This is a genomic window from Candidatus Palauibacter sp., assembly GCF_965208055.1.
In the GTDB taxonomy this organism is placed as follows: domain Bacteria; phylum Gemmatimonadota; class Gemmatimonadetes; order Palauibacterales; family Palauibacteraceae; genus Palauibacter.
On record NZ_CBDBNY010000004.1, the window covers coordinates 1,550,139 to 1,780,824 of the forward strand.

At 68.9% G+C, this 230,686-nt stretch carries 171 protein-coding genes, 1 tRNA gene and 1 pseudogene (2 of these 173 only partly in view); 69 read left to right on the forward strand and 104 right to left on the reverse strand.

Translation table 11 applies throughout. The features are described from left to right. A protein-coding gene (locus tag ACOGXI_RS07060) for an IS30 family transposase (protein WP_419938162.1) crosses the window boundary here: on the reverse strand, window positions 1-434 show its beginning. It extends 727 nt beyond the left edge of the window; 434 of the gene's 1,161 nt are visible here — the first part of the coding sequence; the start codon lies at window positions 432-434; its stop codon lies off the left edge, out of view. A gap of 531 nt (window positions 435-965) precedes the next feature. Further along, complete coding sequence (locus ACOGXI_RS07065) at window positions 966-1,760, reverse strand: hypothetical protein (protein ID WP_419938163.1); 795 nt, start codon at window positions 1,758-1,760, stop codon at window positions 966-968. Window positions 1,761-2,119: 359 nt separating this feature from the next. Between ACOGXI_RS07065 and ACOGXI_RS07070 the strand changes: the two genes are divergently transcribed. From ACOGXI_RS07070 to ACOGXI_RS07100, 7 genes are all read left to right on the forward strand, one after another. Then, window positions 2,120-2,425, forward strand: coding sequence for a hypothetical protein (locus tag ACOGXI_RS07070; protein WP_419938164.1), 306 nt, complete (start codon window positions 2,120-2,122; stop codon window positions 2,423-2,425). Between the two features lie 128 nt (window positions 2,426-2,553). Beyond that, window positions 2,554-2,838 (forward strand): hypothetical protein, encoded by a 285-nt coding sequence (locus ACOGXI_RS07075; protein ID WP_419938165.1) that lies wholly within the window; start codon window positions 2,554-2,556, stop codon window positions 2,836-2,838. A 108-nt stretch (window positions 2,839-2,946) separates the two neighbouring features. Beyond that, the gene (locus tag ACOGXI_RS07080; RefSeq protein ID WP_419938166.1) at window positions 2,947-6,330 is read left to right on the forward strand and encodes a WD40/YVTN/BNR-like repeat-containing protein; all 3,384 of its coding nucleotides are present in this window, start codon (window positions 2,947-2,949) and stop codon (window positions 6,328-6,330) included. Between the two features lie 21 nt (window positions 6,331-6,351). Next, the gene (locus ACOGXI_RS07085) at window positions 6,352-6,858 is read left to right on the forward strand and encodes a hypothetical protein (protein WP_419938167.1); all 507 of its coding nucleotides are present in this window, start codon (window positions 6,352-6,354) and stop codon (window positions 6,856-6,858) included. A 32-nt stretch (window positions 6,859-6,890) separates the two neighbouring features. Then, on the forward strand, window positions 6,891-7,184 hold the full coding sequence (locus tag ACOGXI_RS07090) for a type II toxin-antitoxin system Phd/YefM family antitoxin (RefSeq protein WP_419938168.1): 294 nt from the start codon (window positions 6,891-6,893) through the stop codon (window positions 7,182-7,184). Further along, a complete protein-coding gene (locus ACOGXI_RS07095; RefSeq protein ID WP_419938169.1) occupies window positions 7,181-7,567 on the forward strand; it encodes a PIN domain-containing protein in 387 nt (128 codons plus the stop codon). Before ACOGXI_RS07090 ends, ACOGXI_RS07095 begins: the two co-directional genes overlap by 4 nt. Continuing rightward, window positions 7,567-8,271: a hypothetical protein gene (locus ACOGXI_RS07100; RefSeq protein WP_419938170.1), complete on the forward strand. Its 705-nt coding sequence runs from the start codon at window positions 7,567-7,569 to the stop codon at window positions 8,269-8,271. The genes ACOGXI_RS07095 and ACOGXI_RS07100 overlap by 1 nt, the downstream gene beginning before the upstream one ends. Here ACOGXI_RS07100 and ACOGXI_RS07105 read toward each other — a convergent pair. The 4 genes from ACOGXI_RS07105 to ACOGXI_RS07120 form a co-directional block, all read right to left on the reverse strand. Next, complete coding sequence (locus tag ACOGXI_RS07105; protein ID WP_419938171.1) at window positions 8,183-9,565, reverse strand: 1-acyl-sn-glycerol-3-phosphate acyltransferase; 1,383 nt, start codon at window positions 9,563-9,565, stop codon at window positions 8,183-8,185. The two genes, ACOGXI_RS07100 and ACOGXI_RS07105, sit on opposite strands and share 89 nt — an antisense overlap. 296 nt (window positions 9,566-9,861) lie before the next feature. Then, complete coding sequence (locus tag ACOGXI_RS07110; RefSeq protein WP_419938172.1) at window positions 9,862-10,143, reverse strand: hypothetical protein; 282 nt, start codon at window positions 10,141-10,143, stop codon at window positions 9,862-9,864. Window positions 10,144-10,234: 91 nt separating this feature from the next. Next, window positions 10,235-11,779 carry a B12-binding domain-containing radical SAM protein gene (locus ACOGXI_RS07115; RefSeq protein WP_419938173.1) on the reverse strand — a complete coding sequence of 515 codons (1,545 nt, stop codon included), beginning with the start codon at window positions 11,777-11,779 and terminating at the stop codon, window positions 10,235-10,237. Window positions 11,780-11,921: 142 nt separating this feature from the next. Beyond that, a complete protein-coding gene (locus tag ACOGXI_RS07120; protein WP_419938174.1) occupies window positions 11,922-12,500 on the reverse strand; it encodes a hypothetical protein in 579 nt (192 codons plus the stop codon). A gap of 183 nt (window positions 12,501-12,683) precedes the next feature. Here ACOGXI_RS07120 and ACOGXI_RS07125 point away from each other — a divergent pair, with 183 nt between their 5' ends. From ACOGXI_RS07125 to ACOGXI_RS07140, 4 genes are all read left to right on the forward strand, one after another. Beyond that, entirely contained in the window at window positions 12,684-13,124 is a 441-nt protein-coding gene (locus ACOGXI_RS07125; protein ID WP_419938175.1) for an SRPBCC family protein, read from the forward strand. A gap of 68 nt (window positions 13,125-13,192) precedes the next feature. Beyond that, the gene (locus ACOGXI_RS07130) at window positions 13,193-14,641 is read left to right on the forward strand and encodes a hypothetical protein (RefSeq protein WP_419938176.1); all 1,449 of its coding nucleotides are present in this window, start codon (window positions 13,193-13,195) and stop codon (window positions 14,639-14,641) included. Window positions 14,642-14,746: 105 nt separating this feature from the next. Then, complete coding sequence (locus ACOGXI_RS07135; RefSeq protein WP_419938177.1) at window positions 14,747-15,805, forward strand: virginiamycin B lyase family protein; 1,059 nt, start codon at window positions 14,747-14,749, stop codon at window positions 15,803-15,805. Continuing rightward, entirely contained in the window at window positions 15,805-16,476 is a 672-nt protein-coding gene (locus ACOGXI_RS07140; protein WP_419938178.1) for a choice-of-anchor V domain-containing protein, read from the forward strand. The genes ACOGXI_RS07135 and ACOGXI_RS07140 overlap by 1 nt, the downstream gene beginning before the upstream one ends. A gap of 570 nt (window positions 16,477-17,046) precedes the next feature. Here ACOGXI_RS07140 and ACOGXI_RS07145 read toward each other — a convergent pair. Both ACOGXI_RS07145 and ACOGXI_RS07150 read right to left on the reverse strand, forming a co-directional pair. After that, complete coding sequence (locus ACOGXI_RS07145; protein ID WP_419938179.1) at window positions 17,047-18,033, reverse strand: tyrosine-type recombinase/integrase; 987 nt, start codon at window positions 18,031-18,033, stop codon at window positions 17,047-17,049. Between the two features lie 586 nt (window positions 18,034-18,619). Further along, complete coding sequence (locus tag ACOGXI_RS07150; protein WP_419938180.1) at window positions 18,620-19,267, reverse strand: hypothetical protein; 648 nt, start codon at window positions 19,265-19,267, stop codon at window positions 18,620-18,622. 839 nt (window positions 19,268-20,106) lie between these two features. Here ACOGXI_RS07150 and ACOGXI_RS07155 point away from each other — a divergent pair. Together ACOGXI_RS07155 and ACOGXI_RS07160 are read left to right on the forward strand one after the other, a co-directional pair. Next, window positions 20,107-20,751, forward strand: coding sequence for a hypothetical protein (locus ACOGXI_RS07155; protein ID WP_419938181.1), 645 nt, complete (start codon window positions 20,107-20,109; stop codon window positions 20,749-20,751). A gap of 543 nt (window positions 20,752-21,294) precedes the next feature. Then, window positions 21,295-23,646, forward strand: a complete 2,352-nt coding sequence (locus tag ACOGXI_RS07160; protein WP_419938182.1) for an ATP-binding protein — start codon at window positions 21,295-21,297, stop codon at window positions 23,644-23,646. A gap of 75 nt (window positions 23,647-23,721) precedes the next feature. Here the strand turns inward: ACOGXI_RS07160 and ACOGXI_RS07165 are convergent, their stop codons facing one another. The 9 genes from ACOGXI_RS07165 to ACOGXI_RS07205 form a co-directional block, all read right to left on the reverse strand. Next, window positions 23,722-25,794 carry an Ig-like domain-containing protein gene (locus tag ACOGXI_RS07165; RefSeq protein ID WP_419938183.1) on the reverse strand — a complete coding sequence of 691 codons (2,073 nt, stop codon included), beginning with the start codon at window positions 25,792-25,794 and terminating at the stop codon, window positions 23,722-23,724. Window positions 25,795-25,825: 31 nt separating this feature from the next. Next, complete coding sequence (locus tag ACOGXI_RS07170; protein WP_419938184.1) at window positions 25,826-27,430, reverse strand: Ig-like domain-containing protein; 1,605 nt, start codon at window positions 27,428-27,430, stop codon at window positions 25,826-25,828. Window positions 27,431-27,959: 529 nt separating this feature from the next. Then, a complete protein-coding gene (locus ACOGXI_RS07175; protein ID WP_419938185.1) occupies window positions 27,960-28,457 on the reverse strand; it encodes a SixA phosphatase family protein in 498 nt (165 codons plus the stop codon). Window positions 28,458-28,488: 31 nt separating this feature from the next. Continuing rightward, the gene (locus ACOGXI_RS07180; protein WP_419938186.1) at window positions 28,489-29,880 is read right to left on the reverse strand and encodes a TIGR00366 family protein; all 1,392 of its coding nucleotides are present in this window, start codon (window positions 29,878-29,880) and stop codon (window positions 28,489-28,491) included. An 18-nt stretch (window positions 29,881-29,898) separates the two neighbouring features. After that, window positions 29,899-31,155: an AI-2E family transporter gene (locus tag ACOGXI_RS07185; RefSeq protein ID WP_419938187.1), complete on the reverse strand. Its 1,257-nt coding sequence runs from the start codon at window positions 31,153-31,155 to the stop codon at window positions 29,899-29,901. Next, window positions 31,148-32,029 (reverse strand): TorD/DmsD family molecular chaperone, encoded by an 882-nt coding sequence (locus ACOGXI_RS07190; protein ID WP_419938188.1) that lies wholly within the window; start codon window positions 32,027-32,029, stop codon window positions 31,148-31,150. Before ACOGXI_RS07190 ends, ACOGXI_RS07185 begins: the two co-directional genes overlap by 8 nt. Before the next feature lie 49 nt (window positions 32,030-32,078). Beyond that, window positions 32,079-35,216, reverse strand: a complete 3,138-nt coding sequence (locus tag ACOGXI_RS07195) for a molybdopterin-dependent oxidoreductase (RefSeq protein ID WP_419938189.1) — start codon at window positions 35,214-35,216, stop codon at window positions 32,079-32,081. After that, window positions 35,213-36,793 (reverse strand): 4Fe-4S dicluster domain-containing protein, encoded by a 1,581-nt coding sequence (locus ACOGXI_RS07200; RefSeq protein WP_419938190.1) that lies wholly within the window; start codon window positions 36,791-36,793, stop codon window positions 35,213-35,215. Before ACOGXI_RS07200 ends, ACOGXI_RS07195 begins: the two co-directional genes overlap by 4 nt. Window positions 36,794-36,933: 140 nt before the next feature. Then, window positions 36,934-37,821: a 2-keto-4-pentenoate hydratase gene (locus ACOGXI_RS07205; protein ID WP_419938191.1), complete on the reverse strand. Its 888-nt coding sequence runs from the start codon at window positions 37,819-37,821 to the stop codon at window positions 36,934-36,936. Between the two features lie 93 nt (window positions 37,822-37,914). Here ACOGXI_RS07205 and ACOGXI_RS07210 point away from each other — a divergent pair, with 93 nt between their 5' ends. After that, window positions 37,915-39,297, forward strand: coding sequence for an NAD-dependent succinate-semialdehyde dehydrogenase (locus tag ACOGXI_RS07210; RefSeq protein ID WP_419938192.1), 1,383 nt, complete (start codon window positions 37,915-37,917; stop codon window positions 39,295-39,297). 19 nt (window positions 39,298-39,316) lie between these two features. Here the strand turns inward: ACOGXI_RS07210 and cysC are convergent, their stop codons facing one another. Genes cysC through ACOGXI_RS07235 form a run of 5 tightly spaced genes read right to left on the reverse strand, consistent with a single transcriptional unit; the run spans window position 39,317 to window position 46,770 of the window. After that, entirely contained in the window at window positions 39,317-39,940 is a 624-nt protein-coding gene (gene cysC, locus ACOGXI_RS07215; protein WP_419938193.1) for an adenylyl-sulfate kinase, read from the reverse strand. Between the two features lie 7 nt (window positions 39,941-39,947). Then, on the reverse strand, window positions 39,948-43,181 hold the full coding sequence (locus tag ACOGXI_RS07220) for an efflux RND transporter permease subunit (RefSeq protein ID WP_419938194.1): 3,234 nt from the start codon (window positions 43,179-43,181) through the stop codon (window positions 39,948-39,950). Continuing rightward, complete coding sequence (locus tag ACOGXI_RS07225) at window positions 43,178-44,500, reverse strand: efflux RND transporter periplasmic adaptor subunit (protein ID WP_419938195.1); 1,323 nt, start codon at window positions 44,498-44,500, stop codon at window positions 43,178-43,180. The genes ACOGXI_RS07220 and ACOGXI_RS07225 overlap by 4 nt, the downstream gene beginning before the upstream one ends. A gap of 9 nt (window positions 44,501-44,509) precedes the next feature. Then, a complete protein-coding gene (locus tag ACOGXI_RS07230) occupies window positions 44,510-46,093 on the reverse strand; it encodes an efflux transporter outer membrane subunit (RefSeq protein ID WP_419938196.1) in 1,584 nt (527 codons plus the stop codon). Then, window positions 46,090-46,770, reverse strand: coding sequence for a TetR/AcrR family transcriptional regulator (locus tag ACOGXI_RS07235; protein ID WP_419938197.1), 681 nt, complete (start codon window positions 46,768-46,770; stop codon window positions 46,090-46,092). Before ACOGXI_RS07235 ends, ACOGXI_RS07230 begins: the two co-directional genes overlap by 4 nt. 130 nt (window positions 46,771-46,900) lie before the next feature. On the opposite strand from ACOGXI_RS07235, the gene ACOGXI_RS07240 reads away from it, so the two are divergent. Further along, window positions 46,901-48,649: a gamma-glutamyltransferase gene (locus tag ACOGXI_RS07240; RefSeq protein ID WP_419938198.1), complete on the forward strand. Its 1,749-nt coding sequence runs from the start codon at window positions 46,901-46,903 to the stop codon at window positions 48,647-48,649. A 186-nt stretch (window positions 48,650-48,835) separates the two neighbouring features. After that, window positions 48,836-53,179 carry a leucine-rich repeat domain-containing protein gene (locus ACOGXI_RS07245; protein ID WP_419938199.1) on the forward strand — a complete coding sequence of 1,448 codons (4,344 nt, stop codon included), beginning with the start codon at window positions 48,836-48,838 and terminating at the stop codon, window positions 53,177-53,179. 30 nt (window positions 53,180-53,209) lie between these two features. On the opposite strand, the gene ACOGXI_RS07250 is transcribed toward ACOGXI_RS07245, so the two are convergent. From ACOGXI_RS07250 to ACOGXI_RS07280, 7 genes are all read right to left on the reverse strand, one after another. Beyond that, complete coding sequence (locus tag ACOGXI_RS07250; RefSeq protein ID WP_419938200.1) at window positions 53,210-54,079, reverse strand: FAD binding domain-containing protein; 870 nt, start codon at window positions 54,077-54,079, stop codon at window positions 53,210-53,212. Continuing rightward, entirely contained in the window at window positions 54,076-56,442 is a 2,367-nt protein-coding gene (locus ACOGXI_RS07255; protein ID WP_419938201.1) for a xanthine dehydrogenase family protein molybdopterin-binding subunit, read from the reverse strand. Before ACOGXI_RS07255 ends, ACOGXI_RS07250 begins: the two co-directional genes overlap by 4 nt. A gap of 15 nt (window positions 56,443-56,457) precedes the next feature. Continuing rightward, window positions 56,458-56,925, reverse strand: coding sequence for a (2Fe-2S)-binding protein (locus ACOGXI_RS07260; RefSeq protein ID WP_419938202.1), 468 nt, complete (start codon window positions 56,923-56,925; stop codon window positions 56,458-56,460). 149 nt (window positions 56,926-57,074) lie between these two features. Beyond that, on the reverse strand, window positions 57,075-59,243 hold the full coding sequence (locus ACOGXI_RS07265) for an SUMF1/EgtB/PvdO family nonheme iron enzyme (protein ID WP_419938203.1): 2,169 nt from the start codon (window positions 59,241-59,243) through the stop codon (window positions 57,075-57,077). Continuing rightward, window positions 59,243-59,620, reverse strand: a complete 378-nt coding sequence (locus ACOGXI_RS07270) for a hypothetical protein (RefSeq protein WP_419938204.1) — start codon at window positions 59,618-59,620, stop codon at window positions 59,243-59,245. The genes ACOGXI_RS07265 and ACOGXI_RS07270 overlap by 1 nt, the downstream gene beginning before the upstream one ends. A 3-nt stretch (window positions 59,621-59,623) precedes the next feature. Continuing rightward, entirely contained in the window at window positions 59,624-60,343 is a 720-nt protein-coding gene (locus tag ACOGXI_RS07275) for a hypothetical protein (RefSeq protein WP_419938205.1), read from the reverse strand. A 34-nt stretch (window positions 60,344-60,377) separates the two neighbouring features. Further along, complete coding sequence (locus ACOGXI_RS07280; protein WP_419938206.1) at window positions 60,378-60,698, reverse strand: PadR family transcriptional regulator; 321 nt, start codon at window positions 60,696-60,698, stop codon at window positions 60,378-60,380. A gap of 161 nt (window positions 60,699-60,859) precedes the next feature. Here ACOGXI_RS07280 and ACOGXI_RS07285 point away from each other — a divergent pair, with 161 nt between their 5' ends. Genes ACOGXI_RS07285 through ACOGXI_RS07295 form a run of 3 tightly spaced genes read left to right on the forward strand, consistent with a single transcriptional unit; the run spans window position 60,860 to window position 63,513 of the window. Continuing rightward, window positions 60,860-61,957, forward strand: a complete 1,098-nt coding sequence (locus ACOGXI_RS07285) for a hypothetical protein (protein WP_419938207.1) — start codon at window positions 60,860-60,862, stop codon at window positions 61,955-61,957. Continuing rightward, window positions 61,957-63,081 (forward strand): hypothetical protein, encoded by a 1,125-nt coding sequence (locus ACOGXI_RS07290; protein WP_419938208.1) that lies wholly within the window; start codon window positions 61,957-61,959, stop codon window positions 63,079-63,081. The genes ACOGXI_RS07285 and ACOGXI_RS07290 overlap by 1 nt, the downstream gene beginning before the upstream one ends. A gap of 39 nt (window positions 63,082-63,120) precedes the next feature. Beyond that, a complete protein-coding gene (locus tag ACOGXI_RS07295) occupies window positions 63,121-63,513 on the forward strand; it encodes a co-chaperone GroES (protein WP_419938209.1) in 393 nt (130 codons plus the stop codon). 214 nt (window positions 63,514-63,727) lie between these two features. Here the strand turns inward: ACOGXI_RS07295 and ACOGXI_RS07300 are convergent, their stop codons facing one another. Next, window positions 63,728-64,267 (reverse strand): hypothetical protein, encoded by a 540-nt coding sequence (locus ACOGXI_RS07300; protein ID WP_419938210.1) that lies wholly within the window; start codon window positions 64,265-64,267, stop codon window positions 63,728-63,730. Window positions 64,268-64,485: 218 nt separating this feature from the next. Here ACOGXI_RS07300 and typA point away from each other — a divergent pair, with 218 nt between their 5' ends. Continuing rightward, complete coding sequence (gene typA, locus ACOGXI_RS07305) at window positions 64,486-66,351, forward strand: translational GTPase TypA (protein ID WP_419938211.1); 1,866 nt, start codon at window positions 64,486-64,488, stop codon at window positions 66,349-66,351. 29 nt (window positions 66,352-66,380) lie between these two features. Here the strand turns inward: typA and ACOGXI_RS07310 are convergent, their stop codons facing one another. The 5 genes from ACOGXI_RS07310 to ACOGXI_RS07330 all read right to left on the reverse strand — a co-directional run bounded on the left by ACOGXI_RS07310 (window position 66,381) and on the right by ACOGXI_RS07330 (window position 71,646). Further along, window positions 66,381-66,635: a hypothetical protein gene (locus tag ACOGXI_RS07310; protein ID WP_419938212.1), complete on the reverse strand. Its 255-nt coding sequence runs from the start codon at window positions 66,633-66,635 to the stop codon at window positions 66,381-66,383. 57 nt (window positions 66,636-66,692) lie between these two features. Further along, entirely contained in the window at window positions 66,693-67,445 is a 753-nt protein-coding gene (locus tag ACOGXI_RS07315) for a carboxypeptidase-like regulatory domain-containing protein (RefSeq protein ID WP_419938213.1), read from the reverse strand. Window positions 67,446-67,541: 96 nt separating this feature from the next. After that, entirely contained in the window at window positions 67,542-68,348 is an 807-nt protein-coding gene (locus tag ACOGXI_RS07320) for a hypothetical protein (protein WP_419938214.1), read from the reverse strand. A gap of 419 nt (window positions 68,349-68,767) precedes the next feature. Further along, entirely contained in the window at window positions 68,768-70,654 is a 1,887-nt protein-coding gene (locus tag ACOGXI_RS07325) for a TRAP transporter permease (RefSeq protein WP_419938215.1), read from the reverse strand. Then, on the reverse strand, window positions 70,651-71,646 hold the full coding sequence (locus tag ACOGXI_RS07330; protein WP_419938216.1) for a TAXI family TRAP transporter solute-binding subunit: 996 nt from the start codon (window positions 71,644-71,646) through the stop codon (window positions 70,651-70,653). The genes ACOGXI_RS07325 and ACOGXI_RS07330 overlap by 4 nt, the downstream gene beginning before the upstream one ends. Window positions 71,647-71,919: 273 nt before the next feature. On the opposite strand from ACOGXI_RS07330, the gene ACOGXI_RS07335 reads away from it, so the two are divergent. After that, a complete protein-coding gene (locus ACOGXI_RS07335; protein WP_419940171.1) occupies window positions 71,920-73,122 on the forward strand; it encodes an ATP-binding protein in 1,203 nt (400 codons plus the stop codon). A gap of 115 nt (window positions 73,123-73,237) precedes the next feature. On the opposite strand, the gene ACOGXI_RS07340 is transcribed toward ACOGXI_RS07335, so the two are convergent. From ACOGXI_RS07340 to ACOGXI_RS07370, 7 genes are all read right to left on the reverse strand, one after another. Next, window positions 73,238-74,980 (reverse strand): Ig-like domain-containing protein, encoded by a 1,743-nt coding sequence (locus tag ACOGXI_RS07340; RefSeq protein ID WP_419938217.1) that lies wholly within the window; start codon window positions 74,978-74,980, stop codon window positions 73,238-73,240. A gap of 95 nt (window positions 74,981-75,075) precedes the next feature. Continuing rightward, entirely contained in the window at window positions 75,076-77,106 is a 2,031-nt protein-coding gene (locus ACOGXI_RS07345) for an Ig-like domain-containing protein (protein ID WP_419938218.1), read from the reverse strand. Window positions 77,107-77,353: 247 nt separating this feature from the next. After that, a complete protein-coding gene (locus tag ACOGXI_RS07350; protein ID WP_419938219.1) occupies window positions 77,354-78,505 on the reverse strand; it encodes a LuxR C-terminal-related transcriptional regulator in 1,152 nt (383 codons plus the stop codon). A 182-nt stretch (window positions 78,506-78,687) separates the two neighbouring features. Next, window positions 78,688-78,978, reverse strand: coding sequence for a hypothetical protein (locus tag ACOGXI_RS07355; RefSeq protein ID WP_419938220.1), 291 nt, complete (start codon window positions 78,976-78,978; stop codon window positions 78,688-78,690). Beyond that, on the reverse strand, window positions 78,968-83,107 hold the full coding sequence (locus ACOGXI_RS07360; protein WP_419938221.1) for a M66 family metalloprotease: 4,140 nt from the start codon (window positions 83,105-83,107) through the stop codon (window positions 78,968-78,970). The genes ACOGXI_RS07355 and ACOGXI_RS07360 overlap by 11 nt, the downstream gene beginning before the upstream one ends. A gap of 75 nt (window positions 83,108-83,182) precedes the next feature. Further along, entirely contained in the window at window positions 83,183-84,319 is a 1,137-nt protein-coding gene (locus tag ACOGXI_RS07365; RefSeq protein ID WP_419938222.1) for a CARDB domain-containing protein, read from the reverse strand. A 120-nt stretch (window positions 84,320-84,439) separates the two neighbouring features. Further along, on the reverse strand, window positions 84,440-84,745 hold the full coding sequence (locus ACOGXI_RS07370) for a hypothetical protein (RefSeq protein WP_419938223.1): 306 nt from the start codon (window positions 84,743-84,745) through the stop codon (window positions 84,440-84,442). A gap of 526 nt (window positions 84,746-85,271) precedes the next feature. Here ACOGXI_RS07370 and ACOGXI_RS07375 point away from each other — a divergent pair. After that, window positions 85,272-86,294 (forward strand): hypothetical protein, encoded by a 1,023-nt coding sequence (locus tag ACOGXI_RS07375; protein WP_419938224.1) that lies wholly within the window; start codon window positions 85,272-85,274, stop codon window positions 86,292-86,294. Window positions 86,295-87,006: 712 nt separating this feature from the next. Here ACOGXI_RS07375 and ACOGXI_RS07380 read toward each other — a convergent pair. Further along, on the reverse strand, window positions 87,007-88,407 hold the full coding sequence (locus ACOGXI_RS07380) for a sodium:solute symporter family protein (protein WP_419938225.1): 1,401 nt from the start codon (window positions 88,405-88,407) through the stop codon (window positions 87,007-87,009). A gap of 282 nt (window positions 88,408-88,689) precedes the next feature. Further along, on the reverse strand, window positions 88,690-89,715 hold the full coding sequence (locus tag ACOGXI_RS07385; protein ID WP_419940172.1) for a P1 family peptidase: 1,026 nt from the start codon (window positions 89,713-89,715) through the stop codon (window positions 88,690-88,692). Window positions 89,716-90,013: 298 nt separating this feature from the next. On the opposite strand from ACOGXI_RS07385, the gene ACOGXI_RS07390 reads away from it, so the two are divergent. Both ACOGXI_RS07390 and ACOGXI_RS07395 read left to right on the forward strand, forming a co-directional pair. After that, on the forward strand, window positions 90,014-90,277 hold the full coding sequence (locus tag ACOGXI_RS07390) for a FitA-like ribbon-helix-helix domain-containing protein (protein WP_419938226.1): 264 nt from the start codon (window positions 90,014-90,016) through the stop codon (window positions 90,275-90,277). Further along, the gene (locus ACOGXI_RS07395) at window positions 90,274-90,723 is read left to right on the forward strand and encodes a PIN domain-containing protein (RefSeq protein ID WP_419938227.1); all 450 of its coding nucleotides are present in this window, start codon (window positions 90,274-90,276) and stop codon (window positions 90,721-90,723) included. The genes ACOGXI_RS07390 and ACOGXI_RS07395 overlap by 4 nt, the downstream gene beginning before the upstream one ends. Before the next feature lie 61 nt (window positions 90,724-90,784). Here the strand turns inward: ACOGXI_RS07395 and ACOGXI_RS07400 are convergent, their stop codons facing one another. The 3 genes from ACOGXI_RS07400 to ACOGXI_RS07410 are packed head-to-tail and all read right to left on the reverse strand — an operon-like array spanning window position 90,785 to window position 94,987. Further along, window positions 90,785-92,767 (reverse strand): acetoacetate--CoA ligase, encoded by a 1,983-nt coding sequence (locus ACOGXI_RS07400; protein WP_419938228.1) that lies wholly within the window; start codon window positions 92,765-92,767, stop codon window positions 90,785-90,787. A gap of 7 nt (window positions 92,768-92,774) precedes the next feature. Then, window positions 92,775-94,175 (reverse strand): cbb3-type cytochrome c oxidase subunit I, encoded by a 1,401-nt coding sequence (locus ACOGXI_RS07405; RefSeq protein ID WP_419938229.1) that lies wholly within the window; start codon window positions 94,173-94,175, stop codon window positions 92,775-92,777. Beyond that, window positions 94,172-94,987: a c-type cytochrome gene (locus tag ACOGXI_RS07410; RefSeq protein WP_419938230.1), complete on the reverse strand. Its 816-nt coding sequence runs from the start codon at window positions 94,985-94,987 to the stop codon at window positions 94,172-94,174. Before ACOGXI_RS07410 ends, ACOGXI_RS07405 begins: the two co-directional genes overlap by 4 nt. Window positions 94,988-95,199: 212 nt before the next feature. Between ACOGXI_RS07410 and ACOGXI_RS07415 the strand changes: the two genes are divergently transcribed. Then, window positions 95,200-95,442, forward strand: coding sequence for an AbrB/MazE/SpoVT family DNA-binding domain-containing protein (locus ACOGXI_RS07415; RefSeq protein WP_419938231.1), 243 nt, complete (start codon window positions 95,200-95,202; stop codon window positions 95,440-95,442). Next, window positions 95,420-95,824 carry a hypothetical protein gene (locus ACOGXI_RS07420; protein WP_419938232.1) on the forward strand — a complete coding sequence of 135 codons (405 nt, stop codon included), beginning with the start codon at window positions 95,420-95,422 and terminating at the stop codon, window positions 95,822-95,824. Before ACOGXI_RS07415 ends, ACOGXI_RS07420 begins: the two co-directional genes overlap by 23 nt. A 455-nt stretch (window positions 95,825-96,279) precedes the next feature. On the opposite strand, the gene ACOGXI_RS07425 is transcribed toward ACOGXI_RS07420, so the two are convergent. Further along, on the reverse strand, window positions 96,280-96,909 hold the full coding sequence (locus tag ACOGXI_RS07425; protein WP_419938233.1) for a hypothetical protein: 630 nt from the start codon (window positions 96,907-96,909) through the stop codon (window positions 96,280-96,282). A gap of 413 nt (window positions 96,910-97,322) precedes the next feature. On the opposite strand from ACOGXI_RS07425, the gene ACOGXI_RS07430 reads away from it, so the two are divergent. Both ACOGXI_RS07430 and ACOGXI_RS07435 read left to right on the forward strand, forming a co-directional pair. Continuing rightward, the gene (locus tag ACOGXI_RS07430) at window positions 97,323-100,127 is read left to right on the forward strand and encodes a LuxR C-terminal-related transcriptional regulator (RefSeq protein WP_419938234.1); all 2,805 of its coding nucleotides are present in this window, start codon (window positions 97,323-97,325) and stop codon (window positions 100,125-100,127) included. Window positions 100,128-100,517: 390 nt separating this feature from the next. Then, window positions 100,518-101,747, forward strand: a complete 1,230-nt coding sequence (locus tag ACOGXI_RS07435) for an oxygenase MpaB family protein (RefSeq protein ID WP_419938235.1) — start codon at window positions 100,518-100,520, stop codon at window positions 101,745-101,747. Window positions 101,748-101,887: 140 nt separating this feature from the next. Here ACOGXI_RS07435 and ACOGXI_RS07440 read toward each other — a convergent pair whose 3' ends face one another. From ACOGXI_RS07440 to ACOGXI_RS07465, 6 genes are all read right to left on the reverse strand, one after another. Further along, on the reverse strand, window positions 101,888-103,117 hold the full coding sequence (locus ACOGXI_RS07440; protein WP_419938236.1) for a cytochrome P450: 1,230 nt from the start codon (window positions 103,115-103,117) through the stop codon (window positions 101,888-101,890). A gap of 110 nt (window positions 103,118-103,227) precedes the next feature. After that, entirely contained in the window at window positions 103,228-104,811 is a 1,584-nt protein-coding gene (locus tag ACOGXI_RS07445) for a DHA2 family efflux MFS transporter permease subunit (RefSeq protein WP_419938237.1), read from the reverse strand. After that, complete coding sequence (locus ACOGXI_RS07450; protein WP_419938238.1) at window positions 104,808-106,199, reverse strand: NAD(P)/FAD-dependent oxidoreductase; 1,392 nt, start codon at window positions 106,197-106,199, stop codon at window positions 104,808-104,810. The genes ACOGXI_RS07445 and ACOGXI_RS07450 overlap by 4 nt, the downstream gene beginning before the upstream one ends. A 90-nt stretch (window positions 106,200-106,289) precedes the next feature. Beyond that, window positions 106,290-107,468: a phosphotransferase gene (locus ACOGXI_RS07455; protein ID WP_419938239.1), complete on the reverse strand. Its 1,179-nt coding sequence runs from the start codon at window positions 107,466-107,468 to the stop codon at window positions 106,290-106,292. A gap of 154 nt (window positions 107,469-107,622) precedes the next feature. Next, window positions 107,623-110,781, reverse strand: coding sequence for an efflux RND transporter permease subunit (locus tag ACOGXI_RS07460; RefSeq protein ID WP_419938240.1), 3,159 nt, complete (start codon window positions 110,779-110,781; stop codon window positions 107,623-107,625). Between the two features lie 188 nt (window positions 110,782-110,969). Then, on the reverse strand, window positions 110,970-112,298 hold the full coding sequence (locus ACOGXI_RS07465; RefSeq protein ID WP_419938241.1) for a protoporphyrinogen/coproporphyrinogen oxidase: 1,329 nt from the start codon (window positions 112,296-112,298) through the stop codon (window positions 110,970-110,972). A 531-nt stretch (window positions 112,299-112,829) separates the two neighbouring features. Between ACOGXI_RS07465 and ACOGXI_RS07470 the strand changes: the two genes are divergently transcribed. From ACOGXI_RS07470 to ACOGXI_RS07490, 5 genes are all read left to right on the forward strand, one after another. After that, window positions 112,830-113,147, forward strand: coding sequence for a hypothetical protein (locus ACOGXI_RS07470; RefSeq protein ID WP_419938242.1), 318 nt, complete (start codon window positions 112,830-112,832; stop codon window positions 113,145-113,147). Between the two features lie 79 nt (window positions 113,148-113,226). Next, the gene (locus ACOGXI_RS07475) at window positions 113,227-114,549 is read left to right on the forward strand and encodes an IS1182 family transposase (protein WP_419937292.1); all 1,323 of its coding nucleotides are present in this window, start codon (window positions 113,227-113,229) and stop codon (window positions 114,547-114,549) included. Between the two features lie 238 nt (window positions 114,550-114,787). Next, complete coding sequence (locus tag ACOGXI_RS07480; protein WP_419938243.1) at window positions 114,788-117,268, forward strand: hypothetical protein; 2,481 nt, start codon at window positions 114,788-114,790, stop codon at window positions 117,266-117,268. Window positions 117,269-117,342: 74 nt separating this feature from the next. Beyond that, a protein-coding gene (locus tag ACOGXI_RS07485; RefSeq protein WP_419938244.1) for an IS630 family transposase occupies window positions 117,343-118,478 on the forward strand; the annotation gives its coding sequence in 2 pieces (ribosomal slippage) (window positions 117,343-117,775 and window positions 117,775-118,478; 1,137 coding nt in all). Window positions 118,479-118,677: 199 nt separating this feature from the next. Further along, on the forward strand, window positions 118,678-118,833 hold the full coding sequence (locus ACOGXI_RS07490) for a hypothetical protein (protein WP_419938245.1): 156 nt from the start codon (window positions 118,678-118,680) through the stop codon (window positions 118,831-118,833). A gap of 894 nt (window positions 118,834-119,727) precedes the next feature. On the opposite strand, the gene ACOGXI_RS07495 is transcribed toward ACOGXI_RS07490, so the two are convergent. From ACOGXI_RS07495 to ACOGXI_RS07505, 3 genes are read right to left on the reverse strand one after another with little or no spacing between them, the layout of a single operon-like run. Next, window positions 119,728-121,056 carry a 6-bladed beta-propeller gene (locus ACOGXI_RS07495; protein ID WP_419938246.1) on the reverse strand — a complete coding sequence of 443 codons (1,329 nt, stop codon included), beginning with the start codon at window positions 121,054-121,056 and terminating at the stop codon, window positions 119,728-119,730. A gap of 49 nt (window positions 121,057-121,105) precedes the next feature. Further along, entirely contained in the window at window positions 121,106-122,557 is a 1,452-nt protein-coding gene (locus tag ACOGXI_RS07500) for a M56 family metallopeptidase (RefSeq protein ID WP_419938247.1), read from the reverse strand. Beyond that, window positions 122,554-122,922 (reverse strand): BlaI/MecI/CopY family transcriptional regulator, encoded by a 369-nt coding sequence (locus tag ACOGXI_RS07505; RefSeq protein WP_419938248.1) that lies wholly within the window; start codon window positions 122,920-122,922, stop codon window positions 122,554-122,556. Before ACOGXI_RS07505 ends, ACOGXI_RS07500 begins: the two co-directional genes overlap by 4 nt. Before the next feature lie 227 nt (window positions 122,923-123,149). Here ACOGXI_RS07505 and ACOGXI_RS07510 point away from each other — a divergent pair, with 227 nt between their 5' ends. The 4 genes from ACOGXI_RS07510 to ACOGXI_RS07525 all read left to right on the forward strand — a co-directional run bounded on the left by ACOGXI_RS07510 (window position 123,150) and on the right by ACOGXI_RS07525 (window position 127,381). Continuing rightward, complete coding sequence (locus tag ACOGXI_RS07510; RefSeq protein WP_419938249.1) at window positions 123,150-124,772, forward strand: amidohydrolase; 1,623 nt, start codon at window positions 123,150-123,152, stop codon at window positions 124,770-124,772. 25 nt (window positions 124,773-124,797) lie between these two features. Next, a complete protein-coding gene (locus ACOGXI_RS07515; RefSeq protein ID WP_419938250.1) occupies window positions 124,798-125,301 on the forward strand; it encodes a DUF3299 domain-containing protein in 504 nt (167 codons plus the stop codon). 95 nt (window positions 125,302-125,396) lie between these two features. After that, a complete protein-coding gene (locus tag ACOGXI_RS07520; RefSeq protein WP_419938251.1) occupies window positions 125,397-126,080 on the forward strand; it encodes an ABC transporter ATP-binding protein in 684 nt (227 codons plus the stop codon). Continuing rightward, window positions 126,080-127,381 (forward strand): ABC transporter permease, encoded by a 1,302-nt coding sequence (locus tag ACOGXI_RS07525; protein WP_419938252.1) that lies wholly within the window; start codon window positions 126,080-126,082, stop codon window positions 127,379-127,381. Before ACOGXI_RS07520 ends, ACOGXI_RS07525 begins: the two co-directional genes overlap by 1 nt. Before the next feature lie 2 nt (window positions 127,382-127,383). On the opposite strand, the gene ACOGXI_RS07530 is transcribed toward ACOGXI_RS07525, so the two are convergent. The 11 genes from ACOGXI_RS07530 to ppsA all read right to left on the reverse strand — a co-directional run bounded on the left by ACOGXI_RS07530 (window position 127,384) and on the right by ppsA (window position 146,045). Next, window positions 127,384-128,988, reverse strand: a complete 1,605-nt coding sequence (locus tag ACOGXI_RS07530) for an acyl--CoA ligase family protein (RefSeq protein ID WP_419938253.1) — start codon at window positions 128,986-128,988, stop codon at window positions 127,384-127,386. A 22-nt stretch (window positions 128,989-129,010) separates the two neighbouring features. Next, window positions 129,011-131,653 (reverse strand): CehA/McbA family metallohydrolase, encoded by a 2,643-nt coding sequence (locus ACOGXI_RS07535; RefSeq protein WP_419938254.1) that lies wholly within the window; start codon window positions 131,651-131,653, stop codon window positions 129,011-129,013. A gap of 302 nt (window positions 131,654-131,955) precedes the next feature. Beyond that, window positions 131,956-132,618: a carboxypeptidase-like regulatory domain-containing protein gene (locus ACOGXI_RS07540; protein ID WP_419938255.1), complete on the reverse strand. Its 663-nt coding sequence runs from the start codon at window positions 132,616-132,618 to the stop codon at window positions 131,956-131,958. A gap of 95 nt (window positions 132,619-132,713) precedes the next feature. Further along, a complete protein-coding gene (locus ACOGXI_RS07545) occupies window positions 132,714-133,034 on the reverse strand; it encodes a GYD domain-containing protein (protein ID WP_419938256.1) in 321 nt (106 codons plus the stop codon). 51 nt (window positions 133,035-133,085) lie between these two features. Next, the gene (locus tag ACOGXI_RS07550; protein ID WP_419938257.1) at window positions 133,086-135,107 is read right to left on the reverse strand and encodes an ankyrin repeat domain-containing protein; all 2,022 of its coding nucleotides are present in this window, start codon (window positions 135,105-135,107) and stop codon (window positions 133,086-133,088) included. A gap of 2 nt (window positions 135,108-135,109) precedes the next feature. After that, window positions 135,110-136,546 carry a DUF1552 domain-containing protein gene (locus ACOGXI_RS07555; RefSeq protein ID WP_419938258.1) on the reverse strand — a complete coding sequence of 479 codons (1,437 nt, stop codon included), beginning with the start codon at window positions 136,544-136,546 and terminating at the stop codon, window positions 135,110-135,112. Window positions 136,547-136,593: 47 nt separating this feature from the next. Further along, window positions 136,594-139,071, reverse strand: a complete 2,478-nt coding sequence (locus tag ACOGXI_RS07560) for a DUF1592 domain-containing protein (RefSeq protein WP_419938259.1) — start codon at window positions 139,069-139,071, stop codon at window positions 136,594-136,596. A gap of 165 nt (window positions 139,072-139,236) precedes the next feature. Then, window positions 139,237-140,682, reverse strand: coding sequence for an alpha-hydroxy acid oxidase (locus tag ACOGXI_RS07565; protein ID WP_419938260.1), 1,446 nt, complete (start codon window positions 140,680-140,682; stop codon window positions 139,237-139,239). Continuing rightward, on the reverse strand, window positions 140,679-142,085 hold the full coding sequence (locus ACOGXI_RS07570) for an aldo/keto reductase (RefSeq protein ID WP_419938261.1): 1,407 nt from the start codon (window positions 142,083-142,085) through the stop codon (window positions 140,679-140,681). Before ACOGXI_RS07570 ends, ACOGXI_RS07565 begins: the two co-directional genes overlap by 4 nt. Before the next feature lie 43 nt (window positions 142,086-142,128). Further along, window positions 142,129-143,634, reverse strand: coding sequence for an APC family permease (locus tag ACOGXI_RS07575; protein ID WP_419938262.1), 1,506 nt, complete (start codon window positions 143,632-143,634; stop codon window positions 142,129-142,131). Window positions 143,635-143,639: 5 nt separating this feature from the next. After that, a complete protein-coding gene (ppsA, locus tag ACOGXI_RS07580) occupies window positions 143,640-146,045 on the reverse strand; it encodes a phosphoenolpyruvate synthase (protein ID WP_419938263.1) in 2,406 nt (801 codons plus the stop codon). A gap of 77 nt (window positions 146,046-146,122) precedes the next feature. On the opposite strand from ppsA, the gene ACOGXI_RS07585 reads away from it, so the two are divergent. After that, complete coding sequence (locus tag ACOGXI_RS07585; RefSeq protein ID WP_419938264.1) at window positions 146,123-146,959, forward strand: pyruvate, water dikinase regulatory protein; 837 nt, start codon at window positions 146,123-146,125, stop codon at window positions 146,957-146,959. A 53-nt stretch (window positions 146,960-147,012) separates the two neighbouring features. After that, window positions 147,013-150,408 carry an amidohydrolase family protein gene (locus tag ACOGXI_RS07590; protein WP_419938265.1) on the forward strand — a complete coding sequence of 1,132 codons (3,396 nt, stop codon included), beginning with the start codon at window positions 147,013-147,015 and terminating at the stop codon, window positions 150,406-150,408. A 5-nt stretch (window positions 150,409-150,413) separates the two neighbouring features. On the opposite strand, the gene ACOGXI_RS07595 is transcribed toward ACOGXI_RS07590, so the two are convergent. Next, window positions 150,414-151,277, reverse strand: coding sequence for a creatininase family protein (locus ACOGXI_RS07595; RefSeq protein ID WP_419938266.1), 864 nt, complete (start codon window positions 151,275-151,277; stop codon window positions 150,414-150,416). 175 nt (window positions 151,278-151,452) lie between these two features. Here ACOGXI_RS07595 and ACOGXI_RS07600 point away from each other — a divergent pair, with 175 nt between their 5' ends. From ACOGXI_RS07600 to ACOGXI_RS07610, 3 genes and pseudogenes are all read left to right on the forward strand, one after another. Next, on the forward strand, window positions 151,453-153,141 hold the full coding sequence (locus tag ACOGXI_RS07600) for an amidase family protein (protein ID WP_419938267.1): 1,689 nt from the start codon (window positions 151,453-151,455) through the stop codon (window positions 153,139-153,141). Next, a pseudogene (gene tesB, locus ACOGXI_RS07605) lies at window positions 153,138-153,989 on the forward strand (acyl-CoA thioesterase II); the annotation flags it as partial. The gene ACOGXI_RS07600 and the pseudogene tesB, both read left to right, overlap by 4 nt. A gap of 92 nt (window positions 153,990-154,081) precedes the next feature. Then, complete coding sequence (locus ACOGXI_RS07610; protein WP_419938268.1) at window positions 154,082-155,122, forward strand: peptidyl-alpha-hydroxyglycine alpha-amidating lyase family protein; 1,041 nt, start codon at window positions 154,082-154,084, stop codon at window positions 155,120-155,122. Between the two features lie 16 nt (window positions 155,123-155,138). Here the strand turns inward: ACOGXI_RS07610 and ACOGXI_RS07615 are convergent, their stop codons facing one another. Next, window positions 155,139-156,203 (reverse strand): carboxypeptidase regulatory-like domain-containing protein, encoded by a 1,065-nt coding sequence (locus tag ACOGXI_RS07615; RefSeq protein ID WP_419938269.1) that lies wholly within the window; start codon window positions 156,201-156,203, stop codon window positions 155,139-155,141. Beyond that, complete coding sequence (locus ACOGXI_RS07620) at window positions 156,200-157,525, reverse strand: aspartate aminotransferase family protein (protein ID WP_419938270.1); 1,326 nt, start codon at window positions 157,523-157,525, stop codon at window positions 156,200-156,202. The genes ACOGXI_RS07615 and ACOGXI_RS07620 overlap by 4 nt, the downstream gene beginning before the upstream one ends. A gap of 110 nt (window positions 157,526-157,635) precedes the next feature. Between ACOGXI_RS07620 and ACOGXI_RS07625 the strand changes: the two genes are divergently transcribed. Beyond that, complete coding sequence (locus ACOGXI_RS07625; RefSeq protein WP_419938271.1) at window positions 157,636-158,604, forward strand: aldo/keto reductase; 969 nt, start codon at window positions 157,636-157,638, stop codon at window positions 158,602-158,604. Window positions 158,605-158,641: 37 nt separating this feature from the next. Here ACOGXI_RS07625 and ACOGXI_RS07630 read toward each other — a convergent pair whose 3' ends face one another. Continuing rightward, the gene (locus ACOGXI_RS07630; RefSeq protein WP_419938272.1) at window positions 158,642-159,793 is read right to left on the reverse strand and encodes an isoaspartyl peptidase/L-asparaginase; all 1,152 of its coding nucleotides are present in this window, start codon (window positions 159,791-159,793) and stop codon (window positions 158,642-158,644) included. 170 nt (window positions 159,794-159,963) lie between these two features. Here ACOGXI_RS07630 and dapB point away from each other — a divergent pair, with 170 nt between their 5' ends. The 3 genes from dapB to ACOGXI_RS07645 all read left to right on the forward strand — a co-directional run bounded on the left by dapB (window position 159,964) and on the right by ACOGXI_RS07645 (window position 163,887). Beyond that, a complete protein-coding gene (gene dapB, locus ACOGXI_RS07635; RefSeq protein ID WP_419938273.1) occupies window positions 159,964-160,770 on the forward strand; it encodes a 4-hydroxy-tetrahydrodipicolinate reductase in 807 nt (268 codons plus the stop codon). Window positions 160,771-161,047: 277 nt separating this feature from the next. Then, window positions 161,048-162,436: an alkaline phosphatase PhoX gene (locus tag ACOGXI_RS07640; RefSeq protein WP_419938274.1), complete on the forward strand. Its 1,389-nt coding sequence runs from the start codon at window positions 161,048-161,050 to the stop codon at window positions 162,434-162,436. Window positions 162,437-162,531: 95 nt separating this feature from the next. Then, window positions 162,532-163,887 (forward strand): Ig-like domain-containing protein, encoded by a 1,356-nt coding sequence (locus ACOGXI_RS07645; RefSeq protein WP_419938275.1) that lies wholly within the window; start codon window positions 162,532-162,534, stop codon window positions 163,885-163,887. A 91-nt stretch (window positions 163,888-163,978) separates the two neighbouring features. Here the strand turns inward: ACOGXI_RS07645 and ACOGXI_RS07650 are convergent, their stop codons facing one another. The 3 genes from ACOGXI_RS07650 to ACOGXI_RS07660 form a co-directional block, all read right to left on the reverse strand. After that, window positions 163,979-165,022, reverse strand: coding sequence for a hypothetical protein (locus tag ACOGXI_RS07650; RefSeq protein ID WP_419938276.1), 1,044 nt, complete (start codon window positions 165,020-165,022; stop codon window positions 163,979-163,981). Window positions 165,023-165,753: 731 nt separating this feature from the next. Continuing rightward, on the reverse strand, window positions 165,754-167,808 hold the full coding sequence (locus ACOGXI_RS07655) for a CocE/NonD family hydrolase (RefSeq protein WP_419938277.1): 2,055 nt from the start codon (window positions 167,806-167,808) through the stop codon (window positions 165,754-165,756). A gap of 75 nt (window positions 167,809-167,883) precedes the next feature. Further along, a complete protein-coding gene (locus ACOGXI_RS07660; RefSeq protein WP_419938278.1) occupies window positions 167,884-169,485 on the reverse strand; it encodes a serine hydrolase domain-containing protein in 1,602 nt (533 codons plus the stop codon). Here ACOGXI_RS07660 and ACOGXI_RS07665 point away from each other — a divergent pair. Together ACOGXI_RS07665 and ACOGXI_RS07670 are read left to right on the forward strand one after the other, a co-directional pair. Beyond that, the gene (locus ACOGXI_RS07665) at window positions 169,475-171,370 is read left to right on the forward strand and encodes an amidase (RefSeq protein ID WP_419938279.1); all 1,896 of its coding nucleotides are present in this window, start codon (window positions 169,475-169,477) and stop codon (window positions 171,368-171,370) included. The two genes, ACOGXI_RS07660 and ACOGXI_RS07665, sit on opposite strands and share 11 nt — an antisense overlap. Before the next feature lie 55 nt (window positions 171,371-171,425). Then, entirely contained in the window at window positions 171,426-172,547 is a 1,122-nt protein-coding gene (locus ACOGXI_RS07670; protein ID WP_419938280.1) for a deoxyhypusine synthase family protein, read from the forward strand. Window positions 172,548-172,555: 8 nt separating this feature from the next. Here ACOGXI_RS07670 and surE read toward each other — a convergent pair whose 3' ends face one another. Beyond that, complete coding sequence (surE, locus tag ACOGXI_RS07675) at window positions 172,556-173,485, reverse strand: 5'/3'-nucleotidase SurE (protein WP_419938281.1); 930 nt, start codon at window positions 173,483-173,485, stop codon at window positions 172,556-172,558. A 99-nt stretch (window positions 173,486-173,584) separates the two neighbouring features. Here surE and ACOGXI_RS07680 point away from each other — a divergent pair, with 99 nt between their 5' ends. After that, entirely contained in the window at window positions 173,585-174,055 is a 471-nt protein-coding gene (locus ACOGXI_RS07680) for a hypothetical protein (RefSeq protein ID WP_419938282.1), read from the forward strand. Window positions 174,056-174,074: 19 nt separating this feature from the next. Here ACOGXI_RS07680 and feoB read toward each other — a convergent pair whose 3' ends face one another. Continuing rightward, window positions 174,075-176,015, reverse strand: a complete 1,941-nt coding sequence (gene feoB, locus ACOGXI_RS07685; RefSeq protein WP_419938283.1) for a ferrous iron transport protein B — start codon at window positions 176,013-176,015, stop codon at window positions 174,075-174,077. A gap of 111 nt (window positions 176,016-176,126) precedes the next feature. Between feoB and ACOGXI_RS07690 the strand changes: the two genes are divergently transcribed. Continuing rightward, window positions 176,127-176,438 (forward strand): FeoA family protein, encoded by a 312-nt coding sequence (locus ACOGXI_RS07690; RefSeq protein ID WP_419938284.1) that lies wholly within the window; start codon window positions 176,127-176,129, stop codon window positions 176,436-176,438. 55 nt (window positions 176,439-176,493) lie between these two features. Here ACOGXI_RS07690 and ACOGXI_RS07695 read toward each other — a convergent pair whose 3' ends face one another. Further along, the gene (locus ACOGXI_RS07695; RefSeq protein ID WP_419938285.1) at window positions 176,494-176,964 is read right to left on the reverse strand and encodes a DinB family protein; all 471 of its coding nucleotides are present in this window, start codon (window positions 176,962-176,964) and stop codon (window positions 176,494-176,496) included. A gap of 165 nt (window positions 176,965-177,129) precedes the next feature. On the opposite strand from ACOGXI_RS07695, the gene ACOGXI_RS07700 reads away from it, so the two are divergent. Together ACOGXI_RS07700 and ACOGXI_RS07705 are read left to right on the forward strand one after the other, a co-directional pair. Then, window positions 177,130-177,585, forward strand: a complete 456-nt coding sequence (locus ACOGXI_RS07700; RefSeq protein ID WP_419938286.1) for a hypothetical protein — start codon at window positions 177,130-177,132, stop codon at window positions 177,583-177,585. After that, a complete protein-coding gene (locus ACOGXI_RS07705; RefSeq protein WP_419938287.1) occupies window positions 177,582-178,907 on the forward strand; it encodes a flavin monoamine oxidase family protein in 1,326 nt (441 codons plus the stop codon). Before ACOGXI_RS07700 ends, ACOGXI_RS07705 begins: the two co-directional genes overlap by 4 nt. A gap of 4 nt (window positions 178,908-178,911) precedes the next feature. Here the strand turns inward: ACOGXI_RS07705 and ACOGXI_RS07710 are convergent, their stop codons facing one another. Together ACOGXI_RS07710 and ACOGXI_RS07715 are read right to left on the reverse strand one after the other, a co-directional pair. Beyond that, on the reverse strand, window positions 178,912-180,219 hold the full coding sequence (locus ACOGXI_RS07710) for a hypothetical protein (RefSeq protein WP_419938288.1): 1,308 nt from the start codon (window positions 180,217-180,219) through the stop codon (window positions 178,912-178,914). A 32-nt stretch (window positions 180,220-180,251) separates the two neighbouring features. Then, window positions 180,252-181,574 (reverse strand): hypothetical protein, encoded by a 1,323-nt coding sequence (locus tag ACOGXI_RS07715; protein WP_419938289.1) that lies wholly within the window; start codon window positions 181,572-181,574, stop codon window positions 180,252-180,254. A 112-nt stretch (window positions 181,575-181,686) separates the two neighbouring features. On the opposite strand from ACOGXI_RS07715, the gene ACOGXI_RS07720 reads away from it, so the two are divergent. Beyond that, window positions 181,687-183,087, forward strand: a complete 1,401-nt coding sequence (locus ACOGXI_RS07720) for an MBL fold metallo-hydrolase (RefSeq protein WP_419938290.1) — start codon at window positions 181,687-181,689, stop codon at window positions 183,085-183,087. Window positions 183,088-183,137: 50 nt separating this feature from the next. Beyond that, a complete protein-coding gene (locus tag ACOGXI_RS07725) occupies window positions 183,138-183,581 on the forward strand; it encodes an SRPBCC family protein (RefSeq protein ID WP_419938291.1) in 444 nt (147 codons plus the stop codon). Between the two features lie 59 nt (window positions 183,582-183,640). Here the strand turns inward: ACOGXI_RS07725 and ACOGXI_RS07730 are convergent, their stop codons facing one another. The 7 genes from ACOGXI_RS07730 to ACOGXI_RS07760 form a co-directional block, all read right to left on the reverse strand. Next, window positions 183,641-184,861 carry a 6-bladed beta-propeller gene (locus ACOGXI_RS07730; RefSeq protein WP_419938292.1) on the reverse strand — a complete coding sequence of 407 codons (1,221 nt, stop codon included), beginning with the start codon at window positions 184,859-184,861 and terminating at the stop codon, window positions 183,641-183,643. Next, window positions 184,858-187,188 (reverse strand): M56 family metallopeptidase, encoded by a 2,331-nt coding sequence (locus ACOGXI_RS07735; protein WP_419938293.1) that lies wholly within the window; start codon window positions 187,186-187,188, stop codon window positions 184,858-184,860. Before ACOGXI_RS07735 ends, ACOGXI_RS07730 begins: the two co-directional genes overlap by 4 nt. Beyond that, entirely contained in the window at window positions 187,185-187,568 is a 384-nt protein-coding gene (locus ACOGXI_RS07740; RefSeq protein WP_419938294.1) for a BlaI/MecI/CopY family transcriptional regulator, read from the reverse strand. Before ACOGXI_RS07740 ends, ACOGXI_RS07735 begins: the two co-directional genes overlap by 4 nt. A gap of 260 nt (window positions 187,569-187,828) precedes the next feature. Next, the gene (locus ACOGXI_RS07745) at window positions 187,829-188,035 is read right to left on the reverse strand and encodes a hypothetical protein (RefSeq protein ID WP_419938295.1); all 207 of its coding nucleotides are present in this window, start codon (window positions 188,033-188,035) and stop codon (window positions 187,829-187,831) included. Continuing rightward, window positions 188,032-188,544: a hypothetical protein gene (locus tag ACOGXI_RS07750; RefSeq protein ID WP_419938296.1), complete on the reverse strand. Its 513-nt coding sequence runs from the start codon at window positions 188,542-188,544 to the stop codon at window positions 188,032-188,034. The genes ACOGXI_RS07745 and ACOGXI_RS07750 overlap by 4 nt, the downstream gene beginning before the upstream one ends. A gap of 62 nt (window positions 188,545-188,606) precedes the next feature. Further along, entirely contained in the window at window positions 188,607-189,005 is a 399-nt protein-coding gene (locus ACOGXI_RS07755) for a type II toxin-antitoxin system VapC family toxin (protein ID WP_419938297.1), read from the reverse strand. Then, window positions 188,998-189,297: an AbrB/MazE/SpoVT family DNA-binding domain-containing protein gene (locus ACOGXI_RS07760; protein WP_419938298.1), complete on the reverse strand. Its 300-nt coding sequence runs from the start codon at window positions 189,295-189,297 to the stop codon at window positions 188,998-189,000. The genes ACOGXI_RS07755 and ACOGXI_RS07760 overlap by 8 nt, the downstream gene beginning before the upstream one ends. A gap of 310 nt (window positions 189,298-189,607) precedes the next feature. Here ACOGXI_RS07760 and ACOGXI_RS07765 point away from each other — a divergent pair, with 310 nt between their 5' ends. The 9 genes from ACOGXI_RS07765 to ACOGXI_RS07805 all read left to right on the forward strand — a co-directional run bounded on the left by ACOGXI_RS07765 (window position 189,608) and on the right by ACOGXI_RS07805 (window position 206,309). Beyond that, on the forward strand, window positions 189,608-190,396 hold the full coding sequence (locus tag ACOGXI_RS07765; protein WP_419938299.1) for an SDR family NAD(P)-dependent oxidoreductase: 789 nt from the start codon (window positions 189,608-189,610) through the stop codon (window positions 190,394-190,396). Beyond that, window positions 190,393-194,325, forward strand: a complete 3,933-nt coding sequence (locus tag ACOGXI_RS07770) for a hydantoinase B/oxoprolinase family protein (protein WP_419938300.1) — start codon at window positions 190,393-190,395, stop codon at window positions 194,323-194,325. Before ACOGXI_RS07765 ends, ACOGXI_RS07770 begins: the two co-directional genes overlap by 4 nt. A gap of 54 nt (window positions 194,326-194,379) precedes the next feature. Next, complete coding sequence (locus ACOGXI_RS07775; protein WP_419938301.1) at window positions 194,380-194,727, forward strand: hypothetical protein; 348 nt, start codon at window positions 194,380-194,382, stop codon at window positions 194,725-194,727. Next, entirely contained in the window at window positions 194,708-196,009 is a 1,302-nt protein-coding gene (locus ACOGXI_RS07780) for a type II toxin-antitoxin system HipA family toxin (RefSeq protein WP_419938302.1), read from the forward strand. The genes ACOGXI_RS07775 and ACOGXI_RS07780 overlap by 20 nt, the downstream gene beginning before the upstream one ends. Window positions 196,010-196,013: 4 nt before the next feature. Then, on the forward strand, window positions 196,014-198,875 hold the full coding sequence (locus tag ACOGXI_RS07785; protein ID WP_419938303.1) for a leucine-rich repeat protein: 2,862 nt from the start codon (window positions 196,014-196,016) through the stop codon (window positions 198,873-198,875). Window positions 198,876-199,073: 198 nt separating this feature from the next. Further along, the gene (locus ACOGXI_RS07790; RefSeq protein ID WP_419938304.1) at window positions 199,074-200,882 is read left to right on the forward strand and encodes an ATP-dependent nuclease; all 1,809 of its coding nucleotides are present in this window, start codon (window positions 199,074-199,076) and stop codon (window positions 200,880-200,882) included. 134 nt (window positions 200,883-201,016) lie between these two features. After that, window positions 201,017-203,683, forward strand: a complete 2,667-nt coding sequence (locus ACOGXI_RS07795; RefSeq protein ID WP_419938305.1) for a M14 family metallopeptidase — start codon at window positions 201,017-201,019, stop codon at window positions 203,681-203,683. A gap of 66 nt (window positions 203,684-203,749) precedes the next feature. Then, entirely contained in the window at window positions 203,750-205,111 is a 1,362-nt protein-coding gene (locus tag ACOGXI_RS07800) for a DUF3696 domain-containing protein (protein ID WP_419938306.1), read from the forward strand. 394 nt (window positions 205,112-205,505) lie between these two features. Next, window positions 205,506-206,309, forward strand: a complete 804-nt coding sequence (locus ACOGXI_RS07805; RefSeq protein WP_419938307.1) for an N-acetylmuramoyl-L-alanine amidase family protein — start codon at window positions 205,506-205,508, stop codon at window positions 206,307-206,309. Window positions 206,310-206,353: 44 nt separating this feature from the next. On the opposite strand, the gene ACOGXI_RS07810 is transcribed toward ACOGXI_RS07805, so the two are convergent. Continuing rightward, window positions 206,354-206,998, reverse strand: a complete 645-nt coding sequence (locus ACOGXI_RS07810) for a porin family protein (protein ID WP_419938308.1) — start codon at window positions 206,996-206,998, stop codon at window positions 206,354-206,356. A gap of 166 nt (window positions 206,999-207,164) precedes the next feature. On the opposite strand from ACOGXI_RS07810, the gene ACOGXI_RS07815 reads away from it, so the two are divergent. Both ACOGXI_RS07815 and ACOGXI_RS07820 read left to right on the forward strand, forming a co-directional pair. Continuing rightward, window positions 207,165-207,863: a hypothetical protein gene (locus tag ACOGXI_RS07815; protein WP_419938309.1), complete on the forward strand. Its 699-nt coding sequence runs from the start codon at window positions 207,165-207,167 to the stop codon at window positions 207,861-207,863. A 2-nt stretch (window positions 207,864-207,865) separates the two neighbouring features. Continuing rightward, complete coding sequence (locus tag ACOGXI_RS07820; RefSeq protein WP_419938310.1) at window positions 207,866-210,607, forward strand: TonB-dependent receptor; 2,742 nt, start codon at window positions 207,866-207,868, stop codon at window positions 210,605-210,607. A 49-nt stretch (window positions 210,608-210,656) separates the two neighbouring features. Here ACOGXI_RS07820 and ACOGXI_RS07825 read toward each other — a convergent pair. The 3 genes from ACOGXI_RS07825 to ACOGXI_RS07835 all read right to left on the reverse strand — a co-directional run bounded on the left by ACOGXI_RS07825 (window position 210,657) and on the right by ACOGXI_RS07835 (window position 212,730). After that, window positions 210,657-210,729 (reverse strand) — tRNA-Lys (locus ACOGXI_RS07825). Window positions 210,730-210,823: 94 nt separating this feature from the next. After that, window positions 210,824-211,426 (reverse strand): hypothetical protein, encoded by a 603-nt coding sequence (locus ACOGXI_RS07830; protein WP_419938311.1) that lies wholly within the window; start codon window positions 211,424-211,426, stop codon window positions 210,824-210,826. A 14-nt stretch (window positions 211,427-211,440) separates the two neighbouring features. Next, on the reverse strand, window positions 211,441-212,730 hold the full coding sequence (locus ACOGXI_RS07835; protein WP_419938312.1) for an Ig-like domain-containing protein: 1,290 nt from the start codon (window positions 212,728-212,730) through the stop codon (window positions 211,441-211,443). Between the two features lie 185 nt (window positions 212,731-212,915). Here ACOGXI_RS07835 and ACOGXI_RS07840 point away from each other — a divergent pair, with 185 nt between their 5' ends. After that, window positions 212,916-213,131 carry an AbrB/MazE/SpoVT family DNA-binding domain-containing protein gene (locus ACOGXI_RS07840; protein ID WP_419938313.1) on the forward strand — a complete coding sequence of 72 codons (216 nt, stop codon included), beginning with the start codon at window positions 212,916-212,918 and terminating at the stop codon, window positions 213,129-213,131. After that, window positions 213,128-213,526, forward strand: a complete 399-nt coding sequence (locus ACOGXI_RS07845) for a type II toxin-antitoxin system VapC family toxin (RefSeq protein ID WP_419938314.1) — start codon at window positions 213,128-213,130, stop codon at window positions 213,524-213,526. Before ACOGXI_RS07840 ends, ACOGXI_RS07845 begins: the two co-directional genes overlap by 4 nt. 88 nt (window positions 213,527-213,614) lie before the next feature. On the opposite strand, the gene ACOGXI_RS07850 is transcribed toward ACOGXI_RS07845, so the two are convergent. Next, on the reverse strand, window positions 213,615-214,358 hold the full coding sequence (locus ACOGXI_RS07850) for a class I SAM-dependent methyltransferase (RefSeq protein ID WP_419938315.1): 744 nt from the start codon (window positions 214,356-214,358) through the stop codon (window positions 213,615-213,617). Window positions 214,359-214,534: 176 nt separating this feature from the next. Here ACOGXI_RS07850 and ACOGXI_RS07855 point away from each other — a divergent pair, with 176 nt between their 5' ends. Next, window positions 214,535-215,749, forward strand: a complete 1,215-nt coding sequence (locus tag ACOGXI_RS07855; protein ID WP_419938316.1) for a glycoside hydrolase family 113 — start codon at window positions 214,535-214,537, stop codon at window positions 215,747-215,749. Here the strand turns inward: ACOGXI_RS07855 and ACOGXI_RS07860 are convergent. From ACOGXI_RS07860 to ffh, 6 genes are all read right to left on the reverse strand, one after another. After that, on the reverse strand, window positions 215,697-216,413 hold the full coding sequence (locus ACOGXI_RS07860; protein ID WP_419938317.1) for a ribonuclease HII: 717 nt from the start codon (window positions 216,411-216,413) through the stop codon (window positions 215,697-215,699). The two genes, ACOGXI_RS07855 and ACOGXI_RS07860, sit on opposite strands and share 53 nt — an antisense overlap. Further along, window positions 216,386-216,757, reverse strand: coding sequence for a 50S ribosomal protein L19 (gene rplS, locus ACOGXI_RS07865; RefSeq protein WP_419938318.1), 372 nt, complete (start codon window positions 216,755-216,757; stop codon window positions 216,386-216,388). The genes ACOGXI_RS07860 and rplS overlap by 28 nt, the downstream gene beginning before the upstream one ends. 185 nt (window positions 216,758-216,942) lie before the next feature. Next, entirely contained in the window at window positions 216,943-217,623 is a 681-nt protein-coding gene (gene trmD, locus ACOGXI_RS07870; RefSeq protein ID WP_419938319.1) for a tRNA (guanosine(37)-N1)-methyltransferase TrmD, read from the reverse strand. Between the two features lie 76 nt (window positions 217,624-217,699). Then, window positions 217,700-218,257 carry a ribosome maturation factor RimM gene (gene rimM / locus ACOGXI_RS07875; protein WP_419938320.1) on the reverse strand — a complete coding sequence of 186 codons (558 nt, stop codon included), beginning with the start codon at window positions 218,255-218,257 and terminating at the stop codon, window positions 217,700-217,702. A gap of 13 nt (window positions 218,258-218,270) precedes the next feature. Continuing rightward, window positions 218,271-218,750, reverse strand: a complete 480-nt coding sequence (gene rpsP, locus ACOGXI_RS07880) for a 30S ribosomal protein S16 (RefSeq protein WP_419938321.1) — start codon at window positions 218,748-218,750, stop codon at window positions 218,271-218,273. A gap of 80 nt (window positions 218,751-218,830) precedes the next feature. Continuing rightward, window positions 218,831-220,189: a signal recognition particle protein gene (ffh, locus tag ACOGXI_RS07885; RefSeq protein ID WP_419938322.1), complete on the reverse strand. Its 1,359-nt coding sequence runs from the start codon at window positions 220,187-220,189 to the stop codon at window positions 218,831-218,833. Between the two features lie 313 nt (window positions 220,190-220,502). Between ffh and ACOGXI_RS07890 the strand changes: the two genes are divergently transcribed. Then, the gene (locus ACOGXI_RS07890) at window positions 220,503-220,814 is read left to right on the forward strand and encodes a DUF433 domain-containing protein (protein ID WP_419938323.1); all 312 of its coding nucleotides are present in this window, start codon (window positions 220,503-220,505) and stop codon (window positions 220,812-220,814) included. A 108-nt stretch (window positions 220,815-220,922) separates the two neighbouring features. Here the strand turns inward: ACOGXI_RS07890 and ACOGXI_RS07895 are convergent, their stop codons facing one another. From ACOGXI_RS07895 to ACOGXI_RS07920, 6 genes are all read right to left on the reverse strand, one after another. Beyond that, window positions 220,923-222,227: an adenylosuccinate synthase gene (locus ACOGXI_RS07895; protein WP_419940173.1), complete on the reverse strand. Its 1,305-nt coding sequence runs from the start codon at window positions 222,225-222,227 to the stop codon at window positions 220,923-220,925. A gap of 53 nt (window positions 222,228-222,280) precedes the next feature. Continuing rightward, window positions 222,281-223,174, reverse strand: a complete 894-nt coding sequence (locus tag ACOGXI_RS07900; RefSeq protein ID WP_419938324.1) for a dihydrodipicolinate synthase family protein — start codon at window positions 223,172-223,174, stop codon at window positions 222,281-222,283. A 72-nt stretch (window positions 223,175-223,246) separates the two neighbouring features. Further along, on the reverse strand, window positions 223,247-227,221 hold the full coding sequence (locus ACOGXI_RS07905; RefSeq protein ID WP_419938325.1) for an Ig-like domain-containing protein: 3,975 nt from the start codon (window positions 227,219-227,221) through the stop codon (window positions 223,247-223,249). Window positions 227,222-227,373: 152 nt separating this feature from the next. Further along, window positions 227,374-228,420: a D-2-hydroxyacid dehydrogenase gene (locus ACOGXI_RS07910; protein WP_419938326.1), complete on the reverse strand. Its 1,047-nt coding sequence runs from the start codon at window positions 228,418-228,420 to the stop codon at window positions 227,374-227,376. A gap of 22 nt (window positions 228,421-228,442) precedes the next feature. Then, window positions 228,443-229,519, reverse strand: coding sequence for a tryptophan--tRNA ligase (gene trpS / locus ACOGXI_RS07915; RefSeq protein ID WP_419938327.1), 1,077 nt, complete (start codon window positions 229,517-229,519; stop codon window positions 228,443-228,445). Window positions 229,520-229,559: 40 nt separating this feature from the next. After that, window positions 229,560-230,686, reverse strand: the 3' portion of a protein-coding gene (locus ACOGXI_RS07920; RefSeq protein WP_419938328.1) for a ParA family protein. 910 nt of this gene lie beyond the right edge of the window; only the last 1,127 of its 2,037 coding nucleotides appear in the window; its start codon lies beyond the right edge, outside the window; the stop codon is at window positions 229,560-229,562.

A 230,686-nucleotide genomic window follows, 5' to 3' on the forward strand; every position in this document is an offset into this window, starting at 1 on the left:
GCGAGCAGACGCTCCACCTTCCGCCGCAACCGATGGCTTCGAGCGAGCTTCGCCACCTTCGGGCGCCGGGCCTTCCCGGACGCCCGTCGCTCCGCCCTCCACGCCCGGTATCGTTCTCTCGAGCCGTTGGCGGCAACTTCGCGCGAGATCGTCGACGGCGCCCTGCCCAGACGCCCGGCGATCGCCCGGTACGAGTCTCCCGCCGTCAGGCCCCGCGAGATCTCCTCCCGCTCGGCAACCGTAAGGTGGTGCGGCGAACGATTTCGACCCCGGGGCGCGAGTCCGCCGGTGCGTATCAACAGCCGTTGGACCGACTTGGTCGAACACCCGACCGCCGCGGCGATCTCGGCGTGTGTTTGCCCGTTCTTGATCCGGTCCCCGATCTCAAGCCGGTCCGCCTCGCTCAGCCTCCCGTACTTCTCCCGTTGGCGCATCGCATACCTCCCGGCAGTTGAACAGCCGCTGCCAAGATGTTGCGTTCACCGCTTGAGACCGCCGGGGTAAGTCCACTCTTTTTCCTCCCGTGTCTCGCGGGTGTTGGCAGAGAGGGGCACCTCGCCTTCGTGGCAGCCGTTGCCATACACTGCCCGCTTCCCGGCGGTCCTCGCGGGCGCGGCCTCTGCCACCACCGCGCCGCTCGGCGAGCCGCGGCTCGCACGCCAAGGCGCGCCGCCCTTCTTGGACGGAGGCGGGCTCCAGAGATCCTGCGGAACGTTCGCAAGAACTTCCTGGCACCACCCCCCGTCAGGACGAGACGCGGCGCTGGGTTGATTCTGGAGAACACAGCCCCGTGCTGCTTGAGAAACACGGCCCGTCGGAGACGAGATCATCCATGCTAAAAGGGCCGTTCCCAAGACGACAGACTGCGTTGCAACGCCCGTTCACAAACAAGGGTTATTCGCTCGATCCCGGTGAGATCATCGAGGGAAGAGCGCGCAGAAGATCCTGCGGAACGTCTGCGCCGACTAATCCCCTTTGGTTGAGTCGCTCGTAAGGAGTTCGAAGATCGTGATAACCATACCATCGAGATCCTCTTCGATGCCCTCATTGGGTCCCGAACCGACGACGCGCCAGTGCCATCGGCTCCCGTCGCCGACCGCCGGGACAACGCGGAAGTACACCGTCTCGGTGCAACGAGGACTAGCGTGTCGGAAACGTCCGCCCTCCTTCCAAATTCCGACCACGGGGAAGGGCCACGCCGGAGCGGTCGGATCCGGGGCGCGATAGCAATCCACGTACACCGCCGCGCCGGCATAACGGAGCACCAGTCGATCTAGCGAGACTCCCAGCGTTCGGTCGTCATGCTCGAGATCAGCCTCGCACCCGACGAGACGGTTCGCTTCCTCCCGTGCGCCAGCCAAGAGCTGGTCCGCGGCCTTACGTGACGACGCGCTGATCCACTTCTTGTCACTCTCTAGCCTTCGTCGGTTCGCTCGGTCGATGGGGTCTTCCTTGAGACTCGTCATTTCTGAATCCTCCTCTCTTCTGTCAATCCAAACGATGTCCGGAGGTGACCCGAAGCGGGAAACCAACGGCTTGTGGTCGAGCTGCCGGTAGACTTCCGCCGGACCACACCCAATGAGCTCCGCCGCCACCTCCGCCCATTCCGTGGGCAGCGGGTTCTCTCGGAGCACTTGGCTCACCCGGCTAGGTGAGACGTCGAACGCCTCGGCTAGCGTCTTGATGCCCCCCGGAACCGCCGCAAGGAGGATCCGCGCAGGACCGAGTCGATTGAGCGCCTTCCGCTCAATCTTCGTCAAGCCAATCGGCTCATCTTCTTTAATCATGATCTCTAAAGTTATGTAGCGGCACGCCGGCGTCTAGCCCGACAGGTCGCCTGTATCCGCGCGCGAGAGTCAGATGCCTAGGTGTGGGACCCTCTCTCGGCTGCTGCGGAGCGACCGTCAGTCAGCCGTTGGGAGATCAAAGACGCGACGTTTCGGCCCAGCGGTTGCGAGCAGTTGATGCGGTCCCGACGGGGTGGCACGTTGGAACCTCGTTTCGCGGGCGAAGCCAGCTCCGGGCGACGATATCGGCGCCGTCTGCGACGTCGGGACGCGAAGGGAGGGGGTGATACATTACCGAATGGGTGGGCACCGCCATCTCTATCGGCGGAGCGGTGATCGCGTGCGTGTTTGCCGCCGTCCAATGGATCCTGCTGTTGCGCGACGGGAAGATCCGGGACCGGGAGCGCAGGCAGCGTGAACTCGAAGCGAGGATCGATCAGCGCCATCGGGAGATGCAGCGCGAAGTACAGGAGCAGATTCGGCAGGAGATCCGGAACGAATTGAGGTGTCGGCTTCGCCACGAGATCCGCAACGAGGTGGGGAACCTGGAGCGGCGTCTCGGCGGCCGCCTCGATACTCTCACCCGCAGACAAATCGAGAGTCGCCCGACGCGCGGCTATCTGAAGTACGGGGCGTAACCCACTCCCGGGATGATGGCGCGTTGATTGGCGAGCGGAGGTTTGGCGTGAGTCGGGGCCCGCAGGGCCGCGGTCCTCGACCGTACACGAATCTTCCGCGGAGGCCGCGCAGCACCATGGGACCGGACTTGTTTAGCGATATCACGCTGCTGGTGGGCTTGACCGTCGGCGCTACCGCCGCTCTGGCTCGCATCTTGCGCGGCGCCGAGAGCCGCCTGCGCAGGGACTTGAAGGCGGAGATCGCGGACTTGCGCACCGAACTCCGCGGCTTGGAGAAGGGTCTCGGCGATCGCATCGACGCGGTTCGTGACGAACTCGTCGAGACGCGGGTCCCGATGGCCGACCGGGTCGCCCGCATCGAAGGGCGCGTGTTCGGCGTCCCCCTTCCCGGCACCGGGACCGACCCCGCCTGACCTCGGCACGGGTTGCCCGCCTCCCGTCCCCGACCCGACCTTCCCGGGCCACGGATTCCACAGGCGACACTGCCCGATAGCCACCCGCCACCGGCACAAGGTGCGATCATGATCGATTTCGAGAGCTTCCGCGCGAACCCGCGCGCCCGTTGCGGCGCCATCTCCCGCTTCCCGACCCTCCTGCTCGCGGGGATGGCGAGTCTCGGCGCCCTCGGCCTCCCCGGCACCCCCGCGGGTCCCGGGACGCTCGCCGCCCAGGAGGATGACGACGCGGACGACCCGCCCGAACTGAACTCCGGGTTCATCTCGGGGATCGGTTGGCGGAGCATCGGCCCCGCCCTCGCCTCCGGGCGGATCGCGGACATCGCGGTGGATCCGACGGACCGCAGCGTGTGGTACGTCGCGGCCTCCTCCGGGAACCTGTGGAAGACGACGAACGCGGGGACGACCTGGACGCCGATCTTCGACAACTACGGCTCGTATTCCATCGGGGCGATCGCGCTCGATCCCAACGACCATCTCACGCTCTGGGTGGGGACGGGGGAGAACAACGGACAGCGCTCGGTCGGGTACGGGGACGGCGTGTACAAGTCGATCGACGGAGGGCGCTCGTTCCGGAACGTGGGGCTCGAGACCTCCGAGCACATCGGCAAGATCTCGGTCCACCCGGACGACTCCGACGTCGTGTTCGTCGCGGCGCAGGGGCCGCTGTGGAACGCGGGCGGCGAGCGCGGGCTGTACCGGACGACGGACGGGGGCGAGACGTGGGAGCCGGTGCTCGAGATCGACGAGCACACGGGGGTGAACGAGGTCTACTTCGACCCGCGGAACCCGGACGTGATGTACGCGACCTCGTGGCAGCGGCGGCGCCACCAGTGGACGATGATCGACGGCGGGCCGGGCTCGGGGATCCACAAGTCGACCGACGGCGGGAACTCGTGGCGCGAGATCAACCGCGGCCTTCCCTCGGGGGACAAGGGGCGCATCGGGTTCGCGATCTCGCCCCAGAACCCGGACGTCCTGTACGCGATCGTGGAGGCGAGCGGCGACGCGGGCGGCACCTTCCGCTCGGAGAACATGGGGGAGAACTGGTCGCGCACGTCCCGCTACCAGTCGGGCGCGCCGATGTACTACCACGAACTGTACGCGGATCCGCACCGGTTCGACCGCATCTACTCGCTCGACACGTTCGTGCAGATGTCGGAGGATGGCGGGGAGACCTGGGGGCGGCTCCCGACGCAGGGCGTCCACGTCGACCACCACGCGATCGCGTTCGACCCGGACGACCCGGAGCACCTCATCCTCGGCAACGATGGGGGACTGTACGAGACGTGGGACTTCGGCGAGAGCTGGAACTTCTTCAGCAACCTGCCGCTCACCCAGTTCTACAAGGTCGCGACCTCGAACGACGAGCCCTTCTACTACGTGTACGGGGGGACGCAGGACAACAACACGCTCGGCGGCCCCTCGCAGACGGCCGACAACGCGGGGATCCGGAACTCGGACTGGTACGTGACGCTGGGGGGCGACGGCTTCGACCCCGTCATCGACCCCGAGAACCCGGACATCATCTACTCCCAGCTCCAGAACGGCGTGCTGTCGCGCTTCGACCGCGTGTCGAAGGAGCGGCTCGACATCCAGCCGCAGGAGGACGCGGACGGTCCCCCGCTGCGCTGGTACTGGGACGCGGGGCTCCACATGTCCCCGCACGACAACCACCGTCTGTACTACGGGGCGCAGATCCTCTTCCAATCGGACGACCAGGCTTCGACCTGGCGGCCGATCTCGGGCGACCTCACGCGGAACCTCGACCGCAACCAGCTCGAGGTGATGGGCCGGGTGTGGAGCGTGGACGCGGTGGGCAAGAACCGCTCGACCTCGGTGTTCGGGCACATCGTGTCGATCTCAGAGTCGCCGCTCGCCGAGGGGCTCATCTACGTGGGGACGGACGACGGACTCGTGCAGGTGACGGAGGACGGAGGCGAGAACTGGCGCGCGGTGGAGACGTTCCCGGGCGTGCCGGACACGAGCTTCGTCCACGACGTGGAGGCGTCGCTGCACGACCCGAACACCGTGTTCGCGGTCATCAACAACTTCAAGCGCGGGGATTTCCGGCCCTACGTGCTCAAGTCGACCGACCGCGGCGTCACGTGGACCTCGATCTCGGGAGACCTGCCGGAGAACGGGCCCGCGTTCACGATCGTGCAGGACCATGTGGAGCCGGACCTCCTGTTCGTGGGGACGGAGTTCTCGGCCTTCGCGTCGGTGAACGGGGGGGCGTCGTGGCTGGAACTGGGGAGCGGGCTGCCGACGATCCCGGTGCGCGAACTCGAGATCCAGAAGCGGGAGGATGACCTCGTCGCGGCGACGTTCGGGCGCAGCTTCTACGTGGTGGACGACTACACGCCGCTGCGCGAGCTCGCGGCGCGTTCGGACGAGATCCTCGCCTCGGAGGGACACATCTTCGAGGTGAAGGACGGGAAGATGTTCCTGAGGTGGAGCCCGGGCGGGACGAGCGGGTCGGACTTCTACACGGCGGACAACCCGGACTTCGGGGTCACGTTCACCTACTACGTGGGCGAGACGCTGCGCACGCGGGAAGCGGCGCGGCGGGCCGAGGAACGGCGGGCGCAGCGGCGGGGAGACGACACGCCCTATCCGACGTGGGAGGAACTCGAGGCGGAGGACCGGGAGGAGGCGCCGCGGGTGTTCCTCACGATCCGGGACGCGGACGGGAACATCGTGAACACGGTGAACGGGTCGACCTCGCGGGGCATGCGCCGGGCGACGTGGAACTACCGTTATCCGGGCTACAACCCGGTCACGGGCGGCGGGGGGGGCGGGGGCGGCTTCGGGGGGTTCGGCGGCGGCGGCGGCAACGGGCCCATGGCGCTGCCGGGGAGCTACACGGTGTCGCTCTCGCAGCGCGTGGACGGCGGGGTGACCGAGCTGGTCGGACCGACGCCGTTCGAGATCGCGCCCATGGGGGGCTCGGCGATCCCGCCCCAGGACCGGGCGGCCGTGCTCGCCTTCCAGCGCCAGACCGGGGAGCTGCTCCGCGCCGTCTCCGGGACGCAGCGTGTGGCGGCGGCCGCGATGGCCCGCGTGACGGCCATGAAGCAGGCCCTGGACCGCTGGCCGTCAGCCGACCCGACCCTCCGGCAGGAGGCCCGCGCGCTCGAGCTGCGGCTCCTCGACCTCCAGGAAACGCTGAACGGCTCGCGCACGCGGGCCTCCCGCGCCGAGCCGGAGATGCCGGGGATCGTGTCCCGCGTGAACCAGGTCGTGCGCGGCCACTGGAACGGCCTGCACGGCCCCACGCAGACGCACCGCGAGCAGTACCGGATCGCGAACGACGCCTTCACCGCGCTCTATCCCGACATGCGGCAGCTGATCGAGACGGACCTGCCGGCGCTGGAGAGGCGGCTGGAGGATGCCGGGGTGCCGTGGACGACGGGTCGCGCGCTGCCCGACTGGCCGCCGAACGGATAGCGGGGGCGGGGGGGCGCCCGCGTGAAGATTCTCTCGTACCTGTGGAAGACGGTCGGGCCCCGGCGGGTGGGGCTCGTCGTCATGTGCGTGTACGCGGCGTGGCTCGTCTTCTTCTACCGCTACCACTGGGTGGACGGGAGCAACCTCCTCATCCACGAAGCCGGCCACCTCGTCTTCTTCCTGTTCGGGGAAACACTCGGGGTGCTGGCGGGGCCGCTGCTCCAGCTTGCCGTGCCCCTCTACATCACGTTCCGACTATGGCGGCGGGGGGAGGCTGTGCCGGCGGCGGTGAGCGCGCTGTGGTCGGCCGAGAGTCTCATGTACACGGCGGAGTACATGGCCGACGCGAACCGCCTCGCCCTCCCCCTGATCGGGGGTCACCCGCACGATTGGCGCCTCCTCCTCGACCGCGCCGGCGCCCTCGAATCCGCCGAGGAGATCGGCCTCGCGCTCCACCTCCTAGCCAGCGCCGCCGCGCTCGGAGCCGTCTGGTGGACCATCCGCCACGAATCCGAGGCCACCATTTGACGTAAGTCGCTACTGGTAGCTACTTCTAGAACATGAGATCCGTAGGCATCAAGACGCTGAACAGCAAGCTGAGCGAATACGTGCGTCTCGCCGCGGCGGGCGAGACCGTACTCGTCACGGACCGCGACCGCGTGGTCGCGGAGATCGGTCCGCCGCGTGCATCGCGAAGCCCGGTCCTCGCCGACGCCATGCTCGCCGATGCGGTGCGGAAGGGTTGGCTGACGCCCGCTCTCGCCCCGGGTTCCGAGCCTCCCCGAGGCGGGCCGCCGGTTGCCACGCTATCCGAGTTGCTCGATGAACTGGAAGGCCACCGCAGCGATCGGTGATCTACGTCGACACCTCGGTCGCCCTGGCCCACTTGCTCGCCGAAGATCGCCGTCCGGCGACCGCCTTCTGGGCCGAGAACCTCGTCTCCAGCCGCCTTTTGGAGTACGAGATCTGGACAACTCTGCACGCGAGGGAGTTGGCGTCATCGCGGTCGGAGGCCGCACACTCGCTGCTCGCTCGAGTCTCATTGGTGGAGTTGGCGCCGCCCGTGCTAACCCGGGCGCTTAACGCGTTCCCGGTCCCGGTTCGGACCTTGGACGGGCTTCACCTGGCTTCGCTGGAGTTTCTGCGCGGGCGTGGCCAAGCCGTCGAACTTGCCAGCTACGACCAGCGCATGGTTGGCGCCGCCGAAGCCATGGGCATCCCGATCCTGGATCCCTAATGACCCGTCGCGCCGCCAGTGTTTTGCGGTCTGCCCACCTACTCCTGGCATGGTCCCTCAGTGCGGCCGCCGACGCGGCCGACCTCGGAGCGCAGGGAGTCGACCCCGCCGCGTACGAGCACCTGGTCGAACCGCGCATCGTGGAGCGGGCGGACGAGCGGGTGCTGGAAGTGCGCGCCGTCGGCGACCCCGACGAGATCGGCGACGCGGCATTCGGACTCCTCTTCCAACTCTACTTCTCAAGCGGAGCGGCGACCGGAGCGGCGACGGGCTTCACGCCTCCCGTCGCGCGCGCCCGCTGGCAGGACGGGCTCGACCGGATCCCGCGCGGCGAGTGGATCGGCCGCTATGCGCTCCCCATCCCCGAAGCCGTGCACTCGCTGCCGGAGCACACGGCGCCGGACGGCGTGACCGCCTCGATCGCGACGTGGGAATACGGAACCGTTGCCGAGATCCTCCACATCGGCCCCTACGACGCCGAACGGCCAACGATCGAGCGGCTCGGGGCTTTCGTCGAAACGGAAGGCTACGAAACGGTCGGCGGCCACGAGGAGGAGTACGTCCTCGGCCCGACCATGGCCGGACCGGGCGACCCGGACGAGTACCGCACGATCCTCAGGTACGGCGTTCGTCCGACTCCTTCGGGGCGCGCTCCTGCCGTTCTTCCATCCACCGCTTCTCCAGCTGCCGGAAGGTCTCGGTGAGTTCCGCGCGCAGCTCGGCGAACTGCTTGCGGAGCTCCGGGCGGCCCTGGAGCCGCAGAAAGAGGGCGGTGTCCTCGCGGACCTCCTGGGCGAGTTCCACCCACAGCATGGCCGCGAAGCCGCACGCGGGGGCCAGCACGGCCGCCACCGCGGCAAGCGTCCACCCGCCCGCCAGGTAGCCCAGCGCCAGCCACAGGATCCAGGCCGCCAGCGTTCCGCCCAGGAGCGTCGCCAGCTTGATCGTCGCCGTGACCTCGAACTCGGCCTTCGCGCGCCGGACGACGAAGCCGGGAAGCCGGGCTACGGGAACCCAGAGCAGGGATCCGGCGATCGCGAAGGGAAGCCCAAGCGCCAGGAGCGTCCCGCGCACGAGGACGTATCTTGCGACCGGGAAGAACTTGAAACGGCGAGGCACGTCCCCCTCGCCGGCGCGGAGTTCGTCGCTGAGCGCGGCGTACCGCTCCACCTTCTCGATCAGGCGGCGGTGTGCCTCCGGGTGCGATCCGCGGATCCATTCCAGCCCCCGCGCGAAGCGCTGAAGGCGAGGAAACCGCGTACCCAGCGGTTCCCGGACCCGCCACGGGACCCACCGCGACTCGCGCACGTAAAGCTGCTCCGCCACCTCCACGAGGATCCGGTCGCGGTGGCGGTCGAAGTTCAGGGTCTGGCGGCGAATCCCCTGTTCGATCCGGTCAGTGAGCCGGCGCACCGCGGCGACGGGGTTCTCCCGGTACGCATCCCTCAGGTCCGCGCACCCGAACGCCTCGCCGAAGCGCACGGCGACCTCGGTCCTCGCCAACTCCTTGGCCGCATAGGTGATCCCCACGGGAACGATGGACAGCCCGAGCCCCCAGTCGGCCCCCTCCTCCGCCTGCAGCGCGATCCGGGCGGTGCCCGTGCGGAACTCCACCAGGTGCGCCTCGGAGTGGCTCCGGCCCTCGGGATAGATCTGGATTGCGCCACCCCCGCGCAGCGCGTCGACCGCGGACCGAAACATCTGCTCGTTGCGGTGCGTCGCCTCGGGATCGTCCTCCCTCCGGTAGACCGGTATCCCGCCCAGCGCGCGCAGCACCGGACCCAGAAGGGCCCTGTCGAAGAGGGGCGCGCGACCCAGCGGCCGCGTGATGCGGTCGCTGCAGCGGAAGATCAGCAGCGCGTCGACCAGGCTGTTGGGGTGGTTGGCCGCCACGATCAGCGGCCCTTCGGGGAGTGGAGGCCCGTGTCGGCCGACGCGATAGAAAAGCGCGGCCGCAGTGCCGGTTATGCCGGCGAGCAGCCTGGGTATCCGATCCAAGTCTTCGCCTCCACCCACGGTCGCGAACCTCGGGAAGCTATCCTGGCTCCCTCTCCCGCACTTCGCCACGGGTCCGCCGACGTGGCTGCAACCTGAGGTGCCCGGGGGTTCCCGGGAGTCCCTGTGAAGCGTTGGGCCGATTCAAGATTGAACTTTCAATTGGCCCAAGCCGATGCAGGGGCGCTGACTCCTCCCACGGCTGACTCCTCCCATGAGTGCTTGAGCTCTCGCGCCGTTGCTCAGGCGGACCGCGGCGACCCATCCCCGTTGTGACGCTGCCGTGAGGACCTTGCAACCTAGCGGCGCGCGGCCCGCAGATAGCGGCGGCCGAGGCGAGCCATGCGCTCGTCCCCCAGTCCCTCCGCCTCGCGGATCAGATCCTCAACGTGCGGGGCCAGCGCCGGATCGCCCCAATCGCAGCCGGTCGCCGTCTCCGCGCTCCGCGTGTTGCCGATGTGGGCGCCCTCGAGGAGAGCGCGCGCCGCAGCGGCGTCGAAGCGGGGCGACTCACGCGATGGAAGGCCGTACCGAGGCTCGGGTTCGTGAACGGCGTCTTCGTTGACGAATGCGCGTGACATGACGTGTCGATGTGTGCCGATCTGCCCTCAAGCCGCACGTGCCGGCGCCCCGGGCCGACCCGGGCCAGGCCGATCCGGTGCGGTCAGCCCGTCAGTGGACGAGCGCCCCGGCCCGCGCCTGCACCGGCGGCTTGCCCCCGGTGCTCTTGATGTACGCGTAGGGGTCGTGTTCGATCGCGCCTTCGGGAAGAAACTCCCACAGCGGTCCCAGATCGTGCTTCACCCGGTCGATGTAGAACTGCGGCAGTTCCTGCGTCTCCCCCTCGAAGTAGTCCCGAAACTTCCGGTCCGACTTGAGCTTGTCGCGCACGGTCGTGTAGTACGCGATCCTCCCGTTCCCCTCCGACGAGAGGGCTCGCACCGCGTTCAGCAGTCTCGGGATCCCGCCCCGGTTGGCCCGGAGCCGACGCCAGACCGCCCGCTTCGAGAAGCTGTACTGCGTGAGGTCGATCACGCGGTCGTAGAACTCGATCCACTCGTAGTTCTTCGGCTTGAGGTTCATCGCGTGATTGTTGTTGAGGAAGTGGAACGGGAAGCCGAGCACCCGCCCTTCCTGCTGGTACTCGAGGTTGAGCGGCGCCGCCTCTCCGAACGACGTCAGCAGCGAGTAGCCGGGGAAGGCGGCGGGTGAGGCGTCCAGGAATCGCTTCGTGAGTTCGAAGGGCTCGGGGCCTTCGTCGCAGTCGAGACCCATGACGAAATTGGTCTGCAGATAGGGGATGTAGCTGGTGATGAGATTCGAGTGTTCGGACACCTGCCGAACCTTCTCGATGCCGTGACGGTTCCGCGACTTCGACTTGTTCCCCAGCATGTACCACGACTCGATGCCGGGGAGCATCGCGCGGAAACCGGCCTTCGCGAGGCGCTTGAGCCGCGGCTCGGGCAGGAGCGAGAGGCTGCTTTCCGCGATGAACTCGATCGTCCCGGGAGGGACGGCCTCCTCGATGGCCCCCAGCACGTCGTCGAACCGGACCCCGAAGTTGGGGTCGTGCCAGCCGACGATCGGGCGCTTCATCTTCTTCGCGAGAAAGCGGAGGTCGTCCCGCATCTCGTCGAAGTCGAGCGGCTGGTAGGGGATGACCGAATCGATGCAGAAGCTGCACGTGTACGGGCACCCGAGGCTGCCGAGCATCGGGACGATCTTGAACAGCGGCGCCTTCTCGAGCGTCGCCTCGATGAACTTCCAGCGCGCGCGCACCCCGGGCAGCGAGAGCGGCTGCGTCTCGGCGGTCACGTGGCGGCCGAGCGGGCGCTGCGGCTGGCAGTCGTCCAGGACTCCGTTGAGCGTCTCCTTGTCCGTGAATCCGAACACGTAGTCGAAGTACTTCTGCGCATCCTGGGGATAACAGCGGGCGTGCGGGCCCCCGATGCAGGTGACGGCGCCCCGGCGGCGGAACATCTCGCTGATCGCGTAGGCGAGTTGGGCTCCCTGCGAGAAAGCGCTCACGAAGAGCAGGTCGATGTCCTGCGGGAGTTCCTCGACGAGGTCCTCGAAGCCGGTGTAGCAGACGAGGCTCACATCATGCCCGGCTTCCTCGCACCACGCGCCGAGAACCTGCGGCATGATGCTCGCGAGGTTCGCGTGCATCACCTTGGCGTACAGTGCCTTCGTGGGTCCCTTCGAAACGAGGTCCACGATACCTACGCGGAGCTTGCGCAACGGCGATCCTCTCGGAATGGGTGCACGCGTAGCCGGGTCAGTGCACCGCGGAATCGCGTAACTTAGGTCTCCGCCGCGCCCGGCGGCAATCGACTAGCGGGGTTCCTGTCACGGCCCGCTAGCACGAATCCGCGTTGACGCGCACGTATTCGCGCACGAACTCGTCCAGCATCCTGGCCACCAGGTTCGTGACGGGATCCCCGTCGCGTCCGAGATAGAAGCCGATTCCCTGCTGCGGCGTTTCCCACGTCGGCGCCCAGTTCAGCCAGTCCGGCGCGGCGCCCGCGGAACCCGCCGGGAGGCGCCCGGCCTCTACCGTCCGAGGGTCGCTCTGATGGTCGTAAAGGAGCTTCAGGAGACGCAAACGGATGACGTAGACCGTCACGATGGCGCTCGCGGAAAGTCTCTGTGCGCTGACGAAGACGGACAGTTGGAGCGTGGAGGACCCGCCCGGCGAGCCGGCGAGAGCGAGGATGCCGGCCGCCTGCAGCCGGCTCGTCGCCATGCTCTCCACGGAGGGGGTCGTGATGCCGGCCGGGCCGCCGGTGTTCGTGACGAAGACCTCCACCGGAATGGGGCGGCAGGCGGTAAACAGGGCAAACCGGTCCCGGTTCGAGGGAGATCCCTGGGCGGCCGCTTCGGCAGGCGCCCACAGACCGAAGACGACGGCTGGAAGGAGCAGCTTCCGGGAAATCACGAACGATTCACGATCGAGGGAGTATCCTTGCCCGACGAGTCGCCAACCATCTACGAATGGACAACCTGATCCCGCGGGTTCCCTTTGCGCCAGCTTCGCCGCAGAATCTCGGCGCGGGACTCCACCCGGGATTCCGCCCGGGATCTTGCGCCGGATCCGCCCCAAACTCCGAGGAGACTTCAGATGACGGCTTCCGCCGATCGACGCTGCCGCGTCCGGAGAGTGATCCCCGCGCCTCGCGAGGCGGTGTTCCGGGCCTGGACCGAACCGGACCGGATCCGGCAGTGGTCCTGCCCTCCGGGCGCGACGATCCGTGAATCGGAGGTCGATCTTGTGCCCGGCGGGGCCTACCGCCTTCTCATCGAGGCGGAAGCGGGAACGCTTCATACGGCGTTCGGAGTGTACCGCGAGATCGCCTCTCCGAGCCGGCTCGTGTATACCTGGGACTGGGAAGAGCGCGAAGCCGCGGTCGGCGAGACGCTCGTCACGGTCGAGTTCCGGGACGACGGAGCGTCGACCGAAGTCGTCGTCGCGCATGAAGGCTTCCCCGCCGCCGAGGCCGCCGAGGGACACCGCCTCGGGTGGACGTGGTCGCTCGAGCGCCTCGAGGATCTCTTCCGCTGACCGCCTCCACGGACCTTTCCCCCCGCCGGATCTTCGCCTTCTGGGCTCCGCTGGCCGCTACATGGTTGATGATGGCCGTCGAGGGACCCTACCTGGCGGCGGTCGTAGCGCGGCTGCCGGAGCCCACGCTGGGGCTGGCGGCGTACGGCGTCGCGATCGCACTCGCGGTGCTGGTGGAGGCGCCGGTCATCATGCTGCTGAGCGCCTCCACGGCCCTCGTGGAGGACGCCGTCTCCTACCGTCGACTGCGGACGTTCGCGCACGGGCTGAACGCCTTCTCCACGCTGATGCTGCTCGCCGTGCTCGTGCCGTCGGTGCACCGCGGGCTCATGCTGGGGGTGCTCGGGCTTCCCGAGGACCTCGCGAACCTGACGTACGGGGCGCTGTGGTGCTTCCTGCCCTGGCCGGCGGCCATCGGCTACCGGCGCTTCTGGCAGGGCGTGCTCATCCGCTCCGGGCGAACGCGGCTCGTGGCGGGGGGGACGATCGTGCGGCTCGTCTCGATGTCGGTGGCCGCGCTCGCCCTCGCCCTCGCCACGGATCTCCCCGGCGCCGCCGTCGGAGCCTCCGCGCTCTCGTTCGGCGTGGTGATGGAAGCGGCGGTGGCGCGCTGGATGGCCCGCGACGCCATCGGCGCCCTGCTCGTCCCGGCGGGCGGGCGGGCGGGCGATGCGGCGGATGCGGCGGACCCGGCAGATCCGGCAGACCCGGTGACGGTCTCGGCGGACCCCCACGACATCGCGGAGATCGGCCGCGTGGGCGTCTCGACCGCCGATCCGGAGTCCGGCGCGGGGACCGAAGGCGGCGAACTGCGCTTCGGTGAAATCGGACGCTTCTACGTTCCCCTGATGCTCACATCGCTGATCGGGATCGCGATCCAGCCGATGCTCACCTTCTTCATGGGTCGTGCCGCGTCGCCGGTCGAGTCGCTCGCCGTGTTCCCGGTCGTACACTCGCTCGGGTTCATCTTCCGCTCCGTGGGTCTCAGCTTCCAGGATGCGGTCATCGCCCTGCTGGGCCGAAAAGACGAGGGCTACGAGGCGATCCGCCGCTTCGCGCTCGGCCTCGGCGCGACGCTGTCCGGCATCCTCGCGCTCCTCGCGTTCACGCCCCTCTCCCACCTCTGGTTCGTCCACGTGTCCGGCCTCACGCCCGAACTCGCCTCCTTCGCGATTCCGGCCGCCCGGGTGCTGACTCCCGTCCCCTTCCTCGGCGTCCTCCTCTCGCTCCAACGGGGCACGCTGATCCGGCACCGGACGACGGGTCCGATCATCATCGGGACCGCGGCGGAGATCTCGGCCGTGGCCATCGTCTTCGTCGCCGTCGGCTGGGGGCTGGGCTGGGTCGGCGCCACCGCCGCCTTCACCGGCTTTCTGGTGGGCCGTCTGATGGCCAATATCTACCTGACGCCCAAGGTGCGGGCGGCGAGGCGGACAGCAGTCGGCGCCGGGACGGACGGAAAGTCCGGGACACCCCGGGAATCAACGGATTCGCGGCATCGGGGGTCATCTGAATAGCGTGCGAGGCCGGCTGGACACGAGGGGTCGGCGGCTTCCGGTGACAGTGCCCGGTGACAGTGATCGGAGACAATGCTCGGTGACAGTGCTCGAGGAGGTACGGAAATGATCCATCGAATTCAGGCCGCGACGCTGGCGGCGGCGGGGTTCGCGGCGGCGGCAACCTTCGTCGGCTCCGCGGAGGCGGCGGCGCAGGACCATACCGCGACGACGGATGTTCTCACCATCGAGGAATGGACGGTGCCCTACCCGGAGAGCCGTCCGCGCGACCCGTTCGTCGGACCCGACGGGCGCGTCTGGTTCGTGGGACAGACCGCGCACTACGCCGCCGTGCTGGACCCGTCCAGCGGCGAGTTCAAGCGCTACGACATGGACGACGGCACGGGGCCCCACAACCTGATCGTCGACGACGACGGGATGGTCTACTACGCCGGCAACCGGGCGAACCACATCGGGATCATCGACCCCGCCACGGGCGACATCGACAAGATCATGATGCCGGACGAGCGGGCGAGGGATCCGCACACGCTGATCTGGGACGAGAACGGAAACATCTGGTTCTCGGTGCAGGGCGGGAACCTGATCGGCTTCCTCGACAAGGAGTCGAGAGAGGTGCGGCTGGTGGAGGCGCCCGAGGTCGAGACCCGCCGCGGCATGGGTTCGAGCCGTCCGTACGGGGTCAAGCTGGACTCCGAGAACCGACCATGGATCGCGCACTTCAACACGAACCTGATCGGGATGGTGGAGCCGTCCTCGTTCGAACTCATCGGCTACGACCTGCCCGAGGGTGCGCGGCCGCGCCGCCTGGTCATCGACTCGAAGGACCGGATCTGGTACGTGGACTACAGCCGGGGGAAGATCGGTCTCGTCGTCGAGGGTGGCGGGTTCCAGCGGGAATACGACCTGCCGGCGGGCGAGGAGTCGCGGCCCTACGGGGTGGCAATCGACAAGTACGATGTCGTGTGGCTCGTCGAGACGGGAATCCAGCCGAACCGGTTCGTCGGCTTCGACACGGACTCGGAGGAGTTCGTGGGCACACTCGACGTGCCGAGCGGGGGCGGCACGATCCGGCACATGTACTACGATCCGGCCACGGACTCGATCTGGTTCGGGGCGGACGTGAACACGGTCGGCCGGGCGGTGGTGTCGCCGCGCTCGCGCTGATGTCCCTTCCGGGGCCCGCGGCCGCTCTCTGCGCCGCGGGCCTCTTCTCGCTGGCCACGGCCGCGCTGGTCACGGCGGCCGCGGTCCCCTCGGGGGACTCCGACGCCGGACCGCCCGTCGCGACGCGCCCGGCGGCGCACACCCCGCCGCACATCGAGGGGCCGCCTCCGGGCCACACGGGGGGCTTCGGGGAACCGACCTGCGCCGCCTGTCACTTCGGCGCGCCGCTCAACGCACCGGGGGCCACGCTCGAGGTGTTCGGCATCGATGATGGCTACCGTCCCGGCCAGCGCCACCCGGTAACCATCCGTTTCCAGAGCTTCGACATGCTCGCGGCCGGCTTCCAGGGATCGTTCCGCTTCGAGGACGGGGACCGGCGCGGCGCCGGGGCCGGCGAGATCCGACCGCTCGACGACCGGGTCACCGTCGTGCCCGGGGAGGACGGCGACCCGGAGTACGTCCAGCACACCCGCGCCGGCTCCGCGCCCGTGGACGGCGTCGCGGAGTGGACCTTCGAATGGCGGGCTCCCGACGCGGACGCGCCCGTCGTGCTCCACCTCGCGGCGAACTCGGGGGGAGGGGACGACTCCCCGCTCGACGACCTCGTCTACACGGCGTCGCTCCTCCTCGCCCCCACCGCCGACCCGGCACGGACCCAAGCTTCGCGTTAGGTTTCGGGTGGGTCACGCCGGGGGCTCTCGCGCCACCGGCGTTGCGACCGACCGATGGAGGCGAGCCAGCTCGAGAGCCATGTCTACCAGCGATGTTGACCTTGCTGAAGGTCGATGTGACAGTTCGCGAGGATGCTCCGATCCGACTGGACCGCAGCCGATACCCTTGGCGGCCAGTCCCCGGACGAGGCCTCTTCAACTCGTGGCCGGAAGCACGAACCAATCCAACGCGCACCAACCGGTGGCGGCTGAAGACCGTGCTCGCCGACCTTGCGGAAGGCTGCGCGGTTGGGCCGCTCTCCCACCCGGCGCATTACTTGCCCGCAGGTCGCTCGGGCGGCTCGGAGTTGCAGCAGGTGATCACGGGATCCGCTCTCGACAGGCTCACCGCCGCTGGGCATCGCGCCTCCTCGACTCCCTCCTTGTCGGGCGTACTCAGCGAATACTTCGCGGCCACGTCGCTTGGCTTGCTCGCCAAGTCGAGGCGCTGGAGCCGGGGTGATTCGCTTGCAAGCCTGATCGAGCACACAATTCTCGGGGGGGCCCGATTGATTCCCGCTGATCGGGATTTCAGACGCGAACTCTCCGCCGACTCTCCAGCGCCTTCCCGAGCTGTCCCTCATCGGCCTTCTGATAGCATCTGAGCACCGTTTGCGCGTTCTTCCAGCCGCCGAGTTCGCACAGGACCTTGAGCGGCAGGTCCATGAGGTCGGTTGCGAACTTGCGCCTGAGCGAGTGCCAACCGCGACCCCGCTTCGGCTCCAGTCCGGCGATCGCCTCGGCCCGCACCCACCACTCGCGCACCAGAGAGCGGCTTACGCACACTGACGGGTCCCTCCGCGCGGGGAGCAGCGGGGCGACCCCGGTCCCCTGGCCTATCCTCCGCGCCTCTTCCAAGGCAGCGAGCGCCTCGGCGGTCAGCGGCGTGGTGTGTTCGTAGCCCGTCTTCTCGTGCCTCGCGCGCCACCGCACCACTCCAACTTCGAGGTCGATATCCGACCACCTGAGCTGGCGGATAGCGCCGATGCGGTGTCCGGTCTCGTGCGCGAGCACGAGCGCGACGCGGAACCGCCGGTTGACTCGTCGGGACGCGCGGAGCAGCGCCCGGTACTCTTCTTCGTCGAGGACGATTCGGGTGGGGTTCTTCTCCCTGGGCTTCCTGAGGCCCTTGAGCGGGTTCCTTTCCAGCAGCAGGCGGCCTCGCTCGTCCCTCGACCTTTCGGCCCAGTTGAGGACCGCGATCAGGAACGTCAGGTCCCATTCGATCGTCCGGTCGGACACGGGCCGTCGACTCGGTCCAATCCCGCCCGCGCGCCGCTCCCGGATGAACCGGTCCCAGTCGCGCTGCGAGAGCGTGGCCGGGTCGCGGTCCCTGCCGAAGAACTGGAGGAACATCCTCTTCGCGACCTTGTCGCTCCGGCGGGACCGTTCGCCCTTGGTGGGCGTCACCTCCTCACCGTAGATGTCAAATAGCGTGCCCAGCGTGAGCGGCTCGGGCTCGGCTTCCCGGCGCCCGTTCAGCGAGCTGTGGAGGATGCTCCGGGAGCGCGGATTCAAGATCGACGTCGTGGCCGTTGGGCGGACCTCGGAAGGGACGAGCCGCGCGGACACGGTACTCCGCAACTGGGCGATGGACCCGCGCCCATCCGAGTGCGACGCGGAGATCGACCGGGAGATCGAGTGGATCAAGGAGGTCATCCGTAGCGGGGACGTCCGCCTCATCCGAGAGGTGTGCGGTGACATCCGGGGCGGGCTTGAGCGGCTGGTGGAACTCCGGAATCGGGCTCGCCGGGAGTCCGGCCGGGGGCTGTTGCACCGGGTTGAACACATGGCGGTCGGAGCGGCTCGATCGGTCGTGGTTCCGACGAGCAATCGGGTGGCCCCGTGGCCGTACGGGAGATGTGTATTTGACATCGAGGTCAACCGGACACGACATCCGCCCTCGGGCCGGACACGCGGTCGACGCCGCAAGTCGCTGGCGGTATATCGTTTGCGCCAATGCGTACGGCGCGACGGTGACGTAGCGGCCCATGGGGCCGTGGACGGGAGCGATCCGCGCTCGCCTCCGATGTCTCGACGCCGCCAATGCGGCGACCCCCGCCGGTCTAGGGGCGCGCGGTGCTGTTTGCCCGTCTCGTCGCGCTCAGCCTTGCGCCGCCTCCATGATCGCGGCCACATAGTCGTCCAGACGGGCCATGACCTCAATCGTGTCCGCCTGGCTCTCCGCGTTCGCGAGTTCCTTGGCCAGATCGAGCAGTAGACGGCGAACCGCAACCGGGTCGCCCGCCTCCACCGGCGGCGTATCCGCAGCGTTGGGCTCCTCAGCTGTTGGGACCTCCGGTTCCGGTGGCGTCTCGGGCTTGGGCGCGGCGGCCCTTGCCCGCCGCGCCTTGACTTGGAGGGGGTACTTCGCGTGGAACTGTCGGGCCGAGAGTTCCGCGACGAAGGGGGCGATCTCGCGGGCACCGGCGAACAGGTCCGCGTTCGAGACATCGGGGTCCACTTCGAGCGTCCGCTCCACGAACTCCATGACGGCGGCACCATCGCCGGATGCCGCGGGCGCGGTGTCGGGCTCCGGGTCCGCCTTCGGTTGCCGTGCGGGCCGCTCTTGCGGTGCTATCCGCCGGATCGCTGGCAGCCGATACTTGGCATGAAACTGTTGCAGCGTGAGTTCTCCGACCGACTCGTCGATCTCGCGGGCGCCGGCGAACAAGGCGGCGTTCTTCACGCCGGAGTCCTGTTTCAGTTCGCGTTCCACGTACTGCATGACGGCATCATGCAAGCTGCCCATGTCCGTTACCCTTTCGCGTGGCAAGTCCGCGCCCGACGGAGGCGGACGACCGGAAGTCGCTCAATCAACGGGGCAGATCTCGCCCGCCGTCCGAGGAATCGCCGACATCAGCCCCGAAGCGCGCCGAACACGCCGTAGGCACGGCGGCGCTCAAACCAGCCTTCCCGCAAGGATAATTTCGAGGGGAGCGACCCCAGCAGGGGGCGGGGGTGAGCGTGTGAAAACGCGCACGGCCCCGCACCCGAACCGGGCACCTGTGCCCCTGGGGTCGCTCCCGTCACGGCCGCAAGCTCCGGCCCGCCACGGCCGGAGCTGTGGACGTGATGCAACCGCAAGCCGCCCAGCGGCATAGACAAGCGGCGGTGTGCACATCGGAACGGCGGTTTCGGTGCGCATGCACGCGGATGTCTCATGTGCACTCCCGGCACGGCCCCGGCGATCGGGGGCCTGCGCTCCAGACCGCGTCTCCCGGCAACGCTGCGTGAATGCTCGGCGGCGGCGCACTTTGCCGGTCTCCTCCGCGCCCCTCCGAATCCCGTGATGCCCGCGATACCAAGCCGTCGAAGTGCTGAGGCGGGCGCCGGTCAGGGCGCGCGCGCCGATGCGCAGGACGGCCCCGGACAGGCCGGAGACGAGTTCCCGCAACGCCTGGAATCTGTTGCCGCGGTTCGTCGGAATCGTTCGCCACGGGGTCAACGCCTCTCAAGGCATCGAAGCAGTATCGCCACAATATCGCCAGGTCAACCCAGTCCATCGCCCACGGATCGCGTTTGACAGGTTATCTTTGGGAGCGTCCCGAGGCCGACCAGCCGACCCGCATTTCTCTCAAGGAGAGCAAGATGACCAGCAAGGAGAGCAAGATGACCAGCAAGGAGAGCAAGATGACCAGTTCCCCCCCTGCGGCTGAGCGGATCCCTGCGCCAGTCGCACCGACCCTCGCTGTTCTGGTTCTGTTGGGGACACTTGCGGCTCCGCTGGACGCACAGGGCCCCGTTCGCCAAGGCGAGCGTGTCCGAGCGTTGACGACCGACGGTGCCCAATTCGTCGGCGTCGTGACCCAGATCGACACGGAGTCTCTGCGCCTCCGGCCCGATCAGACCACTGTGCCCGTAAACCTGACGCTTGCCGAGATTCAAAGGTTGGAGCGCTCCATCGGGCAGGGACATCATGGAAGGAAATGGGGCACCTACGGTGTGATCGCAGGCGGCGCGATAGGGGTGCTTTCCGGTCTGACGTGGTGGGGTCCGGGGGAAGGAGGAAACCAGCTGGCGACGGTAGCCTATCTTGGTGCGATCAACGCGATCTGGATGGGCGGTGCCGGCTACGCCGCGGGGTACTTCCTGGGCAAGCACGATATCTGGCAGACCGTCCAACTTGGTCGCTCTGGGCAGCGGCGCTTCGGTCTCGTCTTGGGAATCGGTCCGGCGGCCGGGAACGCGAAGGGGTCCCCCGTGCTGGTCGGCGTATCCATTCGCTGGAGATAAGTTGGCGTTTGCGACCCGCAAACTCCGAGCCTCAGCGAGGGCGCTGTTGGGGATCGAAGGGGCAAGCCCCTCGTCAGCTCCTTTGTACCCACAATGGGTAGGCTGGCTCCCCAGCCTTATCCGCGTCCGACAACCCCGTCGGGGAACGTGCCCGGGACCCGGCGGCGGCAGTCGCCGCCGCGGTGGTGGAGCACCCCTGCGAGCGCTTTGGGGAACCCGTTCAACGGGCCTCCGGAAGGGCGGAACGAGAGCCGAGTGGGGAAACGCCTCTCATGGTCGAAACCCGCCGACCCGCCGTCCCCGTGCCCGAAGTCGAGCGGGACTCGGTGATCGATGAGTTTCGGCAGATGCCCGGACGCCGTGACACTTGCCACGCCCGCAGCGGACGAGGTCGCCGCAATGGGTCCTCTCAGAGTTCAACCCCCTCGGTCCCTCTTGAAGTCTTCAACATAGCCTGTGAAATACGATCTTGGGGCGATAAGCTTGATTGATCTGGTAATAATGTTGCGATACTGATGCGATTCCTTGAGAGGGGAGTGATCGATGACGGAGGATTCCGCCGCGCTGCGGCGACGCATCGGAGCGTTGCAGGAACGCATGTCCGGCCTTTGCGGAGCCATTCTGCGGATCAGCGAGAGCCTCGATCTCGACACCGTCCTGCAGGAGATCGTCGACCGCGCCCGCGCCCTGACCGGGGCGCGCTTCGGGCTGCTCACGACCATCGACGAGGCCGGCCCGCCCGCGCGCTTCATCGGCTCCGGCATCACGGCGGACGAGCACCGACGAATGACGGACTGGGCCGACGGGCCACGGCTTTTCGAGCACCTGCGGGACCTTCCGGAGGCGCTGAGAGTGCGAGACGTCCCCGGTTACCTTCGCTCGCACGGGTTCAGCGCCGAGGTACTGCCGTACAAGACCGGGCAGGCCGCTCCGATCCGTCATCGCGGCGCGCACGTGGGCAGCCTCTTTGTCGGGGAAAAGGAAGGCGGGGGGGAGTTCGCGAGCGGGGACGAAGATGTGCTCGTGCTCTTCGCGTCGCAGGCGGCGACGGCCATCGCCAACGCGCGGGCCTACCGGGACGAGCAGCGGGCCCGGGCCGACCTGCAAGCCCTGGTGGAGACCTCGCCGGTCGGCGTGGTGGTCTTCGACGCCGGGACCGGCGGCATCGTGTCGCTCAACCGCGAGGCGAGACGGATCGTCGAGGGCCTGCGGATGCCGGACCGCTCGTTGGAGCGGTTGCCGGAGGAGATAACGTTCCGGCGGGCGGACGGGCGCGAGGTGGCTCTGTCCGAGTTCCCGCTGGCCGGTCAGTTGAGCAGCAGCGAGACGCTTCGCAGCGAGGAGGTGGTGCTCTCGGTTCCCGACGGCCGGAGCGTCAAGACGTTGCTCAACGTCACGCCGATCGATGCGCCGGAGGGCGGAGTGGCGTCGGTCGTGGTCACGATGCAGGATCTGGCGCCGTTCGAGGAACTCGAGCGGATGAGGACGGAGTTCCTCGCGATCGTGAGCCACGAACTGCGCGTGCCGCTCACCTCGATCAAGGGCTCGGTGGCCACGGTGCTCGCCGCCTCGCCGGGCTTCGCTCCAGCCGAACTGCTGCAGTTCTTCCGCATCATCGACGCGCAGGCGGATCAGATGAGCGGCCTCATCGGCGACCTGTTGGACACGGGGCGCATCGCGACGGGCACGCTGTCGGTCTCGCCGGAGCCCTCCGAGGTGGGAGCGCTGGTGGACCGGGGGAAAAATACGTTCCTGGCCGGTGGCGGCCGGCACGCGATCCTGGTCGAGCTTCCGTCGGACCTGCCCCGGGTGATGGCGGACCGCGAGCGCTTCGTTCAGATCCTCAACAACCTGTTCTCGAACGCGGCCGCGCACGCTCCGGAGTCGTCGCCGATTCGGGTGACGGCGCGACGCGCCGGCGTTGACGTGGCGGTCTCCGTCTCCGACAGGGGCAGCGGCATTCCACCGGAACAACTCCCGCACCTGTTCCGAAAGTCCGTCGGCGCCGGTGACGCGGAGCGCGGGCTCCGGGGTGGCTTGGGCCTGGCCATCTGCAAGGGGCTGGTCGAGGCCCACGGCGGGCGCATCCGGGCCGCGAGCGACGGCGAGGGGCGGGGCGCCCGGTTCACCTTCACGGTCCCGGTGGCCGGGGAGCCCAGCCGCTCCGAATCGGCGGACTCGGCGCGGGGCGGCGCGAGGGCGCTCCGGCATGGCCGGGAGCGCGTTCTCGTGGTGGATGACGACCCGCAGACGTTGCTCCACATCCGCAACATCCTCACCGCGGCGGGCTACGACACGCTGTCCACGGGCGACCACCGGGAACTCTCCGGCGTGATCCGCGCGGAGAACCCCCACCTGGTCCTGCTCGACCTCATGTTGCCCGGGACCGACGGGATCCGGCTGATGGAGCGGGTTCCGGAGCTGGCCGACGTGGCCGTCATCTTCGTCTCCGCGTACGGACGGGACGAGACGGTCGCCAGGGCGCTCGAGACCGGCGCGGTCGACTACATCGTCAAGCCGTTCTCGCCCACGGAGCTGACGGCGAGGGTGCGGGCGGCCCTGCGGGGCCGCGCCGGGCCAGAACGGTTCGAACTGGAGGAGCTGTCCATCGACTACGACCGGCGCCGCGTGACCGTTGCCGGCCGGCCGGTGGAGCTGACGGCCACCGAGTACGAGCTGCTGCGCGTGTTGTCCGCCAATGCGGGGCGGGTGTTGACGTACCGCTCCCTGCTCCGGCAGGCGTGGAGCCGGCATCCGGGCGGCGTCAACCCGAAGCTGGTGCACGCCGTCGTCAAGAGACTGCGCGGCAAACTGGGAGAGGACGGGTCCCGGGCGGCCTACATCCTCAACGAGCGCGGGGTCGGCTACCGCATGCCCGCACCGCCCGGGAAGTGATGGCACGGAGGTGCCGGCCAAGTCGGCGTCATTCAGCCCGACCCCGGCCGATCTGCCGACCTATTCAGACCTTCCCTAGTACCGGCGGCGGTCGCCGCTGATTGAGCCCGGAATCACCCGTACGATCCGGCCGTCCCGGTCGGCGACGACGATCGGGCCTCGCCAGATGTCGTCTCCATAGGGGATCAGGCGACCCGGGTCGCGCTCCCGCGCGGCGTCGGCGTCTGGGAGTCGGTAGGGGTCGGCCGCAGTCAGATCGACCGCGTAACCTATGTCCGCCAGAGATTGGATGGTGATCGCGCTCAGAGGCTCCGCACGGCCTTCGTTCGACCATCCCGTCATGAGTTCGGTCTCAAATACCGTCTCCCGCCAATGGCCGTTCCTTGTTCCGGGGCCGCCGGTGTTCTCCACGGGTACTTTGGCTCCCTGATAGCCCGTGCCGCCCGCTTCGTCAAAGGCGTCGACGGTCAGCGGGCCAACGAAGTGAGTGTCCGGGGCCTCATCCTCCGAGGCCGGGTTCCGAAGCAGGTCGAGATCGTCCCAAATGAGTCCGATTCCCAGCACATGCCCCATCTCGTGAAGGACCAGCTCATCGAAGCGGCCGATTCGTTCCTCTCGTTCGAGGTCGGCCGCATCGAACCTCATGCGACCGTAGATGGGCAGCTGACTCGCCCTGCGCACCCAGCACGGACCAGCCGACGCGAGGGTGCCGCCCGGACCATCGATCTCCTCGACGACCGCCACGATCATCACGTCGTCGATCGCCGCATGCCGCTCGAATCTTGGGTCGTCCCCGCAAGTCCAGCGCCGGGCCTCGAAATCCGGGAGTTCGGTCGGTGCCAGAACCGTCATCCAGCGCTCCGCCGCACGCCGGAACGTGGCCTCCTGGGCTCGGGTCATAGACGTGGCGAATACGAGTTCGATCTGGAATCCCGACCCGCTGACTGTGACCGTGACGCCGAACGAGGACACGGCGCTCAATCCCCCGGGGTCGCGCGCCGTGACCGTCACGGTCGCGACGCCCTTCGCAAGTGCCGTGACCGCAACGGAACTGCCCGACACCGAGACTGAGGCGACCCCGGCGTTCGATGAAGCCGCCGTGTAGGACAGGGCGTCACCGTCCGGGTCGCTGAAGTAGGACGACACGTCCACGGTCGCGGTCTCGCCGGCGGACACGGTCTGCGCGGGTATCTCGCCCACCGCCTCGGGCGACCGGTTCGGCACCGTCACCTGGAAACGCTGCTGCACGGCCAAGCCCTGCGGGTCGCGGGCCGTCACCGTGACGGTCACGACGCCCTTTGCGAGTGCGGCGACCGCAACGGAACTGCCCGACACCGAGACTGCAGCGACCCCGGCGTTCGATGAAGCCGCCGTGTAGGACAAGGCGTCACCGTCCGGGTCGCTGAAGTAGGACGACACGTCCACGTCCACGGTCTCGCCGACGGGAACAGTCTGCTCGGGGATCGTCCCCACTGCCTGCGGCCCCCGGTTCGGCACCGTCACCTGAACCATCTGCTGCGCCGTGCCGCCATTCGGATCGGTTGCGACCACGGTCACGGTCGCGACGCCCGAGGTTACGGCCCGGATCGTTAGCGTCGCCGCAGTGATCGTGACGGTGACAACCTCAGGATTTGACGAGGTCGCCTTGTATGTCAGCGGGTCGCCGTCCAGGTCCCGGAAATAGCTGGACGCGTCCACGGATGCGGCCTCGCCGGCGGACACGGTCTGCGCGGGTATCTCGCCCACCGCCTCGGGTGCCCGGTTCGGCACCGTCACCTGGAAGCGCTGCTGCGCGAGCAGGCCCGGCGGGTCGCGCGCCGTCACGGTGATGGTCACCTCGCCCCTGGCGAGCGCCGTGACCGTCAGGGAACTGCCCGACACCGAGACCCCGGCAACCCCGGCGTCTGATGAGACCGCCGTGTAGGAGAGAGCGTCACCGTCCGGGTCGCTGAAATGGGAAGACACATCCACCGTCGCGACCTCGCCGACGGAGACGGTCCGCGCGGGGATGGCGCCCATCGCCTGAGGCCCGCGGTTCGGTACGGGGACCGGACCCGTTACCTCCCGGTCCGCATCCCCGCAGGCGGCGGCCCACACGACGGAGGCCGCCGCCAAACCGCGTACTTGCTTCCGCGACCTAAACACCATCCACCGGACAATCCTCCGGCGCCGGGCCGCGTTATCGCTTCAGCCGGATCGGCTTCGCCTCGGAAGCCTCAAGGGCCTCGCGCGCAAGATCGAGTTTCCGCGAGACTCCCGACCGATCCGACATGTCCGCGCTGCTCTCCGTACCGGTCACGTCGATCCAATCGAAGAGCTGTGTGGATCCCCCCCCTCGGCTCACGAGCCAGATGGTACTCACCCGGCTCAGCGCACCACGAACCGCTGTGCTCGGTATAAACCTCTGCAGTTCCGTGTCCCCCGCCATCAGGAAAACCTCTCCGCCGTCACGGCCGATCGTAAGGTCGGTGAACTCACCCGCACCGGTTCGGATCGCCTCCGAGTTGCCGCTCACGTCACCGAAAAAGACCCACGCGCTCCGAGTCGCGTCGAACCCCAGGAAGAGGTAGTTACGGTTCTCGGGACCGGGGCCCAGGCTGATACCCAATGCGGGGTAAGCGTCGTCACCCGTGAACCAAATCAGCCGCACGGTTCCATCGTTTTGGGCCCGGCCCATCCTGGCCCGGATCGTCCACTCCGTCAGCACCGATTCGGGCTCGCGTTCCGCAACGCCCAGCCGCTCGTCGCCGACGGCGGTCAGCCGCAGAACCCCGTCGACGACGGTCGCATCCGCGTTGCGGATCTCCCAGTCGTCCAGGCTGGCGGCCGAGTCGAAGTCGTCCCGGAATCCGGCGCCGGCCGCCACCGTGACCTCGACGCTCTGAGTCGCCGACAGACCACCCGGATCCGTCGCCGTCGCCGTCACCGTCGCCGTCCCGGCCGCCACCGCCGTCATCGTCAGACTGCTTCCCGCGATATCGACCGTGACCACGCCGGTGTTGCCCGACTCCGCCGTGTACGTCAGTTCGTCCCCGTCCGGATCGCTGAAGAACCCCGCCACGTCCACCGTCGCCGCCTGGCCGGCCGTAATCGTCTGCGATGGAATCGTCCCCACCGTCTCGGGCGCCCGGTTCGCCGCCTCGACCGTCACCTCCGTGCTCTGGGTCGCGGTCAGGCCGTCCGGATCCGCCGCCGTCACCGTCACCGTCGCCGTACCCGCCGCCACCGCCCTCACCGTCAGGCTGCTCCCCGCAACGCTCGCGGTGGCCACCGCCGCGTCGCTCGACTCCGCCGTGTACGTCAGTTCGTCCCCGTCCGGATCGCTGAAGAACCCCGCCACGTCCACCGTCGCTGCCTGGCCGGCCGTAATCGTCTGCGATGGAATCGTCCCCACCGTCTCGGGCGCCCGGTTCGGCGCCTCGACCGTCACCTCCGCGCTCTGGGTCGCGGTCAGGCCGTCCGGATCCGCCGCCGTCACCGTCGCCGTCGCCGTACCCGCCGCCACTCCCGCTACCGTCAGGCTGCTGCCCGACAACGAGACGGAGACCACCGCCTCATCCGACGACGCGGCCGTGTACGTCAGCGCGTCCCCGTCCGGATCGCTGAAGAACCCCGCCACGTCCACCGTCGCCGCCTGGCCGGCCGTAATCGTCTGCGCGGGAATCGTCCCCACCGCCTCCGGCGCCTGGTTCGCCGCCTCGACCGTGATGCCCGCGCTCTGGGTCGCGGTCAGGCCGTCCGGATCCGTCGCCGTCACCGTCGCCGTGGCCGTCCCCGCTGCCACTCCCGTTACCGTCAGGTTGCTTCCCGACAACGAGACGGAGACCACTGCGTCGTTCGACGATGCGGCCGCATACGTCAGCGTACCTCCATCGGGATCACTAAAGTAAGGGAGAAACGTCGACCGTGACCGACTGTCCCGCAGTCATGACTTGGGCCGGGATCGAGCCGACGGCCACCGGAGCCACGGGCGGTGGTGGTGGCGGCGGTGGAGGTGGTGGAGGCGCCGTTGAGTCGCCTCCGCAGGAAGCAATCCCGATGAGCACCGCGAACAGGAGCGACGAACAGAACAGGTCTCGGTAGCGGAGTCCGAATTTTCCGTCGGAGCCAAGCCGGCTGCGTGTTCGTTCGCTCATCATCTCTCTCTTTTCAGCGAGACTACCTCGTGGCGATCCGGACCTTTTCGTGAATTGTAAGTAAGCTAACGGTTCAATTCCGATCCGTGGGCGATAGAACGGACCGTGTTGGCAACATCGTGACGACATCACGGGGTGGAGGACCCGCGGGAACGTCGTTCGCCTTTCACTCTGCACTCACTCCGGCGGGAGCGCCTTGGGTCGCCAGAAGCCGATGAGGCGGCCGCGCCGGGCCGAACCCAATTCCGGCCAATCGTCGATGTCCAGTTCCACTGCGGCGAGGGCGGCGGTCGGCATGTGCTCGCCGTCGCCCGTCAGGTGCCAGACGAGCGCGGTGATGCCGGGATTGTGTCCGACGACCATGAGGCGCTCCTCTGCTCCCCCCGTCGCCTCCACGACATCCACGTAGTTGTCGGGAGATGCGAGATAGAGATCGCTCGTCGTCTCGATTTCCACCTCCCGATCGAACTCTCCGGCGGCGAGTTCCGCGGTGGTGCGGGCGCGGACGGCGGTCGAACTCACGATGCGCTCCGGCACGAGGTCCCGTTCGACGAGAAAGCGGCCCATGCGGGGCGCGTCGCGCCGGCCGCGGGGATTGAGGGGCCGGTCGTGGTCGCGGAGCCCGGGGTGGTCCCAGGACGACTTCGCGTGCCGGAGGATGAGCAGCGTCTTCATGGGTTCACCAGCCGAACGAGCATCACGAGCGTCACCAGCGGATCGGGATCACGAGCATGGTCACGATGCCGACGAGGATCGTCGCCAGCCAGAGGAGGAACGCGTACCCGAACACCTCCCCGAAGCGGCGCCGCGTCACGGCGAGGATGGGCAGCGCCCAGAACGGGTGGATGAGGTTGAAGGCGGAGTCCCCGTACGCGTAGGCGAGCAGCGTCGTCATCACGGAGACGTCGAGCACCTCGCCGGCGGGGATCACGTACGGCGCCTCGATCATCCACTTGGAACCCGCCGACGGGATGAACATGCTCATGATCCCCGAATAGACGTAGACCACCAGCGGATAGAGCCGGGTCGTGGCGACTTCCGCGAACTGCTCGCCGAGCCAGCTTCCCAGGTTCGTGTTCTGGATGACGCCGAAGATGCCGGCGTAGAACGGGAACTGGAGGATGATCCCCCACGCCGAGGCCACGCCCTCGCGGCAGGCCCTCAGGAACGACGTCGGACGGCCGTGGAGGAGGAGCGCCACGACGAGGAAGACCGTGTTGTACGCGTTGATCGTCCAGCTCGCGCCGAAACCGCGCGTGATGATCGAGTGGATGAGCGGATACGCGAGCAGGACGGCGGCGAGCAGCGTCCAGCCGCGGAAGCGGTCGAGGCGCTCGGCCGGCGTCGTGCCGGGGCGCGCCGGAGGCGGTGGCGCAGGCAGGATCTCGTCCACTTCGGCCGGCGTGAGCGTCACGACATCCCGGCGCGGGTGGAGCACCATGGCGGCCACGAGCCCGACGAGCAGCATGACGGCGGCGTACCCGAGGTTGAAGGGATGGAACAGCGTCTCGGTGACCGGATAGAGACGGTCGACCACGGGGGCGCCGGTCCCGGGCTCGAGCAGGGGGTTGCCCGGCGTGGCGAGGATGAGGGGCGCGGAACTCGAAAGGCCGCTCTGCCACACGGTTCCGATGCCCATGTACGCCGCCGCGATGACGAGACGGAGGTCGGCACGCGGGTTGCGCTTGAGGATGAACGGGACGAAGAGCGCGGATCCGATGAGTCCGAACGCCCAGTTGAGATAGCCGGCCGCCATCGAGAATCCGGCCGCGAGGGCGACCGCCTGGGCGGGGCGCTCGGGGTTGGGGAGACCCGCGAGGCGATCGAGCAGCCGGTACATCGGGGGCGATGAAGCGCACGCATGGGCAGCCACCATGATGATCGAGAACTGCATGGCCAGCTCAAGCAGCGTCCACACCCCGGCGCCCCACGCCAGCCCGGCTTCCGGGACCGTGGCCCCGCCTCCGGTCACGGCGAGGAGGAGGGCGACCAGGGTGAGCGACATGAGGATGACCCACGCGTCGGGCACCCAGCGCTCCGTGACGCGGGAGAGCGCCGCGCCGCTCTCGCGCAGCCAGTCGAGCGGGCTCCCGCTCATGCGGTTCGGCGGATCGGGCTACGTCTCGGGCGCGGAGTCTTCCGGCGCGGCAGCGGCGTCGTCGGCCGCGGCTTCCGGCTCCGACGATGCGGTTTCCGGCTCGGGCGCCGCGTCGGCATCCGGCTCCGGCGCGGCGGCTTCCGGCTCTCCGGCGCCGGCCCGCGCGGGCGACGGCGCGCCGAACGCGGTGGCGGGCAGGACGTCCCGGAAGGATTCGCCGTAGAGTTCCCACACGGTGATGAACAGCGCCGCGACGATGGGGCCGATGAGCACGCCGGCCATGCCGAAGGCGATGAGCCCGCCGAGGGTGCCGAGCAGGATCATCAGGTCCGGCATCCGGGTGTCGCGCCCGACGAGCCAGGGGCGCATGAGGTTGTCCAGCGTACCCACCACGAGGCCGCACCACAGGATCAGCCCGATGCCGGCGACGACCTGGTCGGAGGCGAGGAGGTAGATCGCGGCTGGCAGCCACACGAGCGCGGATCCGATCCCGGGGACGATCGAGAGGACCGCCATGACCGTGCCCCAGAAGGCGGCGGACGGAATCCCCACCGCCCAAAAGGCGAGCCCGGCCAGCGCGCCCTGCACGATGCCGATGAGAAACGTCCCCTTCACCATCGCCCGCGTCACTGAGACGAAGCGGTCGAGCATGCGGCGCTCGTCTTCGTCGGACAGGGGGAGGTAGTAGAGGGCCTTGTGCAGCACGCCGCGGCCGTCCTTCAGGAAGAAGAACATGGCGTACAACATCAGCAACAGGAGGAAGACGACCCGCACGGTGGCTGTCGTGACGCCGGCGAGCCGGTCGACCACCAGAGCGCCGACGGATCCCGCGACTTCGCCGAGCTTCTGGAGGAGTTGCTCCTGGTACGGCCGCAGCGAATCCAGCCAGGGAATCCGGTCGAGCAGTTCGTCGAACCCTCCGGGCTGCCGCAGCTGAGCCTGCATGTCCTCGATCCAGGGACCCGCCGACTGCGTGACGTGCACAGCCTGGTTCGCGACGATGCCGAGGAACGCCGTGACCGGTGCGATGAGGAGGATGGCGAACAGGACGACCGCCGCGAAGGAGGCCAGTCCCTCCCGTCCCCCGAACCAGCGGCGGAGGGTCCGGTACGCCGGGTACATCATCCCGCTGAGGATCGCTCCCAGAAAGAGGGCCGTGAGGAACGGCCGGATCATGTCGAGGAAGAGGAGGCTGATCCCGAGGACCAGAAGGAGAAGGAAGATGGCGCGGAAACGCCCGGGATGAAGGGGCGGGCTCCCGCCCGCGTCAGCCATTGTGGGTGTCGGCGCCCGTGTCGGCGTGCGTGTCGGCGCTGAGGTCGCTGAGGAGGCGACCTGTCGCGGTCGCGCGTTGCGTCCAGAAATCCGCGACCTCGGGCGCCGTGGCCCCGCTGCGGTCGTGGAGTTGCTCCCAGTCCCGGGCCTCGCGCCCGAGCCAGTCCAGGGTCGCGCGCGGGCCCTGCGACATCATGGACCTGAGGATGTAGGCGCGTTCGCCCACGCGGAGACCGAGACCGAGGTCGCGCGCGGCTCTCGCGAGGTCCGCGCGCGTGAGGACGAGTCCGCTGCGGACCGGGCTCAGGAGGGCGTTGAAGAAGCTGTCCCCGTCGGTCTCGCGCGGGTCGGGCACCGGTTTCGCCTCGCGCAGCGCGAGCGGGCGGCGCGTTGGCGGCCCCAGGCGAGCCGATTCGCTGAACAGGAGGGCCTCGAGCGTGTCGGCCCACTCCCGGTAGAACGGGGGCGCGATCTGCCGCAGCTTGGTGAGAAAGGGGAGGACCCACGAGAGCAGGTGCTCCCACAGGAAGGCGTGCCGTGCGTCGCGACAGGCCTGGGTCGTCTTGCCGTTCCCCCTCTGCTGGGCGTCCACGAGCCAGGCATAGCCCCCGAGCAGGGCCCGAAGGTGGTCCGGATCGTCCGGGGGCGTCGTCCCCAGCGCGCGCCAGAAACCGGCGACACGGTCGCGCGCCTCCCCGCCCATGTGGCCATCCGTACCCAGAAAGGCGGAGGCGTACGGGTAGAGCTGGAAGAGGAAGATGTCGTTGTGGGTGGGCTCGTCCGGCACCGGTCCCAGCTCGAGGAGGTGGCCGATGAGCCGATTCTCCCCGCACGGACCATCGAGAAGCGCGCCGAGGGCGCGAAAAAGCTCCATGTCCTAATGTCCCGCGCCGGCGGCGCGTGCGGCACTGTTCACGTTCACATCATGAAGTAGATGGGGGCCTCGATTTGCTGTCAAGTTGCTCCCCATCGGCATTCCGCGAGTCCGGGCCGGGCGACTTCGAATCCTGCGGTTCCGGGAGGTCGTACGCCGTGCGCACGGGGCGCACCGGGCGGATGAGCCAGTGCGGCCGGCGCGTCCCGTCGGGCGAATGCCGCCGGGCTCCGCGCGTCTTGTCGAGCCAGCGCCGGTACACCTCGTGCGACCGCTTCGTGTCGACGTGAATGTCCCCGTGACGGTCACGCCGCGACGCCTTGACCACGCGCACCGCCTGGTGCCAGCAGTGCATGCCGGACACCGGGTCGGGATGCACCGGGAAGGTGAGGTTCTGATGGACGCCCACATCCGTCCACCAGATCCGTGACGTGTCCGGATCATCGGTCTCGTACGGCGCGGCCCCCTGCTTGCGCGACAGATTCCAGTCGCCGCTTTTCTCCGTGAGGGAGACCGTCGCCATGAGTTGCCGCTGACCGGCGACGCGTTCCCGCTCGCCCCGCCCGGCGTGCCCCGGCTCGACGGCGTCCGGACCCGAGCCGGCGGCGTCCGCCAGCTTCCAGCGCCCCATGTGGTGGCTGCACGCGACGACGCCCGGCTTGATCCCCTCGGTCACCCACGCCTTGAGGACGAAGTAGCCGATCTCGGTTTCGACCCGCACGAGATCTCCCGTCCGCACCCCCTTCCGCGCCGCGTCGGACGGGTGGAGCCACAGCGGGTTGGTGTGGGCAATCTCATCCAGCCACTTGGAGTTGGCCGAGCGCGTGTGGATCTGCACCGGGAGCCGGAACGTGGAGATGAGGCACATCTGATCCGGCTCCATCGCGGCCGGATGCACGTGACTCCGGATGTAGGCGGGAACGGCGTACTCGGGCCAACCCCAGCGGACGAGGGTGGGGGAGTAGAACTCCAGCTTGCCGCTCGGGGTGGGGAATCCGCGGAGAATCGTGTCGTCCACTCGGACGCCCACCGGGCGCCGCCCCTCCGGATCCGAGTCGGGGGCGCCCATGGGCGCGAGGTTCTCCGCGGCGGGGCCGGGGGCCCGCGTATAGATGCGGCCGAACTCGCTCTCCCGCGCATCATCGAGTTCCTCGGCGGGGACGGGCCGCTCGTGTAGCGGGCCGATGTCGCGCGCGATCTCGAAGGCGCCGTAGCGGCGCATGTAGTCCAGCGGGGAGAGTCCCTCGGCCGCGGCCGCCTCCGGCAGGCCGGGCACGGAGTGCTCGAACATCCAGCCGTAGTACTCGTCCACCGTGAGGCGCTGTCCGGGATTCTCCTTCGACTCCACGAACTCGCGGATCCCGCGGCTGCCGTCCGGGTCGATGCGCCAGGAGAGTTCGAGCCAGAACTCGTTCTCCTCCCACACTTCCCCCGGGTTCGTGTGGCGCGTGTCCGCCACCCGCTCGCCAAGCCGCTCGCGCGCGGAGCGGAGGACCGGCTGCCGGAAGCCGATCCACTGGCCGTCGTGCGTCTCGTAGGAGTGCAGGTCGTGCCGCTCCGGGCCGTGTCCCATGGGAAGGACGTAATCCGCGAAGTAGGCGGACTCGTTCCAGGTCGGCGTGAGCGCGACGTGGAGGCCGACCTTCTCCTCATCCGTCAGGGCCTCGATCCACGTGAACCCGTCCGGATTCGTCCACACCGGGTTGTACACGCGGGTGAAATAGACGTCGAGCTTGCCGCGTCCCTCCCTGAGGAGATGCGGGAGGAGGAAGGAGACCTCGTACATCGCCAGCGGAAACTCGTCGGGCCAGGTGAGGTCGTTCCAGTGGTCGGGGTGGCGGGGCATCCGGATCGGCTTCGGGATGAACTTGTTCCACGTGCTCGGATAGGTGCCGCCGGGCGTCGCCACGGAACCCGTGAGCGCGTTGAGGAAGAAGAGGGTCCGGGCCACCTGCCAGCCGCCCTCGTTGCCCGATGCGGCGCTCCGCCAGTTGTGCGTGGAGAGGCGCGAACCGGCCCGGGCCACGAGTTCGGCGACCTCGCGGATCTGCTCCGCATCCACGCCGGACTCCTCCGCCGCCCACTCGAAGGTGCACGCCTCGTACAACTCGCGGAGGGCGGTCTCGAACGACTCGAAGGTGCGCGGAAGGTCCGGCTTCTCGGCGGCGAGATACTCCTCCCAGTTGAACCAGCGCCGGACGAAGTCGCGGTTCCAGGCCCCGGTCGCGATCAGGTGGTTCGCGATCGCGAGGAGGACGGCGGCCTCGGAGCCGGGTTGCGTGGGGAGCCAGTGGTCGGCGTGCGTCGCCGTGTTCGACAGGCGCGTGTCGAAGACGATGAGCCGCGCCCCCTTCTTGACCCCGTCCATGATGCGCTGGGCGTGCGGGTTGAAGTAGTGTCCCGCCTCGAGGTGCGCACTCACGAGAAGGATGACGTCCGCGCGCGCGTGGTCGGGACTGGGGCGGTCCATGCCGAGCCAGAACTGGTAGCCGGCACGCGCGCTCGAGGAGCAGATGTTCGTGTGCGAGTTGTGACCGTCGATGCCCCACGCGGCGAGCAGCCGCTCCGTGAACCCGTCCTCGCCCGGCCTCCCCACGTGGTACATGACCTCGCGCTGGCGACCCTCGTCGATGGCCTTGCGGATCCGCGCCGAGATGTCGTTGAGCGCCTCCTCCCACGAGACGCGCACCCACTTCCCCTCCCCGCGCTCGCCGGCGCGCTTCAGCGGGTAGAGGACGCGGTCGGGATCGACGATCTGGTTCAGCGTGGCCGGGCCCTTGGCGCAGTTCCTGCCGCGAGAGCCGGGATGCTCGGGGTTCCCCTCGAACTTCCGCACCTGGAGCGTGTCGCGGTCGACGTAGGCCAGGAGCCCGCAGGCGGACTCGCAGTTGAAGCAGGTCGTGGGGACGAGCATGTAGCGCCGCTCGCGCCGTTCCGGCCACGCCTTCGAGTCGAGTTCGACCCAGTGGTCCCAGCGTTCCCGGGGGGGGAAGGCGGCGAGCTGGGTGCGGCTGGGGCCGGGATAGAAGGTCTCGCCGCGACTCTCGGTCTCCGAGCGTGCCGCGCTCACGCGCTCGCTGAGTTCTTGGAGCCGTCGCGAAACGCCGTCCGGGCCGGAGCCGTTGCCGCCGGAGCCGGAGCCGCCGGAGCCGGAGCCGTTGCGGCCTGCGCCGCTCGGATCGCTCATGCGAGGGGCACGGACTGGCCGGCCTGCACGTACGCGTGCTCGTGCGCGAGAAGTCCCGCGAGGGCGGCGACGCCGATCACCGGGGCAACCCAGACGCTGTTGACCGGGATCACCGTGAGGGCCGCCGCCAGCGTCACGAGCAGGACGCCGCTCCAGAACCATGGGGCGTAGCGGCCGCGCACCATGTTCCGGGCGGCGAGCGCGGCGTGGGCCGTGGCGTGCGTCAGCGTCAGTTCGGCGAGCACGAGCAGGAGGTGCGCGGCGGCCGTGAGCCCCACGAGCCGGCCCAGCGCGGCGGAGCCGCCGAGCGACGGGAAGAGCATCAGCGCCGCGCCGCCGGCGAGCACCGCCTGGACGAGAAAGTGCGGCGGCAGGAGCGGATTCTGCCACAGGTCGCGCGCCTTGGCCTGCGCGAACAGGTAGGCCGTATAGACCGCGGTCATGGCGGCCAGGGGCGCCCCCGCCCACGCCATCCAGCGCGTCGTCTCCACCGCGCCGGCGCCGCCGAGGAGCGCCGCCGCGAGGTGCGCGGTCAGGGCCAGGCCGTAACCGGCGATCACGAAGGCGCCGCGCACGAGCCAACTCTTCATGTGGGGTCTCGTGAAGATGAGGAGGAAACGCTTCGGGTGTTCGAGGTCCCAGATCAGCAGTCCCCCCGTGAGCGCGAGCGCGGCGAGGCCGAGGAGCGGCGTGAGGGTGAGCCAGGTCCCGCCCGACCACGCGAGCCCGCCCAGCAGGCAGAGGAGGAGTGCCGCGAGGTACACGCCGGCGGAGACCCCCTTGGTGAGCGTGTACAGACTCACGCGCCAGTCCCATGGCGCGGTGTGCGACACATCGTAGGAGAGAATCGCGGCGGCCGAGGAGTTCGGGCCGTGTCGCCCGTCCGCGCCCATCGGGTGCGGCTGGCCCGAGCCGACCTCGTGCGAACCCGCGGGCTGCTCGCTCCACATGTACAGCCCGCCTCCGGGACGGACGGCGGCCAGCGGATCGAGCGTCGCCTGGTGCGCGCCCTTGTAGAACAGCTTCGGGTGGGTCTCCTTCTCCGGCCTCCTCACGCTCACCGGGTCGCGCCCGACGTACTGCGAGACCTTCGATTCGGGGTCGTCGAGATCGCCGACGATGATCGCCTCCGTCGGGCACACCGTGACGCAGGCCGGCTCCAGCCCCATGTCGATGCGGTGAGCGCAGAAGTTGCACTTCTCCGCGGAATGGTCGTCCGGGTTGATGAAGATCGCGTCATACGGACAGGCGGCGATGCACGCCTTGCAGCCGATGCAGATCGACTTGTCGAAGTCCACGATCCCGTCGGGGCGGCGGAACATGGCCTGGGTGGGGCACGCGGTCGTACACGGCGCATCGTCGCACTGGTTGCAGCGCGTGACCTGGAAGGCGCGCCGCGTGGCCGGGAACGTCCCCACATCGGCGTACTTCACATAGGTGCGCGTGACGCCGAGCGGGACCTCGTTCTCCGACTTGCAGGCCGTCGTGCAGGCATGGCAGCCGATACAGCGCGTGTGATCGATGACCTTTGCCCAGCGGGCGGTCTGGCTGCCGCCGTTCGGCGCGGAGTCTGGCATGAATGCTCCCCGTGGGAGGTTCGGTGCGGTCGCGACGGCGCTCGCGCGCGGGCCGGCGGTCTCCGGTCACATGGCGCTGCTATGTTCCATCGTCGCGTCGAACCGGGCAAGCCTGTTCCGCCGGTCGATCCGTCGGTCCGTCAGTCGGTCAGCACGATTTCGAGGCCCGGGAGGTCCGCGCCCTTCGCCTCCACCCGCCACACCTCGCGGGGAGACAGCGGTTCGAGCGGGGTCATCGTCCCCGTGCTCACGACCATGCCGGACTCCGGGATCCCGGCCTCGCCGAAGCGCGGCCACAGCCGCGGTACGATCTCCAGCGCCTCGAGGGGATGCCCGAGGACGTCGCTTCCCCGCCCGCGCGCCACGAGTGTCTCGTTACGCAGGAGCCGGACCTCGAGCCGGTCGAGGCGGGCCACACGTTCGTCGAAATCCTGCACCCGCCGGTTGACCCGCCGGCCGACGATGAGCGCGCCGTGGAGCCCGAAGTCGGCGACCGAATCCGCCGGTGTGAGGCGCCAGTCCGGATAGTGACAGTCGACGATCTCGAACCCGAGCGCGATCCAGCTCGGCCGACCCCCGTTGGGCGCGTCACGTTCGGACTCGATGCCGAAGATGACCTCCACTTCGATCATCGGGGCGCAGAACGTCGCCAGCGAAATCTCTGCTACCGGTCTCGCCAGGCGTAGCGTTCGAGCGTAGATGGGAGCGAGGATCGGCCCATCCAGCCCGAGTCGCGGCCAGATCGCCCGGTTCGTGAACCCGACCTTGCAGCCCAACAGACCGTATTCCCGTTGCCGAAGACGGCGGTCGAGGTCCGCCGCGACGCGATAGGCCCGATCGAGCCCGAACTCTCCCGTGCGTTGTGTGGGCGGCCGGATCGTTTCGCGCCTGTCGCGGGCGGCAAGCAGGTCCCGTGCAAGATCCGCCTCGAAGGCTTTCGCGGCAGCGGAGGTGTCGGCCACAGGGTCGGCCATAGCGTCGGCCACGGTGTCGGCCACAGGGTCGGCCACAGGGTCGGCTTCGGTCATGTACGGCTCCGGGGCAGGTCCGGTCGGGGCTTGCGGGTCGCGCGCCGAAACCGGACGATTTCGCTTCGCAGGGCGTGCCTATGGTAACGTCTCGTGAGAGAGGACGAGATGCCTTTCGAGAGCATAGATCCGACCACGGAGGAACGGCTCGCGGCGTTTCCGGCTCTGGATGGGGGCGGCATCGACGCCGCGCTCGAGCGGGCGCGGGGCGCGTTCGACGTGTGGAGGCGGGTCCCGGTGGCCGAGAGGGCCGAACGCCTCCTCGCGCTGGCGAAACTCGTCGAGCGGGGCAAGGCCGCGTACGGTCTGCTGATGACGCGCGAGATGGGCAAGCCGCTGGCCAGCGCCGTCGCCGAGGCGGAGAAATGCGCCTGGGTGTGCCGGTATTACGCCGAGCACGGGCCCGCGCACCTGGCGCCCGAGCGCTTCGAATCCACCGGCACACACTGCTGGGTCGAGTACCATCCCCTGGGAGCGGTGCTCGGGATCATGCCGTGGAACTTCCCGTTCTGGCAGGCCATGCGCTCCGCGGTGCCGACCGTGCTGGCAGGGAACGTCTTCCTGCTCAAGCACTCGCCCAACGTGCCGCAGTGCGCGGTCGCGCTCGAAGGACTGTTCTCGCGCGCCGGATTCCCCGAGGGCGTGTTCCAGAACGTCTTCATCGAGATCGAGGACATCCCCCGCGTGCTCGACGACCGGACCGTGCAGGCCGCCTCGCTCACGGGCTCCGTCGCGGCCGGTTCCGCGCTCGCGGCCGAGGCCGGACGCCGCATCAAGACGACCGTGCTCGAACTCGGCGGCAGCGATCCCTTCATCGTCATGGAGAGCGCGGACCTCGACCGGGCCGTCGCGACCGCCGTCGATGCCCGCATGTGGAACAACGGCCAGTCGTGCATCGCCGCCAAACGGATGCTCGTCCAGAGTTCGATCGTCGACGAGTTCACGGCGCGGCTCATCGACCGCGTGTCGGCGCTCCAGGTCGGCGACCCGAAGGAGCCCGAGGTCGAAGTCGGACCGCTGGCCCGTCGCGACCTGAGGGACACGGTCGCGGAGCAGGTGGAGGCCACCGTGGCGGCGGGCGCCCGGGTGGCCGCGGGCGGACGCGTCCCTGACCGGCCCGGATGGTTCTACGAGCCCACCGTGCTCACCGATGTGCCGGACGGATCCCCGGCCTCCGATGACGAGATCTTCGGTCCGGTCGCCAGCATCTTCCCGGTCGCCGACATCGACGAAGCCATCGAGCGCGCGAACGCGACGGAATTCGGCCTCTGCTCCGCCATCTGGACGAACGATCCCGGGGAACGGGCCCGGGCCGTACGCGATCTGCAGGCCGGCGGCGTCTTCATCAACGGGATGTCCGCGTCCGATCCCCGCGTCCCCTTCGGCGGCGTCAAACGCTCGGGGTACGGGCGAGAACTCGGCCCCCACGCGATGCGCGAGTTCGTGAACGTGAAGACGGTGTGGGTCGGCGACTGACGAACCCGCCGCCTCCGTCCTAGCCGGCTTCCGGTGCCAGGCTGCGCACGATCCGGTCGATGCACTGCGTGGGAGACAGTGACTCGGTGTCCACGCGCAGGTCCGGGCGCTCCGGCGGCTCGTACGGGCTGCCGACGCCCGTCAGGTTCCTGATCTCGCCCTTCTCCGCCTTCGCGTAGAGGCCTTTCGGGTCCCGGGCCGCACACACGTCCAGCGGGGCGTCGACGAAGACCTCCATGAAGTCGGCGGGCTCGAACAGGCTGCGGGCGAAGTCCCTGTCTCTCCGAAAGGGGCTGATGAGCGCCACGATCACGATCAGGCCGGCGTCGACCATGAGACGGCCCACCTCGGCCACGCGGCGGATGTTCTCCGTCCGGTCGGCTTCGCTGAACCCCAGATCCCGGCTGAGGCCGTGGCGGAGATTGTCGCCATCCAGGACGCACGTATGACGCCCCGCCGCCATGAGACGCTTCTCGAGCAGGTTCGCGAGAGTGGACTTTCCGGACGCCGGCAGCCCGGTCAGCCACAGGCACCGGGCGCGCTGCAGCTTCAGGTCCTCGCGCGCGCGACGCGTGACGTCGAAGTCCTGCCACTCGATGTTCGGGCGCTTCGCGAGGCCGCCCGTCCGAACCGATGGAGCCATGTCCGCCTCAGGTCCGGACGGGTGACGCGGGCTCGAGCCCGCCGCCCGCCAGACCCAGTTCCGGCTCGGGTCCGCGACCGCGTCCGAGCCGGCGCTTGACCCGCTGCGTGAGCGTGTGGTTCATCATCGCCAGCGCCGGCACCGCGAGCATGATGATGAAGGTGGCGAACAGGATCCCGAACCCGAGACTCACCGCCATGGGCGAGAGAAACTGCGCCTGGGTGCTGCGCTCGAGGATGATCGGCGACACCCCCAGGAAGGTGGTCACGGAGGTCAGCATGATGGGACGGAAGCGAACCTTGGCCCCCTGCACGATGGCCTCCGACATGGGGAGCCCCGCCCGGTGCCGTTCGTTGATGAAGTCGATGAGGACGAGCGAATCGTTCACGACCACGCCCGACAGGCCGACGAGGCCGAACATCGAGAGCATGCCGAGATCGAGCCCCATGATCAGGTGCCCGATCGCGGCGCCGACGAGCCCCAGCGGGATGGAGGCCATCACCACCAGCGGCTGCACGTACGAGCGGAAGGGAATGGCGAGCAGCGCGTAGATAGCAAGCAGTGCGAGCAGGAAGCCGCGCGCCATCCCCTCGAACGCCAGCGTCTGCTGGCGCTGTTCCCCGCCGAACCCGTAGCGGAGGCCCGGGTATCGGGCCTGCAACTCCGGCAGGATCGCCGACGTGATCTCCGTGTTGACCTCCTGGCCCGTGATGACCGCGGCATCCACATCCGCCGTGACCGTCACGATCCGTCGCCCGTCGATCCGGTTGATCGTCGACGAGGCGATGCCGAAGGACAAGTCCGCGACCTCGGACAGCGGCGCCTCCCCTCCCGTCGGCGTGCGGATCCGGTAGTCCTGGAGGTCCGCGAGCGTGTTCCGCTCCGACTCGGGCAGCCGGACGTAGACGCGCACCTCGTCGCGACCCCGTTGCAGCCGGTAGACCTCGTTCCCGAAGAACGCCCCGCGCACCTGACGGGCCAGGTCGTCGAGCGTGATCCCGAGCGTGCGTGCGGCGGGCTTGAGTTCCAGCTCCAGTTCCCGCTTGCCCTGGCCGCGGTCGTCCCGGACTTCCGTCACCCCGGCGATGCGCGACAGGCGGCCGGTCAGTTCCGGGACCGCCGCGCTCAGCATGGCCGTGTCCGGATGGGAAAGCTCCACCTGCACCGGCGACCCGAGATCGATGAGGATGGAGCTGAAGGTGAGTTCCCGCGCGCCCGCGACCGGTCCGACCCGTTCCCTCCAGGCCCGCTCGACTTCGATGGCCGGCAGGCTCCGGATCTCGGGGTCCGACAGGCGCAGGCTGACCTCGGCGATATTGGACCGGACGAAGCTCGCCTCGGCGGCCATGCCGGGCCCGCCCGCCTGCGAGGGGCGCTGTCCGACGCTCGTGAAGGTCGCTTCGACCAGCGGCGGTTCGTCATCCGGCAGCTCCGCTTCCAGCCCCGCGATCGCCGCGTATCCCTGCCCCTCCACGTAGCTGGCCACTTCCAGGGTGCGCTCGCTCGTCGTGCCCTCGGCCATCTCGATGTAGGCGACGACCTCCTCGCCCTCGATGACGGGCAGCAGGCTGAACCGGAGATGCCGCCCCGCCACCAGGCCCCCCACGATCATGAGGGAGGAGACGGCCCCGAGCACGGTCAGCCCGGGGCGTCGCACCGCGAAGCGCACCGAGCGCTCCAGCGGACCGTCGACGAAGCGCTGCAGGTTCGTCTGTACCAGCGCCTGCAGGCGGTAGACGGGCCCCAGCAGCCCTCCCTTCCCACGGTCCGAGCCCGGCGCCGGCAGGTGCGAGAGGTGGTAGGGGAGGATGAACAGGACCTCGACGAGCGACAGGAGGAGCACCGAGATCACGATCGCCGGGATCACGTAGAGGAACTTCCCGAGGCTGCCGGGCACGAACAGCAGCGGAGTGAACGCCGCCACGGTCGTGAGCACGGCGAAGATCACCGGCACGGACACGCGTCTCGTGCCCTTGATGGCCGCGCGTAGCGCGCGCGTCCCCTTTTCCCGCTCCGCGAAGATGTTCTCCCCCACGACGATCGCGTCGTCCACCACGATGCCGATCGCGAGGATGAACCCGAACAGCGCCATCATGTTGATGGAGATGCCGGCCCACGCCATCACGGCGAACACGCCGGCGAAGGAGAGGAAGATCCCGACCGCCGTCCAGAACGCGAGACGCAGGTCGAGAAAGAGGGCGAGCGCAATGAGCACCAGAATCAGACCCAGACGGCCGTTCTTGATGAGAAGATCGATCCGGCTCTGCAGGTAGGAGGCTTCGCTGCGCCAGATGCTATAGTCGACGCCCCGCGGCAGCGCGCCGGCCAACTCCTCTTCCAGGTAGCGGTTGACTTCGTCGGAGATATCCAGGACCCGCTCGTCTCCCGTGCGCAGGACCTGAACGAAAGCGGTCGGCTGCCCGTTATAGGCGTTAATGAGGTCGACGTGCTCGAAACCGTCCTGGATGTCCGCGATATCGGACAGGCGGAGCATCGACCCGTCGACGTTGGCCCGCACGACGACGTCCGCGAAGTCCGCCCGGGTGTAGTTCTGGCCCCGGATGTGAACGAGAATCTCCTCGCGGTCGGTCTCGACGCTCCCGCCGGGAAGGTCGAGGCTGCCGCGCCGCACCGCCGCGGCCACCTCGTCGAGCGTCAGACCGTGGGCGCGCAGCGCCTCCTTCGACACTTCGATCGAGATCTCGTACTGCCGGACGCCGGAAACACGGACGAGGGAGATCGTCGGCAGCGAGGTGAGGTCGTCCTTGACCCGGTTCGCGATCTCCTTGAGGGTCCGCTCGGGAGCGTCGCCGAAGATCGCGATCTCCATGACGCGGCCTTCCGCGGTCAGCGCCACCACCTCCGGCTCCTCGGCATCGACGGGAAAGCTCGTGATCCGGTCGATGGCGGACTTGATCTCATCCAGCGTCTTCGACTGGTCCGTGCCCAGCGACAGTTCGGCGAGCACGATGCCGACGTTCTCCGAGGCGGCGCTCGTGACGCGGTCGACGCCCTGGATGCCCGTGATGCGCTCCTCGACCCGCCGCACGATCGCCTGTTCGACTTCGTCGGGCGACGCGCCGGGGTACTGGACCTGCACCTGAATCGTGTCGAGGGAGATCTCCGGGAACGTCTCCTGGGGCAGGCTGATGAGACTCACGAATCCCGCCAGGATGATCAGCACCATGAGCAGGTTGGCGGCGACGCCGTGCCTGGCCATCCACCCGATCGCCCGCCTCATGAGCCGTCTCCTTCCCGCTCGTCGCCTTCCTGCCCGTCGCCGTTGGCGCCCGGCTGCCACGGCTCCGCGCTCTCCAGCAACTGGACGGGCCGCACCGTCATCCCGTCGGTGACGAAGAGGAGCATCGAGACGATGACCGGCGTGCCGTCGGCGATCGGTCCGAGCACCATGGCTTCATCGTCCACTTCCTGGATCGGCTCGACCGGGGTCATCACGAGCAGGGTGTCGTTCTCCACCGTCCACAGGACATCGCCGTCGCGGACGGCGGCCGCCGGGACGACGGCGTATTCCTCGAAACTCGCGCCTTCGATGTCCACCGTCGCGTAGCTGCCCAGCAGGAGCGGGGGGCGGCGGGGATCGTCCTCCCGGGCCGCGAACGGCTCGGGCACGGTGACCACCACGTCGACCGTTCGCGTCTGCTCGTCGAGCGCGGATTCCGCCCGGTCCACGTATCCCGACCACGCGTACTCGACCCCGCCGTACTCCGATGTGATCTCGACGGGGATGCGGGTTGCCGCATCGCCCGCCCGCGCGCTCCACAGGCGCTCGATCAGCGCCGCTTCGTTGTCGCTCAGCGGCACGACGATCTCCACCGCGTCCGTCGCGTACAGACGGCCGACGGTCTGGCCCGCCGCGACGAACTGCCCGAGATCGACGGTCTCCTCGCGCACGATCCCGTTGAAGGGGGCCCGGATCCAGGTCCGTTCCAGCGCCAGACGCGCGTCTTCCAGCCTGGCCCCGGCGCTTCTGAGGGCCGCCGCGGCCGCATCGAGTTGCGGCTGCCGCGTGACGAGGGCGTTCGGCGGCGTCGGATCGAGGTTCTCGCGGGCCGCGAGCCGCCTCCACTCATCCAGCGCCAGGCGCGCATTCTCCTCCGCTTCCAGCAGCGCGACCTCGCGCTGGGCGACATCCGCCTCCGCGGCCTCGACCGCGTTCTCGTAGTCCGCCGGGTCTATCCGCAGGAGCGGCTCGTTCTCGAGGAAGCGCCCGCCGCTCACGAGAGCGGGCGAAGTCCAGACGACACGTCCGCCGACCTGCGACGCGATCGTGACCTCGGCGCTGGGCCGCACCGTGCCGCCGCCCCGCACCTTGATCGCGCCCTGCGTCACGCGGGCGGGCACCGTGCTGACCGTGGGGATCACGCGCGGCGGCTCCACTTCCGCCGGTTCGGCGCGCATGCCGAACAGGAGCGCGAAGCCGAGCACTCCCACGCCGATGATGATCGTCCCCTGCACCAACCGCTTCAGGAACCCCGGCAGCGCGACGGGCGCCTCCGTGTCCTCCGGTTCGTGCGGCGTGTGCCGCGTTCCGTCTTCCATCGCTCCGCCCTATCTCCGATCGGGGGGCGCCGCCGCGCCCTCCGGGTCTTCACTTGTCTCGACGTCCTCGATGTCTTCGACATCCTCGACGTCCTCCGCCACCCATGCGCCGCCCAGGGCGCGGTGCACGGCGAGCCGCGCCTCTCCGATCCCGCGTTCGGCGAGAACCCGGGTGGTCTCGGCGCCATTCAGGTTGACCCTCGCGTCCAGGTACTCGACGTAGTCGCCCACGCCGCTCTGGTAGCGCTCGAGCTGGTTCTCCAGCGAGGCGCGGGCGTCGGCGACCTGTTCCATGACCTGCGCGTACCGCTCACGCTCGTTCTCGAACTGCCGCAGGCTCGTGCGCACCTCGCGATAGGCGTCGAGCACCGTGCGCCCGTAGGCGATCAGCGCCTGGTCGTACTGCGCCCACGCGGCGCCGAGGTTGGCGCGCAGCCGGCCGCCCTGGAAAATCGGCGCCACGAGGCCGCCGATCAGGTTGGTGAACCACTGGTCGATGAGTTGCAGATCTTCGAGGTCGCCCGCCTGGCGGCCGACGGCCCCGTTGAGGGAAATCGTGGGAAGCAGTTCGGCCCGACGCGCCCCCACCCGGCGGCGCGCCGCCTCGACGCGCTCGAAGGCGGCCATGACGTCCGGCCGGTCCTCGAGCAGCGACACCGGCAGCCCGCCGGGAATCGGGGTCGTATCGACCGCCGGCTCCAGCTCGGGCGGCAGCAGATCCTCGATCATGCCCGCGTATCGTCCCACGAGGAGGGCGAGGCGCCCTTCCGCGTCGTCCACCGCCGTGCGCAGGCCCGGCAGGTTCGACTCGGCGGTCCGGTATTGCTGCCGGATCGCATAGAGTTCGAAGGTGTTCGTGACGCCGGCCTGATACCGCTCCCGCGTGAGTTCGGCGCGCTCCCGGAGCAGATCGACGTTGTCCTCGGCGATGGCGATTTGGGCCCGCGCCGAGACGACTTCGAGATACGTCGCGATGGTGGACGCGATGACGGTGAGCCGCACGGTCTCCGCGTCCGCCCGGGAGGCCAGGAAGTCGCGCACCGCCGCCCCGGATTCGTTGCGCAGCCGGCCCCAGAAATCGAGTTCGTACGCGAAGCCGAGCGAGGCCGAGTACGTCGTGAACTCGAACCGGTCGGGAAAATTGAAGCTGATCCCGGGAATCGGGCCGCCGCCGTCATCGCCATCGCCCCCGAACTGCGACCCCAGGCCGGTGTTGGCGGGGGTGCTGGACCGGTTGCCGTTCGCATCGAGCGTCAGCGCCGGGAAGAGCGGCGCCCGCGCGATCCGGTACCGGTGCCGCAGTTCCTCGAGCCGCGCGACGGCTTCGTGCAGGTCGAGGTTGGCGACGAGCGCCGTCTCGATCAGGCCGTCCAGCGTCGCGTCGTCGAACGCCCGCCACCAGTTGCGGGGCTCGGGCGCCGCCTCGGCGGCGGGAGCTTCCGCGTCGTATACCGCGGGCAGTTCGGCTACCGTGGCCGGAACCCGGGGGCCCGGGGCGAACGAACACGCGCCCGCCACCGTGACAAGAAGCAACCCGCCGGCTCGCCACGGACGGCGCACGCCGACCCCGGACGCCATCGTCGCGGCGCTCACGCGAGTTCCCCCCTCCGGACTCCTTCGGCCGGTCGGAGACCCGCGAGCAGGAGGTCGACGATGTGCGCCTTCCGTTCCTGCAGGAAGCGGTCGAAGTCCTCCACCGCCCGGGAGTGGAAGAGGCGCACCGTCGGGAGAGCGACGAACGGAAACAGGCAGGCGGACACGATCGTGAGCAGCGTGTGCCGGAGGTCGATCTCCCGGATCTCGCCCGCTCCGATCGCCGCGCGCAGCCGGTCCTCTAGCAGGAGCCCCGGCACCTCTTCGCGCGCCTCCATCGCGGCGGCGAGGTGTCGCTCGAGCACGCCCCCGCCGCACAGGCATTCGTTCAGCATGAGGCGCGCCATGTCCTGATGCTCGTAGATGTAGTCGATGTAGCCGTACACGAACGCCCGCAGGCTGTCCTCGACTCCCTCCTCCGCCCGCAGCGATTGGCTGAGCCCGGTCATGAACTGCCGGCACCCGTGCTCGAACACGGCCTCGTACAACTGTTCCTTCGTGCGGAAATAGTAGTGCAGCAGCGCGCGATTGATCTCCGCGTGATCCGCGATCTCCTGCAATCGGGCGCCGTCCCGTCCCTTGCGGGCGAATACCGTCAGGGCGGCGTCGAAGATCCTCTGTTCGGTATCCGGCGGTCGCGTCGCGGCCGGAGCTTGCGGTACCATCGCGAGCCTCACGTCATCCAGTGTTATCCAAATCGTTTAACAGTCTTGTCAAGAGGACCCGGACCCTAGTCACGGCTCGTAGCGGGCGCAAGTTTCTGGCCGGAGTCCCGCGACCGGGACTCGAATAACCGACGGAGGATCCATGAGGTCAGGCATTCGGGTGTACGGCAGGGTCGTTCTCGCGGTACTCGCGTTCGCGGTGCTGCCGCTTCGGGTGGACGCGCAGAGTGCGCCCCAGGTCGCGCGCTCGGCCGACGGGGTCGTCGTCGCGGCCCAACCGCTCGCCGCCGCGGCGGGCGCGCGGATGCTGGAACTCGGGGGGAACGCCGCGGATGCGGCCGTCGCCGCCGCGTTCGCGATCTCCGTGGTCGAGCCGAGCATGAACAGCATCGGGGGACGGAACCAGATCCTGCTTCGGACGCCCGACGGCGGGATCGCGGGGATCGACGGGACGACCTCCGTCCCCCTGGGATACGACCCGGCCACGGCGCCCCGCGCGGCCTACGGCTATCCGACCATCGGCGTGCCCGGATCGGTCGCGGGCCTCATGCGCCTGCACGAGGAATACGGCTCGCTTCCGCTGACCACGATCATGGCCCCGGCGATCGACTACGCGGCGCACGGGTTCCGGCTGCTGCCGGGCGAGGCGCGCCGCCAGGCGGGATCGCGCGGCCAGGTGGCGGAGTCCGAGGGCGCCCGGCGCTACTACCTCAAGGCGGACGGATCGCCCTACAGTCCGGGCGACCGGCTCGTGCAGTCCGACATGGCCGCGACGCTGAGGGCGATTTCCCTCGGCGGCGGCGACGCCTTCTACCGCGGGGAGATCGCGGGACGCATCGCCGACGACATGGCGGCGAACGGCGGCTTCCTGACCCGCGAGGCGCTGGCGGCCTACGAAGCGGAGGACTCGCGGATCGTGCGCGGATCCTACCGGGGGTTCGAGATCGTCGGCTCCGACATCCCCGCCTCCGGCGCGATCGCCATCCTCGCCCTCCAAATCGCCGAGATCTTCGATCCCGACAGCATGAGCGACGAGGCGTGGGCTTCCGTCATCGCCCAGTCCCTCGCCCTCGCCATGGCGGAATACCGCCGGCCGAGTTCGGACTCCTCCGCCGTGCGCGTGACCTCCAAGGCGCTCGCCCGCGAGCTCTCCGGGCAGGTGAGGGTGCCCGCGGAGGCGACGATGGAGTCGGGTGCGGCGGCACCCTGGGCGGCGGAACCCTGGGCAGCGGCGGGAGCCGGCGGCTCAAGACTCGCCGGCGTGGTCGAGGGCCTGGACCTGCCGCCGGAGGACGGCCACACGACGCATCTTTCCGCCGCCGACGGAAACGGGATGGCCATCGCGCTCACGCAGACGATCGGCCCCGGCATGGGCGCGAAGGTCGCCACGCCCGGACTGGGATTCCTCTACGCCGTGACGCTGGGCGGTTACCTGGGGATCAGCGAGCCGGGCGAGCGCGCGCGATCCGGAATCACGCCGTTCATGGTCCTCGACGACGGCGAGCCGTTCCTCGTCCTGGGAGCCGCGGGCGGCATCCGGATCATTTCCGCGGTGGTCCAGGCCGTGACCCGGGTCATCGACGACGGTCTGGCGCTGCCCGCCGCCCTCGCGGCGCCGCGCGTGCATCCCGACATGGGCCCCGAGGGCCTCACCGGCTTCTCCGTGGAAGCGGGTCCCGAGGACGGCTGGTCGGGGACTTCGGTGGAGGAATTCCGGGAGCTGGGATTCGAGATCACGCCCACGCCGCGGCAGGGCGCGTTCGGGCGCATCCACGGCCTCCAGTACGACGCCGCGACGCGCACCTGGATCGGGGCTGCCGACCCCGACTGGGAGGGCGCCGCCGTGGCGCCCCGCCCCGCCGGGCCGACAGAACGCAACGAGCGCCGGTAGCTGGTGGCGCGGCGCCCGCAGCCCCTTCCATTCCCGCCAGTGACCCGGATTCGGCTTACCCGAGTTGGAACCGGCACCCTGCTCCTGGCTCTGGGCGCGACCCTGTCCTGCGGGGAGTCTCCGACGACTCCGACGCCGGCTCCCCCTCCCCCTCCCCCTCCGCCGTCGGTTCCCGCGGCGGTAACGGTGAGTCCGGGGTCCGCGTCGCTGACCGCTTTGGGTGACACGGTTCGGTTCGCCGCCGAGGTGCGCGACCAGTTCGGGCAGACGATGACGGGGGCGACCGTGTCATGGTCGAGCGGAGACGCGTCCGTCGCAGCGGTCGACGCCGCGGGGCTCGTCACCGCGGCCGGTCCCGGCCAGGCCGACATCACCGCGACCGCCGGCGACGCCGCCGGACGGGCCCGCCTGACCGTGACGCAGACGCCCGATTCCGTCGCCGTGTCGCCCGACTCCGCCGTGCTGGCCGTCGGGGACACCCTCCGCCTCGCGGCCGTGGCGTTCGACGCCAACGGACACGCAGTGCCGGACGCGGCCTTCGCCTGGTCGTCGACCGAGCCCGCCGTCGCAGCGGTCGACGCCGCGGGGCTCGTCACCGCGGCCGGTCCCGGCCAGGCCGACATCACCGCGACCGCCGGCGACGCCGCCGGACGGGCCCGCCTGACCGTGGCGCGGGGGTCGGACTCCGTCGCCGTGTCGCCCCCCTCCGCCACGCTGGCCGTCGGAGACACCCTCCGCCTCGGGGCCCGGAAGATCGACCCAAGCGGGCGCGTCGTACCGGGGGCCACGTTCGCGTGGTCATCCTCCCACCCCTCGGTGGCCTCGGTGGATGATGCGGGACTCGTGCGCGGGATCGCGGCGGGGACGGCCCGGATCACGGCGGCATCCGGGGACGCCTCCGCGGCGTCCGAGATCACCGTCGTCGACCCGGACGACGACCGGGCCGCACTGGTCGCGCTCTACCACGCGACCGACGGACCGAACTGGCGAGACCGCGAGAAGTGGCTGACGGCCGCCCCGCTCGGGGACTGGTACGGCGTGGAGACGGATGCCTCCGGACGCGTCGTCCGGCTTGAACTCTCCGGGTACTGGGAACAAGGCGAGTTTCGGGGGGCGGGGCTGTCGGGCGAACTCCCGCCGGCGCTTGGATACCTCGCGGCGCTCCGGCGCCTGGATCTCAGCGGGAACAGCCTGAGGGGCGAAATCCCGCCCGAACTCAGCCGCCTCACGGCGCTTCAACGCCTGAATCTCAATGGAAACGCCCTGATCGGCGGAATCCCCCCCGAACTCGGCCGCCTCGCGCATCTGCAACGACTGGAGCTCGGCAACAACACTCTGGGGGGGGAGATTCCGCGCGAAATCGGCCGCCTCCGGGCTCTGCGGAGGTTGGTGCTTTTCGGCAACGGTCTGGTCGGCGAGATCCCGCCCGAACTCGGCCGCCTCGAGAATTTGCAACAGGTGCAGCTGCACACCAACAGGCTGACGGGCACGATCCCGCCCCAGCTCGGTCGGCTTGCGTCCCTTGACCGCCTGAACCTCGCCATCAACAACCTCGCGGGCGAGATCCCGCCCGAACTCGGCAACCTCGCGCGGCTGGCTGTGCTGGACGTTGCCGGGAACCGTTTGACGGGCGAGATCCCGCGCCGCTTCGAGGATCTTTCCGCAGTGACGCACCTTCTTTTCGGGGGCAACGACGGTCTCTGTGTGTCCGGCGCCGCCGCCATGGTCGCCTGGGTCGAAGCGAGAACCGTGGACGGCCCCTACTGCAACGAGTCGGACCGGGCCGCGCTCGAATCCCTGTACGATGCGGCGGGCGGGTCCGACTGGATCCGCTCGGCCGGGTGGCTGGGCGGCCGCGCGCTGGAGACGTGGCACGGCGTGTCGAGCGACTCGGCGGGCCGCGTCACCGCGCTCGATCTGGACGGCAACGGTCTTCGCGGCACCCTGACGGCCCGGCTCATCGAGCTGCCGGCCATGACCCGGCTGCGGATTGGCGGCAACCCCGGCCTCGCCGGCCGCCTGCCTCTTTCCCTGGCCGGTCTGGCGCTCGCCGAGTTCCGCTATGCGGGCACCGGACTGTGCACCCCGGCGGACACCCGGTTTCGGGCGTGGCTGAGCGACATCCCGTCGCACGAGGGAACGGGCATCGAATGCGGCGCGCCGACGGACCGGGAGATCCTGGAAACGCTGTACTGGGCGACGAACGGCCCGAACTGGAATTTCAGCGACGGGTGGCTCACCGCGTCACCCCTGAACGAGTGGGTCGGCGTGGGTACGGATGGTTCCGGGCGAGTCGTTTGGCTGTGGCTCCAACACAACGGCCTGTCGGGCTTCATCCCGCCCGAAATCGGCAACCTCGAGGAACTCCAGGAGCTTGTTGTTCCTTATAACGACCTTCGGAATCCCATTCCGCCCGAAATCGGCAACCTCTCAAAGCTCAGGAAATTCGAAGCCACCGAAAGCGGAATCTCGGGCCCCATTCCCGCCGAACTGGGTCGCTTGGCGAACCTGGAAAGCCTACGGCTGGCAGATAATCGGCTGACGGGGACGATCCCGCCCGAAATCAGTGGCCTCGACAGACTGTGGATCCTGAAGCTCAATGGGAATGACCTCACGGGGTCCATTCCGCCCCAGATCGGCGACCTCGCGAACCTGATAAACCTGGATCTCGACCGGAATGAGCTCACGGGCTCCATCCCGCCCCGGATCGGCGACCTCGCGAAACTGATCAGCCTGGGGATAAGGGGGAATCGGCTTTCGGGGCCGATTCCGGTGGAGCTCGGTCGCCTTGACGCCCTTGTGTGGTTGCGGCTCGGCGACAATGCGTTGTCGGGCCCGTTGCCGACGGAGTTCGGCCGCCTCGCGAGCTTGAACGAACTTGATCTGGCGCACAACGCCGCGATGGCGGGCGCCCTGCCGGCAACGCTGACGAACCTGCGAGGCCTCGAGGTCCTGCAGGCGGGGGGGACGGGCCTCTGCGCCCCGACCGATCCAGGCTTCACGACATGGCTGGAAGGGGTTCATCGGCGGCGCGTCGCACCCTGCGCCCCAGCCTCGCTGGCGTACCTGACCCAAGCCGTGCAGTCGCGGGAGTGGCCGGTGCCGCTGGTCGCGGGCGAGCAGGCCCTGCTACGCGTGTTCCTCACCGCCGCCGCCAGCAACGATGGGCCCATCCCGCTCGTCCGGGCCTCCTTCCACCGGGACGGCGCGCTCGTACACGTCGCGGACATCCCCGGCAAGCCGGGAGCGATCCCGGTCGAGGTCGATGAGGCCGACCTTTCCGCGTCGGCCAACGTTGCGATTCCGCCGGACATCGTGCAGCCCGGCCTCGAGATGGTGATCGAAGTCGACCCGGGCCGGACGCTCGATCCGGCGCTGGGCATCGCGAGGCGCATCCCGGACACCGGCCGCCTCGCGGTCGACGTGCGGGCGCTGAGGCGCTTCGACATCACGGCGATTCCATTCCTGTGGGCGCAGGCGCCGGATTCGGCGGTGCTCGAGATGGTGGCCGGCATGGCCGCCGACCCGGAGGGCCACGAGCTGCTTCACGAGACCCGAGAGCTGCTGCCGGTGGGAGACTTGACGATGGCGGGCCATGAGCCCGTGTTGACGTCGAGCAACCACCCGTTCCACCTGCTCGACCAGACGATCATGATCCGGATCATGGAGGGCGGCGAGGGCAACTACCTGGGCATCATGTCCGGACCCATCGCCACCTCATTCGCCGGAGTCGCGGCCCCGGGCACCGGGTCGATCTTCTCCATACCCCGCTCCGGCACCATCGCACACGAATTCGGACACATCATGGACCTCCGGCACGCGCCGTGCGGGGGCGCCTTCGAGCCGGACGAGGCGTACCCGCATCCGAACGGCAACACGGGCGACTGGGGATACGATGGCCGGGGCAACGGAAGACTCGTGTCACCGGAGCGGGGGGACTTGATGTCCTATTGTCAACCCAGGTGGATCGGGAGCTATCATTTTGCGAACGCGCTTCGCTTCCGACTCTTCGACGAGGGCCCGCCCGCGGCGCGGGCGGCCGGGGCCGGCTCTCCCCGATCGCTGCTTCTGTGGGGCGGCGCGGACGCCGGGGGAGAGCCGTTTCTCAACCCCTCCTTCGTCGTCGACGCGCCCGCCAGCCTGCCGGACGCCGCCGGGGAGTATCGCGTGGCCGGGCGGGCCGCCGACGGCCAGGAACTCTTTTCGCTGAGTTTCCCGATGATCGAGACGGCGGACGGGGACGGGCGCTCCGCCTTCGTCTTCGCCCTGCCCGTCCAGCCGGGTTGGGGTGGGAGACTCGCCAGCATCGTGCTCTCGGGGCCCGATGGCTCCGCCACGCTGGATGTCCGAACCGACCGGCCGATGGCGATCGTGCGCGACCCCGCCTCCGGTCGGATCCGCGCGATCCTGCGCGACCTGCCGCCCGCCATGGCGTCGGCGGAGACCGCGGCGGCCGCGATGCCGGCCGGACCGGGCCTCGAAGTGCTGTTCAGCCGGGGGATCCCCGAGCCCGACGCCTGGAGACGGTAGAGACCGTCAAGACCGGCCCGGCCGCGCCGGCTATGCCCGCTGCATGCCCGGGCAGCCGGCCGCCTCGGCGACGGCGCGCGCGATCAGCACCTGCGCGAGGTGGAGACGGTACTCCGAACTCGCGTTCTCGTCCGCCGGGGGCGTCTCGAGTTCCGATACTCGTGATGCCGCAGCGAGGATCTGCGCCTTCTCGGACGTGCCGGTGAGCGCCGCTTCGACCGCGTGCGCCCGCAGGGGCGTCCCGCCCATGTTCGTGAGCCCGATCGCAGCGCCCGCGATTCCGGAGTCCGTCCAGTTCACGACGGCGGCGACGCCGACGATCGCCCAGTCCTGGGCGCGGCGCTGGAACTTCTGATAGGCGCTGCCCCAGCCCTCCCGCTTCGGCACCCGGACGCCCGTCACGATCTCCCCATCCGCCGCGGCCGACATGAACGGGCCGACGAAGAAGTCCGCCGCCGATACCGAGCGCGTGCCGCCGCGCCCCGCGAGGGCGACCTCGGCATCCAGCGCGAGCAGCGCCGCCGGCAGGTCCGAGGCCGGATCCGCGTGCGCGACCGAACCGCCGAGCGTGCCGCGGTGCCGCACCTGCGGATCGCCGATCCCCTCCGCCACCTTCGCGAGGAGGCCGCTGCCGCCCGTGAGCGCGGAGGCGCCGGCCACTTCGTGGTGCGTCGTCAGGGCGCCGACCGCGACCGAGTCCCCATCGTCGCGCACGCCGCGCAGTTCTTCGATGCCGCCGATGTCCACCAGCAGCGAGGGCCGCGCCAGCCGCAGCCGCATGAGCGGAAGGAGCGAATGTCCGCCGGCCAGCGGCCGCGCGTCCTCGCCGCCCTCGGCGAGCAGGCTCAGCGCCTCATCGAGAGAGGAAGCGCGCTCGTAATCGAAAGACGCCGGAATCATGCCTCACCTCCCTGGGCCGCCTGAATGGCTCGCCACACCCGTTCCGGACTTGCCGGCATCGGGATGTCCGTCACGCCGAGGTGCGAGAGCGCGTCCACGACCGCGTTGATCACCGCCGGCGCGGACCCGATCGTCCCCGCCTCGCCGATCCCCTTCACCCCCATGGGGTTCGAGGTGCTCGGCGTCACCGTCCGGTCCGTCTCGAAGGACGGGAACTCCGCCGCCGACGGCACGAGATAGTTGACCATCGACGCCGTCTCCAGCGTCCCGTCCTCCCCGTACGTCGCCTCCTCGTACAGCGCGGCCGCGATCCCCTGCGCCACGCCGCCGTGTACCTGACCGTCCACGATGACGGGGTTGATCACGGGCCCGCAGTCGTCCACCGCGATGTAGCGGACGAGATCCACGGCGCCGGTATCCGTATCCACCTCGACCACGGCCACGTGCGTGCCGAAGGGGAAGGTGAAGTTCGGCGGATCGTACACGCAGTGCGCCTCCAGCCCGGGCTCCGAGTCCTCCGGCAGGCTGTGGGCCGTCCACGCCGCGAAAGCCAGCTCCGGCATCGACTTCGTGCGATCCGGGACCCCCTTCACCGAGAAGGTTCCCGCCTCGTACTCGAGGTCCTCGGGCGCCACCTCGAGCAGGTGCGCCGCGAGCCCCCTCGCCTTGTCGACGACCCGATCGCACGCGTTGTGCACCGCGACCCCCGCCACCGCGAGGCTGCGGCTGCCGTACGTGTTCATCCCGTGCGGCGCCACGTGCGTGTCTCCGTGGAGGACGGTCACGTCCTCGTACGGGATCCCGAGCATGTCCGCCGCGATCTGGGACCAGGAGGTCACATGCCCCTGCCCGTGCGGCGAACTGCCCGTCACGACTTCCGCCTTTCCGGTCGGCAGCATGCGCACCGTGGCCGCGTCCCAGCCGCCGGCGGCGTACTTGAGCGAGGCCAGCACCTGCGAGGGCGCGAGCCCGCAGATTTCCACGTAGGACGAGAACCCCACGCCGATCTGCCTGCTGCCGCCGCCTTCCCTGCGCTCCGCCTGGTCGCTCCGGAACCCGTCGTAGTCCAGCAGTTCCAGCGCGCGGTCGAGCGCGGGCTCGTAGTCGGCCGAGTCGAAGGCGAGCCCGCCCGGGCTCTGGACCATGTCGCCGGCCGGGAGGAAGTTCCGCCGCCGGATCTCCGCCACGTCCACGCCGACCTTCCGCGCGAGCGCGTCGATCGCCCGTTCGATGGCGTAGGTCGCCTCGGGCCGGCCCGCGCCGCGGTAGGCGTCCGTCGGGGTCGTGTTCGTGAACACGCCCGTGCACTCGAAGTGATACGCCTCCCCGCCGTAGCAGCCGCAGTAGAGGAAGGCGCCCAGGAGCGGAACCCCCGGCGCCACGAGCTGCAGGTAGGCGCCCATGGCCGCGAGGATGTTGACGCGGTATCCAAGGATGTCGCCGTCGGCCGTCGCCGCGATCTCGATCTCCTGGACCTGGTCCCGGCCGTGGATCGTGGCGAGGTAGCCCTCGCTCCGCCCGGCGACCCACTTGACGGGCTTCCCCAGACGGCGCGCGAGGGCGATGCAGAGCGCCTCCTCCGCGTACACGTTCAGCTTCGAGCCGAAGCCGCCGCCCACGTCGGAGGGGGCGATCACCCGGATCTGAGACTCGGGAATTCCGAGGGTGAGCGCGAACAGCACCTTCGCGACGTGGGGAATCTGCGTCGTCGACCACACCGTGAAATCGCCCGTCGAGGGGACCGGCTGCGCGACGACGGCGCGCGGCTCCATCGCGTTCGGGATCAGCCGCGGCTGCGTGTAGCGCTCCCTGACCACGACATCCGCCTTCGCGAAGGCCGCGTCCACGTCGCCGTTCGTCAGCGCCCACGTGTAGCTCTTGTTGTCATCGAACGACTCGTGCACGCGCGGCGCATCGTCGGCCAGCGCCGCCTCCACGTCCACGACCGCGTCCTGCACCTCGTAGTCGACCTCCACGAGTTCCGCCGCGTCGAGCGCCGCGTTGCGGCTCGTCGCGACCACGACCGCCACCGCGTCGCCCACGTAGCGCGCCACATCCTGCGCCACCGGCCAGTGGTCGGGGATCCTGATGTCGTCCGTCACGGGCCACGCCATCGGCAGGCCCGCCGCCCACTCGTCGGCCAGGTCCGCCCCGCTGTACGCCGCGACCACACCGTCCGCGGACGCGGCGGCGGACACGTCCACCGAGTCGATGCGCGCCGACCCGTACGGACTCCGCACGAGCGCCGCATGAAGCATGCCGGGCAGCGTGAGGCCTTCCAGGAACTGGCCCTGCCCTGTGAGAAGCTTGGGATCCTCTTTCCTGGGGACCCCGCCGCCAACGTATTTCTCGGCCGTCGCCATGTTCTCTCCCCTCGCCTAAGAGCCCATGTCGTCGGCGGCCGCGAGCACCGCCTTGACGATGTTGTGGTAGCCCGTGCACCGGCAGAGGTTGCCCTCCAGCGCGAGCCGGACCTCGTCCTCCGTGGGCGCCGGGTTCTCATCCAGGTATCCCACCGTGGCCATCATCATGCCGGGAGTACAGAACCCGCACTGCAGGCCGTGGTTCTCGTGGAACGCCTTCTGGACCGGGTGCCAATCGCCGTTCGACGCGAGCCCCTCGACGGTGGCGACCTCCGCGCCATCCGCCTGGACGGCGAGCACGGTACACGACTTCACCGACTGACCGTTCATCAGAATCGTGCAGGCGCCGCACGAGGACGTGTCGCAGCCCACGTTCGTGCCGGTTAGTTCGAGTTGTTCGCGGATGAAATGAACGAGGAGGGTCCGGGGTTCGACGTCCGCTTCGTGCCGAACGCCGTTCACGGTGACGGAGATGCGCTTCATGCGGCCACTCCTGATCCTGTGCCGGCGGGAGCGCCGGCGGAACTCCCGGAACGGGACTCGTCCGGCCGCCCGTCGGCCGGGGGATCTCAGTCTAGAACGCGTCGCGGGGCCGGTGCAACCGCGCTGGAGCCGGGAGTCGGCGGGAGGGGCTACCGGGCGGAGTCCGTCCGCGCTGGATCGAGGGTGAGGCCGACGCGGAAACCCGACCCGCCGCCGACCTGCGGGTGGGCGCGGCGCGCTTCGGCGGTGGCCAGAATGCTCCCGCCGCTCCGCCACGCCGAGCGCACGGTCCAGCGGAAGTAGCTGAACCCGCCGCCCCTCCAAGTGGGACGCAGACAGCGGCGTTCGCTCCAGAAGCGAGACGCTTCGCGGACCGGCGTGCCGTCGACCGGGACCTCCTCGTAGGTGGACGTCCAGCAGTCGGCCACGAGTTCCTGCACGTTGCCGAGCATGTCGTGCAGTCCCCACGGATTCGGCGGCAGCGATCCGGTGGGCGCGGTCGACCCCACTTCCCACTCGAGCCCGCACTCCTCGCACACCGCGTGTCCGCTCCCGACCTCGTCTCCCCACCAGCGGGCGGTCGTCGTCCCGGCCCGGGCCGCGTATTCCCACTCGGCGCTGCTCGGCAGCCGGTACGGGCGGCCGGTCACCTCCGCCAGCCAGGCGAGGTACGTCTCGGCATCGCGGTAGGAGACGTGGATCACGGGCCGGTCGCCCCGCCCCCACCCTCTGTCCGTGGGCCGGTAGTCGCATCCCCCCGCCTCGACGCAGCGGTCCCACTCGTCGAAGGTCACCTCGTACTTGCCGATCGCGAACCGGTGTCCGAACTCGACCCGCACGCGGGGACGCTCACTCTCCCGCGTGAACTCCGGCCGCCGCGGCTCCCGGTCGAGCCCGAGGCGCCGGTCCTCGCCCTCCGCCCGCCCCATCGCGAACCCACCCGGCGGCATTTCCACCATGACCGGGCAGAAGTCGCAGTCCGTGAACTCGTGCAGACCCGCCGGGTTGGGCTCGGCCGGACGCCGGGGCGGGGCCGTCTCCGCGACGGAGGGTAGCCGCCGGGATGTGATCCGCAGCACCGACCCGATCCCTCGGGGCGCGTTCCCACCGGCGAGCGCGCCTCCGCCCTGCGCGTCCGTTGCGCCCGCCGCCTCCGCGCCCGTCCCCACGTCGTACAGCGACACCCTCACCTCTCCCGTCTCCATCACCGGCCGCACCGCAACCAACCGCGACGGCGACGCGAACCCGACGGGGATGGCGGGGATGTCGAGCGTCCCCAGGTATTCGCCGGCGGCTCCCATCACGTCGACGACCTCGGGGAGGAGGCCGCGCGTCCGCCGCGACACCCACAGCCGGCCCGCCGGATCGGGCGTGAACCCGACGATGGGAGACAGCGTCTCCTCGTACCCGGTGGCGTCCACCACCTCCTCGGCCGTCACGCCGCACTGCCGCATGAGGCTCCGGTACGGGCCCGGGCCGAACGTGAGCGACGCCATCGCCATCTCGCGGGTGACCGGGATCGCCGGGGCCGCCGCCCGGCGCACACTGCTGAAGACCGTTCCTCGCGCGAAGCCGTCGATGCGGAACCCGTCACCATGCCCGAACCAGAGCGTGTCGCCGCGGCTCGCCCATACCACGTCCGGCGCGAACACCTTCGGGGCGGGCATGGACGCGCACGGCAGTTCCATGAGCGAGAGTTCCCGGCGGACGACGTGGACAGGCTCGGCCCCGCGCGGCGTGTGGACCGCCAGCGTCTGATCCATCGACAGGTCCGCCGTGGCCGATCCCACGGTCGCGAACCAGTCCGCTCCCCCACCCTCGCCGACCGCGAAGCCCGGCCCCCAGTAGTTCGCCGGGAGCCGCTCCTCACCCAGGAACTCTCCGTCCGGGGACCAGCGGCTGAGCACTCCCCGCCTCGCATCGAGCGCCACGAGCGTCCCGCCCGGCGCCAGCGTCAGCGCGGACACGCCTCGAAACTCCCCCGGACCACCCCCCTCGCGCCCCAATTCCTCCAGGAAGGCGCCGGCGAAGCCGAACACGGCGACCCGCGCGCCCGTCAGGTCCGCGACGTAGACGCGCCCGGCCGCCGGATCCGCCGCCACCCCCCAGGGGAGTGCCGTGAGCGCGCTGTCCGGCGTCATGAGATCCGCAATGTGGACGGCCCCGCCCGCGAACGGCGCGTCTGAGGTCTCGTTGTCGGAAATCGACACTCCCGCCGAGTCGCGCCGCGACGGGCCCCCGACGCCTTCTTCCGGCCCCGCCGCGCAGGCGCCGATCCCGAGGGCGAGACCCGCGGCGACGAGCGTGGGGAGCCGCATCAGCGCGCCATGCCGGGATCCCGCCGGCCGCTCGCGTATTGCAGGACGAGCCAGGCGACCGAAGCGAAGCCGAGGATCAGGAAGCCCACGATGGACGAGCCCAGGGTGACCTGCATCCCGCTCCATACCAATGACGGGCTTACCTCCCCCGCCCGCGAGATGGCCTCGGCCGCCATCCACACGCCAACCAGCGATCCGAGCACGCCGAGGCACGCGGCGAGGGCGCCGAGAATCAGGATCGAATGGATACGCAGGCCCACCGCCGGAGCGCCGGGGCGGACGAGGTCGACCGTCGTGCGCACGATCTGCACGAGCATGAGAATCAGGACGATCCAGATCGGATACTGGATGAATCCGAGTGATTCGAAGAAGGACATCGGTTACCTCCGCCTGGATGAGGTGGGTGTGACGGGAGAGGCAAAGAACGTCGATATGCGGTGCTCCATCGTCTCGTCGTCGATCAGTCGCGGCGTGATGGCGAGCCAGCCGAAGAGTCCGAAGATGGCCGCGCCGAACCCGAGTGCGGCACAGGAGACGATGCGGCCGACGGCGTCCCACATGGCCGGCATCGCGAAATCCTCGACGTCGAGCGCTTCGAAGGCGCTGTAGCCCTCCCAGGACGCGCCCAGCGCCCCGAGGGCGACCGCGAAGACGATGAGCCCGACCTGCCGTTCCCACAGGCGGCGCCGCAGGTCCGGCCGCAGGTCGCCGTCGATCCAGAGACGCGTCGCGGCCCGGGTCCAGTTCGCGGCGAGCAGGGCGACCACGATGACCTGGGGCCAGGCGAGCACGGCCGCGGAGCCGAGTGGGCCCGACCCGATCATCGTGATGCACGCGACCGCCCCGGCCAGGCCTGTGGCCGCGAGAATGCCGAGGCGTTCCACCCGGTCGATCCACCCCGTGCCCCGCGCCCAGCGGCCCAGCGGCGGCGCATGCTGCGCTTCGAGCTGAGCGAGCGTCTCCGTGCCCGGCACGAGCTGGCGAAGGGCGGCGCGGCGTGCCTGGGCCGGTCCGTATCCGCGACGCTCCAGTTCCGCCTGCAGCGCCTCCGCGTCGGCGTCGACTTCCTCCAGCAGGTCGAGGCGGCGGCGCGGCGGCACCGCAAGATTCCGTTCGATGTCTGCGAGGGGATGTTCAGGCCGCATGGGTTCCCCCGAAGAGTTCCAGCAGCACCCGGAACTGTCGCTCCAGTTGCGCCGCTCCCGCCGCCAGTTCGGCACGACCCGCGTCGGTGAGTTCGTACGTCTTCCGCCGCCGCCCGTCCCCGCTCCATTTCCCGTGCACGTGCCCGTCCGTCTCGAGTCGGTGCAGGATCGGATAGAGCGTCCCGTGCTGAAACGAAAACGCGCCCCCCGTCCGTTCCTCCACGGAGAGCGCGATCTGGTAGCCGTGTGCGGGTCCCCGCTCCAGGACCGCGAGCACGAGCAGTTCGTTGATGCGCTTCGAGAGAGTCATGCACACATGATATAAAGATGGTCTTTATATCGCAAATCTGAATACCGGGAAGAGCGGCGACGGTCGCGGGTATCCCCGGCCAGACCCGTCCGCGACATTGGAGACGGCGGGACCGGGCCGTCCGCGGATAACCGCCGCCAGGGGAGCCAGCGAGAAACGAATTGTACACGACCTGCATCTTCTGCCACGGCGACCTCGCCCGGAACGAGGCCCTCGAGGAGTTCCCGGTCGGCCGCCGTCTCGCTTTCGACGGGGCAAGGGGACGGCTCTGGGTCGTGTGCCGGCGCTGTGAGCGCTGGAACCTCTCCCCGCTGGAGACGCGGTGGGAGGCGATCGAAGCCTGCGAGCGCGCCTTCGAGAGCACCCGCATGCGGGTCGCCTCGGACAACATCGGCCTTGCGAAACTCAAGGAGGGCCTCGAACTCGTCCGCGTCGGCGACCCCGTCCGGCAGGAGTTCGCGGCGTGGCGCTACGGCGATCAGTTCGGCCGCCGCCGCAAGCGGGCCATGCTCATCACCGGCGCCGTCGCGACCGCAGCCGGGGCCCTCGTCGTGGGAGGCGTGGTCTCGCTGGGCTCGCTCTGGCTGACGAGCAGGTGGTCGAAGACCTGGTATCTCAATCGTGTCATTCACCGGACTCGAGATTCTCGCGGAGAGCCCGTGCGGGTCCTGCGGAGACACCTCTATACGTCGCGTCTCGTGCCGGATGCCGAGGGAAGTGGCTGGGGACTTCAGGTTGACTACATCCGGGGCTGGGACAAGCGATCGGGCAGGGCGTTGCGGACGATGATGATTCAGGGCCCCGACGCGACCGGGATGGCCGGACAGTTGATGGCGCGAGCCAACCGCCGCGGCGGCGCCGAGCAGGTGATCCGCCAGGCCGTGAGGCGGATCGAAAACGCCGGCCACCCGGAGGCCTTTCTTCCCGAAGCGGCGGAAATGGCGCAGCGCGCTTTTCGGCGATCCGCCAAGGATCATCCGCCCGTACACCGAATCGAACGGCTGCGGAAACCCCTGCCCGGTACGCTCGCGGGCATGACCGACAGTATGCGTCTGGCCGTCGAGATGGCGACGCAGGAGGCCACCGAACGCGAAGCGCTGGAGGGAGAACTGAAGGAACTCGAGGCGCGGTGGCGCGAAGCGGAGGAGATCGCCCACATCGCCGACAACCTCTTTGTCCCCGAAGGCGTCGACAGCTTCATCGCCGACGAGCGCGGGCGAACCGACGCCGACGCCGCGCACCTGTCGCGGAACGCCTGATGTATACGACGTGCATCTTCTGCCACGGCGACCTCGACCGGAACGAGGCCATCGAGGAGTTTCCCGTCGGCCGGCGCCTCGCCTTCGACGGCGCCAAGGGGCGGCTCTGGGTCGTGTGCCGGCGCTGCGAACGCTGGAACCTCTCCCCGCTGGAGACGCGGTGGGAGGCGATCGAAGCCTGCGAGCGCGCCTTCGAGACCACCCGCATGCGGGTCGCCTCCGACAACATCGGCCTTGCGAAACTCAAGGAGGGCCTCGAACTCGTCCGCGTCGGCGACCCCGTCCGGCAGGAGTTCGCCGCCTGGCGCTACGGCGACCAGTTCGGTCGGCGGCGCAAGCGGGCCATGCTCGTCACGGGCGCCGTCGGGGCGGCGGCGGGCGGGGTCGTCGTAGGCGGCACGATCGCCGGGTTCGCCATGGGCGGCATCTTCCCGGGGCTCTTCCAGGGGGCTCAGGCCTGGTATCGGGACCGCGTCCTGCTTCGTCTCAGGGACGAGCACGGCGACCCCATCCGGATCCAGCGAAAGCACCTCTACACCTCCCGTCTCGTGCCGAGCGCGGACGCCTCGGGCTGGGACCTTCGCGTCGATCACATCCCGGGGTGGGATAAGTGGGACAGGACGAACAAGCGCAAGAACCACCGACATACGATGATCGTTCACGGGAGCGAGGCGATCGGCCTCGCGGGCCAGCTCATGGCCCAGGCCAACCGGCGCGGCGGCGCACGGAAGGCGGTTCGCGACGCGGTCGGGAGGATCGAGGAGGCCGGGCACCCGGACGCGTTTCTCCCCGTGGCGGCGCGCCACGCCATGAGCGACTTCTCCGGTTCGGGGAAAGCAGATCTCCCGGCGAAGAAGATCGAGGGATTGATGAAGCCCCTGCCGGGCACCCTGGCGGGACTCAAGGTGGACATGCGGCTGGCGATCGAGATGGCGACGCACGAGCAGGCCGAACGCGAGGCACTCGAAGGGGAACTGAAGGAACTGGAGGCGCGCTGGCGCGAGGCGGAGGAGATCGCCCGCATCGCCGACAACCTGTTCGTCCCCGAGAGCGTGGACAGCTTCATCGCCGACGAACGTTCGCAGATCGACCACGACCCGGCGAGGGGGGGGCCGACCGGCTGAGAGCCTGTCCGGGGCCGCCCCGGTTCCCTATCGTGCCGAATGAGCGAGAAGAGACTCATCGTCGTCGGCGACCGCGTGCTCATCGAGCCGCTGGAGGGCGAGGACCGCACGAACGTCGGCCTCTACCTCCCGCCCACCGCGATCGACAAGCAGGCCGTGCAGGCGGGGACGGTCGTGGCCGTCGGCCCCGGCACGCCGGTCGGGCCGCCGGCCGAACTCGACGACGAACCGTGGAAGATCGGCGCCACCGAAGCCCGGTATCTTCCCATGCAGGCGCGGCCGGGAGACTACGCCCTTTTCTTCCGGAAGGCCGCGGTGGAGATCACCTTCGAGGGCACCCGGTACCTCGTCGCACCCCAGGGCGCGATCCTCACCCTCGTCCGCGAGGAGCCCCAGAAAGTCTCCGAAGGATTCGACGCCTCGATCCTCTGAAAATGAAAATGCGCGTGTGCCGCCGCCCATCTGCCGCCGCCCAGCACCACCCGAGGGCGTAACCTGAGGTGTCCGGGGGTTCCCGGGAGTCCCTGGGAAGCGTTAGGCCGATTCAAAATTGAACTTTCAATTGGCCTACGCCGATGGAGGGGCGTTTGACTCCCCCCACGAGTGCTTGGAATCTCGCGCCGTCGCTCAGGCGGAACGCGACGGGCTACCGCTCGACGGGGCCGATCCGGTTGGGGCGCAGGGAATGGCAGTTTACCTCCCAGGACGTCGCCCGCGCCTGAACCGGGGCGTCACCAGTCGGGGAGGCGGCAGCCGTCTGCCCCCGCAGCCGCGCCACGGCCCGCCCGACCATGTCCCCGCGGCTGCGACGCAGCGCCACGGCCCCCCGCACCTCGGGGCTCGACCACACGACCCAGAGCGTGTCGGCCCGCGTGAACCAGCGCGTCTCCATGCGGGAGAGGTCCCCGTCGCCCTCGAGAGGGACGGCCTGATAGGCGGTCATCTCCCTCCCGTAGGCATCCACCGAGTCGGCGAACAGCATGAGCGACCGCACGACGGGCGGGTCGGTCTCGGGAGCTTCCCCACCGTTATCCGCGAGCCAGGTGTCGAACCGGAGATGTCGGCAGCCGAGGAAGTCCCACAGCCGAAGGTCCGCGGGTTCGGGCGGGGGCGGGGGCTCGACCTCCCGGAATCGGAACCAGATCGAGACCCAGACGAAGACGACCGACACTCCGGCCACCGCCATCCAACGTTTCGTTCTCGCCAGCGGACTCTCCGTTGCCGGGCTCCATGCACCGCGCGACCCAGCGCCGACGACGCCGGGCCGCACCACGTCGCCGGCCAACCTAGCCCGGCCCTCGCCGCCACGCACAGCTTTTGATCCGGAGCCGGCGACGGTAGAATGTCCCCGCGATTCCCCGCCGTTTCCCCCCAACCACGCGTACCGCGGAAGTCGAGGCCTGCTTGGCGCCCCCGTCCGGGAAGATCAGGAACATTGCGATCATCGCCCACGTCGATCACGGGAAGACGACGCTCGTGGACCACATGCTGCGGCAGGCGGGCGCCTTCCAGTCGCACGAGCGGGTCGAGGAACGCGTCATGGATTCGAACCCGCTGGAGCGCGAGCGCGGCATCACGATCCTGTCGAAGAACACCGCCGTGCGCTGGGGCGAGACGAGGATCAACATCGTCGACACGCCGGGCCACGCGGACTTCGGCGGCGAGGTCGAGCGCATCCTGCGGATGGTGGACGGCGTGCTCCTCCTCGTGGACGCGGCGGAGGGGCCGATGCCGCAGACGCGCTTCGTCACGCGGAAGGCCCTCGCGCTCGGCCTCGCGCCCATCGTCGCGATCAACAAGGTGGACCGGCCGGAGCAGCGCGCGGCGGAGGTACACGACGAGGTGCTGGAACTGTTCCTGGAACTGGACGCGACCGAGGCCCAACTCGACGCGCCCTTCCTGTACGCGAGCGGACGGGACGGCTGGGCGTCGCCGGACATCGAGGCGCGAGGCGGAGACCTGGAGCCGCTGTTCGAGACGATCGTGGCGGCGGTCCCCTCCCCCGCCGGCGACCCGGGCGGACCCTTCCAGATGCTCGCCTCGACGCTGGACCACTCCAGCTACCTGGGACGCATCGCGATCGGCCGCATCGAGCGGGGCGCCGTGGCCGAGGCGGACCGCGTGGTGCTGCTGCCGCTCGGGGAGCCCGGACCCGTGCCCGCCGACGAGGCGCTCCCGGCCCGCGTGCTCAAGATCTACGGCTTCGACGGGCTGAAGCGCGTGGAGGCGCCCCGCGCGAGCGCCGGCGACATCGTGGCGCTGGCGGGACTCGAAGGAGTGGAGATCGGCCAGACGATCGCCGACCCCGACCACAGGGAACGTCTGCGCGGGATCGCGGTGGAACGGCCCACGCTCTCGGTGGATTTCCGGGTCAACGACGCCCCCTTCGCCGGGCGGACGGGCAAGTACGTCACGACCCGGCAACTGCGCCAGCGCCTCCTCCGCGAACTGGAGCGGAATGTCGCCCTTCGCGTCGAGCCCACCGACTCCCCGGACACCTTCTCCGTCTCGGGCCGCGGTGAACTCCACCTCACGATCCTCATGGAGACGATGCGCCGGGAGGGGTACGAGTTCTCGATCTCGCGACCGCGCGTCATCCTGCGCGAGGGCCCCGACGGGGAGGTCCTGGAGCCGTACGAAGAGGCCGTGATCGAGGTCCCGTCACAGATGGTCGGCGTGGTGATGGAGAAGATGGGGAGCCGGCGGGCCGAACTCCTCTCGATGCGGCCGACGGACCAGGGTCCGGTGCGGCTCGATTTCCGGCTCCCGTCGCGCGGGCTGTTCGGATACCGCTCCGAGTTCCTCACGGACACGCGCGGCGAAGGCCAGTTGCACCACCGCTTCCTCGAGTACGGCCCCCGCGCGGGCCACCTCGAGCACCGGCGGAAGGGGGTGCTCGTCGCCGACCGCCCGGGGACATCGGTGGCTTTCGCCCTCTTCAATCTGCAGGAGCGGGCGGAGATGCTGATCGGCCCCGGCGTGGAGGTCTACAGCGGGATGATCGTGGGCGAGCACGTCCGCCCCGGCGATCTCGAGGTCAACGTGTCGAAGGGCAAGAAGCTCACGAACATGCGGGCCGCAGCCGCGGACGAGAACGTCCGGCTTGAGCCGCCGCGCGAACTGACCTTGGAACTGGCCCTCGAGTTCATCAACGACGACGAGTTGATCGAGGTCACGCCCGACGCGATCCGTCTCCGCAAGCGCAAGCTCGACCCGATCGAGCGCAAGAAGGCGATGCGCCGCGCCGCCGCGGAGGCCCGCGAGGGCTGACGCTACAATGTCGCGCGCTCCGGCCGCGTTTAGTCCGGGGCTTCGGACTCCCGCGAATCCCCTCGTAGGGCGTTCACTATCGACACGGTCACCGCTCCGACGGAGGCGATGCCGGCGCAGGAGAAGGCGGCGACGTAGAGCCAGCCATCGTACTCGTTTCCCCGGCTGAAGAAAGCGGCGACGAAAAACACCGCCGCGAATCCGGCGGCAACTCCCTGGCCGGCCAGCTCGGCCAACGCGCGTCGCAAGGTCAGTTTGCCGCCAATCCCGCTCCGGATCCTCATCGTGGGCTCCTCCTTAAGCCAATCTTATCTCCGCGACGGCTGGAAGACGGTCCCCGTTCATTTGCACGAGGACGGGTCCGCGGAGATCGTGACGGCCTTCGCCGTCAGCCTCCGCTCCCTCGCTCCGCCACGCATCCGCCAGTCGACCAGTGCGTTGGCCCGGAGTCGCCTCGCTTCCGTCACCAGTTCCCCGATCGCCTCGCGCAGCGCCGAGACAGAGCCCCCGGCCTGTGATCCGCGCCGTATCGACCCGGCCTCCGAAGCTCTGACCACCATCGTGCGCGACGCCGAAGCCAGGACCGCCTCCACTTCCCCGAGTTCTTCGCGAGGGCAGGCGTCGAGTTCACTCCAATCGGAATCGCACCGAAAAAGACGCAGTCGCTCGATGTTGCCGTTCGGGTCGACACGCGAGTCGAGACAGGCCCACAGGCGGTCGTCATCGTCGCCGTCGCCGGTCAGCGACAACCGGAGATCCGCGCGCGCAAAATCGTCCGTGAGAATCGTGACGGCGAGGGTGCCCTCCACACCCGCCAGGATCGGCCGGACCGACACTTCGGTTCCGCGCGGAACGCCACAGAGAACGTAGCCGCCGTCGAGGGCCGTCCGCACCTCGGTTCGCACCGTGTCGCCGTCGCTGTCCCATGTCGCCACGACCGTTGCGCCCGGCAGGCCGATCCCGGAGTCGGCGTCCATTGCGACACCCCACACGGCGCCCGTCCCCGCGGGCCCCTCCGGGCAGACTTCGACCAGTTCCTGGCCGTATGCGCCGGTCGCCGGGACAGCCATCAGGAAAAACACGATCTTCTTCATACCTCTTTCCTTCCGGTGTTCTCCACCGTACCGGGCGTCCGGCGGCGGGCCGACACCCCGCCCGGACCGGACCGGGGTGTCGGCCGTCTGCCGCCCTCAAGAGTGGAATTCGCTCGTCGGTTCACTGCCCCGAAACACGCCCGACTCACACAACTGCCTGTAGCGCACACGATCCGGGGCACCGGCCAACGACCGTTCATGGGCCAACTCCGCGCCGTACAGCAGGAGCTTTCCGGCCTGGCACCACATGTTGGGCGGGTTCGGGCACGGGTTGTCCATCTCGTGGCGCTCGCCCGACCGAACCCCGCCACCTTGCGGCTGGCACGGCGGCGGCGGCTCACTCGCCTCGAACAGGGCGCGGACGTAGTCAATGCCGCCCGAATCGAGCAGGTCCGCCAGCGCCGTTTTCGCCTCCCCGCTGAGCGGATCCTCGTAGGACTCGTACAACCGCCTGAAAACCTCCGCCGCGCCCGCGTAGGGCGTTCCCGGATCGGCGGGCCATACTCCGTCCTTCGATTCAGAGTTCGCCGCAACCAGCAGGACGATGGCCGCATCGCGGCGTTGGTCCCCGTTGCCCTCCCGCATGACTCCCAGAAGCTCGGCGGCAAAGGCGTCCAGCTCCGCCTTCGAACGAGGCTCGAACTGCTGGCGCAGCACCGCGATCGCGGGCGCGTTGCCGGAATGGCCCGGTTCGTGCGGTACCATGAGCGCCCTGAGCGCGACGGCCGGGGACGGCGCCTGCCATGTCTCTTTCACCAGGACCATCCCGGGTTCGGGCGCGGTGCTCGGCACTTCCCGGGCGTGCGCCCGGACATACATCCGTGCGCCAAGGAAGCCGACCAGGACGAGAGTGAAGTATCTCACCGCCCGGCCGGTGATGAACATCCTCCGCAGGATACCCATGACGGGCTCCTTTCGTGAAATGTTGTCTTGTGAAGGGGTCCAGCGGGGTTCCGAGGCTCCGGTTACGGGGCCCCGGCGGGCACAACGGGAGATGTAACGCAGATGAGAGCGGCCGGCGGCCTACACTTGGCGTGGAGTCTCAGCATCGTTCCACCTCCTCTCGATTTCGGGAAGCGAATGCTGACCCTCATCGAGCCGTACACGACAGGTAGCCGAACGTTCCTGGGCGTCAGGCGTAGCCGATCCCGGGGTCGAGGTGTGCTCACCGGGGTGATATCTCAAGTCATCATGAGGAGGATCGGCGCCCGTGCATCGGCCTATGCCAATCGAAAGTCCGATCTTCAATTGGCATGGAGCTCCACAGGGAACTCCCGAAAACCACCCCAGGCAGATACCTGAGGTCCGACTCCTGGCAAGGACTAGCGAGCCTGCGGCGCCTCCCGCCTTCGGCGGCTGTTCCGCGCGTTCCGGGCGTGGAGGGCGAACACGGCGGCGCCCAGCAGCACCCCGGCGACCCGCGCCGGCTCGTTCGGGACCAGGATGAGGGCCCCGGCCAGCGCGAACAGGGCGCGCTCGGCGGCGCTGCAGGCGGCCACCGCGAAGCCCTCGATCGCGTACGCTGCGGCCGAGATGAGCGCTACGGTGCAGACGATGGCGAAGACGAACGCCGTCACCGAGGTCCCGTCGACCAGGATCAGCGCCGAGTAGGCCATCATCGCGGGCACGATGAAGAAGCCGAGGGAGAGCTTCACGGCCTGCGTCGCCGTCCGCATGGGCGCGGAACCCGCCACGCCCGCCCCCGCGAAGGCGGCGAGCGCGATCGGCGGCGTCACGTTCGATGTCTGCGAGAGCCAGAAGATGATCATGTGCGCGACGAGCAGGGAGAGTCCCAAGCCCTCCAGGGCCGGCGCCGCCATGACGGAGATCACGATGTAGGCCGCCGTCACGGGCAGTCCCATTCCGAGGACGAGCGCCGCGACCGCGATGAAGATGAGCGCAAGCCAGAGCAGCCCGCCCGCCGCCTGCACGACGGACTCCGTGAACTGGAGGCCGATCCCAGTCTGACCGATCACGCCTACGACGATCCCGGCGGTCGCGCACGCGAGCGAGATCGGCAGCGCGAGAACCGCGCCCGCCCGCAGTCCCTCCAGGATCGTGCGCCAGCCGACCCGCGTCCCTTTCCTCGCCATCCCGGTGAGGACGACCGCGAGGCAGCCCACCGCGCCGACCAGCGGGGGCGAGTAGTTGAGGAGGAGGAGCGCGACCACGAGCCCGAGCGGAAGCAGGAAGTGGACGCCCGCGCGCAGCGTGCGCCGCACCGGCGGCGGGTTCTTCATCCCCCGGAGCCCCAGCTTCAGGGCCATGAGGTGGACGAAGAGGAGCGTGCACCCGAAGTAGAGGATCGCGGGGGCGATGGAGAGCGCCACGATCTCCCGGTACGGCGTGTTCGTGAAGTCCGCCATGATGAACGCGCCGGCGCCCATGATCGGTGGCATGATCTGGCCCCCGGTGGACGCGGCGGCCTCGATCCCGCCCGCCTGCTCCGGCCGGTACCCCAGCTTCTTCATCATCGGGATCGTGAGCGCGCCCGTCGTCACCGTGTTCGCGATCGCCGAGCCCGAGATCGAACCCATGGCCGCGGAGGCGATCACGCTCGCCTTGGCCGGTCCGCCCCGAAACCGGCCCGCGGCGGCAAAGGCGAGGTCGATGAAGAAGCGCCCCGCCCCCGTCACCTCGAGAAACGCGCCGAAGAGAACGAAGATGAACACGGTCCCGGCCGCGATCCCCAGCGGCGTCCCGAACAGCCCCGCCCCGGTGAAGATCTGGAAGCGCAGGATGCGCTCGAGGGTGAAGCCGCGATTCGCGATCACGTCGGGCAGCAGGTCCCCGAGCCCGGCGTAGAGGAGGAAGACGAGGCCCACGGCGACCATCACCCAGCCCACGGCGCGGCGCGTCGCCTCGAAGAGAAGGATCACGAACACGAGACCCGCGATCAGATCGTGCGTCGTGAGCCCGTACAGGATGTGGTCGACCCCGCGGTAGTCGAAGCCCACGATGACCCACCCGCAGTAGAGGGCGGCCAGCGCGAGGGCGGCGTCGAGCCACGGGCTCCAGCGGGGCGCGGGCCCTTCCCCGGTCCACGAGGGCTTGGCGAGGAAGGTGAGGACGACGACCCAGGCGAGGTGGATGGGCCGGCCGAGCGTGGCCGAGAGCGTGCCGGTCGTGCTCTGCCAGAGCTGGAAGAGGGAGAGTCCGACCGCGAGGCCGAGGATGATGCGCCGCCAAGGCGGCCGCCGGATCGTCAACGCGCCGAGGGCGGTAGCACTTCGTCGAAGTAGCGCAGGGCGCCGGGGTGGAGCGGGAAGTCGCCCACGTCGCGCGCCGAGGGCGGGGTGATGAAGCTCGCCACGCCGGAGATGTTCTCGAGATCCTCGCGGCGCTCGAGCATCGTGCGCGTGAGATCGTAGGCGAGCGCATCGTCCATGGTGCGGGAGACGACGAGGAGGTTCCAGAGCGTCGGCGTGAGCACCGGCGCATCGACGCCGCGGTAGACGCCCGGCGGCACGCGGAAGCCGCTGTACGCGGGCTCCGATCCGACGATCGTCGCGATCTCCGCCTCGGAGAAGGGGACGAGGACCATGTCCCGGGAGACGCCGATCTCGACCACGGCGGGCATGCCCACGCCGCCCGCGATGAACCCGGCGTCGAGCGTCCCGTCCTTGAGCCCGTTCGACATCTGCGCGTAGTTGAGCTGCCGGACGGTGAAGTCGGACTCACCGATGCCCATCGCCTCGAGCACGTTCCAGGCGGTGACCGCGTTCCCCGACCCCGGGGGGCCGACGGACACGCGGCGCCCGCGGAGATCATGGACCGATTCGATCCCCGTGCTCCGGGTCGTCACGAGGTGCACGACGTTGGGATAGAGCTTGCCGAGGGAGGCGAGCGGCATGGGATCCGGGAAGCGGCCGCGGCCGGCCAGGGCGGCGGCGAGGGCGTCCGCCTGCGTGAACCCGACCTCGCTTTCCCCCTTGGCGACCTGGATGAGGTTGGTCACGGAGCCGGCGGTGGTCTCGGCCTTCATGTTCACGCCGTCGACATGCCGGGACCAGATCGAGGCGAGGCCTCCGCCGAGCGGGTAGTAGAGGCCGTTCGTGTTACCCGTGGCGATCGAGAGCGTCCTCTGCCCCCCGCCCCCGCAGGCCGCTACGAGGAGGGCCCCTGCGAAGATCCCTGCGACGCCCGTGCTTCCGCCGACACCTGTCACGAGGCGACGCAGGGCGATCGTGCGTCGCGTCATCTCGCTCTCCCAGTCACTGGCACCCGCATCAGCCCCTCCCATCTGCGTTGCCACTCTGCGTTGCGACTCTGTGATGCGCCCTCGGTCGCACGGCGCTGCTATGCTCCCTCGTCACACCGTGTCAGGCAAGCGCCCACCCGCCCGGACGCCCGGCGCTCCGCCTCCGACTCGTCACCGCGGGCCTCCGTTTCATCGGTGGCCGTCGCTTCACACCCCCTCAGTAACCTTGTAAATTTGGCACGGCATATCTAAAATACAACCATGAACAGTATGGTGGTCCCCCGATTGCTGCGGTCGCAGGTTGAGGAGCACCTCTCGCTCTTCCCGGCGGTCGGACTCCTCGGTCCGCGCCAGGTCGGGAAGACGACGCTGGCGAGGATGATCGCCGACGCCCGGACGGAGACCCACCTCGGGGAGCCTGGCCGGTCGACGGGCGGCCTGTACCTGGATCTGGAGAATCCCGTGGACCTCGCGCGTCTGGCCGAGGGATCGGGGTATCTCGAGGGAGTGACGGACCGACTCGTCGTACTCGACGAGATCCAGCGGGCGCCGGAGCTGTTCCGTGAACTGCGGGGGATCATCGACCGGAGGATCCGGGGCGGCGAGCGGGCTGGACAGTTCCTCATCCTCGGATCCGCCTCCCTCGACCTGCTGCGCCAGTCCGGAGAGAGCCTCGCGGGCCGTATCGGCTATCTGGAACTCGGCCCCCTGGATGCGCGCGAAGTCGAGGAGAGCGAACTCCTCCGCCTGTGGAGCCGCGGCGGTTTCCCGCCGAGTTTTCTCGCTCCGTCGGACGAGGCGAGCGCGCTGTGGCGGGAGAACTTCATTCGGACCTATGTCGAGCGCGACATCCCTCAGCTGGGACCGCGCATCCCCGCCGAGACGCTGCGTCGCTTCTGGACGATGCTCGCCCACTCGCAAGGCGGACTGTGGAACGCCTCGACCTTCGCGCGAAGTCTCGGCGTGTCCGGCAAGACGGTCGCACGGTACGCGGACTTGCTCGTCGATCTCCTCCTCGTGCGCCGGCTGCAGCCGATCCACGTCAACGTCCGCAAACGGCTCGCGAAATCACCGCGCCTCTACCTCCGCGACAGCGGAGTCCTGCACGCGCTGCTCCGCATCCCGGACGTCGACTATCTGCTCGGCCACCCCGTCGCGGGCGCCAGCTGGGAGGGCTTCGCGATCGAAACCCTGATCCGGGCGGCGCCGGACCGGCTCTCCCCGCCGGGATTCTACCGGACGGCGACCGGGGTGGAGATCGACCTGATCCTGGAAGTGCCGGGACCCCGAAGGTGGGCCATCGAGATCAAGCGCGGACTCGCGCCGCGGATCGGAAAGGGTTTCCGCATCGCGCTCGACGACGTGAGACCCGACAGGGCCTTCGTCGTGTACGGCGGTGACGACCGCTTTCCCGTGGGAGACGGAGTTGAGGTCGTCGGGCTGCGGGAACTCGCGACCGAGCTGGCCGCTCTTTGATCGCGATCACCCCGGGTGGACGTGGCGTCCAGTGATTCCCCAAGTAATGAGCCTTGGGCGACACCGGGCTCACCACCGGAACGACCGAGTGCGTCGCCGCCATTGGGTCAACGGGTCAACCCGGAATCACGCGCACGATCCGACCGTCCGCGTCGACGATGACGATCGGCCCCCTCCAGATGTCGTCGCCATACGGAATCAGGCGGCCGGGCTCGATCAGGCGGGCAGCGTCGGCGTTGGGTAGTCGGTAGGGGTCGGCGACCATCAGATCGACGGTGTAGCCGAGGTCTGCCAGAGACTGAATCGTGATCGCGCTCAAAGGGCTGGGGACGGATGCTCCCTCCGTCACGTATCCGGTCATGAGTTCCGTCACGAGGACTGCCTGCCGCCAGTGGCCGTTCCAGGTTCCCTGGCCGCCGGTGTTCTCGACCGGCACTTTGGCACCTTCGTAGCCAGTGCCGCCCGCTTCGTCGAAAGCTTCGATGGCCAGCGGGCCGGTGAAGTGGGTATCGGGAGCCTCCGTCTCCGAGGCGGGGTCGCGGAGTAGGCCGAAGTGATTCCAGAGCGCCCCGATCCCCAGTACGTGCCCCATCTCATGAAGGATCACTTCTTCGAGGTCACCACGCCGCTCGAGCCGGTCAAGGTCGGCCGCATCGAACTCCATCCGGCCGTAGAAGGGAAGCGTGCTCTCGAGCCGCAGACGGCAGTACCCTGCTTGTCCCAGGGTTCCGTGGGGTCCATCGATTTCGCCCACCGCCGCCACGATCAATAGGTCGTCGACCGTCTCAACGTGGCGGTCGAATCTCGGATCGCGACCGCAACCTATCGTGTCGTTCACAATCTGGTCCGGGAGTTCCGTCGGGGCCAGAATCGTCATCCAGCGCTCGGCCGCGCGGCGGAACGCCGCCTCCTGGGTCGGGGTCACTAACGTCGCAAAGACGAGTTCGATCTGGAACCTGGGGTCGGAGGTCATGACCGTGGCTCCAAAGGTGGACGATGCGCTGAGACCCGCGGGATCGCGTGCCGTCACCGTGATGATCACATCGCCGCGGGCGAGCCCGGTGACCACGACGGAATCTCCCGACACCGCGGCCGTGGCGACCCCGCTGTTCGATGAGGTCGCCGCGTAGGAAAGGGTGCCCCCGTCCGGGTCGCGGAAGTAGGACGACACGTCCACCATGGCCGTCTCCCCGACGGACAGCGTCCGCCGGGGGATCGTCCCCACCGCCTCGGGCGTGCGGTTCGGCACCGTCACCTGAACCGTCCGCTGCGCCACGCCGCCATCAGGGTCGCTCGCGCCCACCGTAATGACGGCAACGCCCGGGGCTACGGCCCGGATCGTCAGCGTCGCCCCTGCGACCGTGACCGTCGCGACTTCAGCGTTCGACGAGGTCGCCGTGTAGGTCAGCGGGTCGCCGTCCGGATCACGAAAGTAGGAGGACGCATCCACGGATGCCGTCTGGCTCGCGAACACGGCTTGGGCGGGGATCGCTCCGATCGCGTCGGGCGCCCGGTTCGGGACCGTCACCTCGAGGCGTTGCTGCGCGAGGAGACCTTGTGGATCGCGCGCCGTCACCGTGACGGTCGCCACGCCCTTGGCGAGCGCGGTCACCGTCACGGAGCTTCCCGTGGCCGAGGCTCCGGCGACCCCGGCGTTCGACGAAGCCGCCGTGTAGGAGAGGGCGTCCCCGTCCGGGTCGCTGAAATACGGCGAAACGTCGATCGTGCCGGCCTGGCCCGCAGCGATGATCTGGGGCGGGATCGTCCCATTTGCCAAGGGGGGACGGTTGGCTACCGGCGGTGGGCCCGCGAGGTCGGGATCGCCGTCGCCGCAGGCCGCGGTCCACAGCGTAGCCACCGCAGCCACCCAAAGGATTCTGCCACCCAGCGAAGCCCGGGCGCTGCGTGGAGGCCCGCTATCTGAAGCGCGCACGGCCAAGACGCCGTCTGTCCCTACCGTCGGCTTCTCGTGCGGCTCCGGCTGATCCGCATTGTGTCGAGCCCCCCGCTCGTTACGCCGCTAGCCGCGCCCTTCTTCGGAACTCGGAGCGATTGGATCCACTCCGGCGTCTCCGCCTGGCTGGCGGCATCGGCACTGCTCTCGGTACCGGTCACTTCCGCCCAGTCGAACAGGGCGGTCCGGCCCACATCGCCTTCCATCACCAATGACACGAAAAGAATCTGCTCCAGGAGCGTGGCCAACGTCTCGTCCGGTCGCCCGCGAACCAGATCTGTATCCCCGGCGGCCAGGAAGACTTCTTCGCCATCCCAGCCGAGAGTAATCTCTGCCAGTTCATTGAGACCATCGTTGATGGCGTCGGAGTTACCGCTGAGATCCGCGAGCCGAAGCCACTCTTCTTCATCGGCATCTCTCACCCACATGGAGAAGTTCGTCCCCGCTATGGGTCCAGTGTTGAAGGACATTAGTGGGTAGCGACGGATACCCGTGCCCCACCACACGCCTGCGAGACCATCGCGCTGGGCTCGGCCCATGCTCACGCGAAGCGTCCACACAGACAGTGGACTCTCCAGGTCGCGCCCCACCGCGCCGAAGAACTGGGCGCGGTTGTTGGTGACGCGCAGCACACCATCGACTATTGCGGCATCGGCATTGAGTATCTCCCAATCGGCCAAACTGGCCGAGGATGTGAAATCGTCGCGGAACCCCGCGCCTCCGCCGGCCCTGACGGTTACCGTGTTCTCACTCCGGTAGCGTCCGCGGACGCCGTTGACCGACATCTCTCCAGCCAGTCGATACTCGCCCGCCGCCGCCGTCGCCAGGTCGTACCCGCAGATCTGACCCTCCCTCCGCGTTCCGGAAACCTGACTCCACTCGGAGCCGGTCGATACCTGCCATTCGGTCCAGTGGACCTGATAAGCCACGCCGCCGACGTTGACGGTGCCGGCAGACAGACAACCGGTACCCAGGTTGATGCCTCCGATACTGAAGCCGCCGCTGGCGGTGATCCTCAGCCCACTGAGCGGTACGTAGTCGGAATCGGAACGAACGGTGACTCCGGTCGACTGCGTGGCGGTCAGGCCTCCGGGATCGCGGGCCGTTACGGTCACTGTTGCAGATCCGGCCGCCGTCCCTGCGATAGTCAGCGTGCTGCCCGACACGGACGCCGATGCGACGGCGTCCGCGGATGACGTGGCCGTGTACGTCAGCGCGTCTCCGTCCGGATCCCGGAAGTAGGTGGCCACGTCCAAGGCCGCCGTCTGCCCTGTGTCGACGGTCTGGTTCGGCATCGTCCCCACGGGCTCCGGCGCCCGGTTCGCTCTCGTGACCGTCATTGAGAAGCTCTGCGACGCCGTCAGGCCCGCCCTATCGTGCGCCGTCACCGTCACGGCAGCCGTGCCGGCCGCCACGCCCACCATCGTGAGCGTGCTTCCCGAGACGGAGACCGAGACCACGCCGGCGGCCGATGTTGTGGCGGTGTAGGTAAGCGCATCCTCATCCGGATCCCGGAAGTAGGACACTACGTCCAGGGTCGCCGCCTCCCCCGCTACCACGGTCTGGTTCGGGATCGTCCCCAACGGTTCCGGCGTCCGGTTCGGCGTCTCCACCGTGACCTGGAAGCTCTGCGCAGCCGAGAGCCCGCCCGGATCCGTTGCCGTCACCGTCACGGTCGCGGTCCCGTCGGCCACGCCCACCATGGTGAGAGTGCTACCCGACACGGAGACTGAAACGACCCCTGCGGTCGATGATGCTGCCGCGTAGGTCAGCGCACCGCCATCGGGGTCCCGGAAGTAGGAGACGACGTCCAGCGTCGCGGTTTGTCCCGTCTCGATGGTCTGGTTCGGAATCGTACCCACTTGCACCGGGGCTACGGGCGGCGGTGGCGGTGGCGGTGGCGGCTGTGTCGGCGGCGTCGGCCCGGAATCACCACCGCAGGCGCCGATGCCGACCAGAAACACGACAGACGCGAGCGCGCAGTTGATGGAGTCCGGACGTTGGCCGGGGACCATGAATCGTTTCAACATGACGCGTCTCCGGAACAGGCGTTGTCGATCAAAGAGTCTCGGGCCGTCCTACAACGAGTTGATGCGCCAGGTGCTCGTCCCGTCGATCCGGGCCGCCGAGCAGACCCGCAAGCAGAAAACACGATGTGCCCCCCTGTGGGAACGTTCCCGGTGAGCCTCACGAAGCCCGGAGGCCGCAAGGACGAAGGTATGCGAGACACGGTGGGAGTGGTGTCCCCTGTCTTGGGGACATCCGGAGACTCATCCGTTAACGCCGGGATCCCGGCAGGGCTTCCAGTGACATGATGCGCCGCACGAGGTCCGTCTGTTTATGAACCGCGAGTTTGCGATAGATCCGCCTGACGTGAGTGCGGACGGTGCTCTCGCCGCAGCCCAGCTCGACCGCGATGCCGGCGATCGTCTGCCCGGCCGCCAGATCCACCGCCACACGACTCTCCCTAGGCGACAACCCCAGGACCGCGGCCGCAAACGCCGGATCGATCCGAGGTCGGGCCGCCGGATCGACGAGCAGCACGAGTACGGCGACCTCGCGCGCGCTACGGTCGACGCCCTCTGTCCGTGCGGGGCAGATTTCGAGGACCAGCGGTGTGCGAGTCCTTCTGCGCGTGATCTTCATCGAGCCCCCGGAGCCCTGCTCGCCGTACGGGGGCAGGGCGCCAGTGAGCAAGCGCTGCAGTTCCGCGTTCTCCCCCGGCAGTCCGGCAGCCAGCGCGCCCCCGGCGTCGCAGAGCCCGTCGCGTTCCAGCAGGATCTCCCGGGCTCGGTCGTTCGCTTCCAGGATCCGCCCGCGACCGTCCAGCTGAACAAACCCCGACCGCCCGTTCTCGAGCAGCGCGGTCAGCGATTCACTCAGCGCCCCGGCTTGGGCCATCGCGTGCCGGATGCGCGCGAAGTGGCGCAGGTGAGGCGCGAGACGCCGGATGGTCCGGATCTGACTGTGCCCCCAGCTTCCCTCCTCGGTGGAGTTTCCGATGGACAGGACGACTGCAGTCCCGTCCAGCCCGTCAAGCCCCACGTAGAGACCATTCTGTGTTCCGTAGGTGCGCCGAAATTCATTGTATACGACGGAAGTCTTCTTTTCCTGGTCCGTATAGAGATCCGATCTGTAGACCAACTCTCCGTCGCGGAGTCCGTGGAGCCGCGGAATCGCTTCATCCCGCCAGTAATAGTCGCGAAAATAGAGTTCCTCATGATCCGCCCGGCGTTCTCGGCCCACGAAGAACCGGCTCAGATAGATCTCGGGATTGTCCGGCGGACTCGGATTCGCATACGACAGGCTATGGCCGTTCGTCCCAATCACCTCGTTGATCGAAGCGGCCGCCGAGACCCACTTGCCATCCGTCAGCGCTGCTTCGTATAGCAGCACCAACGTGCACTCGAACGCATCCTGCGTGGTCATACGGCGCCTACTTGAAACACGGCGTTCCGCAAACGCCGGCCGGCCGGAGATGATCACCTGCCGGCCGAGCCGCCGAGTCGATCCAGACGTTATCAGACACTCCCGCCCTCCCTTATTAGTTGGGCCAGCCCCCCTTTATAGGTGGACCACCGTGGGAACGTCGTCAAGCGATCCCGGAGCCGTCAGTCCCGCCTGAGGCACCGCCGAGTGAAGGCGACGATCGCGAGGGCGGCGGCGGAGACGACGAGGCCGATGAGCGTCCGGTCAAGGAGGGCGGGCGCATCCGCAGGGGCGAGGATGCGGACGGCCTCGATGGCGGCCAGCGCCTCCGGCACGCCGGGGCGCCGGGAGTGCAGTCCGGCGGCCACCGGCACGAAAAGGCTCACGATGAGGATCGCATAGAAGATCGTGAGCGAGGCGGTACGCGTGGAAGGGGGGATCGAGTCGGGAAGGAGCATTTGTTCAACGTCCATTCCCCGCACTCGGGATCCCGCGGCTGAACAGGATCTCGAGTCCCTGGTCCGCAGCCGCTGCCGGGACGCCCGGTGTCGGCGACGGGGCCGGCGGCGGACCATTGAGGATGCCGCGGATCCGGCCCGTCGCCGCGTCGCGCAGGATCGTGACGGGATCGTTGGTGTCGCGGTCGAGGCTCGCGGCGGCGCCCGGACCTTGCAGGGTGATGCCCGCCAGCTCCCCGGCCCACGTCACGGGCAGAGCGAACGTGAACCCCGCGCGGTCATCGTCCCCGTCGGTGAACTCCGCCATGGCGAACGACACCGAGAAGAGCTCGGCGCCGCCGGGATCCCGCCCGGTAAGCGACCATGCCCCATCGGCCGATGGAGGCGCCGGCGGTGCATCGATGAAGAAGGCCGGTCTCAGATACGGCGCGCTTTCGCCGTCCAGGCCGCCCCAGACCAGGAGCGTCTCGCCGGAGGTGGCCCCGCGGCCGTCGGCGGCCGCGACGAGGATGGAGTTGCTCTCCGTCTCGAGCCGGTACCGGACGGCGTTCGTGAACTGGTAGTCGCTGGTCCACGTCGGCTCGCAATAGGACATGAAGTCCCACCGGCTCGGCGGTACGAGTTCACCGGTGCGATGATCGTAGCCCCAGGCGCCGATGTTGCCCGAGCCGTAGGGGTAGTACCGGTCCGGACCGCCGGCGCCGCAGGCCGGCGCATGGTAGAGATTGCGGTTGTGGCCGAGTTCGTGCGCGATCACTTCGGCATCGAGAACCGAGAAACTCGACCAGCTTCCGATGTCGTTCGCGACGCCGAGGAGACCGCCAGGTCCGGTGGGTCCGGCCATCACCCCCAGGTAGTGTCCGCGCCCGCCCTCCACGACCCGGATCATCTCCGTAAGCTCCAGAATCGCGAAGCCGTTGTTCGTCGGCGATGTGACGGCCGGGTGCGCCGTCACGTCCAGTTCCGCAACGGGCAGAAGCACGTGCGTCCGATCGAACAGCTCGTGCCCTTCCGGATCGGCCGCCATGGCCGCCGTGATCTCCGTGATGGAGCGGTCCGGATTCTCCTCCCATATGAAGGGCACAAGCGTCAACTCGAACACCGGCATCGTCCGCACGTCGACCGCCATCCGGCCCGTCGCGGGGATGCGCCCGGCGACGCCCAGGGCGGGGTCCAGAGTCCCTTCCGGGTCCGGTTCGATCACGACCTCCAGCCCCGGCTGGATGACCCGGGCGGGAATCTCCGCGTTGACCGATTTCGACAACGAACTCTCATCGATCATCGTCGGGATCGGGTCCGGCTTCGCCGGGATGTCCAGCTCGTACACCACCGCTCCGTCCCGGTAGAACGTGGCGCGAACGGGGGGCATGCCCACGCCGGTTGCCCGTTCCGCCGTGACGAACACCCGCAACAAAGCCGGCTCGTCCGCGACCAGCGGGACCGGGAACTCGCGAGACTGGACGGCCTGCGTGAGATAGGCGGCCGCGTCGCCGCTGCCGTCGCAGAGCGCCACCCGTTGCCGTGTCACGCCTTCGAGCCAGTCGAGGAAAGCCGGGTCCGTCGGCGCGCAGAGCCTCGTCCCGACGGTGTGAAGATCCTCGAGATGCTCGAGCGCGGGGAGATCCAGAGGCAGGGCTCCGGCCAATCCCGCGTTGTCGGCAAGGCCCAAACTCGTAAGGCCCGTGAACTCGAGCAATCCCGCGGGCAGCGAGCCGCTCAGTTCGTTCGACGAGAGATCCAGAATCTCCAGGCTTGCAAAGCCGCCGACACGTTGCCGGGCGTGCGTCGACCGGTTCCGGTTACGTCCCATCTGCGCCCGGAGCGTGTTCCATGCGTCCAGTTTTCCATCGGAATCCGCCCGCCATGGCGCGTCCGATTGACCCCCCGCCCGGGGCACTTCACTCAGCGTCCGGGGGGTGGACGGCCACTCGCCGTCCGAGGATCTGAGTCGTTCCGCGCCGATCGCCGCACCCAGTCCCGCCGGAACGTCGGTCAATCGGTTCCCGTCGAGCTCCAGCTGCACAAGGTTGCCGAGCTCGCCCAACTCGCGGGGGAAGGACGTGAACTCGTTGGACGAAAGAACCAGAAGCCGCAGACTCGCCAGGCCGCCGAGTCCCGGCGGGATGTCGGTCAGCCGGTTCTCGGCGACAACCAACGCCTCCAGGTTGCCAAGGCCACCCAACCCCGGAGGGAAGGACGCGAACTCGTTGGACGAAAGAAACAGTGCTGCCAGGTTCGGGTAGCCGCCAGGACCCAGCGGAAGGTCGGTCAGCCGGTTCCCATCCAGGTCCAGCTCTCGCAGGTTGCCGAGTTCGCTCAGCCCCACGGGGACGGACGTCAATTCGTTCGACCAGAGCCCCAGGGATTCCAGCTTGGCCAAATCACCGAGTTCCGGCGGAATGGACGTCAACCGGTTGAAGTTGAGACTCAGCGCCAGCAGGTTGCCGAGTCCGCCCAACTCAGGTGGGACGGACGTGAACTCGTTGCGGTTGAGGAAGAGTCCCTCCACGCTGGCGAGCCCGCCCAGCTCCGGCGGGATGGGTCCTGAAAGCCGGTTCCCCGCGAGGACGACGAGTTCGGCCTTGGCCAGTGAACCCAGCTCCGGAGGGATGGCATCTCTCAACTGATTCTGAAACAGGATCAGGATTTCCAACTCGGCCAACCCGCCCAGCGCCGGAGGGATCGGCCCCTCCAGCCCGTTCCAACCCAGATCCAGGCTTGTGACCCGTCCTTCCGCATTCGTCTCCACTCCATGCCATTCGGACAGCGGTGCAGCCGTCACCCAGTTGTCGCCGGTCTCCCAGTTCGGGCCCCCGGTGGCGTGATACAGCGCGGTGAGGATCTCCCGGTCGGTCAATGCCGGGCATTGCACCCCCGTGCCTTCGTGTTGAGGAATCGCGGCGAGCCAATTCTGGAACCGGGCTTCGGCCGGCGCGCACAGGTCGGTGTTCGCGTAGTGCAGTTCCCGGAGCGGCGTCCGGGACAGGGAAGCCGGCAGCCGACCGGACAGCGCGTTATCGCCGATCCGCAGCGTCGTTAGGCCCGCCAGGTCGCCGAGCCGGTCGGGCAGGCCTCCTGAAAGGCCGTTCCCCTGAATGTCCAGGGTAGACACGAGGCCGGCTGAATCGACATCCACTCCGTACCAATCGCCGACAGGGCCATTTCCCAGCCATCCCTCGGCATTCGTCCAAGCTTCCCCCGTTGTCGCTTCGTACAGCGCCCGCAACACCTCTCGGTCGGGGCAGACGGGACCCCTCCCGCTATCAAGGGCTTCGTACCAGGCGACCAATCCGTCCGGCAGGCAGAGACCCGCGTTGTTCCCGAACGCAAACGATCGCAGCCGTGAGAGTTGCCGGAAGGTCAACGGCACGGTCCCCGCCAGATTGTTCCCGCTGAGGTCGAGGTACCACAGGTTGGCCAGCCTGCCGAGTTCCGGGGGGACCGGGCCCGTCAGGTTGGCGTTGTTGACCAGAAGGACCCCCAGGTTGGCGAGATTGCCGAGTTCCGGCGGGATCGGGCCTCGCAGGTCGTTGCCGTTGCCGATCGAGAGATTCGTCAGATTGGAGAGATCGCCGAGTTCGGGCGGGATCGGGCCGGAGAGGTCGTTCGCCTCAAGCAGGAGCAGCGTCAGGTTGGAGAGATCGCCGAGTTCGGGCGGGATCGGACCCGAGAGATTGTTCTCATAGAGCGAGAGATCCGTCAGATTGGAGAGATTGCCCAGCTCCGGCGGGATCGCGCCGGAGAGGCTGTTCACGGCGAGATCGAGCCGCATCAGGTTCGAAAGATTGCCCAGCTCCGGCGGGATCGCGCCCGAGAGGCCGTGTCTCACGTACGCTCGCGCATCAAAGTCCCAGTGACCTGAGAGGTCGATCCGGACAACCCGTCCGGAAGCGTCCGTCTCTACTCCGTACCAGTCTCCGAGGGGCGCTTCGGTCAGCCAGTTGTCGGCATTGCGCCAGTTCGGCCCATCCGTCGCCCGGTAGAGCGCGATGAGTATGTCCCGGTCGCTCGTCGGCGCCGCCGAAAGCCACGACGTCGATTCCGAGGCGGGCGCGATTGCCGCAGGGGGTGCGGCCACCGGCTCGCCGTCGCAGGCCGCAAGGAGCGCAACCGCGAAGAGAATCGCGCTTCCGTGGAATCGCATGGGCCGAACAGCCCTTGTCAGCTGGCCGAGCACTGGTGTCTGCTTTCTCATTTCGGTCACTCGGACTTCGGTTCCTTACCGGGGCGCCGGGCGGGTCGACTCGCGCGGGCGAGACGACCGGATCAGGACCGGCGCGACGCTATCGACGGACTCCCGCGCGCTCGACGACCCGGTGATCGTGAGGCGAGCGCCTTCCGAACAGTTGTTGCGCGCGTTGGTTTCCTCCGCCACGGCATCGACGCACATGCCGATGTAGACTGTTCCCGGCGCGCTGCTCGCGTCGACCGTGATCGTGAGCGGGAACGGGCGATCCTGCGACGGGGCCAGCGACGACAGAGAGTATGACTCCAGCTCGGTGTCGCGGCGGCTGATGGTCGGATTCACCGACCTCATGGCGCGGATCGTGGTGGCGCCCGAAGCGACCGTGCCCCGATTGCGGATACGGAACGTGAACGTCACCGACTCGCCTGGCGTCAGCGTTACGGAGGCCGGCGATGCGTCCGTGAACACCAGATCCGGGGCCGGAGCCGTGACTTCCACGTTGGTCCGCTGGGTCGCGCTGGCGCCGGCGGGGTCATGTGTAGTCACGGTCGGGGCGGTCCTGCCGACCCCGACACCCTGGATCCTGACTGCGGCGCCGGAGACGGAGACGGTGGCGACGGATGTGTTTGAGCTGGCCGCCGCGTACGTCAACTCATCCCCGTCGGCGTCCGTAAAATAGGGCGACACATCGAGCGCGACCGTCTCGCCGACCTGGATCGTCTGGTTCGGGATCGTGCCCACCGCCTCCGGGGCCCGGTTCGGCGTCTCCACCGCCACCGAGAAACCCTGAGCGGCCGTGAGCCCGTCCGGATCCCGCGCGGTCACCGTCACCGTCGCCGTCCCATCCGCCACGCCCACCATCGTCAGTGTGCTGCCCGACAGCGACACGGAGACGACGCCGGCGGCGGACGATGCGGCGGTATACGTGAGCACGCCGCCATCGGGATCGCGGAAATACGACGACACCTCCAGCGTGGCCGACTGTCCCGTCGCGATCGCCTGATTCGGGATCGTGCCCACTTGCACGGGGGCCACCGGCGGAGGGGGAGGCGGTCGGGGAGGAGGTGCCGGAGTCGTGGTTCCATCTCCTCCACACGAAGCGACCGCGGCGAGGAGCACGAGCAGCAGCGATCTGGCGAAACGCTTGGTGAGGACAACGAACGCGGCCATCGTCTCCGGCCGCCTGCATGTATCGCAGGACACATCCCTGGCCGTCCCGGTCCCGGACCGGTGTCGAAGCAGGTGCTGAACGGTGATCTGTCCGAACCTGGCCATTATCGACTGCTGAAGTTACAAGCTGTCGATCCGCCAGTTGTTCGTGTTCTGGATTCTCGACGCCGAGAAGCTGTTGATCGTGATGCCAGTCCCGGCGCACAAGGACCCGCCCAGGCAGGCGGACCCGTCGCTCCTCACCTCGAACTCCGCCCCGCCCGACACCCGACACTTCTGGCCCGGCGAGAGCGTCATCCCCACCGTGCACGGGGGCGCAACGGCCGGCGACGGGGGTTCCGGGGGCTCCGGGGGCGGCGGGGCGGTGGTTTCCTCGCCGCAAGCGGCAAATACGACCAACATTGTCATGAGTCCGAATCTTCTCATCTTGTGCTCCTCCCCATGGTAATCTCGTCAGCGAAGTATCAACCTGCCGCGCACCGGGGCTGCGTCGCCGCAGACCCGCAGGAGTCGGTACCGAAGCTCTCCAACCCGGACGCGGTTCTCAGCTTGTAACTTAGGTCATCCAGCGTGATTACAGGGCGACGTTTGTGACTATCATGGCGATACGTTGGCGATATTCCGATACCCCACGGAGCCGTGGCAGCCAGATAGCGGAGAACGATTGCCAGCGCGGCTACGGCGGAGGGTCGGATCCGGAACGGAAAGAGCAGGACGACTGGTCGGCCAACATCAACCGGGCGCCTGCCGACCACTAGTTCCAGGTCTGCGACTTGCCTGGCCGAACACTTGCTCGCGGATCGCGCGGACTCGTGGATCGACGGATGACAGGTCGACTTGACCGTGCGGTCCCCGCAAGGCCGTCCGCCGTGGTATCTTCCGAGGTGGCCGCCTCGCGCCGTGAGACGGTGGCGGAAACACAATCATGTAGAATGAGCCGGGTCGGATGCCCATGAGCAAGACGTGCCAGTTCGCGGCGGCGGTTCTTCTGACACTCGCGGTCGGCCACGCCTGCCGCTCAAGCGTCCTCGATCCCGTGGCAGGCTCCTGTGCGCCCGCCAACGGCGAACCCGTCAAGCTCGGGTTCTACGCCTTCTTCGCGCCGGTCAGCCACAGCGCGAACCCGGACCCGGCCTCGCCCGGGTTCGCGAACCATATGGGGTACGAGGCCGACTTGCTCACGGCACTCGAGGCGATGGAGCAACACCGCCTGACCTTCGTGCGTCGGCCCATCGCCGACTGGCCCGGAATCTGGCTGCTTCCGGCAACGCCGGAATTCGACATTGCGGGGGGAGGCATCACGATTCTGGAGTCCCGCACGCTGGACGCCGCTGGCCGGCAGGCCATCGCGTTCACCTCGGGCCACGTCGCCTTCCGCCAGTCTCTGCTGACGAGATCGGAGGACGCCGCGCGCCTCGCCTCCTACGACAGCCTCACGAGCGACGTGCGGGTGGGGGTCCTCCGCGGCACGACGGGCGAGGCGCGGCTGCTCCAGATCACGGGGATCGCGAACGGCGACGGCGTGCTCGCGCGCGGAACGAGGTTCGAGACCCCAGCGGGCACGATGGTTGCCGACGGCACGGCCCGTTACACGATCACGGCCGCGTCCTCGTCCCCCGCACTGGAGGGCCGGACGCACATCTTTCCTCCTTCTACCGCGATGCCCCAGGTGATCTACCTTGGCGACGAGGAGTTGCTGGCCGCCTTGCGGGATGGGAGCATCGACGCCGTGGCCCGGGGCGAGATCGGCAACGGCGAGGAGGCGCGGGCATCCGGCTTCGTCGTGGCCGCCGTGGATTCCCTGGCCGAGTACGGCGGCTTCTCCCTCGACGCCGACAACGTGGAGATGCTGGCCTGCATCGACGAGAAGCTCGATTGGCTCACCGACAACCGGCGGCTCGGCTACGCGGAGTGGCGGGCGGATCCCGGTGTGTTCCTCGCGCGGGCTGCTCTGTGGAACGGGGATGATGGCTGATCTTCGCGGCCCCGGTTGTGATGGGCGGAAAGGTGCGGCGCGGCCACGCGGTGGCTGCCGATGGGACCGCTAAGCGAGCGATTCCGGCATCCCTTGGCGAGCGTTTCCGGGCGGCGAGCGGGAGCATTTCGCGAGCGTCCCGCCGGGCAAGGTCCCAGAAGGCGGGGTCCGGGTCGCCGGGACCGGCCATGTCGGCGACTTGGAGGGCCGCCGATGCCCGGCTGCGGCGGACGGGATCGTTTGTCGCCGCCACGGCGGGAGGGCCAGCGCTGGCCACCGTCTGGAGCTCCGGTCACGATGCACTATCAGGTTCCTCGCGCACGGAAGTGGCTCGGCCGACCCGTTGAAACTCGATCGCCACCGACGCCGTAGTGCTGGCCGTGAATCGTCCGACCGAATGGCCGACCAACCGTGGAGACACCGGTTTGCCCTCACGGCGGCGAGGGAGACCAGCAGTCGTTTCAACATAATGCGTCTCCTGCGTTACAAGCTGTCGATCCGCCAGTTGTTCGTGTTCTGAGGGCCAGGTTATTGGGGGCGCGTTGGATCGCAGCGCGGAAATCCGCGTTAGCGCCCACGACGGCATCCGTCCGGGGCCGATCACGAAACGGACCCACATCGCGAGGTCCAGGTCAATCGCGAGGTCCAGGTCGAGCTCTCGTTATGATTCTCGAAGTGCGATGGCTCTCAATCCACTTGGACGCCGAGCCGATCAGCGTGTGCCTCGGCGCCCGCGCGCCAAGGCGACGATCGCGAAGGCGGCGGCGGAGACGATGAGACCGATGAGCGTCCGGTCGAGGAGGGCCGGCGCATCTGCGGGGGCGAGGATGCGGACGGCCGTGAGGGCGGCGAGTCCGGCCCCGATGGCGGCCAGCGCCTCGGGCACGCCGGGGCGCCGCGAGTGCAGTCCGGCGGCCACCGGCACGAAAAGGCTCACGCTCAGGATCGAATAGAAGATCGTGAGCGAGGCGATCACGCTCTCCAGCCAGAGGGCGAGCAGCACGGCGAGGGTTCCGCCGACGATGGCGGCGCCGCGCGCCACGCGCAGCACGTCCCTGTCGGGGGCCTCGGGTCTCAGGAATCCCTTGTAGAGATCCTTCGAGAGCGACGTCGAGAGCATGAAGAGCCCGGCGTCGGCCGAACTCACCTCGGCGGAGAACACCGCGGCGAGGCCCAGCAACCCGAGCGCCGGCGGGAGCGCCGTGGCGAGGAGCATGGGCAGCGCCTGCTCGCGGCTCGCGAGCGCGGGGTCGTAGACGCGTGCGATCATGCCGAGCAGCGTCGGTGCGAAGGCGAACAGCACGAGCCCGACGCCCGCGGCGAGGAGCCCGATCCGGATCGCCCGGGGGCCCGTCGCTCCGTAGACCTTCTGCACCAGTCCGGGCGAGATGATGAAGGCCGGCGCGAGGAGCGCGATGTAGACCCAGCCGGACCCGCCTCCCTGCCACGGATTCAGGTAGTCCGGCGACGTGCGCGCGGCGGTGGCCTCGATGGCGGCCCAGCCGCCGATGTCGGAGAGCGCCCACGGGATCGCGATCGCGAACCCGGCGAGCAGCACGACGAGCTGCACCAGGTTGACCCAGGCCGACGCCACGAGGCCGCCGGCGCTGAAGTAGGCGATGACGACGATCCCGCCCAGGAGCGCGCCGATCCAGCGCGGGGTGCCGGCGACGACCGCGACGATCTCGGCCATGGCGATGAGCTGCCCGGACACGATGGTGAGCGTGGCGAACCAGAGCAGGACGGCGATCAGCAGCCGGACGGAGCGGCCGTAGCGCAGGTCCAGGTAGTCGCCCATGGTGAGGAGCCCGTGGCGCGCGGCGACTTGCCAGATGCGCGGCCCGACCCAGAGGGCGAGCAGGATCGTCCCGATGCCCGCCGAGCCGACCCACCACCACGCGCTGAGGCCGTCGCGGTAGCCGAGCCCCGCCGCGCCCACCGTCGTGCCCGCCCCGAGGTTGGCGGCGAGCACGGTGGCGAAGAGCAGCACGGCCCCGAGCTTGCGGTCGGCCACGAAGAAGCTCCCGGCCGCGCCGACCCGCCGCCCGATCCACGCGCCCAGCGCCACGAGCCCCGCGGCGTACGCGAGCAGCACCCACAGCCCGGCACTCATTTGATCACCCGCAGCGAGCTTATTGGGGCGCGTTCAAGGCATGTGACATCCGAAGGAAGCACGACGTCAGCTGCGTCCGTAGCGGACCGCGTCCTCTTCGACCTCAAACGCCCTGGGCCGGTCCAGGTCGATGCCCGGACGAGGCTGTGACCCGTGCACAATCACCAAGGTGAAGGACGGTGGCTTGCGGCGATCAGGCCGCTTGGACTCGGGGTCCGGCGGGAGGGGAGTTGTCCCTTTCATGCGCGGAAGATAGCGGCTACCGATCGGCCACTCCAACGATCAGTCGCCGCTGCCCGCCAAGTCGGTTGCCGAAGGGAGGCCGGGGAGGCCCGTGGCGGTGCGGACGGCGCGCAGGATCGCTTCCGCGACCACGTCCGCGGCGAGCGCGCCGATGCGGCTGAGGCCGCCTTCGTCCTCGTGCCTTCCGGTGGCGAGGCCGAACAGGGTGTCGCCGTCGCTCGGGGTGTGGGCCGGGTAGATCGCGCGGGCGAGCCCGTCGTGCGCCATCTGGGCGACCTTCGTGATCTCGGCCTTCGAGAGCGTCGCGTTCGTCGCCACAACGCCGATCGTCGTGTTCTCGACGGAGGCGTCGTCGCCCGGCGGCCCCGCTTCGCCCGCCCGCAGCAGCACGCGGGCGTCCGCGAAGCCCGTCCCGTCCTCGGTGCGGACGCCGGCCACGATCTCGCCGGTGGCCGGATCGACGACGTCGCCGACCGCATTGACCGCCACGACCGCGGCCACGGTGAGACCATCCTCCAGGGTGATCGAGGCGGTGCCGATCCCGCCCTTCATCGCCCGCGCGCGGCCGCGGAGCTTCCCCACCGTCGCCCCGGCCCCCGCGCCGACGCTGCCCTCGGCGGGTGCGGCGGCGCTCGCCGCGCGGGCCGCCTCGTAACCGCACTCCGGCCCCGGCCGGGCGGACCCGCCGCCGACGCCGAGATCGAACAGGATCGCCGCCGCAACGATCGGGACGACGTGATCCCCGGCCCGGTATCCGATCCCGCGCTCTTCGAGGTGCCGCACCACGCCCGACGCCGCGTCGAGCCCGAAGGCGCTCCCGCCCGAGAGCACGATGGCGTGGGCCTCCTGCACGCTGTTCACCGGATCGAGCAGAGCGATCTCCCGCGTGCCCGGCGCCCCGCCCCGCACGTCGACGCCGGCCACGGCGCCGTCCTCGGCGAGGACGACCGTACAGCCCGTGGGCCGCTCCTCCAGCGTGAAGTGCCCCAGCGCGAGACCCTCGACCGCCGTGATTCCGCCACCCGCCTCGACCCCGCCACCCGCCGAACCCGATGTCTCCCGCATCTCCTGCGCCACACACCCTCCCGCCACGAGAAATCCGCCGAACGCCACGGCCGATGCGAGCGCAACCGAGACCCTCCCCCGCACGGGAAAGACCGGGGAACCGGCAGCTGAGAGTGTCATGTGGTCGCTCCAACCCTGGATTGGCCGGGCCGTCATTGCCGCTGCATTGACGTGTCGGCGAGCCCGCCGGAGCAATGTAGCATGGATCCCCCGTGCCGCGTGTCGACAAATGCTTGCAAGCATCGACTGCCAGCACCAGTTTCCGCTTGTCTACAGCCTGTTTCGAGGAGCGGAGCGCATGGGGAACACGATCACCGTCCGGGACATCGATCCGGGTGACAAGGCCTGGCTTCGCCGGGAGGCCCGCTACACCGGCGTTTCAATGGAGGAGTTCGTTCGCCGCCTGATTCGCGAGAGGCGGGAGAGTTCCGCCGGCGAGACGAGACCTTCGGAAGTGTTCGAGAGGTACTTCGGGTCGGAGTACGGAGTGGAGCTGCCCGAGCCTTCTCGCCGCGGATACAGGCCGTTCGCGTTCGACGACGAGTGCGAAGGTGAAGCGTGAGGCGGCCCCTCCGATGGCTCATCGATACGAACGTGGTCTCCGAGATGATGCGTCCGGCCCCCGAGCCGCGGGTGGCCGGATTTCTCGACGGAATCTGGGCCCAGGGCGTCGGTCTGGCATCCGTCACGGTATGGGAGATCCTCAACGGAATCGGACGCGTGGACGCCAGCCGGCGGCGGGAACAGCTGGCCGAGCGGTTCCAGGGCCTTCTGGACGACCTCTTCCGCGAACGGGTCCTCGACTGGACCCTCGACGACGCCCGTGTCTGCGCCCGCGTCATGGAATCGAAGAGGCGGCGAGCCGAACCGCTCGACGACCACCTGCCGGACGCGATGCTGGCGGCCGCGGCCGCGCGTCACGGCCTCACTCTGGTCACGCGGAACGAGAGGGACTTCCGGAACACGGGCATCGAAGTGGTCAACCCCTGGGCGGGCGCGTCGCGCTGATCCACGGCCCGCATCGCGCTGATCCACCGGCGGCGTCGCCGTAGCGGGCAGCCTGTGGCTGTTACGCCCGGAGTTCCGGGCGGTCGCGGTAGTCTTCGAGCGCCTCCGGGTTCGCGAGCGCCTCGACGTTCTTCACGGACTCGCCCAGCACCACGGCCCGCACGGCGAGTTCGGAGATCTTGGCGCTCTTCGTGCGCGGGATGTCCGCCACCTCCAGGATCCGCGCCGGCACGTGCCGCGGCGAAGCGTTCTCCCGGATCTCCCTCCGGATCCTCGTCTCCAGTTCCTCGTCCAGACTCCGGCCCTCGGCGAGCCGCACGAAGAGGACGACGCGCGTGTCGTTCTCCCACGGCTGTCCGATCACGATCGACTCCACGATCTCCGGCATCCGGTCCACCAGGCGGTAGATCTCTGCCGTCCCGATCCGCACCCCGCCCGCGTTCAACGTCGCGTCCGAGCGGCCGTAGATCACCACGCCGCCGTGCTCCGTCCACTCCATCCAGTCGCCGTGCCGCCACACGTTGGGGTACGTGTCGAAGTACGCCTCGTGGAAGCGGCTCCCGTCCTCATCCCCCCAGAACCCCGTCGGCACCGACGGGAAGGGCGACTTGCAGACGAGTTCCCCCTTCCCCGCCGGCATCGACCGTCCCTCCGGATCCCACACATCCACATCCATGCCCAGCGACGGCGCCTGGATCTCTCCCCTCCACACCTGGAGCAGCGGGTGCCCCACCACGAACCCCGCGCACAGATCCGTCCCGCCGGAGATCGAGGCGAGGTGGACGTCCGGCTTCACGTCCCGGTACACGTAGTCGAACCCTTCCGGCACGAGCGGCGACCCCGTGGAGAGCATCGTCCGCACGGAAGAGAGGTCGTGCGACTCGCGCGGGCGGAAGTCCGCCTTCCCGAGCGCATCGATGAACTTCGCGGACACGCCGAGTTGGGTCATCCCGACCTCGTCGGCGTAGTCGAACAGGACGTGCGGGCCGGGGTGGAAGGGCGAGCCGTCGTACAGCGCCACCGTCGCCTCGCTCGCCAGCGCCGAGGCGAGCCAGTTCCACATCATCCACCCGCAGGTCGTGTAGTAGAAGGCGCGGTCGCCGGCGCGGATGTCGGCGTGGAGCTGATGCTCCTTGAGGTGAGTGAGGAGGACGCCGCCCGCCGCATGCACGATGCACTTCGGGATGCCCGTGGTCCCGGAGGAGAAGAGGATGTAGAGCGGGTGGTCGAACGGGAGCCGCCGGAACTCGATCTCCCGCGGGCGCCACGGGCCGATGAAGTCGTCGAACCGCACCGCATGGGGAATGGCGGAGAGGTTCGGCTCCGGCTCCGTGTGGGGGACGACGATCACCCGTTCCACGGAGGGGAGCCGGCGTACGATCTCGGGGAGGCGGTCCAGGCTCGAGTACCGCTTCCCCTGCCAGAAGTAGCCGTCGGCCGCGAGGAGGACGCGCGGTTCGATCTGCCCGAAGCGGTCGAGGACGCCCTGCAGGCCGAAATCGGGCGAGGCGGTGGAAATCGTGGCCCCGAGGCTCGCCGACGCGAGCATGTAGACGATGGACTCGGGCATGTTGGGCACGTAGCCGGCCACCCGGTCGCCGGGCTCGAGTCCGAGCGCGTCCAGCGCCTGCGCGAGGCGGGAGGTCGTGTCGTATAGCTGGCTCCAAGTGAGGTCGCGCCGCATGCGGTCCTCGGCCCGGAACATCAGCGCGGGGGTGTCGTCGCGGCGGCGGAGCAGGTTCTCGGCGTAGTTCAGGCGGGCGCCGGGGTACCAGCGCGCCCCCGGCAGGCGGTCGAAGTCGACGACGACGCGCTCCCCACGCTCTCCGATGACCCCGCAGAAGTCCCATACCGCGTTCCAGAACGCCTCCGGCTCGCGGACCGACCAGCGCCACAGCGCCTCCGGGGAGTCGGCGGCCGCCCCGCAGTGCTCGTTCGCGAAGCGCGTGAACCGCGCCATGTTGGTCGTCGCGGCGAAGTCGGGGTCCGGCGTCCAGAGCGGCCGGTCCGCGCCCGTCACGCCCGGTTGGCCCTTCCGGCCCACGATGCCGTCATGCGCGTTCCTCCGAGGCCCAAAAATACCGGAAGGCGGCCGGTATGAGTTGCGCGAGGAGCCAGACGAAGAAGACCAGCGACAGCGTCCCGAAGACGGCGAACCCGATCCCGCTCCAGGCCGACACCCAGTCCGGCGGCACGTAGGTCTCGCCCGGCGCGTGCACCGCCCGGGTCACGCCGACCGCCGTCCCCACCACGTGCAGCCAGATCACGAGTCCCGCTACCGAGAGGTTCAGCCCGATGAGCGACCACCGCATCGCCGGCGTGTGGAGCGTGTCCCAGGCGTCCTCTCCCTCGCGAGCCTGGAAGTGCTCGCTCAGGATCCAGATCATCGCCCCCAGCAGGATCATCGTGTCGATGCCGATCATCGCCCCCATCGCGTGTCCCGTGACGACGTACGTCCCGTGGATGATGGCGTTCAACGGCGGGATGGAGATGAGAATCGCGCTGAACAGGATGGCGCAGGTCCACCACTTCGCCGCCGCGAACGAGCCGCGGGACGCGCAGAAGGCGGGGTCGCTCGGCGTCTTGAGCGCCCGCCACAAGTCGAACATCGCCCGCGCGAGGACGATGATCTCCATCATGCTCACGACGAACGCGATCCACTTCACCGACTCCCGGCCCGGCAGGTGATAGGTGTGGTGCGCGAAGTTCGTGAACGAGTTGAGCAGCCCGACGCCGAACAGCATGTAGGCGGTCGTCGAGCGCCCGTAGGAGGGGTCTCCCGAGATCCTCTCTCCGAGGTAGATCACGGAGCCGTACACGAAGAGGTTGAAGCTGCCGACGAGCGTACCCGTGGCCTTCCACTGGATCCGCATGTCCTGCACCGGGTCGCCGAAGATCCCGGGGATGAGCCACATGTGCTGTTCCACGAAGGTGACGATGAAGAAGAGCAGCCCCACGCCCCACATCGTCACGTACACCGGCCGCTCCCAGAACCGCTTCCCCGCCAGACGGAAGAAGTTCCACGCGTAGCAGATCCAGCCGACGAGGATGAGGAGGGAGAAGACGGGGTGAAAGCCGACGTATTCGCGGCCCGTGCCCACGCCCAGGGCGAGCGTGACGAGGATGCCGAGGCCGGCGAGCGCCCAGGTCAGGACCTGGACCCGGAGGCGCCAGCGGTCCCCCATCGTCGGCAGGCCTTCGTCCTGCAGGAAGCGGTACACGACCGCCACACCGCCGAGGAAGATCCAGGCGGAGGCGAACACGGTGTGGATCGGGCGCAACTGGCGCAGGTCGAGGCCCACCTGCTGAAACCACGGGGCGAGCGAGGGCACCGAGTAGAACGCGGCGAGGATCCCGCCGAGAAGCGTGATCGCGATCGCGATCAGCCCGCCGCGGATGAAGGTCAGAACGGCGAACTGGTGCGCGGGGTGGCCCGCCGCAAAGGGCTTCATGGGAACTCCCACCACGGCAGCGCGCGCCAGTCGAAGCTGCGGTCCGCCGCGAGCGCCTCGGTCGCCGCTTCCAGTTGCTCCCGGTTCGCGGCCAGGAACTCGAGGAACGCCATGAGCGCGTCGCGGTCGGCCGCGTCGAGCGGCGGGACCGGGGGCGGCATGCCCATCAGAGGGCGGCCCTCGGCGAGGACGCGGTCGAGCGAGTCGGGTGCGAGCGCTCCGGCGACGAGCGAAAGGTCCGGGGCCCCCACCGGCGAGTCGCGGAACGGGAAGTGACACGCGCTGCACGGCCGGGTGCGGTAGGCCGCGAACCCGGCGGCCGCTTCGGCGATATCCTGCTCCGGCCCGTCGGCTGAGGCCGCGCCACCGGGCATCCCGGCTCCGAGCGCCGCCTCGACCGCCCGCTCGAACGCCGCCTGCGCCCCGGCTCCCTCTCCCGGCGTCCCCATCCTCAGTTCGCCGCGGCCGATCTCCGGTCGATCCATCTCCCGCAGGAAGGCGGCCATCGCCGCCGACTCTTCATCGGTGAACGCGAGGGGCGGCATCTGCCCGCTCCCCACCGTCAACAACGAAACGAGCCGGGTCGAATCAACCCGGCTCGCGGCGTTCGTCAGATCCGGCCCGAGGAAGCCCCCCTGACCGTAAAACTGGTGACAGGTTTGACAAGCATGGCGCTGCCAGAGCACACGCCCCTCAAGCGCCGCCTCCGACAGCGGCTCGCTCCGCACATCGGAATACACCAGGCCCGTCTGGACTCCGAAGGAGAGCACCAGCACGGCCAGCAGCAGCTTTTTCCGGGCCGGTGTGAACATGGAGAGCACATGAGGGGTTGAAGTCGCGTGATCCCGAACCCCGGCATGATCTTCGCCGAAGGCTGCGGTCGTCAAGCCATCGGGGTTGATATCCCGTTGATGCGAACGGCCACGTTCACGGTGTAACGACAAACTACGCTCGCGCGAACTCCGTGAACCAAATACCTTACATATATACACTAGTATGTAAGGAGACGCGGGAAGAGGTAGCCATGCTGGTCAGGATCACATCCAAGCGTCAGGTCACATTCCCGGCCCGGGTTCTGGAGGCGATGGGGGTGGAGCCTGGCGACCGACTCGAGCTGGAGGAGGGCGCCGACGGCTTCATCGTGCGCCCGCACCGGATCGACCTCTCACGCCTGGCACCGCTTCGCGGCAAGCTGCGTCCGGGGGCAGAGGCATTCGATATCTATGCCTTCCGCGCCCAGCTCCATGATCCGGCGCTACGGGATTGACACCTCGATCCTGGTGCGTCTGCTCACGGGCATGCCCGAGGCGGACTACGCCGGGTGCGTCGAGCGACTGTCCGCGCTCGTGACCGACGAAGGCGCCGCCGTCGCCGCCTCCAACCAGGTGATCGGCGAGGCGTACATCGCCGTGCAACACCACTACGGCGTCAGCAAGGCCGACGCCCGCGCGGGACTGCTCGATGTGTTCCGAAGCGGCCTCGTCGCGCCCCTGAACGGCCGGCCGGTTCAAGAGGCGATCCAGGCATCCGATGGGGCCGGACTGCTCGATCGTCTCATCGCCGACGACTACGCGAGCACGGACCTGGACACTCTCACGCTCGACAAGGCGATGGCCGATCTCCCGCGCGCTCGGCTTCTCGGCGCCTGACGTTCCCGCGGGGCACGTCGCCGGGCGGCTGAGGCCCGCCCGGTTCGATGAGGCGGCGCGCTCGAAGCGGCCGGGAAACAGCTCGTCGGCCGCGTCTTGGGCGGTCAAGCCAGCCTACCCCGTGGGTACAAAAGGGCTGACGAGGGGCTTGCCCCTTCGGTCCCCAACAACGCCCTCGCTGAGGCTCGGAGTTCGCGGGCCGCGGCCGGCCCCGAGTGCGTATCGGCGCCGCCGCGCGGCGTCTGCCCGGCGGCAACGCGCGACCCACCAAGCAGCCCGGCCCGAGTCGCTCGACCCGGCGGAGCGAGACCCGCTGGTCGGGGCAGGTCGCTATGCCCGGTCAGGCCGTTGGCGGACAGCCATCGGAATGGGCGGGGGCGGAGGTTCTGGAGGCGGCCCCCGCCCTCCGCCGCGCCGCCAATGGCGCGGAAGCCCAATCGGGTTTCGTGAGCGGTTCAGAAAACCCGCCAGCCCACGCCAACCAACACACCGTCGCGGGTGGGCCGGACCGTGAGACCCACGTTCTCAAGTCCACCGCTTTCTTGAAGCCGGGCGTTGTGCCTGTTCGCCGTACTCACCGCAGACACGGTTCCCCAAATCGTTCCGACCGTATAAGCAAGAAAGCCAGCCGCCGCGAGCCCGAGCCCTCCCGACTCGTCCACTTCCCCTTCCACCACACCCGCCAATACGTCCTCGGCGAATATGCCGGCGCCGACGAACGCCAACCCAAGCCCACCAATCCTCACAACCCCAGGTAGCAGACCGGCGCCCACGTCACCGGCATAGGCATGGCCAACGAACGGCACGAACAACTCCAGAACTCCTGCCACGGCCGCGCTTTTTTGCCCCTCCGACGCCTGCGCGGGTATCCGTGTATCGAGGACCGGAGCGCCCGCGAAGGCGGCTTCCACTGTGGGGCTCAACGAGGGTAACCGAAGCGCCCGCCACCCTTCCCCGCTCGATGCATCCAGAACATTGAGGGCGAGGTGGTTTTGGGGTCCGGATGTCTGGGCGGCTGCGGCGGGAGCGAGGGCGAAAAGACCCAGCATCCCGCTCAGGAACAAAGTTGAAGGTGCGCGATTCATGTCGGCTTCCTCCGTTCTTGTGGTTTTCGATCCACCAAGGTGACCGGGCGCGTCCCCGATTGTGGGAAAAAGGTGCGGTCCGTGGGCGAGAGTCAATATGAGAAGTGTCACGCGCCAGTAGTTGGGATATAACTGGTCACTACTATCTGGTAGACACATACAGTGATGACGCACGCTTCCGCCCGCGCTCCGCGTCAACGGTGGGGGCGCCAGTCGACGGTAGGCGGATGGGAACTGGTAATAACCGTAATGGTAGGTCCTTACTGTAGGCTGAGCACTGGCGTTACAGAACCCTGGGGATCGTGTGCAATGGAAGGAATGGGGCGGGATCAGACCCCGGCTTGAGAATCGAGCTTGGAGTCGTATGTTGCGACGCGGCTGGGCGGCGCTCGAACGCCGATGCGAATGGAGCAATGACGAGCGACGAGGAACGCATGCCGACGGGCAACGAAGTGGAGGCGGGGGCGCGGGTTGCCGAACCGGCGCCTCCTGAGGCCGCGTGGCTGCTGCGGCACAACGTGGAGCTGCCCGATCCCGTCGAGGGCTACCTCCGACGTGCGGAAGTGGAGGAGCGGTGCGCGCTCACGGGCCATCGCCTCACGGTGCTGCAAGCCCCCGGGGGTTTCGGCAAGACGGTCCTGCTCGCCCGCCGCTGCCGAGCTCTGCGCAAACAGGGTCTTGCCGTGGCATGGCTCTCGTTCGACGAGGCGGACGGACCGGAGTCGGTGGCGAAATATCTCGCCCTGGCCTTCGAGCGGGCCGGCGTCGCGGCCTTCGATCCGGCCGGGGAGCGCGGCGGCGCCTCCCCGGCCCGGCCGCCGGATCCGGAAGCGGACAGCCGGGCCGAGTACCGGATCGGCCTGCTGATCCGGGCGCTGGAGCGGCACGGCGCGCCGTGCGTGCTCGCGCTCGACGAAGTGGAGCGGCTGCGGAACCCCGAGGCGGTCGGGCTGATCAACACGCTGCTTCGCCGCGCCCCGCCGCACCTGCACGTGGGGATCGCGTACCGGGAACGGCCGCCCGGGCTCGCGATCGCCATGTACGCGCTCGAGGGGCGGGGGGTGAAGGTGACTGCGGAGGACCTGCGCTTCTCGAAGTCCGACGTCTCGCGGTTCTTCGGCGGGAGCCTCTCGCGGCGCAGGCTCGCCGCGGTGGTCGCCGACTCGGCGGGCTGGCCCCTTGCGCTTCGCATCCACCTCGACACGGCACGGGCAGGGGTGCCGGACGCCGCGGGCGGCGACGACACGCTCGCCGGCTGGATCGAGACGCGTCTGTGGCGCGGCTTTTCCGCGGAGGATCGCGACTTCGTGCTGGACATCGCGCTTTTCGACCGGCTGGAGCCGGAGCTGATCGACGAGGCGACCGGTGCGGGGAACGCGGGACGGCGGATCGCGTCGATGGGAGCGTTGGCTGGGCTGTTGTCGACCACGGGAGGCGGAGTGTCGGCGATGCGGCTGCATCCGCTGATCAAGCGCCACTGCGAGAAGCGGCGGTTCGAGGAGGCGCCGGAGCGGTTCCGGGCCATCCACCGAGGGATCGCCAGCGCGCTGGCACGCCGCGGCCGACCGGTCGAGGCGCTGCGGCACGCGGCGGAGGCGGCCGACCCGGCGCTGCTCGGCCGGATCGCCGAACGCACGGGCGGAGTCCGGCTGTGGCCCGAGCAGGGCCCCGAGGCGCTGCACACGGTCGACGGAATGCTGACCGAGGAGGCGCTGTCGGACCATCCGCGCCTAGCGCTGGTGCGTTGCGCGGTGCTCACAGCGTCGGGCGACATCGAGGAGGCGAGACGGCTGTACGGGGCGACTGCCGAGAAAACGGCCGGCTACACGCGGGACCGGGAGGGCGGCGACGACCGGGCGCTGCGGACCGACCACATCTTCGTCCAGGGGATGCTCCACATGTGCGGTTGCGGCCGGTACGGGGACGGGATCATGGCGACGATGGCAGAGACGGAGGCCTTGGCGAACGCGGCGGAAATCGACCCGCTGCTACGCGGGATGTTCAGCGTCGGCATGTGCATCGTGCACAATCAAATGACGGCGTTCGACACGGCCGCCGAATGCGCCGGGCGCGCGCGGGCGGCGCTCGGACGCGCCTCGCCCTTTCTGGCCCACCTCGACCTCCAGGCCGGATCGACCGCCATGGCGAGGGGCCGCCCCCGCGAGGCCCGCCAATATTACGACCGCGCGCTCGAGGTCGCGCGGGCGAGCCATCTGCGGGATGTGGGCGCGGTGATGATCGGCGAGGTGCTGGCGGCGGAACTCGAGCTTGAACGCTCGGCGGTCGCGCCACGGCTGGGCGGGCCGCGGGTGTCGCCCCGGTTGCTCGGCAGGTGCAGCGCCTGGTTCGACGTGTACGCGGCGAGCATCGGAGCAAGGGTGGAGTTGGAGATGCTCGGCGGAGGTCCGCGGGTGGCTCTCGCGTCCGTCGAGGACGCCTGCGAATACGCGCGCCGTACCGAGCGCCCGGCGTTGGCGCGGTTCCTGTCGGCGCTGCGCGTCTCGGTGCTGCTCGACGGCGGCCAGGTGGACGAGGCGGCCCGCGCGTGGCGGTTCGACGGCCTGCCCGAGCCGCCGGCCCGGTGCCTCGACCTCGGGACCCAGAGCTGGCGGGAGATGGAGATGCTGGGGTGCGCGCGGCTTCGGCTCTTCATCTCCCGCGGCGAGTTCGACGCGGCCCGGGAGTTCGCCGCCGCGCTCCTGGCGGTCGCCGCGGAACGCGCCCTGGTGCGAACCCGGATGAGGGGACTGGCGCTTTCGATGGTGCTGGAGCACCGCGCCGGGTCGCCCGACCGCGCGGCGGACCATCTGGCGGATTATCTGCGGCTGTTCGCCCAGGCGGACTACGCCCGCCCGCTCGCACGCGACCGCGAACTCGCCATCGCGCTGCTCGACGCGACCGGGTCCACCGCCGGAGCCGCCGATGCGCGCGTTGCCGCGGAGGCCGCGGCGCTGCGCAAGGCCCTGTGCGAAGAAGCGGGCGCCGAGTGGCAACCGCCCGCCCGGGCGCTGACCGAGCGCGAACTCGAAGTGCTCGCCCGTCTGGAGCACTCACAAGACAAGGACATCGCCCGCACCCTCGGACTCTCCTACGACGGCGTGCGCTACCGGGTGCGCCGCATCTTCGCCAAGCTCGGTGCGAGAAGCAGGCTCGACGCCGTGCATCGAGCCCGCGCGCGCGGGATCCTGCCAGCGGAGCCGGTGGCTGGTCGGGACTAGCGAGCGCCAGCGCCCTGAGCCCGTGCGGCGTCATCCGATCCTGCGGGATGCTCCGCGGTCACCTTCACCCCCCGCCCCTCGCCCCCGCCTCCACTTCGTTGCCCGTCGGCATGCGTTCGTCATTGCTCCATTCGCACCGGCGGCGCCCAGCCGGTCGCGTCCCAACAAACGACTGCAAGCTCGATTCTCAAGCCGGGGTTTGATCCGCCCCGCGATGGATAGGCGGGCGAAAGGGACGCCAAAGTGGTCGGTATTCGCAAGTGTCTACCATATCGGTAGTTCCCAGTTCCATACCAACTACCCGCACGCGGCAGTCTCACCGTTGTCACGCGCCACCCAGCAAAGTTATTGATCCCATTAGGGGAAACAAGAACACCACGAACAAGCTAGATGAGTACTCGCGCGCCCATCCGGCACGTCGCGGCGCGGAGGGAAACGTCGGAGACAACCATTCGGATTCCGAGTGCCTATCGGGCAGGGTTTTCCGCAGCCCGTGCCCTGGACCCCGCGCAAGCCGAGGCGTACGTCCGGCACACGACCGTCGGAGACCCGCACGCCGATGCCGTGGCCGAGGATCTTGCGTCCTTGTCGCCCGATCAGGTGCACTCGCTGCTCGCCAGAGCGTTTCTGGACCCGGCGAGTCCGCCGCGCGACCTGCCGGAGTCCCTTCGGAGCCTCGTGGCCGATTCTGCGATCCTGCCCGACTGGTTCGACGCGGATCTGGCACGCACCGCGTCTCGCGCTTTTCTCCGCAATTCGGACATCGTTCTGGCCGCTCTGGTGGGGGGCAGCATCGTGGAGGGTTTTTCCACGCTGATCAGCAAGTCGTTTCGCGTACGTGGTCGCGTCACCAATATGGGAGTCCGCCGCCTCAAGCAAAACGGTCTGCAACTCGTGGAGCAGTACCTTCCCGGCGGGATGAACCCCGGTGCCGACGGATGGAGGTTGTCCGTACGGGTCCGCCTTGTGCACGCCCAGTCCAGACACTATCTGAGGCGTTCGGAGGAGTGGAATCGGGAGAAGTACGGCATGCCGATCAGCACCGCGCACGTACTCCTGGCGGGGTCGGCTTTTTCCGGCCGGCTCATGCAGCACGTGGCGACGCTGGGAGGGGACTTCACGCAGGAGGAGCGGGACGCGTACGTGCATGTCTGGAGATACACGGGGCGGCTGATCGGAATACCCGAACCCCTCATCTTCCACGACGAGTCCTCGGCGGTCCGCGCGTTTCGACTCGGGTCCATCTGTGAGCCGGAGCCCGACTACGACGCGATTATCATGGCCAACAGCATCGTGAACAGCGCGCCATTGGTCGTGGGAGTCACCGACATTCCCAAACGCAGGGCATTGGCCCGAACCGTGTACCAGGCGTCCCGGGAGTTGATCGGCGACCGGCTCGCGGACAAGTTTCTTTTTCCGTGCAATCGACGCAAGGTGGTCCCGTTTCTCCGCTTCCAGAACCGGTCCAGGCGCGTGCGGCGGAAGGTCTTTCCGCGCTGGGGCCAGCGCGACAGGCTGGCCAAGTTCAACGCGTTGATGAACTTCGTCGACCTCGGCAGCTCTGAGCATTCTTACAGGCTGCCCACGGCGGCGCGCGACGAGGAGTCCGCTGAGTGGTAAGGACGGGCAAGCCTGCGGACCCCTCCGGGGCGAAATTCCCGCCAGAATGAGTGTCGGGGGAGGATAATCAGCCCATCGTTCACCTCCTCGGGGGATGACCTCCAAGGAGAGAGAGACGTGTGGCGTGGCTTGACGGGGGGTTACAGTGGTGCGTCGTCTGGTCGGACCGGGAAGCTCTGGCCGCTGCTGCGGCGGACGCGAATGTCCAAGTGACGCAGCCCCCGAAAAACGAAGCTGGACTTGTAAACGGGCGCACGCGCACCGAATTGAATATCGTCGAAACGCTCCAGCAGGACCTCCAGGGCGACCCGCCCCATGAGGCGCGCCAGCGGCGCACCGAGGCAGCGGTGGATTCCCTGGGCAAAGGACATGTGCCCGGCGCCTTGGCGCGTGAGGTCGAGGGTGTCGGGGTCACTGAACGCCTCCGGATCGCGATTGGCCCCGCCCTGGAGAACGACGACCTGGGAGCCTGCTTTCATGACCCTATTCCCGAGTTGGACTTCCTCGGTGACGTAACGGCGGCCAATCTGTACGGGCGCGTCGTAGCGGAGCAGTTCCTCAATGGCGTTCGGCATCAACTCGGGCTGCGCCCGCAGAAGCTGCAACTGTTGGGGGTGGCGGAGCAGGGCGTTGAGGCCGTTCCCAATGAGGTCCGCCGCCGGTTCGCCGCCGGCCATGACGAGCAGGCGCAACGTGGCCTGTATTTCCTCCGTAGTCATCCTCTGCTCGCCCTCCTCGGCCAGCGTGAGCCGGGAGAGCAGATCATCCATTGGGGCGCTCCGGCGCTCTTCGATGATCGGAGCGAAATAGACGTCGAACGCTCCCGCAGCCTCGATGGTCAGACGCAACTCGCCGCTGGTCAGACGCGGTTCGGTCATCCTCTTGATTAGTTCCGACCACGCCTGGAATCGCTTTCGGCCCTCGGGCGGCACTCCGATCATACCGGCGATCACCTCCACGGGCAGCCGCGCCGCCAAGGTTGACATCAGATCGAACTCGTTGCTGTCACCCGCCCGGTCAAGCAGCGCGTGGACGGCGCTGCGGACCCGGCCATCCATCTTCTCAGCATAATCCGGTGTGAAGGCGTGCTCTACCAGCCTCCGCAGACGAGTGTGGTCGGGAGGGTCGAGCGCGGGCAAGGCGGGGCCGACTGCCTGGCGGACGGCCGAAACCTGCCGCTTGTTGCTCCGCCGGACGTGTTGGCCGGTCCCAAAACGCCGGTGGTCGCGCAGGATCGCGTCGACATCCTTGTATCGCGACAGGACCAGCATCCCGGTGAGCGGGCTGTGGTGGCAGGGGTCACGCTCGCGGAGTCGTCGGAAGGCGGGATACGGGTCGGCGATGTAGTCCGGATCGAACGGGTTCCACACGACGCCCGACTGGATGCGTTCCTGCAACAGGCGCGTCCGAATATAGATTGGCCCGATGGCGGAGCGGAGGGCGTCGCGAAGTGTCATGGGAGTCTCCTGCCCACCCGCCGTCAGCTTGGAGGCCGACGGGCCGGCGCGTGCGCTCGGGGCGGCGCACCGAGGAACAGAGCGGCCACCACGGACAGGGCCACGGCGGCCGCGCAGATGGCGAGGGTGTGGCCGACGGCGCTGGCCAGAGTGGATCGCAGGGCGTCGAGGAGCGCATCTGGCAGCCCAAGGGCCACAACTTCCGCCCGATCGAGGAGAATCGCCGGGTCTTCCCGGATGGCCTCAAGCTGCTCGGGAAAGCCGTCACCGCCCGCCGCGTCGCTGACCGCCTCCTCCATCTCAGCAGAGAACCTGACCGCCATGGAGGCTCCCAGGGCCGCCAGGCCGAGCATGCCCCCGACCTGCCGGTAGAACTGCACGGCGGCGGTCGCGGCGCCCACGTTCTCGAAGGGAACGGTGTTCTGAACCGCCAACAGGACGGTGGCCAACACGCCGCCCACGCCAGCCCCAACGACGGCGACGGATGCTGCGGCACGGGTAATGTTCGCATCGGGGTCGACGGTGGCGATCAGGTACATGCCCACGGCCGTCAATCCCGTGGCGGCGACGCCCACAAACCGGTAGCGCGGGTTGCGTGTCGAAAGGAACCTGGCCGACAGTACCATGGCGAACACCATGCAGAGCACCATAACGGTCAAGTAGGCGCCGCTGCCGGTCGCGGATACCCCGAGGCCCGCTTGAAGAAGCAGAGGCACGAAGATCACGCCGGCGTATAACGCCGACCCAGCGAGAAACACCATCGCCAGCGAAGCCGCCACCACGCGCTCACGGTATATTTCCAATGGCATGATCGGCGACTCCGCCCTCGATTCCACGACCACCAGTCCCACGGCCATCGCCAACCCGAACGACAGCAGACCGATGATCTGCGGGGAACTCCACTCGTACTGAACGCCGGCCCAGGTCAAGGCCAGCAGTATCGCCGCGACGGCAAGGGCCAACGCCGCCATGCCGAGATAGTCGGTGGAGCGACGCTCCTCTTCGGATTCGATCTTTGGGTAGACCCGCGCGATCAGCAACAGCACGGGGAGGCCCAGCGGAACGTTCAAGAAGAAAATCCATCGCCAAGACGCGTGCTCGGTCAGGTAGGCTCCCAGCAGTGGTCCGATCAGCGCGGCCATCCCGAACACGAGGCTGTTCAAGCCGTGCTGCTTGCCGCGCTCCTCCGGCGGAAAAAGGTCCGCAACGGCGACGAATCCCACGCTCAGCATCACGCCGCCCCCGATGCCCTGAACCGCGCGCGCTGCCGCGAGCTGGGTCATGGTCAGGCTGAAGCCGCACGCGGCGGAGGCGACGAGGAAGACGGCAATGCCCAGGACGAAGATGAGCTTGCGGCCGTGAATGTCGCCGAGGCGGCCGGAGATGGGAATGGCGATGGCGGAGGCGAGTACGTAGCTGGTGGCCACCCACGTATAGCTCTCGAAGCCGCCCAGATCGGCGACGATGCCGGGCAAGGCGGTGGCTACGATGATCTGGCCGAGCGAGGCGAGGAACAGGGCCAGCACGGCACCGGCCATGGTCAGCGCCTTCTGTCTTCCGGGCAAGTGCGTCGGAGCCCGTCGGCCAGCCGCCCGGTCCAGCATCATGCGGAGGTTTCCGAGTGGGACGAGGCTTGAAGGTAGCGGTCGGCTTCGTCGGCCGCGCGGATGCCGGTCATCAGGGCACCATTCACGTTTGCGAGCATATGCAGATAGTCGCCCGCCAGAAAAAGGCCCCGAACCCCCGGAAACCCTCCGGCGCGCAGCGATTCGATTCGCCGCATCATCCCTCCGTCGGGTAGGACCACCGCCTCCTCCCAACGATACACCCGAGTGAACAGCGGCTCTTCGGGCATCGCTGGGGTGTAATTTCGGATTTCGTCGAGGACTCTGCGTTTGATCTCCCCATCGTCGAGGCCGATCAGTTGTCGGGAAGCTTCCTCGGAAGGGTAGGCGTGAATACAGCCGTGGCCCTCCGGCGCCGACAACGGGGAGCCGACCGTGCTGTCCAGGAAGCAATCCAGCAACGACTCGCCCTTCCTCTGCAGCATGAAGAAGTAGTGGCCCTTCGGCAGGGGGTGGCGGTCAACCCCAAAAACAACGTGACAACAGCAGGAGTACCGCACAGACTCGAGGAGCTCCCGCGTTCGGCCCGGAAGTCGGGGAAGGACCCCGAGCGCGGCGGACGCTGTCGTGGCGCAGATCACCGCGCGGGCTTCCAGAAAACCGTCCCGCGGCGTCACGACGCCCCGGACCGCGCCGTCGCTCACCACGACCCGCTCAACCGGTGTGACCAGGCGCGTCACGTCCTCACAGACCCCCGCCAGCCTTCGGGAGAAATACCCCATCCCGCACTCCGGCATGCGAAGCGTGTGTTGCCGCTCCAGAAAGGCCATCCACAGCATCATCATCCCGTTCAACGCGCCGATGCGTTCCGGAGTGCTCAGCGTGATGCTGGCGACGGCGAAATCACCGAATTCTTCAAGGAACTCCTCTCCGATGTGCTTGCGGCACCACTCCGCGCACGTGTCCTCGACATCGAGGTCCAGCAGACTCAGGTAGTCGCCGGACCGGAAGTCGTCTTTGCGCTTCCTCAGGAGTCGGGCGAAACGGACGAACTGCGCGAGCCCCCTGGGCGAGAAGAGGGAGAAGGACAGCAGCGTCCTGACGTTGTCGAGATGGAGGAAGGACGAGGGATTCATGACGCCCGTTTTCTGCTTGCGGCTGTTGTAGACGGTGGCAATGGGCGAAACGGGAGAGCGATCAAACCGGACATTCAGTTCCTCCGCCACCGCGAGGGCCGCGTTGTAGGCGGTGGAGAAGAGCTGCGCCCCGGTATCGACATAAAAGTCACCGACCACCTCGCCGGCCATCCGCCCGCCAGCGCGGTCCGAAGCCTCCAGCAGGAGCACGGGGATCCCGCGTTTGCGGAGTTCATGAGCCGCCGACAGGCCCGCGGCTCCACCTCCAATCACAATCACCCTCGGCTCAGGCATCAGGATCCCGACCTCCTGCGCGTGCGGCTGCGGAACCCGGCATGCCGCCGGATCCGCGCACCGGTCGAAGCCGGCCCGTCCAGGTACCCATCACGCGATGCCCTTGAATGGCCGGTATGCGAGGCGGGACGAGGCGGAGAAAGCATTGGCGAGACTGAAGAACGGGCGCGGTCCCGGCAGGAATTCGTATGCATCGAGATCATCGAAGGCGGCGACCAATCGTCCCATGGCGACCTCCGCAAGGCGTCTGCTCATTTGGTCCGTGTGGCCTATCAGGCCGAGGGAGACGACCAGGATCATGAGGCATGTCAGCATATTTCGCCGGTAGAGGTCCCAACACGCCTTGAACGTGAGATGCCCGGCTCCCATGCTCGCCACGATGTCGCAATACTCGGCCACCGCCTCGCGTTCGATCTCCCGGCGCATTTCGGGCTCCACGCTTCGCGCCATGAAGTACGAGACGTCAAACGGACCGCTGGCGATGCCGCTGACCTGCCAATCGATCACGATGACATCGTCCGGGCCGCCGCTGCCGTAGAAGAGGTTGGGCAAGTAATAGTCGCCGTGGATGAAGGTCTTGGGCTCTCTTCCGATGTCGTACAGGTAGTCGGAGACCCTCGGTCCGAAGGCTTCGGCAAAACCGTACATGTCGTCCGAGAACAGGTGTCCGAAGTGCTTCAGAGCCGGGGCGAGGTATCTTAGGTAGGCGAGCTGCGACAGTATCCGGGTTTTTCGGCTGAGAGCGTCGTGGAGGGCCGACGCCGCCGGGTCGGAGTAGTTCTCCCAGTACAGGCCGTGTAGTTTCGCAATGGCGCGTACGGCGCCGCGTGCCTGCGCTGCGGTTGCGCCTCCCTCGACGGGCACCATCTCGCGGCCTTCCAGATCCTCCAGAACCAGCACAAAATTCTGGCTGCCGCCCCAGTCCCCGTAGAGCAGCGCCGGCGTTCGGAACGGCAGACGATGGGCAACATGGCGGTAGAAGTCGTACTCACGCCTGTAGAACTTCAGGCTGGCGGACACCCGGCGGGTTCTGGATACCGCGCTGGGCAACTTGACGACAACGCTCTCAAATGGGGCAGCAGCTCCCCCCCGCCAACTCATCCGGCAGCGCAGCAGTTCCGCCTGCATGCCCATTTCGGCCCCGATCCCGCTGACGGTCATGGTTTCGATGGGCGGCAAACCGGACGCGCCGCCCGCAGCCAGGGCCTCCTGCATCCACGCGGGAGTGATGGCGTCGACGCTGGCCGGTATCGGAGGGTTGGCGGGCATGGTCTTACCTCCCGGGGAGCCGTGTGTCCCCAATCGTGGGTCGAGAATGTACGACTTCCGAGGGCGCGTCAACGGCGGGGCTTCGGTAAGCCAGTAGTCGGAATCATTACTGGTAACTACCGATATGATGGTCACTTGAGGATCTCACCGGCGCTCATGTCACCAACCGGTGATGTACCGTCGCGAGCGCTGGCACGATCATCATCAGAATAGCCGTCCCGACCACGATCCCGAACCCCAGCGAGGCTGCGGGCGGGATGAGATACTGCGCCTGCAGGCTCCGTTCGAACATGAGCGGGGCCACGCCGAGAAAGGTGGTGAGCGAGGTGAGGAAGATCGGACGGAAGCGCGCCTTGGCGGCCGCGACGATGGCTTCCCGGCCCGGCATGCCCTGGCGCAGGCGTTCGTTGATGAAGTCGATCATGACGAGCGAATCGTTGACGACCACGCCGCTTAGCCCAACGACGCCGAACAGCGAGAGGAACGAGATGTCGAGCCCCAGCACGAGATGGCCCACCACGGCGCCGATGATCCCGAACGGAATGGCCGCCATGATGATCAGCGGCTTCGTGTAGGAGCCAAAGGGGATCGCCAGGAGCGCATAGATCGCCAGCAGGGCGAGGGCGAAGCCGCCCCCGAGCGCGCCCAGGGATTCGACTTGTTCCTGCCGTTCGCCTCCGAAGGAGTAGCCGAGTCCCGGGTTGCGGCGGGCCAGCCGCGGCAGCACCGAGCGTTCCAGAAGGTTCGTAACTTCGTCGCCGGTGACGTCTCCGCCGCTCACGTCTGCGGTGACGGTGAGGACGCGCTGGCCGTCCTTGCGCCGGATGGTGGTGGGCGACTTGGCGAGCCGCAGGGACGCCACGCGACTGAGCGGGACCCAGCCACCGGCCGGGGTCGATACAAGATACCTCTCCACGTCGGTGATCGCGTTGCGCTCATCCTCGGGCAGGCGCACGTAGACGCGGACATCCTCACGACCGCGCTGCACGCGGAGCGCTTCGTCCCCGAAGAAGGCGGAGCGAACCTGCCGGGCCAGGTCCTCGAGCGTGAGCTCCAAGGTCCGCGCTTCGGGTAGCAGGTCGAACTGGATCTCCGTGAGTCCCCGGCTCTCGTCGACTTGGACATCGGCGACCCCGGCGAACCCCCTGAGCCGCGCCATCAGGGTGTCGGCGAGCGCGGTCAGCCGGTCCGGATCCGGGTGCGACAGTTCGACGTGGACCGGGGAACCGAGGCTGAAGACCTCCGCCGAGATTGCAAGGGACTTCGCACCCGGCAAGGAGCCGGCCTCTTCGCGCCATGCGTCCTGAAGCTCGGTCGCGGAGATGTCGCGCTGGTCGGCGCTCACGAGTTTGAACTCGACCGCCGCGATGTTGGCCTGCGGATTGGTCTCCTCGGTGGCCGCGCCGCCGAGCCCCGTCTGGCGGGCCGGCAGACCGATTGTCGTGTTCACTGCCGAAAGGATGGACCCGGAGTCTTGGCCCCGGCCGGATGCGAGCCGGTTGAGCGCGCGGCGTCCCGCCGCCTCCAGATCCAGGACCACGCGGGAGGTTCGATGCGCTGGAGTGCCTTCGGGCATCTCCAGGCTGGCTGTCACGAGGTCCCCTTCCAGCGAAGGCAGCAAGTCGAGCTTCATGATCCCGGCGGGAACGACGGCGACACTGAGGATCACCATGGCCACCCCGGTCGCGATCACCAGTGCGGGCCGGCGCGTGGCGAACCGCAGGCTCCTGTCGAGCGGACCCTCGACAAACCGGCCGAGCGCGGCGTCAACGCCGACGCGGACCCGCGCGGCGAGGTGCGTCACACGGGACGCGGCGGAATCACGGATGTGCGAGAGGTGGTTCGGCAGAATCAGCAGGGACTCGAGCAGCGAGAACAGAAGAACCGAGATGACGATGATGGGGATTTCCCCGAACAACCTTCCGAGAATGCTCGGAACGAAGAAGAGCGGACAGAAGGCGGCCACCGTGGTGAGGACCCCGAAGACCACGGGTCTCATGATTCCGCGCGCGCCGCGTATGGATGCGGCGACCCCCACCCCCCCGTCCCGTTCGGCGTAGATGTTTTCTCCGACAACGATCGCATCGTCGACCACGATTCCGATGGCGAGAATGAAGCCGAAGAGCGACAGCTGGTTGATGGACACGCCGAGGACGGCCATGACCGCAAAGGTGCCCACGAAGGACACGCCGATTCCGACCGCGACCCAGAACGCCAGCCGCAACTCCAGGAAGAGGGCCAAGGCGAGGAGGACCAGCGCCAACCCCAGAAGCCCGTTCTCGACCAGGAGTCGCAGACGCGACCTGACGGTGTCGCCGTCGTTGTTCCAAATGTCGAGACGCACGCCCGCCGGAAGTGAAGGGATCACCTCGTCCTCGAGGTGGCGCTCCACGGCGTCCACGATCCTCAGCACCTTCTCGTCGGCGGTCCGGAAGACCTCGACGTAGGCTGCGGGCTGCCCCCCGTAGCGGCCGAAGAGGTTCACGTCCCGGAATCCGTCTCGCACCTGTGCGATATCGCCCAGCCGCACGACCGTGCCGTCCGCTCGGCTCAGCACGATAAGCTCCTCGAAGTCCTGCTGTGTGTACTTCTGCCCGGTCGTGCGTATCCGGACCTCTTCGTCCCGAGTGTCGATGCTTCCCGCCGACAGGACCATCGAGTTGCTTCGCACGGCGCTCGAGATGTCACGGAGGGTGAGGCCGAGTGCGCGCAACCGCTGGAGCGGCACTTCGATCGAGATTTCGTAGTCGCGAACGCCGGTCGTCTCCACAAAGGAGATCTCGGGCAGCGCGGAGAGCCCGTCCTCGGCGCGGTAGGCAAGCTCCTTGAGGGTCCTCTCGGGCACATCGCCGTAGAGCACGATGCGAATGACGCTCTGCCGGTTGGTCACCTCGGCGACCTCCGGGCGCTCGGTGCCAGCGGGAAACGTCTGAATTCTGTCGATCCGGGCCTTGAGGTCGTCGAGGAAGCGCCGTGCATCCTGGCCCCGCTCGACTTCCGCCACGAGCAACCCGCGGCCCTCGACGGCCGTCGCCCGAACCCGCTTCAGTCCGTCGATTCCCTCAACAGCTTCCTCGATTTTCACAACGATGGACTGTTCCACCTCCGCCGGCGTCGCGCCGGGATAGGAGACCGAGACGGACACCCTGTCCATCGATACCTCGGGGACGAACTCCTGGGGCAGCCTCGCAAGCGCGGCGAACCCCGCCAAAAGGATGAACGCCATCACGAGGTTGGCGGCGACGCGGTTGCGCGCCATGTACCCGATTGGGCCACGTCCCGCGCGCGCGGGCAGCCCATCGTGCTCGCTCACTTGGGGAACCCGATTGCGCCCTCGGCACCACTACGATGGGTGGAGGTGCTGAAACGCGCAGCCTTCGTGTGAGTCAAAGGCGGGCCGGAGTCGGAAGTCTTCGGAGGCAAGGCAGAAATCATGGCCCCCTGGTCAACGCTTCAAGCAACGTGTGAAGGGGTCGTTGGCGCGCGCGCTGCACTGCGGGGTCAAGTTGACGAAACGGCTCCCACCAAGTCGTCCACCGCCGCAATGCCGCTGGCGGCGGCACCGTTAACCGAAGGCATATGCATGTAGTCGCCCGCGAGAGCCAGTCCCCGAACCTGCTCCCGCAGCCTCCTGCGTGCCCGGGCGATTGCGGTCAAAGCACCGCCGGGCATGAGGCACACGGCCTCCTTCCAGTGATATACTCGTGCGAACCGCGGCTCCGGCATGTCTGGCGAGTATCGGCGGATCTCGTCCAGAAAGCGTTGGCGAACATCCGCATCCGCAAGGCGCGAGAGGGACTCGGCTCGACCGCTTGCGGACTCGGCGTGGATCAACCCCCCGGACGGTGCCACCTGCGGAGACTTGACGGCAGCGTCGCTGTAGCTCACGACGAACGACTCCTCGCGGCGTGGCAGGGCGACGAAGTAGCACCCATCGGGCAACGTCGGCCGATTGACGCCGAATACCACGCGGCAGTTGGACGAGTAGGTCACCCGCCCGAGCGCGCAGTCGATGTCCGCCGGCAGATCCGGCAGCAGGCGGCGCGCCTCGGTGGCGGGCGTAGCGCAGATGACCCCGTCGGCGGCGACGACGCCGGCATCGGTCTGTACGCCGACCGCAGCGCCGTCCCGGATGACGATACGCTCGGCCTTCGCGGAAAGGCGGATCCGGTCGGCAGCGGCGTCTACCAGGGCTTGGGTAAGCTGTCCCATCCCCTGTTCGGGAGTAAGCATGTCGGCGGACTCGAAGGTGAATCCCCAGAGCAGAGCCATTCCGTAGGCGGTGCCCACGTCTTCGGGTTCGCCAAGGGTCATGGCTCGGATGCTCGTGCCCGCCAGCCCCTCGAGCGACTCGAGGCCGGCATTGCTTCGGATCCAATCGGCGATGCTCGCGTCGGCGTCATGCGCCAACGCCCGCGAGGGGTCGCCGAAGCTCAGGTCGGCAGCATGGCGGCGGAGCTTCCGTTCGAGTCGGATGAGCTGCCACAGGCTCTTGGGCGGGAGCGCCTTCAAGGAGAGCAACGTCCTCAGGCTCCTCCATTTGTCATGCCGGTCGAATACGCGGAATCCACCCCGGCTCCAGATCCCCGCGCGGCGACTGACCGCGCGAACCGGGACATCGAGTTCGCGACAAAGCCGGAGTGCGGTGTCGTACGCCGCCGTGAACACCTGCGCCCCGGTGTCGATCCGGCATCCCTCCACTTCCTCAACGGCGATGCGCCCACCGGCATGGCCGGCCGCCTCCAGCACCGTGAAATCGACGCCGCGTTTGCGCAGCGCCCACGCGGCAGAGAGTCCGGCGGCCCCCGCACCTACCACCACCACTCTCACGGTGCTGCGGGCTTCCCCGAAAATGCCGGATTCAGCCGGGGTGCGTCGAACGCCAGGGCGCAGGCGAGCGCGGCGGCAACTCGCCCTTTCGTCCGCAACCGCCACCAGTCGCCCGGACCCCGATCACGCCGGGCACCACATCCGATCACCGTGTTCTCGCTGCAAGTCCGTGGTCTCATCGATGGTTCCGTCTGTGTGGGCGCATGCGGGAAGATCCTTCGCCCGTAGGCTCACCTGCGGGGAGCAGTGGACGCGGTGTCCCCAATCGGAACCAGGGTGCGCGGCTCCGGAGGGCGCGTCAACGGTGGGATTATCGACTCGCAGGTAGTCGTCATGACACTGGTAACTACCATCATGGTAGACGCTTACGGAGACCAGGAACTTGGCATCACGCCCGCCCTCTCATCGCGGAGCGCCGGGACCGCGGGCAATGAAGGGGACGCGGCGGATCAGGCCCCGGGATTGGGAATCGGGCACGCGATCGTATGTTGCGAGGCATTGCAAGGCCCGAACCCCGATGCGAATGGAGCCATGACGAGCAACGAGGAACACACGCGGACAGGCAGCGAAGCGGAGGCGGAGGCGCGGGTTGCGGACCCGTCTCCGGACGCCCCGTGGCTGGTGCGGCACAAGGTGGAGGTGCCCGATCCCGTCGAGGGCTACGTCCGGCGCGCGGAAGTGGAGGACCGGTGCGCCCTCACGGGCCACCGCGTGACGGTGCTGCACGCCCCCGGCGGGTTCGGCAAGACGGCCCTGCTTGCCCGCCGCTGCCGGGCTCTGCGCAAGCGGGGCCTAGGAGCTTGCGCCGTAGAAGCCGATGGTGCGGCGCGGTTCGGCTGGCTATGGTGATGCCGTGCTGTGACGGGTTCACGTTCGGCGCGGGGAGTTGGCGATGAGTGCGAGGTCTCTACCGTACGATCCGGAGAGGATGAGGACGAGGTTCCGTCCGTACGATCCGGACCAGCAGTTGCTGCTGCCTCAGGATCTTCGTGAGTGGGTGCCGGCGGGGCACTTGGCGCATCATGTGAGCGATCTGGTGGACGCGGCGGACCTGTCGGCTTTCTACGCGCGTTACGAGGGGGACGGGCGGCGGCGGAGTCCGTACGATCCGCGGATGATGGTGAAGGTGCTGGTGTACGGGTACGCGACGGGGGTGTTTTCGTCTCGGAAGCTGGCGCGGAAGCTGGAGGAGGACGTGCCGCTCAGGATGCTGGCGGCGGGGAACTTTCCGGCGCACCGGACGCTGTGCGAGTTCCGGAAGAGGAACCTGAAGGCGTTCGGTGCGTTGTTCGCGGAGGTGGTGCTTCTGGCGCGGGAACTGGGTCTGGCGGGGTTGGGCCGGGTGGCGGTGGACGGGACGAAGGTTCGGGCGAACGCGAGCAAGCGGAAGGCGATGAGCTACGGGCGGATGGGTCCGGAGGAGGCGCGCCTGGAGGCGGAGATCGCGGAGTTGCTGGCGCGTGCGGAGGCGGCCGACGCGGAGGAGGACGAGCGGCACGGGGAGGACGTTCGGGGCGACGAGCTGCCGAAGGAGTTGAAGCGGCGGGAGGACCGGCTGGCGGCGATCCGGGCGGCGCAGGCTCGTCTGGAGGCGGAGGCCCGCGAGCGCGACGACGCGCGGGGCCGGGAGCCGGAGTGGGATCGCAACCCGAAGGGGGGGAGTCCGTACAAGCTGGACTACGGGGAGCCGGAGGCGGACTCGCAGACGAACTTCACGGATCCGGAGAGCCGGATCATGCGGACGAGCACGGAGGGCTACCAGCAGTGCTACAACGCGCAGGCGGTGGTCGACGGCGAGAGCCAGCTGGTGTTGGGGGCGGAGGTGACCGACAACGCGAGCGACCAGGGGCAGTTGGTGGAACGGGTTGACGAGGTGTCCGGGCGGTTGGGGGAGACGCCGGGCGAGGTGCTGGCCGACGCGGGCTACTCGAACGAGGAGGACCTGGCGGCTCTGGATGCGCGGGGGATCGACGGCTACGTGGCGCTGGGCCGGGAGGGCGGGGCGGCCGCGGAGCCCGACCCGGAGACGTGCCCGGCGAGGGCGCGCATGGCGAAGAGGCTGAAGACTCCGGAGGGCCGGGCGGTGTACGCGAAGCGCAAGTGGATCGCGGAGGCTCCCATCGGGTGGATCAAGGAGGCGATGGGGTTCCGGCGGTTCAGCATGAGGGGCCTGGAGAACGTGCGCGGCGAGTGGGATCTCGTGTGTCTGGCGCTCAACGTGCGGCGCCTCCACATCCTTCGGGCCGCGTGAGGGGCCGGAAACCCGTGTCGGGCGTTCCCCGGGGCACAAGAAGGGGTCCGCGACCCCGCCCGAACGCCGCCCGCCGGGCCGTCTCCCCGCCAACAACGCGTTCCCGCCCGGAAAACGACCGATACTTCGGCTCGCGGGACCCCGCGGGCGGCATCCGATCGCTTCCGCCGCGCTCCTGCGGCGCAGGCTCCTAGCCGCCGCGTGGCTCTCGCTCGACGAGGAGGACGGGGCGGAGTCGGTGGCGAGGCTCCTCGCCCTGGCCTTCGAGCGGGCCGGCGTCGCGACCTTCGATCCGGCCGGGGAGCGCGGCGGCGCCTCCCCGGCCCGGGCACCGGATCCGGAAGCGGACAGCCGGGCCGAGTACCGGATCGGCCTGCTGATCCGGGCGCTGGAGCAGCACGGCGCGCCGTGCGTGCTCGCGCTCGACGAAGTGGAACGGCTGCGGAGCCCCGAGGCCGTCGGGCTGATCAACAGGCTGGTGCGACGCGCCCCGCCGCACCTGCACGTGGGGATGGCGTTCCGGGAACGGCCGCCCGGGCTCGCGGTCGACATGTACCCGCTCGAGGGGCGGGGGGTGACGGTGATCGCGGAGGACCTGCGCTTCTCGAAGTCCGACATCTCGCGGTTCTTCGGCGGGAGCCTCTCGCGGCGCAGGCTCGCCGCGGTGGCCCGCGACTCGGCGGGCTGGCCCCTTGCGCTTCGCATCCACCGCGACGCCGCCCGGCGCGGGGTGCCGGACGCCACGGGCGGCCGCGACGCGATCGCCGGGTGGATCGAGACGCGGCTGTGGCGCGGCCTTTCCGCCGAAGACCGCGACTTCGTGCTGGACATCGCGCTTTTCGACCGGCTGGAGACGAGCCTGATCGACGAGGTGACCGATGCGCGGAACGCGGGGCGGCGGATCGCGTCGATGGGCGCATTGGCGGGGCTGTTGTCGACTACGGGCCGCGGGTCGACGATGCGGCTGCATCCCCTGATCAAGCGCCACTGCGAGCAGCGGCGGTTCGAGGAGGAGCCGGAGCGGTTCCGGGCCATCCACCGAGGGATCGCCAAGGCGCTCGCGCGCCGCGGCCGGTCCATCGAGGCGCTGCGCCACGCGGCGGAGGCGGCCGACGCGGCGCTGCTCGGCCGGATCGCCGAGGGCACCGGCGGCGTCCGGCTGTGGTTCGAGCAGGGGCTCGAAGTCCTGCGCGCGCTCGACGGGATGCTGACCCAGGCAGTCGTGTCCGACCACCCGCGCCTGGCGCTGGTGCGCTGCGGGGTGCTCGCGGCGTCGGGCGACATCGAGGAGGCGAGACGGCTGTACGGGGCGACTGCCGAGAAAACGGCCGGCTACACGCGGGACCGGGAGGGTGGCGACGACCGGGCGCTGCGGACCGACCACATCTTCATTCAGGGCCTGCTCTGCACGTTGGGCTGCATGTGGTACGACGACACGATCATGGCGGGCATGGCGGAGGGGGAAGTCCTGGCGAGCGCGGCCGACACCGACTCGCTGGTGCGCGGCATGTTCAGCCTCGGGATGTGCCTCGCCCACAACCAGATGACGGCGTTCGACGCGGCAGTCGAATGGGCGGGGCGCGCACGGGCGGCGCTGGGACGGGCCTCGCCCTACCAGGCCCATGTGGACCTCCAGGCGGGGTTGGTGGCGATGGCGAGGGGCCGCACCCGTCAGGCCCGGGAGTACTACGACCGTGCGCTTCGGGCCGCGCGCGCGAACCATCTGCGCGACGCGGGCGCGGTGATGCTGGGCGACGTGCTGGCGTTCGAACTCGAGTTCGAACGCACGGCGGGCGCGGCGCGGTCGAACCGGCCGCGGGTGTCGCCGCGGTTGCTCGGCCAGTGCGGCGCCTGGCTCGACGTCTACGCGGCGGACATTGGCGTGAGGACGGAGACGGCGCTGCTGGCCGGCGGCCCGGAGGACGCGCTCAGGCTGGTGGAGAACGCCCGCGAGTACGCGCGCACGACCGAGCGGCCGCAGTTGGCGCGGTTCCTGTCGGCGCTACGGGTCTCGGTGCTGCTCGATGGCGGCGAGGCGGACGAGGCGGCGCGCGCGTGGCGGTTCGATTGTCTGCCCGAGCGCCGGGCCGAGTGCCTGGATCTCGCGGGCCAGAGCTGGCGGGAGATGGAGATGCTGGCGTGCGCGCGGCTTCGGCTCCTCGTCGTCCGCGGCGAGTTCGATGCGGCCCGCGAGTTCGCCGACGCGCTGCTGGCGGTCGCTTCCGAACACGCGCTGGTGCGGACCCGAATGCGGGGACTGGCGGTTGCAATGGTGCTGGAGCAACGAGCCGGGGGCTCCGACCGCGCGGCGGCCCATCTGGCGGATTATCTGCGGTTGTTCGCCGAAGCGGACTACGCCCGGCCGCTCGCACGCGACCGCGAACTTGCCCTCGCGCTGCTCGACGATGCCGGGTTCGCCGCCGGGGCCGATGCGGCCGTCGCTGCCGCGGCCGGGGCGTTGCGCAACGCCCTGTGCCGGGATGCGGGGGCAGCCGCGCCGGAGCAGGCGCTGACCGAGGGCGAACTCGAAGTGCTGGCGCGTCTCGAGCACTGGCAAGACAAGGACATCGCCCGCACCCTGGGACTCTCCTACGACGGCGTGCGCTACCGCGTGCGCCGCATCTTCGCGAAACTCGGGGCTCGCGGCAGGCTCGACGCCGTGCAACGTGCCCGGCAGCGCGGCATCCTGCCGGCGGAGGCGGTGGCTGGTCGGGACTAGTGTCATGTCACATGTGATATGTCGCATGGATGGTGACAGGTTTCCCGCCGGTCCACGATGGCGGGGAGGCTGGCATGAAACGGTATCTGGTGGAGTTGGAAGCGGGGGAGCGCGAGGCGCTGGAGGCGATCACGCGCAAGGGGTCGCACCGTTCGCGGAAGGTGGTCAACGCGCTGGTTCTGCTCAATTGCGACGAGGGGGAGTTCAACAAGCGGCGCGCGACCGGCGGGGAGATCGCCGGGGTGTTGCGGATCAGCGCGCGCAGGGTGGACCGGGTCAGGAAGCGGTTTGTCGAGGACGGTCTGGAAGCGGCGCTTGGGGCCCGGCAGGGTCGTCGCGCGAAATATCTTCGCAAGGCGGACGGCGAATTCGAGGCGCGGCTGGTCGCGCTCAGCTGCGGCGATCCGCCCGAGGGGCGCGCGCAGTGGTCGCTGCGCCTGTTGGCGGACCGCGCGGTGGAGCTCGGCTACATCGACAGCGTCTCGCACGAGACGGTGCGGCGCGTGCTAAAAAAAACGCCATCAAACCCTGGCGGCGCGTCGGCTGGGTGATCCCGCCGCGGCGCAACGCCGACTTCGCGGCGGGGATGGAGCGGGTGCTCGACGTCTACCGGCGTACGTACGATGCGGACTTCCCGGTGGTGTGCATGGACGAGACGCCGCGCCAGCTGATCGGCGAGACGCGCACGCCCGTCCCGCCGGCGCCGGGACGGCCGGCCCGCGAAGACTACGAGTACCGGCGCCTCGGCACCCGCAACGTGTTCATGGCCACCGAACCGCTGGCCGGCCGGCGCCGGACCAAGGTGACCGAGCGCAGAACGAAGACGGACTGGGCCCGCTTCCCGCGCGACATCGCCGCGCAGTACCCCGACGCCACCCGGATCACGCTGGTGATGGACAACCTGAACACTCACCGCCCCGGCGCGCTCTACGAAACCTTCGAACCCGCCGAGGCCAAGGCGCTTTGGGATCGCTTCGAGTTCGTCCACACCCCCAAGCACGGCAGTTGGCTGAACGTCGCCAAGGTCGAACTCAACGTCATGATCCGCCAGTGCCTCCACCGACGCATCGACTCCATCGACACCCTGCGCGCCGAAGTCGCCGCCTGGCAGGCGGCCAGAGACCGAATCCGAGCCAAGGTCGACTGGCAGTTCACCACCGACGACGCACGTGTCAAGCTCAAGCGTCTCTATCCGACGTTTGATGTGTGACATGACACTAGTCTCCTACCGCGCAAACGGCACCTGCATATCTTCACCCGTGAGAGAAAGGCCTCCTGAGGAACTTCGCCCTCGTCGGAGGCCATGCCCGTGTGCCAACTCGATCACCGAAAAGGGGGTGGCTCGAATGGATACTCATCGTGTCGCGCCAGCGCGGCACATCCGCTGTTCTGCGCGCAGGCTCAAGTTCATGGACGCCGAGTCCCACGACTGGCACGAGCGCCGACGACAGGAGGTTCACGCCAAGTGGGAGGAGGGAGGGCTCGACCGCGGCGAGTACGACGGGATCATGGTCATGTTCGACCGCTCGGAATCGGAGGAGCGCAGGGCCAGCCGCGTCGTTTAGCGACCGAAAGTCGTTGTACTGCGGTGTCTGCCAGACTCTCGGCGTGACGCCGGGACGACACCGCACTTCGCAAACCGGATCCGAGAGACATGGGCCGAACAGCGGGAGCTGTTCCTCAGCCCGGTCGAGGTCGACGAGACCTACGTTCGGCGGTAAGTGCGGAACAAGCACGTCTCGCGGCGGCTGAGGCCTCGGGGGCGAGACCGCGGCAAGACCGCCGACCCCGGCCTCCCGAGACCGTGCCACGAATCGCGTATCGACCGAGGTGGTTGAGAGCACCGACGGTCCCGCGCTCCGGGGCTTCGTCAAGGACCGCGTGACGCCGAGCGCGACCGTCTACACCGACGACGCGGTCGGGTAAGCGGCTCGCTGTGCCCGGAGACCGTTAGACACTCGCTACGGAGCGCACCGCTGGAGATTGATCTCTCGGGGACCGGGTTGCGGCTGGCGCCCCGAGATGCTTCATGCGGCCGTGTATTCAACACCCTCCGCAACAACAACCCCTCGACCACGGAGGCTGAGACGTCACCTTGAGGCTCGTCCCCTCCGGCCGGGTATCACTTTTTCACCCGCCGCATGTGTCACATTTTCGGCCACCGTTGACACGGGCACCTGCCGGTGACCTAAGGTAGCGCCGTACTCTTCCTCCACCTTATCACTCGGCGCTACAGGCACGCCCGGACAGGTTGCTGCCCCGCATGTTTGCCGTTCCGTTTCGGGGTCCGTCCACGGCTTGGGAGAGCCAAGGCAATCCGCTTCGTGTCGGCGGAAAAAATGGGGAGGGGTACATGGCGGCCATCAAAATTGTAAGTTGTTCATAATAAGTTGTTTACGAGATTCAGCAAGGCGGTCCGCGGGGAACGTCTTCGGTTCAGGCTCGCAGCGCATCGGGACTCACCTCACTGCGGCCGGCAGTCTTCGCACTACGACGCTCGCCACTTCGAACTCGTCGAACTCGATAAAGGCGGCCAGCCCATTCGGGCCGAAGGCGTCGGGCATCCTGGTCGCACCGATCCGATAGGTGCCAACGTACTCGCCAGCTGCTGTCAACACGTCGATGGGGCCGTCTTCCAGTGGCTCGCCGCCTCGCCGCATGACCCAGATCCGTCCCTCCCAGGTGGCGGAGAGCGCCTGAATCACCGGGATTTCGGAATAGAAGCGGGCCTCTCCGAGCGAAAAGGAGTACGAACCCCCACTCGTCGCGGCGCTCCCGCGCAGCGTCTCCTCTCTCTTTCGGTTGAATTCCGCTTCGATCCCCGGCGAAACGCGTTCGGGGCGAAACGGCCGGGTGATCGTCCTGAGCAGCGCGCCGTCGTCCCGGGCCGTGACGTTGAGCGCATATGTCGAAGAGTCGGAGTAGACAATGTCGCCGGTCGGGAGCACACCCATGAGCAGCTCCGGTTCGAAAACGAGGGGGCGGGGCTGGCCGCGCAGGACATCCGCCATACTCGTCGACTGACCGTCCGGACTCGCAATTCTCGGGAGGTTCGCCGCGAGGTCATCCTCTCTCGGCTCACGCTCGGGCCGCCAGGCCCGCACCAGCGTTTCGGCCCGGACCTCCTCGCCCCCGATGTCGTGTCGGTCGATCGGGCGGTAGCCGGATGGCCACGCCAAACCGCCCAGGCTCGATAGGAGCCACGTCCGCCCTTCCATCGAATAGACCGCCCCGCCGCGCGGATCCACGTGTATTTCCGGGAGGACGGCCAGACCAACGCTCGCGACGGCGTCTCCACTCTCACCGGCGCGCGGCGTCCCCATCCCGCCACGCACCATGCGCAAGAACTGACCCGAAGCGTTGAAGAGGTGGTAGGCCCGGTGCCCCAAATCGGCCACGATCGTGGTTCCGTCGCGCAACACCGCGTAGGTCGCGGGGCTTCTGAATTCGCCCGGTCCTTCACCTGCGGAGCCGAAGTGCCACCGGAACTCGCCCGTGGAGTCAAAGACCACGATCCGCAGGTCCGCACGCGACCCTCCGGAATCGAACACGTAGAGGTTGCCTTCAGCATCGAAGGCCACCTTGGAGATGTTCGCGAACATCTCCCATTCCTCGCCGATAGGAACGCCGACGCGGAAGACATGTGCGAAATCGGGTTCCAACCACTGGTCCCGTGCGGACAGGTCGACCACCTCTTGGGCAGCTGCGACCGTAGCTGCTGCGAGGGCGAGGGTCACGAGGCCGAGAGCGATCACCGTGGACTGCGATCTGCAGGGCGAGATGCCCATCCGGGCTATCTCGCGGTCCCGCGAGCTGAGCCGGGTCCGGCTGGCACGCTTAACGCTCACGCGCCGGGGGCCTCGGCCCGAAGCTCGTGATGTAGTATGGACCCGCAGATGTCTCGGGCACCCTGTCCAGGAACCTCCAGCCGCTCTGTTCAGTGCGCTGGATGATCAGAACCCCGGAGTCGGGAACCCCCTCGGCCCGTTCGGCGGCCAGAGCCCGAAAGCCGTTGTTCTCCGACAGCGGCCCTTCTGCTTCATCGTCGTAGTCGACCACCACCGCCAGACGAGAGCGGGGCGCGTCCTCGACGCCTGCGCTCCGAATCGTCTCGTTGGTCCAACTGATCTCTTCAGCCCGGATTACAAGGTCCGAGGACCGGCTCCACTCAAGACGGCCCGCATCGGGATCGTAGACGAGCCCCCGTCCGAACCCTCCGTCGGCGCCATCGTCGGTCGTGGCTGGATCACCGAGGGCCTTCTCCAAAGGGGGAACCTCGACCGCAGTCGGCGAGCTCGGCTCGCTGCAGTAGACGAGACCGAGAGTCAGGAGCACGACGAGGCCGGAGCACAGACCCAGACGAAGCAGCGGGGGTAGCGTCGTCGCGGGCTGGCGCGTGATGATCATTCGAAATCTTCCCTCGAGCAGGCGCGTCCGGTGGCCGGAGTCGGCGGCACTCGCGAACGCGGACAGAGGAGGCGTCCGCTCCGTGCGCACCAGGTCTATGGCCCCCAGGAGAGCCTGGGCGTAGGCGCGCGGCGTGCAGCCGAGGGCGCGCACGGCCAGCGCGTCGCAGCAGATCTCCTCCGCGGCACGGAGTCGTCGCCTCGCCCACCATGCGATCGGGTTCCACCAGAAGACGGTGCACGCCAGCCACTCCAGCCAGCGCACCCAGTGGTCCCTCCTCCGGACGTGAGCCAGTTCATGCGCGAGAATCCAGCGCAACTGAGACCGCTCCATCCCTTCGATGAGGGCAGAGGGGATGAGAACACGGGCGGTACCACCGCTCCAGTAGACCATGGGCGAGACGACCGCGGCCGTCGTTTCGATCATCGGCACCTTCTTCAAGCCGAGCGTCGGTCCGATGTCACGCGCCATCCGCTGGAGGTCGGGGCTGGCGCCGCGCGACGCACGTCTCATCGAGCTGCGGAACCCCCGCGCCCGAGCCACGGTCCACCCGACCATCGCCGCCACACCCAGGATCCAGGCGAGGACGAGTCCGAAGCCTCCATACAGCGTAACCCCCCTCGCTACCTGCTCTCCGGGGGGGACAGCCGACTGGATCACGCTGAACGTCACCTCTTCGGCGGGGCCTTGAGCCGGGACAACCGGGGTCAGCACCGGCAAGGCGATCAGCGGCGGGAGGAGGAGAGTGGCGAGCAGCGTGAGGCAGAGCGCATGGCTCAGCTGCGGCCGCTCGTTGCCCCGCGCGGCGAGCCACACCGCGGCGCCGAGGACGATCGAGATCGCGAGCTTGGTGCCGGCGATCTGCAGGGCGAAGTCCGTCATCTCTCCTCCAGCAGGCGGCGCAGGCGTGCCATGTCGGCGTCGGAGAGTCTTCGTTCCGCCACCAGGTGCGTGATCATCGGCACGAACGAGCCGCCCGTGACCTGATCGGCGAGTGCTTCGAGGCGGCCGGCGGCGTAGGCCTCGCGGCTGATGCGCGGCGTGAAGAGGTGGGCCGCGCGGTCGCGGTCGCGGTGGACGAAGCCCTTGTCCTCCAGCCGTTGCAGCAGCCGCTGGATCGTTCCGTGCATGGAGTTGGCGGCGTCCGGGTAAAGGTGCTCGCGCAGCAGGCGCGCCGTTTGAGCGCCTTTCCGCCACAGCCGTTCCATGACCGCGAGTTCGGCGTTCGCAAGCTTCGGTACCGTCATCGGCAATGGTCTCCGCTGCAGGATACAACGACATCTTGTCGTAGTATGCGACACGGTGTCGTACACGTCAAGTGGGGGGAGGGTTCCCCGACGTTCCCGCGACCCGGAACGTCACGGCGGGTTTGCAGGTCCGGGTCGCTACTTTCCGACGCGGGTCGCCCGTGCTTATGCTTCCGGGTTATCCGGCCTTTCGGTTCCTTCTTCCCGGTGCCTCAATGCATAAGCGAATGCGTAAGCAAACATTGGCAGCAGGGCTGGTCGCCCTGCTCGGCACGCCCGCCGTCCTGGCGGCGCAGGGCCTCTCCGACGATGAACTGGAACCCCTCGTCGCCCGTGTGGAAGCGGGCGTGCTCGAGCGCGCCAAGCTGGCCCAGGTCATGGTCGACAAGATCTTCTCCTTCTCCGAACTGGGGCAGCAGGAGGTCGAGACCTCGGCCTACATCACCGGGATCCTGGAGGAGAACGGCTTCACCGTCGAGTACGCGCCCGTGGGCATCCCGACCGCCTGGTTCGCGCGCTGGGGCAGCGGCGAGCCGGTCATCTCGTTCGGGTCCGACATCGACGGCATCCCGAAGGCCAACCAGAAGCCCGGCGTCGCCTACCACGACCCCCTGATTCCGGGCGCGCCCGGCCACGGCGAAGGCCACAACTCCGGGCAGGCCGTGAACGTGGTCGCCGCGCTCGCGCTCAAGGACGTGATGGAGGCGGAGGGCATCGAGGGCACGCTCGTGCTCTGGCCCGGCGTCGCCGAGGAGCAGTTGGCCTCCAAGGCCTGGTACGTGCGGGACGGCTATCTCGAGGACATCGACATCACCCTCTTCACGCACGTGAGCAGCAACCTGTCGGTGAGCTGGGGCCAGGGGCGGGGCACCGGGCTCGTCTCCGTGGAGTTCACCTTCGAGGGCGAGGCGGCCCACGGCGCGGGCGCTCCCTGGCGGGGCCGCAGCGCGCTCGACGCGGTCGAGCTGATGAACGTTGCCTGGAACTTCCGGCGCGAGCACTTGCGGCCCGATCAGCGCTCTCACTACGTGATCAGCGACGGCGGCGATCAGCCGAACGTCGTGCCGCCGAGCGCTTCGGTATGGTACTTCATCCGCGAAATGGACTACGAGGACATCAAGCGCAACTTCGACACGGCCATCCGCATCGCCGAAGGGGCAGCCCTGATGACCGACACCGAGATGTCGTACCGGATCATCGGAGCCGCCTGGCCGCGACACTTCAACAGAGTCGTGGCCGAAACGATGCACGAACACATCGAGGAGGTCGGGCTTCCGGAGTGGACCGACGACGACCACGACTTCGCGAGCGCGGTGCAGGAAGCGGTGGGAAGCGTCCCGTCGGGGATGCCGGTCGCCCTCTCGCCCCTGGGTGAGCCGGGGCCGCGCCAGAGCGGCGGATCCGACGACATCGGAGACATCTCGTGGAACGTGCCTACGGTGACCATGCGCTTCCCCTCGAACGTGCCGGGGCTGCCGGGTCACCACTGGTCGAGCGCCATGGCGATGGCCACCCCCATCGCGCACAAGGGCGCGGTCGCCGGTGCGCGCGTCATAGCCCGCACCGCGCTCCAGCTCTTCGCCCAGCCGGAGCTGGTCGAGGAGGCTTGGACCTACTTCCGCGAGGAGCAGACCGCGGGAGTGGAGTACATCCCCTTCATCGGCCCGGACGATCCGCCCCCGATCGATCTCAACCGGGAGATCATGGACACGTTCCGTCCGCTCCTCGAGCCGTTCTACTATGACGAGACGCGCTTCAACACGTATCTTGATCAGTTGGGGATCAAGTATCCGACGCTCGCGCGGCCGGCTTCCGAGGACGACCGGGCGACCCCCCCGGGATCGAACTGAGGACTTTCGCAACCGGAGTGATTCGATGATCGACGCAAGCCGCAGGCTTCTCTCCACGGGCGCCGCCATGCTGCTCGTGGCGACCCTTACCGGCGCAGGCGGCCTCCCGGAGGCCGTCACGGAGCCCCCGGCCGACGCACCGGCGGTGGCATCGGACGACGAACCTACCGAGGTGGGCTGGCGCCTCCTGGCCAGCCTCGACTACCGCACCGGCGAGCCGGGCGAGGAGTTGGCGGCTCTCGCGGGCCAACTCGTCAAGATCCCCGGATTCACGGTACCGCTCGAAGACTGGGCGTCCTCGGCGACGGAATTCCTCCTCGTGCCCTATGTGGGCGCCTGCATCCACACGCCGCCTCCCCCGCCCAACCAGCTCGTCTACATCGAGATGGAGGACGGCCAGCGGGCGAAGCTGGACGGGTGGAACCCGGTGTGGGTCGAGGGCGTGCTCGAGATCGAGATGACCGAGAGCGTGTACGGCTACGTCGGCTTCACCCTCACCGGCCAGCGGGTCTATCCGTACGAGCCCTGATCCGGGATGCGGCCACCTGCATGCATTGAGCGCGCTCCCGCCAAGCCGGGGGCGCGCTTTTTTTGGAGCCACGCTCCGCACGGAGACGCCAACAAATGAACCTCGCGATCGACATCCGAAGCCTGCGCTTCCGCTACGGTGGCGGCCCGTGGGTGCTGGACATCCCCGAGTTGACGCTCGAGCGGGGGACGCGCGCGTTCCTGTTCGGCCCCAGCGGCAGCGGCAAGACGACGCTGCTCGGCGTGCTGGCGGGGGTCCTGGAAGCCGAAGAGGGCGAGGTCAGGGTGCTCGGCAAGGACCTCGCCTCACTCCCGGGCCGACAGCGGGACGCCTTCCGGGCGGAGCACATCGGCTATGTCTTCCAGATGTTCAACCTCATCCCCTACCTGTCCGTACTCGACAACATCGCGCTCCCCGCGCGCATGGACGCGGGACGCCGGGCCCGGCTGGACGGCGCGGGAGTGAAGGAGACCGCCGCACTGCTGGCCGACCATCTCCACATCGGCGACCTGCTGAAGAAGCCCGTGACGGAACTCTCGGTGGGCCAGCAGCAGCGGGTGGCCGCCTGCCGGGCGCTCATCGGGGCTCCGGAGCTCATCATCGCCGATGAACCGACCTCCTCCCTCGACTTCGACCGCCGGGAGGCCTTCCTCGAACTGCTCTTCCAGGAGTGCGAGCGCGCCGGCGCCACGCTGGTGTTCGTGAGCCACGACCGCACCCTGGAGGGCATGTTCTCCCGCACGATCTCGCTCCCCGACATCAACAAGGCGGTACTCTGATGCTGGTCCTGGACCTCGCGCTCAAGTCGCTCCGCAATCGCGCCTTCAGCACCTCGCTCACGGTGGGCTCCATCGCCCTCAGCGTCGCCCTCCTGATCGGCGTCGAGAACGTGCGCGTGGGCATGCGGGAGAGCTTCTCCAACACGATCAGCCAGACCGACCTGATCGTCGGTACCAAGGGCGGCACGATTCAGCTGCTGCTGTATTCGGTCTTCGGCATGGGAGCGCCGACGGAGAACGTTTCCTGGGAGGCCTACACGCAATGGGCGGAGCACCCCGCGGTCGAGTGGACCGTCCCCTACAGCCTCGGGGACAGCCACAGAGGATTCCGGGTCATCGGCACGAACGAGGACTTCTATCGCCACTACCGCTACCGCGGAGGTCAGGAAATCGCGCTGGCGGAGGGACGGGCGAACGCGGACCTGTTCGACGTGACCCTGGGCGCGGACGTGGCGGTCGAGTTGAACTACGCGCTCGGCGACGAGATTGCGGTGACGCACGGGCTCGGCGAGGTGGGCTTCCTGAACCACGACCACATGCCCTTCACGGTCGTGGGCGTCCTCGCCAGGACGTTCACCCCCGTTGACCGCGCCATCTACGTGACCCTCGAAGGCATGGAGGCCATCCACTGGGAGGACGGTGCGCCGCCGCCATCGGACGACGAGCACGCTCACGAGGAAGCGGAGGCAACTCCCGCGGACGACGGCCACGCCCACGAGGAGGATGTCTCGATCGAGGATGTCGAAGTCACACAGGTGACCTCGTTCTTCGTGGGCACGACCAACCGCCGGGACGTACTCCAGCTGCAGCGCGAGATCAACGACTTCGAGGGCGAACCGATGATGGCCGTGATCCCCGGAGTCGCCCTGAACGAGATGTGGCAGGGCCTGGGCTCCGCCGAGACCGGCCTCCGGCTGGTGACGATTTTCGTCGTGCTGGTGGGACTGCTGGGCATGCTGGTCTCGCTCTACACGTCGCTCAACGAGCGCCGCCGCGAGATGGCGATCCTGCGCGCCGTCGGTGCCGGACCGAACCGGATCGTGGCCCTGCTGGTGCTCGAATCCGTGTGCCTTGCCGCGGCGGGGGCGCTCGCTGGACTCGCGCTGGTGTATGTGCTGCTCTCAGCCGGACAGTCTGTTGTCGAGGCGCAGGTGGGACTCTTCATCCCGATCCGGCCACCCGGCCCCATCGAGCTGCTCTTCCTCGGCGCCGTGGTGATGGCCGGATTCCTGATGGGCTTCGTGCCCGCGCTCAAGGCCTACCGCACCGCCCTCCACGACGGGCTGGCCGTGCGGGTGTAGGGTCAGTTGATGCGCTTCTCGCGGCCGGTCCATTCGCGGTCGCGGAGGATGTACTTCCGGACCTTGCCGGTGGAGGTCTTGGGGAGGGGGCCGAACTCGATCGCGTCGGGGCACTTGAAGTGGGCGATCCGGTCGCGGCAGAAGTCGATGATCTCCCGCTCCGCGGCGTCGGTTTCCGGCTTCAGCGTGACGAACGCCTTCGGCCGTTCGCCCCATTCGTCGTGCGGGATCGCGATCACGGCACATTCGAGCACGGCGGGGTGGCGGGCGACCGTCTGCTCCACCTCGATGGTGGAGATGTTCTCGCCGCCCGAGATGATGATGTCCTTGGCGCGGTCCCGAAGTTCGACGTAGCCGTCGGGGTGCCGCACGGCGAGGTCGCCGGAGTGGAACCAGCCCCCGCGGAAGGCTTCGTCCGTCGCCTCCGGCTGCGCGAAGTAGCCCTTCATGACGATGTTCCCGCGCATCACGACCTCGCCCATGGTCGCGCCGTCGCGCGGCACGTCCCTGCCCTCTTCGTCCACGACCCGCATGAGGTCGGCGCCGACGAAGGACTGGCCCTGGCGGGCGAGCAGGCGGGCCTGATCTTCCGGCCCCCGGTCGTCCCAGTCCGCGTGCCAGGCGCAGGTGGCGGTGGGGCCGTACGTCTCGGTGAGCCCGTAGGCGTGGACGGGCTCGAAGTTCAACGCCCGCAACTGCTCGAGCAGCGTCGGCGAGGGGGGCGCTCCCGCGATCATCGTCCGCACCGGGTGCTCCAGGCGACGGGCGGCGGGATCGTTGACGAGCATGATCTGTACGGTCGGCGCCCCGCAGTAGTGGGTCACGCCCTCGGATTCGATCAACTCCCAGATGCGGCCCGGATCGATTTCCCGCAGGCATACGTGGGTGCCCGCGATCGCGGTCACCGCCCAGGTGAAGCACCACCCGTTGCAGTGGAACATCGGGAGCGTCCACAGATAGACCGCGTCCGGCGTCATCTCCATCTCGATGAGTTCGCCGATCGCGTTCAGGTACGCGCCGCGGTGCGTGTACACGACGCCCTTGGGGCGGCCCGTCGTTCCCGACGTGTAGTTCATCGAGATCGGGTCTTCCTCGTCGTCGGGTCCGGCCGCGAGCGGGGGCGGCTCGCCGGAGGCGGCATCGGCGGTCGACGCGAGAAACGCCTCGTAGGGATCGTCGGGCGCGCCGCTGTCGTCGATCCGCACCACCGACACCCCGGTGCCGCGCAGCGCATCCTCGTCGATGAGTCTCTCGAGCGCCCGGTCGACGAACAGGTAGCGCGCGCCGCTGTGCTCCAGGATGTAGGCGATCTCGCCCGCCCCGAGCCGCGTGTTGATCGCGACCAGGACGCCGCCCGCGGCCGGCACTCCATAGTGCGCCTCCAGCAGGGGCGGCGTGTTCGGCGACAGGAAGGCCACGCGGTCGCCCGGCTCGACCCCGGCCCGGAGCAGTCCCGCCGCCAAGCGCCGGACGCGAAGCTCGAACTCTGCGTAGGTGTAGCTGCGCGCGCCGTGCACGACGGCCGCCTTGTCGGGGTACACGAACGCGCTCCGCCGCAGGAACTCGAGCGGCGTGAGTTCGGTCCGGTACGGGCGCCTTTCGCTCACCGGCAAGCCTGCGGTACTGCGCTCAGTCGCCGCCCGCACCGGCTTCCGCCAACAGGCGCCGGTACACGTCGCGTGCTTCCTCGAACTGGCCGTAGACGTGGTCCTGCTCGGCCTGCGACCGCCAGCCCGGCCACTCCCGCGCCTGCCGCTCCAGTTCGTCGATCCAGTCTAGGCCGTACTGCGCCCCCGCCGCGTCGCGGATCGCCTCGCCCCCGACCGTGAACCAGACCGGGTTCGTGAACCCCTGGGGGTACGCCGCGTCGAGCGGGAAGCGTTCCTCCGGCTCTCCCTCCGCCCGCAGGTGGATCCAGCCGCTGTCGTCGATTTCGACGTCCCCCGAGAAGGAGGCGGACTTGCGGTCCTCCGAGAGTTCGAGGTCGAGGACGTCCTCTCCGTCGCGCACGAGCCAGGCCCGGGTGAGCGGCACGATGGACCGCACGCTCGCCTCCACTTCGACGCTCGTCGCGCCACTCCCGAGTTCCACCACGGAACCCGGGATCTCGCCGTTCACCGTGAGTTCGACGAGCGGCCCGTTCGTCACGAACGCAGCTGCGCCGCGCAGACCCTCGAACCAGCCGTCCGCCGTCAGACGCCCGTCCGGCGTCCGCACGTACGTCCGCATCGCCCCCAGGAGCGGCGTCGCGTGCAGGTTGCTGATCGAGTCCTCTCCCCCGGTCGCGCACACGCGGACGTCGTTGCTCCACAGCGCGTAGAGCGGGAAGAACCCGGCCCGCTCGGCCGTGGACCACTCAAGCGCGTCGCTCGTGCCCAGCACCGCGTCGACCATGAACCCCTTCCCGCCCATCAGCCCGAACGTGAGTGGGTCCACATCGCCGAAGTAGGGGTGGACATAGCCCGTCGTCGCCCCCTGCTCCTGCGCCTTTCGCATCATGTCCGTGTTCGACGGATAGAGGCTCTCGATCCCCGTCCCCTCGTATCCCGTCGTGAACGGCGAGATGAGGTGGTCGCGCATCCCGAACATGAACACGTGCCCGTAGAACGGCGGCCGGTACTCCTGTCCCACGACGACGACCATCTCCTCGGTGGACACCGGGTGGGCGCCGCCGCCCGGCACGAAGAACTGGTGGTCGAGGATCCGGTTGTCCTTGTTCGCCACCTGCTCGTTGACGATGTCCTGGTCCTCCCCCGCGGACATGAACATCAGGTTCTCGAGCGTGTTGTGGAGGTTCCCGGCGTAGTTCATGTGGACGTGCGTGGAGCCGTTGTGCCACCCGTCCGCCGAGAGATCCGCGAACCGGTGCAGGGTGACGGCGAGATCGATGGTCTCCCCCGCCTCGATCGCCACCTTCATGCGCTGGGGCTCGATCTCGAAGCCCTTCACGATGGTGAGGTCCGTTTCGCCCGGCGGGAGCGCGACGGTGAACGTTCCGTCCGTGTGGAAGGCGGGATAGCGTCCTCGCTGGCCGATGCGGGCGTATTCGTCAGGCGGGGCGTGATACTTCCCGTCCGGCCCCAGCAGCGTCACGCGCGCGGCAACCGGGTCCCGCCCGCTCGCGTCCGTGCGCACCGTGACCGAGAGCATGCCCGTCGGACCCGCGTACTCGCGCTCGCCGATCTCGATCCGCCGCCGCCCGCCGCCGTACGTCTCGATCAACTCGAGTTGCGGGAGGCCGTCCTCGTTCGTGATGTAGGCGATCGTCTCCCCGTCGGGCGACCAGCGCGGGTGGAAGGCGTCGTGCTCGAAGAAGGTGAGCTTGTACGGTTCTCCGCCCTCGGTCGGCTGCACGTACAGGTTGTTGAACTGGTCCGCCGCCCCCGCAGTTGAGGAGTACACGAAGCGGCGACCGTCGAGCGAGACGTCCGGCCGGGTGCGGTAGAGCGTCTGCTCCCGCAGCACCGTCCGCGCCTCCCGGATTCCGTCCGCGCGCGCCGGCACCCGGATCACGTTCCCCGAGCCCAGCGGGACGTCACGGTTCGAGACGAGGAGGAGTTCCTCTCCGTCCGGCATCCACGCGGGGGACAGGTGCATGTCCATCGGTCCGAAGTAGAGCCGGTTATTCCCGTAGCTGTTGTCGCTGCTGACGGCGATCTCGGGTTCCGCCCAGTCCCCGTCCGCCACCGCCCGGATGTAGACGTTGAAGAACCCGTTCGGCGCGCTCGACACGTACGCGATGCGGCTCCCGTCCGGGGAGAACACCGGGTCCGCGTACACGAAGCTGTCGTCCGTCAGCGCCCGCGTCTCGCCGGTCTCCGTATCCAGCATCTCGAGCTGGACCCGTTCGCCGCCGTAGTCCGCCGTGTACACGATCCAGCGGCCATCGGGGGAATAGGAGGGGGCCGAGTGATACGTGCCCCCGCGCGTGAGTTCGGTGGCGTCGCCCGTCTCCACGTCCACTTCCCAGACGGAGCCGGCCATCCCCACCGCGATCGCTGACCCATCGGGCGACCAGGAGGGGAACCAGGGCGTCGTCCCGGGCGCCGGCGGCAGGTAGTAGTTGTGCATGTAGTTGCCGCCGTGCCGCACGCCGGGATACCCGCCGAACGGGGGCGGCGGCTCTTCGGCGAGCACCGGCGTCACGGATCGGGCCGAGGCCGACTCGAGCAGCCCCGGCTCGCCGGAGACGCCGGGCATGCCGTCACCGGGCTCGCAGCCGATGGTGAGGCCGACTGACAGGACGAGAAGGGGAGCGCGGCCGATACGCATGGCAACTCGCAGGGTCGAGGATCGGTGACAGGGGTCCCCAACTTGGTCAGCCCCTACCGCCCCGCGCAACGCGGCCCGCGCGGCGAGAGTGGACCGCCTGCGTCTACGGCGGGATGAGCGCCAGCACCTCCCCGCTGAACGCCAGCGGAACGGCGAAGGGCCGGATTCTTCCCGCCGAACCCGCCGCAAAATAGCTTCGATGACGAAGATCGGGCCGTCGAATCCGCCACTCGCGGATCAGCCAGCGATCACGGCTTATCCGTTCAAAGTACAGATCGCCGCCGAACTGCGATTCGTCTATCTCAATCGGGAAAAACCGGAGGCGGCTGGAAGGACGGACGGACTGCACGCGCAATCGTAGCGCCGGCTCCAGGTGCTGCCGCAGGAACGGGCCGGAATCGGTACGTGCCCTGGGCGTAGTAATACTTGACCGGTCGAACGATTCGCATCCGCAGAGCGCCGAGATCCGCGGTGTGTGACACCGTGGCGAGGATCGGGAGAACCGACTCGTAGAGCGCGAAGGCTCGCGCGCGCAACTCAGGGGTGGTCGGACAGACGTTCTCTTCCGAGACCAACAGTTCCGGGAGCGGAATCGGCTCCACGGGGATGTCCAGTCGCAGCGTCCGGGACTCCCCTGACCAGTCGACGTGGAGAGTGTCGGAAGCCCACGATTCATAGCCGATTCGGGCCACAAGGAGGCGATACACGCCCGCCGGCGGCATGGGCAGGCTGAACCCGCCACGGGGGTCCGAAATGTCTTCCGCCAGGACGAGTTCGTCCGGGTCGACGAGCCTGATGTGCGCGCCTTCCACGGGTGCGCCGCTGCCTTCGGTCAGAAGAAGTCCCAACAGCCGCGGGCGAGTCTCCTGCGCCGCGGCGGGAAGCGCGAGCAGCCCGAGTCCGAGACTCGCGAGCAAGGCGGCACGCGCTGCTGCGGGTGCGGTCTTTCCCTGCTTTTGCGACAAGGCGACTCCCGGAGGTCACAGGTCATGTGGACGGCTCTGGGAGCTAGACCCTCGCCGGACCCGAAAGGTCACGGCGAGGGGGCTTGTCCGCGGCGTCAGGCTCCCGGCGGGCGGTAGGAGACACCCTTCGCGACGGCCTCGTCCACCGTCTCGGGGTCGATCAGCACGGTCACGGAGACGGTGAGCGCCCCGGCTGCGGCGATGTTCAGCGACAGCGTCAAGGCAGCCTGCTCGTCGGGAAGATCCGCGATGAGGAGGAGGTCGTCGTCACCGAAGGCGTAGTAGAAGCCTTCCAGTGTGCCGCCCGCGCTCTCCACCGTCTGGCGAAGCGCTTCCCGGCGGCCGGTGCCACCCTCGGCGATCAGACCCTTCAGACCCGATTGCGTGTAGCTCGTGCGGAACATGTACTTGGCCATGATTCTCCGTGTTCTGGATGGTGGTTTGTGGTTGGTTCGGGTACCCGCCGGTCAGCAGGTCAGGCAGTTGTTGTTGTTGTGAGAGCCCAGGCTCTCCAGAAGCGCAACGGTCTCCGGGAAGGGCGAGACGCGCTGCACGGGGCCGTTCGCCATGTCGGCCGTCGTCTGGCCGCGGCGGCTGACGACCGTGACGTCCCCACCCACCTCCACGAGATAGAGGATCATCTCGTCGTCGCCGCGCGAGGCCGCGTTGTGCAGCGCCGTGTAGCCGTTGTGGTCGCGGACGTTCACGTCGGCGCCGAGTTCCTCGATGAGGTACTTCACCGCCGGCAGCCAGCCGTCGGGCGTGTGGCGGTGCGCGTTGCCCGCGAACCCTTCGCCGTAGCCGACGCCGGAGGCCGCGTGGATGGGCATCACTCCCGGCCCGCCCGGGGGCACCGGGGGCAGCCCGGACGCATCCGGGGCGTTCGCCCGCGCCTGGTCCGCCGCCTCGGCGGCCGCGATCAGCTTCGACCGCACGTCTTCGGTGAGATTGTCGAGATCCTTGTCCGGGAACTCTCCCTGCTCCTCCTCGGGCAACTGCTCCCGGATGTCCTGGAGCAGCTTGAGGCGCTCTTCCGGCGGGAGTTCGGCGTAGGAGGAGTCGCGCAGCGCGTTCAGCGCCTGTTGCCGCAGGAACTCGTCCGGGGAGAGACGCTGGCGCCGGGGGGGCGCCTTGGTCGGGATGTTCGGGTCGGCCCCGTACTCGACCAGGAGCTGCATCGCCTCGACGTCCGTCGCGTAGGCGGCGCGCCAGAAGGCGGTGGCGCCGTTGGTGTCGACGAGGCCGCAGTTCCGGTTGCCGCAGCCCGTGTACACCATGTACCACGGATGGCGCGTGATCCGATGGTCGGGGTCCGCGCCGGCGTCGAGCAGCGCGCGCGCCACCTCCAGGTAGTTCGCGCTCTGGAGCGGACGTTCCTGCGGCTGCGGGAACCGGGTGCGCGGCTGCCAGCGGGCGTTGAGGACCGCCCACAGCGGCGACACGCCGTTGAGTTCGGCGGCGATGTTCGGGTCCGCGCCCCGCTCGAGCAGCAGGAGCACCAGGTCGAACTGGCCGTTGATCGCGGCCATCACGAGCGGGCTCGTCCCGTCCGCCGCGCTCACCACGTCGATGTCCGCTCCTCCATCGAGGAGGGCGATGACCGACTCCACATACCCCTGGCGGACCGCGTGCAGGAGCGGCGTCAGGCCGCCGATCTTCTCGACCGGCGGCAGGAAAAGGCGGCTGAAGTCGCTCTCGTCCTCCTCTTCCTCCTCCTCTTCCTCGGGAAGGCCCTCGGCGTAGATCTCGCGTCCCGCACGCACCGCGGCCTGAAGCTCGCCGGGCGTCGGCGTGCGCGCCTCGTCGCCCTCTCCGGTGAAGGCTTCGAGCACCTCCGTCTCACGCTGCCGCGCGAGGCGGTCCAGCTTTTCCTGCTCGATGATGTCGATGACGAGCGCCGTGAGGTCGGGGTTCGCGCCGCCCTCCAACAGGACGCGGATCGCGGCGGCCCGGTTGCCGGCCGCGGCGAACACGAGGGGCGTCTGGCCCCACTCGGCCTCGACCGCATCGGGATCCGCGCCCGCGTCGAGCAGCACCCGGATCGCGTCGGGGTTCCCGGACGCGGCGGCGAGATGGAGCGGCGTGGCGCCGCTGTTCGCGGTCACGGCCGTCGCGTCCGAACCCGCCCCGACGAGGCTGGCGAGAATCTCCGCCGAGCCACGGCGCGCCGCGAGGTGGAGCGGCGTGTACTGCCCGATCCGCGTCACGGCCGCCACGTCGGCGCCGGCGTAGATGAGCATGTCCGCGAGTTCCGCGTCGCCCCTGTCGGCGGCCCAGTGGAGCGCCGTCATCCCGTCGCCCTGCGCGGCATTGACGTCCAGCCCCTGGCGCAGGAGTTCCCGCACCGTCTCGACTTCGCCGCGCATGGCGGCGTTGGCGACGGGCGAATCGGGTGGCGCGTCGGGTGGCGAATGCGGCGGTGTCCCCGCCGAAACGAGGACGGCCGCGCAGAGGACCGCGAACGCGTGCCGGAGCCTGCCCGCGCGCACGATCAGTTCCCCGCGTCCGTCGTGACCGGGTCGGCCTGGTTGAGCGACATCGGGCCGGTGCTGTCGCCGAACTCGTGCATGTCGTCGACGCCGAGTCCGTGCAGGACCGAGAGCATCGCGTTCGCCATCGGCGTTCCGTCCGGCGCCTTGATGTGCAGGTCGCCTTCGAGCATCCCGTTGCCGTGGCCGAGCATGAAGAGCGGCGCCCGCCGGTGGTTGTGCAGGTTCGCATCGGCCATCGGCGAACCCCACAGCACCACGCTCTGGTCGAGCAGGCTCGACTCGCCGTGCATCGTGTTCTTGAGCTTGTCGATGAGGTACGGGAGCTGACCCACGCGGAACTGGTTGATCCTGTTGAACTCCAGCACCGCTTCCTCCCGGTTCCCGTGGTGGGAGGCCGGGTGGAAGGGCCGATCCGACTCGCTGTCCGGGAAGACCCGGTTCTGCGCGTCGCGCCCCGTCTTGAACGAGATCACGCGCGTCATGTCGGTCTCGAGCGCGAGCACCTGGATGTCGAACATCATCTGCATGTGCTCGGTGAACGAATCGGGTACGCCCGCCGGCGCCTCCGGCAGGGCGCGTTCCTCGCCGCTCGAGTTCCGCCCCTCGACCATCTGAATCCGGCGCTCCAGTTCGCGGACGTTGGTCAGGTACTGGTCCATGCGGCGCGCATCCTCCGCGCCGAGAGTCCGCTGAACGGAGGAAATCTCGCCCGAGATCCAGTCGAGGATGCTGCGCCGCGTGGCTCGCCGCGCCGCCCGCTCCGCCTCGCTCCCGCCCGCGCCGAACAGAAGGTCGAAGGCGACCCGCGGATCGCGGATCATGGGCAGCGGTTCGGTCGGCGACGCCCAACTCAGCGAATCGGTGTACGCGCACGAGTAGTTGTACGTGCAGCCGCCCGCCTGATCGAGGTTTTCGATGCAGAACTGCATCGACGGCATCGGCGTTTCCTGGCCGAAGCGCTGGGCGTAGATCTGGTCCATCGAGGTTCCGCAGAAGATGTCGGACCCCTGCGTCTGCTTCGGGTGCGACTGCGTCAGGAACACGGCGCTCGAACGGAAGTGGTCCCCGCCGATCTCGGGCGGCGTGAACGCCTCGGCGTTCCGCACGTCCGTGTTGCTGATGATCGTCAGGTGCTCGCGGTACGGGCGCAGCGAGACGAGCGCGCTCTCATCGATGATCTCGAAGCCGCGTCCCGCCTTCTCCGGCGCGAAGAGGAACTTCGTTGCGCCGTGCTCGCGGTTGCAGCCCGCGAGCCCGTGCACTTCCTCGATCGCGATGAACCGGGTTCCCGTCCCCTCGGTCAGGCCCTTCGCGCTGGTCGATCCCCACAGACGGCCCGCCGGAACCATCGCGTCGAGGAACGGCAGGGCCAGCGTGGCCCCGACGCCTCGAACGAAGGTCCTGCGAGGCAGGTGCTGTCCGGTGATGAATTCCATGTTCTCCCTCTCGGAACGTCGGACCGTCGCCCGGCCGTGCGGGCCGTCTAGCGGCGGTCTCCCGAAACTTCCTCCGAAACTTCCTCTTCTACCGCGGTCGCGGGCATGGCCCGCTTCATCTTGAACGCATCGCCGTTCACGACACCCATGATCAGCGACGAAAGCCTGTAGTCGTCCTCCTCCGCATCCTCCACGATCGACCGGATCCAGGGCTGGTCGTAGTACTCGACGCGGCGGCCGAGCGCGTAGGCGGCCAGGTTCTCCGTGAAGTTCCGGAGCAACGGCAGCGGGCGTTCGAGGAGCGCGTCGACCAGTTCGGGCGGCGTCTGGACCGGCGTCCCGTCGTAGAAATCGCCGCGCGTGTCGAGCGGCATCCCGTTCTCGCGCAGGCGCCACTTTCCGGTCACGTCGAAGTTGTCGAGCGCGAGGCCGATCGGGTCCATGAACCGGTGGCAGGAGCGGCACGCCGGACTCGCCCGGTGCATCTCCATCCGCTCGCGCGTCGTGAGCAACCGGCCGTCCAGCGACTCTTCCGTTTCGTCCAGATCCGGCACGCCCGGCGGGGGCGGCGGGGGCGGCGTGCCGAGCAGGACCTCCATCACCCACTTGCCCCGCAGCACCGGCGACGTGCGGTTGGCGAGCGACGTCAGAACGAGGACGCTGCCGTGGCCCAGGATCCCGACGCGCTCGTCGTCGGGATAGTTCACGCGCTGGAAATCCCGCCCCGCCACGCTCTCGAACCCGTAGTGCTGGGCAAGGCGCTCGTTAACGAACGTGTAGTCGGCCCGGAAGAAGTCGAGCAGGCTCCGGTCTTCGCGGATGAGGCTCTGGAAGAGGAGTTCCGTCTCCAGCTTCATCGCGTCGGCGAGGTTCTCGTCGAAGTTCGGGAAGAAGTTGGGGTCGGGGCGGACCTTGTAGAGATCCTGCAGCCGCAGCCACTGCGACACGAAGCGCGAACTCAGCGCCTCGGAGCGGGGGTCGGCGAGCATGCGGCGCGCCTGCCGCTCCAGTTCGTCCGGATTCGAGAGCCGTCCCTCGACCGCGACCGCCCGCAGTTCCTCGTCGGGCGGAAGGCCCCAGAGGAAGAACGAGAGCCGCGAGGCGAGGTCGATGTCTTCCAGGGCGTAGGCCTCTCCGCTCCTGACGCCGTCGGGCTCCCGCTCGAGCCGGAGGACGAAGAAGGGGCTCGCGAGGACCGCCTCGAGGGCCATGCGCACACCGATCTCGAAGCCGCCCTGCTCGACGCCCATGTCGTAGAAGGTCATCAGGCCGTCGACCTCGCTCGGTTCGAGCGGGCGGCGGTAGGCGCTGCGGGCAAGGTCGGTGAGGATGCCGCGGGCGCAGGGCCGCTCCTCTTCGAGCGACGTCGGACGGCAGGTGAAGATGCGCTGGCGGATCGGCGACTCGGACACGCCGGTCGGGTTGTGCGGCCCCCCGATGATGACGTCCTGCAGGTGCGGCAGCGTTGTGATCCCGCCCCCGCCCGAACCGCCGCCGGCGTTGGACCACACGTGCGGCCGGATGAGATCCTCGTACGGCCCCTCCTGCCGCCGGACGAAGGCCGCGGAAACGCGGTGCTGTCCGGCGCGGACGAAGATCGGCTCCGTCCCGACCGGCGTGAAGCCGCGGTCATCCGCGCCGCCGCCGCGCCGCGTGTAGTGGAGGAGCGCGACCCGCTCGCCGTCGATCGAGACGTCGACATCCTCCATGCGGGAGTTCGCGCCGGAGGTGAACACGAGCGAGAAGGTGTACTCGCCGTCGGCCGGGAACGTGTGCTCCACGACCATCCCGCCGCGCGTCCCGAACGGGGCTCCCTCCACGTGGTCCCACGGGTGCTGCGACACGTACTGCGAGTTCTTGTACGTCGTGTTGACCGCCGGGGCGTTGCGGTCGCCCACCGCCATGCGGCTGATCTCGGCCGCCGCGTTCAGGTAGGCGTCGAGGAGCGTCGGCGAGAGCGCCTGCACGTCGGCGATATTGTCGAAGTTGGCGCTCATCTGGTCGTTGGGGAGCCACTTCCCCGCGTCGACCTCGAGCCCCAGCAGGTCGCGAACCGCGCGCTCGTACTCGGGCCGGTTGAGCCGCTGGAAGGTGCGGCCGCCGGGGTTCGGGTTCCGGGCCGCGGCGTCATCGACGATGGCCTCGAGCGTCTCGACGAGTTCGAGGAGTTCCTCCTCCGGCGGACGGCGCACGCCGGGCGGCGGCATCATGCCGGCGCGCAGCTTGCGGATCATCTTCTCGGCCGTCTCCGCCTGCGCGTCCGCGGCGTCCACATCGAACGATTCGAGGGTGAGGTTCCCCGCCAGGCGCCGGCTGTTGTGGCAGTTCGTGCAGACCCCCTGAACGATGTCGTTGGGATCGATCGACGCGGCTGCATGCCGGAACTCCGCGGCCGAACCCACGCCGGGCTGAGCGGCGGCCCCGGCCACGGCCGCAACGGTCGAAGCCTGGCCGTCCTGGGCGGGAAGGCTCGCGGGGACCGCGAGAGCCAGCGTCAGGGCCGCGCCAACCGTGCGGATCGCCATCGCTTTGTACGCTTCGTGTCCGGGCATCGGGACCGCTTTTTCAGGCAGTTCGCTCTGGGCGAAACATCGGCGGAACTGTGGGCGAAACTGTCGGCGTATTAAAAGATGTATCCGCATAACACGCTAAGCCCGAAACCCGCTGTGTGGCAAGCGGCGCGCGCCCGTTCAGCGGTCGCGCCAGCGCACCGATTCGGGGGTGATCTCGTCCACGGTTCGGGCGCCCAGAAGCGCCATCGTGCGCCGGAACCCCTCGTCGAACCACTTGAGGACGAGGTCCACGCCCCGCTCGCCGCCCGCGCCCAGCGCGTAAAAGTACGCGCGGCCCGCCAGACAGGCCTTCGCCCCGAGCGCGACGGCCTTCGCGATGTCGCTTCCGCGGCGGACCCCGCCGTCGATGAGAACATCGAGCCGGTCCCCGACCGCCTCGGCGACAGGTTGCAGCAACTCGAGCGTCGGCGGCGCGTCGTCCAGTTGCCGCCCGCCGTGGTTCGAGATCACGATCCCCTCGACGCCCGCGTCCGCCGCGAGGACGGCGTCCTCCACCGTCTGGATGCCCTTGATGACGATGGGGCCGTCCCAGATCGAGCGCAGCCAGTCCACATCATCCCAGGCCAGCTTCGGATCGAACTGCTCGTTCACGTACTGCGCAAGGCCCATGGCGTCGACGCCCCCCGTCCCGCCCGCCGCGTCCCGGCGGACGGCGCTCGAGAAGATGATCGGCTCGGAGGTGAGGAAGTCCCATGTCCAGCCCGGTTTCCGGATCCCGTCGACGAGCGTGTCGAGCCCCAACCGGGGGGGGAGCGTGAAGCCGTAGCGGACGTCGCGCTCGCGCCGCCCGAGCACCGCGACGTCGACGGTGAGGAGGAGCGCCTCGTAGCCGGACTCGCGGGCCCGCTCGACGAGTTCCGCGACCAGGCCGCGGTCCTTCCACACGTAGACCTGGAACCACCTGGGGCCGGAACTGACGGCGGCCACCTCCTCGATCGAGCGCGTGCCGAGCGTCGACAGGCTGTAGGTGATCCCCGCGCGCGCCGCGGCCCGGGCCACGGCGAGTTCGCCCTCCGAATCCGCGATGCGGCTGAACCCGGTGGGAGCGAGGATGAGCGGCAGCGGCTGGCGCCTGCCGAGGACCGTCGCGCCGGGGTCCACATTCGTCACATCCCGCAGGACGCGGGGCCGGAACTCGATGCGGTGGAAGGCGTTGCAGTTCCGCGCCTGCGTGCGCTCATCCTCCGCCGCGCCGTCGATGTAGCCGAACACGCCGCGCGGGAGCCGGCGCCGCGCGACGTCCCGCAGGTCCTCGACGCTCGCGCAGCGGCCGAGCCGGCGCGCGACGGGACTCAGTTCGAACTTCCTGAAGCGAACGACGGAGCGGAGCGTCTTCAGCATCGAGCGTTCCGACACGCCGAACGCCAAGGCGACCAGCGCGCCGGCGATGAAGCCGAGGATCGCGAGCACCGGAGGCCAAATGTCGACGAGGGACGACATGGGGAGTCCCCCCGGCAGCGTGTCGGCGAGGATCTCGATTACCGCGCCGACGAGCGCCCCGCCGAACGCCCAGACCAGGGCCACCCGGACGATCCCGCCGATGTGTCTGCGCCTCTTCGTCATGTCCGCCTCCCGACACGGGCCTCGGCTTCGATCTCGACCCGGTATCCCGACCCGATGAGACCCGCCTGGACCAGCGTGTTGGCGGGCCGGATGCCGCCGAAACGATGGCCGTGCGCGCGGGCTACCGGCTCCCAGTCCGCCAGTTCCGGCACGAAGATCCGGGTCCGGACCACGTCCTCGAGGCGTCCGCCCAGCGATTCGATCGCACCCTCGATCTTGTCGATCACGAAGTGCGTCTGCGAGGCGGGATCGTCGCCGCCGACAAGGCGATCCCCGTGCGTGGCCGTCGTCCCGGAGACCGCGATGTGGTCGCCCGTCCGCACCGCCCGGCTGTAGCCGGCGAGATCCTCCCACACCGTGCCGGAGCCTGCTCGCGCCCGGCCGCCGGTCCCGGTCCGGACGGGATACGGCGGCGGAAGTTCGTCCAGGTGATCGCTGAGATCGCCCGCCGCCGTCAGGTAGGGAGGCCGCCGGTACTCATCCCCGCAGTCTCCCGGAACGGGATCCAGCGCGCCGCGCGCCGCCGCCAGCTTCTCCCGGTCTTCCGCATCGAGCTTCAGCGACGAAAGGCGCAGGTTGTCGGCGATGTGTTCGCTTCGCCCCAGCCGGGCGCCGATGATCACGCCCGCCACCGCGGGCCGGTCGAGGATGGCGCGCGCCGCGACGTTCGCCATCGAGACGCCGTGCTTCGCCGCCACCACCCGCATTGCCCCGAGGAGCGTCTGCAGCCGATCCCAGCCGCCCGCCGCCTCGACGAAGCGGCGGTACTTCATCTGCGACCACGTCTCCACTCCGTCGGGGCCCGGGTCCGGGGCGTCCAGCCAGCGCTCGGTCAGGAGTCCGCCCGCCAGCGTCCCGTACGCGAGGAGTTGCACCCCGTGCCTCAGACAGACGTCCGTCATGGCGCCGGCCGCGCGCCCGTCGAGGAGTGAGAAGGAAACCTGGTTCGAGACCACCTCGATCCCGCTGTTGAGCACCATGTCGAGATGGACGGCGTCGAAGTTCGTGAGGCCGAGGTGCCGGATCCGTCCTTCGTCCTTCAGCTCCTGGAGGGCGAACAGGCAGTCGAGCCAGCTCGGATCCGCGTAGCGCCAGGCGTGGAACTGGAGGAGGTCGATCGCGTCCGTCCGGAGCCGGTCCAGGGAGCGCCGGACGGCCGCCCGCACCGTGGCCGGCGTGTGCGCGCCCGGCGCGGGCGTCCACTTGGTGAGGAGCTGGAGGTCTCCGTCTCGAGCCCGGGACGCGCACGCACCCGCGACTTCCTCGGCCGAACCGTAGTGGTCCGCCATGTCGAACGTCGTGAAGCCGGCCGCGGCATAAGCGTCCATCGCGGCGGCCGCCCGGTCGATGTCGATCGGGCCCTCGCGCTCCAGGTCGGCGATCTGCCACAACCCGGTCAACACGCGGGAGATCTCCAGGCCGGGAGCCAGTTCCCGGCGTTCCGGCCTACTCAGGCGGCAACTCGCGGAAGAGGCGGTCGATGTCCGCCCCGGAGGCCCGCAGCGTTCTCATCTTGCGGATGTAGATGAGCGACCCCAGCGCCATGACGCCGATCCAGAGCGGAGTGGAGCGGAAGTACCACCCCGCAACATCCGCCGTCAGATCCTTCCAGGTGTGCGTCACGAGAAACGCCCCCAGGAGCGCGATCCCCGCCACGCACACGCACGTTCGCGGAACCGGGCCGCGGAGCACGCGGAAGTCTGCGGCGATCGCCGGGTTCCGCCGCGGGAGGACGAGCACGGAGAGGCACATGAGGATGAAGTTGACGAGCATCGACGTGACCATGATGTCGACGCCGAGGAAGAAGTCTCCCGCGATCTCGCTGCCCAGGATCGCCACCGAGGCCAGCGCGGTCGACAGGAGGACGGCCGCCTGCGGCGTGCGCGACGCCGAGTGGACCCGGGCGAGGCCCGACGGAAAGATGCCGTCCTCGGCCCAGGCGAAGACAAGGCGCGAGACGGAGAGGATCATCGCGGGCAGGTCGTTGATGAGGGCGATCGCGGCCCCCGCCACGATGAGCACCGTCCACCACGACGGGAGCACGTAGCCGAGCAGCCCCGGGGCCGTCAGGTCCTGTTCCTGCGCCCGCGCCCACACGAACTCCCACGGGACCGTGTGATAGACGGCGGCCGTGAAGAGGAGGTAGTAGGCGCCCACGATGAAGACGGCGAGGCCGATCGCCAGCGGGAGCGCGCGGTTCGGGTTCCGCGCCTCGCCGCCCGCCTGCGCGATCGCATCGAAGCCGACGAAGCTGGCGAAGAGGAGGCCGGCAGCGGCGAGAAAGCCGGCCGGGCCGAGCGGCGGAGGCGCGGCGGCCGGCACCTCCACGCCTTCCCTCGCGAGCAGCGCCGCCGCGAAGTCGGCCTGGTCGAACGAGAATCCGGCCACGATGACGATCGCGCCGAGGGCGAACATCACGACCATGAGCGGCACGACGGTGCGTTCGTAGGCCTTGAGGCCGCGCAGGTTCACCCACGCGAACGCCCACAGCATCGCGAGCGCGAGCCCCACCCGGACCGGGCCGGTGTCGAGCGCGCCGGCCACTCCCGCCATGCCGAGCGCGCCCGCGATGTCGCGCAGGAACGGGACGACGAGATAGGAGACGACCCCGATGACGATGGAGAGGCCGAACCACTGCGAGAAGCTCGCCACGAAGCCCCAGTACGGGCCGAGCGCGCGGCTCGCGAAGACGTAGCTGCCCCCCGCCCGCGGCATGGCGGAGGCGAGAATCGCGTAGGCGAGACCCGCGAGGACGGCCGGGAAGGCGCCGAACGCGAACGCCGGGAGCACGTTGTCCCCGATCGCCGGGACGCTGCGCTGGATCATGACGGGAACGACGTTGATCCCGGCGCCCAGCATCGAGCAGATCCCCGTGGCCGCCAGCCCCCACAGTCCGAGTTGGCGCGCGAGCCCCGTTCCGCCGGCCCCCGGCGCCCCCGTGTCTCCGTCCACCGTCGTCAGACTTCCTCCCCGGCGAGGAACATCCACGTCTCGACGGCGGTGTCGGGGTTGAGCGACATGCTCTCGATCCCCTCCTCCACCAGCCAGCGCGCGAGGTCGGGATGGTCGGACGGTCCCTGCCCGCAGATCCCGATGTACTTGCCCGCCTTCGCACAGGCGCGGATCGCCATCGAGAGCGTCGCCTTCACCGCGGCGTCGCGCTCGTCGAACAGGTCGGCGATCAACCCGGAATCGCGGTCGAGGCCGAGGGTGAGCTGCGTCATGTCGTTCGACCCGATCGACATCCCGTCGAAGTGTTCGAGGAACTCGTCGGCGAGGAGGGCGTTCGAGGGCAGCTCGCACATCATGATGAGCCGCAGCCCGTCCTCCCCCCGGGCGAGGCCGTTCTCCGCGAGGAGGTCGACGACGGCCCGGGCCTCGGCCACGGTGCGGACGAAGGGGACCATCACCCACACGTTGTCGAGCCCGATCCCCCGGCGAACCCGCCGCAGCGCGCGACATTCGAGTTCGAACGCGGGACGGAAGCTCTCCGATACGTAGCGGGACGCGCCGCGGAAGCCGAGCATCGGGTTCTCCTCGTACGGCTCGTACCTCCGGCCCCCGATGAGGTCCGCGTATTCGTTCGACTTGAAGTCGGACAGGCGCACGATGACGGGCTCGGGGGCGAAGGCCGCGGCGATGGTGGAGATCCCCTCGGTGAGCTTCTCGACGTAGAACTCGACGGGATCGGCGTAGCCCGCGTGCTGGGTGCGGATTTCCTGCTGGAGTTCGGCCGGCAGGTCGTCGAAGTCGAGCAGGGCCTGCGGATGGACGCCGATCATGCGGTTGATGATGAACTCGAGCCTGGCGAGCCCCACCCCGTGGTTCGGGATCGAGGCGAAGTCGAACGCCCGGTCCGGGTTCCCCACGTTGAGCATGATCTTGAGCGGGATCTCCGGCATCGCGCCGAGTCGAATCTCTCCCTCCTCGAAGTCGAGCATCCCCCGGTAGACGTACCCCGCGTCGCCCTCGGCGCAGGACACCGTCACGTCCCCCGCGTCGGCGAGTTGCACCGTCGCGTCGCCGCAACCCACGACGGCGGGAATGCCGAGTTCCCGCGCGATGATCGCGGCGTGGCAGGTTCGGCCGCCGCGATTCGTGACGATGGCGGCGGACAGCTTCATCATCGGTTCCCAGTCCGGGTCCGTCATGTCGGTGACGAGCACATCGCCGCGCCGGAAGCGTCCCATTTCGGAGGCGGACGCGATGACGCGCGCCGGGCCGCCCCCGATCCGTCCGCCGATGCTGCGCCCCTCGGCGAGCACCCGGCCCCGTTCCTTGAGCGTGAAGCGGGAGATCACGCCGCCCGAGCGGCTCTGCACGGTCTCCGGGCGCGCCTGCAGGATCCGCAGACCGCCGTCGACGCCGTCCCGAGCCCACTCGATGTCCATGGGGCGCCCGTAGTGGTCCTCGATGAGGAGCGCCTGGCGGGCCAGTTCGTGCACCTCATCGTCCGAGAGCGAGAATCGGTTCCGGTCTTCCTCGGGAACATCGACGGTCTCGACCGAGGCGGCCGCCGGGTCCCGGCCCGCCGCGCTCCGGCTCCCGGCCCCGGCGCCCGCGTAGACGAGCTTGATCGCCTTGCCGCCCAGGTTTCGCCGGAGGATGGCGTGGCGGCCCGCGCGCAGGGCGGGCTTGTAGACGTAGAACTCGTCCGGGTTCACGCCCCCCTGCACGACCGTTTCGCCGAGACCGTAGGCGCTCGTGATGAACACGACGTCCCGGAATCCCGACTCGGTGTCCAGCGTGAACAGCACGCCGCTCGATCCCTTGTCCGCGCGCACCATGCGCTGGATGCCGACCGAGAGCGCGACGTCGCGATGCGCGAACCCCTGGTGGACGCGGTAGGCGATCGCGCGGTCGGTGAACAGCGAACCGTAGACCTCGTGGACCGCCGCGAGGACCGCCTCCGCGCCGCGGACGTTGAGGAGCGTGTCCTGCTGTCCCGCGAACGAGGCTTCCGGCAGGTCCTCGGCCGTGGCGGAAGACCGCACCGCAACGGAAACGTCCCCGCCGGAGGCGTCGCCGCCCGCGCCGAGTTCGCGGTAGGCGGCCTCGATCCGGGCGGCGAGCGCCGACGGAAGCGGCGTGTCGGCGATCCAGCTCCGGATCTCCGAGCCCGCGCCGGCGAGCGCCCCCAGATCCTCGACATCCAGCGCGTCGAGCACGGCGTGGATGCGGTCTCCGAGGCCGCCCGAGAGGAAGTCGCGGTAGGCGCGGGCCGTGATCGCAAAGCCGCCGGGAACCTCCACTCCGGCGGCCGAGAGATGGGAGATCATCTCGCCGAGCGAGGCGTTCTTTCCCCCGACCGAATCGAGATCGGCGAGTCCGATCGACTCGAATGGCGCGATATACCCGGACACGGCGACTCCCAACCCCGGCCTCCCGGCGACCCTGAAAGGTTGTCTCAGGCGAACTTAAGCCGGAGAATCAGCGTACGATGACCCAGCGAACGGTTTTCTTCGTCTCCGACCATTCGGGCGTCACGGCCGAGACGCTCGGCCAGAGCCTGATCGCGCAGTTCGACGCCCTCGACTTCACGAAAGTCACCGTACCATTCGTCTCCACCGTCGACAAGGCGAAACGGGCGGCCCGGAACATCAACGCCGCCGCGAGGGCGCAGGGGTCGCCGCCCATCGTCTTCAGCACGCTCGTGAAAGAGGACGTGCGGGCCGCCGTGCGCGACATCGTGGGACGGACGGACGCCCTCTTCCTCGACTTCTTCGACTCCTTCCTCGCCCCGCTCGAGAAGGAATTCGGGCAGAAGTCGCAGCACGCGATGGGCGTGTCGCACGGGATTCAGAACTACCGGGAATACGACCGCCGCATAGAGGCGATGAACTTCGCGCTGTCCCACGACGACGGTTCGAACGCGCAGGGATACGACCGGGCGGACCTCGTCCTGACCGGCGTGTCGAGATCGGGAAAGACCCCGACCTGTCTGTATCTCGCCCTCCAGTACGGCGTGTTCGCCGCGAATTACCCTCTCGCGGGAAGCGACCTGGAGGAGCGGCGCGTCCCGTCCGCCCTCTCGCCGCACCGTGACAAGATCTACGGGCTCACGATCGAGCCCCGGCGACTGGGGGAGTTGCGAAGCGAGCGCGGGATCGGCCGCCGCTACGCCTCGCCCCGCCAGGTGAGCTTCGAAGTCCGTCAGGCGCAGTCGCTATTCGAGCGCCTCGACATCCCCTTCATCGACGCGACGCGCTGCTCGATCGAGGAGCTGGCGAGCCGGATCCTCGACGCGACGCGCCTCGAGCGCCGCACGACATCGTGACGATGTCACGACACCGTGACGACTCCGTAACTGCCCCTTCAGGAGGTCCCGCCATGTGTGATTCCCGCACCGACCCGGCTCCCGCCGCCCGCTCGGCTTCCGCCGGCGTGTTGGCGCTTCTCTGTCTCGCGCTTGCCGCGCCCGCGGTCGCCGCGCTCCCGCAGGAAGGCGACGTCGCGCCGGCCTGGGACGTGACCGCGCCGCTCGGCGAGACGCGCGAGATCGATTTCACGACGGACGAGGGGACGTGGATGTCGATCGACCTCGAGCCGGGGGGTGAATGGCTCGTGTTCGACCTCCTCGGGCACATCTACCGGCTTCCGGCGGAGGGGGGCGAGGCCGAGGTGCTCACGCAGAACACCGGCGTGGCGGTCAACTATCACCCGAGCCTGTCGCCCGACGGGTCCACGATCACCTTCATCTCGGACCGCGGCGGGCAGAGCAATCTGTGGCTGATGGACGCGGACGGGTCGAACCCGCGGCCGGTGTTCGAGGACCAGGGGCTGCGCGCCTGGGAGCCCGCCTGGAGTCCCGACGGCCGGTTCATCGCCGTGCGGCGCTCCTCGACGCGGCGGGGCGGGGGCGGTGCGCCGCCGGGGCTGTGGATGTACTCGCGCGACGGCGGCGAGGGCGTGCAACTCGTCGGCTCGGACTATTCCGGCGCCCAGTGGCCGTCGTTCTCGTCGGATGGGGCGTCGCTCTACTTCCACTTCCGGGCCGCGCCGACGGGGCTGTGGTCCGGCCGGCTGGACATGACGCAGGGACACAAGCAGATCCGGCGGCTCGACCTCGAGACCGGGCGGGTGGATGAGATCACCTCCGGGATCATGGTGCAGCAGGGACAGACCTCGAGCGGCGGGGCGATCGCGCCGGAGCCTTCGCCGGACGGCCGCTGGCTCGCCTTCGCGCGCCGCATCCCGGATGGGACGATCTCCCACGACGGGCATCGGTTCGGGCCCCGGACGGCGCTGTGGCTGCGCGATCTGGAGACGGGGGCCGAACGCGTCCTCATGGACCCGATCGAGGTGGACATGGCGGAGGGGATGAAGGTGACCCGCGACCTCCCGGGGTACGCGTGGGCCTCGGACTCGCGCTCGATCGTGGTTTCGGCGGGCGGGAAGATCCGCCGCGTGGACCTCGACGGCGCCGTCGCGACGATCCCCTTCACCGCCCGCGTGCAGCGCACGATTTCGGAGATGGCGGGGCGCCCGCAGATGGCGCTGGGCGAGACGTTCAAGGTGAAGTTCCCGCGCTGGACCGCCTCCTCGCCGGACGGCGGCCGGCTCGCCTTCCAGGCGGTGGGGCGGGTGTGGACCATGGACCTGCCGGACGGGACGCCACGGCGGCTCACGCCGGATTCGTTCGGGCCGTTCGAGATGGCGCCCGCGTGGTCGCCGGACGGGCGCTCGATCGCCTTCACGAGCTGGGCGGACGCCGACCAGGGTCACGTGTGGCGGGTCTCCGCGGACGGGGGCGAGCCGCAGCAACTCACCACGCAGAGGGGCGAATACCTCAACACCGCGTGGAGCCCGGACGGCCGGGACATCGTCGTCACGCGGGGGTCGGGAGCGACGAGCCACGGCCGGACCGTGGCGAGCAACCAGTTCTTCGACTTCGTGCGCGTGCCGGCCGAAGGCGGCGACGCGACGCTGATCACGAAGGTGGCGCGGCCCTACGGGGGCGGGCGTCCGCTGATGCCGCGGCGGCCCGTCGCGCAGGCGTCGTTCGGGCCGGACGGACGGCTCTTCTATCCGGAGGCTCTGGGGCCCGACGACGGCGAGCCGGCGGGGACGGAGATCGCCTCCATCCGCCTCGACGGGAGCGACCGCCGGGTCCACTTCACGCTGCCGGACGCGGACGAGGCGGCGGTGTCGCCGGACGGGGCGTGGCTCGCCTTCCAGGAGGGCGACAACGTGTACCGGATGCCGTTCCCCTACGGCGGTACGGGGTCCAACATCGTCCGCATCGCGAAGCGCAACGGCCAACTCCCGGTGACGCAGGTGAGCTTCGAGGGCGGGATCCATCCGCGCTGGCGCGACGCGAACACGCTCGAGTTCGTGAGCGGCCCCCGCTACTACACGCACGACCCGAACAGCGGCGAGACGGTCGAGACGCCGATCGACCTCGAACTCCCGCGCCACATCGCCCGCGGGAGCGTCGCCTTCACCGGTGCGCGGATCATCACGGTGGAGGACGGCCGGGTCATCGAGAGCGGCGACATCGTCGTGCGGAACGGCCGCCTCGCCTGCGTCGGCGACTGCGACACCGCCGGCGCGGACCACGTGATCGACGCCTCCGGCACGACGATCATGCCCGGCCTCATCGACATGCACGCACACCATCACCGCGACCACCTGGGCGTGATCCCGCAGCGCAACTGGGAGTCCGCGATCTACATGGCGTACGGGATCACGACGACGCTCGACAACTCGCAGTGGTCGTCGAACGTCTTCCCCGCCGCCGAACTCGTCGAGGCCGGGGCGATGATCGGCCCGCGCACCTACAGCACAGGGGATCCGGTGTACTCGGGCGACGGGGCGCGCCAGAACGAAATCACGAGCCGGGAGGTCGCCGACCAGAACGTCGCGCGCCTCGCGTCGTGGGGCGCGGTGATGATCAAGGAGTACTTGCAGCCGCGGCGCGACCAGCGGCAGTGGGTCACGGAGGCGGCCCGCGAGCGCGGCCTGCGCGTCACCGCCGAGGGCGGCGACATCGAGTACAACATGGGCATGATCATGGACGGCCACACCGGCTGGGAGCACCCCATGAGCTACGTGCCCCTGTACGGCGACGTGGCAAAGTTCTTCGGCCACGCCGACGCCGTGTACTCGCCCACCTTCATGGTCGGCGGCCCCGGCGCCTGGAACGAGGAGTACTTCTTCCAGACGTACGAGGTGTGGAAGGACGAGAAGATGCGCCGCTGGCTCCCGTGGCGGATGCTCATCCCCTCCACCCGGCGCCGCATGATGCGCCCGGAGACGGACTACAGCTTCCCCCTCCTCGCGCGCGGCCTCGGCGACATCATCGAGGAAGGCGGCTGGGGGGCGATCGGGTCACACGGCCAGTTGCACGGCCTCGGTTCCCACTACGAGGTGTGGATGGCCGCGGCGGGCACGGACGAGATGACGGGGATCGAGATCGGCACGATCCACGGCGCCCATTTCCTGGGTCTGGAGCACGAGACGGGATCGCTCGCGGAGGGCAAGCTGGCGGACTTCATCGTCCTCAACTCGAACCCGCTCGACGATATCCGGAACACGGCGGACCTCCGTCTCGTGGTGAAGGACGGGATCGTGTACGACGCGGACACGCTCGACGAAGTATGGCCCGACCCGAAGCCGTTCGGCGATCATTACTGGTTGGATGAGGACGCCCTCATGAGCGACGACCGTCCCACCGACTACTGGGACCGGCGGCCGGAGGGCGGCGACCCCGATCCCCGGAACTGACATTGTCAGTCGTTGCCGTCGATCGAGCGACGGATGGCGCGGGCGGTGATCTCGGCGCGGTAGTCGACGAGTCGTCGCCCGTTCTCGATCGTCCGCTCCACCGGTGAGAGGTCGACGCCGTTGATGGAGAAGAGGCCGGCCTCCAGCCGCTGATCCGCGCGGATCGTGTTCGGATCGACCGTCGCCATAATGGACGAATAGTGATAGTCGTCGTGGTACTCGTTGCGGGTCGCCACGCACTCGTCCGGTTGCTGGAATATCTCCAGTTCCTCCTTCAGATAATCGCAACTGTAGATATCTTCGGTATAATACTCCGGGATGAAATGGACGCGGGCCGGACTGTCGGCCCAGGCCGCGTTGAGGGCGGCGGCCACGTTCTCCATGCCGCTCACGTTCCCGCCGCTGTCTCCGATGAGGACGAGATGCTCGAACCCGTGCGCGGCGAGGCTGCCCAGCACATCCGTGAGCATGGCCTCGAACGTCTCCTGCCGGACGCTGATCGTGGCGTGGTACCGCATGTGTCCGGAGGGCGGATCGATGTTCCCCTCCGGAACCAGCTTGATGACCGGGGCGACGAGGGCGTTCCCCAGTTCGCGCGCGATCGCCTCCGCCGTGGCCTGCAGCACGAAGTTGTGCTTGCCGCTGGCCAGGTAGGGACCGTTCTGTTCGATGCCGCCGGTGCCGATGATCGCGGTCGTCATCCCGTCCGCGAGGGCGTCGCGCACCTCCATCCACGTCATCTCCTCGATCCACACGGTGTCGAGCCGGTCGATCGGGCGGGGGGCGTCCAGGTCCTGAGCGTGGAGCGGGGCTGCGGCGACGGTCGTGAGGGCGACGAGAGCGGAAGCGGCGAGGATTCTGCTGAACACGGCGGTCTCCCGGGATCGAGGCTGCGACGGACAGCGGGTCATCCCTTACTATACGGCGACGACAGGGCGAGATTCGAGGTCCGCATCGGAGTCCAGGGAATCGGAGGATCCCATGAGGTCAGCTCAAAGCGCCAACCCCCCCTCCGTGAGGGCGGGATTTCGGCTGGCGGGCGTTGTGACTGCGAGCGTCCTGCTGGTCGGAATTGCGGCGGCGTGCCGCGGCCCCGCGCCCGAGGCGGAGCCGTTCGACGTGGTGGAGGCGACGATTCCGGACATGCAGGCGGCGATGGAGAGCGGACAGCTCACGTCGCGGCGGCTCGTGATGGAGCACCTGGCGCGGATCGCGCGCTACGAGTGGCAGCTCAACGCGGCGGTCTCGATCAACCCGAATGCCCTCGCGGAGGCCGAGGCGCTCGACGCGGAGCGGGCGGCGGGCAACGTGCGCGGGCCGCTGCACGGCATCCCGGTCGCGCTCAAGGACAACATTCACACGACGCACCTCCCGACGACGGGCGGATCGCTCGCCTTCGAGGGTTATTTTCCGCCGTACGAGGCGACGCTGACGACGAACCTTCGCGAGGCGGGCGCGATCATCATCGCGAAGGCGGGGCTCACGGAGTTCGCGAACTTCATGGCTGGACCGCCGAACCAGATGCCGGGCAACTACAACGCCCTCACGGGTTACGGTCTCAACCCCTACGATCCGCGCCGCGACCCGCGGGAAGACCGCAACGACGGGCGTCCGGCGCTCACCACGGGCGGCTCCAGTTCGGGGATCGGGACGGCCGCCAGCTTCTGGGCCGCGAACGTGGGGACGGACACGGGCGGATCGATCATCAGCCCCTCGAACGCGAACATGCTCGTGGGCATCCGGCCGACGATCGCGCGCGTCAGCCGCTGGGGCGTGGCCCCGGTGACGCTCGATCACGATATGGCGGGACCGATGGCTCGCACGGTGACCGATGCGGCGATCATGCTCGGGGCGATGGAGGGGGCCGCGCCCGACCCGAACGACGCTGCCACCGCGCGCTGCGAGGCGCCGCCGGGCCGGGACTACACGCCGTTCCTGAACGCCGACGGGCTGGAGGGCGCACGGATCGGGATCCCCCGGTCGTTCTACTACGAGCCGGTCGAGGTCGGAGCCGAGGCAATCGGCGGCCTCGGCGACGAAGCGGCGGCGCTCATGGCGGAGGCGATCTCGATACTCGAGGCCGCGGGCGCCGTGGTCGTGGACCCGGCCGAGGTCCCCAGCTTCGTCGACCCCGACCCCGGAGCCAACTTCAACACGTGGCCGCTCTGCATCGGGGGACACCAGGCGAAGGGGTCGGACGAGGGGTGTTCGGTCAACTTCAAGTACGGGATGAAGCGCGATTTCGACGCGTGGCTCGCCTCGCTCGGACCGTCGGCGCCGGTCAGGACGCTGACCGAGCTTCGGGAGTGGAACCTCGCGCACCGCGACGCGGGGTCGATGAAGTACGACCAGTCGCGTTACGACATCTCCGACGAGATGGATGTCGAAGCGGACCGGGCCCGGAACGCGGCGGACATGGCGAAGGATTCGGTGCTGAGCCAGACGCGGGGGATCGACGCCGTGCTGGAGGAATACGACCTCGACGCGATCTTCACGCCGGGAAGCCGGGGAGCCGCGCTGGCGGCGCGGGCGCAGTACCCGCACATCGTCGTGCCCTTCGGCTTCGTGCCCAACGCGCCGACACCCCCCTTCCCCGAGAGTTTCGACGCCCGGCCCGCACCGTTCGGGATCGGGTTCACCGGGGCGGCCTGCAGCGAGCCCCGGCTCATCGAACTCGCCTACGCCTTCGAGCAGGCCACCCTCCGCCGCGTACCGCCGGAGAGCTTTCCTTGAGCTACACCGCGCGGGATCTGGTCGACCTGTTCGACCTCGAGCCGGTCGAGCGGAACATCTACCGCGGGCAGAACCGGGATATCGGCTCGGGCCGGATCTTCGGGGGACAGGTACTCGCCCAGTCGCTCGTGGCGGCGCGCCGGACCGTCGAAACCGAGGACCGGGCGGCACACTCGCTGCACGGATACTTCATCCTCGCCGGGGACCTGGAGATTCCGGTCGTCTACTTCGTGGACCGCCTGCGCGACGGGCGGAGCTTCACCACGCGGCGCGTGACGGCGATCCAGCACGGGCGCGCGATCTTCAACATGTCCGCCTCGTTCCACAAGACGGAGGAGGGCATCTCACATCAGGACGAGATGCCGGAGGTGCTGCCGCCCGAGGCACTCGAGTCCGAGATCGACATCATCCGGCGGAACGCCGAGCGCGTCCCTGAGCCGCTCCGCTCGCTGCTCACGCAGGACCGGCCGCTCGATCGGCGTCCCGTGGCCCCGCTCGACCCCTTCAAGCCGAAGCCGGACAGGCCCGTCCGCCGGGCCTGGATTCGCACGGTAGGAGATCTGGGCGACGACCCGCTCGACCACCAGGCCGTGCTCGCCTACGCCTCCGACTACGGGCTGCTGCGCGCCGCGCTCGTGCCGCACGGGCGTACCTTCTTCGACCGCGACCTGATGGGCGCCTCGCTCGACCACGCGATCTGGTTCCACCGTCCCTTCCGGGTCGACGACTGGCTCCTGTACGTCACGGAGAGCACGACCGCGGGCGGCGCGCGGGCGTTTACGCGCGGGAGCTTCTTCACGCGGGAAGGGGCGCTCGTGGCCTCGGTCGCCCAGGAGGGGGTGATCCGAACCGGCGGCCGGCCGGCTTCGGCCGGGAAGCCCGCAACCGATGAGGGAGACGACAGGGGAGACGGCAGGGGAGACGACAAGGGAGACGACAAATGACACGGCGAATCACACGACTCTTCTTCTTCCTCGGTCCGGTGTTTGCGGCGTGCGGCGGCGCCGCGGACGGAGGCGACGCCGCGGACGGCGCGGCGCAGCAGGTGGAGCCCGTCAACGACCTGCCCGGTCCTTACGAGCGCATCGAACCCTGGGCGGAACTGCCCCCGGGCGCGGTGCAGTGGGGACAGGTCACGGGCGTCGAGCAGGGACCCGACGGCCATCTCTACGTCATGCACCGCTGCTTCGAGAACAGCTGCGCCGACCGGCCCGAAGACCCGATCGTCAAGTACGACCTGTCCGGCCGGGCGCTCGCTTCGTGGGGCGCGGGTCTGTTCAACTATCCGCACGGGTTCCACGTCGACCATGAGGGGAACGTCTGGGCGACGGACGCCCGCGGAAACGGGGAGCTTGGACACCAGGTGTTCAAGTTCAGCTCAGACGGCGAACTCCTGCTCACGCTGGGGCAGGCCGGCGTCGCGGGCCTCGGGCCCGACGTGTTCAACCAGCCGACCGATGTCCTCGTCCTTCCCGGCGGCGACCTCCTCGTCACGGAGGGGCACGGCGAGGGCAACGACCGCGTCGTGCGATTCAGTCCCGAGGGGGATTTCCTGGACGCTTGGGGCGGGCCCGGTTCGGGGCCCGGCCAGTTCAGCACGCCGCACGCCATCGCCAGGGACTCGCAGGGCCGGATCTTCATCGGCGACAGGGCGAACAACCGCATCCAGATCTTCCTCGAGGACGGCACGTTCGTGGAGGAATGGAAGCAGTTCAGCCGTCCGAGCGGGATCTTCATCGACGACGACGACACGATCTACGTCGCGGATTCGGAGAGCTGGGGGCCGAACAACCCCGGCTGGAAGAAGGGGATCCGCATCGGGAGCGCGCGCGACGGCTCCGTCTCGTACTTCATCGAGGACATCGAGTCCACGACGATCGAGCACAGCGGCGCCGAGGCCGTGGGCGTGGATGCGGAGGGAAACGTCTACGGCGGCGTCGTCCGCCGGCGCATGCTCGAAAAGCACGTGCGCGTGAGGTAGAGGGACCGCGGCGCGGCTATTTCGTCCAGATCACGACAGCGCCGCAGCGCGCGTCGTATCCGCCGAACTCGGGCGGCAGCTCGCCGGGCCCCTGGTACACCTCGATGCCCCCGACCTCCACCGGCAACACCAGCGAGTCCAGTTCCCGGACCGGAATCGGAGAACCGTCGAGATAGGCGCTGAGTTCACAGCCCCCGGGCGTGAACCCTCCGGATGCCCTCGAACTCTCGACCCAGCAGTCGCGGAACCCGGAGCCGGGGCACCGAAGGCGGATACCGGGCGCGTCGGCCAGCATGTGCGAGACGCGAACCGGACGCCGGCGATCGATGTCCTCCAGCGTGAAGTACGTCCCGCCGCCGAGCAGTTCGCCGAAGTACTTGCGATCGTAAAACCCGTTGATTTCCAGCCGTCGCGGTCGGCTCGCGGTCACGACGAGCGGTTCCATCTGCACCGGCGCGGGCACGAGCCCGACCTGGAGTTCCGTGCTCAGTCCGCGGACCACCGTCACCTCATAGCGGAGGGAAGCGTAGCCGATCCTTTCGACCTCGAGCAGGTGCGACCCGGCGGGCACCCCGGTGAGTGCGAACCGGCCCTGGCGGTCGCTCTGGACCTCCGCGGGCCGGCCGGTCAGCGACACCGTGGCCGTCGCCACCGGATCGTCCGTCGTCGCGTCGAGCACGCGGCCCACGATCCTGCCCGGCTCGGCGTCTCCGAACAGGACGCGCAGGTGGACTTCGTGTGCCATGCCCGGCTCGAAGGCGACGACCGCCTCTTCGCTCGAATCGTCCCCGAACTCCGCCCACAGCGTGGCCGCCCGCGCATCGCCGGGAACGCAGAGCGAAAACGCCCCGTCGACCCCGGCGGGTTCGCGCACCGGCCTCAGCACCTCATCGGCGGTCCAGCGGAGGACGATCGTGGCTCCGGGGAGGACGAGAGCCCCGGACTCCTCGGTCACCAGCACGTGAAGCGACGCCCGCTCTCCGCACTCCGTCGTCTCCTGGCCTGCGGCCGAACCGGCCGCCGTGGTCAGCAGCCCAAGAACCAGGGGCGCCGCCGTCGTGATGGGGACCTTGCCGGTCACGCGAGCGCCGCGTCGATGGCGGCGGCGTGCCGCCCGAGGAAGGCGTCGAACTCCGCGACCAGCGCGTCGCAGTCCTCGTCATCGTGCGCCAGCGAGACGGTGACGAACCCCCGGCGGGCCACGTAGAACCCGGCCAGCAGCATCTCGAGCTGGAAGAGGTCGCGGGCGGCCATCGGCGTGTGGGCGACGTCGGCGCGGCGGCGGATCGGCCTGCGCTGGAAGTGGACCGTCATGATCGAACCGCGGCCCGTGACCTGCACGGGCGCGTCCCTCGCCGCCGCGACCCCGTTGAGGGCGGCGCGCAGAGCGTCTCCGCGCACCGTCAGCCGGCGCACCGCGTCGGGCGTGAACACGTCGCGCAGTCCCGTGAGGCCCGCCGCCATGGTCAGCGAGTTGTTGTTGTGCGTGCCGGGATGGCTGAGGTGATGCTCCCGGCGCGGATCGAAGCGGTCCATGAGATCGGCGCGTCCCCCGAAGGCGCCGAAGGAAGCGCCGCCCCCGAGATACTTTCCGAACGTCGTGAGATCGGCGTGAATGTCGAGCGCTCCCTGCAGGCCGCCCGGGGCGAGCCGCGACGTCTGGACTTCGTCGAAGATCAGCAGGACGCCGGCCCGGCGCGTCGCATCCGCCAGCGCCTTCAGAAACACCCGCGTCCCGGGGATGCACCCGCCGCCGGCGAGCATGGGCTCGACGAGCACGCAGGCAAGTTCGGTCGCCCGCTCCGCGATGACGGATCGCGCGGACTCGGCATCGTTGTAGTCCGCGACGGTCCACGGAAAGGGCACGTTGAGACGCCGGTCCGGGCCGGTGAAGTTCAGGGGCCCGCCGTGGTACGCCCCGTCGAACACGAGCACCCCTTCCCGGCAGGTCACGGCGCGCGCCAGACTGACCGCCATGAGGTTCGCCTCCGTCCCCGAATTCGTGAAGCGCAGGCGGTCGACGGACGGAAAGCGGCGGCAGATGAGTTCGGCGAATTCCTGCTGGTTCGGGCTCGGGGCGCCGAGGGTCAGGCCCCGTCCCGCCGCCTCCACGATCGCGGCGCGGATCGCGGGGTTCGAGTGGCCGTAGAGCCCGGCCGTGTAGTCGTTGAGGAAGTCGACGTAGACGTGCCCGTCGAGGTCGTGCAGCCGCGACCCTTCGCCACGGACGATGGTGACGGGGAAGGGGTCGTAGTGGTTGACCGTTCGCGTGTCCGCCCCCGGCAGGTAGTTCGTCGAGCGCTCGAAGCTCGCCTGGCTCAGGGGATTCGCCGCCGCGTAGCGGGCCGCCGCGTCGGCCGCGAGTTCCTCCAGTGACCGCGTCTGGACCGGGCCAGTCGTCATCTGTTCCGTCCCGCGCTCGGGTTCTGCTACCTTGCCGGTGCCACCCGGTGCGCCCCGGGTGAGGGGGCGTTCCCCGGACACTGGCTCCCTACGGGAGGATACGAAAGATCGTGGAGAGACGAAAACTCACCCATACCGCCCTCGAGGTGTCCCGCGCCTGCATGGGCACGATGACGTTCGGGTCGCAGACCGACGTCGAGGCCGCCGCGGCGATGGTCGACCTGTGCCTCGAGCGGGGCGTCGACTTCTTCGACACCGCGAACGTCTACAACCAAGGTTTGTCCGAAGAGATCCTGGGCGAAGTCCTCGGGGACCGGCGCGCGGAGATCGTCCTTGCAAGCAAGGTGTGCAATCCGATGGGAGACCCCGTCGAATACTCGGGCCTCTCGCGCGACGCGATCCGCCGCGGGATCGAGGACTCGCTGAGACGGCTCCGGACGGACTATCTCGACATCTATTACCTGCATCTGCCGGACCATGAGACGCCGATAGAGGAGAGTCTCGCCGCGCTGGAGGAGCTCCGACTGGAGGGACTCATCCGTTATCCGGCCACATCCAACTACAGTGCGTGGCAGATGGGCGAGATGTTCTCGATCTGCGAGCGCGAGGGCTGGGCCAAGCCGTGGATCGCGCAGCCGATGTACAACCTCGCCGCGCGCGGAATCGAGCAGGAGTACCTCGCCTTCACGAAGCGCTACGAGATCTCGAATATCGTCTACAATCCGCTCGCGGGCGGGCTGCTGACCGGGAAACAGCGGTCGGCGGCGCCGCTGCCGGGGACGCGCTTCGACGGCAACCGGATGTACCTGGACCGCTTCTGGCACGACGAATACTTCCACGCCGTGGCCGAGGTCGGGACGATCGCGCGGGACGCGGGTCTGACGCCGGTGGAACTCGCCCTGGGCTGGCTGCGCGCGCAGGAGGGGGCAGACTGCATCATCCTCGGGGCGTCACGAATGGAGCACCTCGAGGAGAACCTCGACGCCTTCGACGCGCCGCCGCTCGACGCCGAGGCGCTCGCCGCCTGCGACGCCGTGTGGGCCCGGCTTCGGGGGCCGACGCCGGCCTACAACCGCTGAGGCTCGAGCCCGCGCGCGAACCACGCTCCGGGCGCCGTTACGCGTCCCGGGGCGAGCCCTCCAGGAGACCCTCGAGCGGGCGCTCCTCCGCCCCGTTCTCCGTGCAGACGGCGTAGTGCGTCTCCGCGGAGCCGTACATGGCGACGCCGGCCGTCTCCCCCTGTTTGTCGAGGAGGAAGAAGCGGACGTCGAAGTTCGGCAGGCCGCGCGCGTTGAGGAGCCGCGACTCGACCGTGTTCGACTGGATCCGCTCCAGCGTGGCCACGCCCGCATCGAGCGGGCTCATCCCCTGACGCATGAACTCGACGGCGAGGAACGACGAAAGGTTGTAGAGGTTCGCCTCGCCCCGGCCCGTCGAGCCGACGGCGCCCACGTCGTTGTCCACGTAGAGGCCGGCGCCGAGGATCGGGGAATCTCCCGTTCGCCCGGGGATCTTCCACGAGAGGCCGCTCGTCGTGGTGACGCCGCAGATGTCGCCTTCCGCGTTCACCGCGTTGCAGTTCGTCGTCCCCCAGAACGAATGCGCCGGGATCAGGCCATCGTCGACCATCGAGAGGCCGGCTTCGAGCCGCTTGCGGGGATCGAGCCAGTGGCCGGGGTCGATGCGACGGCGCCATTCGAGCCACAGGGTGCGCGACGCCTCCGTGTTGAGGTCGTCCTCGATCTCGAACCCGAGTTGGCGCGCGAACGCCTGGGCGCCGGCCCCGACGAGCAGGTGGTGGTCGGTGAGCTCGGCCACCGCCTTCGCGACGAGCGACGGAGTGCGGACGCCCTCGAGCGCCGCGACGCCCCCCGCCCAGCGTCGGGGTCCGTGCATGCAGCACGCATCGAGCTGGACGACGCCGTCCGCGTTGGGGAGTCCGCCGTAGCCGATCCCCATCTCCGTCGGGTCGTTCTCGGGGATGTTCACGCCCGCCGTGAGGGCGTCGAGCACATCCTCGCCCTCGACGATGCCGCGGAAGGCGCGCTCCACCGAGCTTTCGGATCCGCCGTTACGGAAGCGGATCCCGCTGAGATCGGAGATGACGATGGGCCGGGCGGCCCGCGAACCGGCGATCGCGGGCGCCCCCGGGCGATTGGAGGCTCGTGGCGGTCGACTCTCGGCGGCCGCGGCGGCGGGAGCGGCCACGGCGGCCGAAGCCAGACCCGCGGCGGCGGTCCGAACGAAGTCGCGGCGATCCATGCTCATGGCTCTCATCCTCGCTTCCAGGGTGCGTGAGCTCTCAACATACTATTCTCGGTAGCTTTGGGGCCCGCCTCACGTACGTTGACGCTTCGAGCCCGGTCGTGACGCCCGAGTTGCCCCTCCCCACGCTCCCGCGAGAACTTCGGGAGCGGCGACGGAAGACAGGAGTGAACGTGACGATTCGGGTCTGCGTAGGTGGGGCGACGGGCTGGACGGGCGAGAGCATCGTGTCCGCCGTCCTCGGTGCCGAGGAGTTCGAACTGGTGGGCGCGGTGGCGCGGCAGGCGGCGGGCAAGACGGTGGGGGCCCTTCGCGGGGAGGCGGACGGTTCGGCGGTCCGCGTCGCCGCCACCGCGCGGGCGGCGCTCGAAGTCCCGGCGGACGTCTACATCGACTACACTCACCCGACGGCCGTGTACGGCAACGTGATGGCCGCGATCGAGGCGGGCGTGGCCGCCGTGGTGGGAACCTCGGGGCTGGCGGCGCGCGAATATGCGGAAATCGACCGTGCCGCCCGCGCCCGGGGCGTGGGCGTGATCGCGGCGGGCAACTTCTCGGTCACGGCGGCACTGCTGAAGCATTTCTCCGGGATCGCCGCGCGACATGTGCCGCACTGGGAGATCGTGGACATGGGCTCGGCGGGGAAACCCGACGCACCCAGCGGCACCGCACGGGAGTTGGCCGAGTTTCTGGGAACGGTCGCGGACAACAAACTCGCCCGGCCGGTCGCCGGGACTCTTGGGTCGCGCGAGGCAAGGGGGGCCACGATCGGGGGCGCGCAGGTACATTCGCTCCGGCTCCCGAGCTACATCATCTCCGTGGAGTCGATCTTCGGCCTACACGATGAACGCCTGACGATCCGGCACGACGCGGGGTCGAGCGCGGTGCCTTATGTGGCCGGCACCCTCCTCGCCTCGCGACTGGCGCCCGAGCGCGTGGGTCTTACGCAGGGCCTCGACCGGCTGCTCTTCGACTCGTAATTCCCCCTGCGCCCGACGGCCGGGAACGTCCCCGGCCTCCCTCCGCGCCGGCCGACGACGGATCTTCCCCAACATCGGAGAGCGGGGCGTCGGCCTTGCGCACGCACGCCCGCATAATTTTTATGCACGACTTTCAGCAATGTTTTTGGGCGTGAGACGCGATTCATCATTGAAGATGACAACCAAGATTTCGGGGCGGGCTCGAGGTGCTGGTCAGCAGCGGGCTTCCCGGCGCGGAAGCCTGGAGACGATGATAAACGCCAACATGGAGGGATCGATGAGCGAGATTCCCCGGCGCGACTTCGTCCGCCGAGCCGGACGTCTGGCGGGGGCGGCCGCGATCGCCCCTTCGCTGGCCGGGCTCGCGGCCTGCGCCGAGAGTCCGTCCGCTCCGGCTCCGGTGAAGCTTGCCGGATCCAGGCGGACCGGGAACGGGTATGGGCCCTTGCGCCACGCCGGTCCGGAACTGGCGCTGCCGGACGGATTCTCCTACACGATCCTCGGCGTGGAATGCAGTCCGATGTCCGATGGAACGTTGACGCCCCGCGCTCACGACGGGATGGGCGCCTTCCCGGTGAGCGACGATGTCGTTCGCCTCGTGAGAAACCATGAGGACCGGGACCTGCCCGGCCTGGCAATGCCGCTGGTCCCGCCGGACCTGGCGTACGATCCCCAAGGGGGCGGCGGAACGACGACCCTGGAGGTCCGGCTGGACGCGGATGGACGCCCGACCCTGCTGCGCGACTTCGTGAGCCTCGGGGGGACCATAGTCAACTGCGCGGGTGGCGTGACACCGTGGCGCAGTTGGCTGTCGTGCGAGGAAACGACCGAGGGACGACGGGACGGCGGCTGGTCCGTCCCCCACGGATATGTGTTCGAGGTCTCCGCGGACGCCGACGGGCCGGTACGGCCGGAGCCCCTGAAAGCGATGGGACGTTTCTCACACGAGGCGGTAGCGGTGGATCCCGACACCGGCTTCGTCTATGAGACGGAAGATTACGGCAGCCGCGTGGGTTTCTATCGCTTTAGACCCCGCACTCCGGGCGTCCTGGCGGATGGGGGCACCCTGGAGATGCTCGCCGTACGCGGCGACCCTCAAGTGGATCTCCGCACCGGCCAGAACACGGGAACCTGGCGCGAAGTCGAGTGGGTTCCGATCGAACGTCCCGATCCGCCCGAGGCCGAGGATGAACCGACGACTGTTTGGCGCGAAGGGTACGAAGAAGGCGGAGCCCGGTTCTCGCGTCTCGAGGGCTGCTGGTACGGCGACCGCAGCATCTATTTTCATTCCACCAACGGCGGGAACGCCGAACTGGGGCAGGTCTGGCGGTACGTGCCCGCGGAGGAATCGCTGGTCCTCGTGTACGAGTCGCGTGCGGCGGACGTCTTGGACAGCCCCGACAATATCACGGTCAGCCCCAGGGGCGGCATTCTCGTCTGCGAAGACAACGGCGCGGCGACACATCTTCGAGGTCTGTCGCCTTCGGGAGAGATCTTCCCCTTCGCTCGGAACCTCCTCAACCGGCGCGAGTTCGCGGGGGCGTGCTTCAGCCCGGATGGCCGGACGTTGTTCTTCAACCTTCAGGGCGATCTGGACTTCACGGGGCCGGGCGACCTGAGCTACACGTTCGCGGTCTGGGGACCATGGGAACGAGGGGCGCTGTGAACCGGCTTCAGGCACCGCGCACGATGAGAGCGCACATGCGGGTTGGGGCGGTCCGTACAACAGGGACCAATAATCGATATCGCCGGGGCGACACAATGAACGAACGAACAACCATCCGAATCAACGGACTCCGAGACCGCGACCTGTTTCGGTCGTTGCTCCTTGTCGCGGCTCTTTTCGGGATCGCCTCCTGTGGAGGAGACGGGACCACGGAGCCGCCACCCCCGCCGCCACCCCCGCCGCCGGCGGCTCCCGTGGCGGTCGGCTCGATACCGGCCCAGGTCATGACGGCGGGACAGTCGGTGACCGTGGACGTGACTCCGTTCTTCAGCGATCCGGATGGGGGGACCCTGACTTACACCGCCGCCTCATCCGACGACGGCGTGGTCTCCGTTTCCCTGTCCGGCGGCAGCCTGACGGTGACCGCGGTGGCGGCGGGGACGGCGACGGTGACCGTGACGGCGACCGACCCGGATGGGCTGACGGCGATGCAGAGCGCGAACATCACGGTCGAGGCGGCCAACCGGGCGCCGGAGGCGGTGGGGGCGATTCCCGCGCAGACGATGACGGCCGGCCAGAGCGCGACCGTCGATGTGTCCGCCTTCTTCAGCGACCCGGACGGAGACGAGCTGACGTACGCGGCGGAGTCGAGCGACGCGGCGGTGGCCACCGCGAGCGTCGAGGGCGGCAGCCTGACGGTGACCGCGGTGGCGGCGGGGACGGCGACGGTGACGGTCACGGCCGCGGACCCGGACGGCCTGACCGCGACGCAAGGCGCCGAGGTGACGGTGGAAGCTAGTAGCGCCGGATTCCGGGACGACTTCGAATCCGCCGCGAGCCTGGACGATTGGGAGATCGTTGAAGGGCGGGCCTCCGTATCCGATGGCCTGCTGCGCCTGACAAACACCGACGACGAGCCCGGATGGATGCGCAACTTCTTCGATTTTTCGCTGACGTCCTGGACGCTTCGCGCGAGAATGTCCCGGGCCGAGGGGCGTGGCCGGGTATCCCTTGCGTGGTATACGGGCAACGAGCGGTACACTACCTTCTCGTTCGACATCAAGAGGAACAGCAGCGGCAACTACGCTTTGTACATGTGGGATGACGAGGAGGAGGACTGGATCAAGCTCGACGACCAGTCCGGCGAGTCGGACGCCGTCAACGACGGCGCGGGCGAAATGACGGAGATTACGATCATCCGGGAGGAGGGAGAGTTGATCGGGCTGGCCGGAGACACGGAACTCTTCCGTTGGCGACTGAACAAGACCGCTGCCCCCTTGTTCGATGAGTTAACCGGGGTCGAGCTTCACTATGACAGCTCCAGCGGCGACAGATCGGGACTTTACGACTGGGTGGAGGCGACCGGCATCGAGACCGGCGGGGCGATGGCGGATCCGCCTGTGGCGAGATCAGTGCCGGAATCCGCGCGGTCTGCCAGGAAACGCCGCTGACATCTCCATCGTGAACGAAGGCCGGCGACGCGGCAGCACCGGATTCGCGACGTCATGGTGTGCCGCGGCCGGTGCCGGGGCGGGAACGTTCTCAGCCTTCCGGCCGGTTCGCGACGATCGCGATCCGAGCCCCGTCGGGGCTTACCGCGAGGCGAGTGATGCCGCCCACGCCCAAGTCGGAGAAGTCGGCGATCTCGGTCCAGTCCGAACCTTCCGACCTGGCGTAGAGCCGCCCGCCGTCCCCCATGATGATCTCCCCCTCCGGCGTCCACGCGTAGTCCTCGCGCCCCGGCAGCGTGCGGGTGATCCGCTCCGTCGTTCCTGCGACAGGGTCGAGGCGCTCGATCCACCATTCGTCGTCCGAGACCTTTCGTACGAAGGAGATCTCCTCCGTCCCCGGAATCCGGTGGATGGACCGGCCGGGGCGCTCGGCGACGACCTCGATCTCGCCCGTGAGGGCGTCCGCCACCTGAAGCGTGGGCGGGTCTCCGAGGATGAACATCGCGACGATGTGCTCGTTGGCCCACGCGTGGTATCCGACCGGCTCCGCGGTGGAGAAAATCGGCCCGACGGGGTCACCGGAGAGCGCGTAGCGCCAAAGGTACTGCCTGCCCCGTATCTCGTGGATCGCGGAGAAGGCGTCCTGGCCGGGGATCTGGAGCGGTGAGAACTCGCTCGCTTCGGCCGTGTGCGTCAGGCGCTCCGACGCTCCGGGCTCGGCCAGACGCGCGACCTCCGTCTGGGTTCGATCCACGGCGGACGTGTAGAGGATCGCGGAGCCGTCGAGCAAGAAACTCGGCTGGTTGTCGTAGCCGTCGCGGTCCGTCGCTCGGCCCGCATCCGGGATGGACAACGCACCACCTTCGCGGACCAGCGCGGCCACCCAGATGTCCGTGGAGGGAGCACCCGCAGCCGTCGGGGTGTAACTCTCGGGCGCCGATCCGATCTCGGGCATTGGCCCGTCGGGCGGCACCGCCGGGAAGGATACCGCCGTCCCCCCGTCGGCGGTCGCGGAAGCCTCGCCCGCCGCCGACGCTCCGCCGTCTCCCGGCGCACACGCCGCCGCCACGGTGAATCCTCCGAACGCCAGTACCGGCGCCGCGCGCGCCGTCCGCCGCAGTCTCCGCTGGATCATTCGTCCCATCTCCTTTTTCTGTTGACGCATCCCGATGCCTCTACACTGTCTCGGAAGCGAGTCTTGCGGTAGAGCCGTAGTGGAGGCCCGCGATTTGCACCGCCGAAAAGGAGCTGGGACATGACGCTCGAACCGCTGAACCGCGGAGCCCCCGCCAACCCCCTCTCTGCCAACACGCGCGAGACACGAGAGGAGAAAGAGCCCCTCTCTCGGGGGAGGGCAAGCGAAGCGCGGCGGCTTCCGCCGCGGATCCGGAGGTGTCGGCGAAACTGAATCGGAAAGTGTCTCACACTCGTTGGCAGGTTCCGCCCGGGCCGTCCGATTCGTGACGCTGTCCGTTCTCACACTGCTCCTCGCGTGTGGCGACGATCCCACAGCCCCCACACCTCCCTCCCCGGTGACCCCCGTACCGGACTTCGTCTCCGTTACGCCGCCGTCGGCCACGCTCTCGGCACCGGGCGACACCGTGCGGTTGACGGCCGCTACGGGAGACGCCGAGGGAGCGCCGGCGGTCTCGGTCGATCATCCGGACCGGATTGCACTCGTGCGGTTCTACTGGGCGACCGGAGGGGAGAACTGGATCCGCAAGGGCAACCGCGCTTTCGGGCCTGGCTGGCACGGATCGAGACGAAGAGCGTGACGCCGTGCCGCGACGGCGGAGCTCGCTAAGTGTCGTATTCCGGCCTCCCGGCCCGTAAACGCGTTCCCGCGGGAACGTCCGTGGGCGTCGGCTAACGCGGCAGGACGCCGAGGATCACGCGCGACGGGTGCGCCGCCGACCGGTATACGGTCTGCGTCGCGGCCCGGTAGTCCCCCGGTAACGCCGTGTACGTGTCGACGAACGTCTGCGGGTTGCGGTCGTAGGCCGGGAACCAGGAACTCTGGACGTGGACCATGAGTCGGTGTCCCGCCTTGAAGGTGTGGAAGCGGTCGCGCAGGTCGATCTCGATCCGCGTCACCTCTCCCGGGACCATCGGCTCGGGGTTCTCGAGGTCGTTTCGGAAGCGGCCGCGCATGATCTCCCCCGCCAGGTGCATCTGGTAGCCGCCCATGGGGACGTCGCAGTTCGGGCTGGGCGGCGCGTCAGCGGGATAGACGTCGATCAGCTTGACGATCCAGTCGGAGTCCGTCCCCGTCGTGGAGACGAAGATCTCGGCCCCGATCGGACCCGCGATCGTGAGGTCCTCCTCCAGCGGTTCCGACTGGTAGACGAGGACATCCGGGCGCTCCGAAGCGAAGCGCTGGTCCTCCACCTTCCACAGGTGGCCCAGCGTGGTGCGCTCCTCGGCCGAGAACGGTACGGGATTCGCCGGATCGCTCACGTACGAATCGGCGTGCGCGTCGGCGACCGCATCCCCGGCCGACCCGGCGGCGGAGTCCGCGGCCCGCGTCGGGGGCCCGAAGCCCAGCGTCCCGTCCGGTCCCAGGTAAAGACTCACGGGGGTGACGTCCGCCGGCGGCCATGAATCGTAGGCGCGCCACTCGTTCGTCCCCGTGAGGAAGACGTTGGCCTCCGTCGCGTCCCACGTCCCCTCGTCCTTCAGGTGGTGCTCGAAGAAGGGGAGCTGGAACTCCCGCTGGAAGTGGAGCGAGGTCTTCGTGTCGAAGGCGATGCAGCCGAGGAAGTCGCCGTCCATCCGCCGCCAGCCGCCGTGCAGCCAGGGGCCGACGACGAGCGTGTTCTCGAGGCCGGGGTTCTCCGCCTCGACCGTCCGGTAGATGGACATGGGGCCGTAGAAGTCCTCGGTGTCGAACCAGCCCGCCACGTTGAGCGTCGCGGGGCGGACGTCGTCCAGGTAGCGCAGCGCGTTCTGCGCCTGCCAGAACTCGTCGTAGTCGGGGTGCTCGATGAAGTCGCGCCACGCCGGCACGTCGCCGTGGAAGTAGAGTTCGTCCACCGTGGCGGCGGACCCGGCGTTGAGGAAGAAGTCGTAGCCGGAGGGCGTGCCGTAGTCGAAGCGGGCCCCGCGCGTCGAGGTCGGGCCGTCGCGGCGGCGGGCGTTCCCGGACAGCCACGAGAAGGCGTACATGATCCGGAAGGCGCCGTTATGGTGCCAGTCGTCGCCGATGAACATGTCCGAGGGCGAGGCCTGGGGCGACGCCGCCACGAGGGCGGGGTGCGCGTCCACCATCCCCATTACCGTCTGCCAGCCGGGATAGGAGATCCCCCACTGCCCCACGCGTCCGTTGTGGTTCTCGACGTTCGCGAGCAGCCACTCGATCGTGTCGTAGTTGTCCGTGATCTCGTCGGTGTCGGTCGGGCCGCGGGGTTCCGGCGCGGGGGCGCGGATGACCTCGAACTCGCCCTCGGACCTGAACTGCCCGCGCACGTCCTGAAAGGCGAAGATGTATCCCGAGCGGTCGAACTCCTCGGAGGGACCGAGCGGGTTCCGGTATTCGCCCGGCTCGTAGGGGCCGATGGAATACGGAGTCCGGAAGAGGAGGATGGGATACTCCCGCGAGCGGTCACGCGGCTCGTAGACGAGCGTGTAGAGTTCGATCCCGTCCCGCATTGCGACCACGTGCTCGGTCTTCTCGTAGTTCTCCAGCAGGAAGTCGTGGTGCGCCGCGGCGATGGCCTCGGCTTCGGTCTGGGCAGCCTCGGTCTGGGCAGCGGCGGCCCGGGCGGGAGTCTGCGGCGGAGCGTCGGCCGCGTCGCCCCGTGGCCCGCACGCGACCAGCCACGCGGCGGTCGCCCAGATCGCGAACGCCCGCAGCGAGAAGGCCGGCGGCAACGCGGATCCACGCCCGATTCGACGGTCCGACGGGTCCGATCGCGTCATCATGGTTCCCTTCCTGCACAGGTCGTTTCGCAGATGATCGCCGCTGGAGGCGGAACCCCCTGCGGCCTCAGCACGGTCTCACCGGCGGCGAAGCTCCGCCCAGTGCGTAAGCGCGTTGCCGAGGCGCACGTTCGGGAGCGTGATGGCCGTCACCGAGCCGTTCAGGATGTTGTCTCGGAGGTTGAGTTCCAGCGAGAGCACGTAGTCGGTCCGGTTCGCGTCCTCCGTGCCGATGTCGCCCTTGAAGCCGCCCCTCAGGTATTCGCCGTCGAAGCGGGCGTTGTTGAGCAGCGTCCACAGTTGATCCCCCAACCGGACGTGGACGCGGCCGCCGTCGTCGATCGCGAGCGCCAGCCGGTGCGGTCCGAGGTGGGTGTCCACTTCGCCGACCCAGTCCCCGGCGAGGTCGGGCATCGGCGTGAACGCGATCAGCGGCACCGCGGCGTCCCCGGCCCCCTCGAGGATCCCCTCACGTTCAAGCCGGTGCGGGCCGGGAACTTGCGGCCGCGTCGGTTTCGGCACGGCGTCCGGGTACAGCGTGTGCCAGATGAGGTTCGAGATGTAGCCGGTGAGGGGCGTCGCCGAGTTCGAGAGGACGACGACGGCCGCGTTCTCCTCCGGGGCGATCGCGAGTTCCGTGCGGACGCCGCCCATGCCGCCGCCGTGGCGCTGGAGGCGGAGTCCCCCCGGGAGGGCTCGCAGCGCCCAGCCGAGTCCGTATTCGTTGCCGGGGGCACTCTCCCGGATCGGACGGCGCATCGCCTCGGTCGCCGCGTCGGAGATGATCCTGCGTTGATCATCGAGGTCGCGCCCGAGGTGGAACATGCCGAAGCGGACGAGGTCGTGGGCGCTGCTGAACACGGCGGAGCCGCCGGGGTGGTCGAAATCGTAGAACGGGATCGGACTCTGGTCCGTCGCGTACCGAGTCGCCGTGAAGTGCTCGAGCCCCGGTCCGATGCCGACCGACGTCCGGGTGAGGCCCAGCGGCTGAAACACCTCGTCGCGCATGAAGTCGGGGTACGACTGCCCCGAGACGCGCTCGATGATGTAGTCGAGGATCCCGTAGCCGAGATTCGAGTAGTTCCAGCGTTCGTCCGGCGCCGTGACGAGGTTCGCGTAGCGCCGGATCGTCTCGTCCATGTGGGGCCGGCGGTACGATTCGTCCTCGTAGAAGAACTGGTAGTGGAGGGGGAGGCCCGCCGTGTGGCTGGCCACGCGCCGCACCGTGGCGCGCGCCGCGTCCCAGGCCCGCCCGTCGATCTTCGCGGGACCGAGGTAGTCGTTCGCCGGCGCGTCGAGGTCGACGAGGCCCCGTTCCACGAGGACCATGAGACCGGTCGCCGTGATCGGCTTCGAGATCGAGGCGAGCGAGTACATCGTGTGTTCGGTGGCAGGGATCCGACGCTCGCGGTCCGCCCACCCGAACCCCTCCTCCCACACGACTTCTCCGCCCAGCGCGACGGCGACAGCCATGGAGGGCTGGTCCCAGGCCACGAGCGCGCTCCGGATCTCGTCCCGCACGGACGAGAAGTCGGGGACGGGCTGGCCCTGCAGCTCGGCCGCGCTCAGACACAGGAAGCCGACGGACGCGACAGCGAGCCACGGGACGCCGATCCGCAGGGCGCCGGACCGGGCGACGCCAGGCCCCGGGGTGCCGGGATGTCTGAGGGTGTCCTTCATCCGCATCTCCTTCCGGGAGGGGTGGCTCTGGACGGTGGAGCGTGACGCGGGCGGGCGTCAATGGGCCGCGGACGGGACGGACTCATTGACCGCCGGCCGAAGCCGCTTCCATGATGCGTCCATCGATCTGACGGGCCGACTCGGGGTCGAGGTCATCCCCGGAGCTCGGCGGGCTGGGAAACAGGATGGGACGATGTCCGAAATGTCCGAAATGGATCGCCGCACCTTCGTGCGAACCGGCGCCGCGGCCGGCGCGTTTCTTTCGCTGGGCGGCTGTCGGGCGCCCGGTGGCGACTCCGGGGCGGGGCGGGACGGCGCTGCGGGGGCGAGATCCCGGGCGGGGAGCGACCTGCCGGACTTCGCGCTCGACGAGATCACGATCGACGACGTCCACGCGGGGATGCGGTCGGGCGAGTACACCTGCCGGTCGATCACGGAGATGTACCTGGAGCGGATCGAGGCGCTGAACCGGCAGGGACCGCGGCTGTTCGCGGTGCTCGAGACGAATCCGGACGCCCTCCAGATCGCCGACCAACTCGACCGCGAGTTCCAGGCCTCGGGGCCCCGGGGGCCGCTGCACGGGATCCCGCTTCTGCTGAAGGACAACATCGACACGGCGGACGGAATGACGACGACGGCCGGGTCGACGGCGCTCCTCGGGTCCATCGCCCCGCAGGATTCGTTTGTCGCGGCGGGATTGCGCGGCGCCGGGGCGCTTCTGCTCGGCAAGGCGAACATGAGCGAGTGGGCGGGCTGGAAGTCGTTCGAGTTCGGGGCGTCGGGCTGGAGCGGCCGCGGGTGGGACGGCGGCCGGGGCGGCTTCTGCAAGAACCCGTACGCGCTCGATCGCACGCCGGGCGGGTCGAGTTCCGGGTCCGGGTCGGCGGCCGCGGCCAACCTCGCAGTCGCGGCGATCGGCTCGGAGACCGACGGCTCGATCGTCGGCCCGTCGTCGCGGAACTGCCTCGTCGGCATCAAGCCCACGATCGGCCTCCACAGCCGGGGCGGGGTCATCCCCATCGCCCACAGCCAGGACAGCACCGGCCCCATGGCCCGCACCGTGCGCGACGCCGCGATCATGCTCGGCACCATGGTCGGTGTCGACGCCCGCGACCCGCTGACCGCCGCGAGCGCGGGCAACTTCCTGACCGACTACACCGGCGCGCTGGACCCGGGCGGACTCAGCGGCGCCCGCGTCGGCGTCCTGCGCGAGTACGCCGGCTTCGACCGCCGCGTGGACGCCCTGTTCGAGGAGGCGCTCAACGCGATGCGGGCGGAGGGCGCGACCGTCGTCGACCCCGTGACGCTCCCTGAGGAACTCTGGTTCGGCAACGAGTACGAGATGGAGGTGCTGTACCACGAGTTCAAGCACGATCTGAACGCCTATCTCGCCTCGCTCGGACCGGACGCGCCGATAAAGTCGCTGGCCGAACTCATCGAGTACAACGAGGCGAATCACGACCTCGAACTCGCCCTCTACGGGCAGGAACTGCACGTGCGGTCCCAGGAGCGCGGCCCGCTCACGGACCAGCGCTACCTCGACGCGCTCGCCATGAGCCACCGGCTCTCGCGGGAGCAGGGGATCGACCGCGCCATGGACGAGCACCAACTCGACGCTCTCGTCGGGATCACGGCGGGCATCCCCGCGCTGCAGGATCCGCTCGACGCCTCGGACGGGGGTGGCGGGGGATGCTCGACGCCCCCGGCCATGGCGGCCTATCCGAACATGACGGTCCCGATGGGCTTCATCGGAGGGCTCCCGGTCGGGATGTCGCTGTGCGGCCGCGCCTGGAGCGAGGCGACGCTCATCCGGCTCGCGTACGGCTTCGAGCAGGCGACGAACGTCCGGCGCCCGCCGACGTTCCAGCCCACGCTGCTGATCTGAGCGGTCCTGCGGCGGCACCCCCGCGACCGACCTCGTTCGGGACTCCGAACCCCGGGTGCACAGCGTGACGCTGACCGACTTCATCGACCGTCATTACCGCCACTTCAACGCGGCGGCGCTGCGAGCGGCGGCCGAGGCCTGGCGCGATCTGATCGATGGCGGGGGACAGATGCTCCTCACGCTGGCGGGCGCCATGAGCACGGCGGAACTCGGGCTCTCCCTCGCGGAGATGATCCGGGCCGGGAAGGTGCATGCGATCTGCGCCACCGGCGCGAACCTCGAAGAAGACCTCTTCAATCTGGTGGCACACGACCATTACCGGCGCATTCCCGACTGGCGCGCGCTCACCGCGGCACAGGAGAAGGATCTCGAGCGGCGGGGGCTGAACCGCGTCACCGACACCTGCATCCCCGAGGCCGAGGCGTTTCGCGCGGTTGGGACGCCGCTGGGTGAGCTGTGGCGGGCAGCCGACGCCGCGGGCGAGCACCGACTCCCGCACGAGTACCTCTACCAACTGATCTGCAACCGCGCGCTTGCGGACTGCTACCGGATCGATCCGGCCGATTCGTGGCTGGTGGCCGCGGCCGAGGCGGATCTCCCCCTGTTCGTGCCGGGCTGGGAAGACTCTACGCTGGGCAATTTTCTCGTCGCGGAACAACTCGCCGGCGGACTGAGCCGCCCCGGCCCCGTGCTCGCCGGCACGGAGTACATGGCCGCGCTCGCCGATTGGTACGCGCACACGACGACAGGCTGTGCGCTGACGGACCTCCCCGAGATCGACGCGAAGCCGGACGCAGGGCCGGAGGCAAGGCCGGACGCGCGGCCTGGCCTGGAGCCGGGCCCGGAGCCGACACCGGCAGCGGATCCGGTGCGCGCACCGGGCGCTGGCCCGAACGGAAGCCCGGTGGGATTCTTCCAGATCGGGGGCGGGATCGCGGGCGACTTCCCGATCTGCGTCGTCCCGATGATCCGGCAGGACCTCCGCCGCTGGTGCCCTTATTGGGCGTACTTCTGCCAGATCAGCGACTCCACGGCGAGCTACGGATCGTACTCCGGCGCCGTCCCCAACGAGAAGATCACCTGGGGCAAGCTGGACGTGGACACGCCGAAGTTCGTCATCGAATCCGACGCGACGATCGTCGCCCCCCTCGTATTCGGCTACGTCCTCGGCTGGTAGGCGGCGGCCTACCTCCCGTCTTCGTCAGCCCCGAGGAGCGCCTCGAGGTCCCACCCCTCCAGAACGTCGACCATCGGGCGGTCCGTCCAGTCGAAGCGGAGCGGGGTGATCGTGACGAGACCTTCATTGTGCGCTTCGGTGTCGCTCCCGGCCGGGATGGCATCCGGCGGCCCGAACACGGGACGGAACCGGCGCTCTCCCTCGGCGTCCTCACCCGGCTCCGGCTCCGTCTCTTCATAGTCGATGCCGAAGTAGCTGCCGCCCATGGGCCGCGCGGCGATGCCGGCGGTTTCCTCCGCGGTAGCCGCCGGGAAGTTGAGCGAATAGACGATGCCGGTCTCCGGCCCCCGGCGACGCAGCTCGGCCACGAAGCGGGCGACGACGCCGGCCGCGTGTTCGAACCCGCCCGGGCGCCCGCCCTGCGACGCCGCCACAGCCGGGATCCGCAGATACGCTCCCATCATCGCGGCCCCGATCGTCCCGGACATGTGCGAGACCTCGCCGATGTTCGCGCCCCGGTTGATCCCGCTCACGACGAGGTCGAAGCCGGATTCCGGCGCCAGTGCGCGGACGGCGAAGAGGACGGCGCCGGCCGGCGTGGCGTCGACGCACTGCCCCGCCAGGCCGGCGGTCCCCCCGTCGCCGGCATCCTCCGCCTCTGGGTAGGTGCGGAGCCGGATCTCCTGGTTGAGGCCGATGGACATGCTCGTCCCGCTCTGCTGGCCGCAGGGGGCCACGACCGTCACCTCGCCCACCGTGCGCAGCGCCGCCGCGAGTTCCTGGATACCCGGCGATTCAATCCCGTCGTCGTTCGTGACGAGGATGTGGAAGGGAGTGCCGTCCGCCGGAGCCTCCGTTGCAGGCTCCCCACCGCACCCGAGCGCACCGGCCCACGCGACCCCCGCGAGCACACACATTGTCCCGATACCGGCTCTCATCGGCGGCCCCTTTTCCTCGTCACGTCGTCTGTTGTTTCCGACCCTCGCGATGGATAGTCTCGCCCGGACCGATCCGTGGCAAAGCCGAGAGGAGGCCGAGTGAAAACCATCCTGAAGCTGGCGGGCCTCGTCGTGCTGCTGAACGTCGTGCGCTACACCGTGGGAGGGTTCATCGAAGGCTTCACCATCATGGAGCCCATGCACCGCCCGCTGCCCCTCTTCCCGGAGGCATTCGACCAGGACTTCTCGTCCACCGACTTCATGATCTCGCTGGGCTACAACTACGCGATGTGGTTCGTCGCCGCGGTCGTCTTCCATCTCCTGAACCCCGTGCTCAAGGGCTCGCTCTGGGTCCGCAGCCTGAAGAGCTACCTGTTGATGGCGGCCTTCTTCTGCGCGCTGGCCGCCATCTACATGAACCACTACGTGGCCGGGATCCGGCCCTTCTACTACTGGAGTATGGTCGACGCGCTCATCGTCTTCACTGTCGTAGCGCTCGCCAACGCCCTGCTCTACCCCGTCTTCTTCCGCGACCGGGCCGGCGTTCAGGGGCGAGAAGACGCCGTCTGAGCGACCCCAGGGGGGCGCGTCAGAACAGTTGGTTTGCGGCCAGGGCCCCGGCGTAGGCGAGGGCGAGCATGTAGCCGAACTGGGTCAGCGGCCATTTCCAGCCGGCCGTCTCCCTCCGCATCATGGCAACCGTGGACATGCACTGAAGCGCGAACACGAAGAAGACGAGCAGCGCCACCGCCCCCCCGAAATCCAGATCCCGCTGCAGGGCGGCCCGCAGTTCGAGGGACGTCTCGTCGGTGTCCTCGATTCCGTAGATCGTGCCGAGCGTGCCGACGATGACCTCGCGCGCGGCGAGGGAGGAGACGAGACCCACTCCGATCCTCCAGTCGAACCCGAGCGGTTCGATCGCCGGCTCGATCACCTGCCCCATCTGTCCGAGCGCGCTCTCCTCGACCGGCGGCGGGGCGCCGTCGACCCGCGGGAACTGAGCCAGGACCCAGAGGACGACGGTCACGGCGAGGATGATCTTCCCGACCCTCCGGAGGAAAATCTTGCTACGGTCAAGCAGCCGAAGCCCGAGCGTCCGCAGCGAGGGGATCCGGTACGGCGGCAGCTCCATCACGAACCCGGACGGCTTCCCGCGCAGCAGGGTGCGGCGGAGGAGGAAGGCGGTGCCGACCGCCGCGGCGAGCCCCAGCGCGTAGAGGCCGAGCATCGTGGCGGCCCGCGTCCCGACGAACGGCCCCAGCAGCGGACGCTCGGGGATGAACGCCGCGATCAGGAGCGCGTACACCGGCAGCCGCGCCGAGCAGGTCATGAACGGGGCGATGAACATGGTCGCCATCCGGTCGCGCTCGTCCTCCACGGTGCGCGAGGAGAGGATCGCCGGGACCGCGCACGCGTAGGCCGAGAGGAGCGGCAGGAACGCGCGTCCCTGAAGGCCGACCCTCAGCATCGTGCGGTCGGCGATCACCGCGGCCCGCGCCATGTAGCCGGAGTCCTCCAGGATCCCCAGGAAGAGGAAGAGGATGAGGATCTGGGGGAGGAAAACGAGGACGGAGCCCACCCCCGCCCACACGCCGTCGATGAGGAGGTCGCGGAACCAGCTCGCCGGAAGACGCGCCGCGACCCACTCGCCGGAGGAGGCGATGGCGAGTTCGACCCCGTCCATGATCGGCGTGGCCCAGGCGAAGATGGCCTGGAAGACGAGCACCGCGATGACGAGGAAGACCGCTGGCCCCGCGATCCGGTGCAGGAAGACCGCGTCGAGACGTTGCGTCAGCTTCGGCGGACCGGCCGAGCTGTATTGCGCCGCCGCGAGCGCCTGCTGGACGGCTTCGCGACGGCGGGAGAGCGCGTCGAGCGTGGGGAGTCCGGCTCGCACCCGGGATCCCGACGCCGACGCCGACGCCGACCCCGACTTCGCGCGGGTCTCGGGCGCCGACGGGCGCACGGCCACCCGGTCCAGGAAGTCGGCGACCGCTTCCACACCGCGCCCCGTCCGGGCGTCTGTGCGGACAACCTCCACCCCGAACGCTTCGGCGAGCGCCTCGTCGTCCAGGCCGCCACCCCCCGCCTCGAGTTCGTCCGCCATGTTGAGGACGAGCAGCGTGGGGCGCTCGCGTTCGAGGACGGGGCCGACGAGCATGAGCTGCGTCTCGAGCCGGACGGCGTCTACGATGAGTACGATGGCCTCGGGCGCCCGCAGCCCTTCGATTCGGCCCTCCAGCGCGTCGCGCGTGATGCGCTCGTCCGCGGAACGGGCCGAGAAGCCGCTCACCCCGGGCAGGTCGACGATGTCCAACTCGACGCCCGACGCGAAGCGCGCCCGGCCGACGTGCTTCTCGACCGTGACGCCGGGATAGTTCGCGACCTTCTGGCGCAGCCCCGTCAGACGGTTGAAGAGCGTCGTCTTGCCGGAGTTGGGCGGCCCGATGAGCGCGACCACGGGCGGCCCCGAATCCGGGACATCCGTGCGGGGGCTTCCGGCGCGTGGCGCGGTCGCGACTGGGGACATGACGGGAAACAACCGATAACGATTATCGTTAGTTGAGACTGGTTCTCAACCGGGGAGGACGCTAGTATGTTCTGCTTCGATGGTCAAACCAGGTTGAGGGGGCAACGCGGCGTGAAAAACGGAAGATCGAACGGCGAAGTCGCGGCAGCCGAACGGCTGGCGGTCTCGAACTCCGCGAACGGTTCCCCTGCGTCTTCCCGTACGTCGCTGATGGACGCACCGCTGCGGCAGGCGGTCGAACTCGAGCGCATCGACGCCCCGAACGAGGAAGTCGAACCCCTCCTTGAGCGCGGCATCCTGCCGGGCTGCCGACTGCGCCGCGTCCGCAATTCTCCCGCGGGGGACCCAATCATCTCCGTCGAGGGCACCCTCCTCGCGCTGCGCCGCGAATCCGCCGCGCAGATCTTCGTGCGCGAGATCTAGCCGCTCCTTCACCCTTCCGGCGCGACCCGCTCGCGCTGGCGCCCCTCGCAACGCCTTACGCGTAGGGCATCACCGGCACCTTGCCGAGCAGACGCGCATAGACCGTGAGCGCGCCCCGGTGGTGCGCCGTGTGATCCGTGATCCCGTTCACGACCGCCCCTCGCGGCTGGCCTTCCATGATCCTGGGATCGCCGATCGGCGCGCGGAGATCCTCGTCCGACGCGGACCCGATGACCTCGATCGCGCGGCCGTAGGCCCGGTCGACCCAGGCGATCGCTTCGGCGAGTGAAGTCACGGCCCTCGCCTCCTCGAGATGTCCCTCGAAGTCCATGTTCCAGCCGTCGCCGAAGGCGCCGTCGACGAACCAGTCGACCGTACCGGCGGCGTGCGCCACGTGGCCGGCCACGGTGAAGACATCCGGGTTGGGCCCGAAACCCGAGTCGTCCTCCGTGAACGTCTCGAGGGTCTTCTTGAACAGGTGCATGGACATGGAAAGGTCGGCGGTCAGACGTTCGGCGTAGGACATGGATGCTCCGTGAGTGTTGTTATTCGGTTTTTATTCGGATCGCGCGAGACGATGCCGGCGGGCCGGGGTAATGTCAAGCGGGCCCGGCCGGCCCGGCTGGATTCACCGGGGACGCCTCGGCCCTAGTTTCCTCGGGCACACCGCGAACCGAAACCGGGAAAGCCGATGGGACCAGACGCGCACGCCAGCACCGCGAGCAACGGGAGCACGCCCGTCGGCGTGGGAGGCTGGCTGCTGGTTTACCTTCTTGGTTCCATCCCCTTCCTGCTCCTCCATTCGGCGGGCTTGTCGGGGTGGTTTCTCGACTACGCCCTCTGGCTGCTGATCGCGATCTTCCTGCTCCTCGCTTCCCCGCTCGCTCTCATCCTCGTGAAGTCGTCCCGAGCCCCGAGGTGGAACATCGTCGCGCTGTGGGTCATCGCCCTCCCGATCACGCTGCGCGCGGCCGCCGTCCCTTTCTATCAGGAGACGGGCGGGCGGGCGCAGAGGAGCCCCGAGGAATGGGCGGCCGCGATCGCGATCCTCGCGGTCATCGTGCTCGGATCCCTGGCGTGGGCGACGATCTGGACGGCCTACTTCCGGCGCTCGCTCCGAGTACGGAACACCTTCAACCGGTCATGAAGAAGGCAACTGTCAGCCGCCGGAACTTTCTCGTCCGGGGCAGCGGCGCCCTGGTCTCTCTCTCCCTGGGCGCCGGCTGCTCGGACAACGGCATGGGTCCGGTCGTCGGTGTGCCCCCCGCGCCGCCTCCACCACCGCCGCCGCCTCAGGATCAGATCGACGTGATCGTGGTGGGCGCCGGTCTGTCCGGGCTGGTCGCCGCGTACGAGTTGGTCCGCGCGGGGCACGATGTCCGGGTTCTGGAAGCAAGGGACGCAGCCGGGGGCCGGGCGCAGACACTTCGCGAGCCCTTCGACGACGGGCTCATCGCCGAATCCGGCCCGGCCCGCATCCCGCCCGACCATGACCGAACGCTCGGCTACATCGACCACTTCGGCATCGAGACATCTCCCTTCTATACGCAGGAAGGCGAGTACCTCATCGTTCCCGATCAGGGGGACCCCTACCGGGAGACGCCGGACGTGTTCCTCGCCGGAGGGCGGGACGCGTGGCTCAAGATGCCGGCCGGGACCGATGCCTTGCCGATGGCCTTCGCCGAGGCGCTCGGAGACCGTGTGCGGTACGGGTCGCCGGTGACGAGGGTGGTCCGGGACGACGGCGGGGTCGTGGCCACCCACGGAGCCGACGACGACGCGGAGGAACTGAGGGGCGCGCGCCTCATCTGCACGGTCCCCCTCCCCGTCATCGACCAGATCGTGTTCGACCCCGTCCTCTCGGAAGCAAAGCGAGCGGCGTTCGAAGCCACCTCCTACGAAGACGTCACCCGGGTCTACGTCCAGTACGCGGAACGAGCCTGGGAGGACGACGGCTTGAACGGATGGGGGTTGTCGCTTGTGGAGGGATTCTCGGAGTTCTGGCATCCCACCTGGAACCAGGAAGGGCCTCGGGGGATTCTGATGTCCTACCTGTTCGGAGACATGGCTCGCGCGGTCGCGGCGATGGAGGCCGGCGCCATCGTGCCCGACTTCATCGACCGCTTCGATGGCCTGTTCCCCGGCTCACGCGAGGTCGCGGAGCACGGAACCCACTTCGCGTGGGAGGACCAGCCCTGGATCGGGGCGGCCTACACGCAGTACAACCCCCCGTTCTCGGAACTCCCGGAACTGGCATCGCCCGAAGGCCCCATTCACTTCGCCGGCGAGCACGCCTCGGGGGACCGGGGGTGGATGCAGGGAGCTCTCCAGTCGGGACTGCGGGCTGCACGGGAGATCGATGCGACGGTGACGGGGGAGCGCTCCCGCGCGACCGTGGCCATCTCGCGGCGGCGGCTGGTGCGCCGTCTTGCGGGTGTCCCCCGTGTGCCGGAATGGCTGGCGCCTTGAACCGTTACCGAGTGAGCGCGGACCGGCCCGCGCCCGGGGGAGGTCGCGCGGATTCCAGGCGGATCGCGGGCGGGAGCCGCCACACGGTGATGACGGGGACGTCGAACTCGTCCGCTCCGATGAACGCGACGAGGCCGCCCGGGCCGAAGGCGTCCGGCATGTCGGGCAGCGCCGCGGTCCCTGTCTGGAGCGTGCCCAGGTAGCGTCCGTCCGGCGCGATCACGTCGATGGGGCCCGGCTCGTCCGCGCCCGGCTCCGTGCTCCGCTGGACCCACAGCGTGCCGTCCCAAGTGGCGCGCACGGCCGCGATGAGGGGCACTTCCGGGAAGAACCGCATGTTCTCCGCAGCCGCCAGCCAAGCCGTCTTGACGTCATTCACGAGCGCGACCATCTCCGGCGTCGGCGTCCCGAACCATGTGTCCCTTCGGCTCCGTCGTATCTCGACCAGACGTTCGCGCTCCGTGCGTTTCATCTCGTCCGTCACTGGCAGCGGCTGGATGGGTCGGCGCAGGATCCGCGATACCGTGCCGGAAGGATCGGTGAGCTTCAGGGCGTAGCCCGAGGAATCCGAGAACACGACCTTGCCCGAAGGCAGCACGTCGAACAGGACCTCCGGCTCGAACCCCCATACTTCGCCGATTATGTCCTCGATCTCCCTGTTGCCGCGGTCGCGGCTTTCCTCCCGCTGATGCGGGGGCCAGGCCTCCACCAGCGTGTGCTCCGCCACTTCCTCCGACGACATATCGACCCGCACGATCGAACGCTCGCTGCGACCGATCAGCGACCGGGAACCCGTCCATGCCGGTCGGAGTCCCGGGCGGCTCGCGATGCCGAACCCCGAGCCCGATTCCCGCACGGTGTCTTCGAACTCGCCGTTGGGACTGAAGATGTGGTATCCCCTGCGCATCATATCCTCGACGACCGCGCGACCGTCCTCCCACACGACGAGTTGGGTCGGCGCGCGGAACTCGCCCGGACCCCCGCCGGCGCGACCGAAGTCGCGCACGTATTGACCGACGGCGTTCACCACGACCACATGCGAGGTGCCCGCCAGTCTCGCCCCGTTCAGCAGGTAGAGGTTGCCCGCACCGTCGAAGGCTACGTTCTGGATGGCGGAGAACTGCTCCCACTCGGCCGTCGCCGCGGCCGACCCGAGGCGGTACACGAGCTGGAGATCCGGCGACAGGGGAAGATCCTCGGCGGGAAGATCGACGACCTCCTGGGCTTGCAGGCCGGCGGCTCCCAACGCAGCGACGAACACTCCGTTGAGGAACGTCCCGGTAAGGACGGTCGCTCGCGATCTCCGTCCCATCAGGAGGTTCCCTTCATCGAGCCGGTGGAGGTTCATCGAGCCGGGGGAGGTCGCGCGGATTCCAGGCGGATCGCGGGCGGGAGCCGCCACACGGTGATGACGGGGACGTCGAACTCGTCCGCTCCGATGAACGCGACGAGGCCGCCCGGGCCGAAGGCGTCCGGCATGTCGGGCAGCGCCGCGGTCCCTGTCTGGAGCGTGCCCAGGTAGCGTCCGTCCGGCGCGATCACGTCGATGGGGCCCGGCTCGTCCGCGCCCGGCTCCGTGCTCCGCTGGACCCACAGCGCGCCGTCCCAGGCCGTGCGCACGGCCGCGATGAGGGGCACTTCGGGAAAGAACCGCATGTTCTCGACCGCCTCGCGTTGCAGCGACCTGTAGTTGTCGATGAACTCGAGGACCGAGGGGGGCGGTGGGCCCCCGCGCTGGGTGAGCGTGCGATTGCTCTCGATCTCGAGCCGCCGTTCGCGCTCCACCTCCTCCATCTCCTCCGTCACGGCCAGCGGCCGGATGGGACGGCGCAGGATACGCGAGACCGTGCCCGACGGATCGGTGAGCTTGATGGCCCAGGCCGACGAGTCCGAGAACGCGACGCCGCCCGAAGGCAGCGCGTCGAACAGGAGGTCCGGTTCGAACCCCCATGCCTCGCCGATCATGTCTTCGAGATCGCCGCTCCGCGGGCCCTCGTCCTCGACCGGCGCCCATGCCTCGACGAGTACCTGATCCCGGACATCCTCCGAGGACATGTCCACGCGCTGGATCGTGCGCCGGCTGTGCCCGATCAGGGTGCGGGCGCCCGTCCGCTCGGGGCGGAGGCCCGGGCGGCGCGCCATCGCGACCAGGCCCCCTCCACTCTCTCTCACCATGCGCTCGAACTCGCCGGCGGGACTGAACACGTGGTATCCAGCGTACATCATGTCCTCGACCAGGACCTGCCCGTCCTCCCACACCACGAGTTGCGTCGCGGCGCGGAACTCGCCCGGGCCGTCACCGGCGCGACCGAAGCTGTTCACGAATCCGCCCGCCGCGTCCACCACGACGACGCGCACGTCGGCAGATGTCTGTGTCCCGTCCAGCAGATAGAGGTTGCTCGCGCCGTCGAAGGCGACGCCGGAGATGGAGGTGAACTCCTCCCATTCGGCCGCCGCTGCGGCGGATCCGATGTTGTACACCAACTCGAGGTCCGGCGAGACGGAGACATCGTCGGCTGGAAGGTCGACGATCTCCTGGGCATGAAGACCCGCCGCCCCGAGCACGGCCGCGCACGTCGCCCCAAGCACCACCCCGAGTGCCGCCACCAATCCGGCGGCGCATGCCGCGGCGAGCCGCGGTCCAAGGCTGGCATTCGGTCGTGACATCCGCCTCATCTTGGCAGCCCCCTGTCGCGGCTTAGGTTCGTTCGGGTGTAGGCGCGGTGCCCGACCCGTCTCCACGGCCGATTCCGCGCCGCCTACTATGGAGGTAGTAGATATGATCCGCAAGTGCTCTTCCGGTTCGTTCACCGGCACGCCGACCCCTCTGATCTCTCGTATCCCGCATCTCACTCTCGTCGCTCTTGGCGCCTCCGCCGCGTGGGTCGGCTGCGGAGGAGGAGAGGCGCCATCCGACGAACCCTCGGGGGCCGCGACCGCTGCCGCCGCCGACGCGACGCCGCAGTTCGAGACGACGGAGGTCGCCGAGGGGGTGTACCAGTTCCGCTGGATCGGACACAATGCCCTGTTCGCCGTGACCTCGGAGGGGGTCTTCGCCTTCGATCCGATCTCCGTCGAGGCGGCCGGCACCTATGCGGAGGAGATCCGCCGCGTCGCGCCGGGGGTCGAACTCGTGGCCATCGTGTACAGCCACAACCACGCGGACCACGCGACGGGCGCCGAGGTGCTGCGCGAGGCGTTCGGGGCCGATGTCCCCATCTACGCGCACCGGAACGCGGACGCGCCGCTACGGGAAGCCGCGAATCCCGACCTTCCCCCGCCCACGGCCACCTTCGATGAGACGATGACGCTCGCGGGCGGCGAGATCGAACTCCACTACCTGGGCCGAAGCCACAGCGACGACATCGCCGTCGGCTTCCTGCCGGCGCACAGCCTTGCCTTCGCGGTGGACTTCGTGTCGCGCGACCGGTTCGGGTACCAGGACCTCTCCAGCTTCCACTTCCCCGACATGTTCGGCGCGATCGAGGGCCTGCTCGAGATCCCGTTCGAGACGATCGTGTTCGGGCACGGGCCATCGGGAGACCGCGCCGCCATTGAGCGGCAGTTGACCTACTACCGGGACCTGGACGCGGCCGTGCGGGCCGCCGTCGAGGCGGGCCTGAGCGAGGACGAGACGGCCGAGACCGTCGTCATGGAGGACTACAGCCACTGGGACCGGTACGACGACTGGCGTGAACTCAACGTGCGCGGCATGCACCGGAAGCTCTCGGCGGCCGGCGTGGGAGAGGACGAGGAGGAGGGCGAGCACGGGGAAGGCGGCGAGGAAGGCGAGGGTGAGCACGGCGAGGGGCGCGGGGAGCACGACGGCAATAGCGGTGAACACGGCGGCGAGGGCGGACACGACGAGGGGGACGAGGGCGAAGAATCGGGCGAGTACCTCGGACGAGACGAGACGTGGGACGCGACGCGACGCGGGGCGCGCCTGATCCTCTCCTTCAACCCGGGTGCGAGCGCGTTCGCCGGGACCGTGGAGAACACGACGGGCGAGACGCTCTGCGCCGTTCGGGTCGAAGTCCACCTGTCGTCGGGCACGGAACTGGGGCCTACACAGCGCACGGATCTCGCACCGGGCGCCGCGACCGCGGTCGAACTGGAGACCGACGGAGAGGCGTTCGAGCGCTGGACCGCACACCCCGAAGTGTCGCGATGCGCAGGGTAGGAGACGTTCCCGCGGGAACGTCTCGCCGCGCTCCGACCTGACGAGGTCCCGTGAAGGACCGCGTCTTCACCGTCTTTCAGTGGGTGCCATGCCCGCTCGAGCGGACCTTCGCGTTCTTCTCCGACGCCCATAACCTGGAGCGGATCACGCCGCCCTGGGTGAAGTTCCGGGTCGTGACCCCGCCTCCGATCGAGATGGGAGTGGGAACCCTGATCGACTATCGCCTGCGCCTGCGGGGTGTCCCTCTCCGCTGGCGGAGCGAGATCACCCGCTGGGATCCGCCACACGGCTTCGTCGACGAGCAGCGCCGCGGCCCGTACCGGAAGTGGATCCACGAGCACCGCTTCCGCTCGGAGGACGAGGGCACGCGCGTGGAGGACCGCGTCACCTACGCCGTTCCGGGCGGCGCGCTGATCGACCGCCGGTTCGTCCACCCGGATCTCGACCGGATCTTCGAGTATCGGCATCGCACCATCGCGGAACTGCTCGGGTAACGCTGCCAGACGTTCCCGCGGGAACGTCTCCCGGCGGTTTCGACGTCAGCCCGCCGAGCTTACCGGACGGCGGGCGCGATGCGTGCGCGCATGACGTAGGGCACGTCGAGTTCGTCCGTCACGATCAGCCAGACCCGATCGCCGCGCACGACCGGGGTCACCTGATCGAAGAGGTTGAGGCCGAGCCCCAGGCTGGCGGTTCCGAGGTACGCGCCGTCCCCGGAGTAGACATCGAAGAGGACTTCCGCGCCGCCGGACGGCGTGCGAACCCACACGTTGCCCTCCGCTGAAGTAAAGATGTCCTCGACGGCGGGACTGACGGTGGGGACCCGGGACCAGTCCCATTCGGCCACGCCCATATTCGAGGTCATCTGCCGCATCATGTCGATGACGGAGTCGCGCTCGACGGCGGGGACGGCGACGGGCGGTCGCCGGGTCTCGACGAGAAGCGTGGTGTCGCCGCCGGGCCGCCACCGCTTGATGCGGTATTGCGGGTCGCCGGCCCGCGTCGACCAGAAAGCGCCCTGCGGATCGATGTGTCGGATCTCGGCCGCGTAGAACGGGATCGAATACGCCATGTAGCCGCCGCCCGTCTCCTGGTAGAAGGCGCCGGGCTGGCTCGCGGGATCCCACTCTTCGTCTTCCGGGACTTCACCCGGCAGCGGCAGCGAGTCTACCCGGGTCATCGTGAAATCGTAGACGTGCAGTCGTCTCCGGTTCCCGGACCGCCAAGGCCGGTAGATGCGGTTCCCGTTCACCATCGCGCCGTTCCAGGTCGCGTTGAAGTTCGCATCGGCGAACGGGAAGGACTCGACGAAACCGTCCTCGGGATCGAAGACCGACATCCGCCCGTTGCGCGTATCCGGGACCCAGATGCGGCCCCGCGGATCCAGCATGAGCCCCGTCGCGTTCGCGAACTCACCGGGCCCCTCGCCTTTACGGCCATGCGTCGCGAGATGAGCGCCATCGGGTTCGAAGACGCGGAGTTCCTGCGCCTGCGAATCGAGGACGGCGAACCGCCCGTCCTCCAGCACGACGAGACTCTTCAGACGCCCGAACGCGTCCGGTCCGGCCCCCTCAACCGTACCGACGCGCAGTTCCTCGACCAGTGTCCAGGTGGGGGAGGCATCCGGACTCGGAACGTTCGTGACGCGGATCGTGCCCGACGGCAGGGTGTCCCGCACCGTGGTCCAGCCGGGCGGAGGCGCGTTGTCGCCGCACCCGGCGAGGGTGACCCACGCCACGGCGAGCAGGGCGGGGTTCCTTCCTCCATACATCATTCGACGCCCGCCGCCGAGCCCACGAGGCGGCGGAGCGCGGCGATTTCGTCCTCGAGCGAGTCTTCGATCTCCTCGATGCGGCGGTCCGTGTCCAGTTCCTCGATCAGCCGCTCGATCTCGCGCGTCTTCCCCTCAAGATCGTACGCCTCGATCTCGGCTTCGATGGCCGCGACCTTCCCCGACGCGTCGTAGTCTTCGATCTGCTGCTCCACTTCGCGGGTTTTTCCCTCCGCGTCGTAGGCCGCGATCTGCTCCTCAACTTCCTGGAGTTTCCCGTCCAGGTCGTACGCGGCGATTTCCTCCTCGGTCCGCCGCATCCGCGACTCCAACTCCCGAAGCTCATCCTCCAGCGCTGCCCGGGTTTCGGCTCTCGCCGCCAGCCGCATTGCGGCGTTCAAAGAAGAGATCCGGCCGCGGTAGGAGGAGATCAGGCCGCGCAGACCGCTGACATGACCCCGGTACCCGGACATCCGGCCGCGCAGACCGCTGATGTGACCCCGGTATCCGGACATCCGGCCGCGCAGACCGCTGACGTGACCCCGGTGCCCGGAGATCCGGCCGCGCAGACCGCTGACATGACCCCGGTGCCCGGAGATCCGGCCGCGCAGAGTGGACTCCTCCCCCCGAATCTCCATCACCTCCCGATACCCGTGCATGATCCGGAGCATCAGATCGTGCCACTCGCGTGCCTCGGCGTCGAAGGTCCCGCGCACGCCGTCGACGCTCCACTCGTATTCGATGCCGCCGGGGCCCTCGGTGATCACGAGGCGGCGGGTCTGGTCTTCCCTCGACTCGAGAAGAAGCCAGCTGTCCGCGCCCACGGCTCGGACCTCGGTGCCGTCGTCGCTCATCACCACGTCGCCGTGTGTCCGCATGCACAGGTGCATCCCCTCAACCGATCTCTCGATCGTGCGGTCTCCCTGGCTCCAACGGGTGACCCGCAGGCCCCCGCCTACCCTCATCGTGCGTATCGAATCGCTGCCGGCCCACGGGCACTGGATCTCCTGCCGGGGGAGCCGGTCGAGGGACGCCGCTGGGCGAGCGGGCATGGCCATTGCGCCCCCTGCCTGGGGTTCCACCTGGGCGGCAACGGCGAGTTTTCGCTCGCGCGGTGCCGGGATTGCGGCCGGAGGGGCGTCGCTTGCGGCCGGAGGCGCGTCCTCCCGGGCGGGCCCGGCTTCGTGAGATGGCGCCGGAGCTTCGTCGAACGGGACGGGACGGGCGGCAGCGACAGAGACCGCCGCCGAGCCTACGATCGTCAAGGTCACGGCAGTCCGGGTCACGCTGGGACGCGGGCGCCTGCGGTTCAGAATGGCCACGATTCTTGTCTCCAGTTGCGAGGTTCTTACGAGGGGGAGCGCGAGTACGTTCGGACGACGGCCGCGGGCGGACGCGAGCCGCAGAAGGAGGCGAGCGTAGTCGGAGGGACGCGCTCCGAGCGCGAGCACCTCCTCGTCGCACGCCTTCTCGCTGGCGATCTCCGCGCGTCGTGCCGCGAACCAGCCGAGGGGATGGAACCAGTAGAGGGCGAGCACGATCCGCCGCACGAGCTGCCGCAGCACGTCTCTTCGGCGGATATGGATGAGTTCGTGGGTCAGCACCACCGCCCGCCGTTCGGGGCTCCATTCCGCCGCCGCCGCGGGGAGCAGGATCACCGGCTTCCACAGCCCGCCCGTCATCGGCGTGGCGACCGCCTCACCGGAGAGGAGCCGGACCTCGCCGCGGAGGCCCAGCCGGCGCCGCAGCTTCTCGGCCTCGCGCACCCAGCCGGGGTCGCGCACGGGCCGGGCCGTCCGCACCAGCTTCCGCAGCCGGAGGACGGCGAAGGCGAGCGAGACCAGCGAGAGGGCGCAGCCGGCCAGCCACGCGATCCACGCGATCCGGACGGCGGAGCGCCCCGTGGCGGCGTTGGCAGCGCTTCCCGCCGCGTCGGCGCGCCCCGGCAGCCCGGCGCGCCCCGCCAGCCCGTCCCGCGCGGCCAGTCCGGGCCGCTCTGCCGGGACCAGGGCCTCCCGCGCTTCGCCGGTCTCCAGCGTCGGCATGGAGCCGGGGGCATCGAGGGTGGGGTCAAGGGTCCGAGAGGCGGCGGCATCGACCACGGCCGGGGCCGACTCGCCACCACGGTCGCCACCACGGGCCGGAAGGAGCGGCACCTCCCACGAGGGACCGAAGAGGCTCAGCAGAGGCAACACGAGGACGAGGGCGAACGTCGCGGTCCAAAGCAGATGCAGGGTCCCCGAAGCTCCCCGCCGTCCGAACCACGCGAGCGCGAGCGCCAGCAACAGCAGCAGCGTGACCTGTGCCGTCAGCACCACGGCGGGGATCACCGTCCCTCCTCCGCCGCCTTCTCGATCATCTCCCGGAGGCGGGCGTGTTCCTCCGGCGTGAGGCCGCCCTCGCGAAGCTCGAGCAGCGTGGCCACCGCCCCCTCCACCGAGTCGCCGAAGAAAGTCTTGAGCACGCGGCGCATGGCCGAGCGCCGGGCGCGCAGGGCGGGCATCGTGGGCGAATAGAGATAGCGCGGTCCGTCCGCTTCACTCACCAGGTGTCCCTTGTTCACGAGACCCCGCAGGATCGAGCGGACGGCCGAGTAGGTCGGAGGGTCCGCCATGTTCTCCTGGATCTGCGCGGCCGTTGGGTTCCCCAGTTCGTACACGAGATCCATGACCTCGCGCTCTCGTCTGCTCAGTTCCGGGAGTGGCTTCACTGCGGTCGTCTCCTTCTCCTGCGACGTCTCACGAACGCTCCGGGGCCGGTATTCGGGGGCCGGTGTTCCCTCTGCCCAAGTCAACCTGGCACGAGTGTGCTGAAAAATCAACACGTCCTGTAGACAAGCGTCCTTCCCGGAGGGTTGCACCTCGTGAGCGTCGTGAGACGGGACTGCACCCGGGATGCCGCGCGTCCGGAGACGTTCCCGCGGGAACGCGCGGACGTGGCGATGAGGGACCTGCAGTCAGCCGAGCGAGATCACTCCTGGTCGAGGCCGAGCACGCGGCGACTGAACGCCGGGTCATCGTACTCCTTCGGCCACCTCTCGCGGTCACCCTCGATTCCGAGCCGGCGGCGCGCTGCCTCGAGCTTGTCGAAGTCGATCCCGCCGCCTTGATTGTGGCGGACAAGTTCGACCCAATCGTCGCCACGCTGTCGCAGCTCGTCACCTCCGCCGCTTGTCACTGATTCCCCGATTCGAGCAATGCCGACTCCTCAGGCGGCGAAACCTGCTCGGCTTCTTCGACGGGCCGGATCGGCGGCTTGAAGACAGGGACCACCAAGCCACCCATACCGGCGCGGGCCGCAAAGGTCTGAACCAGCTCCCGCCAGTACGGCCACACGTTGTAGGTGCCGTTCAATTCGGCGAAGTGTCCCAAGGCATCCCTCGGATACGAACTGGCGTCTTCCAAGCGATACACTGCCAAAAACGTCGCGTCGATGCTGACGAGTTCCTGCTCCTGTTCAGCGTTCTCGGCTCCAGTGCCTTCAAGTATCAGGTTGACTTGCACAAACAAGCAGTCCAATCGGCTGGGCGGCAACTCGAATCGGCATCGAAATCGCTGTGTCAGCTGAGCAACTTCCGGCGGATCGAAGGGATCGAAACCCGTCCTCATCTCGGCATGGGTGAGGTTGACAGATTCGATAGCTACGTTTCGCGACACCAAGCTCGCGCGATCGAGATTCGTAGTCACGACGACTTCCTAAGCGCCCCTCGGCAGCGTGCGGCCTGCCGACCCTGTACCCGGCAGTTCCTCTACCGGATCAGCACGACCGTCACCCCGGCGATGGAGACTTCGGCCCAGCTCCGGTCGGCGGTGAGTACCGGGAGACCGAGTCGGCACGCGGTGGCCAGGCACGCCCGATCTCCCAGTCCGAGGCCGAGGTGCCGTGTCCTCCGGCGGTAGGCGCCGCTGAGCAGGGCGGTCTCGCGGTCGAAGGGAATGATCTCGATCCCCGGTTCATCGAAGACGCTGGCCACCGCTCCCGCGGTCCAGTCGCTCTGCGAGAGCCGCGCCGCGACTTCGGCCACGTTCACGGACGACATGGCCGCGCCACGTTCAAGCGCGCGGACGACGCGCTTCGCGCCGGGCTCCTCGAACAGCGCCGCCAAGACGGCTGAAGCGTCCAGAACGCTCGCGACCGGCTCAGTCACGGGCGGCTTCGGCTCGCCGTTCCAGGATGAACTCATCGACGACGCTCTCGGACCCCCGTCGCTTCTGCCGCGCGATGGCCTGAAGGCGCGCGAGGGCCGCGCTCGGGGTGCGCAGCCGGATCGTGTCGCCCTCCAGGCCAACCACCAACTGCTGCCGGCCCCGGATGCCGAGCGCCTTCCGAAAGCGCGCGGGAACCACCAGCCGCCCCGCTTCGTCGATCGTCACCCGCTCGGGTTCGGGCAGGGGATCCGGCGAAGCGTCGGACAGCGAGTCTGGAGTGCTTTTCTTCATGGCATGCTCCGGTTTTCTGGTATATATCAGAAAGATACCGTGACGGGGTCCGGTTCACGAAAGGGCGACACCGCGACCCGCCGTGGGGAACACCCTGCTGCTGCATGCCAGACGCCGCCTTTGTCGATACCATGGGAACCGCCGCTCCGACCTCCCCAGCTTCGCTTCGATGGTCAACTTGGGATCATCGACGCGGGAGGCAGCAGCGGAGGAGGCAGCAGCGGAGGAGGCAGCAGCGGAGTGACTCAGAGCGAGACTGCCACCGCAGAAAGCATCCGGCGAACCAGGGTCGAATCAGGAAGGGCTCAGCATGATCACACTCGAGGGGAAGACCGCGATCGTCAGCGGGGCGGCGAAGGGGATCGGGGCCGCGTGCGCGCTCGCCTTCGCCCGTCACGGGGCGGATGTCGTGCTGGGGGACGTACTGGAGGAGCGCTGCGCGGACACGGCCCGACGCATCGCGGAGGAAACCGGCCGGGAGACGCTCGCCGTGCGCGCGGACGTGAGCGAGGAGAGCGACTGCGCCCGCCTGCTCGACGCCTGCACGGAACGTTTCGGAGGCTGCGACATCCTCCTCAACAACGCGGGGATCATCGCGGCGGGCTCGATTCTGGACGCCGAGGTCGAGGACTTCGACCGAGTGCTGGGCGTCAACCTGCGCGGGACCTTCCTCCTCTCCCGTCTCGTGGCGCGCCGGATGGTGGAGCGCGGCGTGAAGGGGGCGATCATCCACATGTCGTCCACGAACGCGGTCGTGACGATCCCGAACCAGCTCGCCTACGCGGTCTCCAAGGGCGGGATCATGCAGCTCACGAAGGCGATGGCGGTGGCGCTCGCGCCGCATGACATCCGGGTCAACGCGATCGGGCCGGGGACGATCGTCACCGACATCCTCGACTCGGTGATCGCGGACGAGGAGGCGCGGCGCACGATCCTCTCGCGCACCCCGCTGGGGCGGTTCGGGGACGCGGACGAGATCGGGACGGTGGCCGTCTTCCTCGCGAGCGACTACGCCTCCTACCTCACGGGCGAGACGATCTACCCGGACGGCGGACGGCTGGCGCTGAACTACACCGTCCCCCTGCGGGAAGACGGGTGAGCGGCCGACCCATGCCCGAAGCCCGGCTCGCGATCGACATCGGGGGAACCTTCACGGACGTGGCGTTGGAGGCCGGCGGGCGCCTCGTGACGACGAAGGTGCTTACGACCGCGGCGGCCCCGGAGCGCGGCGTCCTGGAAGGCGTGCACAAGGTGCTGGGGCTGGCGGACGTCCCGCCCTCCGCCGTGCGTCTCGTCATCCACGGCACCACGCTGGCCACCAACGCGATCATCGAGCGGCGGGGGGCGCGCACGGCGCTGATCGTCACCTCCGGGCACCGCGACGCGCTGGAGATGGCGCACGAGAACCGCTTCGAGCAGTACGACATCGGGGTCGACCGTCCGGAACCCCTGGTGCCCCGCCGCCTCAGGCTCCCGGTGGAGGAGCGGGTCGACCACCGCGGACACGTCCTCATCCCGCTGGAGGAGGATTCGGTGCGCGCGCTGCTGCCGACGCTCGAGGCGGAGGGGGTGGAATCCGTCGCGGTCGGGCTCATCCACGGCTACGCCAACCCCGATCACGAGCGGCGGATCGGCGAGATCCTCGAGGCGTGGCGGCCGGGGCTCCCGGTGACGCTGGCCTCGGACGTGTGCCCGGAGGTGCGCGAGTACGAGCGGCAGTCGACGGCGTGCGCGAACGCCTACGTGCAACCGCTCATGGCCCGCTACCTCACGGGACTCGCGGAGTCGCTGCGGGAGTCGGGCCTCGCCTGTCCTTTCCTTCTCATGACCTCGGGCGGAGGACTCACGACGCTCGAGACGGCGGTCGCCGCTCCGGTCCGTCTCGTGGAATCCGGGCCCGCCGGGGGCGCGATCCTCGCCAGCCACCTGGCGCGAAGTCTGGACCTGGGCGACGTCCTCTCCTTCGACATGGGCGGGACGACGGCGAAGCTGTGCATGATCGACGGCGGTCGGCCGCTCCATTCCCGGACCTTCGAAGTCGCCCGCAGCTACCGTTTCAAGCAGGGGAGCGGGCTGCCGGTGCGGATTCCCGTCATCGAGATGGTGGAGATCGGGGCCGGGGGCGGGTCGATCGCGGGAGTCGACGACCTGGAGCGGATCCAGGTGGGGCCCGCAAGCGCCGGGTCGGAGCCGGGGCCGGCGGCGTACGGACGGGGCGGAGATGAACCCACGGTGACGGACGCGGACGTCGCCCTGGGGCGGATCGATCCGGAGTTTTTCGCCGGCGGCTCGATTCCCCTCGACCGGGGGCGGTCCGAAGCCGCGATCGAGGCTCGCGTGGGCAGGGAACTTGGGCTCGACCCGAAGCTCGCCGCGCTCGGCATCAGCGAGATGGTGGACGAGAACATGTCCAACGCGGCGCGCACGCACGCCGTCGAGTGGGGGAAGGGGGTGGCCGGCCGCACGCTCATCGCCTTCGGCGGCTCCGCCCCGATCCACGCGGCGCGGCTCGCCGACAAGCTGGACGTGGACCGCTTCCTGGTGCCGGCCGACGCCGGCGTGGGTTCGGCCGTAGGCTTCCTCCTGGCGCCCATCTCCTACGAGGTCGTTCGCAGCCGCTACATGCGACTTTCGGCGTTCGATCCGGAAGTGGTGCGGGAGGTGTTCGCCGAGATGCGGGCGGAGGCGGAGGCCGTGGTATCACACGGGGCGCCCGGAGCGGCCACGACCGGGAAGACGCGCGCCTACATGCGCTACGTGGGCCAGGGCCACGAGATCGGCGTCGACCTCCCGGCGGACCTCGGGGACGGGGCAACCCTCCGTGACGCGGCGGCCCTCCGCGAAGCGTTCGACCGCGGCTACGAGACCGTGTACGGACGCACGATCCCCGGACTGGACATCGAGGTCCTGAGCTGGACGCTCGTCGTGTCGGCGCCCGCGACGCCGGCCGCGGACGTTCCCGCGGGAACGTCACCCGGTGAACGGACCCCGCCAGTTGACCAACTGGCCGAAGCGGACGTTCCCGCGGGAACGTCTCCCGGGGGGCAGGCCGCCGCGAAGAAACCGGAGCCGGAGCGCCGGACCGAACTGTGGGACGGATCCGGCGGAGAGTCGATGACCGCGGCGGTTCACAGGCGAGCGGCGCTCTCGGAGGGAGCCCGCGTTGAGGGTCCGGCCGTGATCGCCGAGGACCAGACGACGACCGTGGTCCCGGACGGATGGGAAGCGCGAGTGGTCCGCGGGGGTCACCTCTTCGTCGAGCGGCGGGCGGCGAGAGCGTCGGCGGAAGCGACAGCGAGCGCGGAGGCGGCGGGCACCTTGGCGGCAGCCTCCGGCGCGGCGGGCGGCGGCGCGCACACCGGCATCGCCGCGCTCGAAGGCCAGATCATGTGGAGCCGGCTCCTGTCCGTGGTCGAGGAGCAGGCGCGGACGCTCGTGCGTACCGCGTTCTCGACCCCCGTGCGCGAGGCGGGCGACCTCTCCGCCGGCGTGTTCGACCTCTCCGGACGCATGCTCGCGCAGGCCGTCACGGGCACGCCCGGCCACGTCAACGCCATGGCCGCCTCCGTCGGGTTCTTCCTTCGGGACTTCCCCGTGGAGACGCTGCGCGAGGACGATGTCCTCATCACGAACGATCCCTGGGAGGGGACCGGACACCTCAACGACTTCACCGTGGTCACGCCGACATTCCTGGATGGGCGTCCGGTCGCGCTGTTCGCGGCCACGAGCCACATCGCCGATGTCGGGGGACGCGGCTTCGGGGCGGACGCCAACCAGGTGTTCGAGGAGGGGATCCGCCTTCCCATCGGATACCTGATCCGCGGCGGACGGGTGGACGAGACGCTCATGCGGCTGGTGCGGGCAAACGTGCGCGACCCGGACGTGGCCCAGGGCGACCTCTACTCGCTGGCCGCCTGCAACCGCACGGGGTGCGAGCGGCTGGTGGCGATGATGGCGGAATTCGGGATCGATTCCCTGGAGCCGCTGGCGGAGACGATCATCTCCACCTCGCGGCGGGCCATGCGGGAGCGGATCGGCGCGCTCCGCCCCGGGACCTACCGGAACCGGATGCGGATCGACGGCTACGATGAGGACCTCGACCTCGTGTGCGCGCTCACGGTCCTGCCCGACGGGGCCATCAGGATCGACTGGGACGGCACCTCGCCCATGTCGTCGCGCGGCATCAACGTCCCGGTGACCTATACGCGCGCGTACAGTTCGTTCGGCGTGCGCTGCATCGTCGGCTCCGAGGTCCCGAACAACGCGGGGTCGCTGGTCGCGATCGAGGTCTCCGCCCCGCCGGGATCGCTGCTCAACGCCCCCCCTCCCGCCGCCGTCTCCGCGCGCCACGCAATCGGACAGATGCTGCCGGACGTCGTCCTCGGCTGCCTCGAACAGGCGCTGGAGCCCGGAGCCGTCCCCGCGGAAGGCGCGTCGTGCCTCTGGAACCCCGTCATCATGGCGGGGCCGGGCCTGACCGGCGCTTACCCCTACCACGGCGAGGCATTTGTCGTGAACCCCTTCCACGCCGGCGGCACGGGCGCCCGCCCCGGGAAGGACGGCCTGTCGGCGACGGCCTTCCCCTCCGGGGTCCGCAGCACGCCGATCGAGATCACCGAGACCGTCGCGCCGCTCATCTTCTGGCGGAAGGAGTATCTCCCGGACTCCGGCGGTCCGGGCAAGTGCCGGGGCGGCCTGGGTCAGGTGATGGAGATCTCCCACGCGGCGGACGAGGCGTTCGCCGTCTCGAAGATGTTCGAGCGGGTCCGCAATCCGGCCCGGGGACGCGACGGGGGCGGCGACGGCGCCGCGGGCCGGGTCCACGTCCTGGGCGTGGGCGAGTTCCGGCCCAAGGGCCGCGAGGTCGTGCCCCCCGGCCGACGCATCGTCCTGGAGACACCCGGAGGAGGCGGACTGGGCGACCCGGCAGCGCGCCCGCGCGACCGGGTCCGCGAAGATGTCCGCGACGGCTACGTCTCCGCCGACGAGGCGGGCCGCGCGTATGGAGCGCGGTCGGCCTTGCCGTAACAACCATGATAATGTACGGTATCGCCAATACCGCATACTAAAATGGTCATTACGATGAAGAACAACCTTCACGGCACGTTGCCGCTTCCGGTTCGGCGACTCCTCCGCAAGCTCGGCTCCGACATCAGGGATGCCCGTCTCCGCCGCCGCATCCGCGCGGCGACCATGGCGGAACGGGCACTGATCAGCCGAACCACCCTCGGCAAGGTCGAGCGGGGCGATCCGGGCGTCTCGATGGGCAACTACGCGACCGTGCTTTTTGTCCTGGGGATGGAGGACGGCCTGGCGGAACTGGCCGACCGCAAGCGGGACGGACTTGGGCTCGACCTGCTCGAGGAACGCCTGCCGCAGCGCGTACGCGTCGCCGCGCTCCGCTCCCGGCGTGAGCACGCAGACGATTGAGGCGACCGAGGTGGAACGCCGGATACGGGTCCATCTGGACCTGAACGACACACCCCTCCTCATCGGAAGGCTCTGGGTCAGAGTTCGTGGCAACCGGGAGAGCGCGACGTTCGAGTACGATCCCGGCTGGCTGGACCACCCGCGACGGTTCGCGCTCGAGCCGGCGCTGACGCTCGGGCCCGGGCCCTTTCATACCCGGAAAGCACTCTTCGGATCGATTGGCGACTCCGCGCCCGATCGCTGGGGACGCGTGCTGATGCGCCGCGAGGAGGCTCGCCGCGCCCGGCGGGAGGGACGGACGCCGCGCGCGCTGTTCGAGTCCGACTACCTCCTTCGCGTCGATGACGAAGCTCGCATGGGGGCGCTCAGGTTCTCGTTAGTTTCAGCGGGCGGAGACGGACCCTTCCTCGCCGAGCCCGGGGAGAGGCGGGTTCCCCCACTCGTCGAACTGGGCCGGCTCCTCGCTGCAGCCACACGAGTCACGCGGAGGGAGGAGCGAGATGACGATCTCCGTCTTCTCATCGGACCCGGGGCCTCGCTCGGCGGCGCCCGCCCCAAGGTCGCCGTGAGGGATGGCGCCCACGGGCTGGCCATCGCGAAGTTCCCCGGCGCCAGGGACGACCACGATCTCGTGCTGTGGGAAGGCGTCGCACTCGAACTCGCCGCACAGGCCGGCATCGACGTGCCTGTATGGCGTTTCGAGCAGATTGCGGGGCGACGCGTTCTCCTCCTGCGACGCTTCGACCGCGAGGCGCGCCGCCGCCTGCCGTTCCTGTCGGCGATGAGCATGTTGGGGGCCGATGACCGCGAATCGAGGTCGTATCTGGAGATTGCGGACGCTCTGCGGCGCCACGGCGCGGCCGTCCGGCGTGATCTGACCGAACTCTGGCGCCGCGTCGTATTCAGCATCCTCATCTCGAATACCGACGACCACCTCCGCAACCACGGCTTCCTGTATGAGGACGGACAGGGGTGGCGGCTCTCCCCGGCCTATGATCTGAACCCGACCCCGGCAGAGATCCGCCCACGCCTTCTACAGACGTATATTGACGAGTACGATGGCGCCGCGTCGGTGGACCGCGCGCTCGCCACCGCGGCGTACTATGGTCTGGATCTCGACGACGCGAAGCGGATCGTCGGCGAGGTCGGGCGGGCGGTTTCGGCCTGGCGCGGGACCGCAGCAGGTTTCGGCGCTTCCCCGGAGGAGATCATGCGGATGGAATCCGCCTTCGAACACGAGGATCTGGACGAGGCGACCCGTGACACGGCGCCTTCACGGTGACCTGATGGCGGATCGGACACGGAACAGGTGGACGCTGGCGTGCGTCGCGGCGGCGATGGCCGCCTGCGACGGCGGCGCCACCTCGCCGCCGCCGGAGCCCGCGCGCACGCCGGTGGCGACGGTCGGCGCCCTGGCGCCGGACGTATCGGAGGGGCTGGATGCGATCGTGTCCGTCCGTCTCGATCCCCCGCCGGCCTCGTCCATCACCGTCCGCTACACCCTGAGCGCGGACGGAGACCCGGCCACCGCCGACGCGGACACGGCGGACTACCGCGCCGATGGCTCGGTGTCCGTTCCCGCGGGGACGAGCGTCGCCGAGGTCCGGATCGCGATCCGCGACGATGACGACATCGAGCCCGCGCGCGAAGCCTTCCTCTTCCGCCTCGACGCGCCGGCGGCGGGCGCGGGATATGAACTCGGAGCGGCCACCTCAACGCAGGTGACGATCGCGGAAGGCGTTTGCGACCGAACTCCGGAGATCCGGGACGCGCTCGTCATCCGGAGTCGCGCCGAGAGTTGCTCGGCCGTGACGACGCAGCACCTGGGTATCACGACGCTCAACCTCGCGGGCACCGAGATCCCCACCCTCAGGCCCGGCGATCTTTCCGGCCTGTACAACCTCAGAAACCTGGACCTCTCCGGCGTCGGCTTCACCGCCTTTCCGGTGGGCGTGTTCGCCGATCTCACGAGCCTCGAGACGCTGCGCCTGCGGAACAACGGTTTCGAGACGCTGCCCGCCGACGGGTTCGCCGGGCTCGCGAGGCTGAAGTCGCTGGACCTGGGCGACAACGCGCTGACCATGCTGTCGGCCGAGTCGTTTGCGGGACTCGCGTCCCTCGAGACGCTGGAGGTGCGGGCCAACGCGCTCGCCACGCTGCCGGCGGGCGCGTTCGCGGAACTCTCGAGCCTGGAGCGACTGCACCTGGGCGGCAACGACTTCACGACCCTCGGCGACGGCGTCTTCGCCGGGCTGGGCCGCCTGAAGTGGCTCTACCTCGGCAACGGCCGGATCGGCGCGCTGGAGGCGGGCGTCTTCTCCGGCCTGGCCGAACTGGAGAGCCTGCTGCTCCAGGACACCGGGCTCGAGGCGCTCCCCGCCGGCGTGTTCGCGGGCCTGGGCCGCCTCACGGAATTGCGGCTGGACCGGAACGGACTGGAGACGCTCCCGGAGAGTGCGTTCGCGGACCTCTCCCGCCTGGAGTCGCTCCGTCTGTACGGCAACCGGCTCGTGGGGCTGCCCGAGGGGCTGCTCTCCGGACTCTCCGCGCTCCGCGTGCTGCAACTGAACAGAAACCGCCTGGCGACGTTGCCGGCGGGGACGTTCGTCGGCCTGTCCGGCCTCGACACGCTGCTGCTGGCGGAGAATCCCGGGGCCCCGTTCGCCCTCGCGCTGGAACTGAAGCGGACCGACAATCCGGACCCCGCCGCCACGGGTCCCGCCCGGATCGCGCTCTCCGTGACGGAGGGGGCGCCGTTCGCGATGACGGTTCCCCTCTCCGTTCGGGGCGGCGCACTCTCGTCGGAGACGGCGGTCCTCGAGGTGGGGAGCGAACGGAGCGCCGAGATTACCGTGACCGCGACGGAGGGCGGCCAAAGCGAGGTGCAGGTGGTCGCGGGCCCCGCGCCCGGAGTCCCGGGAAGCGTGACCGGAATCGAGATCGGACTGGGGGACCCGCTCATCCTGTTCGGGGAGGGGACGAACGCGCCGCCCGTGCCCGAGCGCGAAGTCGCGCCCCAGCGCCTGCAGGCCGGCGGCCAGCCGACCATGCTCGCGGCAACCGGGTATTTCCGCGATCCGGAGGGGGCCGACCTGCGGATCGCGGCCGTCACGGCCGACTCCGCCGTGGCGATGGCGACCGTCGCCGACGGGGTCGTGACGCTGTCGCCGCTGGGCGCCGGATCCACGACAGCGACCCTGACCGCCATCGATCCACCGGGCGCGACGGCGGAACTCACCTTCCGCGTGATCGTGCGGGAAGCCGCCCCGCGACCCTTCGACATCGACCTCATCCTCCTCGACGAGGTGACGGCTTCCCAGGCGGAGGCCTTCGAGGACGCGGTGGACTTCTGGTCCGCGATCCTGCAGGACACCGAGTTGCCGGACGTGCTCCTCGGGCCGGACACCCCGCTCGGGTGCTGGGACATCATGAGCGAACAGCGCATCGGCACCGTCGACGATGTCGTCATGGTGGCCTCCGTCCGGGAGATCGACGGCGAGGACGGGGTCCTGGCCCGCGCCGGCCCGTGCGGAGTCCGCGACGCCTCGAGGCTCCCCTTCATGGGCGCACTCGAGTTCGACGCCGCCGACCTCGCGCGCCTCGCGGAGGAGGGCAGCGCGAAGGACGTGGAGGAGGTGATCCTGCACGAGATCGGCCACGTGCTGGGGATCGGCACCGTGTGGATCGACCACGGTCTGCTCCGGAACCCGTCCATTCACAATACAGGCGCGGACACGCATTTCACGGGCCCGCTGGCCATCGCCGCGTTCGACGAGCGGGGCGGAGCCAACTACAACGATGGCGCGAAAGTTCCGGTCGAGAACACGTCGGGACCCGGGGCGGCGGACTCCCACTGGCGGGAATCGGCGCTCGGCCACGAATTGATGACGCCGTTCCAGATGGCGGGCGATCGCGACCTCCTCAGCCTCATCACCGTCCAGTCGCTCGCGGACCTCGGTTACGCCGTGAAGGTCGGACTCGCCGAGATCTACCGGATCCCCGGATCCACGGGCGGAGATCGAGCGGGACCGGCGCGGGGCGACAAGGCGGCGCCGGGGCGCCGCATCCCCTACGGCGACGACATCCTCCGGGGGCCCATCAAGGTCGTGGACCGCAACGGCCGCGTGGTCCGCGTGATCCCCAACTGACCGATTGCAGGATTGCGCCATGAGCACCGTGACCATCTCTTCCCGGTATCGAGTCGTGACACCCCGAGACCTCCGTGAACGCATGCGACTGAAGCCGGGACAGGAGGTGCAGGGCCGCGCGCGGCTTCGTGCGGGACCTTGATACAGCCATCGAGCGGAGCGAGATCAGACACAGGCAGACAGGAACCCGGATCTGGGATGAGACCACTTCACTTTCTGGAGATACGCAACTTCAAGCAGTTTGGAGATGCGCAGCGCATCGAACTGGATCACCCGACCGTTCTGATCGGTCCGAACAACTGCGGCAAGACGTCCGCGATCCAGGCATTGGCGCTCTGGTCGCAGGCCGTGAAGACGTGGTTCGAGCGCAAGGGCGAAGCACCTCCCAGCAAGCGTACCGTAACTGCGCTAAACCGGCTGAGCATCGTCTCCGTGCCCGTGTCGCGCACGCGCCAGTTCTGGCACAACACGGTGGTTCGCACCGGACGCACGGACATCATGATGGAGATCACGCTCGGCGTGCTGCACGAGGGCAGGGTTTGTCCCCTCACGATGAGTTTCCGCAACTCGGGTACCGAAGTCGTTTATTGTACGCCGGACGAAAACACCCTGGAGAATCCCGGCGCCATCGCGACCGCCGCCGGAATCGACGTGCGGCTTCTGTACCCGATGTCCGGGATCGACATCGAGGAACCGCTTCTGCAACCGGGACGGGTCGACGTGCTGCTCGGCCAGGGACAGACGGCCCAAGTGCTGCGTAATCTCTGTCTCATGGTGCACCGGGAGGACCCCGATACCTGGGGACGTATCGTCCAGTTGATGGGTCGCTTGTTCGCGATCGAACTCGATGATCCCTCCGAGACGGTGCGTGGCGGCATCGCTCTCCACTACCGGCAGGCCGGAGTACGGGAGGCGCTTGAGATCGCCCTCGCGGGCCGCGGACTTCAGCAGATGCTCCTCATCCTCGCTTACATCCATTCGCACCCCCGCAGCGTACTGCTCATCGACGAACCGGACGCACACCTCGAGATCCTTCGCCAGAAGCAGGTCTACACCCTGCTCCGTCGCGTCGCGGCCGAGCACGGCTCGCAGGTCGTCGTTGCTACCCATTCCGAGGTCGTATACCGGGAAGCAGACGACGACGGACTCACTCTCCTGCTTGCCGGAGAGGCACAGGATCTGAGCGGGCAGCGAGAGATCCGCGACGCTCTTCGGTACTTCGGGGCCGAGCACTACGTCAGAGCCCGAAAGAAGGGTCACGTGCTCTACGTCGAGGGGCGGACCGATTTCGATATCCTCTACGCGCTCGCGACCAGACTGGAACATCCGGTGGCTGAGGTCTGGGAGGATCACGGCGGCATCAACGTATACTATACACGGGACAACTACCCGGAAGCCGACCTGGATTCGGAGCTCGAACGGGCCGAAGGGGCCTACGGACGGAGACCGGAAGGGCATTTTCGGTCCATGAGCATGATGATCCCCGGACTGCGGGGACTCGCGATTTGTGATGGTGACGGCAAACAACATCGGGATTCGACGAGAGATCGTCTAACGACCACGTACTGGAGAGCATACGAGACGGAAAATTATATCGTTCGGCCTGAAATCCTCAAACGTCACGCCAAGCAGACACTGGCCGCGGCGGGAGTGAGTGCGGCCGCGGATCGCCCACTCGGGGAGACACTCGACGAGATATTGGACACCCTCATCCTCGAGCGCGTATTCGACGGCGTATCTGGAGACTTCTTGACGTGGAAGCGGCTCGACCGCGACGCTGCAACACTTCTCTGGGACGCCAGGACACGTACGGTCAAGCTGAGCGATTTCGCCGAGGAGTTTTTTCGACGGTCCGGAGGAGAATTCGGCCTTCCGATCCTTCTCCGGAAGGGAGAGCTGGATCAGCTGGTTGCCCTTTGGGAGCCTTCCGAAATCCCGCGTGAACCCAGGAAGAAGCTGGACCTGCTGCTCGAACTCGTACGACCGGACAAGGGGGCCGAAGCATGATCCGCCAAGAATCGACGCGGGCGACGGCAACCATCGGTCGTCAGCCGGGAGCCGTAGTCCTCTGTTTTGCAGCCCTGCTGCCGGCAACGGCGCTGTTGGCCGGGTGCGCGACGGACTCCGGCGGCGGTGGCGACGTGCCGACGCCGGCCGAGATCATCGGGTTCGCGCCCGGCGAGGACTACAGGCTCACGAACTACGATGGGATCAAGGCGTACTTCGAGGCGCTCGCGGCTTCCACCGACCGCATGGCGCTGGAACGGATCGGCGAGAGCACGCGGGGCGAGCCCCTCTACCTCGCTGCGATCTCCTCGCCGGAGAACCTGCGCCGGGTGGAGCGTCTGAAGGAGATCACGCGGACGCTCGCCTACGCCCGCGATCCGGACGAAGGCTACGGATCGATTCTCGATGAGGAGGAGGCGCGGGCGCTGGCGCGGGAAGGCGTCGCGGTCGTGTGGATCGACGGCGGGCTGCACGCCACCGAGGTCGCGCACGGTCAGCTGATGCCGGAGATGGCGCACCACTTCGTGACGGACGAGTCCCCGGAGACCCGGCGCGTCCGCGACAACGCGATCGTGCTGCTCATGCCGAACATGAACCCGGACGGCCTCAATATCGTCGCCGACTGGTATATGTCGAACGTGGGCGGCGAGTTCGAGATGGCGCGCGTCCCGGAGCTTTATCATCACTATATCGGGCACGACAATAACCGCGACTGGTACATGCTGACGCAGATCGAGACGCAGGCCGTGACGCGGCAGCTCTATCACAACTGGTTTCCGCAGATCGTCTATAACCAGCATCAGTCGAGCCCCTTCCCCGGGCGGATCTGGATGCCGCCCTTCGAGAACCCCGTGAGCCCGCACCTCGACCCGCTCGTCGTGAGTTCCCTGAATCAGATGGGACATTCGATGCGGCGGCGCTTCGACGAGGAGGGGAAGCCGGGCGTCAACAGCGGCATCGTCTTCGATCTGTGGTGGAACGGTTCCATGAGAGGCGGGCCCGACTATCACAACATGCTCGGGTTCCTGACGGAGACCGCGGGCGCGGGCTATGCGACGCCCCGCTGCTACGACGAGGACGAGATCCCGGACACGTTCGGCGCCCGCGCGGGGAACCTGCCCGCGAAGACGCCGTCGACGAACTACAACAACCCGTGGCTCGGCGGCTGCTGGCACCTGCGCGACGCCATGGACTACATGATGACCGCCGCGAAGGCCGTGGCGGACATGGGCGCGAAGCTCAAGGAGGAGTACCTCTTCAACCACTACCGGATGGGCCGGCGCCAGATCGAGCGCGGAAACGCGGCCGAGGGCGGCCCGTTCGCCTATGTGCTCGACCCCGCGGCCTCCCACGACCCGGGCGCGGTCGTCGAGTTCATGGGTCTGATGTGGCGGTCCGGGATCGAATTCCTGCGCGCGTCGGAGCCGTTTTCGGTCGGGAGCCCGGCCGGGGGCCCGGCCGGGGATTCGGCCGCGGATCGCGCCTTTCCCGCCGGGTCGTACGTGATTCCGCCCCAGGCCTTCCGGCCCTACGTCGTCGACCTGATGGAACCCAAGGAGTATCCGGACCGGCGCCAGTATCCCGGCGGACCGCCGGAGCCGCCCTACGACATGACCGGGTACGAGTTGCGCTTCCAGATGGGGCTCGAGGCGGTGAACGTTGACGAACCGTTCGACATGCCGCGCGGCGAGTGGGGGGAGGTCTCGGGAGACATCGGCGAGGTGCGCGGCGAGGGGGCGGCCGGGTTCGCCGTGCACGGCAACGCCAACTCGATCTACCGCGGGCTGGCCGCCGGCGGCGGCACGGGCAGCGGGGGCGGGGACGAAGCTCCGGAGCGCTTCCGCAGCGTGGAGATGCTCCCGACGCCGAACGGCGAGGTGCCCGCCGGGTCGTACTGGCTGCCCGACCTTTCCGCCGCCGAGGCGCAAGCGCTCGCCGCGGACCACGGACTCACGCTCACCGGAGTCTCCTCTCCGCCCTCTCCCGGCGCCGTCGTCGAGGCACGGGCGCCGAGCGTCGCGATCTACCGTTCGTGGCAGGCCCCGATGCCCGAGGGCTGGACCCGCTGGGTGCTGGACCAGTACGGCTTCGAGTGGGAGAACGTGTGGGACGCCGACGTGCGAGAGGGAGACCTGTCCCGCTTCGACGTCATCCTCCTCCCCTCGCAGGGCGCGGCCGGGATTGCGCGGGGTCACGCGCCCGGTTCCATGCCGGAACCATACACCGGGGGGCTCGGCAAGGAGGGCGCCGCCGCGCTCAGGGCCTTCGTCGAGGACGGGGGTTGGGTGCTGGCCTTCGACCAGGCGGTGGACTACGCGATCGAGACCTTCGCCCTCCCCTTCCGCAACCGAACTCGGGGCCTGTCCTCGCAGGAGTTCTTCATCCCCGGATCCGTGATCCGGCTGGACGTCGACCCCTCCCACCCGCTCGGCTACGGGATGGACGAGGCGGCGATGGCCCTCTTCTCGCGCAGCCAGGTGCTGGAGCGGACGGGCGGCGCGGCGGGCGGAGGCAACATCGGGGGCGCTGGAGGCGGCGCGGACACCGGCCGAATCTCGACCCCCGTCTGCTACGCCGCCTCGGACTTCCTCGTTAGCGGCTGGACGCTCGGCGGCGAAGAGGTGCTCGCCGGCTACCCGGCCGTCGCGCAGGTCCGCGTCGGCGCGGGGCAAGTCGTGCTCTTCGCCTTCCGGCCCCACTTCCGCGGGCAGCCGCGCAACACGTTCAAGCTCCTGTTCAACGCGCTCGCGGCCTCCGCGACGGAGGGACTGCCCGCGAGCCCCGGCCTGCGCTGCCGCTAGCTTGCAGGCCCGACCAAGGCCGTCTAGCTGTAGATGCCACGATAGTTGTTCACCGGAGCGACGGGAATGCTGACGCGCGTCAGGCTGGAGAATTTCAAAGCGTGGCGGGAAGCCGACGTGGCGCTCGGCAGAGTAACCGGCTTCTTCGGAGCCAACAGCGCCGGCAAGAGCAACCTCCTCCATCTCCTCTTGCTGCTCAAACAAACCAGGAATGCCACGGACCGCGGCGTTGTTCTCGATTTCGGCGGGCGAGCCAAAATGGTGAACCTGGGGACGTTCGCGGACGTGGTTCACCTGCATGACGAGGAAAGGACGATCCGCTGGCTCCTTGATTGGACCTTGCCCAAGCCCCTGAAAATCGCAAACCAGTTGACGCGATCCGCTACCCCGCTGTTGGAAGGAACCAGCCTTCAGACCCGATTCGAAGTAGGGTTGGAGAAGGCACAGCTGTCTCCCCGGAAGTTGGCATATCGGTTCGACGATGTGGATTTCCTTCTGCGGCCAAAGGCCAATGCAAAACGGAAATTCGAGCTGGTAGCCGACCCGCCGAACTTCTCGCTTGTGCGCAACCCGGGACGTGCCTGGCATCTGCCGCCCCCCTTGAAGACCCACCTCTTTCCCGGTCAGGCAAAGAGCTACTATCAGAATACGGCCTTCCTCGGTGATTTCGAGTTGGCGTATGAGACATTGATGGATTCCATCTACTATCTCGGTCCCTTGCGCGAGTATCCGCAGCGAGAATATCACTGGGCCGGATCGAGCCCGGACGATGTGGGCCAGCGCGGTGAACGTACGGTAGACGCGATACTTGCCGCCACGATTCATGGGCAGATGAGAAGCCTTGGTTACAGGAAGCACAGGAAAACCTTCCAGGAGATGATCGCGTACTGGCTGCGCACCTTGGGATTGATTCATGATTTCCATCTCGAAGAGATCGCCAGGGGAAGCAACCTTTACCGGGCGATGGTCAAGAGGTTCCCGTCGAGCGTGCCGACGCCATTGACGGACGTCGGATTCGGCGTGTCCCAAGTACTGCCGGTGCTCGTGCTGCTCTATTATGTCCCGGAAGGTTCGACGGTGCTGATGGAGCAACCGGAGATCCACCTTCATCCCGCCGTTCAGAGCGGCTTGGCTGACGTCATGTTGAACGTGGCCGAGGTGCGAAACGTGCAGGTCGTCGTGGAGAGCCACAGTGAATACCTGCTGCGGCGTCTGCAGCGGCGCGTAGCTGAAGAGAGGGCATCCGCCGAACACGTGAAGCTGTATTTCGTAGGCGCCAAGCGAGGCGAGGCGCAGCTCTTCGACTTGCTCCTCAACGAGTGGGGGGAGATCGAGAACTGGCCTGACAAGTTCTTCGGAGACGAGATGGGCGAGATCGCGGCGATCTCCAAGGCTTCCTTGAAACGACGGATCGCCCGGTCGGGATGACGGCGTTCGTCGTGGACACCAACGTTGCGGTAGCTGCCAACGGACGCGACACGCACGCGGACGAACAATGCCAATTGGCCTGCGTGGAGAAGCTGGAATCTGTGGTGCGGAGTTCCAGGACAACGTCTGCAAGAGCGTCCGGGCCGGCCATGTGCGGACCGGCGAACATTGGACCAGAAACTGGCGACCGTGCCGGATCGCCCGATGAGCCCGTCCGGGCCGAGTCTGCGCACCCGTCTCCGCTGGGTGATGGCCGGCGAGGGTGAACTCCGCCGTATGCGCTGAACCGGGCGGATCGCTGTTGCCGACCGGCCGGCGCGCGGGTTAGCGTCAAACGCTGCGGGCGGTTCGGGGGTTGAAGGCGTGGGAACGGCGCTCGCGAGGAGGTCTCGGTTTGAAACTGACGGTACTCACGGCCGCGGTGGTGCTCTTCGCCGGATTCGAGGGATTCGGCGCGGGAAGCGTCGCGGCCCAGGAGCAGCGCGCCACGGACCGGGACGCCGCCGCCAGTGAGCGGTGGCGCAGATGGCGGGACTACAACCGCTACCCCGGCCGCATCCCCACGCCCGAGGAGTGGGAGCCCCCCGCCGGGCCCATCCGGATCGGCCTCCAGGCCGGTCACTGGCGCGCCGACGAGGCCCCGAACGAACTCCGCCGCATCCGCTACAACGGTACGCGCTGGCGGGAAACCGCCGAGTGGGAGGCGAACCTCGCCATCGCCCGGCTCGCGGGCGCGGAACTCGAGGCGCTGGGATACGAGGTCGACATCCTCCCCGCCGTCGTGCCCCCCGGCTACCGGGCGCACCTCTTCATCGCGATCCACGCGGATGGGAGCGACAGCCCCGCCGCGTCGGGATACCGCGTCGCCTCCCCGCGGCGCGACGCCACGGGACGGGCCGAGGACGCGGCGCGCGTGCTGCGGGAGGCGTACGGCGCCGCGACCGGACTCAGGAACCTGCCGATCTCGACGCGTCGCATGCGGAACTACTACGCCTTCAACTACCGCCGGTACGAGCACGCGCTCCATCCGATGACGATCGCCGTGATCATCGAGACGGGGTTCATGACCAACGCCCGGGACCGGGACATCATCCTCGGTGCGCCGGAGAGGTCCGCGCGCGGGATCGTCGAAGCGGTCAAGGCGTTTCCGGTCACGCCGCCGCCGGCCGCGGGCGCCGCGAGCCGACAGGACCGTTAGCCGGGGGCGACAGGACGATCAGCCGGCGGTCCCGAGGCGGTGAGTCAGCCTCCGACCCGCACTCCGAAGCCGGCCATGGCGGACAGGTTGCGCGCCTGCGCCCCATCGGAGGCGGGATCCCAGTGGAGGTTGCGGACCCCGTAGTGGTAGCGGGCTTCCACCGTCACGAACCAGGCCTCGGCGGCCGTCACCTCGAGGGCTGCGCCCGCGATAAGACCCACATCCGCGACACCCCGGAGCTGGAACCGCCCCTCGCAACTGTTGCTTTCCTCGAATTGCGCCACGCCGCCCTCCAGGCGACAGCCCACCTCGTGCCCCCAGTACGCGCCTCCCAGCAGAATCGGGCGCACGCGCGCGGGCGCCGGCGTCAGCCGGAACCGAAGCAGGACCGGAAAATCCAGGTAGGACATCCTCGTCCTCGACCCGTCCCGATGGAGGCCCGACGTCGAGAACCCCCGTTCCAGATAGAGCGCTTCGAGCTGGACCGTCCCGCGCTCCGACAGAGGCAGCGTCACGAAGCCGCCACCCGCCTTTCGAAGCAGCGCCTCCGATGTGAACTGGTCGACGAAGGCGGCGTCGGCCCAGGTCACGCCTCCCTTGAGACCGAACGCGGTCTGCGCCGCCACGGACCCATGATTCAGCAGAGGCGTTACGGCCGCGAACGCCGCCAGCCACCCGATGGCTCTCACATTCCGCTCCTTGTCTCGCTACCCGCCGGACTCGGTGCGCCCCCCGGCGCAGCCCACGGCGCGGCGCACGGCGACAAGCTGCGTCGGGCGGGACGGTTCCGCCATCACCCCTCCCGCCATCGTCATCTTTCCCTCATCCGCCGATGGACCACAGATTCACGCCGCCATGGACAGCGAACGCAGGTACGGAGAAGAAGAAGTCCGAGAGGTTTTCGCGCGCGCCGCCGAGGAGGACCGCGCGAGCCCGCCCGCGCGCGTGGAGGGAGGCCTCACGCTCGAGGAACTCCAGGCCGTGGGTCTGGAGGTCGGCCTCTCCGCCGAGCGGATCGCGGTGGCGGCCGCGGGCCTCGATGCGCTCCCGCGCGCACTTCCGCGGCGAAAGCTGCTGGGCATTCCGATTTCCGCGGGCCGGGTCGTCGATCTCCCCCGGGAGTTGACGGATCGCGAGTGGCAGTTTCTCGTCGCCGAACTGCGGGCCACGTTCGACGCGAAGGGCGAGGTCGGGGCCGAGGGCGGGATCCGCGAATGGAGCAACGGGAACCTCCACACGGTCCTCGAACAGACGGAGTCCGGCCACCGACTCCGGCTGGGAACGCGCAAGGGCGACGCGCTCGAAACCACCTTCCTGGGCGTCATGTTTGCCGTCATGTCGGTGGTCGTCGCCTTCATCATGGTCGCGGACGGCAGGGCGGGCGCCGCGCTGATGGTCCCTGCGCTGATGGCCCTCGGCGGGGGAGGCGTACTCGTCGCCAACGCGATCCGGCTGCCCCGGTGGGCCGGCGAACGGGAGCGGCAGATGGAGCACATCGCCGCCTGGACGAATCACCTGCTCTCGGCCGCCCCGAAGGGCGCAAAGGAGGCGTAAATATGCGGAGGATTCTCATCGCTGCGGCCCTGGCGCTGCCGGCGGCTCCGGCGGAGGTGCTCGCGCAGAGCGGCGGGCTCGACGTCATCGTGCTGAACGCCGAGACGGGCGCGGGTCTGCCGAGGGCGCAGGTCACGCTTCCGGGACTCGGCTACGGCGGGATCACGGATGTCGAGGGTCACTTCCACATGCCGAACCTCCGCTCCGGCCCCGTCGCGGTCGAAGTGCGGCTGCTCGGCTACGGCATCGCGCAGCGCGAAGCGACCATCGTGGACGATTCCGTCGTCGTGCTCGAGGTTCCCCTGACCCAGACCGTGATCTCCGTGGCCGGACTCGTCGCCATCGGCAGCCGGTCGAGGCCCCGGACCGTGACCGAATCGATGGTCCCGATCGACGCCATCCCGCCCTCGGAACTGCTCGACCAGGGGGACACGGACATCGACGACCTCCTCAGAACGACGATCCCCTCCTACAACGTCAACCCGCAGGCGACGGGGGACGCCGCCAGGATCATCCGACCCGCGAACCTGCGCGGACTCGCCCCGGACCACACGCTCGTGCTCGTGAACGGGAAGCGGCGCCACCGGGCGGCGGTCATCACCTGGATCGGCAACGGCGTCGCCGACGGCGCCCAGGGCCCGGATCTCTCCAGCATCCCGGCCATCGCGCTGCGGCAGGTGGAGGTGCTGCGCGACGGCGCCTCCGCCCAGTACGGCTCCGACGCCATCGCCGGCGTGATGAACTTCCATCTCAAGGACGCCCGTTCCGGCGGCGCGCTCGAAGTGCGGGGCGGCGGCTTCGGCGACGGCGGCGGCGAAGGCTACACGATTTCGGGCAACACCGGACTCCCCCTCGGCGCCACCGGGTTCGCCAATCTGAGCGCCGAGTACGGGCGCTCGAACTCGAGCAGTCGCAGCGTGCAGCGGGCGGACGCCGCGCTCCTCGTCTCCCGGGGGAACACGCACGTGCGGGACCCGGCCCAGATCTGGGGCGCGCCGAAGATCGAGGACGACCTCAAGCTGTGGGGCAACTTCGGCTACTTCCTCGGCAGCGCCACGAAAGCCTACGCGCACGCGAACCTCGCCAGCCAGCGCGTGACGGGGGGCTTCTTCTACCGCAACCCGAACACGCGAAGCGGCGTGTTCAGCCTGGATGGCGGGGAGACGCTCCTCATCGGCGACCTGCTCGACGTGCAGGACGGCGTCCTCGACGGCTCCGCCGGCTGCCCGGTCGTCCGCGTCACCGACGGGCTGGCCGACCCCGCCGCCCTCCAGCAGGTCCTCTCGGATCCGAACTGCTTCACCTTCCAGGAGTTGTTCCCGGGCGGGTTCACGCCACAGTTCGGAGGGGATGTGAGAGACGCCTCGCTCGTGGCCGGCGTCGAGGGCCAGGTCGGGCGCCTGCACTGGGACGTGAGCGGGAACTACGGCGAGAACGAAGTGGATTTCTTCATCTTCAACACGGTCAATGCTTCGCTGGGCCGGGCCACGCCCACCGAGTTCGATCCGGGGCTCTACCGGCAGGTGGACATCGACCTGCATGTGGACGCCGCGTACACCGTGAGCGACATGCTCGACCTGGCGGCGGGGGTCGAGTGGCGCGACGAGCACTTCACGATCGGCATCGGCCAGGACGAATCGTGGACGCTGGGCCGCCTCGCTCCGCAGGGGTTCAGCGCGGGCTCCAACGGCTTCCCCGGCTTCAGTCCCATCGCGGCCGGCGACTGGCGCCGCACGAACACCGCCTTCTACGCGGACGCCGAACTGAGGGACTACCGAAACGACCGCTGGACGCTCGGCGGAGCCCTTCGGTTCGAGAACTTCGAGGACTTCGGCTCGACGTTGAACGGCAAGCTCGCGGGGCGGTACGCGCTCACGGGCGGCCTCGCCCTGCGCGGCAGCCTGAGCACGGGGTTCCGCGCGCCCACGCCCGGCCAGCAGAACGCCTTCAACGTCTCCACGCTCTTCGACCGGAACCTGGGCGACCTGGTGAACAGCGGGACGATCCCCTCCACTTCCAGAGTCGCGGCGCTGAGGGGAGGGGTCCCGCTCGACGCCGAGAAATCCCGCAACTTCGCCGCCGGAGCGGTGCTGGAGCGCGGCGACTTCCTGCTCACGGCGGACTACTTCCGCGTCGCCCTGTCCGACCGCATCGCGCTCACGCAGCGCTTCAACCTCACCCCGGACGAACAGACGAGACTCGTCGAGGAAGGCATCGTGAGCGCGCGCAATCTGCAGGAGTTCCGCTTCTTCACGAACGACTTCAGCACGCGCACGCAGGGTCTCGACGTCGTCGCCACGTACGCGCCCGCATCGCTCGCCGGCGGGACGGCGCTGAGCCTCGCCTTCAACCACACGCAGACGAGGGTCACGAAGTTCGATCCGGACAAGCTCGATGACACCCGCATTCGCCAACTCGAGGAGGGGCTTCCCGGCACACGCTGGATTCTCACGGGGAAACACGCGCTCGGCCGAGTGAGTCTGCTGGGGCGCCTGAGCTACTACGCGGGCTGGTTCGATGCCCGGGACGATCTCTCGTATCCCGGCGCCCATCTCGTCGATCTCGAGGCCTCATGGTCGATCGGCGAATCGCTCACGTTCACCGCCGGAGGCCAGAACGCCCTGAACCGGTACCCGGAGGAAAACCCCGGCGCCACGTTCTCCGGCAACCGCTACGGCCCCGGATCCCCCTTCGGCTCCAACGGCGGCTTCTACTACCTCCGCCTCGCGTATCGCTGGAACTAACGGGCGCGGCGAGAGTCGTGCGTCCGCGACGCCCGTGCGCGGGATGGAATGACCGGGGTGGGGGTCGAACCCACGACCTGCGGATTAAAAGTCCGTTGCTCTGCCAGCTGAGCTACCCGGCCGGGAAACGGGGCGGACCCGACGGGGGTGCCGCCCGGCGCGATTCAAGCTAACACGGTCGCCAAAGCTGTCCACTAAAGCTCTCCGCTTTGGAGGTCAGCCCGGGGGGCGCGGCAGCCCGCGCAGGACCCGCACGCGGGAGCTGTCGGCCGCCAGTTCCGCCGGGAGCGCGGCGGCCCCATTGCGCAGGATGCTCCGCACCTGCCCCGTGGCGCGGTCGATCACCATCATCCCCCGCGCGCCGGCCTCCCGGTCCACCGTGGCCACACCCTCCGGCCCGCTGAGTTCGAGCCGGTCCAGCGCCTCCGTCCATGCGGGATCAAAGGGAATCGAGTGGGAAAAACCCTTGCTCCCGTCCGAGATCTCACCCGGCGTGAAACTGATCGAGAACAGCGTCTCTCCCTCATCATCGAGTCCCCGCACCCGGTAGTCGCCGGGCGCCCCGGGAGCGTGGACTCTCCCCTCATACGCGAAAGCGGGTTCGAGCACGAGTTCGCCATCGGCTCGGACGCCCCCCCAAAGCATGAGCACCGTCGATTCCTGAGGGGGTTCCCCGGACGCCTCCGGTGGCCGCTCCTGCGCCAGAATCCCGCCCGCGGAGGGTACGGAGGGCAGCGTCGCCGCTACGGCCGCGGCGGCGGCCGCCGGGAGTCCGGCCCGAACCGCGAGCCGCCGCGCACGCATTCCAGGTCCGTTCATGGTGAGGAGTCCGTTCATGGTGGGCTTCTACCCCCGATCCCCGCGTTGTGCTCCCCGTAGTGTTCCAGCATGAACCGCCGCAGCGCGCGGGCCGCCCGGGCCGCGTAGTCGCGCCGGTTCCGATCCGTGTCCCGCACTCCGCGGTAGTGGTGCTCGATCTGAATGCCGCTCACCGTCTCGCCCGCCGCCAGCGAGCCGTGCTCGCGCGTGTTGTATCCCCCGCGAAAATAGGGCGCGTCACCCGGCGAAGGGTCCGCCGGACTCGGCACCGACGCGACATCCTCCGCCTCCAGGAGCCCTCCCAGGGACATCTCGCCCCGCAGAAGCTGCGAGAAAGCGAGCGAGGACCTCTCCGCCAGCGTCCGGATGCTCGTGCGCGAGACGACTTCGGCCCGGTCGAGCGCCGTGTCCGTCAGGTTCAGGTCGTCACGGCCGAGCAGGTAGCCCAACTCCAGCCGGTCGATGGCGTGGCCATGGCCGTGAATGTCGAGGTACAGCCCCGACGCGAAATCCTCGGCCACCGTCGTCCGCGCCGTCTCGATCCACGCCTGGAATTCGCGCCACGCCTGCTCCGCGTACGGGTTCCCCTCGGCCGCCTCCACGATCTCGCGGTTCGGGTCGAGCTTCGCGCGCACGAGGTGGGAGATGATGACGTGGGGCGTCCGGCCCGTGAGTTCGAGCAGCGCATCGCGCATCGCGAGCGCGAGTTCACGGGTGTTCGTGTCCGTCACGTGGGTCCCCCCCGCGCGGTCCGGGATCTCGGCCGGGAGGAGCGCGCCACCGTGCGGCGCGGACAGGACAATCCCCATGTCCCCGGGGATGTACTCCACATAACCGTTCCGCCCGAAGTAGCTCCGCCCCGGCTCGTAGCGGGCGACCTCCTCCGGCACGAAGACCTCGAGCCGCGCTTCGCCACGCACGCCATCGACCGCTGCCGCGATGCGCGTGACGCCCGGAGCCACGCCCCTGACGACCGCCGTCGCGGCCCCCTCGGAGACGATGGTCGCGATTTCCGGATCCTCCACCGACCACCGGAGCGAGCCCGACACCGCCATCCCGGTACCGGTGCGGGCGACGGCCCGGAAGTCGGCTTCCCCACCCTCTCCCACGATCAACGTGGCGCCCGGAATGACCTCCACCGACGCGACGCCCGGCAGCTCCGGGCGCGGCCCTCCCACTTCGCCGCCCCCGCACGCCCAAAGCAGGAGGGCCAGCGCATACCGCAAAGGGGCAGACTCTCCGCTCACCCGGTCGCTCCGCCGTCGATCCGCCGTTGATCCGCCGTTGACGATCCCCTTCATCATGCTGGCTGAACGCTCCACGTAAGGCAACGCCTCGCCGGGCCGGTCGCCTGCGCGCTGCCCGGCCTGTCGCCTGCGCCCCGCTCGACCACTTGTCCAATTCTTGCCCAATTCTTGCCCAGCGTATGGAAATAACGATATGATTTTCTGACAAGAGAATTCATACTTCGATCCATCGGGAGCCGGACATGCGCATATCGGAGCGGGGGCAGATCACGATCCCGAAGAAGCTGAGAGACCGTTTCGGGATGAATCACAACGTCGAAGTCGAACTCGTGCCGGCGGAAGGGGGTCTCCTCATCCGAAAGAGGACGGCCGCCGAGCACCCCGTGGACCGGGTCTACGGCATTCTGGGAACGGGCGGGAGCACGGACGACTACCTCGAGGAGCTTCGGGGCCGATGATCACGGCGGTCGACACGAGCGTGCTGCTCGACATCTTCCTGCCGGACGAGCACCATGGCCGCACCTCGAAGGAGTGGCTGGCGGAGGCGTACGACGCCGGCGCGATCCTCGTCTCTCACGTCGTGTACGCGGAGTTGGCCCCCGCGTTTCCCGACCGGGAGGCGCTGGACCGGGCGCTGCAAGAGGTCAATGTCGTCGTCTCCCCGATCGATTCGGACATGGCCCACGATGCGGGGCGCCGCTGGGGACGGTATCGCCGGTCCGGAGGCGCCCGGGACCGCATCATCACGGATTTCCTCATCGGCGCGCACGCGGTCGCGAGCGCCGACCGCTTCCTCATCCGCGACCGCGGCTTCTTCTCGAGCTACTTCCCGGAGCTGAACCCGGGGGGCTGAGACGTTCCCGCGGGAACGTCGCCCTCACTCCGGCGCCCTCGCTCCGGCGCCCCCGCTCCGGCGCCCGCAACGGCCCCCCGCAACGGCGCTACCGCGCGCGGCGGGAGATCCAGCCGCCGTAGAGGAGCGCCCGGTAGTATCGCCACGCGTCCTCGAATCCCGCGCCCGCCAGCAGTTCGAGGATGCGCGCCTCCGAAGCCCAGTGGATACCCTCGTCGATCTTCGCGCGGAACGCGGCCCGTTCCGCCTCTCCCATGCCGTGGATCTCCCAGTAGCGGCTCCACGCCGAGAACAGTTCATCGAAGCGGGGGCCGCTCCGGTCTCCGTGGAGTTCGAACAGAAGGAAGGGGGCGCCCGGCGCGAGGCGGCGGGCGATGTCGCGCAGGAGCGACTGCTTCGCGCCGTCGTCCGGCAGGAAGTGCATGACGTTGAAGCAGGTGGCGGCGTCGAAGCCCTCCTCCTCGACATCGGAGACATGTCCGTGGACGAGGCGGACTGCGGCCCCCACGCCGGCTCCGACGCCGGCCTCCACGCCGGCCTCCATCCCGGCCTCCCGTATCCGGTGCCTGGCGATCTCGATCATCTGGCGCGACGGATCGACGCCGGTCAGCCGCCACGCGGGCTCCGCCGTCTTGAAGGTGACCAGCTCGATGCCGGTGCCGGCCCCGACGACCAGCACGCGCGGACTCGGGCCCACCCGTCCCCCGAGGAGCGCGAGCGCCTGCCGGAACGAGCTCAGGTAGCCGGGTATCACCGTGCGGGCGATGTACTCGTAGTCGCCGCCGTAATCCCCGTCGAAGTCGAACGGTTCCGCGCTTCCGCGTGTACTCATGGGCACAAGAGACTCCCCGCCCGGAATTCGTTCAAGTGTGACGTCGCGGCGACGCGGGGCGTGAACCCGACACGAGGTCGCGACTCGTACGGGAGGGGGTAGCGGCTCGCATGGAAGGGGTCGCGGACGTGTTGAGATTCAGATTGCCGAAAGGCACGATGGTATAGATGAATACGATGAATACAAAGAGATTGGCCGCCTGCGTGCGGGTTGCGGTGCGGGTTGCCGTGCCGGGCGCGGCGCGGGTCGCGGTGCTGGCCGTAGCGCTGGCCGCAATACCCGCCCTCGCCGGTTGCGGCGCCGCCGGGGCGGGGAACGATCCGGCCATGTCCGGCCGGCCGGCCGCCTTGGCGGCGAACATCGAGCCGGAACAGAAGGTGCGCGGCGTCTCCTTCTCCGCCCCGCGGCGCGAGATGGCGCCGGACGCGCTCGTTCGCGCTTCCCGCACCGGAGCGAACTGGGTCGCCGTCGTCCCCTACGCCTTCGTGGACCCCGCCCGGCCACGCGTCGCGTTCGACCGCGAACGCCAGTTCTGGGGGGAGACGGCGGAGGGGGTGGCGAAGACCATCGAATACGCCAGGGAGAGCCGGCTCTCCGTCCTCCTCAAGCCGCACCTCTGGGTGCGCGGACAGGGCTGGCCGGGCGAGTTCGAGCCCGAGACGGAGGAGGATTGGGAGATGTTCCTCTCGGGATACCGGGAGTACATCCTCCGGTTCGCGCACGTCGCCGACTCGATGGACGTGGAGATGATGAGCGTGGGGACGGAGGTCGATCTCGTCGCACTCGCGCGCCCCGACTACTGGCGGTCGCTCATCGAGGAGGTGCGGGCGATCTACGGCGGCCGCCTCACCTACGCGGCGAACTGGGACAAGTACGCCCAAATCGAGTTCTGGGATGCGCTCGATCTCGTGGGCGTGGACGCCTACTTCCCCCTCACCGACGACGCTACGCCGGACGTGGAGACGCTGATCGAGGCGTGGGAGCCGTGGAGCGAGGAGTTGCGCGAGGTCGCGGCCGCCACGGGCAAGCCGATCCTGTTCGCCGAGTTCGGGTACCGCAGCGTGGATGGAGCGGCGGGCCGCCAGTGGGAGTTGCCGGAGGGACGCCGCGCGGCGGGCGTGCCGGCGAACTACGAGGCGCAGTCCGGAGCTTATGAGGCGCTCTTCCGCGTGTGGTGGGATCGTCCCTGGTTCGCGGGCGGCTTCGCCTGGAAGTGGTACGCGGGATCCCCGGCCGGAGAGTGGATCGCCACCGACTACTCGCCACAGGGGAAGCCGGCGGAGACGGTCATGGCCACCTGGTACGGAGGCGACGCGAGCGCGGGGACGCCCCCGGTGCTCACGCTTCCGGATCGCGTTGCGGATCGCCCGCCCGGTCCGGCGCCGGATTGAACTCCAGTTCGGTCTGCAGGACGCCCTGGAAGGTGATCCGGTGGTGCGGGGTCGGGCCGTGCCGGCGGATCGCTTCCATGTGCTTGCGGGTCCGGTATCCCTTGTTGGACGCCCAGCCGTAGAGCGGGTATCGCGCGCCGAGACGCCGCATCAGGCGGTCGCGCGTGACCTTCGCGAGGATCGAGGCACAGGCGATGGAATGCGAGGCCCGGTCTCCCCCGACGATCGAGCGGTGCTCGCCGAGTTCCGGGACCGGATTGCCGTCCACGAGCACGAGTTCCGCCGGAAGCGGGAGACGGTCGAGCGCTCGGCGCATGGCCACGATGGTCGCGGCGCGGACGTTGAGGCGTTCGATCTCGCGGGTGGAGGCGGCGGCGACGCGCCAGGCGAGACACTCCGCGCGGATGCGCCGGGCGAGTTTCTCGCGACGGGACGGGGAGACCTGTTTGCTGTCCGTACACCCCTCGAACTGCTGTCCGGGGTGGAGCGCCACGGCGCCCACCATCACGGGACCCGCCACCGGACCCATCCCGGCCTCGTCGATCCCGACCACGACGCGGAGGCCGGAGGCCCAGCCCTCTTCCTCGTAGTCGAGCGGCGCCGTGGCCGGCGCTCCTGGAGCGGGCGTCGCCGGTGTCAGCCGTCCTGCTTCTTGTCGAGCCACCACTTCCGCTCTGGCACCCGGGCCCGCTTGCCGCGGCAATTGCGCAGGTAGTAGAGCTTGGCCCGCCGGACATCGCCCCGCCGGACGACTTCGAGCCCCACGATCCACGGGGAGTGGAGGGGGAAGATCCGCTCGACGCCGACGCCGCCGGAGATCCGCCGCAGCGTGAAGGTCGCGTTGATCCCCGCTCCGCGGCGGCCGATGCACACGCCCTCGAACGGCTGCACGCGCTCCTTCTGGCCTTCCTTCACGCGTACGCGAACGCGCACCGTGTCCCCCGGCGCGAAGGCCGGCAGGTCCGTGCGCTTATATCCCTCCTCGATACCGGCGATTCTGGGATCCATCGTTCGTCTATCCTTGTTTCCTGCGTCTCTATGTGCGTGTCCGGCTGCGTATCAAGCTGCGCGTCAACTGCGTATCGGTCCGCGTCACGGGAGGGTAGCGGCGATGTGACGATGGGTACAGCCACAGCCTTTTAGTATACCATTGTCGACGGGCCCGCGCCAAAAAACCGGATCCGCCGGCGACGTCAGTCGGCCGCGTCGAGGTCGAGGAGGTCGGGGCGGCGGCGGCGCGTCGCCGCATCGGCCTGCGCGGCGCGCCAGCGGTCGATGCGGGCGTGATCGCCCGACCGCAGCACGTCCGGCGCCCGTCGGCCGCCGTGCTCGGCGGGCCGCGTGTAGGCGGGAGCGGAGAGGCGCCCCTCGTAGAACGAGTCGGAGGCGGCCGAATCGTGATCGCCGAGCGCCCCGGGGAGGAGGCGCACGACGGCGTCGATGACGACGAGCGCGGCCGGCTCGCCCCCGCTGAGGACGTAGTCGCCGATGGAGATCTCCTCGTCGACCCAGGCGTCGACGACCCGCTCGTCGATCCCCTTGTAGCGTCCGCACAACAGCGTGAGATCGGACTCGAGCGCGAAGCGGACCGCCGTCTGGTGATCGAACGGTCGCCCGCGCGGGGAGAGCGAGATCACGCGCCCCGGGCAGTCCAGCGCCGTGAGCGCGGCGTCGAACGGCTCGGGCTTCATCACCATGCCGCCCCCGCCTCCGAACGGCTCGTCATCCGTTGTCCGGTGGCGATCCGTCGCGTAGTCGCGCACGTCGATGAGCCGGTAGTCGACGAGCCCCGCCTCGCGGGCGCGGCCCGGGATCGAGAGGCCCAGCGGGCCCTCCAGGTAGTCGGGAAAGATCGTGAGGACGTTGATTCGCATCGGAGTCTCGTCGCGGGCCGCCGGTCGGGTGTGCAAGGCGCTCACATAGCGTTCAGATAGCGCGCTTAGATAGCGCTTAGATATCGAGCAGGCCGGCGGGGAGCTTCATGCGCACCTCGCCGGCCTCGAAATCCAGTTCCACGACGAGTTCCGCCTCGAACGGGATCAGCCGCTCGCGGCCGCCAACGTCGAGCGCGAGGAGCGGCGCGCCGGGCTGATCGTACACCTCCCGGATCACTCCGATCGCCACCCCGTCCTCGCACACCGACATGCCGATCAGGTCGTGCAGCAGGTAGCCCCCGTCCGGCAGGTCCGGCAGCTCTTCGCGGGGGACCGCCAGGCGCGCGCCGCGGAGCCCCTCGGCCGCCGTGCGGTCCGCCACCTCGCGGACCTCGACGAGCCACCGCCGGCCGTGGAGCCGCGCCGTCTCCAGCGTGAGCGCCCGGGGCTGGAGCGCTCCGCCCGCCCGCCCGCGCGCCCGCGCGCCCGCGTCCGTGTCTCCGTCGATGAGGTGGAGTCGGCGGCCCGCCCGGAAGAGCGCCTCGGCGCGGTCGGTTTCGGCTTCCAGGAGCAGCCCACCGCGGATCCCGTGCGGCCGGGCGATGCGGGCCACGATCACGGGCGCGTCGGACATGGTGGCGGCGGCGCTAGTCCTCGTCGCCGGCGTCGGCCGCAGCTTCGGCCGCGTCACCCGGGGCGTCATCGGCCGGAGCGGCTGCCTCCGCTTCGGTCGCTGCCTCGGCGGCGGGCGGCTCCGGCTCCGGCTCCGGCGGAGCTTCCGCGCTCGGCTTTGGACGCTGGGACGTGCCGCGCTGTCCGGGCGGCGGACCGATCTCGACGATCGCGGTCTCCAGCGACCCCGGATCCACGCCCTCGTGGAACTGCTTCCACACGCCCGTCTTCCGCAGAAGCGACCGCACCGTGTCCGTCGGCTGCGCGCCCTCGTTGAGCCAGTGCAGGGTGCGCGCGGCGTCGATCCGCACGAGCGATGGCTGCGTACGCGGGTTGTAGAGCCCGAGGCGCTCGATCGACGCGCCCGCCGTCCCTTCGCGCGAGTCCGTCACGATGATGCGGAACGTGGCCGCCTTCTTCGCCCCACGCCGCTTGAGTCTGATTGTCGTCGCCATTCAGTTCTCCGATTCTCTCCCTGATTCCGCCCGGTATTGGCCCGGTATCGGCCCGGTATCGGCCCGAAACCGGCTCCGGTCTAGCCCAGTCCTCCGCCCAGTCGCCCAAGGTCTCCGGGACCTCCCGGCATCATCCGGGGCATGAGCTTGCCCATCTGCTTCATCATCTTCCGCATCTCTCGGAACTGCTTGAGGAGGCGGTTCACCTCGTGCACCGGCCGTCCCGATCCCTTCGCGATCCGCGCCCGGCGCGACCCGTTCAGGATCTCCGGCCGCTTCCGCTCCTCCGGCGTCATCGAGAGGATGATCGCCTCCAGGTGCCTCACCCGCCGCGGGTCGACGTTCGCCTGGTCCAGCATGCCCGCGTCGATGCCCGGCATCATCTTCAGCAACCCCTTCAGGGGTCCCATCTTCTGGATCTGCTGGATCGAGGTCAGGAAGTCCGCCAGATCGAACTCTCCCTTCCCCGCCAGCATCTTCTTCTGCAAGCGCTCGGTCTCGCCGAGGTCGACCGTCTGCTGCGCGCGCTCCACCAGGCCGACGATGTCCCCCATCTGGAGGATCCGGCCGGCCATGCGCTCCGCGTCGAAGACCGTGAGGTCCTCGGGCCGCTCGCCCGTCCCCACGAATCGGATCGGCACGCCGAGCACACTGTAGATCGAGAGCGCCGCGCCCCCGCGGGCGTCGCCGTCCATCTTCGTGAGGACGACCCCCGTAAGCCCCACCGCGCCGTGGAATCCCTCGGCGATCCGCACCGCCTCCTGCCCGGTCATCCCGTCCGCTACGAGCAGGACCTGATGCGGCTCCACGGCCGCCTTCACGCGGCGCAGTTCGTCCAGCAGTTCCTCATCCGCCTGCAGCCGGCCGGCCATGTCGAGGAGCAGGTGCGTGACCCCGCTCCGCCTCGCCTCGTCCAGCGCGCCGCGGGCGAGTTCCGCCATGCCCTCGCCGCTCGGCCGCGCCAGGAGCGGGACGCCCACCCGCTTCGCCAGCGACTCCAACTGCTCGGGCGCCGCCGGGCGGTAGGGATCGCACGCGACGAGCCCCGGCCGCCGCCCCTCCTTGGCCAGGCGTCGCCCCAGCTTCGCCGCCGTCGTCGTCTTCCCCGACCCCTGCAGGCCGACGAGCATGATCACCGTGGGCGGGACGGCCGCCTCCGACGCCTCCGGCGCCGTCTCGCCCAGCAGAGCGACCAGTTCGTCGTGAACGATCTTCACGATCTGGTCGCCCGGCCGGACCGACTTCATCACATCCTCGCCGAGCGCGCGCTCCTTCACCTTCGCGAGGAAGCCGCGCACCACGCGGAAGTTGACGTCCGCCTCGAGCAGGGCGCGCCGCACCTCGCGCAGCCCCTCGTCCAGCATCTTTTCCGTGATGACGCCGCGCTGGCGCAACTTCTTCAGCGCACCGTCGAGCCGGTCACCGAGACGTTCGAACATCCACCACTCTCAAGCCATTCCCGCAGGCATTCCCGCGGTATGGAGGCGGACCGAATCCCGCTCCAGGGTTCCAACGGTTGCAGGCATCAAAAAAACGCGATTGGAAGGTCTCCATTCGCGTCTCGAGAAGGCGCCGAACCGCCGGCAGCCGATCCGTACCCGATCCGTATTGAGCCGCCAAGTCTAGGGGTTTTCCCGACTTCAGGCAACGAGTCGCGCGGCGAGGCGGCAACGGCGGCGAGTTGCAACACATCCCACCGCGTGACATGGTTCTCTGGCGTCCCACATTGCAACCGCTCCAGGGTCCAGGGCCATGAACTGGCGAGATTACATCACGGTCGATCCCGAGGTCTGCCATGGTCAGGCTTGCCTCACCGGCACGAGAGTGCTGGTGGCCACCATCCTCGACAACCTTGCGGCCGGTCTCGACCACGAGGAGATCACGCGAAGCTATCCGTCCGTGACCCGCCAAGGGATCCAAGCGGCCGTGCACTACGCCGCCGAGCTCGCCAGGGAACGCGGGATATTCGAACGTACCCGCCGGCCAATCACGCCGGGGTCGTTGTGTTCCGCCTTGAGAGCCAGGCGCGCGACCGTGTGCTGGACGTCGCCGAGCGTTTTCTGAATTCCCTTCCCCGAACACCGATCGCCGGACAACTGTGGATCGTAGAGGAATCGCGCATCCGCGTGCGCCGGTGACGGGAGCGTTGACCCAGGTCAGCGCCCGTCGACGTCAGGTTGGGGGGCTCGTGGGGAGGGCGATCGTTTCGCGGCGGGCGGCGCCGACGCCGACGAAGCGGATGGGCGTGGCGCAAACCTCCTCGATCCGGGCGAGGTAGCGGCGCGCGGCGCCGGGCAGGTCGTCAGAGGCCCGGCACCCGCTCGTGTCCGCGTTCCATCCCGCCCAGCGCTCGTAGACCGGACGCACGCGGGCGAGGTCCGCGACGGCGTCCGGGAACGAAGCGGTCGGCGCCCCGTCGAGTTCGTAGCCCGTCGAAAGTTGGACCGTCTCGAAGGTGTCCAGCACATCCAGCTTCGTGACCGCGAGGCCGGTGAGACCGTTCACGCCGGCCGCGTAACGTGCGACGCTGCCGTCAAACCAGCCGGGGCGGCGGGGGCGGCCGGTGGTGGCGCCGAACTCGCCGCCGAGTTGCCGCAGGCGTTCGGCCTCCGCCTCGGGGAGTTCCGTCGGCAGCGGGCCCTCGCCCACGCGCGTGATATACGCCTTCACGACGCCGATCACCTCGTCGATGAGCGTGGGGCCGATCCCGACTCCCGACGCCGCGCCTCCCGCCGTCGTCGTCGAGGAAGTCACGAACGGGTACGTCCCGTGGTCGATGTCGAGCAGCGCCCCCTGCGCGCCCTCCAGCAGGACCCGTCCCCCAGAGGAGAGCCCGCCGCGGATCTCGTCCCCCGCGTCCGTCAACAGTTCCACCATGGTCGGGCGGACCGTCTCGAGTTGCGACATCACCTCGTCCGCCTCCACGCGCCGCTCGTCGCCGAGTCCCGCCAGCGCGACGTTCGCGCGCAATGCCGCCGCCGCCACGATCTCATGCGTGCGGTCGAGGTTGCGCAGATCGCCGACGCGGAGGCCCGTGCGCGAGATCTTGTCGCGGTACGCCGGGCCGATCCCCCGCCCCGTCGTCCCGATCTTCTTCGAGCCCCGGCTGTCCTCCTGCGCCGCGTCGAGCAGCCGGTGATAGGGGAGGACAAGATGGGCGCGCCGGCTGAGTCCGAGCCGTCCGTCGAGATCGATCCCGCGGGCGCCGAGCGCGTCCATCTCCCGCTTCAGCACCCACGGGTCCACCACGACCCCGTTGCCGAGGAGGCAGCGTGCCTCCGGATTCAGGATCCCCGAGGGGATGAGGTGGAGGATGAACTCCTCCTCGTCGGCGCCCTCGCCCACGCGCACCGTGTGCCCCGCGTTCGCGCCACCCTGGTAGCGCGCCACGATCGTGGCCTGCTCCGCGAGCACGTCCACGATCTTCCCCTTCCCCTCGTCTCCCCACTGCGCGCCCACGACGACGACGCAGCGCACGCTGTCATTGAACACGATGTGTCTGTGGCTTTCTGTTGGGGTTCAGTGCGACGTCAGGCGGAGACGCCGAGGACGGCAGCTTCAAGCGCGGCGTCGACCATGGCGAGCTTGGCGTCGTCGGCCGGCTTCAGCGGACTCCGAGTGGGACCGCCGTAGAGACCCAGCCGGTCGAGCGCGGCCTTCACCGCGGCGATCCCTCCCTCGGCCACGAGGCGCTTGTGGAGCGGAGCGACGCGCTCCTGCATCGCGCCGGCGCGGCGATGGTCGCCTTCCCGCCAGGCGTCGAAGATCTGGCAGCACGACCGCGTCGCGACCACGGCCACGCCGAGGATGCCGCCGACGGCTCCCGCCTCGAGCGCAGCGTAGAGGAGCGCTCCCGAGCCCACGAGCACCTGCGCATCGCGGCCGCACGCCTCGACGAGCTGCCCCAGGTTCCTGAGATCCCCCGAGGAATCCTTGATCCCGATGATGTTCGGGTGCTCGACGAGCCGGCCCACGAGATCCGGCGTAAGGTGCACCGGAACGAACTGGGGGATGTGGTAGAGGACGACGGGCACCGGAGACGCGTCCGCCACCGCGAGGAAGTGGTCGCGCACCACACCCGGCTTCATCGCCTTGAGGTAGTACGAGCTGGAGCGCACGAGGACGGCGTCGGCGCCGAGGTCCGCCACCTCGCGGGTCACGGAGATCACCTCGCGCGTGGACTCGGCCCCCGTCCCGACCGTGAGCGTGCGGTCCCCGATGCGCGCGGCGGTCGTCTCCACCAGCGCGCACAGTTCACGGCGGTCGAGGAGCGGGGCCTCTCCCGTGGAGCCCGCGACGACGATGCCGGCGATGGGGTGCGAGAGCCACTCGCGCAGGTTGCTATCGAACGCGTCCAGCGCGAGTTCGCCGTCCTCGCCGAAAGGCGTGGCCACGGGCGGATGCACACCTGAGAGATCTCTCATTGGATTTCCGGGGTTTCCTGGTCAGTCGCGGGTCAGGGACGTTCCCGCGGGAACGTATTCGGGGTGTTTTCTTCAGGCAGAGGGACTCGACACCTGTCCGTCCCGCCGGTTGAAGCCCTGGAACAGGCTCAATCTGGTATCAGCAGGAGGGTGCTTCAAGGCGATCGACTTGCGGAGGTGTTCCCGCGGGAACGTCTCCGACCAACTCCGTGACCCTCCCGCAAGCGTCCGCCCGACCCGGTCGGGACTGACGCAGCGGTCCAGGTCGCCGGTGTCGTGGTTTTCGATCCCGGCCAGCCACGCGGTGAACGCGGCGCTCCCGGGAACGCAGATCGACGTGCCCCTGACGGCCAACACCTCCAATCGGGCAAGCTGCAGAAAGCTCTCCGGGAGCGGTCCCGACAGGCCGTTGGTGTGGAGAGACAGGCTCGTCAGACCGGAGAGATCGCCCAGTTCGGGCGGAATCGCTCCCGAGAGGTTGTTGGAGCTCAGGTCCAGCCGCGTCAGGCTGGTGAGGTCGCCGAGCTCGGGCGGGATCGGGCCCGACAGGCCGTTGGCGTATAGAAGCAATACGCCCAGGCTGGCGAGGTTCCCGAGTTCAGGCGGGATCGAGCCCGAAAGGCCGTTGGCGTGGAGCGCCAGCAGCTCCAGTTCGTCGAGGTCGCCGAGCTCCGGCGGGATCGAGCCCGAAAGGTCGTTCTCGCCGAGGTTCAGGAACGTCAGGCTCGCGAGGTCGCCGAGTTCGGGCGGGATCGAGCCCGACAGGCCGTTGGCGTATAGAAGCAATGCGCCCAGGCTGGCGAGGTTGCCGAGTTCGGGCGGGACCGAGCCCGACAGGCCGTTGGTGTGGAGCACCAGGAACTCCAGGCTGGAGAGGTTGCCGAGTTCGGGCGGGATCGAGCCCGAAAGGCCGTTGGCGTGGAGCGCCAGCAGCTCCAGTTCGTCGAGGTTGCCGAGCTCCGGCGGGATCGAGCCCGAAAGGTCGTTCTCGCCAAGGTCCAGCGATGTCAGGCTGGCGAGGTTGCCGAGCTCCGGCGGGATCGAGCCCGACAGGCCGTTGGTGTGGAGCGCCAACCTCGTGACCCTCCCGGAAGCGTCCGTCTCCACGCCGAACCATTCGCCCAGCGGTGCGTCGGTCAGCCAACCGGCACTGTTCGTCCAGTTGGACCCGCCGGCCGCCTCGTAGAGCGCCGCCAGCGGGGCCCGGTCCGGACTGACGCAGCGGTCCAGGTCGCCGGCATCCTGGAATTCGAGCCCGGCCAGCCATACGGTAAACGCGGCGCTCCCGGGCACACAGATCGAGGTGCCCCTGACGACCAGCACCTCCAATCGGGCAAGCTGCAGAAAGCTCTCCGGGAGCGGTCCCGACAGGCCGTTGGTGTGGAGAGACAGGCTCGTCAGACTGGAGAGAGCGCCCAGTTCGGGCGGAATCGCTCCCGAGAGGTTGTTGGAGCCCAGGTCCAGTTCGCTCAGGCTGGTGAGGTCGCCGAATTCGGGCGGGATCGGGCCCGACAGGCCGTTGGCGTAGAGAAGCAATACGCCCAGGCTGGCGAGGTTCCCGAGTTCAGGCGGGATCGAGCCCGACAGGCCGTTGGCGTAGAGCGCCAGGAACTCCAGGCTGGAGAGGTTGCCGAGCTCGGGCGGGATCGAGCCCGACAGGCCGTTGGTGTGGAGCGCCAGCGTCGTCAGGCTCGCGACGTCGCCGAGCTCGGGCGGGATCGAGCCCGACAGGCCGTTGGTGTGGAGCGCCAGCGTCGTCAGGCTTGCGAGGTCGCCGAGCTCGGGCGGGATCGAGCCCGACAGGTTGTTCCCGCCGAGGTCCAAGGAGGTCAAACTCGCGAGGTTGCCGAGCTCGGGCGGGATCGAGCCCGACAGGCCGTTGGTGTAGAGATCCAGCGTCGTCAGGCTTGCGAGGTCGCCGAGCTCGGGCGGGATCGAGCCCGACAGGTTGTTCCCGCCGAGGTCCAGGGAGGTCAGACTCGCGAGGTTGCCGAGCTCGGGCGGGATCGAGCCCGACAGGCCGTTGGTGTAGAGATGCAGCGTCGTCAGGCTCGCGAGGTCGCCGAGTTCCGGCGGGATCGAGCCCGAAAGGCCGTTGCGGGCGAGCGACAGACCCGTCAGGCTGACGAGGTTCCCGAGTTCGGGCGGGATCGAGCCCGAAAGGCCGTTCTCGCTGAGGTTCAGGAGCGTCAGGCTCGCGAGGTCGCCGAGTTCCGGCGGGATCGAGCCCGAAAGGCCGTTGGTGTGGAGCTCCAGCGTCGTCAGGCTCGCGAGGTCGCCGAGCTCGGGCGGAATCGAGCCGGAGAGGTTGTTGCCGCCGAGGGCCAACTTCGTGACCCTCCCGGAAGCGTCCGTCTCCACGCCGAACCATTCGCCCAGCGGTGCGTCGGTCAGCCAACCGGCACTGTTCGTCCAGTTGGACCCGCCGGCCGCCTCGTAGAGCGCCGCCAGCGGGGCCCGGTCCGGACTGACGCAGCGGTCCAGGTCGCCGGCATCCTGGAATTCGAGCCCGGCCAGCCATACGGTAAACGCGGCGCTCCCGGGCACACAGATCGAGGTGCCCCTGACGACCAGCACCTCCAATCGGGCAAGCTGCAGAAGGCTCTCCGGGAGCGCTCCCGACAGGCCGCCGTTGGTGTGGAGCGACAGGACCGTCAGGCTGGAGAGATTGCCCAGTTCCGGTGGAATCGCTCCCGAGAGGTTGTTGGAGCCCAGGTCCAGTTCGCTCAGGCTGGTGAGGTCGCCGAGCTCGGGCGGGATCGGGCCCGACAGGCCGTTGGTGTAGAGCACCAGTTCCGTCAGGCTGGAGAGGTTGCCGAGTTCGGGCGGGATCCCTCCTGACAGGCCGTTCGTGTCGAGCGACAGGTCCGTCAGGCTGGAGAGGTCGCCCAGTTCGGGCGGGATGGGACCCGTCAACTGGTTGTCGGAGAGGTCCAGGAGCTCAAGGTTCGCAAGATCGTCCAGTTCGGGCGGGATCGAGCCCGAGAGCCCGTTTTCGCTCAGCTCCAGTCGTGTGACCCGGCCCCGCTCATCGGTCGTGACGCCGTGCCACTCGCCCAGCGGGGTGCCCGTGCCCCAGTTGTCCGACCTCGTCCAGTTCGGCCCGCCCGTGGAGTCGTAGAGCACCATTAGGGTCGCCGCCTGCGACACCGTCACCGTCGCGTTCCCCTGCGCCGAGCCCGATGTCGCCGTCACACTCGCGCTCCCGACGCCGACCGCCGTCACCAGGCCTGTCCCGTCCACCGTCACCACCGACGCGTCGCCCGAAGCCCACGCGAACCCGGCCCCCGCCACCGCGTGGCCGTTCGCGTCCAGCGCCTCGGCCGTGAGGCGCACCGTGTCTCCGATAGCCACAAGCGTGTCCGCCGCCGGCGTCACCCGAACCGTCGCCGCCGCCTGCGACACCGTCACCGTCGCGCTCCCCTGCGCCGAGCCCGACGTCGCCGTCACACTCGCGCTCCCGACGCCGACCGCCGTCACCAGGCCTGTCCCGTCCACCGTCACCACCGACGCGTCGCCCGAAGCCCACGCGAACCCGGCCCCCGCCACCGCGTGGCCGTTCGCGTCCAGCGCCTCGGCCGTGAGGCGCACCGTGTCTCCGATAGCCACAAGCGTGTCCGCCGCCGGCATCACCCGAACCGTCGCCGCCGCCTGCGACACCGTCACCGTCGCGCTCCCCTGCGCCGAGCCCGATGTCGCCGTCACACTCGCGCTCCCGACGCCGACCGCCGTCACCAGGCCCGTCCCGTCCACCGTCACCACCGACGCGTCGCCCGAAGCCCAGGTCACCGCGGCACCCGGCATGACCCGGCCGTTCTGGTCCAGCACCTGAGCGGTCAGCTGCGCCGTCTCCCCCAGCGCGGTCAGCGCCGCCGTGGCGGGGGACACCGTCACCGATGTCGCTACCGGCGGTGGCGGAGGCGGCGGCGGGGGCGCTGTCGGTTCGTCATCCCCGCAGGAGACGGACACGACCGCGAGGAAGACCACGGAAGCCCCGGCGCTGCGGCGCTTGGTGAGCATGTCTCGCCGTCGACGGTGCGTGTGCATGTCTCTCCCCTCGATTCGATGCCCCTGTCCTTCCGTCACTTCTCAGAAGTGACACCCCAAATGGGTGGGGAGCAAGTGCACTTACATATATAGCTTATCGATCTAGATGCATGCCTCTTCCTTCCATCCGAACCGGGCTCCGTTCTACGTCATCAGTAGCCGCGCGACTTGTCCACCCGGTTATCGAGCGGCTCGCCGCGCCGGTAGCGGGCGATGTTGCGCACGATCAGGTCCGTCTCGCGCTCCCAGAAGCGGGCCGATGTGCCGCCGACATGGGGGGTGACGAGAACGTTTTCCAGGCTCCACAACGGGTGTTCGGCCGGAAGCGGCTCGGTCTCGAACACGTCCAGCATCGCGCCGCGCAGGCGCCGGGTTTCCAGCGCCCGCACGAGCGCCGCCTCATCGACGAGGGTGCCGCGGGCGAGGTTGATGAGCACGGCGCCCGGCTTCATGCGGGCCAGCTCCGCCGCGCCGAGAAGGCCGTCCGTCTCCGGCGTCTCGGGGGCCGTGAGGGCGACGAAGTCCGACGATTCCAGGAGTTGCGGCAGGTAGTCGGGGCCCTCGATGCGGTCGAGCTCGGGGGGCTTTGGGCCGGGGCGGCGGCGAATGGCCTGAACTCGCATGCCGAGGGCGTGCGCGCGGCGGCCGAGCGCCGATCCGATGCCGCCGTAGCCGACGATGCCGAGCGAGGCTCCGGCCACCTCGCCGGCCGCGGGCGCGGCGTGCAGGGGACTCCGGGGCGAGTTCAGCGCGGACTGGACCCACTCGCGCTCGCGCTGCGCCCGCACCGCGATGTCCAGGCCGCGGACGAAATACAGGATGCCGGCCATGGCGTGGTCCGCCAGCGAGTCCGCGTACATGCCCGCCGAGTTCGTGAAGATGACGTCGCTCTCCCGCATCTCCTCGAACAGCGAGTTCCGGGCCCCGGCCGCGCCCGAGTGGAACCAGCGCAGCCCGCGGGCGGCGAGGAAGACGTCGCGGCGGATCCCCCACCCGCAATAGACCTCGGCGTCGGCCACCGCTTCCAGAAGCTCCGGCGGCGTCACGCGCACGCCGTCTCCCGTCGCCTCGAGCGCGACGCGGACCGAATCGATCTCCCATTCCGGGTCCAGCGCGTCGCGGATCCGTTCGAACGACGACTCCGGCATCGACCAGTGGGGAGTCTCCGGCGCGTACATCCAGATCACGAAGCGGCGCAAGGCGACTCCCGGCGCTCCCGGCTCAGCTCGCGGACAGGTGGGGGAGGTCGGCGTCCAGCGTGCGGGGGCCGACGCCCATCCGCTCGCGCACGACCTCCATCGTGCGGGCGGCCTCGGCGCGGGCGCGCTCCGCTCCGGCCGCAAGGATCTCGATCACCCGCTCCGGGTGCGCGCGCAGTTCCGCCGCCCGTTCGCGCACCGGGGCGAGATCCTCCGCCACGTTGTCCGCGAGTTGCCGCTTGCAGGCGACGCAGCCGATGCCCGCCGTCTGGCAGAGGATCTCGATCTCCTCGCGCTCCGCCGGGTCCGTGAAGAACTCGTGCAGGGCGAAGACGTTGCACACGTGCGGGTTGCCGGGATCGTCCTTCCGCACCCGCGCCGGGTCCGTGACCGCCGTGCGCAGCCGCGCCCACAGTTCGTCCGGCTCGGCGACCATGCGCACCGTGTTGTCCTTCGACTTCGACATCTTCGCCACGCCGTCGAGCCCGCGGACGCGAGCCCCCGTCCCCACGAGCGTCTCCGGTTCCGGGAAGAAGTCGCCGAAGCGCGCGTTCCAGCGCCGCGCGACCCCCCGCGACAGTTCCAGGTGCTGGCGCTGGTCCTCTCCCACCGGCACGAAGTGGGCCCGGTACAGGAGGATGTCGGCCGCCTGCAGCACCGGATAGTTGAGGAGACCCGCGTTCACCGACTCCCGCCCCTGGGACTTCTCCTTGAACTGCGTCATCCGTCCCAGGTCGCCCACCGGCGTGACCGTGTTGAACAGCCACTGGAGTTCGCTGTGGCAGGGGACGTGCGACTGCGCGAACAGCGTGCAGCGTTCCGGATCGATCCCGGAGGCCACGAGCGACACGGTGAGATCGAACACGCGGCGCAGCAGGTCCTCGCGCTCGTACTCGCGGGTGATCGCGTGCAGGTCGACGATGCAGTAGTAGCACTCGTACTCGTCGACCATCGCCGCCCAGCGCCGGAACACGCCGAGATAGTTCCCGAGATGTGCGTGTCCCGTGGGCTGGATGCCGCTGAAGACGCGCTTGCGCGGACCCGGCGGGGCCTTGTCGGTCGGGGAGCTCGGAGGGTTTCCGGGGTTCGCGGTGCTCATGATGCGGGTAGTATCGCGTGCCGCGCCGGACGATGCGAGGTCAGGCGCCCGGATCCCGGAAGCTGATTTCCTCGGCTCCGAGATCCTGATAGCCGATGTTCCTGGCGCCATCGTTGAGCAGTTCCGCGAGCCAACGCGCTCGATGATCCCGGCGATCCTTACCCGATTGCCAGAACCATAATGGGGCGATGTATCGAGTCAAGTGCATCTGAGACAGGTCCGCCAGATCCCAGTGGATGAATCGCGCGAATGCGGTAACAGCGATCAGGTGCATGCGCCCAGGCCGAATCCGGTTCGCCTGGTCATCGAATATTTCCTTGCGCAACTGGTCCAGACGTCTCGCGATTGGCATGCGCGGGCCGGTGAAGTCGGGCGGGCCCGGCGCAAAACGTAGAGTCAGGTCCGAAGGAAGCCAGTCGGTCAGGTCAACCGCCAAGGCTCCACCGTCGTACCGACTGTCCCCGACTTGTTTGGCTGCCTTGGAAACCCTCTTCCTCACGTTCCCGCCGCTGGTAATCCTCTTGACCTCGATCGCGTACTCCTTTCCGTCATTTTGAACGATGTAATCCGGACCCACCCCGTCGGGCCTGGTCAACACGCCAACGGATACCCCGGCGCAGGACAGGGCGGCTCCGACCCACAGTTCGCTCTGCGCCCGATAGGCCTGATGCCGGGTTCGGCCGATAGTGCCGCCAACTGCACGGGAGAGGGTCTCGACGATCGGCTTCAGCGGGTGCTGCGGCAGCATGCCACCTATGTTCGTGAACTCCTGAGCATCTCTTGCGGCGTGCGCAATCTTGAGCAGACCCTCCCTGGACTCGGGAAACGACTGAGCAGAAGCGACTTGTTGCAGGTGCCCGGCAGTCCTGGGCAGCCGACTGCTTCCGGGCACGGCAATACCCCATGCCTCGATCTTCGCGATCACCTCTTCGAGGTCATGGGCCAGATCCGCCATCCTCGCGGGCGTTAGGCTCTTGCCCTCGGGAGGGGGTTCCGCCGCCGGACCCAACGGACGGAACGAGATGGGAACAGGGCTTTCGCGGGATGCAGACTCCCCGGACCGCCGGGGGCCCCAGCTTTGCCCGTCGTGGGCCCTCAGCCCCACGCGCGTCGCGACGGTCGTGGCCAAGGCCCGAAAATCCCGGTAACAGCCTTGCACCGCTGCAG

Excerpts from the sequence above, each read along its gene's own strand:
- ACOGXI_RS07080 (WP_419938166.1), top strand. The coding sequence starts at position 2,947 with ATGATCGATTTCGAGAGCTTCCGCGCGAACCCGCGCGCCCGTTGCGGC.
- ACOGXI_RS07090 (WP_419938168.1), top strand. The coding sequence starts at position 6,891 with ATGAGATCCGTAGGCATCAAGACGCTGAACAGCAAGCTGAGCGAATAC.
- ACOGXI_RS07100 (WP_419938170.1), top strand. The coding sequence starts at position 7,567 with ATGACCCGTCGCGCCGCCAGTGTTTTGCGGTCTGCCCACCTACTCCTG.
- ACOGXI_RS07110 (WP_419938172.1), bottom strand. The coding sequence starts at position 10,143 with ATGTCACGCGCATTCGTCAACGAAGACGCCGTTCACGAACCCGAGCCT.
- ACOGXI_RS07125 (WP_419938175.1), top strand. The coding sequence starts at position 12,684 with ATGACGGCTTCCGCCGATCGACGCTGCCGCGTCCGGAGAGTGATCCCC.
- ACOGXI_RS07130 (WP_419938176.1), top strand. The coding sequence starts at position 13,193 with ATGATGGCCGTCGAGGGACCCTACCTGGCGGCGGTCGTAGCGCGGCTG.
- ACOGXI_RS07135 (WP_419938177.1), top strand. The coding sequence starts at position 14,747 with ATGATCCATCGAATTCAGGCCGCGACGCTGGCGGCGGCGGGGTTCGCG.
- ACOGXI_RS07140 (WP_419938178.1), top strand. The coding sequence starts at position 15,805 with ATGTCCCTTCCGGGGCCCGCGGCCGCTCTCTGCGCCGCGGGCCTCTTC.
- ACOGXI_RS07150 (WP_419938180.1), bottom strand. The coding sequence starts at position 19,267 with ATGGGCAGCTTGCATGATGCCGTCATGCAGTACGTGGAACGCGAACTG.
- ACOGXI_RS07155 (WP_419938181.1), top strand. The coding sequence starts at position 20,107 with ATGACCAGCAAGGAGAGCAAGATGACCAGCAAGGAGAGCAAGATGACC.
- ACOGXI_RS07160 (WP_419938182.1), top strand. The coding sequence starts at position 21,295 with ATGACGGAGGATTCCGCCGCGCTGCGGCGACGCATCGGAGCGTTGCAG.
- ACOGXI_RS07165 (WP_419938183.1), bottom strand. The coding sequence starts at position 25,794 with ATGGTGTTTAGGTCGCGGAAGCAAGTACGCGGTTTGGCGGCGGCCTCC.
- ACOGXI_RS07175 (WP_419938185.1), bottom strand. The coding sequence starts at position 28,457 with ATGAAGACGCTGCTCATCCTCCGGCACGCGAAGTCGTCCTGGGACCAC.
- ACOGXI_RS07180 (WP_419938186.1), bottom strand. The coding sequence starts at position 29,880 with ATGAGCGGGAGCCCGCTCGACTGGCTGCGCGAGAGCGGCGCGGCGCTC.
- ACOGXI_RS07185 (WP_419938187.1), bottom strand. The coding sequence starts at position 31,155 with ATGGCTGACGCGGGCGGGAGCCCGCCCCTTCATCCCGGGCGTTTCCGC.
- ACOGXI_RS07190 (WP_419938188.1), bottom strand. The coding sequence starts at position 32,029 with ATGGAGCTTTTTCGCGCCCTCGGCGCGCTTCTCGATGGTCCGTGCGGG.
- ACOGXI_RS07195 (WP_419938189.1), bottom strand. The coding sequence starts at position 35,216 with ATGAGCGATCCGAGCGGCGCAGGCCGCAACGGCTCCGGCTCCGGCGGC.
- ACOGXI_RS07200 (WP_419938190.1), bottom strand. The coding sequence starts at position 36,793 with ATGCCAGACTCCGCGCCGAACGGCGGCAGCCAGACCGCCCGCTGGGCA.
- ACOGXI_RS07205 (WP_419938191.1), bottom strand. The coding sequence starts at position 37,821 with ATGACCGAAGCCGACCCTGTGGCCGACCCTGTGGCCGACACCGTGGCC.
- cysC (WP_419938193.1), bottom strand. The coding sequence starts at position 39,940 with ATGGCTCCATCGGTTCGGACGGGCGGCCTCGCGAAGCGCCCGAACATC.
- ACOGXI_RS07220 (WP_419938194.1), bottom strand. The coding sequence starts at position 43,181 with ATGAGGCGGGCGATCGGGTGGATGGCCAGGCACGGCGTCGCCGCCAAC.
- ACOGXI_RS07225 (WP_419938195.1), bottom strand. The coding sequence starts at position 44,500 with ATGGAAGACGGAACGCGGCACACGCCGCACGAACCGGAGGACACGGAG.
- ACOGXI_RS07240 (WP_419938198.1), top strand. The coding sequence starts at position 46,901 with ATGAGGTCAGGCATTCGGGTGTACGGCAGGGTCGTTCTCGCGGTACTC.
- ACOGXI_RS07250 (WP_419938200.1), bottom strand. The coding sequence starts at position 54,079 with ATGATTCCGGCGTCTTTCGATTACGAGCGCGCTTCCTCTCTCGATGAG.
- ACOGXI_RS07255 (WP_419938201.1), bottom strand. The coding sequence starts at position 56,442 with ATGGCGACGGCCGAGAAATACGTTGGCGGCGGGGTCCCCAGGAAAGAG.
- ACOGXI_RS07260 (WP_419938202.1), bottom strand. The coding sequence starts at position 56,925 with ATGAAGCGCATCTCCGTCACCGTGAACGGCGTTCGGCACGAAGCGGAC.
- ACOGXI_RS07265 (WP_419938203.1), bottom strand. The coding sequence starts at position 59,243 with ATGCGGCTCCCCACGCTCGTCGCCGCGGGTCTCGCCCTCGGGATCGGC.
- ACOGXI_RS07270 (WP_419938204.1), bottom strand. The coding sequence starts at position 59,620 with ATGTCCTTCTTCGAATCACTCGGATTCATCCAGTATCCGATCTGGATC.
- ACOGXI_RS07280 (WP_419938206.1), bottom strand. The coding sequence starts at position 60,698 with ATGACTCTCTCGAAGCGCATCAACGAACTGCTCGTGCTCGCGGTCCTG.
- ACOGXI_RS07290 (WP_419938208.1), top strand. The coding sequence starts at position 61,957 with ATGTATACGACGTGCATCTTCTGCCACGGCGACCTCGACCGGAACGAG.
- ACOGXI_RS07295 (WP_419938209.1), top strand. The coding sequence starts at position 63,121 with ATGAGCGAGAAGAGACTCATCGTCGTCGGCGACCGCGTGCTCATCGAG.
- ACOGXI_RS07300 (WP_419938210.1), bottom strand. The coding sequence starts at position 64,267 with ATGGCGGTGGCCGGAGTGTCGGTCGTCTTCGTCTGGGTCTCGATCTGG.
- ACOGXI_RS07310 (WP_419938212.1), bottom strand. The coding sequence starts at position 66,635 with ATGAGGATCCGGAGCGGGATTGGCGGCAAACTGACCTTGCGACGCGCG.
- ACOGXI_RS07315 (WP_419938213.1), bottom strand. The coding sequence starts at position 67,445 with ATGAAGAAGATCGTGTTTTTCCTGATGGCTGTCCCGGCGACCGGCGCA.
- ACOGXI_RS07320 (WP_419938214.1), bottom strand. The coding sequence starts at position 68,348 with ATGGGTATCCTGCGGAGGATGTTCATCACCGGCCGGGCGGTGAGATAC.
- ACOGXI_RS07330 (WP_419938216.1), bottom strand. The coding sequence starts at position 71,646 with ATGACGCGACGCACGATCGCCCTGCGTCGCCTCGTGACAGGTGTCGGC.
- ACOGXI_RS07345 (WP_419938218.1), bottom strand. The coding sequence starts at position 77,106 with ATGTTGAAACGATTCATGGTCCCCGGCCAACGTCCGGACTCCATCAAC.
- ACOGXI_RS07350 (WP_419938219.1), bottom strand. The coding sequence starts at position 78,505 with ATGACCACGCAGGATGCGTTCGAGTGCACGTTGGTGCTGCTATACGAA.
- ACOGXI_RS07355 (WP_419938220.1), bottom strand. The coding sequence starts at position 78,978 with ATGGACGTTGAACAAATGCTCCTTCCCGACTCGATCCCCCCTTCCACG.
- ACOGXI_RS07360 (WP_419938221.1), bottom strand. The coding sequence starts at position 83,107 with ATGCGATTCCACGGAAGCGCGATTCTCTTCGCGGTTGCGCTCCTTGCG.
- ACOGXI_RS07365 (WP_419938222.1), bottom strand. The coding sequence starts at position 84,319 with ATGGCCGCGTTCGTTGTCCTCACCAAGCGTTTCGCCAGATCGCTGCTG.
- ACOGXI_RS07370 (WP_419938223.1), bottom strand. The coding sequence starts at position 84,745 with ATGAGAAGATTCGGACTCATGACAATGTTGGTCGTATTTGCCGCTTGC.
- ACOGXI_RS07375 (WP_419938224.1), top strand. The coding sequence starts at position 85,272 with ATGAGCAAGACGTGCCAGTTCGCGGCGGCGGTTCTTCTGACACTCGCG.
- ACOGXI_RS07380 (WP_419938225.1), bottom strand. The coding sequence starts at position 88,407 with ATGAGTGCCGGGCTGTGGGTGCTGCTCGCGTACGCCGCGGGGCTCGTG.
- ACOGXI_RS07385 (WP_419940172.1), bottom strand. The coding sequence starts at position 89,715 with ATGCGGGAGACATCGGGTTCGGCGGGTGGCGGGGTCGAGGCGGGTGGC.
- ACOGXI_RS07390 (WP_419938226.1), top strand. The coding sequence starts at position 90,014 with ATGGGGAACACGATCACCGTCCGGGACATCGATCCGGGTGACAAGGCC.
- ACOGXI_RS07405 (WP_419938229.1), bottom strand. The coding sequence starts at position 94,175 with ATGAAGCCCTTTGCGGCGGGCCACCCCGCGCACCAGTTCGCCGTTCTG.
- ACOGXI_RS07410 (WP_419938230.1), bottom strand. The coding sequence starts at position 94,987 with ATGTTCACACCGGCCCGGAAAAAGCTGCTGCTGGCCGTGCTGGTGCTC.
- ACOGXI_RS07415 (WP_419938231.1), top strand. The coding sequence starts at position 95,200 with ATGCTGGTCAGGATCACATCCAAGCGTCAGGTCACATTCCCGGCCCGG.
- ACOGXI_RS07420 (WP_419938232.1), top strand. The coding sequence starts at position 95,420 with ATGATCCGGCGCTACGGGATTGACACCTCGATCCTGGTGCGTCTGCTC.
- ACOGXI_RS07425 (WP_419938233.1), bottom strand. The coding sequence starts at position 96,909 with ATGAATCGCGCACCTTCAACTTTGTTCCTGAGCGGGATGCTGGGTCTT.
- ACOGXI_RS07430 (WP_419938234.1), top strand. The coding sequence starts at position 97,323 with ATGACGAGCGACGAGGAACGCATGCCGACGGGCAACGAAGTGGAGGCG.
- ACOGXI_RS07435 (WP_419938235.1), top strand. The coding sequence starts at position 100,518 with ATGAGTACTCGCGCGCCCATCCGGCACGTCGCGGCGCGGAGGGAAACG.
- ACOGXI_RS07445 (WP_419938237.1), bottom strand. The coding sequence starts at position 104,811 with ATGATGCTGGACCGGGCGGCTGGCCGACGGGCTCCGACGCACTTGCCC.
- ACOGXI_RS07450 (WP_419938238.1), bottom strand. The coding sequence starts at position 106,199 with ATGCCTGAGCCGAGGGTGATTGTGATTGGAGGTGGAGCCGCGGGCCTG.
- ACOGXI_RS07455 (WP_419938239.1), bottom strand. The coding sequence starts at position 107,468 with ATGCCCGCCAACCCTCCGATACCGGCCAGCGTCGACGCCATCACTCCC.
- ACOGXI_RS07470 (WP_419938242.1), top strand. The coding sequence starts at position 112,830 with ATGACGAGCAACGAGGAACACACGCGGACAGGCAGCGAAGCGGAGGCG.
- ACOGXI_RS07475 (WP_419937292.1), top strand. The coding sequence starts at position 113,227 with ATGAGGACGAGGTTCCGTCCGTACGATCCGGACCAGCAGTTGCTGCTG.
- ACOGXI_RS07490 (WP_419938245.1), top strand. The coding sequence starts at position 118,678 with ATGGACGCCGAGTCCCACGACTGGCACGAGCGCCGACGACAGGAGGTT.
- ACOGXI_RS07495 (WP_419938246.1), bottom strand. The coding sequence starts at position 121,056 with ATGGGCATCTCGCCCTGCAGATCGCAGTCCACGGTGATCGCTCTCGGC.
- ACOGXI_RS07500 (WP_419938247.1), bottom strand. The coding sequence starts at position 122,557 with ATGACGGACTTCGCCCTGCAGATCGCCGGCACCAAGCTCGCGATCTCG.
- ACOGXI_RS07505 (WP_419938248.1), bottom strand. The coding sequence starts at position 122,922 with ATGACGGTACCGAAGCTTGCGAACGCCGAACTCGCGGTCATGGAACGG.
- ACOGXI_RS07510 (WP_419938249.1), top strand. The coding sequence starts at position 123,150 with ATGCGTAAGCAAACATTGGCAGCAGGGCTGGTCGCCCTGCTCGGCACG.
- ACOGXI_RS07515 (WP_419938250.1), top strand. The coding sequence starts at position 124,798 with ATGATCGACGCAAGCCGCAGGCTTCTCTCCACGGGCGCCGCCATGCTG.
- ACOGXI_RS07520 (WP_419938251.1), top strand. The coding sequence starts at position 125,397 with ATGAACCTCGCGATCGACATCCGAAGCCTGCGCTTCCGCTACGGTGGC.
- ACOGXI_RS07525 (WP_419938252.1), top strand. The coding sequence starts at position 126,080 with ATGCTGGTCCTGGACCTCGCGCTCAAGTCGCTCCGCAATCGCGCCTTC.
- ACOGXI_RS07535 (WP_419938254.1), bottom strand. The coding sequence starts at position 131,653 with ATGCGTATCGGCCGCGCTCCCCTTCTCGTCCTGTCAGTCGGCCTCACC.
- ACOGXI_RS07545 (WP_419938256.1), bottom strand. The coding sequence starts at position 133,034 with ATGGCCAAGTACATGTTCCGCACGAGCTACACGCAATCGGGTCTGAAG.
- ACOGXI_RS07555 (WP_419938258.1), bottom strand. The coding sequence starts at position 136,546 with ATGGAATTCATCACCGGACAGCACCTGCCTCGCAGGACCTTCGTTCGA.
- ACOGXI_RS07560 (WP_419938259.1), bottom strand. The coding sequence starts at position 139,071 with ATGGCGATCCGCACGGTTGGCGCGGCCCTGACGCTGGCTCTCGCGGTC.
- ACOGXI_RS07565 (WP_419938260.1), bottom strand. The coding sequence starts at position 140,682 with ATGACGAAGAGGCGCAGACACATCGGCGGGATCGTCCGGGTGGCCCTG.
- ACOGXI_RS07585 (WP_419938264.1), top strand. The coding sequence starts at position 146,123 with ATGACCCAGCGAACGGTTTTCTTCGTCTCCGACCATTCGGGCGTCACG.
- ACOGXI_RS07590 (WP_419938265.1), top strand. The coding sequence starts at position 147,013 with ATGTGTGATTCCCGCACCGACCCGGCTCCCGCCGCCCGCTCGGCTTCC.
- ACOGXI_RS07610 (WP_419938268.1), top strand. The coding sequence starts at position 154,082 with ATGACACGGCGAATCACACGACTCTTCTTCTTCCTCGGTCCGGTGTTT.
- ACOGXI_RS07620 (WP_419938270.1), bottom strand. The coding sequence starts at position 157,525 with ATGACGACTGGCCCGGTCCAGACGCGGTCACTGGAGGAACTCGCGGCC.
- ACOGXI_RS07630 (WP_419938272.1), bottom strand. The coding sequence starts at position 159,793 with ATGAGCATGGATCGCCGCGACTTCGTTCGGACCGCCGCCGCGGGTCTG.
- ACOGXI_RS07640 (WP_419938274.1), top strand. The coding sequence starts at position 161,048 with ATGAGCGAGATTCCCCGGCGCGACTTCGTCCGCCGAGCCGGACGTCTG.
- ACOGXI_RS07645 (WP_419938275.1), top strand. The coding sequence starts at position 162,532 with ATGAACGAACGAACAACCATCCGAATCAACGGACTCCGAGACCGCGAC.
- ACOGXI_RS07650 (WP_419938276.1), bottom strand. The coding sequence starts at position 165,022 with ATGATCCAGCGGAGACTGCGGCGGACGGCGCGCGCGGCGCCGGTACTG.
- ACOGXI_RS07655 (WP_419938277.1), bottom strand. The coding sequence starts at position 167,808 with ATGATGACGCGATCGGACCCGTCGGACCGTCGAATCGGGCGTGGATCC.
- ACOGXI_RS07660 (WP_419938278.1), bottom strand. The coding sequence starts at position 169,485 with ATGAAGGACACCCTCAGACATCCCGGCACCCCGGGGCCTGGCGTCGCC.
- surE (WP_419938281.1), bottom strand. The coding sequence starts at position 173,485 with ATGAGAGCCGGTATCGGGACAATGTGTGTGCTCGCGGGGGTCGCGTGG.
- feoB (WP_419938283.1), bottom strand. The coding sequence starts at position 176,015 with ATGTCCCCAGTCGCGACCGCGCCACGCGCCGGAAGCCCCCGCACGGAT.
- ACOGXI_RS07695 (WP_419938285.1), bottom strand. The coding sequence starts at position 176,964 with ATGTCCTACGCCGAACGTCTGACCGCCGACCTTTCCATGTCCATGCAC.
- ACOGXI_RS07700 (WP_419938286.1), top strand. The coding sequence starts at position 177,130 with ATGGGACCAGACGCGCACGCCAGCACCGCGAGCAACGGGAGCACGCCC.
- ACOGXI_RS07705 (WP_419938287.1), top strand. The coding sequence starts at position 177,582 with ATGAAGAAGGCAACTGTCAGCCGCCGGAACTTTCTCGTCCGGGGCAGC.
- ACOGXI_RS07710 (WP_419938288.1), bottom strand. The coding sequence starts at position 180,219 with ATGGGACGGAGATCGCGAGCGACCGTCCTTACCGGGACGTTCCTCAAC.
- ACOGXI_RS07715 (WP_419938289.1), bottom strand. The coding sequence starts at position 181,574 with ATGTCACGACCGAATGCCAGCCTTGGACCGCGGCTCGCCGCGGCATGC.
- ACOGXI_RS07720 (WP_419938290.1), top strand. The coding sequence starts at position 181,687 with ATGATCCGCAAGTGCTCTTCCGGTTCGTTCACCGGCACGCCGACCCCT.
- ACOGXI_RS07730 (WP_419938292.1), bottom strand. The coding sequence starts at position 184,861 with ATGATGTATGGAGGAAGGAACCCCGCCCTGCTCGCCGTGGCGTGGGTC.
- ACOGXI_RS07760 (WP_419938298.1), bottom strand. The coding sequence starts at position 189,297 with ATGAAGAAAAGCACTCCAGACTCGCTGTCCGACGCTTCGCCGGATCCC.
- ACOGXI_RS07765 (WP_419938299.1), top strand. The coding sequence starts at position 189,608 with ATGATCACACTCGAGGGGAAGACCGCGATCGTCAGCGGGGCGGCGAAG.
- ACOGXI_RS07775 (WP_419938301.1), top strand. The coding sequence starts at position 194,380 with ATGAAGAACAACCTTCACGGCACGTTGCCGCTTCCGGTTCGGCGACTC.
- ACOGXI_RS07785 (WP_419938303.1), top strand. The coding sequence starts at position 196,014 with ATGGCGGATCGGACACGGAACAGGTGGACGCTGGCGTGCGTCGCGGCG.
- ACOGXI_RS07790 (WP_419938304.1), top strand. The coding sequence starts at position 199,074 with ATGAGACCACTTCACTTTCTGGAGATACGCAACTTCAAGCAGTTTGGA.
- ACOGXI_RS07800 (WP_419938306.1), top strand. The coding sequence starts at position 203,750 with ATGCTGACGCGCGTCAGGCTGGAGAATTTCAAAGCGTGGCGGGAAGCC.
- ACOGXI_RS07815 (WP_419938309.1), top strand. The coding sequence starts at position 207,165 with ATGGACAGCGAACGCAGGTACGGAGAAGAAGAAGTCCGAGAGGTTTTC.
- ACOGXI_RS07820 (WP_419938310.1), top strand. The coding sequence starts at position 207,866 with ATGCGGAGGATTCTCATCGCTGCGGCCCTGGCGCTGCCGGCGGCTCCG.
- ACOGXI_RS07830 (WP_419938311.1), bottom strand. The coding sequence starts at position 211,426 with ATGAACGGACCTGGAATGCGTGCGCGGCGGCTCGCGGTTCGGGCCGGA.
- ACOGXI_RS07835 (WP_419938312.1), bottom strand. The coding sequence starts at position 212,730 with ATGATGAAGGGGATCGTCAACGGCGGATCAACGGCGGATCGACGGCGG.
- ACOGXI_RS07840 (WP_419938313.1), top strand. The coding sequence starts at position 212,916 with ATGCGCATATCGGAGCGGGGGCAGATCACGATCCCGAAGAAGCTGAGA.
- ACOGXI_RS07845 (WP_419938314.1), top strand. The coding sequence starts at position 213,128 with ATGATCACGGCGGTCGACACGAGCGTGCTGCTCGACATCTTCCTGCCG.
- ACOGXI_RS07850 (WP_419938315.1), bottom strand. The coding sequence starts at position 214,358 with ATGAGTACACGCGGAAGCGCGGAACCGTTCGACTTCGACGGGGATTAC.
- ACOGXI_RS07855 (WP_419938316.1), top strand. The coding sequence starts at position 214,535 with ATGAATACAAAGAGATTGGCCGCCTGCGTGCGGGTTGCGGTGCGGGTT.
- rplS (WP_419938318.1), bottom strand. The coding sequence starts at position 216,757 with ATGGATCCCAGAATCGCCGGTATCGAGGAGGGATATAAGCGCACGGAC.
- trmD (WP_419938319.1), bottom strand. The coding sequence starts at position 217,623 with ATGCGAATCAACGTCCTCACGATCTTTCCCGACTACCTGGAGGGCCCG.
- rimM (WP_419938320.1), bottom strand. The coding sequence starts at position 218,257 with ATGTCCGACGCGCCCGTGATCGTGGCCCGCATCGCCCGGCCGCACGGG.
- rpsP (WP_419938321.1), bottom strand. The coding sequence starts at position 218,750 with ATGGCGACGACAATCAGACTCAAGCGGCGTGGGGCGAAGAAGGCGGCC.
- ffh (WP_419938322.1), bottom strand. The coding sequence starts at position 220,189 with ATGTTCGAACGTCTCGGTGACCGGCTCGACGGTGCGCTGAAGAAGTTG.
- ACOGXI_RS07890 (WP_419938323.1), top strand. The coding sequence starts at position 220,503 with ATGAACTGGCGAGATTACATCACGGTCGATCCCGAGGTCTGCCATGGT.
- ACOGXI_RS07900 (WP_419938324.1), bottom strand. The coding sequence starts at position 223,174 with ATGAGAGATCTCTCAGGTGTGCATCCGCCCGTGGCCACGCCTTTCGGC.
- ACOGXI_RS07905 (WP_419938325.1), bottom strand. The coding sequence starts at position 227,221 with ATGCACACGCACCGTCGACGGCGAGACATGCTCACCAAGCGCCGCAGC.
- trpS (WP_419938327.1), bottom strand. The coding sequence starts at position 229,519 with ATGAGCACCGCGAACCCCGGAAACCCTCCGAGCTCCCCGACCGACAAG.